Origin of the sequence: Nocardia sp. CA-129566 (genome assembly GCF_050956075.1) — a bacterium.
In the GTDB taxonomy this organism is placed as follows: domain Bacteria; phylum Actinomycetota; class Actinomycetes; order Mycobacteriales; family Mycobacteriaceae; genus Nocardia.
The window spans coordinates 9,000,447-9,229,731 of the sequence record NZ_CP192085.1 but is presented as its reverse complement, the minus strand read 5'-3'; the positions used below and the strand labels follow the sequence as shown (position 1 = coordinate 9,229,731).

Sequence of the window (229,285 nt, the reverse complement as noted above, 5' to 3'; positions counted from 1 at the left end):
AGCGTCACGTGATGGCGGTCGTCATCCACACGGATGGTGCCGGTGGTGAACCGCACCGATCTGGTGGCGTGATACTTGGACTTGAACCGCGGAAATCCGATTCGCGCGCCCGCTCGATCACCCCGGCGCGATTTGCTCCACGCGTCCAAGCCGCGAGCCAGCGCGTCCAGGCCGGTGTTGTAGGCCTCCTTCGAGTTTTCCTGCCACCACGGTGCTGCCTCGTGCTTGCGCTGGTTCCACGTCTTGCGCAGCGCTGGCAAACTCCAGCCCTGTGCGGGCGTCATCTCGTGTTCGGCGATGCCGTAGGAGCGTTCTGCGGTCCGCTGATCGCTCACCGCTCGCACGTGCGCAAGCATGTGGTTGAACGAGAACCTGCTCGCACCGCAGTGCGATTGCAGCGCTCGCACCTGAGCCGGAGTCGGGTCCAGCGCGAAACGATACGCCTGCGCCGTCCATCCGTCGGGGACCTCGAACCGTCCCATCGGCTACACCCCCTACTTCCGCCCAAGTGGTGAGATATCTAGCTGCCAACATTCTCATTGGCTCTACCGGGTGTCAACGCGGGCTCGAGACCAGGACCGAGTGCCCTGTGCCCGCGTCCCAACAGCGTGCGCCGCGTGCGATGCATGAGTCGCCGGTGTTGCCGCTCGTGTAGCTCGACTGGCGGTGCGATGGCCAGCCTCCCTCCGAACACGCACCTACTCTTCTCGGACGCAGCGGCTCAGCGATTACCTCGGCCTCCGGAAGTGGCACGGTCCGCCCGAACACCCGGCCAGCCCACCACTTTCCGCGGCAAACCGAGCGGCCGCCGGGGTAGGTATCGCGGTGCGCGAAGTCCTCCGCTGGACTGTGCCGCAGCGCGCATCGGATTCCGCGAAGCTCGACATCGTGCCAGGTCAGAGGGTTATCTGTGGCAACGTGATTCGCCGTGAGCGAACGTGGCGAGGGTTCCGGAACAAACGCGATCACCGCGGGGTTGACTGGGCATCGCTCAACTTTTGGAAGGGTCGAACACGTGACTACACCACAGAACCTGCCGGTGCTGTTCCTGACCGATCCGATCGTGCTGCCGGGCATGGTCGTGCCCATCGAACTGGACGAATCGGCGCAGGCCGCCATCGACGCCGCGCGCGCCGCGAATACCGACGCGGTGCTGCTCGCGCCCCGATTGACCGAGGGCTACGCCTCCTACGGCGTCGTCGCCACCATCGAACAGGTCGGCCGGATGCGCGGTGGCGCGCCCGCCGCGGTGCTGAAGGCCGAACGGCGCGCCAAGATCGGCCACGGGGTCACCGGGCCGGGCGCCGCGCTGTGGGTCGAGGCCGAACCGGTCGAGACGCCCGCCGCCGACGGGCGCACCAAAGAACTTGCCGCCGAATACAAGAAGCTCGTCGTTTCGGTGCTGCAGCGCCGCGAGGCCTGGCAGATCATCGACGCGGTCAATCAGCTGACCGATCCGTCGGCGATCGCCGATACCGCGGGCTACGCGCCGTACCTGACCGCGGACGAGAAGCGTGAGCTGCTCGAAACTCCGGACATCGCACAGCGTTTGACCAAGCTGATCGAGTGGACCAAGGCGCATATCGCCGAGGCCGAGGTCACCGAGAAGATCAGCGAAGATGTCCGCGAGGGCATGGAGAAGAGTCAGCGCGAATTCCTGCTGCGCCAGCAGCTCAATGCCATCCGCAAGGAACTCGGCGAGGACGAGCCCGACGGCGCCGACGACTACCGCACCCGGGTCGAACAGGCCGATCTGCCCGATGACGTGCGCGCCGAGGCGCTGCGCGAGGTCGGTCGGCTGGAGCGGGCCAGCGATCAGAGCCCGGAATCCGGCTGGATCCGGACCTGGCTCGATACCGTGCTCGAACTGCCGTGGACGGTGAAAACCACCGACAGCACCGACGTTTCGGCCGCTCGCGCGGTGCTGGACGCCGATCACCACGGGCTGGACGAGGTCAAGGACCGCATGGTCGAGTACCTGGCCGTGCGCTCCCGGCGGGCCGCGCGCGGACTCGAGGTCGTCGGCGGACGCGGCTCCGGCGCGGTGCTGGCGCTGGTCGGTCCGCCCGGTGTCGGCAAGACCTCGCTGGGTGAATCCGTGGCACGGGCCATGGGTCGCAAGTTCGTTCGCGTCGCGCTCGGCGGCGTGCGCGACGAGGCGGAGATCCGCGGTCACCGGCGCACCTACGTCGGCGCACTGCCCGGCCGGATCGTGCGCGCCATGAAGGAGGCGGGTTCGATGAATCCCGTTGTCCTGCTGGACGAGATCGATAAGGTCGGCTCGGACTTCCGCGGCGATCCGGCCGCGGCGCTGCTCGAGGTGCTGGATCCGGCGCAGAACCACACCTTCCGCGACCACTACCTGGATCTGGATCTCGATCTGTCCGATGTGCTGTTCATCGCGACCGCCAATGTCATGGAGACCATCCCCGGCCCGCTGCTGGACCGGATGGAGCTGATCACCGTCGACGGTTACACCGAGGACGACAAGGTGGCCATCGCCCGCGACTTCCTGGTGCCCCGGCAGCTGGAGCGCAATGCGCTGACCGCGCAGGAGGTTTCGATCACCGACGAGGCATTGCGTGAGGTCGCGGCCAACTACACCCGGGAAGCCGGTGTGCGGCAGATGGAGCGGTTGATCGCGAAGGCGTTGCGCAAGGCCGCGACTCGGCTGTCCGAGGACGGAAGCGGTTCGGCCGCAGACGACATCGTGGTGTCGCTGGGTTACGACGCCGAGCTGGGCTACGACTCGTCGGCGGAATCGGAGTCGTTGACCATCGATCTGGGCAATCTGAAGGATTACCTGGGCCGTCCGCGCTTCACCCCGGATTCGGTGGAACGCACCGCCGTCCCCGGTGTGGCAACGGGTTTGGCGGTTACCGGTCTGGGCGGCGATGTGCTCTACATCGAGGCCAATGGCGCCGAGGGCGAGCGCGCGCTCACCCTGACCGGTCAGCTCGGCGATGTCATGAAGGAGTCGGCGCAGATCGCCCTCACCTACGTGCGCTCGCACCTGGCGGAGATCGGCATCGAAGCGTCGGTGCTGGATCGCAATATCCACATCCACTTCCCGGCGGGCGCGGTGCCGAAGGACGGTCCTTCGGCGGGCGTCACCATGGTCACCGCCCTGGTGTCGCTGGCGCTGGGTCGGCAGGTGCGCGCGGATGTCGGCATGACCGGTGAGGTCACGCTGAACGGCCGGGTGCTGCCGATCGGCGGCGTGAAGCAGAAGCTGATGGCCGCCCAGCGCGCGGGCCTGAAGACGGTGTTCATCCCGGCCCGCAATGAGCCGGATCTGGACGATGTGCCCGCGGAAGTGCTGGCCGCCCTGGATGTTCGCCCCGTCGCCGATGTGGCCGACATCCTGGCCTACGCCATCGAACCGGTCGCCGAACCGGCCCTGGACACTCCGGTCTTCGCGGCGAGCGCCTGATATTCGGCCGAACGGGCCGTGCACCTGTGCACGGCCCGTTTTCGCGTGCATGGTCACCGTGACCGCGACGCAAGGGCGATGCAAGCCCGTGCGCACACGATCGGGACATGACTACTACAGAGCAGACTCCCGTACTCGTTGTCGGCGGCGGACTGGTCGGGCTGTCGGCCGCGCTGTTCCTCGAGTACCACAGTGTCCCTTATGTTCTGGTCGAACGCCGGGCCAAGACGTCGGTGCTGCCCAAGGCGCGCGGTCTGCACACCAGAACCACCGAGCTGTTCCGCCAGGTCGGGGTGGCGGATCGGGTCGAGCGCGCCGCCGCGACCGCACTGCGGGCGGGCAGCTTCGGCGGTGCCAGCACGGGCGCCACTCTGATCGCGGCTCAGCCGCTGGATATCAGTCATTTGGGGCGGGCAATGGCGGCCGCCGATCCCAGCCCATCGCGGTTCTGCTTCCTGCCGCAGGTGCTGCTCGAGCCGGTGCTCGCCGAGCAGGCCCGCGAGCGCGGCGGTGATCTCCGATTCGGGGTGGAGCTGGTCGAATTCGAGCCCGACGATGCCGGCGTGACGGCAACCCTGCGCGACGCGGCGGGCACTACCTCGGTGATCCGGGCCGACTATCTCATCGCCGCCGACGGTGCGGCCAGCACGATTCGTCGGGCATTGGGTATCGAGGGCTGGGAGGTGCCACCGACGCACCACTACATCAATGTCTTCGCGCGCACCGATCTCACGGGTGTACTGGGCGGTCGCACGTTCAGCCAGTGTGAGATCAGCAATGACACAGTGCGTGGACTCGTCCTGTCCAAGAACAACACCGACGAATGGTCGTTCCATCTCGAATACGATCCGACGCGCGAGAGCGTCGCGGACTATTCGGACCAGCGCTGTGTCGAGCTGATCCGCGCCGCGATCGGCGTGCCCGATATCGCGGTCGAGCTGCTGGCGCGAAGTGCCTGGGACACCGGCAGTTTCGTGGCCGACGAGTACCGGCGCGGCCGGGTGTTCCTCACCGGCGACGCGGCGCATCGGCACGCACCGTGGGGTGGTTACGGCGGCAATACCGGTGTTGCCGACGCGCACAATCTGGTGTGGAAGCTGGCGGCGGTACGCTCCGGCACGGCCGCGCCCGCACTGCTCGACTCCTATCAGGTCGAACGGTGGCCGCGTGCGATCATCGGCGCCGAACAGGCCAATCTCGGCGCAGACTTCCGCGCTCGCTACGGCATCGAAACACCCGACAACGCAGTCCAGTTGGCGCGCATGTTGGAGTTCGGGGCGGTGATGTCGCGCTTTCGCTACTCGTCGGATGCGGTATCGCACCGGAGCGTTCGCGGCGTCGAATGGGTTGAGCCGCATGTCGATCGGCTGACGGGTCAGGTTGGCACGCGGTTGCCGCACGTGTGGATCGATGCCGAGCAGACCACGTCGACCCTGGATCTCTGCGGGCCCGGCTACGCGTTGCTGATCGCGGGCGCCGCCGCGGCTTGGCGTGATGCCGCGGCGTACACCCAGCGGGAGACCGGAATCGATATCGCCGTGCACGGGTTGGCCGCCGAATGGAGTGCCTGCACGGGTCTGCCCGAGGGCGGTGCGTTGCTGGTGCGTCCCGACGGACATGTGGCCGCGCGCTCGGACGAGGGTCTGTACCCGAGGTCGCTGTGCGAAACCATACGGTCGCTCATGGGCTGGTCATCGGATACCGCATCGGTGCTCGACACCAAGGCCACTGCTTGAACTCGAGGTCGGTGGCGCACAGGAGATCGTGCACCACCCGAAGTCGACTGTGCCGCAATATGACCCGCGGCATCAGTTGCCGTTCGCCCCCAGTTCGCGCTCGACCGAGCGCGCGGTGCCCTGGGCGACCGCGCACAGCACCGGCTCCGCATCCGCGCTCTCGGCATAGATTTCGCAGGAGACAACGGCTTGGCGGCGCGTCGATCCGGTGACGGTGGCCGCGGCGCGCAGCCGCGTGCCCGCCGCCGGGCGCAGGTAGGTGATGGTGAAACCGCCGGTGAGGACATTGGCGCCGAGTATCGTACCGGCCGCGAAGGTGAGTGCGTTATCGGCCGCATACGACACCACACCGCCGTGTACGAAGCCGAATTGCTGGCCCAACTCGGGCCGGATGGCAATGATCAGGGTCGCGGCGCCGTCGCCGAATGCGGCGATCTCGGTGCCGACCAGCTGTGCGAACGGCTGTGCGGCGAGCACCTGCCGCGCCAGGTCCAGGTCGAGGGTGATCGTGGGCATGAGGTCTCCGTTGGTCAGTGGTTCAGTCGTTCGGCGTGCCCAGCGCCTGCCAGGCGGCATCGGCGAGTTCGCGCGCGACATCAATAGGGGCCGTGCGGATTTCGCCGCCGAGCCAATGTCGGGAGTACTCCTGCGCCGGGCCCAGCCACAGGGCGTAGAGGAGATCGAAATCGAGGTCGCGCACCGCGCCGTAGCCGGCGTGGGTGCGCCACCAGCGCATGACATTGCGCAGGAATTCCCGATTGCTCTCGCTCTCGCGCACGCCGGGCGGCCGAGCTGAATTGAGAACCGTTGCGCGGTACTGATTTTCGGTGACCCAACGCAGATGTTCGATGACTCCGGCGGTGACTCCGGCTCGCGCGTCGGTACTTTCGCCGACCACGACCCAGAAGTGCTCCTGATAGTCGGCGAGCGCATGCGCCCATACCTCGCGATACAGGTCCGCCTTGTCCGGGAAGTGGTGGTAGAGCGCGCCGACGCTGGCGCCGGCCGCATCGCGGATCTGGGTCAGTGTGGTCTCCAGCGGCCCCTGTTGCGCGAACTGACGCTCGGCTGCCAGCAGCAACCGATCTCGAATCTTCACAACCAGAATTTAGTTCTGTTTTGCGGACGGCGCAATGCCCGGCGGTCCACTGCCACGCACTACGGTCGTCGTCACTCTGCGGGCGGCAGAGACAGGGCAGATGAGACCGCCGGTAACAAACGATCAGGCAGTCGGTCGGGGCCTGCGCAGCAGCCAGGCCAGCAACGATCGCCTGGGCGGGCGCGGATACTTCGCGACCACCGTCCCGGAACCGATCTCCCCATCGACCCGGATCAGCGGCGACCCGGGCAGAGCGCCCTCGGTCACCTTGTTCTTGATGGTGCCGCTCTTGGTCTGTACGCGATCGAGATCGACCCGCCAGCCGCGCGGCACGATCAGCGCTACGGTGCCGGAACCGACCGATGCGTGCACCACGACCTCGCGATGCGGGCACAGCGCCCGGGTGAAGTCGATTGTGATACCGCCGGAACTACATTCGGCCGTGATGTCGGCCGAGACGATCCACTCACCGTCCTTCACCCGCGCGCCACTTCCGGTGCGCAGCTCGATCGGTTCGCGCGCCGCCGCGACCACCGGCAGATCGGCGGTGATGGCGACGAGTTCGGTCGTCGTCTGCGCCGAGTACACCGCGACCAGCCGCTTATCCAGCTCGAGCAAGTCGAGTTGCCCCTCGTCCACGGCGAGTTGCAGCTGTCGTGCCGCGACCTCGCGGTCGGTATCGCCGACCCGAACCGCGGGCACGACGGGCAGGTTGTCCGGTACGTCGGTCATGCGCAGTGCTCCCCTTGCTCGTCCTTCGGAAAATCCTACGGCTGCGCCGGTTCCCCGGGGCCGTTGCGATAGGCAGTGTGCGGCCCGATCGTGGCGAATTTCCGCTGGGTGTCACCGGCATGCGGTAAGACGGACATATGCCCAGGTGGCTGCTGCACGTCGATCTCGACCAGTTCCAGGCGGCGGTGGAGTTCCGTCGCCATCCCGAGCTGCGCGGCCTGCCGGTCATCGTGGGCGGCAATGGCGATCCCGATGAGCCGCGCAAGGTGGTGACCTGCGCGTCCTATCCGGCCAGGGCATTCGGGGTGCGCGCGGGGATGGCGCTGCGCTCGGCCAAGCGCAAATGTCCCGACGGGATTTTCCTGCCGCTGGATATGGCCACCTACGAGGAGGCCTCCGATGAGGTCATGGCGCTGCTGCGGACCTTCCCCGGCCGCGTCGAGGTATGGGGTTGGGACGAGGCCTTCCTCGCCGCCGATACCGACGATCCCGAGCAGCTGGCGCGCGAAATCCGGAGCGCCATCGCCGAATTGGATCTGACCTGCGCCATCGGCATCGGTGACAACAAGCTCACGGCCAAGCTGGCAACCGGTTTCGCCAAATCCGCGGGCAAATCCTCGGCCGCACCGGCCGATACCGACGGCGCGGCGGCGGGCATGTTCCGGCTCACCGCCGCGAACTGGGTCGAGGTCATGGCGCATCGTCCGACAAATGCGCTGTGGGGCATCGGAAATCGGATCGCGGCCCGGATGTCCGAACTCGGCATCGAAACCGTCGCCGATCTGATGGCCGCCGACCGACATCGCCTCGCCGCCGAATTCGGCCCGAATACCGGGCCGTATCTGCGGGTTCTCGGTCACGGCAAGGGCGATACCGACGTGACGACCGAACCGCGAGTTCCGGTGGGGCGCAGTAAATCCGAGACCTTCCCGCATGATCTGACCGATCCGGGGGAGATCCGGGCCCAGGTCGCGCGCCTGGCCACCGAGGTGGCCGAGGAGATGGCCGCCGCCGGTCGCATTCCGCTGCGCGTCGCGGTGACCGTCCGCACCAATACCTTCTACACCCGCAGCAAACAGGAAAAGCTGCCCGAGCCGACCACCGATATCGCGATGATCGTCGAAACCGCCCTGCGCATCATCGATCGCTTCGAACTCGATCGCCCGGTGCGCCTCCTCGGCGTCCGACTCGAGCTGGTTCCCGAATGAGGCATAGCGCCTTCGTATCGACACGGCGGTTGGGTCGATGTGGCCGTGGGATCTGTCCCGGGAGGCGCCCACGCTCGTATGCTCGTCGGCATGGAGTTCTTGGCGATGGTGGCACACGAATCGGACAGCGGGGTCGTGCTCACCCGGGAGCAGGTCGACGAGGACTTCCTCGGGCCGGGCGAAGTCACGATCAAGGTGCATTACTCGAGCGCGAACTATAAGGACGGACTGGCGATCACCGCGGGCGGTGGCGTGGTCCGCAACTATCCGATCATTCCCGGCATCGATATCACCGGTGAGGTCTTCTCCTCCGAGGTCGACGATTTCGCCCCGGGCGACCTGGTGGTGGCGCACGGCTACGATATCGGCGTTTCGCACAACGGCGGTTTCGCCGAATATGCCAGGGTGCCCGCCGACTGGGTGGTCAAGCTGGACGGTCTGGACACCCGCGACGCGGCCGCGCTCGGCACCGCCGGATTCACCGCCGCATTGAGTGTGCAGGGCCTGCTCGATCACGGACTGACCCCGGAGACCGGCGCGGTGCTGGTCACCGGCGCGACGGGCGGCGTGGGCAGCGTGGCCATCGATATCCTGTCCGGTCTCGGCTTCGAGGTGATCGCCTCCACCGGTAAGACCGATGCGGGCGATCTGCTCGCCGAACTCGGTGCCAACGAGGTGATCGGCCGATTGCCGGAGGATCCCGAGGCCAAACTCCGCCCGCTGACGAAGGCCACCTGGGCGGGTGCGGTGGACAGCGTCGGCGGCAGATCCCTCGCCTACATCCTCAGTGCCATCGGCTACGGCGGCTCGGTCGCGGTCAGCGGCCTCACCGGGGGCGCGGATCTGCCCACCACCGTCATGCCGTTCATCCTGCGCGGCGTATCGCTGCTGGGCATCGACTCCGCCTATGTCCCGATCGAGAAGCGCCGCGCCCTGTGGTCGCGACTGGCCAATGAGCTACGGCCGCAGCACCTTTCGACCATCGAGAACTTCGCCCCGATCACCGACGCCGAAAACGTGCTGCGCGCCATCCAGCACGGCGCCCATTCCGGCCGCACCGTCTTCGGCGTCGCTGGCGAATTCTGATCGCAACCGAAAAGCCCGGCTCGATGTGATCGAGCCGGGCTTTTCAGTGAGCGCGAATCAGGCCGCGACGGTGACCGGTTCCTCCGCGAACTGCGTGCGGTACAGCTCCGCATAGCGGCCGTCGGCGGCCAGCAGTTGCGTGTGCGTGCCGCGCTCCACGATTCGTCCGTCCTCCAGGACCAGGATCTGGTCGGCGGTGCGGATGGTGGACAGGCGGTGGGCGATCACCAGTGCGGTGCGACCGTCCAGCGCCTCCGAAAGCGCCTCTTGGACAGCGGCTTCCGAGGTCGAATCCAGCGATGCGGTCGCCTCGTCGAGAATCACCACGCGGGGTTGCTTCAGCAGCAGCCGGGCGATGGTCAACCGCTGGCGTTCACCGCCGGAGAGACGGTAACCGCGCTCGCCGACGACGGTGTCCAGACCGTCCTGCAGTGATTCGACGAGATCGCGCAGTCGGGCTCGCTGCAACGCATCCCACAGTTGCGCCTCTGTCGCCTCCGGGCGGGCCAACAGCAGGTTGGCGCGAATCGTGTCGTGGAATAGGTGGCCGTCCTGGGTGACCAGGCCGACGGTATCGCGGATCGAGGTCGTACTCAGTTCGCGCACGTCGGTCCCGTTCAGCCGCACCGCACCGCCGTCGACGTCGTAGAGCCGGGAAACGAGTTGGGCCACCGTGGATTTCCCGGCGCCCGAGGAGCCGACCAGCGCGACGAGCTGACCGGGTTCGGCCCGCAGCGACACATTGTGCAGCACCTCGACCCCGCCGCGGGTGTCCAGCGTCGCGACATCCTCCAGCGAGGCCAGCGACACCTTGTCGGCCGAGGGGTAACCGAAGCTGACATCGTCCAGCTCGACCGCGACCGGACCCGCGGGCACCGCGACGGCATCGGGCGCGTCCTCGATGAGCGGCCGCAGATCGAGCACCTCGAAGACCCGCTCGAAGCTCACCAGCGCGGACATGATCTCCATCCGGGCGCTGGCCAGTGCGGTCAACGGGGTGTAGAGGCGGGTCAGCAGCAGCGAAAGCGATACCACCGCACCGGCATCCAGCTGGCCGCGCAGCGCGTACCAGCCGCCGAGTCCGTAGACCAGGGCCAGCGCCAGCGCCGAAACCAGGGTCAGCGAGGTGACGAAGACGGTCTGCAGCATCGCCGTGCGCACCCCGATATCGCGCACCCGACGCGCCCGCAGCGCGAATTCCTCGGACTCCTGCTGTGGCCGCCCGAACAGCTTCACCAGGGTCGCGCCCGGTGCGGAGAACCGCTCGGTCATCTGGGTGCTCATGGCCGCATTGAGTCCGGCCGCCTCGCGCTGCATGCCGGCGAGCCGATTGCCCATCCGCCGCGCCGGAACCACGAATACCGGCAGCAGCACCAGTGCGAGCAGGGTGATCTGCCAGGAGATGCGGACCATGACGGCGAGTGTGAGCGCGAGGGTCACCAGGTTCGTGACCACACCGGAGAGGGTGTCGCTGAACGCGCGCTGCGCCCCGATCACATCGCTGTTCAACCGGCTGACCAGCGCACCGGTGCGGGTCCGGGTGAAGAACGCGACCGGCATCTTCTGCACATGATCGAAGACGGCCGTCCGCAGATCCAGGATCAGCCCCTCACCGATCCGCGAGGACAGCCAGCGAATCAGCAGGCCGAGTGCGGCATCGGCCACCGCGAGCCCGCCGATCACCATCGCGAGGATGACGACCACTCGCGGCGCGGCCCCGCCGACAATGTCATCGACAACCCGACCGGCCAGCACCGGCGTCGCCACCGCCAGCAGTGCGGATATCACGCTGAACAGCAAGAACGCACCGATCCGGCGGCGATGCGGCCCCGCGAACCGCAGGATGCGCTCGGCCGTCGCGAGCCGGAACGGCCGCTGCTCCTGCGGCGCGTTCGCCCGTCGGTACATCTGGCTCCACGCCACCGATTCGATACTCACCTGGTACTCCCTCTCGCTCCCCACCCATCGAACTCCTGGGCACCGACATTAAGACCTCAACATTGGTTGAGAGCAAGCCCATTCCGCCCCGATTCCGCGCACAGCGAAACGGCTTCACGCAGAATCCGCACGGAGCCTGTCGCCGAATCGACTGTCGCGCAGAAGCGCTGAAGCCGCCGGAGCCGCTGACGCCGCTGAAGCTGCCGGAGCTGCTGAAGCTGCCGGAGCCGCCGGAGCCGCCGGAGCCGCCGGAGCCGCCGGAGCCGCCGGAGCCGCTGAAGCTGCCGGAGCCGCCGGAGCCGCTGAAGCTGCCGGAGCTGCCGGAGCTGCCGGAGCTGCTGAAGCTGCCGGAGCTGCTGAAGCTGCCGGAGCCGCTGAAGCCTCGGAACCGCTGAAGCCTCGGAACCGCCGAACCGCCAAAGCTGCTGAAACCGCCACTAAAGGCGACTTCCCCAGCTGCCTCGGCGCACCTCGTCGGCGATATCAATGCCGAGGGAAGCGCGGCCGACAATTCCGGTGTCGCGCCCGGCAGTCAGGCCGCTGGACTTGGCGTTGCCGTATGCAGCTCGGTTACTGAGCATTGAAAATGTGCGGCGAGTGCGCGCCCACACTCGATTGCATCGAGCCGGACACACCGCAGTTCGAAGGGATCGCGTCGTAGCGAGCCGTAATTCGCGCCCGAATTTCGGCACGACCAGCGCAAACTTCGATCCGGCAAAAGTGCGGATCCCGATGAGCGCGCGGATCTCGCGGTGGTGGTGCGGGCGTGCATAGGCTGGCGGGGTGGACGAGGAGTGGGTGGTCGAGGGCTTGCGGCGCACGATCGCGGGTGAGGTCGACGCGTCCGCCCGCCGACGCGCGGAGTACTCCTCGGATGCGTCGAACTATCGGGTGCTCCCCACCGCCGTGGTCTTCCCACGCGTGGACGAGGATGTGGCGCGCACTGTCGAGTTCGCCAGAAACAGCGGGCTGTCGATTACCGCGCGGGGCGCGGGAACCTCGGTGGCGGGCAATGCCGTCGGTCCGGGGATCGTGCTCGACTTCAGTCGATATATGAATGCCGTCCGCGAGGTGGACCCGGAGCAGCGGGTGGCGCGGGTCCAACCGGGTGTCGTCCTTTCGGAACTACAGCGTCGGGCGGGGGTGCACGGGCTGCGGTTCGGGCCCGATCCGTCGACGCAGAATCGGTGCACGCTCGGCGGGATGATCGGCAACAACGCGTGCGGACCGCATGCGGTGGCGTGGGGGCGCACCTCGGACAATGTGCGTGAGCTGCGCATTCTCGATGGGGCGGGTGCGGTGCGGACGCTCGCGGACGATCCGTCGGTAGTCCCCGGGCTGCCCGAATTCACCAGGGCGAGTCTGGCCGTGCTGCGCACCGAACTCGGCCGATTCGATCGGCAGGCCTCCGGCTATGGCCTCGAACATCTACTGCCGGAACGTGGTTCGGCGGTCGCCAAATCGTTCGTCGGCAGCGAGGGCACCTGCGGGATTTTGCTCGAGGCCGCGGTTGCTCTGGTCCCGCTGCCTCGGGCCACCGTGCTCACGGTGCTCGGATATCCCGATATCGCCAGCGCCGCGGACGATGTCGCGGCCGTGATGGCATGTGATCCGATCGCGGTCGAGGGCATCGACGCGCGACTGGTCGATATCGTGCGGGTACACCGCGGCGCTACCAGCGGCGTACCGGAACTGCCGCGCGGTAGCGGCTGGCTGTTCGTCGAATCCGCCGCCGACACCGCCGCCGAGGCATATGCCGCCGCCGAAAAGCTCTGCCGGACCGTCGGTGCGCTCGACGCCAAGATCGTCACCGATGCCGGTGTCGCCGCGGCACTGTGGCGGATCCGGGCCGAAGGGGCCGGGTTGGCCGGTCGCACGCCGGCGGGTCATCCGGCGTGGCCGGGCTGGGAGGACGCGGCCGTCCCGCCGCGGCATCTCGGCGCGTATCTGCGCGATTTCGCCGCGCTGACCAGCGATCACGGCGTGGACGGACTGCTCTACGGCCATATCGGCGACGGCTGTATCCACGTCCGGCTCGATCTGCCCATTGCCGATGCGCCGCAACGCTTTCGGACATTCCTGCGTGACGCGACCGAACTGGTGGTCCGCTATGGCGGATCACTGTCCGGCGAGCACGGCGACGGCCGAGCTCGCTCGCAACTGCTCTCGGCCATGTACTCCCCGGAAGCACTCGATGTATTCGCCGGATACAAGGCACTTTTCGATCCGGACGGGGTATTGAATCCGGGCGTACTGGTCGCCCCGCGTCCGATCGATGCGGATCTGCGGCTGGTCGGTGTGCGTCCGATCGAACGCGCCGGTGGTTTCGCGTTTCCGCAGGACAACGGTGATCTCGCCGCGGCCGTACATCGCTGTGTCGGTGTCGGCAAATGCCGTGCCGATACCCGGGCGACCGGTGGTTTCATGTGCCCGTCCTATCTGGCCACGGCCGACGAGAAGGACAGCACCCGCGGTCGGGCCCGGGTGCTCCAGGAGGTGGTGCGCGGCGCACTCCCCTGGTCGTCCGAGGCGGTCGCCGAATCGCTGGATCTGTGCCTGTCCTGCAAGGCATGTCGCTCGGACTGTCCGGCGGGGGTCGATGTAGCGACCTATAAGTCCGAGGCGCTTTACCGCCGGTACCGGCATCGCCCGCGACCGATGGATCACTACACGCTGGGCTGGCTGCCGCGCTGGCTTGCTGCCATGAGTCGGATGCCGCGTGCGGTAAACGCAGCGGCGGATATCGGATGGTTGCGCCGAATCGGTTTGCGCGCCGCTGGAATGGATCCGCGCCGCGCGGTGCCGAGGCTGGCGGACCGCAATTTCCGCCGGATCTGGCGTGGCCTGAACGAGCAGGCGGATTCGTCGAGTCATCCGCGAGCGGCGCAGCCCGCGATCGGTCGAGCGCCAGCAATCCCATCGACCGATATCGCCCGATCGCCGGAGTCGACCGACGGCCTGCCATCGGCGGACGACTCGCACCCGCAGGGTGTCGCACCTCGGGAGGTCATGCTGTGGGTCGATACCTTCACCGACGTCTTCGACCCCGAAATAGGCTTGGCCGCAGTGGAATTGATCGAATCGCTCGGCTATCGCGTGCGCATCCCACAGCGGCGCGTGTGCTGCGGACTGACCTGGATCAGCACCGGTCAACTCGATGGCGCCCGAGCCCGACTGCGGGCCACATTGAATGCACTGGATGAGCACGTACGCGGCGGTGGCATTGTCGTCGGCCTCGAACCGTCGTGCACGGCCGTGCTGCGCGCGGACCTGCCGGAACTGCTGCCGGAGGACCCCCGTGCGGCCGCGACCGCCGCGGCCGTGCGCACCCTCGCGGAATTCCTCGCCGAACAGCCGAACTGGCGACCGCGACCGCGGACCGGACAATCCGTGGTGGTCCAACCGCATTGTCATCACCATGCCGTACTCGGCTTCGATACCGATCGCCGAATATTAGCCAGCATGGGTGCAAATGTGACCGAAGTCACCGGATGTTGCGGCCTCGCGGGAAACTTCGGAATGCAGTCCGGGCACTACGACATTTCGGTCGCGGTGGCCGAGAATGGCTTGCTCCCCGCGCTGCGGAATGCGGCCCACGATTCGATCTTGATCGCGGACGGTTTCTCATGTCGCACCCAGGCGACGCAGCTGAGCGGCCGCCGCGGGCTACACCTTGCGCAATTCCTGCTCGGCGAGTGAGCGTCAGCTGCCGAACGGCAGGGTGCCGGGCGGAATCTGGTAACCCGAGCTGCCCGCGGAAACCGCACCCCAGGCATTGAGCAACCAGTTGAGCACAGTGGTGATCATTCGAAACCTCCGTTATGGCGACTGCCAGCTGTTTGCCGAACGCAACAATATCGCCGCAGTTATTTGTCGCGTTACAAAATAGTGGAGCATCTGGGATTATGGCGAATCGCTATCAAGAATCGCACACTCGGGCCGGAACTCCGGTGAGCCACGCAACATTCCGGCATGCGCAAACGGTGGGCGCGAGGACCGCGCGCAGGGCCTGCGGGCACAATGAGTCGGTGCGCAATCAGACGGCCGAACCGGACCGGAGCCGGTCCGGTCCGACCAGGACGGTCACCGCCGAGGGCCCGATCGACCTCGCGCCGACCCTCGCGCCGCTGTCCCGCGGTCGCGGTGACCCGTGTCACCAGATCACCCCCGACGGTGCGCACTGGCATGCCTCCCGGATGCCGACCGGTCCGGTCACCTACCGTCTCGCCCAAGCCGGTAGTCATGCGGTCGACGCCCGCGCCTGGGGTCCCGGCGCGGCCGAATTCCTCGATGGCCTCGACCACATGCTGTGCCTGGACGAGGATCTGTCCGATTTCGCCCCGGAACATCCGAAGATCGTCGACGCACACCGCCGCTTCCCCGGACTGCGGATGCTGCGCACCGGCCTGGTCTTCGAGGCATTGGTGCCCGCGGTACTCGAACAGAAGGTGCATACCGTCTCGGCCCGCGCGTCCTGGCGAAAACTGGTGCGGCAGTTCGGTTCGCCCGCGCCGGGGCCAGCTCCCACCGGATTGCTGCTGCCGCCCGATGCCGATACCTGGCGCCGGATCCCGTCCTGGACCTGGCATCGCGCCAATGTCGGGCCGCAGCGCGCGCAGACCATTGTGCGCGCGGCCCGGCTGGCGGATGCGCTGGAGCGGGCGGCCGCCGAGGAACCCGCGGTGGCCGCGCGGCGCCTGCGGACGGTGCCCGGAATCGGTGTATGGACCGCGGCCGAGATCGGCCAGCGTGCCTTCGGCGATGCCGATGCCCTCTCGGTCGGCGACTACCACCTCGCGGCCATCGTCGGCTGGACCCTGCTCGGTGAGCCCATCGACGATGCCGCGATGGTCGAATATCTGGAACCGCTACGGCCACACCGCTATCGGGCCGTCCGCCTGCTGGAGATCAGCGGTTACGCGCACAAGCCGAAGTTCGGCCCGCGCACCCCGCTCACCGATCACACCTGGCACTGACCGGGTCTGTTGCCGGACAACATCTTTCGGCAGACCATCCGCCGTACGGTCGCCGACGTGCCGATGATGGGCCACCGATTCGGCGGTCACCCACCGTAGGACTCGAAGGCAGTCCAGCAGCACAGCCGGAACGCCGGGCTGGCGTGTGGTCGAGACGATGGCTGTCGGCTCGGCGGCGCTCATAAGGGCAGCGCGCGCTCGTCCAACACGCATTTGCCCGCCTCGACCAGTGTCGTGCGGGCCGCGCGGCGGACCCGGCACCGGTCGACGGTGCAGTCGATATGCAATTGCATTGCGGCGTGGGCTTGTTCGGTCGTCAGCACACCAGGGTCGTTGCCACAGGCTAGGAGCGAGGCGACATGCATATTCAGGTTGGTGAGTTGCATCAGGCCACCTCCGCCCGGCGGCGCACCGAGCGGACATGTCGGCTGTATCGGGAGACGGGCCCGTCGTCCCACGGGGCCTGCTGGATCGCCATCCCCAATGCCTCGAGCGGGGTGAGTCCGATCCCTTCGGCGAGATTGCCGACCGCGCCGAGCAGCGCTGGCACCACCTCAGCAACCTGCAGTGCGGCCACCGCTTGGGCGCAAGTCAGTGTGCGTCCGGGCAAATAGGAAACCACCCAGCTCTGGTGTCCGACGCTGCGGGCCCGATGCGGGGTCAAATCGCTGGTCATCAACGACGACGCTATGACACTTACAGCCATGACTCCTCGTTCCTACGTGCGATTACTGCGACGCTCGCGACGCGCCCGGCGGCGGTAGCTTGCGTGACCACGGAGGGCGCCGCGAACGTCGCCATTGAATACGGTGTGTGCCCGGAGCTTCACCAAAGGAGGGGAATGACGCGTATTCACTCCGGGCACATTCCCAGCACACCACCGTGACATGTCACGAACGACGTCCTTGGTGGATATCCAAAGATTTGGCGCGAATTCCCAGCACAAAACCCAACCGGGAAGGGAGGATTCTCCATAGTGGACGAAAGAACCCTCTGCCCAAGCGAAGTGACGGGGAACCGAGCTTGTGGGGTCGCCTCGGAGCAAACCTTTGGGTCTGTATCCGAGCCCGCGGTGTGCGCCGTGGGTGCGGAGGCGGAAGCCTGCGTCATGACGTAGGGACCCGCGAACATCGCAATTGAATACAGAACGGAGCGTGCTGTGTCAGCGAGTTCGGCAAGACGGTCAGACAGTTCCCGGGATGCCTCACAGGGGACCGAACCTTCGGACCGACTATCCCCCGACAACGCCGCCTCCACCCTACCCAGACGCCAACTCGGCAGATATCTTCGGGACTGGCGCACCCAGTCGGGCCTCACCATCGCCGAAGCGTCCCGGCTCATGGAGTGGGGCGCAAGCACCTTGCAGCGCTTGGAAAAAGGCCAGGCAGACCGCATACGCACCATCGATATCCAAGAGCTGTGCCGCATCTACGGCATCCCGGACCAATTGTCCGACGGCCTGAAGGGCCTGGCCCAGCAGGCCGCGGTCAAGAGCTGGTGGCACGCCTACGGCGACCTCATCCCGGAGAACTTCGACGTCTACGTCGGATTGGAGGCATCGGCCCAGCGACTCAACTCCTACCAATCCGAACTCGTACTCGGCCTGCTCCAGATCGCCGACTATGCTCGAGCCCTGAATCGACTTGGCTATCCAGACGATTCGGATGCCGAGATCGAACGCCGCGTCCAATTGCGGTTGCAGCGCCAGGCATTGATCACCCGCAAGGCCGCACCGGCGACGGTGGATGTAGTGTTGCACGAATCGGTCCTGCGCCGGGTGGTCGGTGGCGCCAAAGTGATGGCGGCGCAGCTACGTCATCTTGCCGATATCAGTACCCAACCCAATATCTGCCTGCGTATCCTGCCGTTCGCGGCCGGTGTTCCACTCGGGGTCTCCACCGGACCGTTCACGGTTCTGGGGTTCGGAACCGATAGCAAGGGCCAGCCGGTCGAGCCGCCTGTGGTGTACGCCGAGGGCTTCACGGGGGATCTCTACCTCGAAAGACATGCTGATGTACGGCGGTACGATCGTGCGCACGAGTGCCTCCAGCGCAGTGCGCTGGATATTCAACCCAGCAGACATCTGCTACGGCAGGTAGCGAAGGAGTATGCGGCATGAGTTTGGATCTGGTTGGCGCGCAGTGGTTCAAGAGCACCCGCAGCGGCGCGGGTAAGGACTGCGTAGAGGTCGCCTTCCTCGACGGCGGTCGGGTCGGCCTACGCGACAGCAAGAATCCGAGTGGACCCGCCCTGGTCTTCACCCCGGGCGCATGGGATGCCTTCACCGCCGGTGTGGCGGGTGGCGAGTTCTGAGGGAGTTGCGAGGCGTGAGCATCAACAAGGGCGCGAATGTGGATCTGTCCGACGCTATCTGGCGCAAGGCCGGTGCTGGCACCGGAAAGGACAGCGTGGAGGTGGCGTTGCTAGCGGAGGGGCACGTCGCACTGCGCGACGGTAAGAATCCCGATGGGCCGGTCCTGGTCTTCACGCCCGGTGAATGGGCCGCCTTCACCGCGGGTGTGCACGATGGTGAGTTCGACCGGCCCGAATAGTTCGACCGGCCCGGCGGATAGCCCGCCGGGCCGAGTCACGTGACGGCAGAGCCGTGCGGTGGGCTCGATGCACCATGATCAGATGTGATCGGGAAGATCACGAAACAGTGCAGATTCGACAACGAAAGTGTGTTTGCCGACGGCAATTACGGGTAGACAACAACTTGTGGACCGTGGGCTCAAGAGTTCCCATCCCCGGTACAAGAAATTGCGTCCGGGCGATTGGGTGGAATGGCTGATCGTGGCACTGCTTTTCGCGGTGTCGGCGGTGGGGGTCTTCGTCCTCACCGGCTCATTCCTGTCATCGCTGTTCGTCGGCATGCTGGTGTGGATGGTCGCCGTCGGAGTCGTCGCGTTGCTATAAAGGGTGCGCCGACCGGCCGGGCATCAGATCCCGGCCGGTGGTCGAAAGGGCGGGTCAGCGCCGGAAGAGCTTGTTGCCCAACCAGACCAGCGGATCGTACTTCGTGTCCGCCACCCGTTCCTTCATCGGAATCAGGGCGTTATCGGTGATCTTGATGTGTTCCGGGCAGACCTCGGTGCAGCATTTGGTGATATTGCAGAGTCCGAGTCCCTGCTCGTCCTGCGCCAGATTGCGGCGGTCGGCCACATCGAGCGGATGCATCTCCAACTCGGCGATCCGCATCAGGAAGCGCGGACCGGCGAAGGCTTCCTTGTTCTCCTCGTGGTCACGGACCACGTGACAGGTGTTCTGGCACAGGAAGCATTCGATGCACTTGCGGAACTCCTGGGAGCGCTCCACATCGACCTGCTGCATCCGGTAGTCGCCGGGCTTGAGATCGTCCGGCGGCGTGAAGGACGGGATCTCCCTTGCCTTCTGGTAGTTGAACGACACGTCGGTCACCAGATCCCGGATCACCGGGAAGGTGCGCATCGGCGTGACGGTGATCAGTTCATCCGGCTGGAACGTCGACATCCGGGTCATACACAGCAGCCGCGGCCGACCGTTCACCTCGGCCGAACACGAACCGCATTTGCCCGCTTTGCAATTCCACCGCACCGCTAGATCGGGCGCCTGGGTGGCCTGCAGCCGGTGGATGATGTCGAGCACCACCTCACCCTCGTTCACCTCGACGGTGAAGTCCTGCAGTTCACCGCCGTCGATATCGCCGCGCCACACGCGGAATTCGGCGTCATAACCCATTTTCCCTACGCCTCGCCTTCCGTGGCTGAAATCGAACTTGCCGGATGGGAGGCGAGTTCGGCTGGGTTGTAATACTTTTCGAGCTCACCGAGATCGAAGAGCGAGAGCAGGTCGGCCCGCATCGGGATCTGGTCCTCTGCCACGACCCGAACGCCCGGCACCGGTCCGTCCGCGTCGGCGGAATCGATCGAGCACACCAGCAGCTTGTTGCGCCAGGCCGCATCCATGGCCGGGAAGTCATCGCGGGTGTGTCCGCCCCGGCTCTCGGTGCGCAAAAGCGCTGCCTGTGAGACACATTCGCTGATCAGCAGCATATTGCGCAGGTCGAGGGCGAGATGCCAGCCCGGGTTGAACTGCCGATGCCCCTCCACCGTCACACTGTCGAAGCGTTTGCGCAGGTCGGCGAGGCGCGTGATGGCCTCCTGCAATTCGTGTTCCTTGCGGATGATGCCGACCAGATCGTTCATGGCCTGCTGCAGATCGGTGTGCAGGGTGTACGGGTTCTCCCCCGTCCCTTCGGCAGGCGGATCGAAGGGCGCCACCGCGCCTTTCGCGGCCGCCGCGATATCGGTGTCGGATACCGTTGGCCGCTCGGACAGCTCCTCGACGTAGGTCGCCGCGCCGAGTCCGGCCCGCCGACCGAAGACCAGCAGGTCCGACAGTGAATTGCCGCCGAGCCGGTTCGAGCCGTGCATACCGCCCGAACACTCACCCGCGGCGAACAATCCGGGCACCGTTGCCGCGCCGGTATCCGGATCGACCTCGATGCCGCCCATGACGTAGTGGCATGTCGGGCCGACTTCCATCGGCTCCTTGGTGATATCCACATCCGCGAGCTCTTTGAACTGATGGTGCATCGAGGGCAGTCGCCGCCGGATCTCCTCGGCGGGCAGGCGCGAGGCGATATCCAGGTACACCCCACCGTGTTCGGTGCCGCGTCCCGCCTTCACCTCCGAGTTGATGGCGCGGGCCACTTCATCGCGGGGCAGCAGATCCGGGGTGCGGCGCGCGGAGTCGTTGTCGCGCAACCACTGATCGGCCTCTTCCTCGGTTTCGGCGTACTGCCCCTTGAAGACCGGCGGGATGTACTCGAACATGAAGCGCTTGCCGTCGGTGTTCTTCAGCACCCCACCGTCGCCGCGCACACCCTCGGTGACGAGGATGCCCTTCACACTGGGCGGCCAGACCATGCCGGTCGGATGGAACTGCAGGAATTCCATATTGATCAGCGTCGCACCCGCCCGCAGCGCCAGCGCGTGTCCGTCGCCGGTGTACTCCCACGAGTTGGAGGTGACCTTGTAGGACTTGCCGATGCCACCGGTCGCCAGTACTACCGCGGGCGTTTCGAACAGGACGAACCGCCCGGACTCGCGCCAATAGCCGAATGCGCCCGAGATCCGGTCGCCGTCCTTGAGCAATTCGGTAATGGTGCATTCGGCGAAAACCTTGATGCGCGACTCGTAGTCGCCGGTCTCCGCGAAATCCTCCTGCTGCAGCGAAACGATCTTCTGCTGCATGGTCCGGATGATCTCGAGTCCGGTGCGGTCGCCGACGTGCGCCAGCCGCGGGTAGGTGTGGCCACCGAAGTTGCGCTGGCTGATCCGACCGTCGGCGGTCCGATCGAACAGCGCCCCATAGGTTTCCAGCTCCCACACCCGGTCGGGCGCCTCCTGGGCATGCAATTCGGCCATGCGCCAGTTGTTGAGGAACTTGCCACCGCGCATGGTGTCCTTGAAATGGGTTTGCCAGTTGTCCTTTTCATTGGCATTACCCATCGAGGCGGCGCAACCGCCCTCGGCCATCACGGTGTGCGCCTTGCCGAACAATGACTTGCACACCACCGCGACGGACAGACCGTGTTCGCGTGCTTCGATCACCGCGCGCAGTCCGGCGCCACCGGCACCGATGACGACGACGTCGTATTTGTGCCGTTCCACTTCTGGCATGGCCGCGAAACTCCTGGTTTGTGAGGGCGGTTAGTTGATGAACCGCAGATCCGAAATCGTGTCGCTGGCAACCAACATCACGTAGAAGTCGGTCAGCACCAGCGTGCCGAGGGTGGTCCAGGCCAGCGCCATATGGCGGGTGTTGAGCTTGGAGACCTGGGTCCAGAACCAGTACCGCACCGGATGCGCGGAGAAGTGCTTGAGCTTGCCGCCCATGATGTGCCTGCAGGAATGGCAGGACAGGGTGTAGGCCCAGAGCAGGATCACGTTGCCGAGCAGCACGATATTGCCGAGACCGAAGCCGAACCCGCCGGTCTTGCCGTGGAACGCGTAGATCGCGTCCCAGGTGTTGACCAGTGAAACCAGTACGGCCACATAGAAGAAATAGCGGTGCGCGTTCTGGATGATCAGCGGCAGCTTGGTCTCGCCGGTGTATTTGGCGTGCGGTTCGGCGACCGCGCAGGCGGGCGGGGAGAACCACACCGCGCGGTAGTAGGCCTTGCGGTAGTAGTAGCAGGTCAGCCGGAATCCCAGCAGGAACGGCAGCACCAGGAAGCCCAGTGGCAGGATCGCGGGGATATGGCCGAACCAGGCGCCGAAGTGACGCGCGCCCTCGACGCAGTCGGTGCTCACACACGGTGAGTAGAACGGCGTCAGGTAGTGGTAGTCGTCTACCCAATATGCCGTTCGCACATACGATCTGATCGTCGCGTAGAGGACGAAGGCGGCCAGTCCTACGGCCGTCGTTAGCGGTGGGATCCACCATCGGTCGGTGCGCAGTGTGCGCGCGGAGATGGCGGCCCTGGTCTTGCTGAAGACGCCGGTTCCCGTTTCCGGGGTGGCGGTCGGTGCGGCACTCACAGGTGGATGCCTCGCTGATCTGCTGTGCGGACGGTCCCCGTGACCTCCGCAATCGAATGTGATGCTGAGCACCATACGACACCCTCGCTATCGCGCAGCGGCGTCCCGCCAAACATGACCCACCCTCAGGTCCGTGATTTCCGCCACATTCGATCCAGGTTTACCTACCGCGGGCCGTGGCGAACGGACCGCGAAGCCCCCGAACTCTCCTAAAACAGAACATGATTCGAGCGGGGCCGCCCGCAAGGAAACCGGCGGTCGATTTTTCGGCCGTACGAACGTCACGCGGCGGCAACAAACGTGTGGTCACCTTTTCTGGAAATCACCCGCTGACGTGCGCTGATGCCATCCCCGCCGCAGGCGGACACAGCTTTGCCGGGGGAAGGAGTAACCCAGATGAGGAGAGCCGCGATCGTGGCGCCGGTCCGGACCCCGAGCGGGATCGCGGGTGGCGCACTGTCCGGAATGCCGCCGGAATGGCTGGCCTCGACCGTCCTTTCGGCGGTGATCGCACGCGCGGGCATCGATCCGCTGCGCATCGAGGATGTCGCGATGGCCAGTGTCGACAACCGAGCCAGCGCCCCTGAGCTGAGCAGGCTGGCCGCTCGTGTTGCCGGACTGCCGTTCGCGGTGCCCGGATTCCTGACCGACCGTCGCTGTGGCAGTGGTCTGCAGGCGGTGATCACCGCGGCGATGATGGTGCAGACCGGTGCGGCCGATGTGGTGGTCGCCGGTGGGGTCGAATGTTCGGCCGCCAGCGATTGCTTGTCGACCCGCCATGGCGATCCGTACCAGACCGGCGATCTGGCGAATGCCGAAGAGCTGGCCCGCTACTACGGCATCAGCCGGGAAGCGGCCGACGAGTTCGCCGTCGCGAGCCATCGCAAGGCCGCCCGCGCCTGGCGGCAGGGCACCTTCTCCGCCGAGGTGATCCCGGTCGGGGTCATCGACGATCCCGGGGACTGGACCGAATTCGATACCGCTGTGCGCCATCGGATCATGCGCGACGAAGGTGTGCGCGAGGACGTCTCCACCCGTACCTTGGCAGCACTGCGCCCGCTGATTTCCAGCGGTGTGGTCACCGAGGGCAATATGAGTTCACATCGCCACGGTGCTTCGGCCTGCCTGGTCGTGGCCGAGGACCGGCTCGACGAGCTCGGCCTGGTGCCGATGGCCTATGTGGTCGGCTGGGCCGCGGCCGGATGTGATTCGGACACTGCGACTCTCGGCGCCGCCCCCGCCGTCGCCAAACTGCTCGGCCGCACCGGATTCACCCTCGACGATCTCGATCTGATCGAGGTCAATGAGGGTTTCGCGGTGGAAGTGCTTGCGCTGGCACGGGAATGGGAGCTGGATCCGCGTGAGCGGCTCAACGTCAACGGTTCGGCGATCGCGCTCGGTCATCCGGTCGGCGCCACCGGCCTGCGCATCATGACCACGATGCTGCACGAGTTGGCTCGCACCAATGGCAATTACGGTCTGGAGGCGATCGCGCTGGGCCATGACCACGGCATCGCGGCTCTCTTCGAATCGGCGGGCGCCGCCCCGATCCCCGAGACTCCCCGCGGCGCCCGCTTTCACGGCGTCCGCCCGTCCCGCAGGTCGGGTCGTCACCGCGCCTCGTGAGTCGGATCCCGGGGCCGCCACGCAGGTGAGCTGTGCACCGCACACGTGCGATTGCGCGTGTGCGGTGACGAAAGCGCGTGCGCCAGCTTCGGTGCCGACCGGTACGGACGGCACGCGGAACCAGGAGCTACTTCGTGCGCGGGCGGGAGTGGAAGCCGAGACCCTCGTCCTGCGCACCCATCCACGCCGCCTCGTCGGATTTGCTGTCCGGGACGTAGATGGTCTCCTGCGGGCGACGGGTGAGCTGCTGCGGCGGCGACTGCTCGAGTTCATCGGCGTCGATGACGAGCCGCTCGAGGTCGTTTTCCAGTCGTCGCACCGAATTGGCGTCGCCGTAGTGAGTGCGCAGTGCGCCGATGGATTGCCGGAGCTGCCCGACCGCGTAGCGGAGCTCAGCTATTTCGCTGCGTGTCATCGATACCTCCTGTGTTCCTTGGCGGGCAGACGAACTCGGTGGGTAGCGGATGCTTCCATGGTCTGCCTGGGAGCGCGCCGCACCAAGTCGTGTGACTCACCACACAACGTGATCTACAACACAGTACGTGAGGAATTGCGATCTGGCTCGTCGGACCCACTTTTTCGGATGTTTGCCCAAATATTGCCGAGGGGTGCGGCAAGGCATCCGTGTGCTTCGACGAATGCGAACTCAGCTGGCGGTGGCGTACTCGGGGCCCTGACCGTGCATGGCGGTGATGACCCGGTCGACCAGGCCGGCAATGTAGGAGGCCACCTCTTCGGCGCGTTCCAGGTGCACGCTGTGGCCCGCGCCCTCGAGCCGCACCAGCTGCGAGCCCGCCAGTTGCGAGGCGAGTACCACCGAATGTGCGAACGGCACGACGATGTCGGCCGAACCGGCCAGCACCAGCGCCGGAATGTCGCCGAGGCGCTGCAGCGACGCACTCTCGTCGAAGGTGATCAGCGAGGCGAGGAAGCTCGACATGGTGAGCAGCGGGGTGTCGTTCATCATCGCCGCGGCGACCGCAACCATGCGAGGGTTCGTCCGCTTGGTACCCGTATTCGCCGCGCGGGCGATCGGCTCGAAGATTCGGCGGGACAGCCGCTTGGATGCCTGCATGAGCCGCGGCGCGCGCAGCACCGCGACCTGCAGCGAGTTCACGGCGCGCCGATTCAGGAAGCGAGCGAGCCCGACCTCGGTGATGCCATTGGCCGCGCCCGCGATCAGGCCGAGGCCGACCACCCGGGCGCCGATCGCCGTCGGGAACAGCCGGGCATAGGCCAGGGTCACCATCGCGCCCATCGAATGTCCGACCAGCACGATCGGACCGGTCGGCACGACCGCCCGCAGCACGGCGTCGAGGTCGTGGCCGAGCTGCTCGATGGTGTAGGTCGAGTGATGGGCGACGCCGGATTCACCGTGCCCGCGGTGGTCGTAGAAAACCATGCGGGTGCCTTGTTGTCTGTACTCACCCGCCGCGTCGGCTCCGCCGACTGCCATCCCGTTGTACTCACCCACCCCGTCGGCTCCGCCGACTGCCATCCCGCTGTACTCACCCACCCCGTCGGCTCCGCCGACCGCCACCCCCCACTGTCGCAGCAGTTGATCGCGCAGGTACGACCAGGATTCGGTGCGCAGGCAGTGGCCGTGTACGAAGACAATGGTCAGGGGTGCGTCGTCGGCGCCGAAGGTGCGGACCGCGATCGGGGTGCCGTCGTCGGCCGACACTGTAATGCGATGGCCGTCGTAGTCGGCGGCCCGGCGGGCGATGGTCGTGGACATGAAGGTTCTCCTGTGGGATACCCGTTCGGAGCGCTCTTGCCCGGATGTCGAGTTGGATTCCCGTGCCGTTAACGCCGCATACCGTCCGTTATGTACGCGTTGTCCAACTGACGCTGGTGATCGACATCGCCGGGCGTACGGGCCCGTCGATCGGTGAATCTAAGGACCTGTAGGTCAGACGCTAGATTTCGGCAGACAACTATGATCGACCGCTGCGCTGGCCTTCTATCGGCCAATCGATCGAATTTCCTAGAGTCCGCTAGAGATTGTTATCGGAAGGTTATAGGAACGCGGTATCGAAAGTCTATCGTTATCTAGGAATTTTTCGAGATTGTCCGATACCTCCCGATCGGACACCAACGCACGTGGTCACACAACGAGTTGTGGGCGGTCGGGAGATGGCTTGCGCCGGCTCCGGACGGAGACCGGTGCAGCGTCTGTCGATGTCGTGGTCGAGCAACATCGGGCAGGTGGGGGTTCCGGTAGCAGGAGGCCCATCACCGAGGCGGCATGGACCGCGAGCGGGAACGCCACCAAGAAGACTCCCGTCACGCGCGGGAGTCGGCTGCATGACCGCTATCCCGCCTGTATTTTCGGCGATTACTACGACCGTCGCCGATTGCATCGGATGCGATATTCCTTCATGGGGGCTCGCGCGATATGGCGTAGCCGCTGGTCGGCGGGTGCGGTTGGCTCCGGGGTCGATGAGGCTTGTCAGCTCACGCATGGCATGGCGATGCCTCGGTGACGACGGACGAGATGGTGTCGGCGACCGGCTTCGAGCCGGTCGCCGACACCGCTGTATGTCGAGGGGCGACGTCGATTCGGTCGCGTCCCCGCCTTTTGCTACGTCCGGTACCGGAAGAGGATCCGGCCGCGGGTGAGGTCGTAGGGGCTCAGTTCCACGAGCACCCGGTCATAGGGCACGATCTTGATGTAGTTCTTCCTTATCTTCCCGCTGATGTGTGCGAGCACCTTGTGCCCGTTCGGGAGTTCCACCGTGAAGGTGGCGTTGCGCAGGCACTCGACGACGGTGCCCGCTATTTCGATACCCTTGCCGTTCTTCGCCGTGTTCGTCATCGCAGCACCAACTCCAGGTTGCTGCTCGCACGTCGGGCACCGATGCCCTCGAACAGCGCCAGGGCCGCTGCGTTGGATTCGTTCACTTCGGTTGATGCCGTTTCGATCCCGTCGCGGTGCAGTGCGCCCAGCGCGTGGGCCAGCAGTGCCCGGGCGATGCCGCGGCGGTGCTGGTCGGCCCGGACCGCGATCAGCCCGATCCGTGGCTGCCGGGTCACCTGCACCACTCGGACCAGTCCCACGTATCGATCGGACTGCGCTGCCACCGCATACTTCGACGGATCCCAGGCGTTCCCGTCCGTGCGGGGCAACACCTCGGCCGGCATCTCCTGCCATCCGACGGTTGCCTCGACCTCATCGCGAATCGCGGTGTCCACTGCGCGCAGCGGGCCTTGCTGCGCTTCACCGGCAGCCACGATCGTGACACCCGGCGGCGGCAGCGCCGCGTCGAGTCCCGTGACCTGCGGGTCGGCGGGCACGAGGTATTCCCACTCACGGCGCCGGGTGGTGAAACCGGCGCGCTCCCAACTGCGCGTCAGGTCCAGGTCGGCCTCGTCGACCACCGTGTACAACGGCGTCGGCAGCTGCGCCAGCATCGCGTCGGCGAGTTGGTCGAAGACCGCGTCGTGCCACGAGTCGATGCTGAGGAAGACCCGACCGTCGGGCCGACGCGAAACGTCGCCACGGCCGACCACCCGGTCGGCCTCCACCGCGTGCCACTGCGTCTGCGTGACCCGCGTGATCACTACGGTGGGCTCACCCGTACCCGAAGTGAAATGTACAGAATTCATAGGTTGTCGCCTTTCGGGATAGCCCTGTCTCTCAGGCGCTCCCAGCGACACCTACATCGTTCGCCCAACCGTGACGACGAGGGGGAGCACCCACATCGATACAACGTTCATGGGTCTCACCTCCTCGCGTGATGTCACGGTCTCCCGGACGTTATCAGCCCACATGCCGCCCTGCCCAATCATTTTTCTGCCGACCAACTGAGAGCGACTTGCGGCGGTAGATGGCGGTGTTCTCGCACCTCGAGGTGGCGACGCACAGGCCGATAGGGCGTGTGCCCTGGATCTGCGGATGTTTCGAACGTCCCATAATGCCGACGAGCGTGACCGCGGTGAGTCCGAAGCGCAGACGCCTCCCAGGTGTAGCTGCATAGCGCGCGGTGTGAATCTGCCACGTGCTCACCCCGGAAAAACAACGGCCAGAGGCGATCTCGTGCGTCCAGAGCGTGCGAACTGGTCGATGGGCAAATCGGGATGTGAAAGGTGGCAACTAGTTTCTGAATGGAAACTGGTTGCGGTACGCTAAACGTATGCAGGACGCGCAAACACCACAACAGGCGCTGGACATCGCCGCCGCTACCACCCGCCAGGCGCACCAAGCCGCCGCACTGCCCAGTTGGGTAGCTGTTGCGACCGGCGTGTTCGGCGGACTTGGTATCGCGATGCTGACCATGGCGGGGGACTACGACATGCTGGGGGTGATCGGATGGATCGCCGGAATCGCCTCGCTCACGGTGTATTCGGTACTTGTGTGGTGGCTGCGCCGTGCCCGGCGTGCGCGCGGCATCCTCCCTGTCCCGACGAAGGAGTGGAAGCAGGCCACGGTGGGGCTACTGGTCATAGTGGTGGTGCCGATGCTCGGCCATGCGAATTCGGGTTTGTACCTGGGGATGAGTCTGTTATGCGGTGTGATCATGGGTGTGTGGAGTTGGTATGAGGTGGCACGACCGTGGACCACGCCGTGGCAGAACTGAACGAACTGTTCGCCTCACTGCCACGCCTGAAACTCGTCGCCTTCCTCGACGGTTGCAGTGAGGCCGAATTCCTGGTCATAGCCGACCTGTGCGAGCTGAACAAATCCACGCTCTCCAAAGCGATGACCGTTCTCGAAACCGCTGGCTACCTCGAGGTCACCAAGGGCTACGTGGGCCGGAAACCGAAAACCTGGCTCGCCCTCACCCGTGAGGGCCGCACCGCCTACCACGCCCACCTCGCTACCCTTACCGCCCTCACCCGCAAGGCGGGCGAAAATGCCTCCGAAGCCTGACCGCAATTCCTGGGTTCATCTCGTGTGAATCTTTCGACCCGACACGGAGTTCCGAACAGCGTGGCTCATTGCGGGCGGTCGGTGACCAAAATGACGGTCTGCCCCGAGGCGCGAGGTGCCGTGGATCGAAAACGAACGTTCGCGAGACACCCTCCGCAGCAATGCATTTCCGCAGCTCGCACCTGGAACACATGTCGTGTACGCGGCAACGTCAACCGTTGGGGGATGGTGACATGCAACGGATATGGGCGTAGGTCCTGGTTGTTCGGCATGTCCTGGAGCCGACCTGCGGTTTTTCGGCGATGACTACCGGTACCCCAGGTGGTTGGGCCGATCCGTACGGTTGCCGTGGGTGGTCGGGCTTGCTGTCCTGCACGGCTCCGGGTCCAGAGCCCCGGATACGGCTGCCGTCCACGGCTTCTATCGGGCAGTGCGGAGCACTTCAGGGGACATATAGGCCAGTGAACCCCCGAAGTAGGCAGCCGGGACCACCTCACCCTCGAACAAGCCCCGACTCCCCCAGCACATCGGCCGAGAATGCGCTGGTGCACATGCACTCTCGACGTTTGCCTGTATGAGCGCATGGTGATCGCCCGTCTAAGAGGCTTGTGCCCCTCTCCTCTCGACGCGGTCGACCAGGCTGCTTGCCGTGTCCTGCTTACTCTTCCGTCCGCAGGCCTGCGGCTTCCGGTTCGGGGACCTGTGTGGTCGGGCTTGTTTGTCGAGGCGGGTCGAATGGTGGTCGGGGTGTCTCGAGCCGCCATTCGACTCTGGTCGCGGGCTGTCAGTTGACCGGTGGGGTGAGGTCAGCGGCGGGAGCGGAGGTATTCGTCGTGGGCGCGGTCTTCGTGGTGGTAGCGCTGGGTGAGGGTGAGTAGGCGGTGGATTTCGGCGGCCATGGCTCGAGAGTCCATGGGGGCGGCGATGATCGGGTCGCCGGTTTTGATGTAGTAGCGGCCGTCGGGGTAGTCCATCCACCAGAAGCCGCGGCCGGGCGTTGGGCGTGCGTCGAGGGCTGGACCCGCGTAGATGGCGATCTCACCCAGGCCGGAACGGGTGCGCTGGAAAATGCGGTCGAGTTGTTCGAGGGGGCCGTAGTCGTGGGCGCGGCGGATGTGGCGGTCGCGGTCGGCGGCGATCTCCTCGCGCCGGAACTCCAGCCGCGGTTGCGTGCCGGGACCGCGCTGCGGCAGGGCGGCGACGGCGTGGGTGCAGACCTGCTGTGCGGTGCAGTAGGTGATGACCACATCGCCGCCGGTGTCTGCGGTGACGCCGGGCAATTGGGTCAGCGCGGCCCCCATCTGGTCACGAACCGCGCCATGGAATCGGTAGGTCTGGGAGAGGTAGGGGCCGCCGAAACCCTTGGACTCCACGCGGGCGTCCGGCTCGAGCAGCACCTCGATGGCGTGTTCGAGTTCGGGTGAGTACTTGTCGAGCAGGGCGGTGAGCGCGGCTTCGCGGTGGCGTTCCAACTCGTCGAATTCGGTGATTTCGGTGCGGTGGTGCAGCGGGTAGGGCAGCCGGTCACGACCGTATGCGGCCCAGAGCATTTCGAACTCCAGCCCAGTGAACCGGTGCTCACCCACCCCGCCGGCTTCGCCGGCTGCCATCCCCCTAGTACTGCTGGGCACCGTCGTGGTCACCGCCGATCACCGGGGGCACGGTCTTGGGTAGCGAATCCAATCCGGTGGCTTCTTGGCCGTGCTCGGCGGTGATGAGGTAATCGGGAACGCCCTTCTTGCGATCCTCATCGCTGCCCTTGCCCTGACCGGCCCCACCCATGCCCGACATTCCGGATGTTCCCGCACGGCCCGATGCCGTGGTGCTCTGGCGCGCGGCCGAGGCGGCTGCCGTGGCGCCGGTGGTGGGTGTGCCCGCGACGCTGCGGCCCGGGCTGCCCGAGGTGGTGCCGCCCGGACTGCCCGAGCCGGTGCGGCCAGTCGAGGGGCTGCCGATTCCGGGCGTCGCGGAGTTCGGGGTGCCCGTGGTCAGGCCGCTGGTTCCGGCCGTGGTCGGCATCGCTGTGGTGGGCGAGCTGGATTGCGTTGTCGGCGTTGCACTTTGCGGATTCGTACTCGTGGGTGTGGTGGCATCCGACGTCGCCGCCGATGGCTCGGTGCCCGTTTGCGCACCCGTACCGGATCCTGAGTCCCCGCCGGTCTGGCCGCCGTTGCCATTTCCGTTGCCGTTGCCGGAACCGCCACCCGGGCCCGAATCGCCCGGTGACCCACCGGGATTCGGCCCTGGTGTGACCGGGCCGCCGGGGCCGTCCGTGATCGTCGGCGCGGTGGGCATATACGGAACCCCGACATCGGTCTGCCCCGCCACCTGGCCGTAGACCGTCCGCAGGATTCTGCGGCCCTCCTGCTCGGCCTCGGTCTGGGTGTATTCGCCGGACTTCATGACGCCATCCTTGGGCAGCGTCTTGCCGGTGATCTCCGGGCGTTCGGTGAGGCCGGGCATGAGTGCCTGGGTCTGTTCGAGGCCGGTCTTCATTTCGGAGAGTTTGAGGCTGGTCAGCGTTGCCGCCGTGGCGAGTGGGACGGATTTCTCGTAGTAGTTGTTCACCGCCGTCGTCGCTGCCTTTGCCGCCACGCCCGTCCAGCCGGAGTGGCGGCCCTGGCCGGTGATGGTGCGTGCGAATTCGCGTTTGAAGGTTTCGAACGAACCCTGAAGTTCCAGACCGATATTCGCCCACATCGTGACCGCGTCATCGACCAGTTTCGGCTTCATCGCCGATACGGCGGTCTGCATTTCCTGGAGGGTAAGGTGGTCGTAGCTGTCCGGGGTGGTGACGTGGGGTGGTTGCGTCTCGCCTTCGAAGTCCTTGTAACCGGATTCGGTCTTGTAGATCCAATCGCGGTCTCGGTTCCACTGTTCTTGCGCCTCGATGATGCGGCGCTGGTAGTCCTCGTACGTCATTCCGGGGTTACCTGCTTGAACCGGTCGGCGCTGTATTGGTCTTGGGCGACGAAGTTCGCGATCGCTTTTGCGACAACCTCTTTGGCGGTCTCGACGGCATCGATGTGCTGCATGATCACGGTGTCGAGCGAGCGGTCGGTTCCCGAGGCGGTCTCGGAGAACTTCTTCTCAAGGATCTTGCCGGAGTTGAATGTGCCGAAGCCCGATATATTGCTGATGCGCCTCACCCCCAGAAGGACCGTGTTCAGCCTGTCGATTTGGTCGTCGCAGACCTTGTCCAAGTCTTTCCCGACTTTCGGGTCCAGCGATAGCTCACCGGCATTGGCTCGGTCAAGTAGCCGTGTCCATTCGTCTGGATCGATGCCACTGATCATTTCCCCTCCTCAACGCGCAGGCAGATACGTGGCCAGGGCTTCAGCGAGCCGACGCGCCTGGGCACACGGTTCACCGGCTTTGGCTCCGGAGGAGCCGTACCGGTTGGCCACATCGAACTCGACCATTCCGTGGGGCACCTCAACGGCGAGCCAGCAGGTCAGGTCGTGCGTCGCACCGGGCTCTCGAAACTGGAGTGCTGGACGAGTACCGACGGTCGTCGATGTGAAGTCTGCATAATCGGTCCTTTGTCTGGCCTCCTCAAGCGTGTGTTCCGATGAGAGGATCCCAAGGTTGTACGCCTTCGGCTCGGACTCCCAACTGCATACCTTCCAGCCCGTCGGGTCAACGCCCGCGATTTTGTTGTCTTTGCTGGCGGTGTTCAATCCGAGCGCGGCGAGCGTGGAATCGGGGATCGTGCACGGATCCCAAACGGCCGCTTCGGGGTCGACCGATGTCGTTGCGGCAGCGGCTGTCTTCGGTGCGCTCGACGTGGCGGCGGTCGGCTTCCCGGTGGTCGAATCGCCATTGCACCCAGCGAGCAGCAGCGCCGCGCCGAGAGTCAAGGCCGCAGCGGGCAGCGCCTTCGCTTTACCAGTCATTCGCGAACCCCTTCGCCGCCACGGTATGCCGAGGGGCAACGCGATATCCCCCGCTGCCCACGCACTTTACCGCTGGACACCTGCGACCAGCAATGAGAGGGCAGGCCCAACAAGATCGAGACCTCTCGCGTCAGACGAGCGAGAGGTCTCGAACCTATCGACTACGACCAGCGAAAGTTCCCATCGGCGACAGCGGCTGTGAAGGCGTCCCACGCGCCAGCGCCGAACACCAGTGCCGGGCCGTCCGGGTTCTTCGAGTCCCGGACGCCAATGAGGTCACTGGATAGGAAGGCGACCTCGACGCAATCCTTTGCAGCTGAGCTGCGGGTGCTCTTGAACCAGCGAGCCCTAGAGAGGTCGATGTCATGCTTATCGATCACGCGGCATACTCCCTTGCGATCTGCCGAAGCAGACTCCTGCTCGCCGTGGCATCCAGCGCACCGCGCCGGATGGCTTCATGAGCCACATGGTAGCGCCCGACGTCTGCCGCCTGTTCCAGATACAAGTCACCAGTGAGGTTTTCGAGATAGACGACCGACGGCTCGATCGGCTCTCTCTGCCGGTCGACATCGAAATCGACGATGGTGAACAGCCCTATCGGGTCACCCATGGGGATACCGGCCGAGAATGGCAGCACCTGAAGTGTGATGTTCGGCAGTGTTGACATGTCGGCGAGGTGCCGCAGCTGTGCTGCCATGACTTTGCGGCTTCCAACCACCCTGCGCAGCGCGCACTCCAAAAGTACGGCATTCATTTCAGTTGGCTGACGTTTGCGGGTGAGTATCCGCCGTCGTCGCTGTTTCAGCTCCACCCGGCGATCGATCTCTGCACTCGAAGCGTCGGGGAAGCCCAAGCGCAGCAATTCACGTGTGTAATCGGGCGCTTGCAGCAACCCCAGCACCACATCCGGCGCATACGAAGTCAACCTGCGCGCTCCCGCCTCCAATCCCACGTAAACATTGAAATCCTCCGGGATCAACTTCCCGTACTCATGCCACCAGCATTTCCCCGACGCCTCCTGAGCCAGCCCGAGCAGCCCGGCGGTGACGACATCGCTGGCGTCGTACACGCTGCACAGCTCCCGAATATCCAGCAGCCGTATCTTTTGTGTCTGTCCCGTCTCCAACCGCTGTAGCGTCGTCGTGCCGCGTTCGATCAGCCGCGCGGCTTCCGGCATGCTCATTCCGGCCTGCAAGCGCAGGTCTCGGAGGTGCCGTCCCAGTTGCCGTCGCGGCACCGTGCTTCCTGTTTCCGACATGGCCCCCTGCCTTCGGTCTCGGATCTGAAGAGATTCGTCCGTGGATGGATGTGGTCCACGCGGACGGATTTCGTCCTCGCACTTCGGTGCGAATCGCTGAAAAGCCCCATGAAGACGCTGACTCCTCCGCCTGTCGCGTGCTCTGCTGTTGCCGCGCCCGGCCGGGGAAGCCGTAGGAAACTGAGAAACCTATTGGACCACAACGGATCGCCGCTATCCGGAAATTCGGCCGGGCGCACCGGAATTCACCGATATGAACCGAGGCATCCATGAACCACACGGCAGCCGAAACGATTCGGCGATGCGCGCACCGAGGACTGTCGTGCTGATCGAACCGCTACCGACCAAAGGGGAGATGCTGCGTGCCTGCCGCGGCGTCGAACACACGACGCACCCCCTGCTGCGTGCGGCCTATGAACTCACCTGCTTGCACGAACGCCGCCGCCCCCACCCGTCTCCCACCGCCGCCCACCACGGACCCGCGCCACAATGCTCGTCCGACCACGGCTGCCATAACACCGAAATCGACACCCGCAGAACATGTTTGGTCCGCGAAATCGACCACTGGATCCACGCCAACCTCCCCCCTGCCCACGGCTGCGCCGCAGTACACACCGAAACCCTCGGCACCGTAATCGACCGCCTGGCCGCCTACACCGCCACCGCCTACACCGCCCTGACCAGCCCCTCCGACCACGCCCTCGGCAACGCCTGGGAACGCCTAGCCGAACTGGCCATCGCCTACGAAGACCTGACCACCGAACTAACCACCGGCCGCCGCCGCCTCCCCGGCGCCCTCTGACCCTGCCGATACCACGTCGAGTCAGGACGCGACGAGTGATCGCCAAGGCGATCTCTCGTTCCGGGGCATCGTGGATCGAAATCCAGTGGAACCGAACCGATACGGTGTGCGTCTAAGTAGTTGGGTTCAACCGAAGAGCAACACCCGATGTCCCCGAGAAGGTATGTATGGCTGAAGGTTCCACCCCTACCACGTTCTCGATAGTTCCCGATCATGTGGCCAGCGCAGGCCAGTACGTACAACAGACTGCGGAAACACTCGTCAACGGTGTGCGGTCTGCCGACACCGATGTGCAAGGGCTCATGAGCACCTGGAAGGGAACAGCGGCTGACGCGTATGTGGCCGGGTGGGAAGAAACCCGCGACGGCGCGCTGGATGTGCTCGAAGCGCTCAACACCATGGCCGAACTGCTGGGGGTGGTGTCCACCGAGTACAAGGCCACCGACACCACCAACGCCAATGACTTTCGGCAATCGTCGCTGGATCTGCCTTAGCCCGAACCAAATAGGGACGTGACATGTGAGTAGGTATCAGGTCGACTTGGACCAGTTGGACGCGGTGACCGCCCGCATCGGCGGTTTGAACGACTTCATCCGGGAATCTTTGCGCGAGATCGATGAGCGCATGGCCACGATGCAAGAGAACTGGTCGGGCAAGGCCGCCGACGAGCAAGCCGAAGCGCATCGAGAATGGGCCGCGGCCGCGGAGAAGATCCGCGGCGGGATCGAGAAGATGCAGGCCGCGGCACGGGCCGCGCACACCGCCTACAACGACGCGATAGCTGCGAATCTGCGCGCCCTGGGGCGCGCGTGACCGCAACCGTTCTCGATGTCGATACCAGCGTCTACTACGACGCCGGTAACAAGCTCGTCGGCCTGGCCGCCGACTGGTTCGCCGCCGTTGACGGGTTCTGGCCGACTCTCAACGAATGCCACGCGATGACCGGTTCGTACGACGAGGCCAAGAAATGGGCCAAGACCTACGACACACGCGCCGAAGAGCTGTTGGACATGTCCAACGACCTGGCCGAAGCGGTGCACGCCTACGGCGTCCTACTGCTGGACATGGGCTACAACCACGCCGTTGCCGAATACAACGCGACGATCGGCACCGACACTCAGGCGCCGGATAAACCGGCCACCCCCGGCCCCGTGGCATACCTGTGCCGGGTGCCGCTGCCCAGTGCCGGAGGACCCGGCCAAGGGCTGATCGATGGTGGTGTGCAGCTGGCCGAAGCCATCGGGATCACCATCCCGGACGGCAATGTGGATCTACTCGCGCGCGCCGCCGACACCTGGACCAAGATTGCCGACGCCCCCGCGGTGTCGACGATGGCGGGCAACCTGGAGCGCGTTGCCTGGTCGTTCGAGCAGATCGTGAGCCCCGAATACGAACACATCGATGAAGATCTGCGCGCCCTGCGTGACGCCGCCCTGACCACCACCGCCGCGTTCTATGAACTGTCCGCCAGCGCGAAAGACCACCACGACGGCCTGGTCGAGCTGCGCGAAAACATGAAAAAGGTTCTCGAGGACCTGGGCGAAGAGCTGCTCAAAGAGCTGTTCATCACCGTCGCAATCGCCATCGCGGCAAGCGTGGTGACCTTCGGCATCGGCGCCGCCGTGGCCAGCGCGCGTGTCGTGGCCATCGCCGCCCGATTCGCACGCCCGATTCGCGCCCTCATCGATGTGTTCAAAGAAGGACGAAGCATCGCAAAAGGGGTGAAATCGGAACAGACCCTTGCCAAACATGCCAAAGAACTCAAACGCATCAAGGATTTGAAGGCCAAGGCGACACCGAAGGCGGAGCCGAAAGCCGTACCGAAAGAGTTCAAAGCGCCGACCGCGCAAGAACTCGGCCTCACCGATGAGGACTACGCCGCGATCAGCCGCTACACCGCTTCTGGATACAAGGACTTGAACGAAGCGCTACGCACGGGAGAACTCACCGAAGATCAGGCCGCCAGAGTGCGCGAACTGAATCAAGCGCTCGACAAATTCCCCAACTATGAAGGCGAGGTCAACCGCCGGACTTACCTTCCCGCCGACGTGATCGAAAGCTACAAAAAGGGTGAAGTCGTTACGGAAGATGCGTTCACGTCATCGTCCCGATTCGGCGAAAGCAACAAATACGATGGAAACACCGAATTCACCATTATTTCCAAGACCGGTAAACCGATCGAGAACATGTCGAATTACGGACCATGGTCGGGACAGAACGAAGGCGAGATTCTATTCAAATCGGGTACGAAATTCCGGTGCTTGGAAAACACTGTCGACCCGAAGACCATGCGTAACGTGATTACACTGTTGGAAGTTTAGGATCAGGAGAATAGAACATGGCCAAGAGGATTGCGGGCAAGCTCTTCCAGACCCCCGAGGAGGCGGGTGTACCGCCGTTGACCGAAGAGCAGATAGCCGAATACATGGCACGCGCGAACGCGCATCGCGCCAAGATGGCCGCGGTGCCCGAAGAGGATCGGGTCGAGCTGTCCGAGCGGTTCCACGATGACTTGTCGGGCACCGAGTACGAAGGCTGGACACCCGAAGACGACAAGAAATAGGCGCGCGGGCGAGCATCGAACCAGGTATGGCAGGGGCCGACGCTGGAGCGGCCGCCGTGGCCGCCTGCACCGCGACCCCTGGATCGGGCGCCGCCGGGTTGGCCGCCGAGGTCGCCGAAGCTGTGCGGTGCAAGCCGATGTCCTGGCCAACGTCGCGGAATCGATGACGGCGTCGGCAACGTCCTCCGCACCGGCCACGCCATCCTCGCCACAAATGATGATGCAACGGAAACCGCTGCCCCGCAGGACTCTTCGATCCAGCCCGGCGGCCTCAATACCGCACCTGTTACGGGACGGGAGTTCGCCGCCGCGCCGACGGCTCGTGCGGAGCTTCCCCCGATTCTCAACTCGGCGTGTCGTGCGGAGGGTCGTTGGGTGACCGTGTCAAAAGTGTGCGTGAGCACCTTCTGTGACGACTCGGCTGGGAGTGGATTAACTATCAATTAGCTGCAACTTCTCATGCTGCCCGATCTGTACGCCAACCCGGGTCGACGCCACCGCGGCGTTCCCGTCCGAGGGTCCTCGCGGTCGATCCCAAATTCAACTTGTCGAACTATCGACCCGCAGGTAGGCGTCGTGTGAGCGTGGGACGAGACCGCAGCAGTCGCTGATTCCCCCTTACCTCGCACACGAAAGAGGCGCACAATTATTGGCGATACACCGGCTTCAGGGTTGTGATCGGCGGGTAGCTGGATGCCTGCTGACAACATTCGGGCGGGCGTGTGCCGTGATGACAGCGTCCACATACTGGAGCGCGGCGCCTGGATCCACTGATGGGATCGCGGCCGCGCTCCGCATCACACTCAGCGCCGGGCACCGCGAAGGCTGCCTATAGCGACTATTGCCGCTTCGCCAGTTCGGCGCCATCAATCGATAGGAGAGCCATGTCAGAACAGAACAAGGCCGCGGCCAAGCGCGTCTTCGACGCATGGAACGCGCGAGACCTCGATGCGTTCGACGAGGTGATTGCGGCCGACTACATCGACCACGATCCACAGAACCCGTTCGTCGATGTCCATGGCCCCGACGGCTTCAAACGGCTCGCGCGGATGTATCTCGCCGCGTTCTCGGATCAACGGTTCCTGGTCAATGAACAGATCGCCGAAGGCGACTTCGTCACGACCCGATGGACGGCGACAGGCACCAATGACGGCGAGATGATGGGCATGTCCGCGACAGGCAAACCAGTGGTCGTTCAGGGAATTACGATCAGTCGGTTCCAGGACGGCAAGGCCGTCGAATCCTGGGTATGTTGGGACACACTCGGGATGATGCAGCAACTCGGCGTCGTCCCATCGGCGCACTCCGCAACAACCTGACTCGCACCGTGTCCTTGTAGCGCGAGAACACGGCGGGATATGCGCACCCGGTTTCGGTCCGGAGTTTCGGCGGGACCGACCTTGGAGCGAGCGATCACGCGCATGCTACGAGCCGTCACCCCTGCCACGGGGGTGACGGCTCGTACCGATTCCGGCCTAGGTGCCCGCGTGACTGCGGGTCGACGGCAGGAACGGTCGCAGCAGGTTTGTCTCGGTGGACGGACCCATCTGCCATTCCGCGATCCACGGTCCGGTGCCCTCGCTCGGATCGAAGACGCCGTCCTCCAGCCACTGGTAACGGCCGTCGAGGACGCCGCGGGTGAGGGTGCGATCGTCGTCGTCGGTGTTATCCCACAGCGCGTCGAACAGCTTCTTCACCCGAATCCGGGATTGCCTGCTGAAGGTGTCGGCGAGTTCCTCGGCGGCCTTGGCCTCCGGCGCGCCCGCGGTCCGCGCTGCCTGCGCCCGCACGCAGGCGGCCGAGATCGCGAACAATTCGGCGGCGATATCGACAATGCGACCGAGGAAGTTCTGCCGGTACTCCAGACCCGCCTGCCAGCGCGCCATCGCATACATCAGCGACCTGGCCTGTTTGCGGGAGCTGCGCTCGACGAAGCGCAGATGCCTGGCCAGCGGTCCGAATTCGGCGTAGGTCGCCGGTACCGTGCCCGCACCGACCGCCAACTGCGGGAACCACTTGGCATAGAAGCCACCCGCGCCGACCGCGGCCTTGGCCTTGTCCTTCAGTTCGGCGTTCCGGTCGACCAGCGCACCGGCGGCGGCCATGTGGGCATCGGCCATCTCTCTGGCGACCAGCAAGCGCATGATCTCGCTGGAGCCCTCGAAGATGCGGTTGATCCGCAGATCCCGGACCAGTTGCTCGGCCCCGACGGCGCGCTCACCGCGGGCCCGCAACGAGGCCGCCGTCTCATAGCCGCGTCCGCCGCGGATCTGTACGAGTTCGTCGGCGATCTGGCAGCTCATCTCACTGGCCCAGAGCTTGGCCAGCGCCGCCTCGATGCGGATGTCGTTGCGGCCCTCGTCGCACATGGTGGCGGACAGGTCGAGTGCCGCCTCGAGTGCGTAGGTAGTGGCGGCGATGAAGGAGATCTTCTCCCCGACCGCGGCGTGCTCGCCGACCGGACGACCCCACTGCACCCGCTGCGTGCACCACTGCCTGGCGATCTTGAGCGACCATTTCGAGGCCGCCGTGCACAGCGCCGGTATGGCGAGTCGTCCGGCGTTCAACGTGGTCAGCGCGATTTTCAGGCCGTCGCCCTCACGGCCGACGAGATTGCGCTTGGGGACCCGGACGTTGTGCAGGCGGGTCACGCCGTTCTCGATGCCGCGCAGGCCCATGAACGAATTGCGGCGCTCCACGGTGATGCCGGGCGAATCGGCCTCGACGATGAAGGCCGAGATGCCGCCGCGGTGCCCCTCGCTCTTGGGTATCCGGGCCATCACCACCAGCAGTTCGGCGACCACGCCATTGGTGGTCCACAGCTTCACGCCATTGATCTCGTAGGCCTCGCCGTCCTCGGTGGGGGTGGCGATGCTGGCCATTCGGGCCGGGTCGGAGCCGACATCGGGCTCGGTGAGCAGGAATGCGCTGATCGCGCCCGCCGCGCAGCGGGGCAGGAATTCGGCCTTCTGCTCCGGGGTCCCCGCCAGCTTCAGCGGTTCGGGCACGCCGATCGACTGGTGCGCCGACAGCAGTACGCCGAGGCTGGGGTGCGCGGAGCCGACGAGCATCAGCGCTCGGTTGTAGCCGACCTGGGACAGCCCCTGGCCGCCGTACTCGGTCGGGATCTTGAGGCCGAAGCAGCCGAGTTCGGCCAGGCCCTTGACGTACTCATCCGGAATCTTGGATTCCGCCTCGATGACGCTGCCGTCGAGTGATTCGCAGAACGGCCGCAGCCGGGCCAGATAGGCCTCGGTGCGCGCCGCGTCCTCGGCACTCGGCTCGGGGTAGGGGTGGATCAGATCGAGCCGGAATCGGCCGAGAAACATCTCCTTGGCGAACGATGGTTTGGCCCAGCTGGTTTCGCGGGATTCCTCGACCAGTGCACGGGCCTGTTCTTCGGTGGCGTCGACTTTTGCGGTAGTCGCCATGACGTCCTCCTCGTGATCAGGATCACATAAGAGTGTAGGAGGGTTTGTTACCGGCCGGTAGATGTTGAGGTAGAGCGTTATCTATCGATCTCTAATGATCTTGATGGAGAAGCAAATGGGCCGCTAACGCTTTGCCGTGCACCCGGCCGGGTCAGCTAACGCTTGCCGGACCGAGCGCGCAGGTTGTCATGACACCGGGCCTCGAATAGGGGTTGGAATCTGGTGGTTCATTCGTCGGTCTTGCTCCGATCCGATGTGGAATCGGCCTCGGGCTCACGACCTTCGGCGTCATCGCCAACGGCGACGGCACCACCCAGGAAGAACCTCGGTGAGACAATCATTGAGATTCACGCAACGGTAGTGACTGAACGCGCCAGGCGACGGCGACGTGGCTCGTATTCCCTTGGAGGGCAGGGATGTTGTTACGGCCAGGACAGGTATTCGCGGGGTATTCGATTGTGCGACCCCTCGGATCCGGCGGCATGGGCGCGGTCTATCTGGCCGAGGATCCGGCGCTGCCGCGACAGGTGGCCCTGAAGGTGCTCGCCGAGAACCTCGGCGCGAATCATCGTTACCGGAGCATCTTCCGGCGGGAGGCCGATCTGGTGTGCCGCCTGGACCATCCCAATGTCGTCTCGGTCTACAACCGGGGTGAGGAGGGCGAGGTCCTGTGGATGGCGATGCAGTATGTGGACGGCACCGACGCGGGTGAACTCATGCGCAAGGAACCGACCGGATTGGAGCCCGACCGGGCGGCCCGGATAGTCTGCGAGGCCGCCAAGGGGCTGCATCACGCGCATGAGCAGGATCTGCTGCACCGCGACGTCAAACCGTCGAACATCCTGGTCGCCGCCGGCGCCGAGGGCGAGCGCGTGCTGGTCGCGGATTTCGGGTTGGCGCGCACCATCGAGGAGGCCGCCACCGTCACCGAAACCGGTTGGCGCGCCTGCACTCCCGCGTTCGCGGCACCGGAGGTGCTGGCGGGGCGTGCGGTGGATCGCCGGGCGGATATCTATTCGCTGGGTGCGACCCTGTTGGCGCTGCTCACCGGATCGAATCCGAACGGCCACGCCCCGACGCCCGAAGGGACCCCAACCGTACGGGACAATCCGCAGCTCACCCGGGTCCGGCCGGATATCCCACCGGCGCTGGACGATGTGATCGCCCGCGCCATGTCGGCGGATCCGCGGCGGCGCTATCAAACCTGTGCCGAGTTCGCGCGCGCGGTGGAGCTGGCGATCAGCGATACCGAGCGGTGGCCGCACCGGTGGGGGTTGTCCGGTCTGGTTCGACGCGGCCGTATCGCCGTACTCGGTGGGATCGCCGCCGCCCTGGTGGTCGCGGTGACGACCGCTGTCTGGCTGATTCCCCATCGATCCGATGGTGCGGCCCCGGTGGCTGTGTCGAAGACGAGCAGTGTGCCAACGGGGATGCTGCGGTGCTATTGGCGCGTGCGAGTCCCACTCGGCACCGACTTCTATCTCGAATTGCCCAGCGGGGCAGCCGATCACGACGATCCGCGGTGTGCGCTCAACGAGGGCGATCGTGGCGATTCGGTGACGGCCCTGCGGCAGGCGCTGAACCTGTGCCACGGCATCCAGTTGGATGAGACGACCGTGTACGACGCCCCGATGAAGCGCGCCGTCCGGCATCTCCAGGTCGACCACGGTGCCTCGGTCGACGGCATCTATGGCCCCGAAACGCGGGCGAAAGCCATGCAGTGGCCGGTATTCCGGGTCGCCGACGGTGCCTTCGACGGCCGCTGCGTCCCAGCACCATGACCACCGGCGCCGCGACGCCGCCCGCGGTGGATGTGCGCGTCCTCGGCCCGGTCCGCTGGTATGTCTCGGGCCGACCGCTCGCCATCGGCGGACCGCTGACCAGGGCCATGCTCGCGGTGCTCGTCGTCAACCGGCGCAATGTGATCTCGCCGACGCGGTTGGCGAACACCATCTGGGATGGTGATCCACCGCCCAGCTTTCGCGCGAACTTGCACAATCGCGTCGCCGAACTGCGGGCCGCACTGCAGGCCGCCGAGGTGGCGGCGACCACGATGCTGCAAACCGACAGTTCCGGCAACTACTGCTTGGACATTCGCGACGAGGACTGCGATCTCGGTCGTTTCGAGCGGGCCAGAACCGTGGCGATGGCCGCATTCGACATCGGTGACCATGAGCGCGCGGCCGAGCACTTCCTGGAAGCGCTCGGGGAATGGAGCGGTGCTGCGCTGGATGGTTTGCCGATGTCCACCTTCGTCGAGGCGTTCTCCGCGCATATGGACGAGGAGCGCCAGCGCACGCTCGAGGCGCGCTTGGATCTGGAGATCGCCGCTGGCCGGGCCGCCGAGGTCATCGGGGAACTGCGCGCGCTGACCGCGCGACATCCGCTGCGCGAAACCCTTTGGGTACAGCTGATCACGGCGCTGTACGCGGCCGGGCGGCACGGCGATGCGCTCGGTGCCTGTCGGGCCGTACGCGGGGTGTTGCGGGAACAGGGCATGGATCCCAGCGACCGGTTGGCCGGGCTGGAGCAGCACATCCTGCGGCATGAGCCGCTGCCGAGCCCGCGGCGAATCCGTTTGCGGCTCACTGTGGATTCCGACGGGTCGACTCTGCTGGAGACGCTGGGTCACATCTTGCTCTACGTCGAGGACGGCAGGCGGTTCGAGGTGACCGGGGCGGGTATGACGATCGGCCGCAGCGCGGATAACGACATCCGGCTGGAGGATGCCAAGACCAGCCGTCGTCACGCCAAGGTCACCGTGGACGGCGAGGTGGTCCTGATCGAGGATCGTGATTCCGCCAATGGCGTATACGTCAACGATCGGCGCATTCGGGGGCGAGCCTCGCTGGTGCACGGTGACCGCATCCGGATCGGCTCGGTGACCCTCGAGGTGCGGCGTCCACTGGCCTGATTCGGGCGTGAGCGTTTCCTTGGCGGATCATTGCCGCCGGTTCCTAGGTTTTGGTGTGTCGGGGATCACACTGCAACTCACTAGGAACATCATGAACATCACGACAGCACAACGCTCTTCCTGCCACTACCGGATTCGCCGCCTGGCTGCCGCGGGCGTCATCGGTCTTGCCGTGCTCGGCGGTACCGTCGCCACGGAGATACCAGCGAACGCGACCACCTACGCCTCATCCATGAACGAATGTCTGGTCTTCCGACCGGATTTGTACAGGGGCGTCAAGAACCAGGCGCAGTGTGTCGCGGCGCTGCAGTCGTTCCTGCGGTTCCACTACGGAAACGGTGCTGTCAACGTCGACGGCAGGTTCGGCCCGGAGACCGAGGGGGCGGTAAAGAATTACCAGGCGGCGGTCGGCATCAAGAAGCAGGACGGTTATGTCGGGTCGGACACCTGGCGTCATATCGCCATCAGTTGCTCGCAGCGCGGCGACTGTGACTACAAGTGGCCGTATCCGTTGCCCTGACCGAACTTTCGGCTACACGCTGCGCAGCTAGCGACCGAAGTGCGGCACGGTGACCCCGATGGTGCCGCGCTCCGCCGGGATCGGCTCGACGGCGTGGTCGGGCCGCATACCCGGCATGCGAACCATCGTCGGTGCCCAATGCTGCGCCATGAGTTCTTCGTTGGTCCGTCATTGGTCGCGCTTCCTACCTTGGCGCCACCAGCTTCACCAGCAGCGGTGCAGCTTCACCCACCACGAGGAACATCATGTACGCAGCACAGCTTTCCGGGGTTCAGCGGATTCGCCGGGCGATGGCCGCGGCGGCCATCGGGGTCGCCGCGGTGGCCGGGAGCGCCGCCATCGCGGCACCGGCGCATGCCGAGGTCCAGTACCCGGCGTCGATCAACCAGTGTCTGGCGGCCAAACCGACATTGACGGAGGGGGTGCGCAACCAGGGCCCGTGTGTCGCAGCGGTTCAGGCCTTCCTCACGTTCAGCTACGGCAACGGCCAGGTCGATGTCGACGGTAAGTTCGGCCCGAAGACCAAGGCTGCGGTGCGGAACTTCCAGCGGGTCGTTGGCATTTACGACGACGGAGTGGTCGGTCCCGCCACCTGGCGGTCGCTGCAGAATGCCTGCACAACACAGGGGAAGTCGCCGGAGGGGAATTGCGACTACCGGTATCCGCTTCCCCTGCCGTACTGAGTCTTTCGGCTACACGCTGCGCAGGTAGCGACCGAAGTGCGGCACCGTGAACCCGATGGTGCCGCGCTCGGCCGAATAGATCAGGCCCTTCTTGATCAACCCGTCGCGCGCCGGTGACAGCGAGGCGGGTTTGCGGCCGAGTTCATTGGCCACCGCGGCGGTCGGCACGGGACCGTCATCGCCCGCCAAATCGGCCATGGCGCGCATGTATTCGCGTTCGGCGGGGGTGGCGCGTTCATATCGGGAACCGAAGAATCCGACGGCGAGTTCCTCTTCGGCGCTCGGTGCCGCCACCTCGACATCCTCGGCGGTGATCGGGCTCTCCGGCGCCTGATCCCAGGCGGCCTTGCCGTAGGCCTGTACGAAGTACGGATACCCATCGGCCCGCTGGTACAGGGCATCGAGGGCGGCTTCGGTGAATTTCACCTCCTCGCGCTCGGCGGGTGCGATGAGGGCGAGGTCGGCGGATTCGCGGTCCAGCCGATCGATGCGGTGGTAGCTGAACAGCCGCTCGGAATAGCTCTTCGAGGCCGAGAGCACCGCGGGCAGGTGCGGCAATCCGGCACCGACCACGATCAAAGGTGCGGCGTCCTGGCTCAATTCGTGACAGGCGCCGCAGATCGCGGAGATATCGGCCGGACCCAGATCCTGCATCTCATCGATGAAGATCGCGATGCCGACGCCGATATCGCTGGCCAGTCCGGCCGCCTCCTTCAGCAGTTCGATCAGATCGATCTCGATATCGCCGGAATCGGCGCGACCGGTCACCGCCGGGACATCGATACCGGGCTGCCAGCGCTCCCGCATGCCCTTATCCGCGGTGGAGCGCAGCGCGAAAGCCTTGAGTATGCCGAGGAAGTCGTCGACGCGCTCCTGATTGCGGTGCGCCATGGCGATGGCACGCACGGCCATATGCAGTGCCGAGGACAGCGGGCGGCGCAGTTCCTGATCCGGCCGCGCCTCGATTTTGCCGGTGCCCCAACCGCGGGAGATGGCGGCGGAACGAAGTTGGTTGAGCAGCACGGTCTTTCCGACACCGCGCAGTCCGGTGAGCATTACGCTGCGCTCGGGCCTGCCGCGGGCGATCCGCTCCAGCACGATGTCGAAGGCCTTGAGTTGCTTATCGCGCCCGGCCAGTTCGGGTGGGCGCTGTCCGGCTCCGGGAGCATACGGATTCCGCACGGGGTCCATGCCCAGACACCGTAGCGCGTCTCGTCAGCCGAATCTGGCCATATATACGGCGTGTCCTAGATATTGCTAGCAATCTGTCGCAGTGTTGAATGGACTTGCAAGCAGTCGCTCACAGCGCAGTTATTGCATTGCTACAGCCACGAAAATCTCTACGCTGGTTGCGGTTCGGTGAACCGTCCAGCGCCGGATGGAACGGAGGGGCATGTCCGAGGAATCCACTCCCGCGACCACCGCCGAGGTGGTCGAGTCGTGGAGCGTGCCCGCCGGGGCGACCGTGGCCGGACGCATCCGCTCCAACATCCTGGTCGCGATCGAGCGTGGCTATGACGATCCGCAACTCGTCGCCGATCTCGCGGTCGGGCCGCTGGTGATGGCGCTGGGTCAGCTCGAGGTCGGCCTGGCCGATGCGCGGCGCCGCATCGATGAACTCGAGCGCGCGCTGGCGCAGCGGGGTGGCGGGGCCGACGAGTAGGCGGCGGCGAATCTCCTGGGCGCGGTATCGGATCCGGTCGGTACTCCCGATTCGATAACTCGTGCCGCGCCGCCGATACCGAGTTGTGACCATTCGGAAGTTTTCCCATCACGGCCGCTCGTCCTGGGGTTTTTCGATCATCCGATAACAACCTGGGCTGTGCGCTGGACAACACCGCGTCCGGGTCGTAATCTCTTCGTGACTTAGTGGAGTCTGTCGGTTCGTCAGAGGAGCGGCGCCACTGAGTCACCGCCAAAACGGCTGTCGGGACCAAGGATCCCGGCTGTCGTACCGGGACCCAGAGATTCAACTGGGAGTTGGGGCCGATCTGCCGGTCCGAACTCGACAGCTGACCCGGTCGGCGGAAGAGCAGAAAGATCGGAGATACGGCTCGGTGGGTAAACACAGCTTGCAGCGGGAATCGCGGCTCCCGAATTCCGTCAAGGGTGCGCTCGTCATGGGCGCAGTGGCCGCATCTACCGGTGCGATGCCCGCGATCCCCGCGATGGCAGCAACCATCAACCTCCCCGGTATCGGCGATTTCGACGTCCCGGTGCCGCAGGAATTCGAACAGCAGGCCCAGGATCTGGGGCAGCAGCTCACGCAGGCACTCGCCTCGATGCCCGCTGCGCCCGCGCCGCAGACCGCCCCGGATGCCGGTGTGCCGAATGTCCCCGGCTTCTTCACCCCGGGTGTGCCGCAGATGTTCCACCACAACACCGCCAGTGATGTCGCGCTGGACGCCGCCAAGTCCAAGGTCGGCGCCATGTACTCCTGGGGTGCCTCGGGTCCGTACAACTTCGACTGCTCGGGTCTGGTCCAGTGGGCCTACAAGCAGGCCGGAATCGAACTGCCGCGCACCAGCTTCGAACAGTCGCACGTCGGTGCGCCGGTCGCCTTCGAGAACCTGCAGCCCGGCGATATCGTCGTGACCAACGGCGGCGGCCACGTCGGCCTGTACGCGGGCGACGGCAAGCTGCTCAACGCGGTCCAGTCCGGCGAGCCGGTGTCCTACACCCCGCTGCGCCCCGACATGGTTGTGACGGCACGCCGTATGGTCTAAGGGTGGCACCCGCCCAACCGACTACCAAGAACACCGCCCCGACACAAGCCCGTGTGGACTCGTGGACGTGGGCGGTGCGTCTTTTCAAGACCAGGTCCGCCGCAGCGGAGGCCTGTCGCGGTGGACATGTCCGGGTGAACGGCGTTGCGGCCAAACCGGCCCAGCATGTTCGCCCGGGTGACGAGGTGCGGATTCGCGCCAGCGGTATCGAGCGCATCGTCATTGTGGAGCGCATTGTCGTCAAGCGCGTCGGCCCGCCGATCGCCGCGCAGTGCTTGATCGATCGCAGTCCGCCGCCGCCCTCCCGGGAGATTCTCGCGACCATGCCGCGCCGCGATCGTGGGTCGGGTCGACCGACCAAACGGGAGCGCCGCGAGACCGACCGTCTGCTGGGCCGCACCGAGGACTGAGCCTCATCCGCATCTTCATGGCGCCCTGATCCAGAGGCTGTTGTCCAGGGCTCGAAATCGGTTGTCGCCCGGACGAGCCGATACCCGACCCTACTTTGCGCGGGTGCTCGCGGCCGCGATTCGGCTGGCCGCCAGTGCCGCCGCCGCAATGGTGCACAGCGCACCGAGCATCATGGCCGATGCCTCGCCCGGCACCAGCACGTGTAGTTGCGAGCCGACCGTGACGGCGGCGACCGGGACGCCGACCTGCGCCGCGGCCAGGGTGCCGAAGGCGATCGGCTGTCCTGCCAGGCGGGTCGTGAGGTGCACCAGTACCGCACCGCTGCCGAGTGCGAGACCGAGCGCGATGAGCCGGGGGTGATCGCCGAATTCGCGCAGGTCGAGCCGGGCGCCCAACCAGACGAAGAACAGCGGACCGAGGAAGCCGTCATTGATGGCGAAGAGCTGGCGGGCGACCCGGCGCGGCTCGCCGACTCCGGCGACAGCCAGTCCGGCGGCGAATCCGGCGAGCATGATCGACACGTGGGTTCGGGTTGCCAAAGCGCACAAGGCGAACAGCACCGCCAGGCTGACCCGCAGTTCCAGCGCGAACGCGCGATCTTCGGACAACCGATGCACCCGCCGCCGCGTACCCGACAGTTCCAGGTGGCGCAGCACCAGGAACAGTACGGTGGCGGCCACCGCGACCACGATGGCGCCGAGTGCCGCACGAGCCGCGTTGCCGGGATCGATCACCAGCGGCAGCGCCACCACGCAGGCGGTATCGGCGATCGCGACCTGGGCGGTCAGGGCCAGCACGGGCTTACCCCGCAGGCCGAGCGAATCGGTAATGGGCAGCACCAGCGCCGCCGATGAGGACGCCATCAGCACCGCGTAGACCGCGCCGTGTGCGGTATCGAACCAGCGGGCAATGCCGAAACCGGCCGCGGTGGCTAGCAATCCGACCAGCACCGCCCGTATCGCGCCGCTGCCGAGTGCGGCACGGACGGCCGGATCACGCACCGGAACATGGGTGCCCGCCACGAACATGACCAGCGCGAAACCCATATCGGCGAGAAAGGTGAACAGGGGGTCGGTGGCGTGCAGAATGCCGAATCCGGTGGTGCCGAAGACGATGCCAGCGGACAGTTCGCCGAGGATCACCGGTATATGCCAGGCCTGCCGCAGCGCGAGCAGCGGGCCGCACAGTCCGAGCGTGATGACCAGGGCGAGGGTGGAGAAGGTCATCGTGGCATGGCGGCGATCTTCGCCGGAATGGCGATATTCTCATCGGCCCAGTGGACCGCGCAGACACGGTGGTAGCCGTCGGCGATCACCAGGGGGACCTCGGTGCGGAAGTCGCCGCGGACCAACAGGATCGGTGACAGCGATTTACGGTTGTTGATCTTGATGAGATCGCGGCGGACATACGGATTTTCGGGCGCTAGCAGCTCGAGTCCGGCCGCCCGCAGGATGTCCTTGGCCTTCTTGTGCACGATCGGGGCGGCGCGCAGATCCGTGACCACCGCATCGACGACATCGGGTTCGGCGAGCAGTTCCAGATAGTCGGCGGCTGCCGGATAGTCGTGCTCGTCGGGCTGGTCTTTCCATGTCACGGGGAGGATTTCGGTCGCCATGGCGCCCATCATCGCGCTCGCTGTGCCCGATCAGGGGGACATCGGCGGGGTGTTTCCGCGGTGCTCGGGCCGGGTCAGGTGGCCGGCTCCGTAGAGTGCCCGGCATTCGCCGCGGCGCAGTTTGCCGCTGGAGGTCTTGGGGATCCGGCCCGGTCGCACCAGGACGATATCGCCGGGTGTCACCTCGTGCGCGGTCGCGATGGCATTGCGGATGCGGCGGGCCAGTGCGGCCACCTCCGGTGATCCGGCCGCAGGATCGCTGAGTTCGGCGACCACCACCAGATCCTCGCGGTGACCGTCATCGTGCCCGAACGCGGTCACACGCCCGGCCCGCACCTCGGGCGCGCAGTCGGCCACGGTGGTCTCGATATCGGCCGGATAGTGGTTGCGGCCGTCGATGACGATGAGATCCCTGAGTCGGCCCGCGATATAGAGTTGGCCCTCGTACCAGAACCCCAGATCGCCGGTGCGCAGCCAGGATTCGCGGCCACCGGCTAGCGTGGCACCGAAACTCGCCGTGGTCGCGTCCGGATTGTTGTAGTACCCGGCGCAGACATTGGGACCGCGGACCCAGATCTCGCCGACGGTGCCCATCGCCACCTCGATGCGCTCGCTCGGCTCGACGACCGCGACCTGCTGGCCAGCGGGAATGCCGCAGCCGACGAGCGGGACACCGGTGCGCGCCACTCGTGCGGTGCCCTGCGCCAGGGCCACCCGATCGAAGCGGTGCGAGACGGGCTCATCGAGCCCACCGCGGATGGTGACCGCAAGCGTGGCCTCGGCCAGACCGAATCCCGGAGTGTGGGCGTGATGCCGGAAGCCATGGGCGGCGAAGGTTTCGGTGAAGGCGGTCAGCACATCGGCACGGATCGGTTCCGCGCCGATGATCAGTGCGTCGAGACCGGATAGGTCCAGGTCCGCGCGTTCGGCGACGGTGGTCGCCGAGACCGCGAGGGCCAAGGCGAAATTGGGGCCGCCGGTGGTACCCGCGCGGTAGTCGCTGAGCGCGCGCAGCCAGCGGATGGGGCGCTTGACGAATTCGGCTGGCGCCATTGTCACGCCGGGTACGCCCGCGTAGAGCGGTAGCGAAAGGGCCAGCACCAGACCCATATCGTGGAAGAACGGCAGCCAGGACACGATCGGTTTGGTGCGGACCGCGGGCACCGCCGTCCACAATTGGTCCAGTGCCGCGGCGAGATTCGCGTGCGTCACCTCGACTCCGGCCGGGTCCCTGGTCGATCCGGAGGTGTACTGCAGGTAGGCCGGATCCGTTCGGATGCCATCGACGATCGGGTCGGCCGATGCGGTGACATCCGGCGCGACCTCCAGGACTCGGCCCAGTGCTCGGCCGAAGATATCGCCGGTAGTGCTGTCGGCGGCTGAGATCAGGCCGAGTGCCGGGCGGGCAACGGCGAGTACCCCGTCGAGCCGGGACCGATTTCGGCCTCCGATGGGTGGAAACAGGGGTACGGCAATGCGATTGCAGTAGAGACAAGCGAGAAAGGCGACGACATAGTCGATTCCGTGGGCACAGAGGATTGCCACTCGGTCGCCGGGATCGCTGGTCGCCCTGAGTCTTCGGGCCAGTGCGCCCGCCGCGGCGTGCAGGTGTCGGTAGGTCAGCGTGACCGGCTCGCAGTGTTGTCCGTGATAGCGCAACTCGGTATAGGCGGCGCTGTCGGGTTTTGTCCGTGCCCATTCGTCGATTCGGGCGGCCAGCGCGTTGCGGGGCAATGTGGTGGGTGGCGAAGTCACGGCAGCTCAGCGGATTTCGCGGCGATGCGCTCGGCCAGCACGGCACCGAGCGCGGTGATGGTGGGGTGTTGGAACAGTTCGGCGGTGGAGATCCGGATATCGAGCCGCGATTCGAGGCGGCGGCGCAACTGGATGCCGAGCAGGGAACTCAGGCCCAATTCGTTGAAATCGGCTTCGGGATCGAGATGTTCGGCGGTCAGGTCGAGGGTGGCGGCCAGCATGGTGCGGATGGTCGTGGTGAGCGGTTCGGCCGGATGTTGCGGGGGCGCTGGATTCGGCTGTGCCGGGGTTGTCGGCCGATCGGTGAGCAGGTTGCGCAGTCGGATGGCGACCGGAGCCGAATCCGTGGTCGGTGCGTAATCGACTGCGAGCAGGTACTGCTGGTCGTAATACATTGTCTGAGCGAATAATTCGGTCCCGCGTGGGATATCGAACGCCGAGATCCCGGCGCGTCGCAAATGTGGCGCGCCACCCGCGGCGTCGGCGAGTCCCGAATCCCAGATTCCCCAGCCGATGCTCAGTACGCGTCGACCGGGATATGCGCGGGCGAGTGCGTCCATCGCCGCATTGGCGCTGGCATACGCGGCCTGACCCGGCGCGCCGAATGCTCCGGTGGCCGAGGAGAACAGCAGTACGAAGTCGGTCGGATCGCTGGCGGTGAGTTCGATGAGGTTGCCAGCGGCGATCAGTTTCGGCGCGAACATGCGGGCGAGCTGACCCGCGGTGACGGCCTCGAAGGCGGCATCCTCGAGTGCCCCCGCGGCGTGGACGACCCCACGGATGGTGGATCCGCACTCCCGGACATCATCGAGGGCGTTGGCGAGATCGCTGCGGTCGGCGGCGTCGCAGCGCACCACGACGATTCGGTCCTCGAGTCCGTCCAAGAGCGCGGGCACCGGGCGGGGCGCGCGGGTGAGTACCACCACATCATGGGCACCGGCATCGAGCAGCCAGCGCACCACGACCGAACCGAGCGCACCCAGGCCGCCGGTGACCACGTAGGTGCCATTGGGGTCGATGGATATCGGGGTGGCCGACCCCGGGCGGGCGGGTACGAAACGGCGTGCGGCGATAGCGCCATCGGTGATGCGGAGTTCATCGGGAAGCGCGGACGGGGTGGACGCCGCCGTGGCCGCGTGGACGATGAGGTCGCACAGGCTGGGCACTGCGCTCTGCGCCGCATCGGTCCATATCAGCCGGACCTCGCGGCCCGATTCGAGCTGCAGCGAGCGAACCAGACCGGCCACGGCCATCGGCACAGTGCCCGGTGGTGTCCGGCGGTTGGCCGACGATGTTGTGCGGTGGGCGGAGCCGTGGTGGGGGAGCACGATCGTCACCGACGCGGTGGCGTCTTCGGATTGGACGCGTTGCAGCAGATCGAGTACCCGCGCGGTGGTGGTCACGATGCTGTTCGCGTGTCCGTCACGGTCGAACTCGGGGGTCGCGCCGAAGTCGGCGGGCCAGACCACGATCACCGCGGCGCGGGCGGAGCCGGTGCGGGCGGCGAGGACGGCGGAGACGATCGGACCGGCGGCATCCGGTTCGCGGGCGACCCGCTCGGTGGGCACGGTGCGGTCGAGTGCCCTGGCCAGCCGGACCGCGAGCGGGGACTCGCCGATCACCAGGGCGCGCTGCGGGTCAGGGTGGCGCTGGATTCGGTCACCGTTGCCATCGGGGGAATGGTGAATTTCGAACGGCGTCCACGTTTCGTAACGGAATGGGCCGACGTGGGTTGTCGATTCGGGCCGCAGCGGCAAGCTCGCGAAACGGATCTGCACACCCGAGAGTGCGAGCACCGGGACCCCGTGCTGATCGGTGCCGATGATGTCACCGGTCAGTCCATGGGCCGATCGGTCGCGCACGAAGGCGTGGGCTTCCAGCAGCACCAGCTCCGGTTCGGCGGAAAGCCAGGCGGATTCGATGCCGATCGGCAGTGGGACAGCGTTGTCGGGCAGGTGGTCGTGGCCCGCGGCGGCGAGTAGGTGCAGACAGCCGTCCAGGATCGCCGAGCGGTGCGGTGATGCGCCATCGTGCGGGGCCGCGGCGGTGAACGAGCCCACCGCACAATCGGGCCCGGTCTCGATTTCGCGCAGCGTACGGAAGCCGGGACCGTATTGGAGATGATGCGCGCGCAACGAGTCGTAGAAATCGGCGGGCGCCAGTATTCGCATCCTTCTGCGCGCCGCCCGATTTGCGTCGACCACCCGCATCCATGCGACGATATCCCCGGGTGTGGGGTCACCGGCCAGCCGTGCCGAAGCCAGCGTCCCGGCGCCTGTGACCTCCGCCTGTAGCTTTCCACCACCGGTTTTCCGGTAGGTGAGCGTCGACAGCGCCGCCAGATCGGTCCGCTCGTGCACCACGAAATCAGCGATCGCGGTCGATATGTGCCCCGCCCGAGCCAGTTCGAGCAACCTGCGCAGCCAGAAAACCGCCGGGACCGTCGGTACACCCCGCACCACGTGATCGTCGAGATCATCTGCGGGGAACTCGGATTCGGCGAGGACGACCTCGGATGCGCTCGCATCGACATCTCGTCTGCCCGTGATGTGGACACCAGCGGTACCCGAGTCGCCAACGGTGCGCTGGTCGGCATCCGGAGCGGTGCCGTGCCCGACGGCGCGCCCCGCAGCGGTGCTGCCGTTGATGCCAACGGTGGAAGTGATGCGGTTGTTGATACGCGGGTCCGCGGTGGTGTCGTCGTTGACACCAGCGTCCGAGGTGATGTCGTGGTCGACACCGCGGCCGCTGGCGGTGCCGCTGTTGCCACCAGGGTCGTTAGCGGTGCGGTGGTGGGCAGCGGGCCGGAATGTCGTGTCGCCGTCGATATCGCGGTCGCTGTTGCCACCAGGGTCGTTAGCGGTGCGGTGGTCGGTATCGGGGCGGAATGTCGTGCCGCCGTCGATATCGCGGTCGCTGGCGGTGCCGGTGTCGCCACCAGGGTTTTTAGCGGTGAATTGGTGGGCAGCGGGCCGGAATGTCGTGTCGCCGTCGATATCGCGGCCGCTGTTACCACCAGGGTCGTTAGCGGTGCGGTGGTCGGTATCGGGGCGGAATATCGTGTCGCCGTCGATATCGCGGCCGAATGTTGTGCCGGTGTTGCCACCAGGGTCTTCAGCGGCACTGTGGTCGGTATCGGGGCGGAATATCGTGCCGTCGTCGATATCGCGGTCGCTGGCGGTGCCGCTGTTGCCACCAGGGTTTTTAGCGGTGAATTGGTGGGCAGCGGTGCGGAATATCGTGCCGCTCTCAATATCGCGGCCGCTGGCGGTGCCGAAGTTACCACCAGGGTCGTTAGCCGTGCGGTGGTCGGTATCGGGGCGGAATGTGGTGCCGCCATTGATATCGCGGCCGAATGTTGTGCCGCTGTTGACACTGGTGCCTGAAGTGGTGCCGTCGTCGATATGGCGGCTAGAGGTGGTGGTGCTGTCGATATGGCGGCTGGAGGTCGTGCCGTCGTCGATATGGCGGTTGGAGGTCGTGCCGCCGTTGATATCGCGGCTGGAGGTCGTGCTGCCGTTGATGCCGCTAGCGGTGCTGTGGTTGGTACCGGTGCTGGTCGAGGTGCTGCCGCTGACACCGGGACGGATTGCGGTGCCGTGGTATCCGGCAACCCCGGCATCGAGTGTGGTGACCAGCGGGAACTGGCGTTTGACCCACTGCCGCGGTGGCGGTGCCGCCGTGAATGGTCCGTTCGCGGCCCAGTTCACCTGTCGGCCTTCGAGGTAGAGCTCGGCGAGGCAGGTCAGGAAGGTTGCGGCCTCATCGTCGCGGTTGGTGACCGCATGGGCGGCGTCGGCGAAATCGGGGTATTCCCGAATCGCGGGTATCAGCACGGGATGTGGGGCGATCTCCAGTACCGATGTGAAACCGTCCCGAGCGGCTTGCTCCAGTGCCACGGCGAGTTCAACGGTCCCCGAGGAATTTTCGGCCCAGTAACCGGCATCCATCGCGGCCGTGGTGATGGTTTCACCGCGGCGCGCCGTGGAGTAGACCGGCACAGATGGCACCCGCGCGGTGATCGCGCCGAGCGCGTCGACGAATTCCGGAAGTAGTGCGCCGACCTGTGGACTGTGTGCGGCAAAGTCGACGCCGATCCGCTGCGCGAACATCTTTCGCCGACCGGCGCGCCGTATCAGCGCGTCGATATAGCGCGGCGCGCCGGAGATCACCACGGAACGCGGCCCATTGATCGCCGCGATCCCCACCGTCGCGTGCAGCGGTTCCACCAGCCGCGCCGCCTCATCCGGCGTCGCCTCCAGCAGCGCCGTGGCGCCGTGTCCATCGAGTCGCGCCAGAATCCGGCTGCGCTGCACCGCGACTCGGGCCGCGTCCGCGAGCGATAACGCACCACTCACCGCCGCACCGGCGACCTCACCGAGACTGTGCCCGACCACCGCATCCGCCTCCACGCCCCATGCGGCGAGCAGTTCGGCCAGTGCCACCTGAAATGCGAAGATCGCCGGTTGCACGAGTTCGGTGGCGCTGGGGCCATTGTTCGCGGCCGCACCGCCGAGCGCGAATCCATTGCGCGGCGTCCACACCCGTGCTCCGCCCGCCGCGACGATCGCGTCCGCGGCGGCGGTCACGGCCTCGGCGAATACCGGATAGCGAGCCGCCAGTGCCCGCCCCATCCTGGCGTGCTGACCGCCCTGCCCGGAGAACAGGAACAGCATCGCGCCCCGTCGCCGCACCGAACTCGTGCCGATCACTCCCGCACCGGAGTCGCCGTCCGCGAGTGCGCGCAACTGCGTCACCGCGTCGCTGCGATCGTGGGCCAGAATCGCGGCGCGAGCGAGCTCGGGTATCAATCGGGATGTGGCGGAAGTGAATTGCCGAAGCGTGTCGGTACCGCTGCGCCCCGTCTCGACAGCACCAGCAGCCGAGTCCGCGCCAGGGCTCGCGTCGGCGCCGTCGAGCAACTCGGCCCACCGCTGCGCCCGCGTCCGCAGTTCCGCGACATCGCGGCCGGTCACCGGAATCAACACGGGCGTTTCATATCCCCGATGCCGCTCGGCTTCGATCCCGCGCAACACCACATGCGCATTCGTCCCGCCGAATCCGAATGAGCTGACCCCGGCGTACCGCGCACCCACCGGCGTCGCGGTCCAGTCGATCGGCTCGGTCGGCACCCGCAGACCGTGCTCGGCGAGCCGCAATAGCGGATTCTCGGTGTGGAAGTTGGTGGTCGGCGCGATCACACCGTGCCGGATGGACAGCGCCGCCTTGACCATTCCGGTGACGCCGGCCGCCGCCTCCAGATGGCCGATATTGGATTTGATCGAGCCGATCCAGGTCGGGGCGGTGTCGTCCCCGATCACGGCGGCGAGCGCGCCGACCTCCACCGCGTCACCCAAAGGCGTTCCGGTGCCGTGGCATTCGAAGTATCCGCTATCGCGCGGTTCGAGTCCCGCCCTGGCCCATGCGGTCCGAATGGTGTCCTGCTGGGCGCGACCATTCGGCGCGTACAGACCATTGGATCGCCCATCCGACCCGACCGCCGCGCCGAGGATTTCCGCATAGACCCGCTGCCCGTCCCGCAACGCATCGGCGGTGCGCCGCATCACCACCACGGTGCAACCGTCGCTGCGGGCATATCCGTCCGCCGCGGCGTCGAATGGTTTACTGCGCCCGTCCGGCGCGAGGAATCCGCTGTCGGCCAGATACTCGGAGGTGTGCGGCAGCAGTGTGAGCTGCACCCCGCCGACGATCGCGAAGGGCACCGCGTCATCGGCCAGCAGACGCATCGCGAGATCTACCGCCGCCAGTGAGGACGAGCATGCGCTGTCCACCACCAGACTCGGTCCGTGCAGGTCGAGGACATAGGAGAGCCGGTTGGCGATAATGCTGAGCGCCGATCCGGTCACGGCGTAGGGCGCATCGTGCCCGCCCCGACCGAGCACCGCGATGCCGTGATCGTAGGCGCAGGCGCCGAATACCACCGCGGCCCCGGAACCCCTGGTGCGATAGCCGATTCCGGCATCGTCGATGGCTTCGACCGCGACCTCGAGCGCCAGCCGCTGCTGCGGATCCATCAGCGCGGCCTCCCGGCCGGAGATGGCGAACCAGTCGTTATCGAAGGTGTCGATATCCGGGAGGTATCCGGCACGGCGAGTGCCCGGCCGACCGGGCGGTGGTGCGCCGGTGGCATCCCGACCCGCCAGCAGCATGCGCCAGAACTCGGTCACTCCGGCCGCGCCGGGCACCCGGCAGCCGATTCCCACGATCGATACCGGTGGATAGGGCTGGACGGAAGCGGGTTGGCCTTTCTGATCTGTGGGCGGGGTAGTCATCGCATCGCGAGATGCTCGACAAGCTGCTCGATGTCCGAATGGTCGTATAGGGCGGTGAGCGGAACCTCGACTCCCATGGCATCTTCCAGATGCGCCGTCAGCCGGGCCAGTTGGAGCGAGCTGAGGCCGAGATCGCTGAACGGCGCGCTGGTGGACACCACCGCGGCGTCGACATCCAATAGGTCGGCGATGGCGGTGACGGCAGCGGTCAACAGCGCCGTGCGCCGCGGGACAACATTGTGCCCGTGCGGAAGACCAAGCCCCATCCGTCCTCCTACCCCTTGCCCCGGGGGCTGGTGCCCCCGCGCCGTACCCACTGCGATTATGCCGTAGAAATCGACGTGAGCAAGGGCTCTGCGACGACCATGACCGGCGGGTGAATCGTCCGCATTTGTCCGGAATCGCCCTGGCTGCCCGGTTCTTTCGCCAACCGGCGTGATCGCTTACGGTGACACCGTGCCCGAATCAGGAATCGAGCGGACACCGACCCTGCCCACCGTGCTGCGCTGCTGCGCCGCACTGGCGGCCACCCCGGGACGGTTGCTGCGCCCGCGTCGTCCCGACGCCGCGCTGCTGGCCGGACTCGATCCGATGCCGCTGCCGCAGACCAAGGCGACCGTCGGACTGACCGTGCTGATGCAGGCTCGGATGGCCGTGCCGACCACGATTGTCGCCGAGGGGGTGCGCAGCCTGCGCGAACTGCCGCTGACCATGGCCGCGTATCTGATCGAGCATCCGCGGGCGCGATTCCTGATCGACCCCGCCCTGTGCTCGGATGTGCACGCTCGCGTCGTGTCGGAGCTGCCGTTTCCGATTCCGCTGCTGGTGGCCCCGGACAAGCCGGTACTGGGCCTCTCCGACGCCCTCGCCGCCCGCGATATCGCCGTCGACGCCATCGATTTCGTGCTCCCGACCCACCTGCACTGGGATCACATCTCCGGTCTGCTGGAACTGCCGGATTCGGTGTCCATTCGACTGCCCGCCGCCGAACGCGCATGGGCGCTCGACGGTCCGCATGCGCCGGTGGGTGTGGCCCCGGGGCCGCTGCGCGGGCGCACCTTCGACACTTTCGAACTCGACGGTCCGCCGGTGCTCACCTTCCCGCGCAGCCTCGACCTTTTCGGCGACGGCTCGGTCCTGCTGGTCGACCTCGCCGGACACACACCGGGCAGCATCGGCGTACTGCTCGCGGTGGACGACGGCACCCGGGTACTGCTCGCGGGCGATGCGGTGTGGCACCGGATGCAGGTGGAGCTGATCCGCGAGAAGGCCCCCATGCCCGGCCAGCTATTCGACGCAGACCGGGATGCGGCGTTCACCACGATCCACCGGCTGCACGCCCTACCCGACGGCATCGAGATCGTCGCGGCCCATGACTACGCGGCGGTCGAAGCGCTGGCGGCACGTTAGCCGATGGTCGCGGTCACCCCTCGATGGACTGCGACGGCTGAATAGCCGTTAGGCGACGACCGTTTCGGCGAGCCGGGCGGTGATCAGTTCCGCCGCCTCGGAAACCATCCGGTCGATGAGTTCCGCGCAGGTCGGAATGTCGTGGATCAAGCCCTGGGCCAGGCCCGCGGACCAGATGCCCGCGTCGAGATCGCCCTCGTCGAAGACGCGGCGTCCGCGTGCGCCCGCGACCAGATCCCGGACATCTTCGAAAGTGCCACCGGCCTTCTCGATTTCGACGACCTTGCGGCTGATCTCGTTATCCGCGACGCGCGCGGTATTGCGCATGGTCCGGAAGATCAGCTGGGTGTCGAGTTCGGAGTTGGCGACGATCTGCTCCTTGACCTTCTGATCGATCGCCGACTCCTGGGTGCACAGGAAGCGCGTGCCCATATTGACGCCATCGGCACCGAGGGCGAGCGCGGCGACCAGACCGCGGGCATCGGCGATGCCGCCGGAGGCGATCATCGGAATATCGAGGACCCGCGCGGCGGCCGGAATCAGGATCAGGCCCGGAATATCGTCCTCACCCGGATGTCCCGCGCATTCGAAGCCGTCGATGCTCACGCCGTCCACGCCGATCTTCTGCGCCTTCAGCGCATGCCGCACGCTGGTGCACTTGTGCAGCACCTTGATTCCGGCCTCCCGGTAGTACGGCAGGAAGGGCTCCGGATTGCTGCCCGCGGTTTCGACGATCTTGATGCCGCTGTCGATGATCGCCTGCACATATTCGGCGTACGGCGGCGGGTTGATCGACGGCAGGATCGTGACATTGACGCCGAACGGCTTATCGGTCAGCTCCCTGGTGCGCGCGATCTCGTTGCGCAGGTCATCGGGGGTGGGCTGGGTCAGCGCGGTGATGAAGCCGAGGCCGCCCGCATTGGCAACGGCCGCGACGAGTCCGGCCCGGCCGACGTGCATCATGCCGCCCTGCACGATCGGGTGTTCGACGCCGAACATCTCGGTGAACCTGGTACGAAGCACTGCGCTTCTCCTCTGCCTCGCGGGGCGCGCCAGTCCGCCCTTACGCAGTGATGGTGACACGAGAATCGCCCGTTGTTCAACTTGTAAGTAAGCCAGGATTCGCATTGTCATGCCGGGTGGACGCCATCTGGTCGCGGGGAGGTTTGCTGCAATAGCCGATATAAGCCCAGTTAGAATGTGATTTCTGTCCGCAAACCTTGCGCTGAGAGAATGAACAGCGATTCCTATCTTGTTCTCTTGCTCTGCCAATAAGTTAGTTGCTATTCTGCTTCCAGTTCAGTCCGTCGACCCGTCGGATACACCGGCGCGCGCTCGGCGGTCCGAGAGGAGTTCGTGGCATGACCACCGGTGCACAGGCGCTCGACGAGCCGCTGCGGTCGCGGCGCAACCACTGGAACAACCAGATCGCGTCGCATGCGCAGATGCGCCCGGACGCGGTCGCGGTGCGGTTCCGTGGTGTGGACACCAGCTGGCAGCAGCTGCACGAGCGTTCGCTGAAGTTCGCCGACGCACTTGCCCGGCGCGGCATCGGCTTCGGTGATCGGGTGCTGATCCTGGCGCTGAACTATCCCGAATACCTCGAGGCCGTCTTCGGTATCAACGCACTCGGCGCCATCGCGGTCCCGGTGAACTTCCGGCTCACCCCGCCCGAGGTCGCCTATATCGTCAGCGACTCCGGCGCCAAGGCGATCGTCACCGACACCGTGCTGGGGCCGCTGGCCACGGCCGTTCAGGGCCAGGCGCCCGAACTGGGGACCTGCATCGTGATCGGCGGCCAGAGCGCCGAGGGCGTATTCGGCTACGACGATGTGCTCGCCGAGGGCGGCACACCGCATACGCCGCTCGATATCCCCGAGGACACCCCCGCACTGATCATGTACACCTCGGGCACCACCGGCAGCCCGAAGGGTGCGGTGCTCTCGCACGCGAATATGAATGCCCAAGCGCTGACCTGTATTCGGGCCATGGATCTGGGAACCGATGCGATCGGTTTCTGCACCTCGCCGCTGTTCCACATCGCCGGACTCGGCAGTCTCGCACCGTATTTCCTGCTCGGTGCCAAGACCGTCCTGCATCCGCTCGGCGCGTTCGATCCCACCGAATTCCTCGACGCGGTCGAGCGTGAGCAGGCGACCTCCGCGTTCTGTGTGCCCGCGCAGTGGCAGCTGATCTGCGAGGAGCCGACGGTCAAACAGCGCAAGCTCGCGCTGAAGATGCTCAGCTGGGGTGCCGCCCCCGCCTCCGATAGCGTGCTGCGCGCCATGGCCGACTGCTTCCCGGACGCGGTCAATGTCGCGGTGTTCGGCCAGACCGAGATGTCGCCCATCACGTGTGTGCTGGAGGGCAAGGACGCGATCCGCAAGCTCGGCTCGGTCGGCAAGCCCATCCCGACCATCCAGGCCCGCGTCGTCGACGATGAGATGAACGATGTCGCCCCCGGTGAGATCGGTGAAATCGTCTACCGCGGACCGACTCTCATGCAGGGCTACTGGAATAAGCCGGAGGCGACCGCCGATGCCTTCGCCGGTGGCTGGTTCCACTCCGGTGACCTGGTCCGCGCGGATGAGGAGGGCTTCCTCTGGGTGGTGGACCGCAAGAAGGACATGATCATCTCCGGCGGCGAGAACATCTACTGCGCCGAGGTGGAGAATGTGCTGTTCGCACATCCGAAGATCCGCGAGGCCGCCGTGGTCGGCCGGGCGCACGAGAAGTGGGGCGAGGTGCCGGTTGCCGTTGTCGCCCTTATCGATCCGGATGCCGAACTCACCCTCGATGAGCTGACGCCGTTCCTCAACGAGAATCTGGCGCGCTACAAGCACCCCAAGGATCTGGTGATCGTGCCAGAGCTGCCGCGCAACGCCAGCGGCAAGGTCGTGAAAGTGCAGCTGCGCAAGGACTATTCGTCCTGAGTGCGGAAATCGTGGACAGCGGCGACGCGGTGCGTCAAGATCGCCCCATGGCGATACCCCGTATTCGCGCTGCCGTCCTCGCCCTGCACTGGCAGGTGAATGTGATTCGGCCCGAGGGATTCTTCGGGCCGATGCTGGCCGCGCCGGTCGCGGCGAGCGGGGTGGTGCCGCGCGCGGTGCGCTTGCACGCGGCGGCGGCCGAGCGCGGGCTGCCGGTGGCATTCCTGCGCTTCGCGATTCCCGTCGGCGAGGGTGGACTGGTACGCAACACCGGATTCATGCGTTCGGTGGCGGCGGCGCAGACCGACTTTCGGCCGGAGTCGCCGGGCACGCAGCTCATCCCGGAGATGGCCGAGCAGCCGACCGCGGTCTTCGACAATCAGAAACTGTCCGGGTTGGCGGGCTGTGCGCTGCCCGAATGGCTCGATGAGCAGGGCATCGACACGCTGTTCCTGACCGGTGTCGCGACCAATCTGGTGGTCGAGCAAACCGCCAGGCACGCAACCGATCTCGGCTTCACCGTGCATCCGGTCTCGGATTGCGTCGCCGCGGCGAACCCCGAAACGCACACCGGATCGCTGGCGAATCTCGAACTGACCACCGCCGGTTGCCGCACCGCCGACCAGGTACTGGATCTGATCGGTTCGCGCTGACCGGACTCCGTGGTAGGCCCCTCGGCCGAGACGGCGATCGGCCTGGTTATCGGCCCGCGTGCCAACTGATTCCGTTCAGCCGAAGGCCGCCTTGCCGTCCGTGGGAAGGTGGCCTTCCGTATGTGACGGGTCGGCCGGTCGCCGGACCCGGCGTTCGAGCCCGGGGCCGACCAAATCCGTCAGGCGTCGGTAGGTCTCGGCGGCGGGCAGCGGAGGATCGGCGTCCGCGATCGAGCCGAGAAGTCCGACGACACCCCAGGACAGGAACGTCACCGTCACGGCGAATTCGTCGTCGTCCATATCCAGTCGACCCGAGAGCTGTTCGGTGAGAATCTCTTCCACCATGCGCCGCGTCGAGCGCAACAGCACACCGGTCGCCCTTCGCCCCAATAGCGCCCGATAGACCTCGGGATTCGCCGAGGCCAGGCGGAACAGCGTGTACAGCGGCGCAAGCGGTGTCGAACCATGCGGGACCTGCGGGTCATGCGCCGCCGACCCGGCATCCGCGACCGCCGCGCGCAGGTACTCGGTACTGCTCACCAGCAGCAGATCGTCCTTGTCGCGGAAGTGCGCGTAGAACGTCGAGCGTCCGACATCGGCGCGATTGAGAATGTCCTGCAGGGTGATCCGGTCGTAGCCGCATTCGATCATCAGCTCGATCAAGGCTCGATGGAGCAGACTCTTGGTGCGCCGAACCCGGCGATCGGTGCTGCCGGTCATCTCGTCCTCACGTTCCCGTACAGATGGTGCGAATCCGTCCCGAACAGAACATATCTCGCTTTTTGCTTCTGGTCGTTCCGGGTACCGAGTCCGATTATGAACATATGACCGGAAACAGACAACAGTCCACTGCCGTACATACTGACCCGAACTCCGAGATCGGCGTCCTGATCACCAAACCGCGTGGCTATCTCATGGTTAAATCGGCCTTCCTGCTCGGCCGAATCGGCGCACTGGACGCTCGACTTGTCGAGCTGACCGGTGCCGCCGCGGGCGAGCGGGCCGTAGATATCGGTTGCGGCCCTGGCCAACTCGTTCGAGCGCTCGCGCAGCGAGTCGGTCCGTCCGGTCACGTGCTCGGCATCGACCCGTCGGCGGAGATGATCGACTATGCGACCGCCCGCACCGCGGCCCTGCCCCATTGTCGCTTCGAGGTGGGCACGGCGCAGTCGCTGAATCTGCCCGACGCCTCGGTCGATGTGGTCACCTCGACCTTCGTCATGCATCACATTCCGGAGGCCAAACGTGGCGCGGCCCTGGCTCAGATGTTCCGCGTACTCCGTCCCGGCGGCAGACTGCTGCTCGCCGATACCCACCCGACCGGACTGGTGCTGCCCGCAGTGGTCCGGCTCATGTCCCGATTCGCGGCACGGCGCACCGACGACCCGCACGCGGCCGGACACCAGGCGGATCCGCTATCGGCCATCGATATCCGCCGCTATCGAGAAGCGTTGCGGGAAGCCGGATTCGGGACGGCCGATTTCACCGCGATCGCGCCGATGACCGGCGTGCTGGTGGCGACCAAGAAGGCCTAGATCATGTCCTTCGCGGTCATCCAGCGCATGGTGACCCAGCCGCAGAACACCGGCAGCCAGCAGGTGAGCACGCGGTAGAGCAGCACCGAGGGCACCGCGACGGTCGCGGGCAGACCGAAGGCCGCCAGACCACCGATCAGCGCCGCCTCGACGGCGCCGACGCCGCCGGGGGTCGGCGCGGCCGAGGCCAGGGTGCCGCCGATCATCGTGACGATGGTGACAGTGATGAACGATGCGCCGCCACCGAACGCCTCGACGCTGGCCCACAGCGCGAGCGCCTGGCCGATCGTGATGGCACCACAGCCGAGCACGATCACCGAGAAGCGCTTGGGATCGCGGGCCAGATCGCCGAGTTCGCCGAGCACTTCCTGCAACTGCGGGCGCACCGAATTGTTCAGCCAGCGGCGCAGTTTCGGTACGAACATGAAGGTGCCGATAATGCCGACACCCACACCGGCCGCCAGATAGAGCACGGTGGCGTCGGGCACGAAATGCGAAAGATTCGCCGACGTGCCCGCCGCCACGCTGAACAGGATCAACAGGCTGAGATGGGTGATCACCTGCACCGCCTGCTGCAGTGCGACCGCGGCGGTGGCCCGCACCGCGCCGAGGCCGCCCTTCTGCAGGAACCGCACGCTCAGTGCCAGACCGCCGACCCGGGCCGGTGTCGTGGTCGCGGCGAAGGTATTGGCGATCTGCATGATCACCAGATTGCGGAAGCTGACCAGCCGTGACGCACAGGCCCACAGTGCCGCCGCCGCACCGACATACGTCAGCGCCGAAACCGCCAAGCCGAGCAGCGCCCACCACCAGTTGGCGGTGCGCAGCTGGGAGAAGAAGGTCGGCACCGCGCTGATGAACGGATACGCGACGTAGACGAGTCCGATCAGCAGCACCAGCTGGATGATCTGGTTGCGGCTGAACCGAGTGATCTGCTCGGCCTCGATCTTGTCCTGACCGGTCTGCCTGCGCACCTCGTCGCGGGCCGAGGCGACCACATCGGCCCAGTCCGGAATCGACTTCTTGATCCCGGCGGGCATGGCGGACTTGGTGAGTCGGCTCGCCGCGGTCAGCACCGTCTGCTCGCCGAGGGTTTCGATGGCGGTGCGCACCGCGGCTTCCTTGCCGAAGACCGCCGAGGTCGACACCAGCAGCTGTGCGACGTCGGACTGCCGTTGCTTATTCGAGGCGCCGAACTCCGCGTTGACGAAGCCGCCGAACAGGGTGTCGCCGTTGTCGATCCGGATCTCGACCGGCCGCAGGTCACCGTGCGAGATCTGGCCGCAGTGCAGGGTGGCGAGTGATTTCCACACGCCGGTGAGCACCTCGTCGGAGTGCTGGTCGAGCGGTGTACCCCGGGGCATGGTGTGCGCGTACAGCATCCAGCCGCGTTCCAGCGCCGCGACGGCGACCTGCTCCGTGGCGGCCAGACCCAGTTCGCCGACCGCGATGGCCATCAGCGCGCGATGTTCGACGGCGCGATGCATGGAGCCGTGCAGCGCCGCCGTTTCGCTGGTGCGGAAGGTGAGCCAGCGCCACAGCTGGCGCAGCGCACCGAAGCTGCGTTGGTTCTTGCCGTACATCTCGACGGTCAATTCGCGCTCCGGACCGTCGATGGCGGCGGCGAGCACCAGCGGACCGCGCCCGGCCGGATGCACCACGGTGAACGCGGTGACGGTATGTCCGCGTCCGGCCAGCACCCGCACTGCCGCGTCCAGCGGCACCTCCAGCGCCGGGGTGCCGACCACCAGCACGATGACCGCGCCGACCAACCAGCCGACCGCGAGTCCGAACATGGCCCGCGCCGGCACCACCGTGCTGACCACCAGATGGATCGGCGCGAAGGCCAGCAGCAGGAACCACAGCCAGCGCCGTGGCCGAGTCGGCAGCCAGGGACTGGATACGGTCAGCACCGCGGCCAGCATCGCGATCCAGCGCGGATCGTCGAGGAACTGCGATAGGAAGGTGTCGAGCCGGTCCGGTACTTGCAGATGCCATTGCGGCGCGGACAATCCCGTGCCGGTGATCGATAGCAGCAGTCCGGCGACCAATCCGGCCGCGGCATAGCCCGCGAGCAGCTTCCACTGCCTGCCGATGATCAACTCGATGAGAATCGCGAACGGCAGCGCCAGAATCGCCATGCCGTAGACCAGATACACCAGGTTGGACTGGTCCGGGTTGAGGAAGCCGACGATATTCGAGACCGACCGCTCCAGTGCCAGCCACTCCGGCCGGGTGATCAGCGAGGCGGCCACCACAACGCCGACCCACAGGGCCGCCAGCACCACGCGGATGATGTCACTGGTCCGCCGCCTCAGCGGCTGTAGCAGGCTCCCCGTGACCGGGATGTCCCGCCCATCGACTCGCATCTCGTGGGTCCTTCGCCTCTCCGCGTCTGTGGCCGGTCGTCGGGGTGTCGATAAACGTACCGTTGCGGGCCGACGGTTAGGGTCTGCGGGGACGATACACACCGCGCCGTTTTCGCCGACCTACCGGCCAGTAGACCACCTTGCCGAATGCCGCCGATCCGATGAGGATCAGGACGGATCAGGCAATGGCGTTGGAGGTAGCACATGGCAGAACAAGATCTATCCGACAAGACGGTGGTGGTGACCGGCGCCAGCTCGGGCATCGGCGCGGAGGCGGCGGCGAAGCTGGTGGCGCGCGGGGCGACGGTCGCGGTGGTCGGGCGCTCGCCGGAGCGCACCGCCGAGGTGGCGGCGCGGGTCGGCGCGGAATCGTTCATCGCCGATTTCGCCCGCTTCGACGAGGTGCGCAAGCTCGCCGATCAACTCCTCGACCGCTATCCGCGCATCGATGTGCTGGCCAATAACGCGGGCGGCGCGTGGGCGAAACGCACCGTCACCGATGACGGCAATGAGCTGACCTTCCAGGTCAACCATCTCTCGCCGTTCCTGCTGACCAGTCTGCTGCTGGAGCGGTTGGTGCAGTCGCGGGCCCGGGTCGTCAATACCGCGAGCACGACCTACCGGATGGCGAAGTTGGATCTCGATACCGTCAACGCCTCGACCGGTTCGTTCAACCAGTTGGCCGCCTACAGCACCTCCAAGCTCGCGAATATCGTCTTCACCAGGGAGCTGGCCCGCCGCACCGAGGGCACCGGGCTGGTCACCGCCGCCTTCCATCCCGGCGCGGTCGCCACCCACGTCTACGACAATGCCCCGCTCGGCCTCGGCGCGTTCATTCGCTCCCCGCTGTCGCGGCCCTTCTTCATCCGGCCCGATAAGGGCGCGGATCCGCTGGTGCACTTGGCGACAACGCAGGATGACATCAACGGCAAATACTTCCATCGGCTCGTGCTCGAGCACCCGCGCAACAGGCAGGCGGTGGATTCGGATCTCGCGCAACGGCTTTGGGTGATGTCCGAGGAGATCACCGGCGTGACGAGTTCGGCGACGTAGGTCAGGGTAGGTCAGCGGGCGTCCGCACCGAGTGCGTGGCGCCCACCGGCCGCATCCTCGGCTTCGGCACCGACGCTGAAGATCTCGCCCGTCATATCGCCGCGGTCGAGTTCGACGATCGCCCGCACCACCTGCTCGGTGGGCACTACCGCGGGAAAGCTGTTGGGCGCGATCGCATTCGCCCGCACCCCGAACTCCTCGAATTCGGCCGCGGTATGCCGGGTCAGCTGGTTGAGCGCCGCCTTGGACGCGGCGTAGAGCGTCTGTCCGCCGGGGTACACCCGCGAGCCCGCAATGCTGGAGACATTCACGATATTGCGATTGCGTGCCCGGTTCTCATCCAGGGCATGCACCCAGCAGCGCTGTGCCAGTCGGGCCGACAACCGCAGCGGCACACCGACATTGACCGCGAAATGCGGTTCGAATTCGTCGAGTGTCGCGTCGCCGTCGACGATGCCGAGCGGGTGAAAGCGGCTGTACGCGGCATTGTTGACCAGCAGATCGACGTAACCGAACCGGGCGAGCGCGAGATCGACGACGCGCTCGATCTCGCCCGGTGTGGTCAGATCCGCCTTGATCACGAAGATTCGCGAACCGTTCTCCGGCACCGGCAGTTCCGGTGCCAAGGGGTCGACGAACCATTCCAGCTGCGACGGTGCGGCGGGGGTGCGGTTGCGGTACACCGCGATGATGTCGTAATCGGTGTACAGACCGCGGCAGAAGACGTCGCCGAGTCGGCCACCAGCGCCGGTCAGCAGACAAACCCGGCGTTCAGTGCCACTGCGCAATGCTGTCTCCTCCCCAACGCCGCACCACATCCTCCTTCGGCCGGTGCAGCCACATCACCACGCTATTGCGTGCCGCGGTATTGCCGCCGACGAAGGTATGCCACGAACGCGGTGTGCATTCGAACAGCAGCAGCGAATTGTCCATCGGCGGAATTGTCAGTGCGGGAACCGGATTCGGGCCGAGCTGGTCGTACAACGCGGTCTCGCCGCCGTCGCCGGGTCGCCAGTCCGGATTGCCGAAATAGAACAGCACCGCCACCGCGCGTACCGTCTCCCGTGCGAAGACCTCCGGCGACCGCGCGCCGGTCTTCAGATCCACCTCCGGATCCACCGTCGTGACCCGGTCCGGATCGGGCGCCGGACCCTTGAACCAGGCCGGACTCAGATCATTGTGCGGCCACCCCGGCGGGCTGCCCGGTGGATGGTGGTGCACCGATCCCTCGACATCACCGGTCGTCGCCACCCCGGCGACGCGGGCGATCAGATCGTGCCACTCCCGGGACAGGAACAGCGCCAGCGGGCCGTCCCGCAGCCCGGCGAGCTGGGCCCCGACCGCACCGTAATCGGCGGCCACCGATCCGAATGCCTCCGGCCGCTCCCGGCGCACCCGCGCCAACTCCTCGGCCAGCCGCCGGTAGAACTCCGGCACGAACACATCCCTGGCATAGATGTGCGGAAACGGCTCCACCCGGCGAATCCAGCGCCGGTGCGCGAACAGCTCGGCGAACCACTGCGGCACCTCAGCTACCCCGGTCAACGTCAAATCCCTCCCGAACGACCATCGCGATCCTAACGGGTACCGCCGCCATCCATGCCTCGGTGTGCGGTGGCCGGACCCGGTCTCGGGCGGTGGCGGGCGATTGCGAAGATCGCCGGGTGTGGAACGACCTTCGCGTGTGCTTCATCGGTGATTCCTTCGTCGCGGGTGTCGGCGACCCGCTGTGCCTCGGGTGGGTCGGCCGCCTGGCGGCCGAGACCTATGCGACCGGTCAGCCGCTCACCGCGTACAACCTCGGCGTGCGCATGCAGACCTCGACCGAGATCCTGGGCCGCTGGCAGGCCGAATGCACGCCCCGCTGGCCCGACGGATCCGATGCCCGCCTGGTCGTCTCGTTCGGCGTCAACGACACCACGCTGATAGCTGGACAACCGCGCGTGACACCCGAACGGTCGGCGGCCAACCTGACCGAACTGCTCGCGCAGGCGGCCGAACGCGGGCTCCCGGTCCTGATGGTCGCGCCGCCGCCCATCGATGACGCCGAGCACAATGCCAGGACCGCCGGGCTCGACGAGCGTTTCGCCGCCATCTGCGCGGCTGCCGCGGTCCCCTACGTGCGCGCCCATCAGCCGTTGCGCGACAGCGCGGTCTGGATGCGTGAGGTGCGCGCGGGTGACGGCGCGCATCCGGGCGCGGCCGGGTACGACGAGCTGGCCGCACTCATCCGTCCGCACTGGCGAGAGTGGTTGACGCGCTGACCAGTGGCTCGCCGTCCGGGTGATCAACTACCGAACCGGCGATCCAACTGTCCGAGACGATGAACCTTCGATGTTGGGAAGCGCATCCGGGCAGGTCAGGGGATCAGCCGACCGACATCCGACGTGCGGCCTGCTCGGCTCGCTTGCGCCGCGCCACCGCCAGGTCATCCGGTACCGCGCCCTCCTCGACGGGCCGGGTGACCAACTCGTGCAGTGTCGGATGCCAGCGGCCGACCTCGTCGCGGAACGAGCCCTCGGTCTCCAACTGGCCGATCGCGCCGACCAGCGTGAGCATCGAGCGCGCGAACGGTGTGTAGTGCGCGGGCATGGTCGCCTGCCGCAGCGCGTTGGACAATCGCGGGTTCGTCACGCGCAATACCTGTTTGCGCAGCCAGCGCGTGGTGAACCGGTAGGTCGGGTGTTGGAAGGGCTCGATGCACGGCACAACGATGTTGAACAGGTCTTCGGCATCGAGTGCGCGGCCGGGTTCGCAGAAGCCGTGCCGTCGGGCCGCGGCCTCCAAATCCGTTGGCCCACCGTTGAACAACGCGTCGCAATAGTCGAACGCCCACTCCTCGAAACCTTCCGCGGGCCATGGCGCACACGCGCCGAAGTCGACGACGCCGAGTCGACCGTCCGGCAGCACCCGGAAATTGCCCGGATGCGGATCGCCGTAGAGCAGACCGCTGCGGATCCAGCTGGAGGCCATGAACCGGACCAGCTGCATGCCCACCCGATCACATTCGGCGCGCGTACCGGCGGCGATAATGCGCGGCAGTGGTGTGCCGTCGAGCCATTCGGTGATGAGCACATCGCCGCGCTGTTCGATCACGCGCGGAATATAGAAATCCGGATCGTCGGCATAGGCCGCTGCGAAGGCCCGCTGATGGTCGGCCTCGGCGGCATAGTCGAGTTCGTCGAGGACGCCGGCGCAGATCGCCTCGGTCACCCCCTTGACGTCGGCACCGGGCACGAAAACCGTTGCCAGCGTGGAGATGCGGCGCAGCTGGTCCAGATCGTTCGCGACCGCCTGCTTGCCGCCGGGATACATCACCTTCACCGCGACGGGTGTGCCGTCGCGCCATACCGCGCGGTGCACCTGCCCCAGCGATGCCGCGGCCGCGCGCCGATCGTCGAATTCCCGGAAGTGCCAACGCCAGTTCTCGCCCATGCTGGCGGCCATCGCCGCGTGCACCGAGCGCGGCAGCATCGCGGGCGCGGAATCCTGCAGTTGGCTCAGCGCGATCTTGTACGGCTCGGCGAGCTCCCGGGGCAGTGCGAGTTCGTAAATGGCGAGCAGCTGGCCGAGTTTCGTCGCGCAGCCCTTCAGCTCGCCGAGGACCTCGAAAATGTGCTGGGCGGTGCGCATTTGAATTTCGCGATCGACCTCACTGGCCGATCTGCCCATCGCGCGCTTGCCGACGCCCGCGGCCTGGCGACCCGCGAAGGCGACCGGAATCGCGGCCAGTTTGGCATTGCGAACTGCGGTGCGAACTGGGGGTTTGCCATTGGGGTTCGCCGCGAACAGGCGTGCGCGTCTAGTAGTCGAACTCTCGGTCGGCCGACCGCTGCCACGCTGAATGGTCATGACTCACCTCACACCGCACGCTGACCAGTGTTACACAGGTGCAGTCTCGCACAGGAGGGCTTAGACTGTCTGGGACGTATTCGGAACCGAGTCGAAAGGTGGCATCTCGATGGGATCCCAGACGGTAGTCGCCGACGTTGCCGATGAGCTGGCGCGCCGGGTTGCCGCGGGGGAGTATCAGCCAGGGGATTTGATGCCGTCGGTCCGGCAGGTCGCGGAGGAGTTCGATATGAACCGCGCGACCGCACAGCTGACCCTCGGTCGGCTGGAATCGTATGGATTCGTCGAGGCGCGGCGCGGCAAGGGGTTCACCATTCGCGATGTCCGTGAGGCGGGCGGCATCGACGTGTACCGGCACCTGTTCCGTTTCTCGATTCCGATGCCGGATGTGGCCATCGAGATGTTCCGCGACATCGTCGAGGTGGAGCGCGGCATCGTCATGGAGGCGCTGCTCGCCTACACCGGCAGCGACCAGGAGATCGACCCGGCCGAACTCAAGGCCGAGATCGATGCACTGGAAACGCTTGCCCGACAGGATGTTCCCGACTTCCGCCAGATTCTGGCCATCGAGGTCGGACTGGTCCGCCGCCTGCTCACCGCACTCGGGCTGAGCATGCAGCGCGCGATCGTGAACTCCATCGGCGAGATGGTGCTCGACGTACCCGAGGCCGTCGAGGCCTTCTTCGCGGGCGCTGCCGATCTGCATGTATTGGTATGGCGTGCGCTGGTCGCGGTATGGGACTCCGGTTCCGGCCCGTCCGATGCGCAGCTCGCGCTGTTCGAGGATCTGTTCGGGCTGTACCACGAGAAGGTGATCGCCCGCTTCGAGGAGCTGCTCGATGTCGCCGACGACGGCCATGAGGATGCGGAGCACGCGGCGACGGCCTGACCGCCCCGACTCCTCCGATTTCACTGTCTGAGCCATTACTGGTCCACCTCCGCTCAACGCTGCCCGAGGGGTGTGGTGTTGCGCCAGCTGGGGAAGATCACCTTGGTTGACCAACTGTCTGAGATGCCGGGAGCGTGTCACCGAATTTGAGGATGCGCCGCTTGGCCGCGACCAGCATCGGCGAGGTGCACCCTGCCCAGCGACGAGGCGGCCTAGGCTGCCACCGATTCCCTTACCGCGAGTGACCGGGAGTGCTCTGTGACATCCATACCGATGACATCCATACCGATCCTGCCGCGCCGCTGGACCATTGCCGATATCGCGGACCAGTCCGGAAAGACCGTGGTGGTCACCGGCGCGAACAGCGGTCTCGGCCTGCGCACCGCCGAGGCATTGGCGGCCAAGGGCGCGCATGTGCTGTTGGCCTGCCGAAACCAGGAGAAGGCGACCGCCGCCCTCGACGCCGTCACCGCGGTGGCCGCTGGCCCGAAACCCGAAGTGCTGTCGTTGGATCTGGCCGATCTGACTTCGGTCCGACAGGCCGCGGCAACGGTGGTCGACACCATCGGCCGGGTCGATCTGCTGATCAACAATGCGGGTGTGATGGCGGTGCCGCGCTCGCGCACCGCCGATGGGTTCGATGCCCAATTCGGCACCAACCACCTCGGGCACTTCGCCTTCACCGGTGCCATCCTGCCCGCACTCCTGCGTGCCGAGCGGCCGCGCGTGGTGACCGTATCCTCGGTGGCCGCGTGGGGTGGCGCGATCAACTGGCTCGATCCCAACTGGGAGCGGCTCTACCTGCGCTGGCCCGCCTACTGCCAGTCCAAACTGGCCAATCTGCTCTTCACTGCCGAACTCGATCGCCGGGCCCGCGCGGCCGGGACCACCCTGCACGCCGTTGCCGCGCATCCGGGTCTTTCGGCGACCCATCTCTACGACCGCAACGGTGAGAAGGGTGTCGGCGGCCTCTTGGCGGCTATCCCGCAGACGATCCTGTTCGCGATCGCCCAGTCCGACCGGATGGGCGCGCTGCCGCAGCTGTATGCCGCGACGGTGCCGGATCTGCGCGGAAACTCTTATGTCGGACCGGGATTCGAGCTGGCGGGATATCCACGCCGGGCCCCGCGCAATCCACTGGCCCACAACCGCTGGACCGCGCGCAGGCTGTGGCAGCTCAGCGAGCAGCTCACCGGCGTGCGGTACGAGTTCTCGGCGATGTGATCACCCGTCGCCAGCGGCTCGGGCGGCAGGCGGACGCCAGGCGATCGCCGACGTCACCCGCGCCGGTTCGGCCCCGGGGTGCCTGCCGCAGCAGTGGTGGAATCCGCAGGATCGGATGCGACCCAAGGGGCGGCGTTATCGAGCTGAATCGAAACCCACTGCATTTCGGCGATGATGGCACATCGCCCCAGCGTGCGTGCCAGGGCGACGGCACCGATCCGACTCCTAGAGCTCGCTATTGAGCTTGTTGAGGCGGTCACACGCCTCCACGTACTCGTTGATCAGCCGCGCGATCACATCGGCGGAGCGCTCCACCTTGTTCATCATGCCGACGACCTGGCCGACCGGATTGAAGTTCACGTCCTTGGCCGCCTCCGGGTAGCGGTGTCCGCGCTTGACGCCGTCCAGGGCAACCATCATCTGCAGCGGCATGGGCAGCGGGTCCGGGTTCTCCGGCGACTCCCAGGCCTCGGTCCAGTCGTTCTTGAGCATGCGACACGGCTTGCCGGTCCAGGACCGCGACCGCACGGTGTCGTGACTGGAGGCATCGATATAGGTCTGCATCTGCGCGGGCGGCACATTGGCCTCCTCGACGGTCAGCCACAGCGAGCCGGTCCACGCGCCCGCCGCACCCATCGCCATGGCCGCGGCGACCTGGCGGCCATTGCCGATACCGCCCGCGGCGAGCGCTGGCATATCGCCGATCGCATCGATGACCTGCGGCCAGAGCACCAGCGAGGAGATCTCACCGCAGTGGCCGCCGCCCTCGGTGCCCTGCATGACCACGAAGTCCAGCCCGGCTCGCTTGTGGTTGAGCGCGTGCTTGACCGACCCGCAGAGCGCGCCGATGAGGCGGCCGGAATTCTGGATCTGCTCGATCACGTCATCCGGTGGGGTGCCCAGAGCATTGGCCACCAGCTTGGCCTTGGGGTGGCGCAGGATCACCTCGATCTGCGGTGCGACGGTCGTCGCGGTCCAGCCGAGCAGCTGGTTGTGGTGCTCTTCTTCGGGCAGGTGCGGCACATTGTGGTCATTGAGGATCTTCTCGGCGAAGTCCCGATGGCCCTGCGGAACCAGTTCCGCCAGTTTGGCTTCCAGCTGTTGCGGGGTCAGATCGTCGATGCCCTTGCCCTCGTACTTGGACGGAATGACGAGGTCGACACCGTAGACGCCGTGCACATGCTCATCGAGCCACGCGAGTTCGACCTCCAATTGTTCGGCCGTGAAGCCGACCGCACCGAGCACGCCGAGACCACCGGCGTTGCTGACCGCGGCCGCCACATCGCGGCAGTGGGTGAAGGCGAAAATGGGGAATTCGATCCCCAGCCGGTCGCAGATTTCGGTACGCATGGCGTGCTGGTCTCCCTACTCGCCCCACAGCCGGAGCGACCGGCCGAGGAGTGCTGGAACGGGTTACATATTTGGTCGCTGGCCCGCGCCGCCGATTCGACCGCCTACCGCAGATATCGCCATGACGCGACGACGGCTCTGTCAACAGGCGCGGGCGCCTGAAATCGAATGTAACACGTTCTAGTTTCTTTAGGGATAGCCGTTTCAGACGGCCGCCTGTTCCAGGTCGGTGAGCGAGTTCTCCAGGTGGTCCAACAGGCTGTGCAGGCGCGGTACGGTGCGGCGGCAGCCGACGAGTCCGAAGTCCAGATTGTCGCCATTGGTGGTGAGGGTGATGTTCACGGCCTGTCCGTCGAACGGGATCGACATCGGGTAGGAGGCGTCGAGGCGGGCGCCGTTCCAGTACCGGGGTTCCTTGGGGCCGGGAACATTGGAGATGACGATATTGAACGGCGGATTGGCCAGCGACACCATGCCGGGCAGGAAGGTCAGGGCCAGCGGGCTGAGCATCAGTCCGGACAGCGCCATGGTCTGTATCGGCGAGAGCGAGTTGTAGACCTCTTTGCTGCGGCGCATCGATTCGCTCACCACGCGCAGCCGTTCGATCGGATCGGCGATATCGGTGCCGAGGTTGCACAGGATCGCGCCGACCTTCACACCGCTGGTCTCGGCGGCATCGTCATCGGCCCGCAGCGAGATCGGGACCATGGCGATCAATGGCTTGTCGGGCAACGCATGCTGTTCGATCAGGTATTCGCGCAGCGCACCGGCCGACATCGCGAGCACCACATCATTGACGGTTGTGCCGGTGGCCTTCTTGACCTGTTTGACCCGTTCCAGTGGCCAGGACCGCACCGCGCAGCGCCGAGCGCCGCCGATCGGCACATTGAACATCGAGCGCGGCGCGTCGAACGGCATGGTCAGCTGTTGCCGCAGCAATGCGGCGCGGGCCACCCGCAGCGCGGCCGGCGCGGAATTGGCCGCCGACAAGAGGTTTCGCGCGATCCCGCCGAATAGTGATCCGGATGGTTCGGGTACGCGCCGCGAACGAGGCAGATTCCATGGCACGCGCATTCCGCTCGCCGCCGGATCGTCGGTGAGTGTGCGCTGCAGCAGCCGCTGTGCGGCGACGCCGTCGATGAGCGCGTGGTGCATCTTCGAGTAGACGGCGAAGCGGCCGTCGCTCAGCCCCTCGACCACGTGGATCTCCCACAGCGGGCGGTGCCGGTCGAGCAGGGCGCTGTGCAGCTCGGAGGCCAGCTCGAGCAATTGGTCGAAGCGGCCCGGACTCGGCAGCGCCGACCGGCGCAGGTGATAGGCGAGTTCGACGTCCTCGGCCTGTGTCCACGCCAATTGTGGTGTGCCGAGCCAACTTGCCGGTTGTTTGCGGAAGGTGGGATGGAATTCGTTGTCCGTCAACAACTTCTCATGAATTGTCCGGGCGTAATCGGGTCCGGTGTCTTCCGGCGCCTCGAACAGTTGCAATGAACCGACGTGCATCGGGTGCTCGCGGGATTCGGCCAGCAGAAATACGGCGTCGATCGGAGAAATGAGCTCCATTGGTGAGTCGCCCCCTGACGACGGTGTGGTGTGGAGGTCTTGAACAAGAGGTATCGACCACGATGTCGGAAGGGCTCGCGCAGCCATGTCCCCTGCGCGGTGTTCTCACACCTTACTGAAAGGTACGGATCGGTGTTCGCCGAATCAGTGATCCTTGACCAGCAGCAGGTAGCCCTGGCGACCCCGCTCGCCGGGATCCGGTTCCCGTACCAATCGGGCGGTCGCCGTGAAACCGGCCTGGTCGGCCAGCGCGGCGAGCCGATCCGGCGACCACCGGTAGGAGCGAATCACCTTGTGGTCGAACGGTTCCACATCCTGGACAGCGGTGGCCTGGAAGGCGAGCAGCGCGTGCCCTCCGATTTCGAGTACCCGATGGAACTCCGTCAACACCGCGGGAATCCGCTCGGGTGGCAGATGGATGAACGAGTACCACGCGAGGACGCCCGCGAGGGTACCGTCGGCGAGGTCGAGGTGTTCGAGCGAACCCTCGCCGAAGGTCTGTTCCGGATGTCGCGCTCGCGCCAGCGCGATCAGCCGCGGTGACAGGTCGATGCCGAAGATATCAAGTCCGAGCCCCGCCAGGTGCGCGGTCAGTCGGCCCTCGCCGCAGCCGAGGTCGGCGACCCGACCAGAACCGTTGGCCCGCACCATTTCCGCGAGTACGCCGAGCATGGCGCGGTCGAACGGCTGGGATTCGAGGTGCCCCTCGACGTGCTCGGCGTAGCGGTCCGCGAGGTCGTCGTAGGCGGCGCGGGTGTGCGTCACATCGGCATGATCGGTGCGTGTCATCCGGCCATCATGCCCTCCCGTCACCCGACCGCCACCCCCCATCGAGTCGCTCCGCGACGCTGGATTTCATTGCGGGGCGCCGCGAGGGCAGGCGGCGTAGCAGGTGGTCGAGCCGCAGCGCGGTATCGCGGCTACCGAGTATCGCGGTACCGCCCGCGACGACGAGCACACCGTAGGAAGACATTTCATCGAAACCCACCGATGTCCACATCGCCGCCGCGAAGGCGATCAGCACCGCGGTCGCGAGGCGGGCGGTGGATTGCGCCGCGATGCCGAGGATCAGACCGATGGCGATCAGTGTTTCCAGTGCCGTCGCGACGGCGGCCAGGGTCGGCACGGACCAGTCCAGCGTCCGGGGTACCAGGGTTCGGGTGTAGTCGACGAACGCCGAATAGCCGCCCCAGGAGACGCCTTTCGTGCCCGGCGCGCCGAGTAGTCCGAACCGGTCCGCAACCGATCCGGCGAACAAGGCGCCCAACAGGATTCGTACCGCGGTGTCGACGGCCACGAATCGGGCCGCGGTCACCGTCAGCACCGCGACGCTCACCAGCACCACGGCGGTGATCGATCCGACCGATCCGTCCGCGAGCAGTAGCCATCCGAGTTCGATCACCAGGGCCAGTACGGAAAGTCCGACGACAGCTGGTCTGGTCATGTGCACCATCCAAAGTAGTAAGGTTCCTGACTAAAGGTACGAAGGAGCCACAGAATGGTCAAGAGCCTGACTAATCCGCTGTCCGATAGGCCGCCGCCGCTCGGGAGTCTGCTCGGCGCCGCGGCGAGAACCCTTGCCGCCGAACTGGATGCGGGTTTGGCCGCGGCCGGATTCGCCGACCTGCGCGCCGCGCACGCTCCGGTATTCCAGGTGATCGATCCCGAAGGCACGCGGCTGATCGACCTCGCCGCTCGGGCGGGCATGACCAAACAGGCGATGGGCGAACTCGTGCGGCACCTGGAATCGCGCGGATACGTCGAGGTAGCTCCCGACCCGACCGATCGGCGGGCGCGGCTGGTGCGCCTGACCCCGCTCGGCTGGTCCGTGCTGGAGGCCGGATTCGATGTGGTCGCGCGATTCGACGCACACCTCGACGCGACAATCGGTGCGTCCGAAGTGGTTCGGTTGCGCGATGTGCTGATGAAGATCATCGGCGGTGCGGGTCTGACCTTCAGTGCGGGCGCGTCCGAGGTGATGCGCGGCGAATGAGCGCGGGACTCACACCTGACTCGGTGATTGCGGCACCGGCGTCGAGTCCGGCTGCTCGGCGGTGCGGGTGCGCGCGGTGCCGAGTATCGAGCCGAGGATGACCAGCGGGAAGCCGATGCCCATGCCGATGGTCAGCGGCTCGTCCAGCAGGGTCACCCCGAGCAGGATGGCGACGGCCGGATTGATGTAGGTGATAACCGTGGCGCGGGCCGGGCCGACCTCGCTGATCAGCGCGAAGAAGACCAGGAACGCCGCGGCCGTGCAGATGACGGCGAGGCCGAGCACCGACCACGACGCGTCGGCGGTGAAGTGTGCCGGCCGGCGCCAAGCCGCGAACGGTGCGTAGATCACCGCGGCGAGGATCAGTGATCCGGTGACCACGCCGAGCGGCGGCAGTTCGGCGAGTGCGCGATTGATGATGATCGGGCCGACGGCATATCCGATGGTGGTCAGCCCGATCGCGCCGATGGCGGCGGGCTGGGTCAGGTCGATATCGAAGCCGACCAGCGCCGCCACCCCGGCGAAGCCGACGATCAGGCCGATGGTGCGGCGCGCGTCGAAGCGGTCGTGCCCGAGCTTGGTCACGATGACCACCGCGATCAGCGGTACGGCGGCGATCAGCAGGCCGACCGTCGAACTGTTCAATGTGGTCTCGGCGAAGCCGATGAGCAGCCACGGGCCGGTGATCTCGACCAGGGTGTACAGCAGCAGCGGGCGCCAGTGGCGCAATACCGGTGTCAGCGCCTTGGTGTAGAGCGCGATCGGCAGCAGGATCAGCGCGCCGAGCAAGGTTCGGCCGAAGGCCACCACGATCGGGTCGAAATCCTCGACGGCGATCCGGATCATCGCATAAGGCACGCCCCAGATGACGCCCATTGCCAAGAACAACACCCAGCCACGCCTGGTCATCCGTGGGACCTCCGATCCATTCCTCGCACCGGAGCTTATATGGGTTCATCCCATGATTCGAGGGTGAGTCGTACCGGCCCGAGCCGCTGGAACCGGGGGCTCGACGGCGTCCACGGCATCGGTTTCAATCGGCCTGCCGCACAACAGCTTCGGCTGTCGCCCGACAGGTTGTCGTAACGAGACCGGTCCGGTTCTCGATCAACTTCCCGGGCCGATGTGTATTCGGGTCCGGGCCCTAACGAAGGAATGGGTGTTGAACCGTCCAACGAAACGCGTGATGCTGGCGGCGATTGCGGTAGTGCTCGGTCTCGGTGCGATTCCGGCGCATGCGGAGCCGAATACGGGCTCCGGAACGGGATCGACGCAGCCCGCCATTGTGCTGCCGTCGTCGGTGCAGTCGCCGGATGGCTCGTTCATCGAAAAGGTCGAGGCCAAGGACGCCCGCAACGTTCGGCTCTACATCCATTCCGCCGCAATGAATTCGACGATCCCGGTCGATGTGCTGCGACCGACCGACACCTCGGTGCCGCGCCCGACGCTGTATCTGCTGAACGGTGCTGGCGGCGGGCAGGACGATGCGACGTGGAAGCGCAATACCGACGCGATGGAGTTCCTGTCGGACAAGAACGTCAATGTGGTCAATGTCATCGGCGGGCACTGGAGCTTCTACGCGGATTGGATCGCGCCGGATCCGGTGCTCGGCACCAATAAGTGGGTGACCTTCTTCACCGAGGAACTGCCGCCGTTGATCGATACCGCGCTCGGCACCAATGGCGTCAATGCCATTGCGGGACTGTCGATGGCGGGTACCTCGGTGCTCAACTTCGAAATCGCCAAGCCCGGCCTCTACCGCAGCGTCGCGGTCTACAGCGGGATCGCGCAGACCAGTGACCCGATCGGTCAGCGGATGATCAAAGTGACCGTGGAGACCTACGGCGGTGGCGATACACGAAATATGTGGGGTCCGTCCGATGGCCCGCTCTGGGCGGCGAACGATCCCATCCTCAATGCCGAAAAGCTGCGTGGACCAAACCTTTTCGTCTCCACCGGCAATGGCATCCCCGGCGTCTACGACCAGCCGGGAGGAAAGTTCCGGCTGGAGAAGCCCGAGGACAATGCGCAGACGGTCGCGGTCGGCGCGGCGATCGAGGCCGGGGTCAATTGGTCGACGCACAATCTGCAGAACCGGCTCGACCAGCTCGGGATCCCCGCCACCTTCGTCTACCGCGACAGCGGCACGCATTCCTGGGGTTACTGGCAGGAGGATCTGCACACCTCATGGCCGGTTCTCGCGCAGGGACTGTACTCCGCTCCGTAGTCGCCTGCGCGCCGGTTCACGGGATGTTCGTTCGGCAGTGCAGGGTCGACAGCCTGCGCAGTTAGCGAATCCGCCGCGTGTCAGCGCGGTGTCAGCGGCGGTCGGCATCGTTGCGCCCATGCCACCAAGGACGTGGCAAGCAACGATCACCGAGAGGTTCGACATGGAAACCGCCACCGCAGAAATCCTGCACCGTCAACTGGTACTGCCCGTCCGAGCGGTCCGCGCCGGCCTCGGCGTATCCGGCGGCGATCCCAGCACGCTCGCCGGCCGCACCGACACGGTCGTCCCCGCCCTCACCGCAGCCGCCGACCGCGTCACTGCGGCGCACCGCCGACTCGACCGATCCGCCACCCAACTGGAACGCAAGGCCGCAGCGAAGAACTACAACCCAGCCCCTCTCGCCGCCCGCCGCGCGGCCATCGCCAACGCCCGCGCTGCCGTCGACGGTCTCCACGCGGACCTCAACCGCGCCATCCGATCCCTCGACCGCTGAAACCCACGGCACCGCAGCGGCATTCGCGATCGACGGTGCGGTCTGCATCGATGTCGCCGCTGCATATCCGCCTGCCTCGGTATCGCCGTCGCGAATCTCACCGACGGCGGTACCGAGGCAAGAGCGTCATCCGATCGGATAGGCGGACCGCCCGCCAGTCTTCCGGCGAGCGTTCGCGGGTCCGCTGGCGGAGCGCTCGGACGCGCCGATTATCACTGAACAGGCAGCTCGGCCGCGATCACATCGGTGTACTCGATGGACGGCGGCGCGCTCAGCAGTTCCGGGACGGCCTCTTTGCAGCGCGCCAAGGTATGCGTCGAGCTGGGCTTGCCGCCCGGCCTCGTCGCGGAATGCGTCGACGATGCTGAACGCGGTTGGGCCGAGAGCAAGGCGAGTCAGACGATGGTCGGCTCGTCCTGCTGAATCTTGGTCGGCGCCGCCTGCAATGTCGTCTCGACTTCGTCCCGAGCCGAACTCCGTGCGACGCCGCGGCGCCGCATGCCTGGCCGCATGTCGCGGCAGGCGGCGACGCCGCGGCCCGTATCGAAACCGGCAGTGACTGCTAGCGCGTAGCAGTGGTGGTCGGTGCCGCGGATTGCGTGGTCGTGGTGGTGGTCGGTTCGGTGGTGGTCGGCTTTGTGGTCTGGGCGGGGGTGGTGGTCGGAGCCGGTGTCGTGGTCGTCACCTGCGGGGCGGTCGCCGCACTGGATGTCGTGGTGGGCGGTGTCGTGGTCGTCGGCTGTGCGCTGGCAGCGGGCGACTTCGCGGGTGCGGTGCTGGTGGTCGTCGGCGAGGTCGTCGTGGTCTTGGTCGGTTCGCTGGTCTTGGTCGTGGAGGTCGCCGCCTGGTACGCGGCGGCGAGATCCGCTGGCGTCGGCTGTGCGCTGGTATCGACCGTCTTACCCGCCTGCGCCTGCTGCGCCAGATGGGTGAGCCAGGCGGCCGCGTATTCGGCGGAGGTCAGCGGCTTGCCGTCGGCGGCGTCGCGCCAGTAGTCGAAGTGGTGACCGGTCGCGTTCGGCCCGAGCGTGAGCTGGTACGGGTCGCTCATGATCACGGGGATGGTGTTCTGGTTCGTCACGATGAGACCGATGATCTCGTTGAACACCTTCTGCGGCAGATAGGCCAGTGGCGACATGTCATTGGTCGAGATCGCCGTCGCCTGGGTCGCGGGCTGCGGCGTCTGCCCGGGCTTGTACGCCGGATCGGAAACCTTCAGCAGCACCTGGAGAAATGTCTCATTGCTCTGCATCCAGTTCGGCTGCGACTGAATATCGGCGAATGCCGCCAATGCGATCCGGCCGAGGACGACCGCGACGTCCTGCCCGGTCGCCGGGGTGAGCCCATCGCGTTCGAGTGCGTCGGCGTTCAACTGGCGACCCACATTGACCACCAACTGCAGCAGCGAAATATTCTGCGGTGCCGCGCAGGTGAGATCGCCATCGGAGCAGAACGAGGCGATCTTGCCGTTCAGCGCGCCGAAGTCACCGCTGTTACCCGGCAGCGCGCCCTGACCCGATACCGCTTTCGTGCCGCTCTGATATTGCTGGTCGAAGCCGTCGGGATGGCTGTAGGGGTCCTTCGCGCCCGGGAACGGCCCGTCGCCTGCGGAGCGTCCGGAGTCGGCGAGGATGACGACACCGACGACGTCGGCCGGATCGACGACTCCGTAGCCGCCGTTCTGGTCGGGCGTCTGATGTCCGACCGTCATGGCGACGCGGCGCACGACATCGGCGCCCTCGCTGTAGCCGACGATGGAGAACTTGGTGTCCGGGCAGGCCTGGCTGATCTCCCGCATCACCTGTTCGGTATTCGCGACACCGGCATTGACGGCGTCCTCGTAGGTGGCCATATTCGCCGGATACGCGATGTATACAGCGGCATACGAGCCGGGATCGACATTACCGGCGGGTGCGTTGACGACGGGGTCGACCCACTGACTGTGATAGTCATCCGACAGCGCGGCGGGCAATTCGTGACCATTGGCGTCGACCAGTAGCTTCGTGGTGCCCTCGACCGGAGTGTCGCGGCGTCCGGCCACCGATATGGTCACCATGTCGTGGCACTCCGTCACCGACGCCCTGAGCTGCGTATCCACGGTTTGCGACGTCGATGTCAGCGCCCACGAGGCGGCGACAATCGCCACCGCCCCGAGCGCGGCGGGCGCGACAACGGCCGAAGCCATGCGATGGCGCGCGAAGAACTCCCGAAGAGCCATGTCCCGGTCCTCAATCAATATTCGAAAAGTGGGCGGACAGGCCCCCCGACAGGCCCATATGTCACGAGGGATGTCGGTGACCGGGATGTATTCGTTACCGCGGTGCCGCCGAGGCGAAAGAACTATTGTAGGAATCGTACAGATTTCCGATCGGTGTTGCCGTTGCGTTGCCGACGTTATGGACCCACTGCTCGGTGGTGCTGACGGCGGCGAACTGGGAGTGCATCACGACATTGAGCACGCGGTGGATCTCCGCCGCGGTGGCCTGACCAGCGGCATTGGTCAGTGGCACGGTGCCGGTCGCGTCGCTGAGGTGTTCGGTGCCGAATCCGGCGTGGTGGGCGTGCGTGATCAGCGCGTTATTGCAGTGATGGGTCATGTACCCGACGACGGCGATGGTGTCGATGCCGCGTTCCCGCAGCCATGATTCGAGGTCGTTCTCGGCGAAGACGCTCGGCACGGTCTTTTCCAGGGCGAGGTCGTAATGCCGTTCGGCCACCGTGCGGTGCAGCTGCCATCCCGCGGTGCCGCGATCGAAGATCGGCGCACCGGTGGGTGCGGTGTGCTGGACCACCACGATCGGCATCCCCGCGGCGGCGGCGGTATCCATGGCACGGCCGATCTGTGTCAGCGAGTCCTCGACGGGCGGGTATTGGATCCGCAGGTCGCCGGTGACGTATTCGTTCTGGACATCGACGACGATGAGCGCGCGCTTCGGTGCCGGTGCGTTCATGGGTTCCTCCAAGGTGCTGGGGCGGCGGTGTTGCCGGAGGTCAACGATGCCGAAGGCGAGGTCCGCTCAACAGTGGCCTGAATGACTAGAATCAACGGAATTGGGCCAAAGGTTGCGGAAGGGAATCGGCGTGGATGTCATCGCGGTCGTCGCCTTCGACCAGATCAATCCCTTCCACCTTTCGGTGCCATGTCTGGTATTCGGCGAGGAACAGCCGTCCGCCGAACTGCCGCCCTGTGAGATCAGGGTGTGCACGCCGGGGGCGAAACCGATCGTCACGACCGCCGGGTTCACCGTGCAGACCGGTCACGGTCTCGACGAATTGGCCAGTGCGACAACGGTTATCGTGCCGAGCTGGTACGACCCGGAACGAGCCGCCCCGAAGGAAATCACCGATGCGATCCTCGGCGCACACGAAAACGGAGCCCGCATCGTCGGTCTGTGCCTCGGCGCATTCGTCGTCGCCGACACCGGCCTGCTCCGCAACCGTCCCGCGGCCACCCATTGGAAATGGGCCGATGTCTTCGCCCGCCGCTTCCCGGACGTGCGGCTGAATCAGGAGGCGCTCTACGTCGACGACGGCGATATCGTCACCTCGGCCGGCACCACCGCGGCGATCGACACCTGCTTACATCTGCTGCGCCGCCAGCACGGCGCCGAACTCGCCAACCGTGTCGCCCGCCGCATCGTCGCCCCGCCACACCGTGACGGCGGACAAGCGCAATTCATCGAACATCCCCTGCCGCCAACAGATTCGGCCGATCCGCTCACCGAGACCCTGCAGTGGACGATCGAACACCTCGGCGAACACCTGACCGTCGATCGCCTCGCCGCGCACGCCCTGATGAGCCGCCGCACCTTCACCCGGACCTTCCGAAAGGTCATCGGCACCAGCGTCGCCCAATGGATCGCAACCCAACGCCTGGCCATGGCCCAACGCCTCCTCGAAACCACCGACCTGACCATCGACCACATAGCCACCCTCTGCGGCTACGGCAGCCCGGTGACCATGCGAGACCAATTCTGGAAATCCCTGGCCACCACCCCCTCCACCTACCGCCGAACCTTCAACCCCCGTCCCACGGGTCCAGCCGCAGCCATCGGATAGCCGATGCGTGTATCCGTTGGCGGAAAGTGTTGCGCTGCACCTGGATCACTCGCCGAGACGAGGCGGCTTCTCATGGTGAGCCTGTTTGTGCACGAGCACAGGGACGGGCCATCTCGCCATCCCGCGATCTCTGGGGTGGCCGGGATGTCACGCCACAATCTGGATGCCGTCGAGGATGGTGGTGAGGTCGGCGGTGAGTCTTTCCAGATATGACCCGGACCCGCTGGTCGTGGCGTCGTGTGGTCATGCGCTGTCGCCGGAGGGAACCGGCGCTTCGATCGGGGGAATCGGGCTGGCCGGTTCTGGTGTGGTGACACGGCGTGGCAGCAGGAACGGCGTGCCGAGGAGCAGAATCCCGGCCAGCGCAATGGCTGTGCCCGGGCTGGTGAGTTGAGCCAGTAGGCCCCAGAGCACGGTGATTGCGGCGATGCTGGTGCTGGTGGTGATCGACCACGCGGTGAGCACCCGGGCGTGGCGGTCGGTGGCGGTGGTGTTCAACCGGTAGGCGGCGAAGACGGCGTTGAAAATGCTGGCGCAGATGATCAGGCCGAGTTCGGTGACCATCACGATCACGAGCCCGGGCAGGCCGGGCCGGATGAACACCAGCCCGAGGGGCCAGCAGGCGCGCAGCGCGCCGAAGACGCGCAGCACCGTCTGTTCGCCGAGGCGGGCGACGATGCGGCGGGCGAGTCGGGCACCGATCAGGCCACCGATGCACGGAACGGCGAACGCGAGCCCGTACTCCCAGACCGGAAATCCCAAGTGGGACAGCATCAGCACCGACAGCAGTGGCTCGGTAGCCATGATCAGCCCGTTGACCAGCATGGTGTTGAAGAAGAATCGGCGCAGCGTGTCGTGGGTGAGGATGTAGCGCCACCCCTCGGCGATGTCGCCGCACCGACGCGTTCGCGTGTGCTGCGGCTTCGGCGGCTGCTCGGGTTCGGCGATCGCAGTAATGCCGAGCGCCGAGAGAAGGTAGCTCACCGCATCGATGACAACGGTGGTCACCGGACCCAAGAGCCCGATAGCGGCACCGCCGACCGGCGGTCCGATGACCGTGGCAGACCAGGTGGTGGACTCGAAACGACTGGTGGCCACCAGCAGTCCGTCGGCGGGCACGATGGTCTCGAGGTAGGCGCCGCTGGCGGCCGTGAACGCGATCTTCGCTGTCGCAGTGACGATGGAGACCGCCAGCAGCTGCGCGAACGACAACACACCCAACCAGTAGGCCAGCGGTACGGATGCCAATGCCGCGAAGCGGACCACGTCCATGGCGATCATGACCGGCCGCTTGGCGCGGAACTCCATCCACGGCCCGAGCGGGACCGCCAGCAGCGCCCCGAGCGCCAGCCCGGATGATGACAGCACCGCCACCTCTGCCGAGCTGGCGTTCAGGACCGTAATGGCAACGACCGCGAATGCCCCGAACCCGAGCCCGGTCCCGTAGGCGCTGACCGCGTAGGCGGCCCACAACCACCCGAACGCCCGACCCGGTCTCGTCCTGCGCCCGATATTCGACACTCGCTCGCTCCGCTTCGCACCTCATGGGACAACGCTGTGTTGCCACGGGGATTGAAGCCGGTGGAAGGACGCCGACACCAACAACAGATCGAGCGGCGTGCCACAACCCATCGTTGTGCGATTAGGTTCTCCCCTCGTGGATCTCGATGCGGTTCGTACCTTCGTCGCTGTTGCCGAGACCGGCCAGTTCCAAGCCGCTGCCGACGATGTGGGCATCACCCAGCAGGGGGCCTCGAAACGAGTGGCAAGCCTGGAGCGAGAGCTCGGCGTGCAACTCTTCGCGCGGACTGCCAGGGGCGTCCGGCTCACCGTCGACGGACAAGCACTGCTACCCCATGCCCGCGAACTACTCCGCGCTGCCGAACGCGCCACCACGGCCGTAACACCGGGGCGCAGGGCGCTGCGGATCGACGTGGTCAGCCGCAGGATCGCACCGTCGAATATCCTGCACGCCTTCTACCAGCAGCATCCCGATATCGAGCTCGATGTCGTCGCCCTACCCAACGCCGACGCCGCAGCGGCGCTGGCCGAGATCGGCGCCGGTACCCTCGACGCCACCTTCAGATCCCTACGCGACTCCGCCCGCAAAGTTCCGACCGGACTCCGCTCATCGCGTGTGATCGACGACCGACACGAACTCCTGGTCGGCCCGAAGCACCCTTTGGCGAATGCCAAATCCGTGACGCTGGCCGAACTCACCGACCACCCCATCTGGATGCCCGGCATGTCCGATCCGGAGCCGATCGGATACTACAACGATCTCGCCACCGCGTTCGGACTCACCATCGACACGATCGGCCCGATGTTCGGCATCGAAGCGCTGCTCGCCGAACTCGCCGACTCGACCCAACTCGCCACCTTCGCCGGCGAAGGCTCCCGATACCTCTGGCCGGAAAGCTACGACCTGCGCCGAATCCCCGTCGTCAACCCAACCCCCGTCTACCCACTCTCGGTGATCTGGCGAGCAGACAATCCCCACCCCGTCCTCGCAAACTTCCTCGACTACCTCGAGACCAGATACCGAACGACATCCGGCGATGACATATGGACACCGGACTGGGCACGCTGAGACCCACGGAACATCGCGCTCGCCCCGATCGACCAGCCGCTGCTCCCGGCGTCGTCACCGTCCCACTCCCCGATCGCCCGCCCAGCCATCTCGTCGTCGCGTGGCTGAAAACCGCTCACCCCCGGCTGATCCGCAGCTTCGTCCAGATGCCGAGCGCAGCTACAGTTCCCGCGACGAAAGCGGCGTCTGAGCGCGACGTCCTGCTCGCCGGCGTCATCACCGGGGTAAGGGCTTGCCGGTACCGATCCAACGCCCACCGATCCGGCTCGTCCTCACTCATCACCTACCGTGACCTTTCCCGAGTCCGGCACGGTCCCCCACCACCCATTCGGGCTGCCGGCGCGAGCAACACTGTGCGAATCATGTTGCGCCGCATCACGTACCTCCGTTCTCGGCCGCGCGGGATCGGCGCCCTACTGCTTCGGACTGTGCGGACTGAACCCGCTCCGACAACCAGTCTTGGCCTGGCGGACGCGATCGGCTGAAGTAGCGGCCTACCCCAATCCACGCCACAGATCGCCCCTCACGAGAACGTCAACCCCTGACCACTGTCAAGGCGATCAACCGGTGTTCGACTGCCCTCTGCTGCCGATGAGCCGCAAGGTCGTCCGCTGACTATCGTTGCGAGCGAGGTGATCTTGGAGGGAGCAGGCTGGCCAATAGCCCCTCAAAGGCCATGGCCACTGCCGACGTCCTGACCTGTACCTGCTGAGGTTGGCTCACAACACGGCCACTTCGGTCTGTATCAAAAAGATGGCCATTCCTACGGCTCACCTTCCCGCACTCGGCTAAGCGCGCAGCTCTGACCAGCGAAAACCCGGGCGCGCCTGACAGGGCGGGCCGCCGAGTGGCGAGGCTCATTGAGATTTGGCCATGTTCGATGAGCCACCACATACCTCCTTTTGTCAGCCGCGGGCCATATCCACGAACCGACTCAAATGCAGTTGGTGCGCAACGGTAATCGTGGCAGTCGGACCATTACGGTGCTTACCTACGATAAGGTCGGCTTCACCACCACGCGGGTCATCACGTTCGAATGCGTCGGGTCGGTGCAACAGGATGACCATGTCCGCATCCTGCTCTAGCGAACCGGATTCGCGCAGGTCGGACACCATGGGGCGCTTATCTGTTCGCTGTTCGGGACCACGGTTCAGCTGGCTGATCGCGATGACCGGAACTTCCAACTCCTTGGCCAGCAGCTTCAAATTTCGCGAGAAATCCGAGACTTCCTGCTGACGAGATTCGACCTTTTTTCCCGAAGTCATCAGCTGGAGGTAGTCCACCACAACGAGTTTCAGGTCGTGCCGCTGCTTCAGACGGCGCGCTTTGGCGCGGATCTCCATCATTGTCAGGTTCGGCGAATCGTCCACGAACAGCGGCGCCTCACTGATCTCGCTCATACGGCGAGCGAGTTTGGTCCAGTCGTCGTCGCTCATACGGCCAGAACGCATATCACCCAGCTTGATCTTCGCCTCAGCCGAGAGCAGACGCATCACGATTTCCGTGCGGCTCATCTCGAGCGAGAAGATGACGCTGGCCAGACCGTGCTTGATCGAGCAGCTGCGCATGAAGTCCATGCCGAGGGTCGAGTTGTGCGTGGGCACCATCGACTCTCCGGCCAGGTACAGATGATCGGTGTTGTCCACCTCGACGCAGCGCACCGGGACGGTGTCGATCTTGCGGACATCCGCGATGTGGCGTGGCGCGGACCGGCGGGTGCCCGGGACGACATGATTCAGGTCGCCGTCGACGCCACGCAGGGTGTGGACGATTTCGCCGGTGGTGCGCACGGCTCGATTGCCATGGTGCAGGCCGCTTGCGGTGAGCCATTGGTGCTGCTCGTCGGCGACGATCACGGTGCCGTCGGAGAATTCGACCTCGTAGCAGGGCCGGTCGGTCATGACCTCGGTGGCGGCCAGGACGCGGGTGGGGCGGCCTTGGGCGTCGAGGAGTTCGTCGCCGACGCGGACCTCGCCCATGGTGGTCCAGCCGGTGGGGGTGGGCAGCGGGGTGTCGAGGGCCAGGGCCTTGCCGACGCCGGGTCGGGCGGCGACGATGATCATTTGGCCGGGGTGTAGGCCGTTGGTGAGTTCGTCCAGTTCGGTGAAGCCGGTGGGGACGCCGAGGGAGATGCCGCCGCGGGAGGCGATGGAGTCGATTTCGTCCATCGTGGGCTGGAGCAGTTCCTCTAGGGGGAGGAAGTCCTCGGTGGTGCGGCGTTCGGTGACCTCATAGACCTCGGCCTGGGCGCGGTCGACGACCTCGGCGATGTCCTGGCCGTCGGCGCCCGCGTAGCCGTATTGGACGATGCGGGTGCCCGCTTCGACGAGGCGGCGCAGGATCGCCTTCTCTGCAACGATTTCGGCGTAGTAGCCGGCGTTGGCGGCGGTGGGGACGGTTTGGGTGAGGGTGACGAGATAGGGCGCACCGCCGATGCGCTTGAGTTCGCCGCGGCGGTCGAGACCGGCGGCGACGGTGACCGGGTCGGCAGGTTCGCCGCGGCCGTAGAGATCGAGGATGGTGTCGTAGACCGCTTGGTGCGCCGGGCGGTAGAAGTCGCCGGGGCGCAGCACCTCGACGACGTCGGCGATCGCGTCCTTGCTCAGTAGCATGCCGCCCAGTACGGACTGCTCGGCCGCCATATCGTGTGGCGGCTGCCTGCCGAAGTCTTCGCCGGGCGGTTCGGGCGGGTAGTCCGTATGCCCGCGGTCATCGGTGGTAGTCACCAGACTCGACCGTCCTCTCTCGCCGGTAGCGACATACATCTAAGGCCGCTCGGAAACGGCGACCACGTACAGATCGCTCGAAACCTGCCGGCTGACCCTATTGACCACTCGTTGTACTCCCGGGTACCGACACATCCGGCGTCGAACCACGGCGTGCGAGTCCCCCGTCGACGGGCGCACCCGCGGTTCCAGCAAACCGGTGTGGCAGCTCCCGGATCATGACGATCCGGAGGTTCGTTCATGACAATGCGACGAACCTAGGCGACTGGATGGAGACTCGCCAAACCGCACTGTGCACACGCCTGTGGATAAGTTGGGGACTGTTTACCCAACGATGTGCACCCCCTGTGTACTACTTGGGGAAAACCCAGGTCACCTTGCTTAAACGTGCAGATAGATATCGATTTCCAAATCTATCCACGTGTGGATGAATGAAGTGTCGGCGTGTCGGCCAAGTTGAACAGCCGGGCGTGTTGGGTAAACAGAGCGTGTACTACGGGTATGTCCTCGATCACGTTGCGGCCGGTTGGTTTTCTCGACGATCCACAAGTCGAATAACAGGTGGTAGAGCCGATAGCCGGGTTTGCCGAGAATGGTCCAGATCACCGTTCCGGCCTCTCGCAAATATTTGGCTATCTGTAGGACGATGCTCATGGCTCACGCTGCGAACGAGCAGTGGCCCGCGGCCGCGCAGCCGAAAGCCACCCTTGTGCCGGAACACAAGAGTGGCCTTCGAATGAACTCAGTTCGCGGCGACCTGCAGGTCGAACTTCGCGACCACGTCGGGGTGCAGGTGCACCACGACGTTGTGCTTGCCAACCGTCTTGATGTGCGACTTCGGCAGTTCGATGCTGCGCTTGTCGACGACCGGGCCACCGGCCGACTTGATGGCGGCGGCGATGTCGGACTGGGTGACCGAGCCGAACAGCTTGCCGGTGCCAGCGGTCTTGACCGACAGCGAAACCGACTCCAGGCCCTCGATGGCCTGCTTCAGCTCGTTGGCGTGGTCCAGGTCGCGCACCTTGCGCGCGTCCTGGGCCCGACGGATGCCCTCGACCTGCTTCTGGGCGCCACGGGTGGCGACAATGGCCAGGCCGCGCGGCAGCAGGTAGTTGCGGCCGTAGCCGTCCTTGACCTCCACGGTGTCACCGGGGGCACCGAGGTTGTCCACATCGGCGGTCAGAATCAACTTCATTTGCGATGTCTCCCTTCTCAGCGAGCCGTCGACACGTACGGCAGCAGGGCCACCTCACGCGAGTTCTTGACGGCAACGGCGACGTCGCGCTGGTGCTGCACGCAGTTGCCGGTGACCCGGCGAGCGCGGATCTTGCCGCGATCACTGACGTACTTCCGCAGCAGGGCGGTGTCCTTGTAGTCGATGCTGACGAGGCCGGACTTGGCCTCCTTGCAGAAGGTGCAAGCCTTCTTCTTCAGCACCTTTTCGCGCGCGGGCGCTTTAGGCATGGTTACTCCGTAATTAATGATGGCCCAAAGTAATTCGGGCCGATGTGAGCCGTTCTCAGAACGGCGGTTCGTCGTCTACGCGGCTGCCCCCGAAGGAGCCCGCCGCGGGTGCGCTGCCCCACGGGTCGTCGTCGGCGCCGCCGGAACGGCTGCCGCCACCGCCACCGGCAGGAGCGAAATTGCCACCGCCCCCGGAACCGAATCCGCCGCCGCCCCCGCCGCCGCGGCTGGCCTTGGCGACCTTCGCGGTGGCGTAACGCAGCGAGGGACCGACCTCGTCGACCTCGAGTTCGACGACCGTGCGCTTCTCACCCTCGCGGGTTTCGTAGGAGCGCTGCTTCAGTCGTCCGCTCACGATCACACGGGCGCCTCGGGTCAGGCTTTCGGCGACATTCTCCGCAGCTTCACGCCAGATGTTGCAGCGCAGGAACAGCGCTTCGCCGTCTTTCCATTCATTCGAATTACGGTCGAACACGCGGGGAGTCGATGCGACGGTGAAATTCGCCACCGCAGCGCCCGCGGGCGTGAATCGAAGTTCGGGGTCGGCCGTCAGATTTCCGATGACGGTGATGACCGTGTCGCCTGCCATGTGGTTCCTCCTGCTCGGTATGCAGTCCGCAGTGCACCTGTTGCGTAGAGCCTAGAGACAGGCACCGACGCAATCGAGGGTCACTTGCCGTGGCGCAGAACCTTGGTGCGCAGCACCGACTCGTTGAGGCCCAGCTGGCGGTCGAGCTCGCTCACGGTGGCGGGCTCGGCGGTCAGATCGACCACCGCGTAGATGCCTTCGGCCTGCTTGGCGATCTCGTAGGCGAGACGGCGGCGGCCCCAGATGTCGACCTTGTCGACCTTGCCGCCTTCGGTCTTGACGACGCTCAGCATGTTGTCCAGCGACGGACCAACAGTGCGCTCGTCCAGGCTCGGGTCGAGGATAACCATCACTTCGTAATGACGCACGGACCAATCACCTCCTGTGGACTAGGAAACGGCCACGGACGGTCCGTGGCAGGAGGGTCGTTGCGTCAGCAACCCGACAAGGCTACATGAACGCCCGTTAACCAGCGAAATCGATGTCCGGCGCGGTGCCACGCCGGGTCCTTCCCAGGGGAAGCGAGGCTTCCGCGCGTGCTGCCGCCTAGGGTGGTGCCCATGCCGACCGGACTCGCTACCCACGACAGGATCGCGGGCGGTGTGACGCGCAGCGCGGCCCTGGCCGCGGTGGTGGTGTTGCTGTGCGGGTTGACGCTGACGCTTGCCTATCTGAACAAGGCGCGGTGCGCGGGTGCGCCGTTCGGCGCGGACGGCCGCAGTGCGATTTTCGATGTCATCAAGGATTCGGATGTCTGCTATTCCGATATCCAATTCCTGTGGTTGGGTCGCGATATCGACCAGCACGTCTTTCCCTATATCGACGGCGGAATCACCGATGACGGCATGCTGACCGGCGGCGCGGTCGAATATCCGGTGCTCAGTGGCGTATTGATGTGGCTCGGCGCGGTCGGCGCGGATAATGACGCGGAATTCCTGCTGCACTCGGCACTGCTGTTGGCGCCGTTCGCGTTGCTGACCGCCTGGCTGCTGGTCCGGCTGGCCGGTCGGGCGGCGCTGTTGTGGGCGGCGGGGCCGCCGTTGGTGCTCTACGCATTCCACAACTGGGAACTACCCGTGGTGTGCACGGCCGTCGCCGCGGTGTATGTGGTGACCGCGCTGACTCGATATTCGTTGCGCACCAGGGGAATTCTGGCCGCCGTACTGCTCGGCATCGGGTTCTGCCTCAAGCTGTATCCGGGTATTTTCGTACTGCCGCTGCTGGCCTATGTGCTGACGGGCGGCCAGCGCGATATGGACGGTCCAACGCCGTCCCGGCTGGATGTGCGCGGTGCCCTGATGACCGCGGGTGCCGCCATCGGCACGGTGTTCCTGGTGAATCTGCCTTTCGCCCTTGCCGGTTATGAAGGCTGGCGCGCATCGATCACCTTCCAGCAAATGCGGCAGGCCGATATCACCACGAATTCCATTTGGTACTGGGGACTTCGGCAGATGTTCGGTCAGGACGCCGATAGTGAGACCGCATTTCAGCATGTGGTGTCGATCGCCTCGCCGACGCTGGTGCTCACCTCGTTCGCGCTGGCCATGTGGTTGGGCTGGAAGCGATTCACACTGACCGGCGCCTTCCCGTGGATCGGGGTCAGCGGTGCGATGCTGTGCGGATTCCTGCTGTTCCACAAGGTGCATTCGCCGCAGTACACGCTGTGGCTGGTTCCGTTCCTGGTGCTGCTCGAGGTGCCATGGCCGGTGATCGGGGCCTATCTGGTCGCCGATGCGACCATCGGGATCGGGGTGTTCCGGTACTTCTATTCCATCGTTTCCGGCACCTCGGTGGATTTGATGGAGAACGTGGTGCAGTTCGGCGTGTGGGGGCGTGCCGTACTCCTTGTGGTGTTCTTCTTCGTATTCGTGCGGGCGGTGCCGCGCGGAACCCGGCTCGCGCCGCCGCCGATACCGCGGTTGGAAACCGGCGGCCTGGTACCCGTGGCCTAGTTGCCGAAGCGGTGGCATCGCGCCGGTGTGAAGCCGCCGAATGCGCCGGCGCGCAGGGCACACTATGGCGCGCAGGGCACACTATGGGGATGTTGCATCTGCGGATACTGGCTCCGACGGACATGACCGATGATGTGATCGGAGTTCTCGAGGCGGATCCGGGGGTGAGTGGTCTCGCGGTGATGCGTGGGTCGTCGCTGCGGCCGCCGGGCGATATCGTATTCGCCGAACTGGCCAGGGAGGTGGCCAATGATGTCATTCAGCAGCTGCGGGCATTGGGTGTGCACCAGGCGGGCAGTATCGAGCTCCAGCCGATCGACACCTGGTTGTCGCGCCGCGGTTTCGAGGCCGAGATCCACTCGCCCGGTTCGAGCACGGACGCGGTCGTATGGGCCAATGTGGCTCAGCGTTCCTACGAAGAGACCGAACTCAACTGGACCTATTTGAGTTTCATGACGTTGGCGACGGTGATCGCGAGCATTGCGATCATTATCGATTCGCAGATTCTCGTCATTGGAGCGATGGTGCTCGGGCCCGAGTTCGGTGCTGTCGCCGCGTTGGGCGTCGCGTTGGTACGCCGCCGGTTCGCGCTCTTGGGACTCGCGGTCCGGACTCTCGTCATCGGATTCGGCGCCGCGATCGCATGCACGTTTCTGCTCGCGCTCGTCGGTCGGGCACTGGGATGGATAACCATCGAGGAGGTGTCCGGGCCGCGCCCTGGCACCGCGTTTATCTACAGCCCGGACAAGTGGTCGTTCATCGTCGCGGTCGTGGCGGGGGCGGCCGGGGTGCTGACGCTCACGTCGTCGAAGGCCAGCGGGCTAGCTGGCGTGTTCATCTCGGTGACCACTGTGCCGGCAGCGGGCAATATCGCGCTGGGCCTCGCCTTCGGCGCCGGGGACGAGGTCTCGGCCAGCACACTGCAACTCGTGGTGAACCTGTTGGGCATGGCGGTGGCCGGCTGGGCGACCCTCTACTTCCAGCATGCGGTCTGGTCGCGGGTTTCGGTGCGGCGCGCGAAAGCCATGGGGCGGCCGCGCCGAATGCTCTGACGCGACCGCCGCGGACAACCGAGCTCGGGTAGGCGAGCGCGGTGTCGCGATCAGTCGGCGTGCCGGGCGCGGAAGGCGGCGCTTTTGGCGCGATTGCCGCAAATGGTCATATCGCACCAGCGGCGCGACTTTCCGCGTGAGGTGTCGAGGTACAGGCGGGTGCATTCGAGGCGTCCGCATTCCTTGAGCAGACCGCGTTCGGGGCCGCCGAGCATTTCGATGGCGGCGCGGGCGATGGCGGCCAGTGCCGCATCCGGATCGCCGTGGCGGGCGATGGTCGCATCGGCGCGCAACGTGACCTGGGGGAGGGCGCCACGGGCGAACTCGTTGACGGTTTCGCGGTCCGCGTCGGCGAACGGTTCGTCGCGCGCGGCGGCCAGGGCCAGTCGGTAGCCCGCTTCGCGCAGGCGCACGGCGCGGTCGAGTGTCGCCGCATCGCACTGCGGGGCGGTGTCGAGGAGATCGGCGGCGAGCAGCCAGGTATCGAGATCCGCTGGTGTGGTGAGGAAGTCGTCGAAGGTCGTGGCCCGGGCCTTGACCGTGCCAGCGAAATCCAAGGCGAGGTTACCGCTCACAAAGGCGAACACTCTCTCATAGTAACCACCTTGACAGGTTACCTGTAAAGGTGCGAGGTTAGTAACCGACTTAGATGGTTATCCGGCCTGTCATGGTCGATCGAGGAGTGCCCGTGAAGACGCAACTCTTGGACCCGTTGTTCCGAGCGACCGGCAAGCCATCGCTCGCGGCGGGCATGCAACCACTGTTCGTCGTGCTGTGGAGCAGCGCGTTCATCGCGGGAGTCGTCGGCGTCGGCGCCGCTGCGCCGATGATGGTGCTGTTCGCGCGGTTCGCCATCGCCGCGGTGCTACTCGCGGTGTACGCCACCGTGATTCGGGCCAGCTGGCCGAGCGGCGACCAGGTCAAACATGTCGTCATCGCCGGACTGCTGATGCAGATCGTGCAGTTCGGCGCCTTCTACACCGCGATGAGCCTGCACGTCTCGGCCGCGATCATCGCCCTGGTGCAGGGCCTCAATCCGGTGGTCATCGCATTGCTGGCCGGATTCATCGGCGAAACCGTCACCGCGCGACAGTGGTTCGGCTTCGGTGTCGGCGGTATCGGAGTCGGGCTGGCCGTGCTCGATCAATCGAGCATGTCGCTGGTCGGTCTGCTGCTGTGCGTGGTCGGCTTGCTCGGCCTGAGTGTCGGCACGATCTACCAGAAGCGCTTCGTCCCGCAGGTCGATTCGCGCGCGGCGACCGCGATCCACATGGCCGCGAGCGCACCGGTCGCTGGCGTATTCGCGTGGGCCACCGGACAGTTGCATATCTGGGATGCGACGCGATTCGCGGAGTCGCTCACCTGGATGGTGCTGGTGAATTCGATGGTCGCATTCCTGCTGTTGAATGCGATGCTGAAGCGTTGGGAGGCAACGCGGGTCGGCCGGTTGTTCTTCGCGACCCCGGCGGTCACCGCGATCCTGGCCTGGCTGTTCATCGATCAGCCGCTGCGTCCCTTGGCCGCCGCCGGACTCGGTGTCGGACTGATCGGCATGGTGTTCGCATCGCGCCGCTCGACACCCGTGGTCGCGCGACCCCAGCCCGTGCCCGTGCGGTGAATTACTCATGGGCAAAAGGACAGCGGCAGCGGCCTTCAGGGCCGCTGCCGCTCGAGTTCTTCGGCTACCCGCCGGAATTCAGCCCACGGGGGTGGGCTCTCGTTCGCTTTCGATTTCGTCGGTGTCCTCGCGCCGGTTCCTGATGATGCTGGTGATGAACGCAGCGCCGATGAACGCCACGCCGACGAGACCGGTGACGATCTCGTTGATGTGCACGCCGATCGAGACGAACAGGATGATCGCCAGCGCACCGATCGCCCAGTGCGCACCGTGCTCCAGGAACACGTACTCCGACAGCGTGCCCTTGCGCACCAGGTACACCGTGATCGAGCGGACGAACATGGCGCCGATCAGACCGAGGCCGAGCGCGATGATGATCGGGTCGGAGGTGATGGCGAAGGCGCCGATGACACCGTCGAAGGAGAACGACGCGTCCAGCACCTCCAGGTACAGGAACAGGAAGAACGCGGCCTTGCCCGCGGCCTTGACCAGCTGCGACGGACCGCCGTCGGCCCCTTCTTCGAATTCTTCGGTGTGGAACAGCGAACCGAGCCCGTCGACCACGATGTAGGTGATCATGCCGAGCAGTCCGGCGACCAGCACCGTGGCGCGCTGCTCGTCGGTGGCGATCAACTCCGCGGTCAGCACCAATCCGGCGCTGGCGACCACCACCGAGAGCATGTCCAGCTTGCCGAGCTGGGCCAGCGGCTTCTCCAGCCAGGACAGCCAGGTGATCTCGCGCTCTTCGAAGATGAAGTTCAGGAACAGCAGCAGCAGGAACATGCCGCCGAATGCGGCGATCTGCGGATGCGCGTCGGTCAGCAGCTTCTCATAGCTCGGGCTGCCGTCCGGAAATACCAGTGCGTCATCGGCGGGCGGGTTGAGTGCCAGGTCGAAGGCCTTCACCGGGTCCAGGCCCGCGGTGATCCACACGATCGCCAGCGGGAAGACCAGCCGCATACCGAATACCGCGATCACCACGCCGACGGTGAGGAAGATCTTCTGCCAGAACTCGTTCATACGTTCCAGCACGGTGGCGTTGATGACGGCGTTGTCGAAGGACAGCGAGACCTCGAGCACACCGAGGATCGCGGCCAGCGCCAGCGCGGTCGGCCCGCCGTAGAGGAACGCGACGATGAGCGATATCACCGTGACGCCGATGGACATCCCGAAAATTCGCAGAACCACGCGGAGACCCTTTCCGTGCGGCGGTCGAATGTTTGTCCGAGCGCGCCTTTTGCTGATGTAACCCGAGGGCCGTACAACCCGCGGTGGCGATGATGGTTCCAGCGTGGACGCCGAACCGTCGATTGTCCAACGGTGCGCTGTGGCAAATCGTTCCGTGGACACGGGACAGGGGGCCCGTTGCCGAGCCCCCTGTTGCTGCTGGTGTCCTAGACGTTGACGCCGTAGTCGCGGGCGATACCGGCCAGACCCGAGGCGTAGCCCTGCCCGATGGCGCGGAACTTCCACTCGGCACCATTGCGGTACAGCTCACCGAAGACCATGGCGGTCTCGGTCGAGGCATCCTCGGACAGGTCGTAGCGGGCCAGCTCGGTGCCGTTGGCCTGGTCGACCACGCGGATGTAGGCGTTGCGCACCTGGCCGAACGACTGCTGGCGGGTGTCCGCGTCGTAGATCGAGACCGGGAAGAAGATGCTCTCGATGGTCGGCGGGGTGTTGGCCAGGTCGACCTTGATGACCTCGTCATCGCCCTCGCCCTCACCGGTCAGGTTGTCACCCGTGTGCTCGATGGTGCCCTCGGGCGACTTGAGGTTGTTGAAGAAGACGAAGTGCTTGTCGGACACAACCTTCTTGTCCGCACCGGTCGCGATCGCACTGGCATCCAGGTCGAAGTCGGTTCCGGTGGTCGTACGAATATCCCACCCGAGCCCGACGGAGACAGCGGTAAGGTTCGGCGCCGCTTTGGTCAGCGAGACATTGCCGCCCTTGGACAGACTGACACCCATTCGGGGTTCCCTTTCAATAGACGTCTGTGGTTCCCAGCATGTCCGAATCGCCGGGTACGCCATACGACAGTAGTAGGTTTCCCTGGACTTGCGTAGGAACTGAGCTAACCACGGCGAAGTGGTACACCGCCTAACATCGGGGCGTGACAGGCCGCAGGCGTGGATGGTTCCGGTCGTCCGGGAACACCGAATGGATTTCGCAAGCCCGGTCGACGCTGGCGGCCGCGTTTCTCGATATGGATCAGCGCCAGAGTGCCGCCGAGGCCGCGGTGCAGGCCAGCGCGCAGGTGTTCCCGGAGCGGCGGATGAGCGCGCAATGGGAACCCGTGCGCAGCCGGTGTTATGACGCTGCGGGCGCATATCTGGCATTCACCGAGGAATTGGACAATGCCGAGCGCGACGGCACCGCAATGCCGCAGGGGCAGATGCGGGTGGACACCCTGGTCCGGCAGTTGACCGATGCGGCCCGGGCAATAGATGAGTTCTATCGCGGCAATCAATCGCAACTCGAGCACGCGGTCGCGGTGCTCGGCACGGTGCCGCAATTCGCACAGCAGGTGAAGGTCGCGGCGGCGGGTGTCCGCGGGCAGGCCGCCGAATCGGAATACGCCGACTACCCCTCGGTGCGGCAATGTGCGGCGGCGGTGGATGAGTCGCTGCTCACACTGGAGGCGCTCGGCTCCGAGGTACCGGCGGCGACCGTCCGCGAGGCCGCCGGTCGCCTGGAATCGGCGACGAAGGCGCTGGCAGAAGCGTTGGCGCAGGCCCCATCCCGCGCTGGCGCCGCGGCCAATGCGATCACCTCGGTCGGCACCAGAATCGCCGCCGTGCGCACCCGTGGCGAACGGTTGGCCCCGGCCTACTCGGAGCTGCTGCGCGAATTCAATGCTGCGAGTTCGGCCGATCTGGCTAACAATGGGCAGGACAGTCAACGGGCCATCGATGTCGCCGACGCTGCCCTGGTCCGGGCACGTGCGGCGGCGGCTGAGAACAATCCGGAGTTTGCACTTGAGCTGACCACATCCGCACGGGGCTACCTCGCCGAGGCCGAACAGAAGGTCGACGCCGTCACCAAACGGCTGACGTTGCTGCGCGAGGTCCGTGCGAATCCGCAAGAAAAGGCCAAGGCCGTACGATTTCGGCTGCGGGACGCGCAAATGCTCGCGGTGAGCCGCGGGCTCGTCGGCGAATGGGGATCTGTGCTCGATGCACAGGTGGACCGAATCGATCGAATCACCGAAAACCTGTCGGGACGTCATCCCGACTACTGGGCCTATGTGGCCGAATTGGATGCCGTCGCGGAGTTCGTAGCCGGGGTAGTGGATCGAATGAGAAAACAAGCAGGACCACGACGAGAATGAGGCCAGGGGTATGCGGCCACCGCCACAAGGGATGAGGACAGCGCAACGATGACCGCGGGCATCGCCGTCCAGCAACAGATCTCCCTGCGAAAGCAATTGCCACTGCGCCATTTCCGGCAGCTGCACGGCCCGGAGGCGCGGCGCCTGTTCCATCGACAACCGGAACCGTTCGGCGATCATGCCGATCGGGAGCTGTTGGCGATCGCACTCGGCGCCACCCTGTACGCACCGGCGACCCGGCCGGATCTCGCCGTGACCATCAGCAGACGGGCCGCGCGCGGGGTGTGCTCGATGGTCATCGATCTCGAGGACGCGGTCGCCGATCACGAGGTGGAGTTCGCCAAACGGCAGACCGTCGCGACGCTGAATCTGCTTGCGGGCAGCGATGATCCGAATCCGCTGCTGTTCGTGCGCGTGCGTGACGCGGACACCGTCTGCGAGATCGTCGAGCAGCTCGGCACCGGTGCGGCGGCATTGACCGGCTTCGTCTTCCCGAAGTTCGACAGTGCCAGCGGGCCGAAATATCTCGCGGCGCTCGAGGCCGCCGGGGAGCGGCTGAGCAGGCCGGTGTACGGCATGCCGGTACTCGAATCGGCGGCGCTGGTGCATCGCCAGACCCGGGATCAGGAGCTGACGCAGATCGCGGCGCTACTCGCCGAGCACCGGGAGCGGATACTCGCGGTGCGCATCGGGGCCACGGATATGTGTTCGACCTTCGGCATTCGGCGCGATCGCGATCTGACGATCTACGACGTGCGGGTGGTCGCCGATGTCATCGCCGATATCGTGAATTACCTCGGCCGTTCGGATGGTTCGGGTTTCGTGATCACCGGGCCGGTCTGGGAGTACTTCGCCGACCATGAGCGGATGTTCCGGCCGCTGCTGCGGACCGCGCCGTTCGAGGAGTCCGATGCGGTGCCGTTCCGGCGCTATCTGGTGAGCCGGGATCTGGACGGTCTACTACGTGAGATCACGTTGGACCGGGCCAATGGGATCCAGGGCAAGACGGTGATCCATCCGTCGCATGTGGCGGCGGTGCACGCGCTATCGGTGGTGACGCACGAAGAATATTCCGATGCGCTCGATATTCTCCAGGTCGACGTCGGCGGGGTGGCGGCATCGGGCTATCGGAACAAAATGAACGAAATGCGGCCGCATCGCAGCTGGGCGCGCCAGACGCTATTGCGGGCAAGGGTTTTCGGTGTCGCGAACAAGGGTGTCTCCTTCGTCGATCTGCTCACGGCGTTGGTGACCGAATGAGCACCGATGCCTGGGCGACAACGAATTTGGGAATCGAATTGCGGCACGAGCGCTCGCACGGCGCTGGTGTGTCGGCGGACGTGCTGCCCGCCGAGCTGCCCATCGCGACGCTGATCCAGCCCGGCCTGCGGCGCAACCCACGCCGCGCGCATCTGCTGGTGTCCACGGTGCTCGGCAAACATCTGCCGACCGATCCCCGGGTGGTACTCGGCGCCGGCAACCGGCTCGGTGACCTGGTGCGTGCGGCATTGGGTGCACGCGAGGCGGTGGTGCTCGGATTCGCCGAGACGGCAACAGGATTGGGGCACTGCGTGGCGGCCCGGATCGGAGCCGGATGCTATCTGCACTCGACCCGTCGCGAGGTGCCCGCCGCCACCACATTGACCGGATTCGAGGAGGGGCATTCGCACGCCACCTCGCATATGCTGCAGCCCGCGCCCGCCGATATCTTCGTCAACGATCTGCCTTTGGTGCTCGTCGACGACGAAATCTCCACCGGGGATACCGCGATCGACGCGGTGCGGGCGCTGCACGCGTTCTCGCCGCGCTCGCATTATGTCCTCGCGTCGCTGGTGGATATGCGGACCGCGGACGATCGGGCACGCTTCGCGGCGGCGGCCGCGGAATTGGGTGCGCGGATCGACACCGTATGCCTGGCTTCGGGGCGCACCCTGCTGCCCGATGGTCTGGTCGAGACGGTGTCGGCGATGCCGGATCCGGTATTGAATCCGACCGCGGAGCAGCGTGGTTCATTCGAGCAGATCGCATTGCCCTGGCCCGCTTCGGTACCGGAGGGCGGCAGGCACGGAATTCTGGCATCGGATACCGATGCGTACGAGGCGGCGCTGGCGAAAGCGGCCGAGGTGCTGCGGGTTCGGCTCGGCGAGGGTTTCGCCCTACGGCCCGTTATCGTGCTCGGACACGAAGAGCTGATGTATCTGCCGCTGCGGTTGGCGGCCGAACTCGCCGACGCCGGGATCGCAACGCGATTCCAGACGACCACGCGCTCGCCCGCGTATGTACTCGACGAACCCGGTTATCCACTGCGGCGCGGATTTCGGTTCATCGCACCCGAACCCGGTGAGGAGCAACCGCGGTATCTGTACAACGCGCACTGGATCGAGGATGCGCTGTCCGAACTGGCGGCGTTCGGTGCGGATGACGACGATCCGGTTCTGGTCGTCATCATCGACGCGCCGGCCGATACCGCCGAATTGCGCGCCGAGGGCGGTCTGATCGATGTGCTGACCGCATCCGGCGCCGATGTCGTACTGGCGGTACTGCCGGGTGCGGATCCGCGCATGCTGCACGCCGAGCGCAGCGATGCCGCGCCCATCGCCGCCGACGTATCCGAACCGAGAGTGCTGTGAGGTCGAACGCTGTGCCGGAATCGAATATCTCGCCCACAACGGCATTGCGGCCGCCGGTGCCGCTGCACGGCCCGGCCTTCGGATCGTATGCGGCCCACGAGGTTTCCTGGCTGCTGAAGGATCTGTCCGAGGTCGATCTGGAGGCCGATGTCGCCGAGCGCGAGCGCCGGATCCAATCCGGTGCGGCGCATTACGCGGAATCGCTGCCGATCGAATATCAGCCGGATGCCGCGTATCGCTCGCTGTTCGACGAGGTGCTCGCCGACAGTGCCGAGCGGCTGGCGCTCGCCGTCGCGACGGTATCGGAACTGGTGGTCGCCGAACGCGGCGCGGACATCGTGCTGGTGTCCTTGGCCAGGGCCGGGACGCCGATCGGGATCCTGATGCGGCGCTGGCTGCGCGACGGGCGCGGGCCGGATCTGCCGAGCCTCGATGTGCCGCACTACGCGGTGTCGATCGTGCGCGATCGCGGCATCGATGCGGTGGCCTTGGACTACCTTGCGCGCCATTATGATCCGGCGTCGGTGGTATTCGTCGACGGCTGGACCGGCAAGGGCGCGATCACCCGTGAACTCACCGAAGCGCTCGATGCCTATCACGCCGCGGGCGGTGCGCGATTCAACGACGAACTCGCCGTACTCGCCGATCCGGGACATTGCGTGCGCACCTATGGCACCCGCGACGACTTCCTCATCGCCTCGGCCTGCCTGAATTCGACGGTGTCCGGACTGATCTCGCGCACCGTGCTGAACGACACGTTGATCGGCCCCGGCGAGTTCCACGGCGCGAAGTTCTACCGCGACCTGGCCGATGACGATGTATCCGGCCGCCTGCTCGACACGGTGAGCGCGGCCTTCGATACCGTCCGCGATCGCGTGCCAACCGAACTCGCCGCCGTGCTGGCCGTCGACCGCACGCCGACCTGGACCGGCTGGGCCTCGGTGGACCAGGTGCGCGAGGCGTACGGCGTGGCCAGCGTGAATTTCGTGAAACCCGGTGTCGGCGAGACGACTCGGGTGCTGCTGCGGCGGCTGCCGTGGCGGGTGCTGGTGCGCGAGGCGGACGCGCCCGAGCACGCACATATTCGACTGCTCGCCGCGGCGCGCGGTGTTCCGGTCGAGGTCGTACCCGACCTCGCCTATTCGTGCATGGGATTGATCAAGGACGTACAGCAATAATGCAGTTACGAAGGCTACGAAGACAGGCTCTGATCGCTACCGATCTCGACCGGACGATGATCTACTCGCGCAATGCTTTCCATGCCGCGACCGACGTGCCGACGGTCTGTGTGGAACATCTGGAGGGCGCGCCACTGTCGTTCATGACGACCACCGCCGCCCTGCGGATGCAGGCCCTGACCGAACCCGCCGCCGTCATCCCGACCACCACTCGGACCATCAAGCAATTCGAGCGGATCCGACTACCCGGCGCCCCGTGGCGGTACGCCATCACCAGCAATGGCGGCAATATTCTGGTCGACGGCATACCGGATATGCGCTGGCGCATCGATATCGACGCGCAGGTGCGGGCCAGTGGTGCGACGCTGTCGGAGGTGAATACCGAACTGCGTGCACGGATCGACGACTCCTGGGTCACCAAATTCCGTATCGCCGACCATTTGTTCACCTATCTGGTGGTGAAGCCGAAGGAAGTGCCGGAGGGCTTCCTGGCCGAATGGGATGCGTGGTGTCGCCCGCGCGGCTGGTCCGCCTCCCAGCAGGGCCGCAAGATCTACACCATGCCCATGGCCGTCTGCAAGAGCCACGCGGTCCGCGAGGTCCGCCGCCGCCTGCTCGACCATGGCGAACTCACCGATGCGGCCATGACGCTCGCCGCGGGCGACGGCGCACTCGACGCCGAAATGCTGCGCACCGCCGATTCGGCCATTCGTCCCCGCCACGGCGAACTCGAACAACTCAACTGGACCCATCCCAACCTCACCATTACCCGTGCGTCGGGAATTTTGGCGGGCGAGGAGATCATCAACTGGTTCATCAAGGCTGCGCCGGGATCCGCCGAATAGAGGCTTGCCTTGACACCGGCGGCAACCCTTAGCGTTGCCGTGATGGTTCGAAGGAGGTCGAATGCTGATCGGTGAGCTCGCGGACCGGGTCGGTACCAGTACCCGCACACTGCGGTACTACGAGGAGCACGGGCTGGTCCGGTCCGTGGCCGCCCTGCAGCGCAAGCTCGACGAGGTCGAGGCCGCCATCGAGCGGCTCACCGCGGTGCGCGCGCAACTGCGCGACCAGATCGGACGGGCCAGCGAATGAAATTCGGAATCAGCTACAGCACGCCGTATTACGGCACCGATCCCGATCGCCTCATGGCCTTCGCCCAGCATGCCGAGGCGTGCGGATTCGAGTCGATCTATCTGCCCGACCACATCGCGCTGTATCCGGGTGCGCAGGTTGGCGCCCTGGAAATGCCGTCTACGCTGCCATTTCCCGATCCGCTCGACTGTCTGAGCTTTGTCGCGGCCGCGACCCGGCGCATCCTGCTCGGCACCGGGGTGCTGCTATTGCCGTATCGGCATCCGGTGGTGCTGGCCAAACGGCTGGCGACCATCGATCTGCTGTCCAAGGGGCGCATGCGGCTGCTGACCGTTGGACTCGGGACGCTGCCGCGCGAGGCGCAGGCGCTGGGGGTGGACTTCGCCAGCCGCGGGCGTCGCGCGGACGAGGCGATCGATGTGCTGCGGCTGCTGTGGTCCGGCGGTGCGGACGGCGTCAGCTATCACGGCGAGTTCTTTTCCTTCGACAACCTGTGCGTCTACCCGAAACCGCATGAAATACCGCAGCTTCCGATCCATATCGGTGGCTCCAGCCGCGCCGCGGCCCGCCGGGTCGGCCGTCGCGGCGACGGCTATTTCCCGGGTGGCATGCTGATGCCCGCCGAACGTGCCGCCCAACTGGATCTCGCCCGTGCCACGGCGGTCGAGGCGGGACGGGATCCGTCCGCACTCGAGTACACCCGCTGGGGATCGATCGATATGCCGCCGGAACGGGTGGATGGGTTCGCCGCACAAGGTGTCACCCGCATCGTGGTCGGGGCGACGGCGGCCGACCGTGCCGAGCAGTTCGACGAAATGTCGGCGTTCTCGCAACGTTTCGGGCTCGCCGCGGCGCTCGATTAGGCGCGCCGGATAGCTGGGTCAGCGGCGTCGCCAGCACTGGGCGGTATCGGCCAGGTTCCACCAGGCGACGTAGTCGGGGTCCTGATCGATCAAGTCCCAATTGGCTTCCAGCGCATCGAAGAAGGCGGTGTCGGCGGTGCGGCCGCCTGGTGGTTCGCCGATGTAGATGAGCAGATCACCACCGGCGCGCTGATAGGCATCGAGTGCGCCGGAGGCCATGGGGTTCTCCCAACCCGGTGGCCAGCAGAGCAACAGGACCTCGGCGGCATCGGCAATGTCGCGGTAGGCATTGGCGTCTCGGAGTTCCTGGATCGGATGCCAGATATGCGGCTGTCCGGCTGCCGACGGAAAGGACGTATTGTTCGCGCGGTCCGGCGGATGCGTATCGTAAGCCGTTATCGGTACACCGGATTCGGCGAGTTGGCTGGCCCAGTAGCCGCGTCCCGCGCCGATCTCGGCGACCGACCGTCCGCGCGTGATATCGGCGATCCAGGCAAGCGTCTCCGGTGCCGGAACGGCATAGGCGTAGGTCGCCTGCACGACGATCTGCGCATACCCCAGCCGCGCACTGCCTTTCGTACGGCCGCCGTTCACCTCGCGCCGCGCGCCGCGCGCCGCCGGACCCGCCGCCACCGACGGCGCGACGATATCCCAATACGGATTGACACTCTCGCCACCGGTCATGAAGTGCAGCAACCGCAGATCGAAGGCCGCATCCGCCACCGCATCCCCGCTCCCCGCCAACTGCTCGGCCATCGCGAGATAATCCGCCACCCGGGGGTAGGCCTGTTCGAATGCGGCCGCGTCGTGCACCAGATTCGCCAGAGCCGCGAGACGTTCTTCCGACAATGCGAAGGGTGGCATTCTTCAATTGTCCGGGGCCTGGCCGAAATCAGCGGTCGAATCAACCGAGCCTGCCCGCTCGGCCATACCTGTTGGATCGGGCGAGTATCGAGCCGCCGCGTGGGTCGGCGGAAGTCTCCTTGTCGGGGGCGAAGGGGACGCCGCTCGACAGGGCGCGCAGGCCCAGGGTCAGCATCTCGCCGAACATGCCGATGCCGATGGACAGGGTGGTGGGGCGGGCATCGTGGTGCATGCCCATCGCGGTGCCGGGTGCCGCGCGTCCGCCGAAGGTAGGACTACGAGGATGGTCCGCGGGTCATCCGGTTAGTACTCACGCTGCTGAGCGCCCAACTGCTGGGTGATGACGCCGTGTAGCCGCTGCAGGCCGCCGACGGTCATACCGCTCTGGAGCTGGCCCTCGATGGTGCGCACCAGCGCCGAATCGCTGAGGATCTTCTCGCTGGATTGGATGAGAACCGTTCCGGCGCCGGTGAAGTCGAACTGGCGCTCCTCACCGGAATTCACGCCGAAGCGGGCGGCACCTGCGGCCAGGAAGTTGGAGACCCAGCGTTGGTCGTAGTGATGGCTGGGGGAGGGGCAATCCGCCCAGCCGACAAGGGCTTCCGGATCGACGCGCAGCGGCGGTTCGGCGAACATGACCGGGCCATTGGAGGAGGCCAGGAATTTGCCGGTGCCGATGAGGGTGAGGAAGCCGGGGACGATCGACTGGTTCAGCGATAGGCCGGGTTCGAAGGCCAGCAGGTTGGCGGCGCGAATGGTGAGGTTGCCGTTGTCCTCGAGGTCATAGGAATTGATGTCGTAGCCGCGGTCGCCGATGATCAGCTTGCCGTGGCCCTCGGCGATCACATAGTCGCCGGTGAACAGCGGTGCCGAGAACTGCTGGGAGACCATGTGCAGCAGTCCGCCCTGCAGCCCGTGGGTGAGCATCTGGAACCGCATATCGCCGTAGTAGGCGATCATCGCGCCCTTGCGCATGAACCAGGGCTTGGTCAGGTCGATGCAGTAGGCGTAGCTGTTGCCCGGAATATTGTCGCTTTCACCGAGATTCAGCGGATTCAAAATCTCACTCATGATTCACAACTTCTCTTCCGAGGCCTGCACATAGACCACACCCTGTCCGACGCAATGCAATTGCATGGCCTCCCCGGAACCGCGGCCGACCGCGTCGCGCCAGCTCAGCGCCGTCTTCAACTCGGTCTGCACATTGCCGTAGGCGGCGACGAAGGCCTGCGGGTCGACCACGATCGGATTCGGGCCGCCCACCGGAAGTTCCAGGAATCCGCCGTGTGCCAGCAAAACCGCCGCACCCTGTCCGGACAGCTGCGTGGTGAACATGCCCTGGCCGGTCAGCGCGCCGCTCGCGGCCCCGCGCAACGCGCCCATCAGCCCGCTGCCACCGCCGCCGCCCGAACTCATCACGGACACAATCGAACTCTGCAGCGCGGCGGTATTGGCCAGCAGCCGCGAGGCCTCCACGCGCAGCACCGCACCCGGCTGCATCTGCACCACGTGCACTTCCAGCCCGGCGAAGCCGTAGTGCACCTGGCCATTGCCGGTCGCCAGCATGGTGCGCTCGTGCTCACCGGCCATCATCCGCCCCGCCATCCGCATGATGCCGCCACCGCCCATGCCCGGGGCCATGCCCGGAATCTGGTGCGGCGCAAAGGAAATATCGCCGGTGTAGAACAGCATCGCGCCATTGCGCGCGACCACACCGCCCGCCATGCCGACGTCGACCTTGACGACCTTGCCGTTGACCTTCTCGAACATCGCAGGCCCCCTTATCGTTCCGCGGGCTGGATCAGTACCAGGCCCTGACCGTCGAAGCGCAATGAGAACGCCTCCCCGGCATCCTGGCCGACGAAGGTGCGCCACGAAACATCGGTCACGAACGACTGATTGAGGTTGCCGCGGCAGGCGACGAAGGCATCCGGATCCACGATCAACGGATATTGCGGCGAAACCTCCAGGTGGATCAGCGGCCCACCGGCCGAGAGCAGTGCCACCTGACCCTGTCCGGTCACCGTGGTGGTGAACAGGCCAGCACCCGACGACGCGCCGCGCAGACCGGCGAAACGCACATCGGTGCGCAGGTTTCCGGCGAAGCAGAGCAGCTGCTGGGATTCCACCTGCAGCGTCTCGTTGTTCAGATTCACCACGGTGACGTGCTGGCCGTTCACCGCGAAGAAGACCCGGCCATTGCCGCCGCATTCCATCAACGACAGTTTCTCGCCGGTGGCGCGCCGCTTGAGTCCGGCGAGTACGCCGTCGCCACCGCCGAAACCAGCCGACTTGAACTGCACATTTCCTTCATAGGCGACCATCGAGCCGGAAATCGCGCGGATACTCGTTCCGGCGAGGTGTGCCTCGATCACCTTTTTCGACTGCTCGAACAGTTGCGCCATGGGGGAGTTTGCCTGCCGTCTCGTTCGGGAACATGGTGTTGATCGCCCATATTCCAACTGCGTTTCGTCACCCTAACCGATCTCCGGGCAACGATCCGGGCCATAGCGGCGGTTACTTCGGATCGCGTTCGGCACGTTTCTCGTAGAGTGGCACCGTACGCACCGACAAGCGAAGGGTCGAACTTGTCCGCAACACTCGCCAAGGGTCAGAATGGCCCGCTGGCCGCCAATGATGTGGTGATCTCCGTCCAGCTCACCGCACCGGCGGATCTGTCCGCACTGCTGGTCACCGATGCGGGGAAGGTCCGTTCCGATGCGGACTTCGTCTTCTTCAACCAGCCCAGTGGCCCAGGGGTGAATCTGCAGCCCGCACCGGCCGGGCAGCCCGCGTCCTTGGCGGTGGCGCTGAACGCGGTGCCAGCCGATATCGCGCAGATCCGCGCTGTCATCACCCTCGACGACGCGACCAGCAATTTCGGCCGCTTCGCCGCGCCGACCGCGGTCGTCTCGGATTCGGCGGGTAATCGGTTGTACGAGTACCGCATCGACGGTTTGAACACCGAGTCGATCGTGATCGCGCTCGAGCTGTACCGGCGGCAGAGTGAATGGAAGGTGCGCGCGGTCGGCCAGGGCTACGCGGGGGGCTTCGCGGCGCTGGTCACCGATCACGGTGTGACCGTTGACGAATCTCCGGCCGCGACGCAGGTCCCGCCGCCACCGACCTACCAGCCCGCGCAGCCCACTCAGGGCTACCCGCAGGCGGCCCCGCCCGCGTATCCGACGCAGCAGCAGCCGCAGTACCCGCCGACGCAGACCTACCCGCAGGGCGCGCCCGGCTACCCGCCGCCGCCCGGTGCGGGCTACCCGCCGCCGCCCGGACCCGGTGGCTACCCGCCGCCGCCCGGCCAGCCCGCCCCCGGCCAGGGCTATCCGCCGCCCGCCCAGCCCGCGGCCCAGCAGCCGCCGCCCGCCGAGGTCAGCCTGAGCAAGGACCGTCCGGTCAGCCTGGTCAAGGGACAGCGGGTCACCCTGCGCAAGGAGGGTGGCGCCGCGCTGACCTTCGTGAAGATGGGTCTCGGCTGGGATCCGGTGCGCAACCGCGGCATGTTCGGCAATCGGACCGTCGATGTCGACCTCGACGCATCGGTCGTGATGTTCGCCGATATGAACGTGGTGGATGTCGCCTACTACGGTCAGCTCACCTCCAAGGACGGCTCGATCCGGCACCAGGGCGATAACCTCACCGGTGAGGGTGAGGGCGACGACGAGGTGATCCTGGTCGACCTGACCCGCATCCCGGCCCATGTCAGCTCGCTGCTGTTCATTGTGACCTCCTATAAGGGCCACACCTTCGAGCAGATCCAGAATGCGTTCTGCCGCTTGGTCGATGGCTCCAACAATGCCGAGCTGGCCAGGTACACCCTTGCCGGCGGCATGCCGTTCACCGCGATGGCGATGGCCAAGGTCTTCCGGGTCGGCGGTGACTGGAAGATGCAGGCCCTCGGCGAGGGTTTCCAGGCCAAACATCCGGGCGAGGCGGTTCCGCAGCTGGGCCGGTTCCTCGGTAATTGATCGATAGGCGCAGCGACTGCGCTCGAACAAACCAGAACACGAAATAACGGGGCGGACAACGTGATTCAGCTGAAGGCCGGTCAGAATACAGTGCTGACCGGCGATATCGTTCGATTCAGCGCGAAAGCCGGGGCTGCCCTGGATGTTTCCGCGCTCGTGGTGGCGCAGAACCTGCGGGTCTTCGATACCGGCGATTTCGTGTTCTACAACCAGACCGAGACGGCGGGGGTGACGCTATCCGAGGACGGCGTCACCATCCGGCTCGCCGAGGTGCGCGCCGACGCGCAGGCGGTGCTGCTGGTGGTCAGCGCCGATCCGGCCGCACCGGCAGCGCCGGGCGGGCTCGGTGCGGTCACCGCCGCTCTCGCCGTAGACGAGGTCGTGACAGCGGAATTCGCGATCAATCCGTCCGCGGGGGAGACCGCGCTGATCTGTCTGGAGGTGTACCGGCGCGGGACCGACTGGAAGCTGCGCGCGGTCGGTCAGGGCTATGCGGGTGGACTGGCCGTGCTGCTCACCGCGCACGGCGTCGAGGTGGACGAACCGGCGACGCCACAGTCCGGCCAACCAGGTCAGCACAGGGCGGCCGGTCTGCGCGATGCCGAACCGGTCAGCGCTCCGGGACGGCCCAGCGGTCAGGACACCATCAGCGGTCCCGGCACCGACGACTCCCGCGCGAGCGGTTCGGCGCCGCTCGAGGTGGCGCACGGACTCGAACGGCTGTGGATGATCTTCGAGGATGCCGCGCGTTCGGCCGCGGCGCTCATCTCGTCGCGGGACTACGCCATGCAGCGGTTGGATCAGGAACTGTCCGCGGCGGTTTCGGATCCGGCCACCAGGAACACTCCGGCCGCCGAGGATGCGCGCCAGTCCGCACAGCGCCGCTGTGACGAGCTGATCGCCACCGCCGAGAGCAACCACCTGCGCGATAGCGAACAGCTCATGCGCGAACTCGCCGACGCCGATCGGCAGCTGCCGCCGTCGCTGGCCACCTGGGATTCACCCGCTTGGGACCGTCCGCCGACACCGAGCGACGGCATCCGGCTCGGCGAGCTCTACGCGGTCGAACGTGGGCCGCTGCGCATTCCGTACTGCGTGCCGGTGCCGCTGACCCGCCCGCTGTGGATCGATACCGAAACCACGGCCGCGGCGACCCCGATCGTCGGCGCACTGCTGGCCCGGCTGCTCGCGGCCGATCCCGGTCGGCGCACCCTGGTCGACATGATCGATCTGACCGGCGCGTTCGCTCAGCTCGTCGGTCCGCTGACCCCGGTGCTGAACGGCCCGCCGATCACCGATTTCGGAGAGATCTCCGCGCGGCTGCAGGCCCTGGTCGACGCCGCCGAATTGGCCGAACTGGCTTATTCCAGTGGAAATTTCACTCCGCCGACCGAACACCGGGTGCTGCTCGCCGCCGACTTCCCGCACGGCTACCAGGCCTCGGACGCGCAACGCATCGCCGTCCTGCTGATGCGCGGCGATCTGATCGGGCTGTCCACCGTGATCGTCGGCACCGACGAATCCGATTCCAGTGATGGCACCTTGGCGATGCTGTCGCAGTCCTGCCGCCATCTGCCGACAATGGACGGCACCCCGCTGTTCGATCCGTGGACCGGCAGCGCGTGGCAGCTGGATCTGGACCTGTTGCCGAGGGAACCGGCCAGGCAGGCGCACTTCCTGCGCACCAGTTAGCGGGCTTGTCGAGCGCGTTCGCTACCGCAGGGCCGCTACCCGCGGACGCAGCGCCTCGGGCAGCCAGGGCAGCAGCGGGTCCGGCGCGCGGTCGACGATGCCGCCGATCGGATCGTCGACGAAATCGCGCCGGACCAGATCCTCCTCCGGCCGGTAGATCTGCCGGATGATCAACGCGCACAACCCGAGTACCGCGAGATCGCGCAGCACCACGGTGCCGGTGAACCACTGCTCGGGCAGGCCCTTGCGGTCCAAGCCGAGGTAGTAGAACATGCGCGGCACCCAGACCAGCGCGTCGATGGTCATCCATGCCAGCAGAATGCGGCGATGCGGCAGTGCGAGCACGGCCAGCGGCACCAGCCACAGCGAATACTGCGGGCTCCACACTTTATTGGTGAGCAGGAATGCGGCCACCACCAGGAAGCACAGCTGGGCCAGGCGCGGACGGCGCGGGGCGGTGAGCGCGATATAGGCGATCACCGCACAGGCGAGGACGAATACCAGCAGCGAAACCAGGTTCAGGACGGTCGGCTGATCGGTGTGGCCGATCTGGCCGTCGAATCCGTCCCAGCCGGTGAACGAGGTGATGACGTTGTAGATGGAGTCCGGATCGGCGTGTCGCGTGGTGTTGAGCCGGAAGAATTCTCGCCAGCCGTTCGGATACAGCAGCAGGATCGGCAGATTCACCACCAGCCAGGTGCTGGCCGCCGACGCGATGGTGAGCGTGGCCGCGCCGAGCGGGCGAGCGCTGAGAAACTGCAGGCGGTACGGGGTTTCGCGGAGCCAGGTCAGCGCGGTGTGCCAGCCGGTGATATCGCTCGGGCGCAGGCCCAGGCGTGCGCTCGGCACCCGCTGTAGTGGGTCGGCGCGCAGGCACAGCACCAGGATCGGCCCGAGCAGCAGCAGCGGATATAGCTTGGCCGCGCCGCCGAGCCCGAGCAGCAGACCCGCGAGTACCGGTCGGCGGCGCGCCCAGGCGAGCAGGCCGGTGGCGGCGAAAGCCGTTGCGAGTGCGTCGAAGTTGGTGAAGATGTGCACGATCACCAGCGGTGAGCAGGCGATCAGCGCGGCATCCCAGATCCGCCGCCCCGCGAGTTGCGCGGTGGCCCATACGGTGACCAGCCAGGCCATGGCCAGTCCGACCGCGACCACATTGAAGTAGATGACCACCTGCAACGCACCGGGCAGTGGTGACGCGTCCCAGGTCTTGGCGACCTGCATCGCCGCGTACTGATAGAGCCCGGACAGCACCGGATACTCCATGTACCGGGTTTCCCGGCCGCCGTCCGGGGTCGATTCGGTCCACTGCTTCTTGTACGGGAACGCGCCCTCGTTCAAGCGTTCCGCGCCGTAGAGCGGCACCGTATCCGAGTAGCACATGGCCACGTACTGGCGGCCGTTGTTCCAGTCCAGGGTGAGCGAACCATCGGAGGCGGTCGTCTGCTGGATGCAGCCCGCCTTACTCGCCCAGCCGAGCGCGAGGAACACCAGCGCGAAGGCGAGCAATACCCGCATCGGGGTCCAGAACCGGACCCGGCCGATGAGCGCGTGGTCACCGACCGGACCGCCGATGACGGTGCTGAGCTGCGTGGTCAGGGAATCGTTTCGGCTGGGCCGATCCCGGCCGTCACATGATCGCAGATCGGGTGCGAGCGGTGCGGGCGCGATGTAGTGCGTCGCGCCGCGCGCCCGCTCCGGGACGTCGGGATTTTGTGCGGCGGCGGAATGCGTTGTACCGGACTGCATCCCATTGGGCTGCGGCGCGCTTCCGTTCGTCCGCTCGTCCACGAGATGCGGTTCGGTCACGGCACCCGAGGCTACCGGGTGCGTGTCGGTTGGCTGCCGTTGCCGTTGCCGTTTCCATTGCCGCCGGGTTGGGGTGACCCGGTGGTCGTCGGCATCGAGCCATCGGAGTTCACCGTCGGCTGCCCGGGTAGCGGCGTCGATTCCGGCTGCTGCTGTTGCTGCGGCTGACGCTGCTGCGTCTGCGGCTGCACGCCCGGAATCTGGATCGGCCCGAACGGGGTGTCGATGGTGTTCGGAACGATCTGGATCGGCGGCAGCAGCGGTGCCTCCGTGGTCGAGGGCGGGGTGAACGGCGCGGACCACTCGGGCACACCGGCCTGGCCCTTGATGGGGGCGGGCTTCGGGAAGGTTTGATTGGGCGTGCCCTGCAGGGCGCCGTCCATGGTGGCCTTCCAGATATCCGAGGGCAGACCGGAACCGTAGACCATGCCGCCGCTGTAGTTGCGCAGCGCCGAGTTATCGATGGAGCCGACCCACACCGCCGTGGACAGCGACGGGGTGTAGCCGACCATCCAGGCGTCCTTGTTCTCGCCGGTGTCGCCGAGCTGGGCGGTACCGGTCTTGGTCGCCGACTCCCGGCCGTTGGCCAGGTTGTGGTTGCGCGACCAGGCGGCGATCGGCTTCATCGCGGCGGTCACGTTGTCCGCCACCGCTTCCGAGACGCGACGTTCCCCAGCCACGTCACCGCGGTCGAGCAGCACCTGCCCGTCGGCGGTCACCACCTTCGTGACGAAGTGCGGTGCGTGGTAGATGCCGGAGGCGGCCAAAGTCGCGTAGGCGGAGGCCATATCGAGGACCCTGGCCTGGTACTGGCCGAGCACGATGCCGTTGTTCGGCGGGGAACCGTCCGGCTCGACGAGGGACTTGCCGACGCCGGGGATGGTTTCCGGGATGCCGAGCTTGTGCGCCATATCGGCGATCTTCGCCGGACCGTTCTGCATATCCAGCTCCATGCGATAGAAGCTGGTGTTCAGCGAGCGCTTCAGCGCCTCGGCGATGGTGCAGGTACCGCACTGCTCGCCTTCCACGTTGGTGATCTTGATGCCGTTCACGGTGATCGGCGAGCTGTCGTACATCTCCGACAGCGGCTTGCCCAGCTCCAAGTTCTCGGCGAGACCGAAGACCTTGAACGAGGAGCCCGGCTGTAGACCGGCATTGGCGAAGTCGTAGCCCTGACCGTCGTCACCGCCGTAGTAGGCGCGCACCGCACCCGTCTTCGGATCCACCGACACCACCGCGGCACGCAGCTTGTCCGGCTCGCCCTGCATCTTCTTCTGCGCGGCGTCGACGGCGGCCTGCTGCGCCTTCGGATCGATCGTCGTGGTGATCGACAGGCCGGCGGTATTGAGCTGCTGCTCGCTGATGCCCGCGGCCGACAGCTCCTTGAGCACCTGGGTCTTGATCAAGCCCTCGGGGCCGGCGTCCAGACCCTTGTCCTTGGTGGTGGCCACCGGGACCACCTGCGGGAACTGCTGGGCCTGGCGCTCCTCGGCCTTCAGATTGCCGCCGGAGACCATGCCGTCGAGCACATAGTTCCAGCGGGTCTTCGCGCCCTCGGGATTCTTCTCCGGATCTAGGCCGGAGGGCTGCTGGATGGTGGCGGCGAGCACGGCGCCCTCGGCAATGGTCAGATCCTGGACCGGCTTGCCGAAGTAGGCCTTGGCCGCGGCATCGATGCCGTACGCACCGCGACCGAAGTAGATGGTGTTGAGGTAGGCGGCGAGGATTTCGTCCTTGCTCCATTGGCGCGCCATCTTCGCCGAGATGACCAGCTCGTGCAGCTTGCGGGTCAGCGAGTGTTCGTCACCGACCAGTGCGTTCTTCACGTACTGCTGGGTAATGGTCGAGCCACCGCCCGCGCTCTCCTTGTTGAGGGCCTGATCCCTGGCGGCGCGCACGAAGCCGGAGACCGAGAAGCCCGGGTTGGTGTAGAAGTCCCGGTCCTCGGCCGCGATCACGGCATTGCGCACATGCGGCGGAATCTGATCGATGGTCACATCGGTGCGGTTGCCGTCGGGCGGCACGACCTTGCTGATCACCGAGGTGCCATCGCTGGCGAGGATGGTCGCCACCTGGTTGGTCTTGAGGTCACCCGGCTGGGGTACCGACACCGTCGAATAGGCGATCAGGAAGACCACGCTCGGCAGCACGATCGACAGGGCCAGCAGCACATAGATCACCCGGCGCACGATCCGCCACGGCGACTTCTTCTTCTCGCCGGGGCGACGCCCGCCCGGTCCGCCGGAGCCGCCGTCGGCGCCGTTGCGACGCGGCGGTGGTCCCGAGGGCGGTGCGCCAGCGGTCGCGCGGCGCTCACCGGTGGTGCTCCCTGAGCCATTGGTGCGGCGTGCGCCGGGGCGGTCCTGGCCGGGGCGGTCCTGGCCGGGGCGCGGACTGGCGGGTCGGGGACCCGTGGGTGGGGCCGACCGCCGGTTGCGTTCGCCGACGGCTTCGGTCAGCGAGCCGGGGCGCCCGTCCTGCGGACGCTCGATCTTCTGCGTGGACTGTGCGCCCGGGGGTGCGTTATTGGGCAGTGGGCGACCCTGTGGCGGGCGACCCTGCGGGGGCGGACCGGGTCGCCGGGGCGGCTGCGGTCCGCGTGGCTCGCCATAGCCGCCTTGCTGCGGCTGGCCGCCCTGCGACGGCTGGCCGCCCTGCGATGGCTGGCCGCCCTGCGATGGCTGGCCGCCCTGCGATGGCTGGCCGCCCTGCGATGGCTGGCCGCCCTGCGGCGGGCGTGGGCCTGGGCCACCGGGCCCACGGCCGGGTGGGGGGCCGGGCGGGCGCTGGCCGGGGTACGGGTTCGGAGGAGGTGAACTTCGCTGAGTGCGGCCGCCGTGCGGTTCATCGCCGTAGGGGGAAGTCTCGTAGGGCGAATTCACTGACAAGATCTCCATAACTCGTATCGGTCTGCGGGGAGCAGTGCGGCGATCATCGCCGCTGCGGACGCGTCGAGGCTCCGCGTGTCACCCGACGGGCAGATGACCTGGCACATCATTCGGCTGCGGTGCGCCGGTTGGCCCTGGTGCCCGTGCGACGTCGCGTCGGCGACGGAGCGGTACCGAGCACATAGGACTGCACCAGATGATTCCAGCTGCAGCTCCGGCATACCTCGACGACATGGACCGAGAACTCCTCGCGAGTCTCCGCGAGGCGTATCAGTTCCTCTGGTGTGCGAGCCGAACCCGCCATCGGGCCGAGGCCGTCGCCGTAGACCCAGGATACGAGCGTCAATTGCTCTTTCCGGCAGATAGGGCATGTGACCTCGCTCCCCCGACCGTGGAACTTCGCCGCACGCAAAAGATAGGGATTCGCATCACAAACTTCGGCGACATCGACACGGCCCGCATAGACGTCAGCCAGCAGCGACCGACGCCGGAGGGCGTAGTCGACCACCTGCCGCTGAATTCGCACGAGAACCAGAGTAGCGGTGCCGCGCGCGGGCCGCGCTGGCCTGTGCTGGATCGACCGACCGGTATCGGTGGCCGAACTGGGACAATCCGGGCGTCGGCCCACTACGATTTCCCTGTGTCCCCCGCAGCATCCGGACGTATCCGCGCGCGTGACCTCGACCGCGCAAATGCGTCCAGTGTGCTGGATGCGGCGTATGCGGAAGGGCAGCTCGGCGCAGACGAATATCGTGATCGCACGGCCAAGGCCGAGGTCGCCAAGACAATCGCCGACCTGGACCTGCTCACTAGTGATCTGCAGCTCCCTTCGGCCGTGCGCGATCTCGTACCCGGTGTGCCGACGCCGACGCGAAACCCCTTGCGTCGCTCCGGAAATACGGGCCGTTATCCCGATCACACCCGAGCCCGCGACGCCGATCGCGATACGACAAGGCAGCTGCTCGACAGCGCCCGAAGTGACGGTCAGCTCACCGAGGAGGAACACCAGGCGCTCTCGGAGTTGGCCGAATCCGCGACGACGCTCGGCGACCTCGGTGACCTGGTCGACGATCTGCAGCGCCCCGATGACGCACCGGCGGCGCCGCGACCACCGCATTCGAATCGTCGGCGCTGGTATCAGGCCGCTGTGTCGACCGCGGCGGTGGGTGCGGCCGTTGTCGCATTTGTGCTCACCAGCGGCGTGTCGGATTCCGAACCGGCACCGCACGCGGCCGCACCCGTCGTCGATCTCGGGTCCGTACGACCGGTCGTGGTGGCGACGCCGAATCTGCTGACTCGCGAGGGCCTCACCTTGTTCCTGCAGCGATACAAGGAGAAGTTCGGGGATCTGCAAGCCGACCAGGTGACCGTATTCGATGAATACGTCCACGTGACCCGCGCGCTGCCCGGCCAACCGAATCGTCAGGCCAATTTCGACTATCGCGGTGGTTTCGAGCAGTCGGGCGCGATCAGCGGGCGCAAGCCCGATAAGCCCTTCCTGGATCTCGGCGAGCTGAATATCGCGGCCATTTCCGATGTGCTCGCCAGCGCCTCGACCAGGCTGAAGGTCCCCAACGGCGTGGTGACGCATGTGGGAGTCGAGGTCAACGACTCGGGGTCGACCAGCTATTTCGGCATCGGCAAGGACAAGTCGTATGTCGAGGTCTATGCGGGCAATAAGTTCAATGAGTCCGGCCGCCTGCTGCTGACTCCCGCGGGCGAGGTCATGCGGGCCTGGCCGTTCGAAGGGTGACCGAATAGTGGCGACAACTCGATACAGCGGCATCCGGGCCCGCGATACCGACCGCGCGGATGTCTGCGGCATGCTCGACGCGGCACTTGCCGACGGTCAGCTCACCGAGGACGAACACCGCGCGCGCACCGCGAAGGCCATGTCCGCCAAGTCTTTCGGCGAGCTGGACTCGATCGTCGGCGATCTGCAGATCCCGGACAATCTGGTCGACGCTCCCGTGGTCCGGGTGGATCGACGTCGCCCGAACCGCTGGCTCGCACCGCTCGCGATCATCGCCGGGGCTGCTGTGGTCGGTGCCATGGCGGGCGGCATCGCGAGTTGCGCAGGCGATTTCGGACCGACCGAACACGTGCCGACACTCACCACCGGCGCTGGCCTCGCGTATTTCATCGACGAATACCGCGCCGAATTCGGCGACACCATTGTCGACGAGATCACGCTGTACCCGAACTACGTGGTCTTCAAGCGGACAGCGACCGGAAACCCGACCGCGACCGCGGACGGCTATTACAACGGCAACTTCCGCAACCCGACCATCAACACCGGCCGCAAACCCGATGCCCGCACCTTCGACCTCACCACCATCGACCTCCCCGCCATCGCGGGCCTGCTGGCAGGCGCCCCGACAACGATCAAAGTCCCCGACGGCGCAATAACCCACGCCTCGATCGAATTCCCTCCGGGCAGCTCATCCGACAAAGCCCCCGTAGTCGAGATCTACGCCGCAGACAAAACGAACGCCTCGGGCTACCTGACCGTGACGCTCAAAGGCGAGCCCATACGAGTCTCCCCACCCAGCCACTGACCCCCGATCCACGGGCTGCTAGCGGCAGACCCGAGCGAGATCGTGTGCAATATGCGGTGCCCAGCCAGTCCCGATCCACGGGGGTGGGTGCCGCTTCGCACCGATTACCGCGTGCCGGTAGCAATGGGTCTGCGTGGTGTGCGGTATCCAGCCACTGATCCAGGTCCGATCCCCGAACGCGCGCCGCTTTCGGGCACAGATTGCTGCATGCGCGTAGCTGGGTCCCGCTGCGGGTTGGCGCATTTGTGCTACTCGGGAGTTGACAGGTGCGCAGAGAACTTTCGCTCATGTGCCAACCTAAGGTGCCCGAATGTTGGTGACATCGAGTAGTGCAGCAGCGGCGGGCAAGTCCACCTTGGCCGATACATCGACAGCCTGCGCGGCGCCGCAGCGCATAGACGGCGGGGACAGCTCGGGCGTGCGCTGACGCGGCGAGACCGGACAGAACGTGAGTTCTGTCCGGTCTCCGGATGCGCGTTGCCTTCGGGGCGTGGGCCCGGTGCTGGTTCCTGTGTGGGCCCTGTGTCCGATCAAGCGGCGTTGAGGGCAGCGGTGATCTTGCGGGTCATCTCGGCGGTGGTGGGGCCGGGCTCGCCCTGGTGGGCTGCTTCGATGGCGACAAGGACGGTGCTGCCGAAGTTGTCGGCTTCTCCCGGGCCCTGATTGTTGAGCAGGTTCATGGCGGCGGTCAGGGCTGGCAGCACGTGACCGGCGAGTTCGGCAACGGACTTGCCGATCAGGTCGATGTCTTTCGACTTGGCGGCAAGCACGTGCCTGATCAGCCCGGTCGCCGAGGACAGGGCGATAGAGCCGTTGGTGGCAGCCTTGTGGGACTTGCCGGTGGCATCAGCAACGGCCATCAGCGAGACGGCGCCGTAGGCGGCGCTCCGCAGGGTGGCTTTGCCCTCGTCGGTCAGGGTGATGGACATGGTCGTGTACTCCCTGAAATCTCGCCGCCGCATCACAGCGCGGAGCCGAAATCCTCGGGGCCGCAACCCCCGCGGGCGCCCGCTTCGGATCCACCGCCAAATTCCTTCTACTCGTGAGCGAGGGCCTCGGAAACGCCATGGAGCGCTGGCGGCAAACCCTGGCCGCACGCAGCGCCGATCGCCACCAATGACCTCTCGCCGCTTTCGCCGCGGCTCCAACGACCTGTACGCAACATCGCTGGGTAGGCCCCGTTAGGGCCGTCGCATACCTTCTGGACGTCCCGCATAGGTTCGTGTTCGGCGCACGGTGTTTCGCGCGGTGAGTCGGTGTGCGAGGTGCGGGAAAGGTGTGCGAGGCGGGGTGTCGGCAGTGCTGCCGTCGAGTTCTTACACGGTGCTGTGGGATTGTTTCGGCTTCGGTCGGGGTGTCTCATTCGATGAGCCAACCGTCTTCATCGACCTCGTACAGCGTGCCGTCCGCGCACTGATAGACAGGGGTGCTGTCCGTGGGTGCCAGTTCTTGCTTGATCCAGGTGTCTTGATGGAAGGCGGTGAGCAGCGCCTGCACTGATGGGGCGATGTCTTTCCACGGAGGCGGTATCTCAGTCATCTGAGTTGCGCCCCAATGGTTTAGGGACGTCCGTTGCAGATAGCAGGGCGGCCCAGTAGTCATTGCGCAGTGCGTTCCACAGATCTTCGTGTGCGGGAAGCAGTTGGCGGGCGTCGGTCAGATCCGGATACGTGTCGAACAGGATGGTTCCGGGTTGCGCGTCGGGGAGCATGGTGTGTGAGGGCAAGCGGTGGGCGGTGAAGGATTCATGTGGGAATTGCACGCGCAGGATGCAGGTGGAAGTGCGGACCAGTTGCCACACCGCGACCTTGCTGCCGTCCTGAGTTCGCGTGGTCCGCAATGCATCTCGGCGCATCACGCGACCACACCGTTGGTACGCCCGGTGCCAGGGAAATCGGTACCCCGGCACCGGAACGCTTCTGCGGATGCTGGCTGATCCGCCCATTCGTGGATGGCGTTCGCGAAACGCTCGACCACTTCGGGTGGGGCACCGCGGTATTCGGCTGGCGGGCCTACGAACGGGTCTCGCTGTGGAAGCTTTCGCTTCGGCATCTGCCGACCTCCCAGACCTCGATGACGGTGAGTGCGCCCGGTCCCAGCGACCCCTGAATATCCCTGGGACGGAAGTGGACTGCTCGACGGGCAAGCTGGTCGTTCTCCCTGCCGGGCGCATATTCAGCAGACTCCGTTCCGCTGCTGTCGGGAAGGAGAATCTGGGAACCCAGCGGATTGCTCGATTCCCCAGGTTGTTGACCAGTCGACGTGGGAGCATTTCCCCGCCTGGGAAATTCGACTGCCCTTAGGGGGAAGGCTTGTCCGAAGAGGAAGGCGGCAGCACCCTGCCGCGTCGCCAGCTCGGCCGTCATCTGCGCGAGGCCCGTGAAGCGCTCGGCATGACTCTGATCGAATCCGCGAAGCTCATGGAGTGGGGCAAGAGCAGCTTGCAGCGGCTCGAGAAGGGGCAGACGGAAAAGATTCGAACGCATGACATCCGGCTGTTGGGTGAGCAGTATCAGCTAGGCGCCGAGCGCACCGCGGATCTGATCGCTCTAGCCGAGCAAACTGCGGTGAAGTCGTGGTGGCACGACTACGGAGCGTTGATCACTCCGGCGTTCGATGTGTACATGGGGTTGGAGTCGTCGTCGCGTGGGCTGACACAGTTCCAGCCATCAGCGGCTCCTGGACTCCTGCAAACTGCCGACTATTCTCGCGCGCTCGACGTTCTGTACTTTCCGAATGACTCTCCGGAAGAGATCGACCGACGTGTTGAGATACGCACCCGTCGGCAAGGGCTGCTAACTCGGCGGAACAAGCCTGCGACCTACACGGCTGTGCTGCAAGAGTCGGTGCTGCGAACCGTGATCGGCTCGCGCAAGGTAATGGCGGCACAGCTCCGGCATCTTGCCGACCTCAGCGCCCACCCGAATGTCGACATCCGTGTACTGCCGTTCAGGGCTGGGTTGCCGGTCGGATTATCGACAGGGCCGTTCCTGATCCTTGATTTCGATGTCGATAAGAAGGGCAAGCCCGAAGAACCCAGCGTGGTCTACGTCGAGAGCTTCACTGGCGGAATCTTCTTGGAGCGGCTAGTCGATCTGGACAGGTACCGTGAGGCGCATGGGGTGATCCAGCGCGCAGCGCTCGATGCCCAACCGAGCCGAGACTTGTTACGTGAAAGTGCGAAGGAGTACGAACGTGGGCGTTGACCTGTCCGGGGCGAAGTGGTTCAAGAGCAGCCACAGTGGTGGGGGACAAGATTGCGTGGAGGTCGCGCACTTGAACGCAGGCAAGGTCGCGATGCGTGACTCCAAGAATCCAACCGGCCCGGCGCTGGTCTTCACCCCCGGTGAGTGGGAAGCCTTCACTGCTGGCGTGCAGGATGGCGAGTTCGGTCGTCACTGACCGTGCGAACACATCCCAGCACCTAGCGCTGGATGGAGCGGCAGCAGAAATTGGTTGCTATGCAAGGGAAATCTGTTGCCGGGCGAGGCAAGGAGTACCAGCGTGAACGTTGACCTGTCCGGAGCCCGCTGGTTCAAGTCCAGTCGCAGCGGTGGGACCAAGGACTGTATAGAGGTCGCGTATCTCGATGGCGGCAAGGTCGCGATGCGTGACTCCAAGAATCCAACCGGCCCGGCGCTGGTCTTCACCCCCGGTGAGTGGGAAGCCTTCACTGCTGGCGTGCAGGATGGCGAGTTCGGTCGTCACTGACCGTGCGAACACATCCCAGCACCTAGCGCTGGATGGAGCGGCAGCAGAAATTGGTTGCTATGCAAGGGAAATCTGTTGCCGGGCGAGGCAAGGAGTAAGAGTGAACGCTGACCTGTCCGGAGTTCGCTGGTTCAAGAGCAGCCGTAGCGGTGGAAGCAAGGAATGCGTCGAGGTTGCATTCCTCCAGGGCGGCATGGTCGGCGTTCGTGACTCCAAGAACCCCACCGGCCCGGCGCTGGTCTTCACGCCCGGTGAGTGGGCAGCCTTTACCGCTGGGGTGGCGGATGGGGAGTTCGACCGGGCCTAGTCGGGCGCTGAAAAGCCCCGTCCCTCGTGCGTGTTTCGAGGTGGCGGGGCTTGTTTCATGTCGGATGGGTATAACCTAACGGCTTCTACCTGCGGGAACAGCTGTATGTATCGCCGACGACTATGCACGTTTATATCGCTCCGATATAGTGAGAAGTCGCATCCATCGGTTAGGTCTGCACACACAGTCAGGGGGTGAAGCCCGATGCTCGAGCTGGCAATCCTCGGGCTGCTCCTCGAAGCGCCCATGCACGGGTACGAGCTGCGCAAGCGGCTGACCGGTTTGCTCGGGCCGTTTCGGGCCTTCTCCTACGGGTCGCTCTATCCGACGCTGCGGCGCATGCAGACGGATGGGCTGATCGCGGAGGAGAACGTCGCGGGCGTCACCCGTCGCGCGCGACGGGTCTATCAACTGACTCCGGCCGGGCGCGAGCGTTTCACCGAACTGCTCGCCGATACCGGACCGCAGAACTACACCGACGACGGCTTCGGCGTCCACCTGGCGTTTTTCAGCCGCACCCCCGCGGAAGCGCGGATGCGGATTCTGGAGGGCAGGCGACGGCAGGTCGAGGAGCGCCGAGAGGGTCTGCGGGAGGCGATCAAGAAGGCCAGTGGCTCGCTGGATCGCTACACCCGTCAACTTCACCAGCTCGGTCTGGAATCAAGCGAGCGCGAAGTGCGCTGGCTCAACGAGTTGATTGCGGCGGAGCAATCGACGAAGGCGGCACCACAGAAAGAGGGAAATATCGGCCATGAGTGAAGACAAGAAGGCTGAAAACACCACCGAAGTCCGCGTCGCCATCGTCGGCGTGGGTAACTGCGCTTCCTCGCTGGTCCAAGGCGTGCAGTACTACAAGGACGCGGACGAGACCGCGACCGTGCCCGGTCTGATGCACGTCAAGTTCGGCCGGTACCACGTCCGCGACGTCAAGTTCGTCGCCGCGTTCGACGTCGACGCCAAGAAGGTCGGCTTCGACCTGGCCGAGGCGATCTTCGCCAGCGAGAACAACACCATCAAGATCTCCGACGTGCCGCCGAGCGACGTTGTCGTGCAGCGTGGTCCGACGCTGGACGGTATCGGCAAGTACTACGCCGAGACCATCGAGCTGTCCGAGGCCGCGCCGGTCGACGTGGTGAAGGTGCTGAAGGACAACAAGGTCGACGTCCTGGTCTCCTACCTGCCCGTCGGCTCGGAAGAGGCGGACAAGTTCTACGCCCAGTGCGCCATCGATGCCGATGTGGCCTTCGTCAACGCGCTGCCGGTGTTCATCGCCTCCGATCCGGTGTGGGCCGAAAAGTTCACCAAGGCAGGCGTTCCCATCGTCGGTGACGACATCAAGAGCCAGGTCGGCGCGACCATCACCCACCGCGTGATGGCCAAGCTGTTCGAGGACCGCGGTGTGCAGCTCGACCGCACCATGCAGCTCAATGTCGGCGGCAACATGGACTTCAAGAACATGCTCGAGCGCGAGCGGCTGGAGTCGAAGAAGATCTCCAAGACCCAGGCCGTCACCAGCAACCTGAAGAAGGAGCTGGGCGCCAACGATGTGCACATCGGCCCGTCCGATCACGTCGGCTGGCTCGACGACCGCAAGTGGGCCTACGTCCGGCTCGAGGGTCGCGCCTTCGGCGATGTGCCGCTGAACCTGGAGTACAAGCTCGAGGTCTGGGATTCGCCGAACTCCGCGGGCATCATCATCGACGCGGTGCGCGCCGCGAAGATCGCCAAGGACCGCGGCATCGGCGGCCCCGTCCTCCCGGCCTCGGCCTACCTGATGAAGTCCCCGCCCGAGCAGCTGGCCGACGATATCGCTCGCGCGCAGCTCGAAGCGTTCATCATCGGGGCTGAATAGTCACTTCACACGAAAGCCGGGCCGGAGCAACTCTTCGGCCCGGCTTTGCGGTATCCAGTGCCTGGTAGCAGATCACCCCGAATGGACCCGCGCCGCATATCGGCACGCCACCGCCGACGTGCCAACGGACGAGGCACGCGAATTCGGCAGCGCGCCAGACTCGAGCGGAGACGGGCGTCCCAGCCGCACCACCGAGTCGTACGGAGGCGGCGCTGCGCGAACTGGTCGTGACCGAATTCGAGGAAAGATCTGACCACCCGCCGTGGCAGTGCATCGTCATCGAGCGTCTGACAGACAACTGTTGGGCACCGCCACCGTGACGCCCGACGATCATCGGCCACGCGGCGCGGCCGCGCGGGCGCCACACGTGGCTCGACAGACTCCACGGAATTCCGTCAGCCCGGCCCGCTTTCGATTCCGTCGCTTGGCTGGTTCGGGTTTGCTCGCCGCTCGAAACTCGGTCGCTCGGCTCGTCCGGACTTGCTCGGCCCGTCCGAACTCCGTACCTCGGCCCGCCCGGACGAACCTGCGCACCCCCGAATCAGGCTGGAAACTCAGTCCAGCGAGACGTACACCTCGACCGACGTCGGCCCCGTGTACCGCTCGAGTTCCGCGGTGTGCGAGCGGGTGATGGTGCCCGCGCTTTCCGCCTTGCGGACCTGCGCCCATGCGGTGCGCAGCAGGTCGTAGGGCTTATCGGAGACAACGAATTTCGCGTAGCGGCCGGATGGGATGCGGGTCAGCACGTCACCGGCGTCCATATCGTCCATCTCGGCGACCTGGTAGCCGAGGACGGCGACGGCGTGGTCGTTCTGTCCGATATAGGCCGCCACGCGCGGCACGTTCTTCTCGCGCGCCAGGTATCGGTCCCAGGTGAAATTCACCAGGTCCAGGTCGCGGGCGGTCACCTCGCGTCCGGCCAGCGGGACGGTGAGTCCGGCGACCAGGCTTTCGTCCAATGTGACAATTTCGAAGTCCACAGCTGTTCCTACCCGTCGACCGGTTCTTCTGCCAGCGCCACGAAAACCTCCGCGGTGCGCGCGTCCGGATAATGTTCCACGTCACCGGTATACGAGCGCACGAAGCGCCCGGCGGCCTCGGCATCCCACACCGCGCGCCAGATGGTCACGATGGTGTCGCCGAGATTGTCGCCGCTGAGGATGAACCGCGCGAACCGGCCGGCGGGCACCCGGGCCAGCACGTCACCGGGGAGCAGGTCCGCGAGGGTGTGGCAGCGGTAGCCGACGATATGGGTCAGATACGAGTTGATCTCCGGCGCGTGGTCGACGTATGCGGTCGTCGGCGGCCCGGGCAGGGGGCGTGCCAGATTGCGCTTCCACGCCTCCTCCACCTTCGCGCGCCGCGGCCCCTCGACCGCGAGCGCCGGGCTGCGAAGCACTGTGCCCGCCACGAGCGTCTCGGGACGGTCAACGACATTGAAATCCACCGGCGTAGCCCCTATGTCTAGTCTGTCTACATCTGGCGGCGCTCCGGGCCCATCGCGCGCCGCTGTATTCGATCGGCGGCGTTCGCGGTGCCCGATCGCGCACGCTGCCTCGTGCGGGCCCGCCGCTCACGCCGCCGTGTCGTCGCTTGTGCGCATATCCTCTCTCATCGATCTTGCGGCGTCGGCGTCGGCCTGGTTTCGGTCCTCGCGCGTACCGCGCTCCCGGTCGGCGCCGATGTCGACCACCCTGCACTATGGCCAACGATGTTGCCACGTCATGCGTTCCCATGACCCCGGTAAACGAACATTCATAGCGAACCGGTCAACCCGGGACCGGAATGCTCAATCCGGGGAAGATTTCGACTTCCTTAGGCTGCTGCGGTGCGGGCGGGATCACGATGACCGGTGCGGTCGAGGTGGTGGTAGGCGGGTTCAGGATGTCGTAGCTGCCGCTGGAGGGTTTGCCCGTATTCGGCTGGCTGCCCAGCGGTGCGGGCCCCGGGAATTGCTCGATCGGCGTGCCGTCGAGTGCGCCGTCCATCACCTGCTTCCAGATATCGGCGGGCAGGCCGGAGCCGTAGATAGCCGCGCCGCGCGCGGTGCGGATCGGCTCGGGCTGTTCGGTGCCGATCCAGACCGCGGTGGACAGCGACGGCGTGAAGCCGATCATCCATGCGTCCTTGTTCTGGTCGGTGTCGCCGAGTTGGGTGGTGCCGGTTTTGGCGGCGGAGGGCCGACCGTCGGACAGGCCGTGTCCGTTCGAATACGCGGCGATCGGGATCATCGCCCCGGCGGTATTGTCGGCGACGCTGCGCGGGATGCGCTGCTGACCCGGCGGGAGCTGCTTGCCGACCTGCTCGGGTGCGCCCCGGTCGAGCAGCACCCGGCCGTCACCCGCGACCACCCGCTGCACGAAGTACGGCTGGTGGTAGACACCGGAATTCGCGATCGTGGCATAGGCAGAGGCCATATCGATCGGGCGAACCAGATACTGGCCCAACACGATTCCATTGAGCGGCCGTCCGCCTTCCTCGGTCAGCGCCTTACCGGCGACGCCGGGAATCTCCTCCGGGATCCCGGCCTGGTGAGCGGCATCGGCGATCGCCTTCGGCCCGTCGGACATCGACATGGTCAGCCGGTAGAAACTGGTGTTCAGTGAGCGCTTCAGCGCCTCGGACATCGAGCACTTACCGCACGATTCGCCTTCCACGTTGGTGATCCTGGTGCCGCGATCGGTCACCGGTGAACTGTCCAGCACGCGGCTGAGCGGAATGTTCTGCTGCAGTGCCGCGATCACCGCGAACACCTTGAACGCGGAGCCGGTCTGCAGCGGTGCCTGCGCGAAATCGAAGCCGATGCCATCGGATCCGCCGTAGTAGGCACGCACCGCGCCAGAGCGCGGGTCGATCGAAACCACCGCGCCGCGCAGCTCGGGCGGCTGCGGGTCGAGCCGATCGCGGATCGCGCCGAGCGCGGCCTGCTGGGCCTTGGCGTCGATGGTGGTCGTGATCCGCAATGCGCCGGTATTCAGTTCCCGCTCGCTGATGCCGGAGGCGCGCAATTCCCGCAGCACCTGAGTGCGGATCAGTCCCGCGGGGCCGCGGGCCTCGTTGACATCCGGGATCTGGTTCATCGGGACGATCTGCGGGAACACCGTCGCATCGCGGTCGCCGGGGGCGAGCGCGCCCATCTCGACCATGCCGTCGAGCACGTACTTCCAGCGCGCCGTCAGATCGGCCAGATGGGTTTCCGGATCGAGGATCGACGGGGTGCGGATGACCGCCGCCAGCACCGCGCCCTCGGCGAGAGTCAGTTCCGGCGCTGGCTTGTTGAAATACGCTTTCGCGGCCGCCGAGATGCCGTAGGAGCCGCGGCCGTAGTAGATGGTGTTGAGATAGGCGGCGAGGATATCGTCCTTGCTCCACTGCCGCGCCATCTTCGCGGCGATGATCAGCTCGCGCATCTTCCTGGTCAGGGTGCGTTCGGAGCCGAGGAAGGCATTCTTCACATACTGCTGGGTAATGGTCGAGCCGCCGCCCGCGTCCTCCTTGCCGAGGATGTTGTCGCGGGCGGCGCGTAGGAAGGCGGAGGTCGAGTAACCGGGATTGGTGTAGAAGTTGCGGTCCTCGGCCGAGAGCACCGCATCGCGCACCGGTTTCGGAACATCGGACAGCGGTATCGGGACCCGATTGCCATCGGGCGGAACGACCTTCGCGATCACGGTGGTCTCGTCGGCGGCGAGGATGGTGGCGATCTGGTTGGTCTGCACCGAATCGGGATCCGGAATCTCGGCGCTCCAGTAGACGAGCACGAACAGCAGTGACGGCACCGCGACGAAGGTGATGAACAGCGCGAGCACCAGTCGTCTGAAGCGTTCGGCGCGGGTGCGCCGAGGTTTATCGGTCGGCGTGGACAACGGTGCGCGCAGCGACTTCTCGGGTCTGGTCTTGCGCCCTGCCGTGCCGGTGCGGTGCTCGTTGAACCCGGCAACTGACGCATACGGTGCCGATACCGATTTGCTCCGGCGGCCGCTGCCGCGTTTTCGCCGCTTGCCGAACGAGCTCACGATCATCTCCTTCCGGAGCGTCGGTAAAACTCACCTGCACGGATACGACCGGAAACCGGGACTTCGGCGGGTGCAAACCTTTCCACGCTGAAGTGACCCGGGATGCTACCACTCTAGGGTGCCGTCGCCGGGCGGGGTTCGTATCGCAGTTGCGAGCTAGCTCTTCACGCCGCCTGCGGTGAGGCCGGAGATGATGCGGCGCTGGAACAGCAGCACCATGATGACCAGCGGGATCGTGACCATCGTGCCCGCCGCCATGATCGCGGCGTAGGGCTGCACGAGCGGGTTGTTCCCGGAGAAGCGCGCGATCGCGACGGTCACCGGTTCGGTCCGGTCGCTGGAGAGCAGCCGGGCCAGCAGGTATTCGTTGACCGAGGCGATGAAGGCCAGGATCGCGGTGGTGAAGACCGCTGGCGCGGCCAGCGGCAGCATGACCAGTCGGAACGCCTGCAGCTTGGTCGCGCCATCGATGCGCGCGGCTTCTTCGAGCTCCCAAGGCAATTCGGCGAAGAACGAGGCCAGGATGTAGACGGTCATCGGCAGCACGAACGAAATGTTCGGGATGATCATCGCCTGGTATTCACCGATCCAGCCGAGATTGGTGAACAGCTGGAACAGCGGGGTGACCAGCACGACGACCGGGAACATCGACGCGGACAGGATCAGTCCGGAGACCAGGTACTTGCCCTTGAAGGTCAGCCGCGCCAGCGCGTACGCGGCGAGGACGCCGAGCACCAGCGCGGCCGCCGTCGTCACCGCGCCGATGATGACGCTATTGGTCAGCGCCTTGCCGAAATCGTTGCCGCGACTGGTGTCGAAGGCATTGCGGAAGTTCTCGAGCGTGACGTGGGTGGGCCACGGGGTGTTGTCGAAGGTGTAGTCCGGATCGCGGAATGCCGTGACGGCCATCCAGTAGAACGGGGCCAGGCCCCATACGAGCACGATCAGCGCACCCAGGTACAGCCGCACCGGACCCAGTCGCTTGGTCCAAGGTGTAGGCGCCGCATTCTTTTGGGCCGCAGGCTCTTTGGTGATCACCGTGGTCATCAGTGCGCCTCCCGCTGTTCTTCCTGGGTCCGAACGGCATTGGCGCCCAGGACCTTGACCAGCAGGAACGCCACCGCGAAGATCAGCAGGAAGGTGATCGTCGAGAGGGCGGCCGCACTATTGGGGCCCTGGCGAACCTGTTCGACCACCAGCGCCGAAATCGGGCGGGTGGCCGGATTGCCCAGCGTCATGATCGCGGGCAGATCGTAGAGGCGCAGTCCGTCCATGGTGCGGAACAGCACCGCGACCAGCAGCGCGGGCTTGAGCAGCGGCAGGGTGATCTGGGTGAAGCGCTGCCAGGCCGACGCGCCGTCGACCCGCGCGGCCTCGTACACATCGGCCGGAATCACCTGCAGACCGGCCAGCAGCAGCAATGCCATGAACGGCGTTGTCTTCCAGACATCGGCGGCGATCACCGCGAACCGCGCGGGCCAAGCCTGCGAGGTCCACAGGATGTGAGTGCCGAAGACCCGGTTCACCACGCCGTCGTACTGGAACATGAACTCCCACAACCGGGCGGTGACCGCGGTCGGAATCGCCCACGGCACCAGCACCGCGGCCCGCAGCAGGGCGCGGCCCCTGAAGGTCTTGCCCATCACCATGGCCATGCCGAGGCCCAGGGTCGCCTCCAGGGTCACCGTGATCACCGTGAAGAACAGCGTCACACCGATGGCCAGCCAGAACTGCGAGCCGAGGTTGCCGGTCGGGCAGGAGACCGTCTCGCCGGCCGCCTGACACTGCTGCAGCAGCCAGTGCGTGTAGTTCGAGAATCCGGCGTTGCCGCCCTCGACGAACATGCCGGTCGCCGGGTCGAGCCCGGCGTCCTTCTGGAACGACATGTACAGCGCGCGGAAGACCGGATAGCCGACGACCACCGCGAGGGTGATCAGCACGGGCGTGACGAATAGCCACGCCTTACCGGAACGCCGCAGCTCCAACGCCAATGTTCCACCGAATCCGCGCTTGTTCCGCACGGGAGTGGCCGTTCCCGAAGGATCCGACACCGTTTCTACTCTCCTACAAGGTGGTCGGGTCCGCTGCTCTTCAGCCTACGATCCGGCTGTCTCGATGCCTTTTTGCATGCCGGTGATCGCGTCGTCGACGGACTTGGTTCCGTTCAACGCAGCATAAGCGTTGTCCTGGATGGCCTTCGACACCGCCGGGTAGAACGGGGTGACCGGACGCGGCACCGCGTTGGCGATCGAATCCTTGAGCGCGGGCAGGTAGGGCATCTTCGCGATGAGCGCCGGATCGTCGTACATCGACGCCCGCACCGACGGCAGCGCACCGGCTGCGACGATGTGCTGCGCGTCCTCGCTGATCAGGTAGCGCAGGAAGTCCAGCGCGGTGGCCTTGTTCTTGGAGAACGCGCTGATGGCCGCGTTGTAGCCGCCCAGCGTCGAGGCGCCGACGCCGTTCTCACCCGGCAGCGGTGCGACCCCGAACTTGTCCTTGACCGCAGAGGATTCCGAACCGGCGTCACCGAAGGTGGACGGCCAGTTGCGCATGAACAGCAATTTGCCGGTATTGAAGGCGTTGGCGCTCTCCGGCTCCTTGAAGGTGATGGCTTCCTTCGGGATATCACCATTGCGGTACGCGTCGACCAGCACCTTCAGTCCGGCGCGCGCCTGCGGGGTATTGACGGTCGGGGTCTTGCCGTCCGCCCCGACGAAGGTGCCGCCGTAGGCGTTGATCGCCTCGGCGGCGTTCACCGTCAGGCCCTCGTACGGTGCGAGTTGGCCTGCGTAGCAGCCGATGTTGTTCTGCTTGGCGATCGGGCACTGCGCCAGCATCTCGCTCCAGGTCTTGGGCGGATTCGGCACCAGGTCCTTGCGGTAGAACAGCAAGCCGCCGTTGGTGTTTCGCGGCGCGGCGTAGAGCGTGTTGTTGTAGGTGGCGCTGGCGACCGTCGGGGAGAGCAGGGCGGAGGTGTCGATGCCGAAGGTGTCCTTCAGCGGCTGGATCCAGCCCTTCGCGGCGAATTCCGCGGTCCACGGCACGTCGAGGGCGACCACGTCGTAGGTGGACTGCTTGGAGCGCATGTGCTCGACCAGGTCGTCGTATTGCTGCGAGGCGTCGTTGGACTGCTCTTTGAACGTCACCTGCTCATCCGGGTGCGAGGCGTTCCAGCGCTCGATCAACTGCTTGACCGCGCCGGTCTCGGTGGTGTCCTTGCCCTCCACGTAGGTGATCGGGCCGCGACCGGTGAGGTTCTGGCTGGACGGGTTACCACCGTTATCGCTCGAGCACGCACTGGTGAACGTCGCCATGAGCAGCGCCGCTGAGGCGGCGGCCACTGTCGCTCGAGGCACGAGCGATGAACGTAGGGACGACACCTTCTTCAAAGCCATCGCGAACACTCCAAGGTCGAGACGTGAGCAGCAGCACACCCTGCAGGTGCACAAGGCAAGATACATGGTTGTTATATGTGACGCAGCGATTGCGCCCGTAAGTGGGCCGAGTACGACGTCACGGTTCCGCTGTCATAGCAGCTCGTTAGGCTGGCTGTGATGACTTCGCCGAATGCGGTTCCCGACCGGATGCTGACCCGGATCGGTGGGTTGCTGCGCCAAGCCGAATCGACCGATAACGAGCACGAGGCCGAGGCGTTTCTCGCCGCGGCCCAGCGGTTGGCGACCAGGTCCTCGATCGATCTCGCGGTGGCCCGTGCGCATATCGCCGGACGTGAGCGCAGGCCGACCCCGGTGCAGCGGATGATTCCGATCGGCGAACCGGGTAAGAAGGGGCTGCGCACGTATGTGCAGCTGTTCGTGGCGATCGCCGCGGCCAATGATGTGCGCTGCGATGTTGCGCGCACCTCGACCCAGGTCTACGCGTACGGCTTCGATTCCGATATCGATGCGTGTGAAGCCCTCTACACGAGCCTGCTGGTGCAGATGGTGCGTGCGTCGGATCAGTACATCAAGTCGGGCCGATACCGTTCGGCCACGGTGGAAAAGATCGTCACCGAGAAACGCTGGGGCCGGCAGGTGCGGCGCCGGATCCAGGCCCCGGTCGCCCCGGTGACCGCCCGCCTGAACTTCCAGATGGCCTTCGCCGCCCGAATCGGCCGCCGCCTGGCCGAGGTGAAGGCGGAGGTCGAGGCCGAGGTGGTCCCCGCCACCGCCGCCACCGGTACCGCACTTGCCCTGCGCAATAAGGAGATCGAGCTCACCGATTTCTACAAGCGGACCTCGGACGCCCGCGGCACCTGGCGCGGGCCACAGGCATCGGCCGGGCATTCGGCGGCGGCGCGGCGGGAGGGTGATCGTGCTGGGCGGGTTGCGCGGTTGGGGACGTCTGCGGAGCTGGGGGCTGCGCGTGGGGAATTGCCCGGGGGTGGGTCGAGGTGAGTGAGTTGGGCGTGCTGGCGGTTTCGCTGCGCGGGGCGGGCTGGGAGGTTGGGTGCGTCCCCCGAACTCGGTACTGTGCGTGGGTAATTGCCCAGGGCAGGGCCCGATGAGCGACAGAGATGCGCTGGGGGTTTTGTTGCGTGTGGGTCGGTGGGCTCGGACTCGGCGGGTTGAGGTTCGCGGTGACGTGGGTGGGTTCGGGTGGTATCGGATCAGCTGTCTCGGTGAGCGCATGAGCTGGGCACGGTGAGTGCGCGAGATGGCCAGCGCGCCAAGGTGTATGACGCTGAGCAGTTGGTACGGGGGGTGTTCGATCGAGCGGACGAGTACGGCAATCGCACAGTAGAGATCTATGGTTCGCATCTCACGTTGCCGATCGAGCGTCGCTTCGCGTCGGTTGAGTCGGTGCAGGTCTACACCGATAAAGTGCTGGGCCTCAACTGGGTTCGGGCGCAATGGGAGCGAGCTGCCACGCCGGTGCGGGTCCGATCCCGCGCCGGAACTGCCGCCGCCCACTATGAGGCCGCGGAGGCTGTGCTTGCGGTCCCTCTCCACACCGGCGCGACCGCATGGGCACTACGCGAACTTGTGATCCTCCACGAACTCGCCCACCATCTCGAACCAGCGGTGGCATCCGTCGCCCCGCACGGCCCCGAATTCTGCAGCCGCTACCTCGAACTCGTCGACGGCATAATCGGCCCCGAAGCGGGCCTGCTCCTGCGCACGTCCATGCTCAGCTGCGGTGTTCGCCTGAACTGACGCCTGTCACGCCTCATGTGCGGGGTCTGTGTACCGTGCGGACCGCACGACAGCGGTCATGCGGCTCGGCGTGTACGGCTGCGGCGTCTGCTGAGCCGACGTCGTACGTTCCGAAGACCGCGCCCGTCGACGATGAACCCGCGCCGCTCGGATCCACAGCACCGGTGTCCGTTGCGCCGTCGGGGTTCCCAGCGCCTCCTATTGCGCCCGTCGGGAGCGTCACGCGAATTCGGTCACGACCAGTTCGCGCAGGGCCGCCTCCGTACGACTCGGTGGTGCGGCTGGGACGCTGAGTCTGGCGCGCTGCCGAATTCGCGTGCCTCGTCCGTTGGCACGTCGGCGGTGGCGTGCGCGGGTCGGCGAGGTGAGAGAAGTGGCGGTTCGAATGTGCTTGCCGCCGTTTCGATGGCCTCGATCACCGGGGCGGGGGAAGCGCGCGGACTCGGGTTAGACGGTCCTCCCACCAGCGGGTTCGTGCTGGGTCGGGGTGGCGGTAGCGCTCCAGTAGGGCCGGGTCCGGAGTCGGGGGAGTTTTCGGGACGGGCATGAAGCCGTCGACCGGGCGGAGGGAGTCGGAGACGAGATCGCCGTCGAGGAGGGACAAAGTGCCAAGGCCGCAGGCGAATTCGAGGTCGGGCAGGGTGGCGGCCAGAGCCAGTTGGGCGGTCAGGCCGATGCTGGTTTCGAGGGCCGAGGACACCACGCAGGGCAGTCCGGCGGCCTCGGCGACCCGAAGTGCGCGGCGCACCCCGCCCAACGGTGTGCATTTGAGTACCGCGATATCGGCGGCCCCGGCCACCGCGACGCGCAGCGGGTCCTCGGCGCGGCGGATGGATTCGTCGGCGGCGATCCGCACATCGACCCGCCGCCGCACCGCCGCCAGCTCCTCGATGGTGCGACACGGTTGCTCGACGTACTCCAAACCGCCTGCGGCACGGTCGATCTGCTTGATATGCGCGACAGCGGTCTCGACATCCCAGACCGCATTGGCATCCACGCGGACGAATCCATCCGGCCCCAGCGCATCCCGCACCGCCTCGACCCGCGCCAGATCCTCGTGCAGCGAATCGGCGTGATCGGCGACCTTCACCTTCGCCGTCCGGCACCCGGATCCGGCCACGATCGCATGCGCCCGCTCCGGATCAACCGCTGGCACCGTGCAATTGATCGGAATCCGTTCGCGCACCGGCTCCGGCCACCCGACCGTCACCTGCTCGACGGCAGTCGCCAGCCACCCCGCCGCCTCCCGATCGTCGTACTCAGGGAACGGACAGAACTCCCCCCACCCCAGCGGCCCCCTGATCAACATCCCCTCGCGCACCGTAATGCCGCGGAACCTGGTCCGCATCGGAATGGCGTATACGAAGGTATCGGTCATCACCCTGCAGCCTAGAGGCCTTCGACACCGCCGGTTGGATGGCATAAGGCGAACAAGCCGGTGTGGTCGGTGGTCGGTGGCGTTCTGTGTCTGCCGTGGCTCGTCATGCCATTCGCAGCGCGCAGTTGTTCGAGTCAGCGCTCGGTGGTGTGTTCGGTCGGTGATGAGGTGATTTCAGGTGTGTTGACGCGCGACTGTGGTAGGCGAGAGTTTCGTGCGGTCGAGTCGGGAGACGGGGACAGCCTTGGGCGTGGGCGGCGGGTTGTCGTGAATTGATCAGTGGCGGTGCGTGGATGACCATCGGTCGGCTGGGCATGAGGGAATCTGAGCGGCTGGTTTGCGTGATCTGAGGTGAGGCGGCGGCTGATCATGTTGCAGCGGGGGCGAATATCCGGTTGCCAGTGACCGGTGGGTGGTGCCTGTTCGGTGCGGCAGAGGGTGTGTGCTCGGATCGGAGCCGTCATGCTGGGGGTATGGGATCGGGGCGTTGGCGGGTGCGGGTGGCGAATGCTGTTCGGGCCGTGCTCGGGTCGGTTATTGCGGTTGGGTTTGCGTGGGTGGTGGCTTCTTTCGTGCCGCTGTACGAATTCCTTGGGCGGGGGGCGGATCCGGGTGGGGGTGTGCGGTATCTGCCGGTGGCGTATTGCGTTGCGTGGGTTGGTATCGCGCTTTCGGTGGTGGTGGTTGGGGTTATGGTGGTCGAGAAGATTCGGTATCGTCGGCGGATCGCGTGGGCGCCGTTGGTTGCGGTGCCGTTGGTTGCCGAGTCGTGGTTGCTCGGGTTTCTGCTCGCGGTGGTGTTGGTTTCGGTCTGAGTTCGGCTGGGTGCGGGTGTTTCGAGTCGGGGACCGAGCGCGTCACAGTCGGCCTTGAATTCGAGTCCGCCACGATTGCGCTTCGTACGCGGGGGTGCCTGGTTCGGTCTGAGTTCGGCTGGGTGCTGGTGTTTCGAGCGTGAGACCGAGCGAGTCGTCGTAGCCCGTTGTGGACTTCGAGTCCGTTGCGATTGTGCTTTGTACGCGGGGTGCCTGGTTCGGTCTGAGTTCGGCCGGGTGCGGGTGTTTCGAGTCGGGGACCGAGCGCGTCACAGTCGGTCGTGGACTTCGAGTCCGCCGCGAATGCACATCACACGCGGGGTACGCGGTTCGAATTGAGCTCGGCCGGTTGCACTTGCTGCGAGCCGGGCACCCGCATGCGGGGTACTCGGCTCGCAGGGAACGCCTTGCTCAGAGACGTTCGAGGATGGTGGCGTTCGCCAGACCGCCTGCCTCGCACATGGTTTGCAGGCCGTAGCGGGCGCCGCGCTCCTGCATGGCGTGGACCAGGGTGGTCATCAGGCGGGCGCCGGAGGCGCCGAGCGGATGTCCGATGGCGATGGCGCCGCCGTTGACGTTCACCCGGGACAGATCCGCCCCGGTGTCGTGGGCCCAGGCCAGCACCACCGGCGAGAAGGCCTCGTTGATCTCGACCAGATCGATATCCGAGAGTTGCAACCCGGCGCGCTGCAGTACCTTTCGCGTGGCGGGGATTACCGCGGTCAGCATGAGCAGCGGATCGTCACCGGCCACCGCGAAGCTGTGCAGCCGGGTCAGCGGCTTCAGGCCGAGTTCCTTGGCGCGTTCGCTGGTCATGATCAGCACCGCGGCACTGCCGTCGCTGACCTGGCTCGCGGTCGCCGCGGTGATCTGCCAGCCGATTTCCGGGAAGCGCGCGGCCATGGCCTTGTCGTAGTAGGCGGGGCGCAGTTTGCCGAGGGTTTCCAGGGTGCCGCCGACCCGGATGCCCTCGTCGGTTTCCAGTCCGGCGATGGGTGCGAGCTGACCGGTGAACGAGCCGTTCTTCGTGGCCAGCGCGGCCTTTTCGTGGCTGCCGAGGGCGAATTCGTCGAGCTGGGCGCGGGTCAGCCCCCAGCGCGCCGCGATCAGTTCGGCGCTGATGCCCTGCGGCACCAAACCCTCCGGGTAGCGCTCGGCGAAGCCGACACCGGAGATGTCCTCGGACCCGATCAGGTTGGCGCCCATCGGAATCCGACCCATCGACTCGACACCCGCCGCGACCACGATGTCGTACGCACCGGCGATCACGCCCTGTGCGGCGAAATGAATGGCCTGCTGGCTGCTGCCGCACTGGCGATCGACCGTGGTCGCGGGAACGGATTCCGGATAGCCCGCGGCCAGCGCGGCGCGCCGGGTCATATTGGCGCCCTGCTCGCCGACCTGGGTGACGATGCCGCCGATCACATCGTCGATGAGCGCCGGATCGATGCCGCTGCGGTCGACGACCGCGCGCAGGCTGTGCGCCAGCAGGTCCACCGCGTTGACGTTATGCAGTGCCCCGTTCGGCTTGCCCTTGCCGATCGGTGTGCGTACCGCTTCGACAATCACCGCGTCTCTCATGGTGGTTCCTTTCGAACCGCGAGCCGGACCCCATCGCCTGGCTCTATTGGCTTATAGTCAGGTTAACGCCTGGATATAGTCGACTCAAGTCAGATTTCGCTATGATGTTCGTCATGGCAGCCGTAATGGAAGGACCGTTGGCCGATCTGAGCGCGTGGAAACCCACGGAATGCTCGATCGCGAAGGCGATGGAAATCGTCGGCACCCGCTCGGCGATCCTGATCCTGCGCGAGGCCTACTACGGCACCACGCGCTTCGACGGCTTCGCGGCGCGCGTCGGCATTACCGATGCGGCGGCCTCCGGTCAGCTCCGCAGGCTCACCGAAGCGGGCCTACTCGCCAAACGGCCGTACCGGGAAGAGGGCAAACGCACCCGACACGAGTACGTGCTCACCGATATGGGCCGTGACCTGCTGCCCGTCGTACTCGCGCTGATGCAATGGGGCGACACGTACCTCCAGCCGGGACCCGCGCCGCTACTGCTGGTCGAGGAGTCGAGCGGCGCGCCGGTTCGAGTTCAGGTCCGCAGTGAAAAGGGACGTGAGATCGACTTGGAAGAACTCGGAGTCAGGCTCAACCCCGACTACGCCCGCGCCCGATCAGCGAAGTGATCGCCCGGCGGCCGTTCGAGCATCGAGCGCGGCCCGTCGACGCACCTCGCTGACCCCGCGCCGGTGCCGTTCCGCTGACCGTGTTGGTGCTGTATCGCTGACTCGTGTGGATGCCGTTCCGTTGACCCGCGTTGGTGCTGCACCCTCGACTCGCGTGGGTGCTCTACCGCTGACTTGTGTTGGTGGCTGTATCGCTGACCCGTGTCGGTGCTGTTCCGTTGACCCGCGTTGGTGCTGCACCCTCGACTCGCGTGGGTGCTCTACCGCTGACTTGTGTTGGTGGCTGTATCGCTGACCCGTGTCGGTGCTGTTCCGCTGGCCCGCGTTGGTGCTGCACCCTCGACTCGCGTGGGTGCTCTACCGCTGACTTGTGTTGGTGGCTGTATCGCTGGCTCGCGTTGGGGGCGTTCCGCTGATCTGCGTCGGTGCTCTACAGCTGACTCGCGTTGGTGTCGTTCACTGACTACGTCGGCGCTGCAGCGTCGATCCGTTGGTGCGGTATCGCTGACCCGTGCCGACCGTTGGCGCGACCCCGATCCGCTGGCGCCCCAGCGCTGGTCGGCAGGAGACGGCTCAGCTGGTGACAACCGCGTAGTTGATGTCCTCGGTGCCGAGCTTGTTGTAGAGGTGAACCCATAGCAGGACGAGGGGTTCGGTGCTGCGGGCGGTGATGACGCTGCCGAGGTCGATGATCTGGTCGTCGGTCCAGCCGAAGGATTTCAGTAGGGCGGTGACCTCGGATTTGGCGGATTCGTCATCGCCGCTGAGGAAGACGTTGTGGCGACCCGGGATTCGGGACGGGTCGACCATGAGTTGATTGTTCATGGTGTTGAGGGTTTTCACCACGCGGGCGTCCGGGAAGGCCTGTTGGATCTGCTCGGCGACGCTGCCTGCCTCGGGGGTCGCCAGCTTCGGTGGGAATCCGGCGGAGAAATCCAGTGCGTTCGATACGTCCACAAGGACTTTGCCGCTCAGATTCGCCGCACCCGCGGCGGTGAGCGCGGCCAGCGAGACGGTGCCGGAGGTCGCATTGATCACCAGTTCGGCATCTGCGGCGGCATCGGCGAAAGTGCCATGGGCGCCACCGGTTTCGCGTGCCCATTCGGTCGCCGCCGCGTTATCGGCGGTGCGCGAGCCGAGCGTCACCGCATGTCCGAGTTCGACCAACTTGCTCGCCAGCCTGCGGCCGACCTGTCCGGTCCCCAGCACCGCTACCTTCAACGTCCGCTCCTCGCGCCGATCCCCGTTCGAGCGTCGAGTTTACGAACGCGGAGTGGTCTTCGCCTGGCCTTCCGCCGGCTCCGCCCGACAAGCTCAGCAGGCGGTCATCGAGGTAGTGTTCGCGGCCCTGGCAGGAGTCCATTGACCGGACCGCTGAATGCTCGAAAACTATTCTGAGCGTGCACTTTTCGCTGGCAAGAATCGCCGAATTCAGCGGAAAGTGCACGCTCAGCGGTCGAGCAGCGATCTGGGGCCTCAGGCCAGCCGACGACCGTCCACAGTGGAGAAGAAGTACGTGTGCTCGGCCGTCGCCGCCAACTGCACCCGGGTGCCCTTCGCCGGCGGGTTACGCCAATCCGCCCGCGCCACAATGGTTTCGCCCGCGCCGTTCGTCGCGCCCTCGGCGATGGTGCGGCCGTAGATGTAGGCGTCGGAGCCCAGCTCCTCCACCACATCGACCTCCATCTGAATGCCCGACTTGTCCAGCGCGGCGCCGATCTCCAGGTGCTCCGGCCGGACGCCGACCACCACCGAACCCTCGGCCGCATCCGCGACCGATCGCGGCACCGCCAGCGCGGCCCCGCCGAGTTCCACCGCGCCGTCGGCGACGGGCAGCGTGAACAGGTTCATCGCGGGCGACCCCATGAACCCGGCGACGAATACATTCGCCGGATTCCGGTACAGATCGCGCGGTGTCGCGCACTGCTGCAGCAGCCCATCCTTGAGCACCGCGACCCGATCGCCCATGGTCATCGCCTCGACCTGGTCGTGCGTGACGTACACGGTGGTGGTGCCAAGGCGACGCTGCAGCTGCGCGATCTGCGTGCGGGTCTGCACCCGCAGCTTGGCGTCCAGATTCGACAGCGGCTCGTCCATCAGGAATACCTGCGGCTGCCGCACGATCGCCCGGCCCATCGCGACGCGCTGGCGCTGACCGCCGGACAGTGCCTTCGGCTTGCGGTCCAGATACGGCTCGAGGTCGAGCAGTTTGGCCGCCTCCAGCACCCGACGCTCCTTCTCCGCCTTGGCGACCTTGGCGAGTTTGAGCGCGAAGCCCATATTCTCCGCGACGGTCATATGCGGGTAGAGCGCGTAGTTCTGGAACACCATCGCGATATCGCGTTCCTTGGGCTCGGCATGCGTGACGTCGTTCTCGCCGATCAGAATGCGCCCGTCGTCGACGTCCTCGAGTCCGGCGAGCATTCGCAGCGAGGTCGACTTACCGCAGCCGGACGGACCGACCAGCACGAGGAATTCCCCGTCGGCGATCTCCAGATTCAGCTTGTCGACTGCGGGTTTGGACGAGCCCGGGTACAGCCGGGTCGCACTATCGAAGGTCACGGTGGCCATGACAGATCACATCCCATCACCGGCAGGAACGTGCCGGACGATCCGAGTAAGGGTTGACCGGCGATACTACTGGATGTGCTCGCTTCGCACACGATGTGCTCGAGTTCGCGCAGGAATTCGGGCTGGATACCGCCTCGACGATGAAATGGTAAGCGCCCGAAGATCAGCGACTTCTTACGGTCGCCGGACGGGGTCAGCCGGTAGCCTCGATCGGGGAACCAGATCGAGCGACGAGGAGCAGTCTCATGACCCGACCGGTTCGAATCGGAGTACAGCTACAGCCCCAGCACGCGCCCGACTACGGACTGCTGCGCGACGCGGTACTGCGGGCGGAGGACGCGGGCGTCGATATCGCCTTCAACTGGGATCACTTCTACCCGCTGACCGGCGATCTCAGTGGCGCGCATTTCGAATGCTGGACCATGCTCGGCGCCTGGGCCGAGCAGACCGAACGGATCGAAATCGGCGCGCTGGTCACCGGCGGCGGCTACCGCAATCCCGATCTGCTCGCCGATATGGCGCGCACGGTGGACCACATCAGCGACGGCCGACTCATTCTCGGCATCGGCGCGGGATGGTTCCAGAAGGACTACGACGAATACGGCTATGAATTCGGTACGGCCGGAACCCGGCTGGCGCTGCTGAAGGAGAATATGGCCCGGCTCAGCGCCCGGCTGAAGAAGCTGAACCCACGGCCGACCCGCGAGATTCCGATCTTGATCGGCGGCGGTGGCGAGCGCAAGACGCTGCGGCTGGTCGCGGAATACGCCGATATCTGGCACACCTTCGCCGATCTCGAGGCGATCACGCACAAGAACAAGGTGCTCGCCGACCATTGCACGGCCGTCGGCACCGATCAGGCGAAGATCGAGCGCTCGGTGCAGTGGCCCGGTACGGAGCGGGCCGCGACCTTCGTCCAGGCCGGGGTGACCCTGTTCACCGTCGGGGTCAGTGGGCCGAAGTTCGATCTCAGCGAGGTCGAGCGGGCGATCCGGTGGCGTGATGAGGTCAATCCGGAGCCGGTCAGCGGTTTGGCGTAGGCGGCGCGGAACGCCGGGGTCGGATTCGAATCACCGTGATCCGAATTCCGGGATCGGGCGATGGTGCCGCGTCCGCGCACGCCCGGCGGCCGTGGGCCGGGACGGCGTGCTGCGGCGGACCCGGGCGCGCCGGGGTAGCTGCGGATTAGCGCCGATCGGACGCTAGGGTTGGCCGTCATGGCTTGTCTGCCCGCTGTGCGGTCTCGTGCGTTGATCGCCGTGATATTAATTGCCGTCGGCCTAGCGGCCACGGCCTGCGGTTCCGGCGACAATTCAACCGATCGAAATCAATGCACACCGCCCGGGTCGAGTGCGGCATCGGCCGCACCGACGAATCTGGGCTCGGCCGCCTCGGCGGGTGCGGACAAATACACCACCGCGAGCACCCTGCCACTGTCGGCGATCGATGCCAGCAAGCTGCGCCTGATCACGCCGGGCAAACTCACCGTCGGCACGCTTTCGGACGCACCGCCGAGCATCTGCTTGAATTCGGCGGGCTCGTTCACCGGCTTCGACAATGAGCTATTGCGCGCGATCGGTGCGAAACTCGGTCTCCAGGTGGAGTTTTCGGGCACCGAATTCGCGCCGCTGCTCTCGCAGGTGTCCGGCGGCCGCTTCGATATCGGCTCATCGAATATCACCACCACTGCCGAGCGCCGCGAGCGCGTCGGCTTCACCAATGGCTACGACTTCGGCTATTTCTCGCTGGTCGTCCCGAATGGCAGTGCCATCAAGGGCTTTTCGGATCTGGGGCGGGGTACCAGAATCGCCGTCGTGCAGGGCACGGTGCAGGACGATTACGTGGTCAACCAGCTGCATCTGGATCCGGTGAAGTTTCCGGACTACGCCACCGCGTACGCGAATCTGAAGTCCGGTCAGGTCGACGCCTGGGTCGCGCCGTCGGCGCAGGCCGAGGGCCAGGTGAAGCCGGGCGATGGCACCTCGATCATCCAGAACACGTTCAGCCTGGACAATTTCGTCGGCTACGCGGTCGCCAAGAACAACCAGCCGCTGATCGACGCGCTCAATAGCGGTCTGGACGCCGTGATCGCCGACGGCACCTACGCCAAGCTCTATACCGACTGGGTGCCGCGGCAGCTGCCGCCCGGATGGAAGCCGGGCTCGAAAGCTGCACCCGCACCGCAGCTTCCGGATTTCGCCGCCATCGCGGCCGAGAAGAAGCCGACCGACGCTGCGGCGAATGCGCCGAAATCCACACTGACCCAGTTGAAGGAGACCTTCTTCGACTGGTCGCTGTACCGCAAGGCATTTCCCGACCTGTTCAAGACAGGTCTGCCGAATACCCTCATCTTGGCCGTGGTTTCGGGTGTCCTCGGTACCGTACTCGGCATGCTGCTCGCGGTGGCGGGCATTTCCCGGACCCGCTGGCTGCGCTGGCCCGCCCGCGTCTACACCGATATCTTCCGCGGCCTGCCCGCCGTGGTGATCATCCTGATCATCGGCCTCGGCATCGGCCCGGTGGTGCGAAATATCACCGGCAACAACCCGTATTGGCTCGGCGCCATCGCGCTCGCCCTGCTGGCCTCGGCCTATATCGGTGAAATCTTCCGCTCCGGTATCCAGTCCGTGGAGCCGGGTCAGCTCGAGGCCGCGCGCGCCATCGGCTTCGGCTACCGCCAGGCAATGACATTGGTGGTGATCCCGCAGGGGGTGCGCCGGGTGCTGCCCGCGCTGATGAACCAGTTCATCGCGCTGATCAAGGATTCGTCGCTGATCTACTTCCTCGGCCTGCTCGCCACCCAGCGCGAGCTGTTCGCGGTCGGCCGGGATCTCAACGCGCAGACCGGAAATCTCTCGCCGCTGGTCGCGGCGGGCCTGGTCTATCTGCTGCTGACCATTCCGCTCACGCACCTGGTCAACTACATCGACCGCCGCATGCGCACCGGCCGACCCGACAAACCCATCGACCAGGTCGAGGCGGCCACGATCACGGAAGGGCGCGGATAGACCATGAGCGAGCGAATCGACAACACAGCGCCCAGAGGCGGTCATGCCGGAACCGAGCGCCAGCGAGGTGGAGGCATGAGTGCCTCCCTTACCGGAACCGGTCTGCATCTGACGCTCGGCCACAACCACGTGCTGCGCGGCGTCGATATCCACGTCGACGCGGGTAAGACCACCACCGTTATCGGGCCGTCCGGCTCCGGCAAGTCGACGCTGCTGCGCGTGCTGAACCGCCTGCACGAGCCCGATCGGGGCGATGTGCTGCTGGACGGCGAATCGGTGCTCACCGAGGATCCCGATAAGCTGCGCCAGCGCATCGGCATGGTGTTCCAGCACTTCAATCTGTTCCCGCACAAGACGGTCGCCGAGAATGTCGCGCTCGGGCCGCGTAAGTTGCGCGGGCTGTCCAAGGACGCGGCGCGTGCCCTGGCCGTCGAGCAACTAGAGGTGGTCGGCCTGGCCGAGAAGGCCGATACGCGTCCGGCGAATCTGTCCGGCGGTCAGCAGCAGCGCGTCGCGATCGCCCGCGCGCTGGCCATGCAGCCGGAGATCATGTTCTTCGACGAGGCCACCTCGGCGCTGGATCCGGAATTGGTGAAGGGCATTCTCGCGCTCATGGCCGATCTGGCAACCGAGGGCATGTCGATGATCGTGGTGACCCATGAAATGGGTTTCGCGCGCAGCGTCTCCGACAGTGTGCTGTTCATGGACGCAGGTCAGGTCGTCGAAACCGGCACACCCGACGCGCTGTTCGACAATCCGAAGACCCCACGCCTGCAGCGCTTTCTCTCGCAAGTTCTGTGACGTACAGCACACCTCTAGTAAACTCGATAGATGCGCACCTGTTAATGTGTCGACGCTCTCGGCGCTACGCGTCCAGCGATGGAAACGAGGAGGTCCGATGGCCACAGCGCATATCGAGCACACCGAACACCAGCACGTCCACGGCCCTGATTGCGGCCATACCAAGGTTGTCCACGGTGACCACATCGAATACGCCCACGACGGCCACCTGCACCGCGAACACGCAGGCCACTACGACGAATGCGAACCGACCGCGCACGTCGAACACCCGGGTCACGATCACGTCCACGGTCCCAACTGTGGCCACGAAGCCGTACAGCACGGTGACCACGTCGACTATCTGCACGACGGTCACCGCCACGCCGCCCACAACGGCCACTACGACGACCACTGAGTTCGATCGCTACTCGCTCGGGGGACCGGTGTCGTACGGCTCGCCAGCAGACTCGGGCTCGCGTAGACATGGCGGATGGGTGATTCAGGGCTCCGAGTGCGGCTGCTGACCGCCGACGACTGGTTTGCATTCCGAAGTATTCGGCTGCGTGCCTTGGCCGACGTGCCGCAGGCATTCGCGTCGACGCTGGCGCATGCGCGGGCCAGGACCGAACAGGATTGGCGGGAGCTGCTGGCCCATCGAGCGCAGTTCCTGGCAAGCATCGACGGCAGCGATGTCGGGACGGCCGCCGGGCTCGATGATCCCGAACGGTCAGGGGCGCACCTGATTTCGATGTGGGTTGCTGGGAAGGCGCGGGGCACAGGGGTTTCGGATCGCCTTGTACGAGCTGTGGTCGACTGGGCGGTCGATGCGGGGCATCGCAAGGTGTGGTTGGAGGTTGCGGCGGGCAATACGGCGGCCGAGCGGTTGTATCTGCGACACGGATTCGTGCGGACCGGGGTGCAGGGGATGATCGGGCCCGATGATCCACGGCGGGAATTCGAGATGCTGTTGGAGCTGTGATGACGACCCGCCTGAAAACCGGTGCCGCACTGCTGATCCTGTCGATCTCGTATTACGTCGTCGAGCTGATCGTGGCCGCACGCTGGCCCGCGCCGCATGACTACAGCTGGTCACACAACATGATCAGCGATCTCGGTGTCCCCGAATGCCTCGGTGCAATGCACCGATACGGCACCCCGCGGGACAGGTTCATCTGCTCGCCGTGGCACGCATTGATGTCCACGGAATTCGTACTTCTCGGCATCCTCGTGCTCGCCGCCGCCGTGCTGCTGTCGCCACTGCTGCCGAAAACCCCGCTGGCCAGGTCGATTCCGTACCTCGCCATGATCAACTGCCTCGGCAATGTGTTGGTCGGCGTCTTTCCTGGCAGTGCGAGTGAGGTGCCCGATGGCAGTCACCTTCGCGCCGTGCTGCATCCCACCGGCGCATACCTGGAACTGTTCTCCGGCATCGCGATCATGGCGATCATCGCCTGGTCGTACCGGCCGCACCGCCGTTACACCGCCTTCACTCTCGCCCTACTGGCCGTGAGTATCTTCGGCATGGCCGCCTCGCTGACCAGCGAGAACTTCGCGCGCGGTGCGGCCGAACGCCTGGCCATCGACCCCTTCGTCTGGTGGCGAATCGGCACCGGTGTCGTGCTGCTCGCGGTGGCTCGCCGTGGCACCGCGCCGACCGCATACGTATAGGGCGGCGAAAAGTACTTATAGATGACTGATTCGGCGCACCCTGCTCTGCCCATAACGTAGTTCCTGTCAGCAAGAACGACAGAGAAACCGCAGATCAGAAGCCTAGGAGGCCATCATGAACGAGCTCGTCGCACAGTACCTGGAAGTCTGGAACACCACCGACGCCGCCGCCCGCAAGGCCGGAATCGAAGCCGTGTTCACCGCCGACGCCACCTACACCGACCCGCTGGCCGCGGTCGCCGGACACGACCAGCTCGACGCGGCCATCGCGGGAGTCCAGGCCCAGTTCCCGGGTTGGGTGTTCACCCTCGCCGGACCGGTCGACGCCCACCACGACCAGGTGCGATTCACCTGGGAACTCGGCCCCGCGGACGCACCCGCGGTCGTCATCGGCTTCGATGTCGCGGTCGTCGAGGACGGGCGCATCGCCAACGTCTACGGCTTCCTCGACAAGGTTCCCGCCGCCGCCTGACCTGCTCCCGCCGCTGCCATCGGGTCTACCGGTGGCCGCGGCCCCCGATCATCCGAAATTGCTCCCCCAGAAGGAAATACAGCCATGACCACCACCGCCCCCACCTACATGTCCACCCTGCTCGCCCCCGGCCAGAACCTGCTGCGCGCCGCACTGCGTCTGGACGCCGTCATCACCGGCGTCAACGGCCTTGCCTACCTGGCTCTTTCGGGCCCACTGGAATCGCTGCTCGGCCTCGACCGCGAGATCGGCATCCCGATCGGCATCTTCTTGACCCTCTACGGCATCGGCGTCGCCCTCGTCGGCATGGCCAAGACCATCAATACCAAGGCCGCGGCTCTTGTCGCCGCCGCGAATGCGGCCTGGGTCGTGGTCAGTCTCGCCGCTCTGGTCGAAGGCGTGCTCGAACTGAACCTGGTCGGCTCGATCTGGACCGTCATGCAAGCGGCCACCGTCGGCGGCTTCGCCGCCCTGCAGTACCTCGGCATCCGCAAGGCCCGCTGAATCTTGGAACCAACCGACCAACTCCGCGAAACGCGGCATCGGCACCGGCCGATGCCGCGTTCGGCGTTTTGTGGTCGGTACCGCCCTCTAGAGTCGAGCCCGTGCTCGAGGCAACCATGATTCCCACCGAGTTCGGCACCTTCGACGCGTTGACCAGCGGCGCACCCGGTGGCCGCGAAGTCATGCTGCTGCACGGCTTTCCGGAGGCCGCCATCGCATGGGAGTTCCAGCTCACCGCGCTCGGCGGCGGGGGCTGCCATGTCGTGGCACCCGATCAGCGCGGTTATTCGCCCGGCGTGCGGCCCGACAAGGTTGCCGACTACCGCGTGGAGGAGTTGATCGGCGATGTCATCGCCATTGCCGACCAATTGGGCTGGCAGCGTTTCGATCTCGTCGGCCACGACTTGGGTGGCCACGTCGCCTGGGCGGCTGCGGCCGCGTTCCCGGCACGAGTCCGCACCCTGACCGCCGTATCGCACCCGCACCCGACCGCCTTCCTGCGGGCCATGGGCGAGGACGAGGATCAGGCCCAGCGCGCCCAGCACTTCTCCTACTTCCGCCAGCCCCGCACCCCCGAACGCGCCCTACTCGCCGATGACGCCGCCGCCCTGCGCAAGATCTTCGACTGGAAGATCCCCCAGGAGCGCATCGACGACTACATCCACCGCCTCACCCGCCCCGACGCCCTCACCGCGGCCCTGAACTGGTACCGAGCCCTCCCGCTCGCCGGTCCAACCGCCCCGATCGCCGTCCCGACCCTCTACGTCTGGAGCACCGAAGATACCGCCATCGGCTCCGCCGCCGCCCTCACCACCGCCGACCACGTAACCGCCCCCTACCGCTTCGAAATGCTCGAGGACATCTCCCACTGGATCCCCGAAGAAGCTCCCGAATCCCTCACTCGCCTACTGATGCAACACCTCCTCACCCACCGCTCCTGAACGGAGGAGGCACGGTCGCCCATCGTGTTCAGCGACCACTCCGAATGTGCAACATGGCGAACATGAGTACACGTAGTCTCCGTGATCTGAGGATGCAACTCGGTGCCATCGTGCGCGGGGTCGCCGCGACCGGCGAAGAGGTGGTGATCACCGATAGCGGCAGCGAGGTCGCGGTGATCATTTCGATGGCCGACTACGAGCGCCTGCACGAGCACGCCGATCTCGTGGACGCGCTACGGCTGCGCGGCATGCGCGAAGAAGCGTACGAGACGATGTCGATGTCCGAGATGCTCGATGCCCTTGGCGTGGACCCGGCAACGGTACTGGCCTCGTGAGGATCGAATTCCATGCCCAGGTCCTGCAGCAACTGCGGAAGCTGCCTTGTGACGTGCTCGGGGTCGCCTTGATGTTGATCACCATGCTGCGCACGGAGCCCCGAGCGCCCGGCGCGAAGAAGCTTGTCGGGAGCCACGACTGGCGGATCCGGACAGGGCCGTACCGGATCGGGTACGAGGTCGACGACAAGGATCAGATAATGACCGTCCTCACCGTCGCCAAGCGCTCGGACGCCTACCGCTAGCCGCTGGTCAGGTTTGGATGGTGGCGAAGGCGGACCACAGGAGGGGGGAGTGTTCGATGGTGCGTTCGGTGCGCCAGGTGGTGAGGCGGGTGCGTTGCCAGGCGGCGAGGGTGGTTACGGGGTCGGGGTGTTCGTGGGCGGTGTCGATGGCGCAGATGGCCTCTTGTAGGGGGTGGGCTTCGGGGGGTGCCGCGGCCAGGCGTTGGAAGGCGAGGTCGGTGGGGAGGGGCCAGCGGCTGGCGGTGACCAGCTCGGCGCCACCGTTGATCATGGCGGCGACCAGGCCGAGGGCCTCGCTGAAGCGCATATCGCCGCCGCTCTCGCAGGCGATCAGCGCGACCCGGCTGGGGATGGGCCACAGTTGTGGTCCGGCAGTGGGGTCCGTTGCGAGGGTATAGGTGCCCAGGAGCAGGTCCTTGGCCGAGAGCGGGCGGTGCGCCCGAACGGGAGTGGCGAAGCCGATGGACTCGGCAGCGCAGGCCAGATGCAGTTCGGAGGCCTCGCTCTGGCCGGATTCGGGGGCTGCCGCGGTCACGTGCCCCACATAGGTGAGGCGGCTGGCGCCACCGCGCAGTGCCTCGCTCAACCAGTTCCGATCGATATCGGTGCGCCGGAATACTTCGATCGGATCGTCGACCGCGGGCACCAGCCTGCCCTGTGCTCGGTATTCGGCGACACGTTGGGCCAGTGGCGCTTCGGGATCCATCCGGCCGAGCACCGATCCGAGCGCGGAGTCGGCGCGGAAGCCGGGCACGCGTGGGTCGAGGACCGCAACCACCGGCAATCTTCGCGTCGCGGACCAGGTGCGCGCCGTCCGGTCCGGTCCGTGCACAATGCTGGCCGGGGCGAGCAAGCTGATATCGGCGATATCGACCAGGCGCAGATCCGGATCGGGAGCGATGATCTCCCAGGGGATCTGGGCCACTCGGGGCGAGGGCTGCAACCGAATGTGCGGACGTATTCCACGCACATGCAGGTCGTACAGTTGCGCGCCCAGACCATAGGGCAGCAGCGCGCGGGAAAGCGCCTGCGCGACGAGATATTCCGAGTCATATGACGCGAAAGCGCCCGTGGTCATGACGCGTTCGAGTCCACCGGGTTCCGCCGGGTTGGGCAACGCCGCCGCCAACTGTGCGACGGCCTCGTCGACCGCGGTACCGGGCAGCATGCTCGCGCCCTGGCCGTAGACGTTTCCGAGCCAGCGCCAGGACATGTACAGATCGCCCGCATCCGCCATCCGCACGATGACGGTCGGTTGTTGCGGTGCGGTCATGTGGGCAATACCCGGCTGTCGCGCACCCGCTGCCCATAGCGTCGCTCGGCGGCATCGATATAGGCGGCCAATGCGATATGGCCATCCGGTGCCACGGCCACCCGCGGCGGCGGCGCGACCGGAAGTCCGGCACTGGCCGCTACCTCGGCCAGTGCCGTGCCGAGCTGCGGTGCCGACCCACTCTGCGGCCCGCTCCCGACCTGCACACTCGGCATCTCCTCGACCGAAACCGCTGGCGGATCGAATAACTCGAGGGGCAACCGGGGTGGCGCACCGGCCGTTGATCTGGCGATATCCAATGTCGTACCCGCGCACTGTGTTTCGATGAGATCCACGATCAGCGGACCATTGCCGGACAGATAGGCGAACCGGAATGCCAGCCGCACCGCCGGATCGGCGATCTGACGGTTCCACTGTTCGCGCTGATTGCCATTGGGCAGCGTATGCCGCACGGCATCGATGGCCAGCGCCGAGGGAACCGCGAGTTCGATCGCCCGCGCCACCAGCGCGCCATCCGGCGTTTCGGTCGCCTCGATGACCGACTCCAGCAGCGCCGCATGCCAGAAATCGATTTGAGCGCAATGCAATCCGAGGCCGCGCTCGGCGTAGGCGGCGAACGCCTCGGCGATGAGCTCCGCACCCTCGTCGTAGCTGCCGGTCGCGTAGGCCACCGTGGCCAGGCGCACCCGCACATCGGCGGCATCGAGCACCGCGCCCGATTCGAGGAAGTAGCGCAGGCTGCTGTGGTAGCGCTGTTCCGCCGCGTCGATGTCATCGCGTCTCTCGGCGAGAAAGCCCATGGTCTTCAGTCCGATACCGGCCCGGTAGCCGAGTCCGGCCCGCTCGAAATACTCCTGGCTGGACCGCAGCGGTTGTTCGGCCTCGCCGAACCGGTCCAACCTGACGTACATGACGGCCAGATTCTGTTCCGTCTCGGCGACGGCATTGCGGTCACCCGCCGCGTCGAATGCCGCGAGCGCCTGGCGCATGAAGTCGATGGCCAGTTCGCGCCGTCCGGTCTCGAAGTAGATCCCGCCGAGTGTCGAGAGCGGATGTCCGGCCAAATGCGGTGCGAAACGGACCGCGGCGTCCAGTGATTCGGTGGCGAGTTCAATGGCGTAGGCCCAATTCTGGCGATGGAACGCCACCGCGGTCAACGACAGCAGACAGGCCACGCGCTGCATACTCTCGTCATTGTGTTCGGTGAGCAGCGCCCGCGCCTGTTCCAGCGCCTGCTGCGCACCGTCGAGATCGCCGACGTGCTGTAGCGCCTGGGAGAGATTGATCAGTGCGGCGGTCCGCTTTTCGATCGCGTCGTCGGGCATCTCCGCGAGCGCCGCGCGGAACATCACGATCGCCTCGGCATGGTCGCCGAGTTCATCGCACATGCTCGCGGCATTGACCAGCGCGCTGATCCGCAGGCCGTCCGTGCTGGTCCGAGCTATCTCCTCGAACAGCAGCCTGGCCTCGCCGACATCGCCGCGCTGGTAGGCGGCCGCCCCTTCGGCGAGTCGGGCACGGCCGTCGTCATCGGACATCTCAGAAGTCCGAATCGGATGCGGCGGCGGCGATCTCGGCCAACAGCGGCGCGTCGACGGCATCATCGGAACCGGTGGCCCGACGCAACCGCGCCGCCGCGAGCTCGCGGATCCGCCGACGCATCTGCGGGCCGCCCGACTCCAGATCCGGAATCGCCCCGACGCCGGGCACATAGACATCCACCGCCGAGACGGAATCCGATGGGGTGGTCGCCGTGCCGGTCCAGAGATCGCCGATCAGGTTCAGCTCGGCCTCCGCGGTACCGACGGGCGTGGTGATGAACGCACGCGGGTGCAGATGCGCCGGTGCGGCCGAGCCCAATTGGGGTGCGGCGACCGCGGTGACGCGGACCGTCGTGGTCCCCGAATCCCGGATCGACTCCCAGGACACCGCCCGCTCGGACGCATCGATGAGCCCCGGCGGGCACCGCCGCCAATCCCAGCCACCGGTACCGCGCCCCAGCGACAGCACCCCGGCGCGACGGTCCGCCCCGCCACCTGCGGCAAGTGCGTAATCCGCTGCGCGAGTCGATACTTCGTCGGCCGGGGTGATATCCACTGTCTCGTTGTCGGGTGCGGTCTCGTCATCGAGGAGCAGTTCGCACTCCGCGCGCAATGCGGTGATCTCCTGGTCGAGCAGCCGGTCGTCGAGCGGGGTGATGCCATCGATTGTCGATGCGGGCCACCAGCGTGCGGCCCAATAACCGAACCCGAGCCGCCAGGCGGCCGTCACCAGATCCGGCACCGCGGGTTCGGCCGCGAATTCGCCCGCATCGGTGAATTGGACCCCATCGGTGACTTCGCCAGCGCCGCTGCCGAAGTCGGCGATGGCCACGGCGATCTGTTCGCCGTACACCGCCCACAGCCAGTCGTGTGCCAGCTCGAGATTGTCGATGGCCGCGGCCGGGATCGTCTGTCCGGTAAGCAGACTCCAGGACAGATGACCGCCGACCACCTCCAGCACCATGGCATCGATCGCCGCCGCGGCATCGAGTACGGTCGGCGCGCCCTCGGGCGCGATGGTCCAGATGCCGTCCGCAGTCCGCCCGATCCGCACGGTCGCGCTCATCAGCTCGCCCTCGATTCCGCCGAATCCGGCTCGGTGACCAGGGAATTCGCGCTCAACGCCTGTTTGACCCGCATCCGATGGTCCAGCATTACCGAGCGGGCCACGCCATCGAGTAGATCCCACAGCTCGTCCGGCTCGTAGAGGCCGACCTCGCGGACATCGCGGCCGTGCAGCCGGACCCACAGTCGCCGCAGATACGGCCGCCACGGTGTACGCAGTTCGGTGGCAATGGCAGCCAGCGGGCCATCGAGTAGGTCGATATCGGTGCGCACCGCGAGCCGCCGGGCCTGCAATACATACGCTTCGCGCTGCCAGCGGCCATTGATCAGCCGGTGCGCGGCCGTTTCGGCCGCCTCCGACCCGGCCGGGCTCGCGCCATTGGTGCTCGCACGCGCGGCGATCGGGCGCAACCCGAGTGCGAGCGCGGCTCCGGCCGTCGCCGCGACCCGCAGTGATTCGTCCAAAAGTGCCCATGGCGCACAGCTTCGGGCGATTTCGGTGGTCACCAGTTCCGGAATGGGCGGCAGTTCGGCCCGCTCACTCGACGCCTGCAGCACGGTGAATACGCGCTCATAGATGCTGCGATCGAACGGCAGCCCCAGACTGGCCTTCGAGGCCGAGGCGCCGAGCGCGGGTGATTGCGGCAGCGGGTGCGCGGTGAGACCCAGTTGGTGTGCGGTCGGCGCGGATGTGTTGTCCCAGAGCCGAATTCCGCCGTGCGTTCCGGCATGGGCTTCGACCAGTTGCTCGAATGTCGGCTGCCCGTCGGCCTTCCCACCGACGCGGGCCGCCGCACACGCGTCGAGCAGCGCCGTGACTACTTCGGCATGATCGCCGGTCGGCCCACCCACCGGACGGCGTCGCCACGCGATATCGATCAACGACGTGAGTTCGGTGATCCGCGCACCCGCGGTGAGGTACTCCTTGAGCGCCTGCGTGGTGCGGCCCGCCGCAAATTCGTGCACATCGCGCAGCGTCGCCTCGGCAGTGGCCCGGTCGCGGTGCGGATCCGGCATACCCGAGGTGGTGGCGAGTTCGAATGACCGTTGGAAGTACAGGTCCTGCGGATTGCCCTCGGTGATCCGCAGCGCCCGCCGGACCTGTTTGAGCAGGGAGAACCATGCGGCCGTCGCCCGAAGTACATCGGCGGCGGCGTGTATCCGGGTGGCGAGCAGGATCGCGCCGTCGGCGGTGAGGATCGGGCCCGCACACGTCGGATGCTGAACCGGACGGATCACCAGCGGATCCAGAATGAGTTTCACGGTCCGCCGCAGCGGCCCGCCATGGGGTCCACTGAGCGGTTCGACGCCGTCGAGTCGGCGCCAAACCTCGTCCAGCACCATCGCGCGCGGCCGTCGCATTCGACCAGGTTAACGGAAGTTTGTCCGTTTCAGACGCCGAAAAACCTGGGATCGGTAGGGCGCGTTCGATTCCTACCTTTCTCGTATCGGCCCAACACCGGGACCGGACGAAGCGAAGGAACAAGTCATGAACACCAAGTCGGTCCGCATCAGCGCCGCCGCCCTCACCGCCGCTGCCGCCGCTGCCGCCCTGTTCGTCACCGGGTGCAGCGACAACTCCAGCAGCTCGGCACCCACCTCGGCCAAGCCGGTCACCTCGGCCGCCCCGACACCGGCATCGGGCAAGTCGGTCGCCGCCGTCGACGGCAAGGCGCTCGACGGCAAGTTCGAGACCACCTGCGCCAAGCAGGGCGACACCATCGCCCTCGCGCTCAGCGACACCAATAACGCCACCTACGGCACCCTGAGCGTCAGCGCCTCCATCACCGGCACCGACAACGTCCAGGCCGTCGCGGTCGCGGGTAGCAAGGGCGGCAGCAATGGCCTGCCCTACGCCCTGGGCTTCGGCAATGGCATGCCCGGCGGTTCGGCCAAGGTCGTCAAGGACGGCAATACCTACAAGGTCACCGGCGAGGGCGTCGGCGCGCCCGACCTCACCAATCCGACCGCGGGGCCGAAGACCTCGAAATTCGACATCACCTTCGCCTGCTCGACCGTGGTCGGCGGCTGATCCGGACGAACACCCGCTGCCCGCTCACGCCCCCAACTATGGGGCGTGAGCGGGCGAAGCGATCCAAACCCGTTCACGCACAAGGGAATACCATGAAGAACATCGCCCGCTCGCTCGCCCTCGCCTTCCTCGCCCTGTCGATCGGCTACTACCTCTGGCACGGCCTCACCTACACCAGCTCGGGCCCCTTCGACGACGGCACCCTGGCCTGGGTCGGACCGCAGATGGCGCTGCCGATCATCGCCGTCACCATCGTCTCGATGGTCTTCGCCTTCACCGGCGAGGGCATCATGGCGGCCTTCACCGGCAATAACAGCTCGGCCTACCGCAACGGTCCGGTCGGCATCGGCACCGTCAAGTCCTTCCGGCAGACCGGTCTGACCGTCAATGATCAGCCGCAGATCCGCATCGACTTCAGCGTCGAGGGCGTCGACGGCAAGATCTTCGACTCGCACGCCAAGATGATCGTGCCGCTCACTGAACTCGCCCTGCTGCAACCCGGCGTCGTCCTGCCGGTGCGCTATCTCCCCGATCGCACCGATAAGGTCGAGGTCGACCGTTCCGGCGATATGTCGGCCGCGCAGCACGCCATGAACGAGTCCATGATCCGAAAGGGCTTCACCACCAAGGCCAAACTCGATATCGCCGAGCGCGGTATCACCGCGCAGGCCGTCGTGCAGTCGCTGTCGGTCCCCGGCGAAATCCGCAACGGGCACTCCAAAATCGAGCTCGGGCTCGTGGTAACCCGCCCGGACGGAACGACTTTCACGACCGGGGTGGAGAAGTTTCTGCCGCCCGCCAGCGTCGGCCAAGTCCAGGTCGGCCGCATACTACGGGTGCACTATCTGCCGGAGAACGAACACGAGGTCGTGATCGCCCTGCAAGTCAATGCCTAGCCCGCGCGGCAAATGTTGCCCTCGTTCGCCTGGAACGGGGGCAACGTTCGTTGTGCACAACCCTAGAAGATCCGATGGCTGAAGAAACCGTGGTGGCAGGTCGGACGCTTGCACATCGCGCCGCCGCCCGCAATGAAGCCGACGCAGGTGGGATGGGTACACCTGTTGCAGCCGCCGTCACCCTCTATGGATAAATCGTCGTGGTCGATGAGGACGAGGCGTGCCTCGTCCATCGCCCCCGCGAGAACCGAATCGAGATAGTCGAGCGCTTCTGGGCTGAGATGGATTTTTCCTGCGGACCGAGTCATCGCACTGCTCCTGACTTGATACCTACTTCCATTATCGATCCTCGGGCCGCAAGCGCAACGGCGCCCGCGTAGCGCGCTACGTGATCGGTCGGAAATTGAGGGTTACCTAATTGGTCGGACGTTCATCTGAGTGTTTCCTGTGGATTGCCTGAGAGGCTTACCGTGCGGCCGTCGGCACTAGTCAGGAGTAAATCGCCGTGAGCGAGCGAAGCGAGCGAACCATCAACACAGGCCCCTTGGGGGGCACGACGGAACCGAGCGTCAGCGAGGTGCAGTCGTGACCCCCAAGCCCCTCGCCTTGTTCGTGAAGAGGGACGGCCAGCCGAAGCGGTCGGCCATCACCTGCCAGTACAAGTGCGGTAACGCCTGCTTCCACGAGGTGCCCAACACCTCGGACAACGAATACTTCGGCGATGTGGTGCGCGCGGCCCTGTCCCGGCGCGGTCTGCTCAAGGGCAGCGCGGGGGTGGTGGTCGCGGTCGGCGCGGCCGGTGTGCTCGCGGCCTGCGGTGATGACGATAAGGTCGAATTGGCGGCGGGCGGCTCGCTGGTCGACGGCGTGCCGGTGGGCACCAACTTCGAGCCGGTCGCGGCGAATTCCGATGACGCGCTGGTCATTCCGAAGGGTTACGAGCACAATGTCGTGATCCGCTGGGGTGACCCGCTGTTCGCGGACGCGCCGAAATTCGACCCGGACAAGCAAACTGCGGCCGCGCAAAGCAAACAGTTCGGTTTCAACAACGATTTCGCGGCGCTGCTGCCCATCGAAGGCCAGGCTAACGCATATCTGCTGGTGGTGAATCACGAGTACACCACCGAGCCGCAGATGTTCAAGGGCTACGACAAGGTGAACCCGTCACTGGAGCACTACCAGACCGCGCTCGCCGCGCACGGACTCTCGGTGGTCCAGGTCCGTGGCGAATCCGAAACCGGAAAGCTGACACCGGAATTCGGCAAGTACAATCGACGCATCACCGGCACTACCGAGTTCACCGTCACCGGCCCCGCGGCGGGCAGCGCGTTCCTGAAGACGTCCGCCGACCCGACCGGCGCCAAGGTGCTCGGCACCCTGAACAACTGCTCCGGGGGTATGACCCCCTGGGGCACAGTGCTTTCCGGTGAAGAGAACATCAACCAGTACTTCGCGAACGCGGACAAGGTCACCGACGAGGCCGCGAAGGCCGGGCTGAAGCGCTACGGTTTCGGGAATACCTCGGAGCGCAAGTGGGAGATCCACGAGCCCCGATTCGATCTGGCCAAGGAACCCAACGAGGCCAACCGATTCGGCTGGGTCGTGGAGGTGAATCCGTGGGATGCCACCGCCGCGCCGATCAAGCACACCGCGCTGGGCCGGTTCAAGCACGAGGCCGCGACCATTCACGTCGCCAAGGACGGCACCGTCGTCGCCTATATGGGCGACGATGAGCGCTTCGACTACATGTACAAGTTCGTATCCTCGCGGAAGGTGCAGTCGGGCACCGGCCAGGCGAGCATGCGGCACAATCTGACGATCCTGGACGCGGGCACGCTCTACGTCGCCAAATTCACCGGCGACCACCCGGACAAGATCGACGGCAATGGCACCGTGCCATCGGATAAGGGTTTCACCGGTACCGGCCAATGGATTCCGCTGCTGGTCACCGGCGAAGACGGCAAGGCGACCTCGAAGGTCGACGGCTTCACCGCCGAACAGGTTTCGGTATTCACCCGGTTGGCGGCCGATAAGGTCGGCGCCACCAAGATGGACCGTCCCGAGGACTTCGAGGCGAATCCCAAGTCCGGCAAGGTCTATGTCGCGCTGACCTATAACGAGCAGCGCGGCAAGGAGGGCAAGCCCGGCGTCGACGAGGCGAATCCGCGCAATATCAATAAGTTCGGACAGGTCCTCGAAATCGACGACGACCACGCGGGCACCACATTCACCTGGAATATCCTGATGCTGTGCGGTGATCCGAAGACCACCGACACCTATTTCGCCGGATTCGACAAGGGCAAGGTCAGCCCGATCGCCGCACCGGACAACCTGGCCTTCGACGATTACGGCAACCTGTGGATCTCCACCGATGCCTCACGCGCCAACGGCGCCAATGACGGCCTGTTCTCGGTGGTGCTCGACGGGCCGAATCGCGGTGAGACCAAACAATTCCTGACCGTCCCGTTCGGCGCGGAGACCTGTGGTCCGACGGTATCGGAGCATCGGGTCACCGTCTGCGTCCAGCATCCGGGCGAGCGCGATGACGCGACCGCCGAAAAGCCCGCCTCGCACTGGCCCGATGGCGGCGATAGTCTGCCCCGACCCGCCGTCGTTTCGGTATGGAAGGAGGGTGGCGGCCGGATCGGCACCTAGCCGAGGGCCGCGCGGCACACGAAACCGCTACTCGAACCTGCAGGGAGTAGCGGTTTCGTGCTCTTCACTTCGCCATATTCGCGTACCGCGCGAAATCGCCTTGGGCGCCGCTGTACACATTGACATCGGTGCCGCCCGCGATACCGGGAATGCTGCCGCCATCGGTGGTCTGCCAGAACGTCCAGGTCGGCCAGCCGCCGGGCACCTCGGGTTGGTCATTGCCGCGGTAGTCGGCGATCCAGAGCGGATACCGGGTGAACGCAGTGGTATTCGCCATCGCCGTCTTCCAGAAATTCGGGTACGTGTAGACGATCGGCACCCGCCCGGTCAGCGCTTGCACGGTATTCAGATAGCGATGTGTCCAGTCGATGAGCCCGGCCGGATTCTGCCCGCCGGTAGTCTCCAAATCGAGTACCGGCGGCAGGTCCAGTGGCCCGTTCTGTCCGAGCACAACCGTCGCGTACAGGGCCGCCTGCGGCTCCGGCGGCAGATTGGGTCGCGCGTAGTGATACGTCCCGCGCGCGACGCCAGCCGCGCGCATCAGCAAGCTGTCCGGTACGAAATACGGATTGATGTAGCTCAATCCCTCGGTCGCCTTGACCATGGCGAAATCATGTCCCGCCCGTCTCACGGCGAACCAGTCGATGAACCGCCCGTCGACATGCTGCCACGACGACACATCCGGCCCGGTCTGCTCGGCCACTGCCGTTCCGGCCGAAGTTGCGGCAAGGATGCTGCCCAAAGTGATCGCGGACAACGCCGCAGCGCGAGTCGATCTCCAACGAGTGCTATCCATGCCATTCGACGATAGCGACTGGCACTGTTTGTGACCAGAGTTACATATGTTGTATTTGCACAGTATTGACTAGATGGCGTTGCTCGACGTCACATCGGCGATGCGTGTGCCAAGCCATTGCCCACCGTCCGTGACTGGACGAGAGTCCGTACGCGACCGGCGTCAGCCGAGCCAGTCCAGCACCGAGGCCGCGGTCCAGGACTGCTGCATGCTGCCGAGTGGTTCGCCGGTGAAGGGTTCGTAGTATTCGGCGAAGCTGCCGTCGCTGGCCTGGCGCAGCCCCTCGGCGCGGAGCATGAAGGAGCGCTCGGCCCAGCCGCGGCGGGCGAAGACCCAGGAGAACAGCCAGCTCATGACCGGCCAGACCGGGCCGCGCCAGTATTCGCGCGGACGGAAGTCCTTGGAGACCGGCGAGGTCGACGGCGGCAGGGCGTAGCGCAGGTCCGGGTGGCCGCAGAAGCGCGGCCCCTCGAACAGGCGCAGCAGACTGCGCTCGGTATCGCGGGGCAGGCCGCCACACAGCAACGGGGCGAACATCGCGAGGGTTTCGGTATTGATCCAGCGTTGCAGGCGCACGTCGAAGTCGCGCGCCGCTCCGGTGCGGGCGTCAGTGGTCGCGACCACGCCGGCGCGGAAGCGCTCCGCCCACGAATACAGGTCGCGGACATCGGCATGGGGCTGCTTGTACTCCTCGCCGATATTGGCCAGTACCTCACAGGCCAGCGCGAAGATCGCGGTGACGAAGACGTCCTCCACCGCGAAGCTCATGGTCGACGCGAGCACATAGTCGTCGTATGCGGCGCGGCGCATCTGCTCGACCAGCCACAGATAGCGGTCGTATTCGCGATCGCTGGGCCGCTGCGAGGGATCGGAGACGACCAGCACGTCCTCGCGCTGGTACGCCGGCAGGTCGCCGGGGACCACATTCGCATAGGCCCGGTCCCAGCGCGGCGAATTGTCCATCCCGGATTCCCAGCCGTGATACAGCGTGATCCGGCCGCTCTCCTTGGGGTCGCGGGCATGGGCCAGCCAGCGATGCCAGCGCACCAGATCCGGCCAGCGTCGGTTGAGGAATTCCTCGGCCACCGCCCGAGTACTGCGGCCGTGGCGGCGGGAATGGTCCAGGATGCGCTGCACCGCGATGGCGTGCACCGGCGGCTGGGTGATGCCCGAGGTGTCCGGACCGTCCGGGGCATTGGCGGCCAGTCTGCGGCACTCCCAGCGGGCCGGGCCGGGGAAGTAGCCGTCCACGCCATTGGCGAAGACGATGTGCGGGATCATCCCGTTCTTCCATTGCGCCGAGAGCAGGGTGTCCAGTTCGATGACCGCGCGCTCGACACTCAGCGGGGCGAGCCCGACCGCGACGAAGGCGGCGTCCCAACTCCACATGTGCGGATACAGTCGGGGCGCGGCACTGGTCATGGTGCCCAGGTCGTTGCCCCGTAGCAGATAGGCGGCGCGCGCCGCGAGCTGTGTTGGGGTGAAACCCGGGTGTGCCATCCCTTTATTCTGCGATGACACCCGCAGATACGCGCGCTCAGTGACATCCGTCTCGGGCCGGGTGTCGCGGGCGACCGGCAGATAGTCGGCAGTGGTTTGCGATCGGTTCATCATCGACTGGTGTGCGGCGGATCTCACTGTGGCATGCCCCGTCCGTGAATCTCTGTGTTCCCGATATGCGTCCATCGCCACCCGCGCTGGTCGTGCTACCGCCCCTGCTGGGTTTTCGAGACGGCCGGATACGGTGAGCCCATGACCACCGCTGTGACCAGCACACCGAAGCCGACCGCGCTGATCACCGGCGCCAGCCGCGGGCTGGGCGCCGCGATCGCTCGCGAACTCGCACCGACCCACGATCTTTTGCTCGGCGCCCGCTCGACCGAGGCGCTGCGCGCGATATTAGGCGAACTGCCCGCAGCAACCGGATGGCCGGTCGAGTTGACCGACTATTCCGCAGTGGCCGAGGCGGTTTCGCCGATTCGGCGCCTGGATGTATTGGTACACAATGCCGGTGTGGCCGACCTCGGTTCGATCGCCGAATCGTCGGTGCAGCAGTGGCGAAATACCCTGGAAGCCAACGTAATAGCGGTCGCGGAGTTGACCAGACTGTTGCTGCCCGCCCTGCGCGCGGCCAATGGCCATGTCGTGCTGATCAATTCGGGCGCGGGCTTGCGGGCGAATCCCGGCTGGGCCTCCTACGCGGCCAGCAAGTTCGGACTGCGTGCCCTCGGCGACGCCCTGCGGCTGGAGGAGCCGACGCTGCGGGTGACCTCGATCCATCCGGGCCGCATCGATACCGATATGCAGCGCGAGATCATCGCGGGCGAGGGCCGCGAATACCGCGCGGAGGAGTTCCTGCGCCCGGAGACCGTCGCGGGTACCGTCCGTGCCGCCATCGACACACCGCGCGACGGCCATCCCACCGAGATCGTGCTGCGACCCTACTGATTCGGCGCACCGTGATTTCGGCCGGTGCGCACCCCGAATAAGAGGGCAAAATGATGTCATTTTGTTGACTTGTTGTTGTGAGGTTCAGCTTGCGGACAGTTTCACTCGGTACAGTGCCGACTGTTACCTGCGCATTACGTCGACGGGGCGGCGGGATGCTGTTCGAGTGAAGTAAAAGGGTTTGGATCGTGGATAGACGTCGGCTGCTGACGCTGCTTGCTACGGGAACCGCGGCGGCATTGACCGGCTGCGTGACGGCGGAGGGGGAGCCGTTCAACAGTGGTTCGGCGGGCAGCGGACCCATTCTGCCCGCACCGGCACCGCTGCTGCCGCCGCCCCCGATCGGACCGAAGACGCCGATTCCGGCGCAGACGATCACCGCGCTGCCCGGCGCGGGCACCAGCATGGCCCTCACCGTCGATGACGGCGCGAGTCCGGAGGTCGTCGGCGCCTACATCAAGTTCGCCAGGGATACCGGCGCCCGATTCACCTTCTTCGTGACCGCGTACTACGACTCCTGGGCGATTCACCGAGATGCGTTGCGGCCCTTGGTCGATTCCGGTCAGATCCAGCTCGGCAACCACACCTGGGACCATGCCGATCTGACCAAACAGTCGGCATCGGGCATCTCCTCCCAGCTGGAGCGGGCGAAGTCCTACCTGTGGAACAACTTCGGCGTGGACGGCACGCCGTACTACCGCCCGCCCTTCGGCCGCCACAATGCCACGGTCGACAAGGTGGCGGCGGATCTCGGCTATACGGTGCCGACCATGTGGTACGGCTCGCTGTCGGACTCCGGTGTGATCACCGAGGAGTACCTGTTGGAGTGCGCGCGTAAGTATTTCAATCCGCAGACGATCATTATCGGCCACGCGAATGCGCCCGCGGTTACCCATGTCTACGGGCAGCTGGTGGACATCATCAAGGAACGCAATCTGTCCATGGTGACCCTCAACGACGTGCTGCTGCCGCCGCGCTGACCGTTCTCCGGAGCGTCGAAACCGGCGCTCGGGCAGGTCAGAGCCTGCCCCCAGCCGACACCGCGCTTCGAGACACCCTCGCCCAGAAACACTTTCGCCCGGGCATCCGAACGATGCCCGGCGAAGTGTCGATAAGGCTCAGGCGACGATATTGATCAACCGCCCAGGCACCACGATCAGCTTGCGCGGGGCGTTGCCACCGAGTGCGGCCGCGATCTTCTCATCGGCCAGCGCCGCCGCCTCGATGGTCGCGTTATCGGCGTCGGCGGGCACCTGAACTCGGCTGCGCACCTTGCCGTTCACCTGGATCGGGTACTCCACCGACTCCTCGACCAGCAGCGCCGGATCCGCCACCGGGAACGGACCGTGCGCGAGGGATTGTTCGTGTCCCAGCCGTTCCCACAGTTCCTCGGCGATATGCGGTGCCATCGGGGCCAGCATCAGCACCACCGGCTCCACCACCGAGCGCGGCGCACCCGTGGGATAGCTCTTGGTCAGATGGTTGGTCAGCTCGATCAGCTTGGCGCCCGCGGTGTTATCGCGCAGCGCCGCGTAATCGTCGTCCACCCCGGCGATCGTCTTGTGCAGCAGGCGCAATGTCTGCTCCGACGGCTTCTCGTCGGTGACCCGCGTCGCGCCGGACTCCTCGTCCACCACCAGCCGCCAGACCCGCTGCAGGAACCGGTGCGCGCCGACGACATCCTTGGTCGCCCACGGCCGCGAGGTGTCGAGCGGACCCATCGACATCTCGTAGAGGCGGAAGGTATCGGCGCCGTAGGTATCGCACATCTCGTCCGGCGAGATGGCGTTCTTCAACGACTTGCCGATCTTGCCGTACTCCTGGAACGCCTCGATCTCGATGCCGGTGGTCGGATCCGGGAAGTAGTGCTTACCGTCGCGCTCGATGATCTCGGCGGCGGGCAGATAGGCACCGCGCGCGTCCTTGTAGGCGTGCGCCTGGATGTAGCCCTGGTTGAACAGGCGTCGGTACGGCTCGTAACCGCTCACATCGCCCAGATCGAACAGCACCTTCTGCCAGAACCGCGCGTACAGCAGATGCAGCACCGCGTGTTCGACACCGCCGACGTACAGGTCGACACCACCGGGATCGTTCGAGCCGTGCTCCGCGCTGCGCGGGCCGAGCCAGTACTGCTCGTTTTCCTTGGCGCAGAACGCGTCCGGATTGGTCGGGTCGGCGTAGCGCAGCTGATACCAGGAGCTGCCCGCCCAGTTCGGCATGACATTGGTGTCGCGGCGGTACTGCTTGGGTCCGTCACCCAAATCCAGTTCGACGTGCACCCAGTCGGTCGCCTTGGCCAGCGGCGGCGACGGCTCGGAGTCGGCGTCCTCGGGATCGAAGGTCACCGGCGCGAAGTCGTCCAGCTCCGGAAGTTCGACCGGCAGCATGGATTCCGGCAGCGCGTGCGGTGCGCCGTCCTCGTCGTAGACGATCGGGAACGGCTCGCCCCAGTAGCGCTGGCGGGCGAACAGCCAGTCGCGCAGCTTGTACTGGACGGTGCCCATACCGTGGCCGTCGGCCTCCAGCCGGGCGATCACCGTCGCCTTGGCCTCCTCGACGGACCGGCCGTTGAGGTAATCGGAGTTCACCAGCGTGCCGTCGCCGGTGTAGGCCGCGGTCGTAATGTCGCCGCCGGAAATGACCTCCACGATCGGCAGACCGAATACCGTGGCGAATTCCCAGTCGCGCTGATCGTGTCCCGGCACCGCCATGATCGCGCCGGTGCCGTAGCCGGACAGCACATAGTCGGCGATGAAGACCGGCACCTGAGCGCCGTTGACCGGGTTGGTCGCGTAGGCCCCCAGGAAGACGCCGGACTTCTCCTTGTTCTCCTGACGTTCCAGATCCGATTTGGCCGCGATCGCCTTGCGGTATGCCGCAACGGCTTCCGCGGGATCGCCGGCATCCTCGAAGGTCCAGCGCGGATCGACGCCGGCGGGCCATTCCGCGGCGGTCAGCCGGTCGACCAGCTCGTGCTCGGGCGCCAGCACCACATAGGTGGAACCGAACAGGGTGTCGGGCCGGGTGGTGAAGACCTCGATGTGCTGACCGTCGGCGGTGAACTTGACCTGCGCGCCACGGGATCGGCCGATCCAGTTGCGCTGCATGGCCTTGACGTTCTCCGGCCAGTCCAGTCGGTCCAGATCGTCGACCAGCCGGTCGGAGTAGGCGGTGATGCGCATCATCCACTGCCACAGCCGCTTGCGGAACACTGGGAAGTTGCCGCGCTCGCTGCGGCCGTCGGCGGTGACCTCCTCATTGGACAGCACCGTGCCCAGGCCGGGGCACCAGTTGACCACCGAATCGGTCTGGTACACCAGGCGATACGAGTCGAGGACCGCCGCGCGCTGGTCGGCGGGCATATCGTTCCAGGTCCGACCGTTCGGGGTCGGGCGGGCGCCGGAGGCGAACTGCGCCTCCAGTTCGGCGATCGGGCGGGCGCGGTCCAGCTCCTCGTCGTACCAGGCGTTGTAGATGCGCAGGAAGATCCACTGCGTCCACTTGTAGTACTCCGGATCGGTGGTCGCGAACGAGCGCCGACGGTCATGGCCCAGACCCAGCCGGTCCAGCTGGCGTTGCATGGTGGCGATATTCGACTCGGTGGTCTCGCGCGGATGCGCGCCGGTCTGCACCGCGTACTGCTCGGCGGGCAGGCCGAACGCGTCGTAGCCGAGCGCGTGCAGCACATTGCGTCCGTGCATCCGGTGATAGCGGGCGAAGACATCGGTGGCGATGTAGCCGAGCGGATGGCCGACATGCAGGCCCGCGCCGGAGGGGTACGGGAACATGTCCTGGACGAACAGTTTGTCCGCCGGAGTGGCACCCTCGAGCGGGCCTACCGGGTTCGGCGCGTGGAAGGTTCCGCGCTCATCCCAGCTCCGCTGCCACCGGCGCTCGATGCGGCCGGCGAGGCCAGCGTTGTACCTGTGCTCCGGTACATCGCTTTCGGTTGCACGAGTGTCCGCCACGGTCCTGCCTTCTTGTTCTCGCCGATCCCGTCATAAATGTGTCTATCAGGGTAGAACGTCCGGGCTCGTGCACCGAAAATCGGGCCGGGCTCGACCCGTCGGCGCGGTGCGCTAGCCTTCTTGGGTGTTCGTCGTCGCTCTCACCCTGTTCGTGCTGGCCCTTGTGGCCATCGCAACCGGCGTGCTCGGACTGACCGGGCGTCTTCCCCGCAACCGCTTCGTCGGAGTGCACACCGAAGCGGCACTGCACGACGATGACACCTTCCGCATCGCCAACCGCGTCGCCGCCCCCACCTCCGTGGCCGCGGGCGCACTGCTGTTCGCGGGCGGACTCGTCGCCCTCGCCGCAGGCGGCTTCCCCGCGATAGTCGTCGCGGCGCTCACCGCCGCCATCGCCCTGTTCACCCTGGGCGCCGGCGCCAATGCCGCCGCCCGCACGGTCGAAGCCCTCGTCCCGGCCCAGGAGATCGGCGGCTGCGGCTCATCCTGCGGCGCCTGCTCCCTACGCGACTCCTGCGCACCAACCAACTGAGGTTGCTCCCGAGTTCGGCCCGATGCGGATCAACAGGATCCGAGCAAACTCGACACCCCTCCACACCAGGACGCGCTTCCTGAACCGCCGATCACCCCGCACTCACGCAGGCAACCGCCGGGACCCCCTACATGACCGCATTCTCGAGTGGCTCTCGAGCACTGCGCGAGTGCCCAGGCCCTCCACGTCCGAGGCGGTTCTGGACTGGTGATCACCATGCGCTGATGCAGGGAAATGTCGGGAATTCCCTGTATGAGTGCATTCTCGAGTAGGTGCTGGGCAGGGGGCGAGTGCCTGGGCATGCTGACAGTGAGCGAGTCCTCAGCGCCTGAGGTGTGGTTCTGGACCGGTGATCACCATGCGCTCACGCAAGGAAACTCCGGGAATTCCCTGCATGAGCGCATTCTCGAGTAGGTGCAGTGGGGTGGCGCGAGTGCTTGGGTGTGCTGACAGTGCCCGCATGCCCGAGGCGTGGTTCTGGACTGGTGATCACCATGCGCTGACGCAGGGAAATGTCGGGAATTCCTGCATGAGTGCATTCTCGAGTCGGGGCGGTGGGTGCGGGGTGAGTGCTGACGGTGCTCGCGTAGCTGAGGGGTTCACCATGTGCTCAGTGAGTGGCGGGAGCGGGGCTGGGGGAGCGGATTTTCGAGTTATTTGTCGGCGCAGTTGGGTGGGGGTATGTGGTGGGAGAGGGGGCTGTTGGTTGGGGTCAGGTAGAGGACGAAGAGGGTTACGGGGGTTGGGCCGAGGTTGCGGGCTACGTGGGGGTGGGTGGGGCCGCTGGGTTCGCGGAAGATTCGGCCTCGGCGGTAGGTGACGGGGACGCAGTCGGGGCCGGGGTGGTCGAGGGTGCCGCGGGTGACGAGGACCAGGAGGGTGCCGTCGTGGTAGTGCCAGCCGCTGGTGCCGCCGGGTTCGATGACGGTCTGGCGGGCGATTACGGTGCGGCGGCCCAGGGGGAAGCGGAACAGCAGTCGGCTTGCGGTCCGGTATGCCGGTGCCGCGTTCGGTCGAAGTTTCCGATCCCGTCGGCTCACCAGTCCATGGAACCACCGAGATCAGGTGGAAGCCGACGGGCCCCGACGGTTTCCACCTGATCTCGATCCGCTAGCGCAAGGAGCCCAGTGCCTCGAGGACTGCGTTGTCCGCTGCTGGATCCCCGACGGCGATGCGGGCGCTACCGTCGGGGTACGCCTTGGCCGCGATGCCCGCCCGGCGTAGCGCCGTTGCCACACCGGGCCCGGGCAGGTACAGGAAATTGGCGTAGCTGGGCGGGACCTCGATATGCATGCGCCGCAGTGCGCTGCGCAGGGCCTCGCGCTGGGTGGTGATGCGCAGGATGCGCGCGGCGAGTTCGGGTTCGGCGGCGTAGGACGCGGCAACCGCGGCCACCGCCGCCGAACTCACCCCGAACGGCAGTTGCAGCCTGCGCACCCGCCCGATCAATTCGGGTCCGCCGAAGGTGTAGCCGATGCGCAGTCCGGCCAGCCCGTACGCCTTCGAAAAGGTGCGCAGCACCAGCAGATTCGGATGTCGATCCAGCAGTGCCACGGTATCGACCCGATCGGTGACATCGAGGAATTCGGCATACGCCTCATCGAGGATGACCGGCACCTGGCGCGGCACCGAGCACAGGAACGCCTTCAACTCACTGGCCGGGATCACCGTGCCGGTCGGATTGTGCGGCCGGCAGACCACCACCAGACCGGTCCGCTTGTCTATGGCCCTTGCCATCGCCCAGAGATCCTGATTGCCGGCGGCATCCAGGGGCACCGGGACGACCTCTAGATCGGCCATCTCCGCCATGATCGGATAACCGTCGAAGGTCGGTGCCCCGTAGACCATTCCGGCCCCGCGCGTGGTCAATGCCTGAATGATCTGCATGGCCACCCCGGTCGCGCCGGACCCGACGACCACCTGATCCGAATGCACGCCGACATGCCCAGCGATCAGCTTGGGCAGCCGCCGCGGCAGGAATTCCGGATAGCGGTTGGCGTGGGCCAGTACACCGTTGACCGCGTGCAGCACCGAAGGCAGCGGCGGAAAAGGGTTTTCGCTCAGGCTCAGATCGAACCGCAGTTGCAGCCGCTGACTCCGGTGTTGCTGCGAGGGTCGCGACTCGTCGGCCAGTCGCACACTCATCCGGCCGCACCCCAGCGCACCGCCGCGGCCCCGGCGAAGTCACCGGCGTGTGCGAAGGCCGACAGCAGCACGACCGATCCATTGCGCAGTCGACCCGCCCGGTTCTCGGTATCGAGCGTGACGGGAATGCCCGCGGCGAAAAGGTTTCCGCATTGGTCGAAGGTGTCGGGATGGCGCTCCGGTGGCAGCTCCAGCGCATCGTGCCAGTTGCGCAGGAACAGCCGGTTCGGCTGATTGGTGACGAAGGTGTCGATATCGCGGCCCTTGACGCCGATCCGCTCGCAGACCGCCAAGGCCACCTCGGGCACCAGGCGATTGCCGCGCGCGAACACCTTGGTGATCTTGGATTCGGTAAAGCTGACGCAGCCCTGCCCCTCGCCCGGTTGCCAGTACTTGCGCTCACCGTTGGTCGAGAACTCCATATCCCCGGCGAATTCGGGATAGGTGCGGCATTCGATATCGAGAATCGGCGCGGAATCGTCCTTCACCAGCAGCCCGACACCGCATGCGTCGCCGGGCACCGGCGCCTGGGCGAGTTTGCGGATCTCGGTCTGGGTGAAGACCGGGCCGGCGCAGTTCTGCGATGCCGCGATGAGCGCGGTGCGCGCGTCGGTGGTCTGCAGGATCATCCTGGCCATCGCCATCATGTGCACGAACGCCGCGCAGCCGCCATTGTGCACGTCGTAGACGAAACGGGGCCGCATACCGAGTCGGCGGGCCACCTCGGGACCGCAGCCCATGACCGGATTGTCCGGCAGTTGGGTGTGGGTGATCAGCACATCGATATCGGCGATCGCCTGTGCGCCATGGCGTTCGATCAGTGGCGCGACGGCGCGCTCGACCATATCCACCGCGGTCTCGTCCTCGGCCACGTGGTGGCGCGCCTTGGGCGAGCGGAACATGACGTTCTTGGCCATCCGATCGGATCGGCTGTACTGCGTGAAGTATTCGGTGCCGACCGGTGCGCCCGGCAGATAGCTCGCCACATCGACCAGGCTGACCGTCGGCAGTCCAGTGGCATCGGGGTCGGTCGCGGGTCCGTCGTAGTTCGAGATCATGGGTGTGGCCTCACTTCATCCAGTCGGGCTTGATCGGAAGGCCGTGTGCGGCACGGTATTCACAGATCGCCTTGAGGTTGTCCATCTCGAGCTGGTGCCCGGCGGAGAACATGTCCCAGAAGTCGCCCACCCACACCGGCCGCTTTTCGGGAGCCGTTTCGGGATAGGGGTTTTCCTCGTAGAACGGGTGACGGCAGTTGACCCACAACACCACCGAACCGGGCTTGTTGAACACCACCTGGGCGTCGATCACCCGCAGCAGGTAGATCATCCACAGGTGCTGGCTCTGGTCCCAGGCACAGTGGTAGTCGACGGTCATGGCCTCGCGGTGCGCGACGGTGCGGGTGAAGATCTTGGTCTCCGGGCCGAGCCGGTCCCAGGCCAGCCACAGCCCCGGTTCCTCGGTTTCGACGAATCCGCGCAGGCTGTAGGTCCATTCTTCCAGGCATCGGGTATCGGCGAGGTACTCGAACACATCCTGCGGCGGTGCGGCGATATACGCCTGCACCGGACAGTATTCGCCGAAGATCTGGTCGTGCGGATACACCGACCGCAACATGTCCATGATGATCGGGGTGGTTGCGTCCTTATCGGAGTTCTCGATCCGCAGTACTCCGGGGATGACGGCGTCGGGAATATCGCTGAGGGCGGGCAGGGCGCTGATCGTCACTGCATCTTCTCCAATGTCGCGAGGAACGGGATGAACGGTGGAACTTCGTCGGGGTCGACGTCTATCGAAATGAACGACGGCCCTCCGGTTTCGACACATCGCCCCAGTGCGATGGCCAGGTCTTCAGTGGTACGTACGGAGTACGCGGGAAGTTCAGGGAACATCGCGTCGATGCCCGCGCCCAGGTGCGCGGGCCGAAATCGGTTGAAGCTGTACCGATCCTGGTAATAGAGCTGTTCGCGGGTGACGCACATGGCGTGCGCGTTGTTGTTGAGCACGATGAACGTGACCGGAAGATCGTGTTCGATCGCGGTGTGCAACTCCATGCCGTGCATGTAGAACGAGCCGTCACCGGCCACGACAACGGTGCGCCTGGTGCCAGAGGGCCCGCGATGGCGCGCGAATGCCGAACCTATTGCGGCGCCGAAAGCGTAGCCCATTCCGCCCATACCGAGCGCGACCACGAAACGGCCGCCGCGCGGCACCCGCAGGTGGTGCACCACCGCAGCGCCGGTATTGCCCGCATCGGCGAATACGTCTGTGCCCTCGGGCAATAGCGCTTCGATGGTCTCGACCAACTCGCGATAGCGCACACCGGGACCGGTCGCCTCGGGCACGCTCAGCGGTGTCAGCGCGGTATGCGGGCGGTCGTGGCGCGAGATCTTCATCTCGCGGCTGAATTCCTCGGCGAGCGTGGCCAGATCGAGCGCGAGATCGGTGCTGGTGGCGTGGATCGCGCTCACGTACGGCGGGGTGACGCCGATATGCGCGACGGTGCCCTCGGCCAGCAACTCGTCCAACCCGGTGCGCGCGGTGACCGGCATCGGGGTGCCGATGATCAGGCACAGGGCCGCGGAGCGCAGCGCCGCCGAAAGCTCGGCATGCCCCATGCTCCCGGCGACACCGCAGTACGCGGGGTCGGCATTGTCATAGGTGTCCTTCGCATCCGGCGCGACACCGACCGCGGCATCCAATGCCCGTGCCAGCCAGGCGAGTTCGGCACGTGCGTCGTCGCGCGCCACCTGGTCGCCCGCGATGATCACGATCTTGCCGAGCTTGCGGGCCGCGATCAGCGCCGCGCGCACCCGGGCCAGGCCGCTTTCATCGCGCCGGTACTGCGGCGGTGTCAACCGGAGCGGCGGGACATCGCCGATATCGCTCTGCTGCACATCCTTGGGCAGCAGCAGTACGGCGGGCCCGCCGCGCCGGGCGCCGTCGACCGCCCTGGCCACCATGTCGGGAAGGTCGGCGGCGGTCTCCACGCGGGCGCAGAACTGGGTGATCGCGTCGAACATCCGGACCGCGTCGATGGTGCCGGCGAGTCCGCTGGAGTCCTGGAACGCGCCGCGCCCTTCCACTGCGGTCGGCGGCTGCCCGACCAGCGCCAGCACCGGCACCCGCGATGCGTACGATTCGGCCAGTCCGGCAACGAGATTCATCGCACCGCCGCCGGAGGTGGCGGCGACGACGCCGAGCCCGCCGGTCGAGCGGGCATAGCCGTCGGCCATGGTCGCGGCCGAAAACTCGTGCTTGGCAACGATTCCGGTGACATCGTAGGGCGCGTCGAACAGCGCGTCGTATAGATCCTCGATATTCGCGCCGTCGACTCCGAAGATATGTCGCACGCCTAGGGTCGAAACCGCTCGAACCAGATAATCAACGACCCTGCTCGGCATCGGCACTCCTCTCGTAGCGACCCCGCGGGTGCACTGGGCACATGCGTGATCGCACATCGCGTACACGTGAACTACGAGCTGGACTGCGGAGCGGTTCAATGGCTCGCGCAAGATGTAGCTCGGAAAAACGCCCATGTGGGCGGCGCTTGCGTGTACGTATACATCTACGTATAGTGATGGCATGCCCAACAAGACGATCTATGTCGCCGATGATGATTTACCCCTGTTCCAGCGCGCGCAGGAGTTGGTCGGCGGCAATCTCTCGGGAGCGGTGACCACCGCGCTGCGGCGGTTCATCGAACTGGAGGAGGGCAGGCTCGAGGGCTACGACGAGGTAGTGCTGCGGGTCGGCCACAACGGCGTGCGTCAGGTCCGCTTCTCCGGCGCCCTGCTCGGCGAACACCGTGACGTGAACGAGGAGCGCATCGAACACGTCCGGGTATATCGCAGTCGGAAGGGCAAATTCGTCATGCACGCCCAGTATTCGAACTGGGACGAATACCCGCAGAACTCCAACTGGATCAAGGATCTGACGAACTGGCGTCGCATGCTCGGTGTCGGCGATCAGGACTGGGGCGACTTCATCTTCGAGGTCGTCGATTCGCTGGGCGAATTGAAGGGGAAGATTCCGGACAAGCTCTATGAGCGGGTGGCCCAGATCGCCGACCGCCCGCCGGTCGAGGAACTCGACATCTAGCCGAATCATTCGGCCGGACAACCGAATACCACCACGAATCGCCGCACCGGATGCCGGGAGCGGTGCGGGTAATCCATGCTGTCATTCGCATTATTTTATGAAACTTTCCACGAAAGGAAGACCATGACCAACGGTCATCGCGCCTCCGCCATATCGGCGCTGGGTCTGCGTAAATCGTTCGGTGAGCAGGTGGTGCTCGATGGCATCGACATCACCGTCCCGGCGGGCACGATCTACTCGCTGCTCGGTCCGAACGGTGCGGGCAAGACCACCACCGTGCAGATCCTCACCACGCTGCTGCGCCCCGATGCGGGCGAGATCCGGGTCGACGGCCATGATCTGGGCGCCGAACCCGATGCCGTGCGCAGTGCGATCGGTGTCACCGGCCAGTTCTCCGCGGTGGACGAATTACTGACCGGTCGCGAAAACCTGGTTCTCATGGGCGATCTGCACCATCTGCCGCGCCGGGAGAGCAAACGCCTCGCCGCCGAACTGCTCGAGCGCTTCGATCTGGTGGAGGCGGCCGATAAGACCGCGGCCACCTATTCCGGCGGTATGGTCCGACGGCTGGATCTGGCCATGACGCTGGTCGGCGATCCGCGCATCATCTTCCTCGACGAGCCGACCACCGGTCTGGATCCGCGCAGTAGGCGGTCCATTTGGGAGATGATCCGCACACTCGTCGACGACTACAGCGTGACCGTCTTCCTCACCACCCAGTACCTCGAGGAGGCCGATCAGCTGGCCGACCGGATCGCCGTACTCGATCACGGCCGGATCGTCGCCGAGGGGACGGCCGCCGAATTGAAGCGGCGGGTGCCCGGCGGACATATCCGACTCGAGTTCGCCGATCGGATCGGACTCAGTGCCGCGGCAACGGCATTGGGGCCGCAGGCGCGCGTTGTCGATGACGCGGGCGAGGCGGAGTTCACCCTCGCGGTCCCGAGCGATGGCGGCGTCAAATCGCTGCGTGCGGTACTCGACCGGCTCGACTACGAGCAGATCGAGGTCGCCGGACTTTCGGTGCACACCCCCACCCTCGACGACGTTTTCCTCACCCTCACCGGACTTCCCACCGCGGAAAAGGAGACCGTGCGATGAGCGCTACGGCCTACGCCCTCGCCGACTCGAAGACGATGTTGCGGCGCAATCTGCTGCATGCGAAGCGGTACCCGAGCATGACCATCAGCATCATCATCATGCCGATCCTGCTGCTGCTCATCTTCAACTTCGTTTTCGGTGGCGCACTGGAGAAGTCGTCCGGCGGTAACTACATCGACTACCTGGCCCCGGGCATGCTGTTATTGATCCCGGCCTATATGACCGCGGGTGTGGCTGTCTCGGTCTGCACCGATACCACCAAGGGCATTGTGAATCGCTTTCGCACAATGGCGATTTCGCAGCCGTCGTTCCTCGCCGGACATGTGGTGGGCGCACTGATCCAGGCCCTGCTCGGCATCGCCGCGATGGTCGGTGTCGCACTGCTCGTCGGCTTCCGGCCGTCGGCGAATGTGATCGAGTGGATCGCCGCATTCGGACTGCTCGCCATGCTCGTACTCGCGCTCACCTGGCTCGCGGTCGGTATGGGTCTGGTCGCGTCGACTCCGGAGAGCGCGAGCAATATGCCCTTCCCGCTGATCATGCTGCCATTCCTCGGCAGCGGCCTGGTCGGTACCGACACCATGCCGGTCGGCCTGCGTCAGTTCGCCGAGTACCAGCCGTTCACCCCGATCACCGAAACCATCCGCGGCCTGCTCATGGGTACCGAGATCGGCAATAGCGGCATCATCTCCATCGCCTGGTGCATCGGCCTGGGGCTGGTCGGATACTTCTGGTCGACCTCGGTCTTCGGCAAGCAGGGGCAGCGCTGAACCTCATTGCGCCCAATCGCATTCGATCCCCTCGCCGAGTTCGGCGGGGGGATCGAATCGTGTCAGACCGTGCCGGAGAGCAGCACATCGCCCGTCGACGCCAACCGGATCTGCACCTCCCGGATCTGGTCCGGTGCCTTATCGATGGTCCGGTCGATCGTCAGCTCGGTCCCCGGCCCGGCGGGCCATTCATCGAGTTTGCTCTGACTGCCATCGGTGCCGATGACGTACAGGTTGAGATTCCAGCTGTAGCGCTGTTCGCTCGGTCCATAGCTGCACGTCATCACGATCCGCGTCTTGCTATCGGCGCGAACGACTTTGAAGCTGGCCGTCACCGGATTCGGCTTGACCGGTTGCATACTGCGTTCGGCCACAACCTGTTCGGTGCTCGATGGTGTTTGCGTCGAGGTCATCGAGGTGACCACCGGAATCGCGATGGCCACCGCCGCGGCGGCCGCCGCGATCGCGGCGCCGACGGTAACCCACCGGCTGCGCCGCCTGCGCCTTTCGGCCACCGCGGCGAGCCGGGGCAGCAGTTGTGCGGGCGGCTCGGCTTCGGCGGCTGGTGCTTCCAGCGGCTCGATCATCGCGAGCGCGGTCTCGGGTTCGACCAGGGCGAGCAGACCGGGGAGTCCGGCGAGATCGGCCACCGCGGCCTGACAGACCGGGCAGCCGGCCAGATGCTCCTCGTACTCCTGCCGCTCGAGTCGGGTCAGGGAGCCGAGTACATAGGGTGCGTCCCACGTCGAGTAGTCGTCGGCGATATCCGTCATCGGTTCGTCACCCCCATCTCCTGTAGTGCCAGCCGTAGCGCCCGCATGCCGTAGTGCAACCGGGATTTCACCGTGCCCGCCGGGATATCGAGTTCCTCGGCGATCTGGTGTGTGGAAAGACCTCGATAGTAGGCACGCACGATCACCTCGCGGTGATCGGCGCTGAGCCGTCCCAATGCGTCCGCGACCAGCCAGCCGTCCAGGGCCCGATCGGCCTGATCCGGCGCGGCCCGCTCCGGCGGATTGTCGGTGCGGAACTCGCGTCGGCTGCGCGCGCTGCGATGCTCATCCACGGCGAGATTGCGCGCGACGGTGAACAACCACGCCCGCGCCGATGTCGTGGATTGATCGAGCACATTCGGGCGCTGCCAGGCCCGCAACAACGTCTCCTGCACGATGTCCTCGGCCCGACCCGGGTCGCGAACCAAACCGAGCGTGTAGCGCCACAGCGCCGCGGCATGTTCCTGGTAGAGCGCCCGCATGAGCTCGGCCTGTTCTTCGGGCATTTGTCACCTGCTCCTCCGCTGCCTCGCGCCTTGTGCCGGTTGTGGGGTGTTCGGTCGGCTTCGTAGTCCGCCGGCGGCTGTTGGGGTGATCGGCTGCTGGACGTCCTCGACGAGTTATCCATGTGCTCGCCGGATCAGCTGTCGTGTCGCATGTCGGTATTTCCTCCTCCATGCAGATCACGTAGCTAGTTGCGTTCTAGTTCAATCGGGTGTGTCGCGAGCAACGACAGGGGAAGTGGTTGGCGGCGCAGGACATGGGCCCACAGGTCCGGGCGGCCGGTGCTGATCGGATCCGAGGGCAGCGCGGAGAGCACGATCCAATCGTTGTTCTGCAGTTCGCCTTCGAGCTGGCCGAAGGTCCAGCCCGCGTAGCCGGCGAATATGCGCAGCCCCTCGATCAGTGGGTTGATCTGTTCCGGATCCGCGTCGAGGTCGACCAGCACCACGCGGCCATCGATGCGGCGCAGTCCGGAGACACCGGCGATCGAGGCGCCGACCCGTACGGTGCCCAGGCATAGGGCCGCGTCCCGTTTGACCGGGCCGCCGATGAACAGCGTGCGCGGCGCGGCCGCCGCCTCGGCCCAGCGTGGCAGTACGTCGTGCACCGCGGTATCGCTCGGGCGGTTGAGCACCACACCGAGACTGCCCGCCTCGTTGTGCTCGATGATGTAGACGACGGTGCGCCGAAATGTCGGCTCGACCAGGTCGGTCGCCGACACCAGCAGGGTGCCGGCGCGCACCACCTGCTCGCCGTGCCGGGAATCGCGTCGCCTGCGGTCACCGTGTCCGCCGCGAGTCTTCCGATCGTCCGGGTCATCTCCGCGTGCCACCCCGACATCATCGCACCGTCGGGGGCCGTTCGTCGGTCAAGCGGCGTGGCGGATTCCGTTACTGTGTGGCCATGGAACGGCCCGAGGTTCTCCTCGACAATGCGGACACTGTCTATAACTTCTATCGCGAGCACCAGCAGAACCGGCTGACGGCGTGGGGTGCCTATGCCATTCTCGGGCGTCGATACCATCCGCGCGTCACGTACGCCGAGGGCGCGCGCAAGCTGCTGCACGAGGTGATCGGCCAGCGCAGGCCGCTGCTCGTCGCGATCAACCACCTCTCCGAATCCGATCCCTACACCGTCGCCGCCGCGGCCTGGCGCAGCGAATTGCGTCGGGTGATCGGGCGCGTTCGGGTACTGGCCAAGGACGAGCTGTTCCTCGATGACGAGCAGCGCCGCAAGATCGACATGATGGGCGGCATCCCGGTATTCCGCGGTAAGGACCACGGTCTGCGGGCGGTGAACGCGGCCGGTCAGCGGATGATGGATGTCTGTGCCGAACGCATGGCCGATGGCGATGGGATCGCGGTCTTTCCGGAGGGCACCTGCAATGAGATCGATCACACCGAGGTGCAGGCGGTGGGCAGCGGGATCGGTCATATCGCGTTCCGTGCGATGAAGTTGGGGGCGCGGCCCGTGCTGCTCAGCATGGGGTTGAGTTACGGACCCCGAGCGGATCCGGCGGTGCCGGTCACCAAGAACGAGGCCAAGGGGGCCAGCTTCTACTTCGGGGTTCCGATCACCGAGTTGCCCGCCAAGCCCGCGGAGATCGCCCGGCTGGTGCGCACCGATCTGCAGCAGGCGCTCGACGGGGCCGTTGCCGCGTACTGAACCTCCTGCCTACTGGGGCAGGCCGAGCTTCTCGCGCGCCCACTGCGGGACCAGCGCGATGTACTCCGGTCGCGACTCGATGAAGTGGTAGACCATCGGGCACATCGGCAGAATGCCGAAACCCTCCCGCCGCGAGGCGTTCAGTGCTGCCTGCACCAGCACCCGGCCATAGCCCTGGCCTTCGTGCTGCGGATAGATCTCGGTGTGGACGAAGGCACGTTCGGAGGCCGTGTCCTGGTATTCGGTGTATCCGGCGATCGCACCGTCGACGTAGATCTCGAAGCGTTCCAGCATGGCGTTGTTACGGACCTCAGTCGACATGGCTCGACGCTACTCGGTATGGGTGGGCGACGGTGTACCGCAACACTAATCGGCTCCGATCGGTTGCTCGACTTGTCTACCGGTGCCGGGCTGGCAAGAATGCTCTTGGTCGCGCCGAACGCCTCCACCGGGAGTGAGGGGGCAGGCCGGGCGGAGGTACGAGACATGATGAGGGCGCTGGGCAGTTTGCGGGTGCTGGGCAGTTCGCGGGTGCTGGGTATTTCCCGGGTATTGGTCGCGGTGGCAGCCACCAGCCTGATCAGCGGATCGATCATGACGGCCGAGGCCGCGGCCACACCCGGTGCCGCCTTCGGCGCCTGCCCGGACTCCTCGGTGACCGAGGGACACGGCGTGCAATGCGCGGTGATCTCCGTCCCGATGAACTACGCCGAACCCGACGGCGCGCGTATCGAGCTCACCGTCAGCCGGATCGCCGCCACCGCGCAGCGCCGCGGCGTCATCGTCGCCAATCCGGGCGGACCCGGCGCGGACGCGCTGGATTACTGGGCGCGCCGTATCGACTCGCTGCCCGCCGAACTCAACGAGCACTACGACCGGGTCGCGGTGCAGCCGCGCGGGCTGCGCTGGGCCACGCCCTTGCGCTGTGATACTCCCGCCGAGACCTCGAAACCGGCTGACGGCGAACAGGTTTCGCTCGGCGGCGGCAACCGCGATGAGATCAAGAAGGCCTGCGACGCCGCACTGCCCGGCTACCTCGACACCATCACCACCGAGAGCACCGCCCGCGATCTGGACCAAGTGCGCGCCGCGCTCGGCGTCGACCGGATCAGCTATCTCGGCACCTCCTATGGCACCTATCTCGGCGCGGTGTACGCCTCGCTGTTCCCGAACCGGGTGGATCGCATGGTGCTGGACTCCAATGTCAATCCCGACTGGGTGTGGACCGAGGAGTTCGCCCAGCAGCAGGTCGCTGGCAAGCAGCGGCTCGATGATCTGTTCGCCTGGATCGCCGAGCACAGCGGCGACTACCGGCTCGGGGATACGGCGTTGCAGGTCTACCAGAATTGGGTGCGGCTGGTCGCGGACCAGGGCGGCGGCTGGTACGCCAATCTGACCCCGCCACCGGCCAGCGTCGCCGATCTGCCCGGCACGCTGCCCGAACCGCTCGCCGAGATCGCCCGCGACGGCTTCAACGACAGCGTCGAGCAGGCGGGCAAGGTGCAGAATCTGGTGCGCCTCATGCTCACCGGCGGTGCGTCCGCGCAGGTGCCGCTGGTCGGTGCGACCGCGGTCGCCACCTACACCCGCACGTTCTGGCCGACCTTCGCCAGGGCGATGGCCGATGCCAATATCGACCCGAAGAACGTCCGCCAGCTGCTCGCCATCGAGGGCGCGACCAGCACCGATCCCACCGGTCGCTTCGTCTTCTCCGCCATCACCTGCAATGAGAACGCCGTGCGCGGCAGGCTCGAGCTGATCGGCTCGGCCTTCGCCACCATCGCATCGGGCGGCAATGCCATGGACGCCCGCGCCGATCTGGTCCGCTCCGGAACCGCCTGCGGCAACTGGAAACCGGTGACCGAACCGGTGCCGATCAATGGCAAGGACCTGCGCACCCGCCCGCTGCTGCTGCAGAGCCGCCGCGACGCGCTGACCACCTACGCGGGCGGCCCGGCCATGGCCCGCGCCATCGGCGGCTCGCTGATCACCGTCGAGGGCGGTGACCACGGCGCCTTCGGCCGCGGCAACACCGTCGTCGACGAGGCCGTGATGACCTACCTGCGCACCGGCCAGGTCACCATCGACCACGCGGATCAAGCGCCGCTGCGGTAGGCGGGTAGAGATCACCCGTCGGCGGGAGCCATGGAGCAGTGGCGGACTGGGTCAGGTAGTCGTCGTCGGTGGCAGCGGGTATTTCGGCCGGTGCGCTGGGGTTTCGATGTGGCGAGACCGGTGGCATCGACCACTCGCAGCTGGGCCATGACTCGCACCTGGATCCGGACTCCACCCCGAGCGAACGGCCTCCACCGACGGTGGGCTGGGCGTGTTCTGCCCGACGTGCGCCCGTCGGAACCACCCCGGACAATGTGGGAATGACGTCCGCGCTCCGAGTGGTGATCGCCCCGGATAAGTTCAAGGGCTCGCTGACCGCGCCCGAGGTGGCGGCGGCGCTGGCCGCTGGCATCACGCGCGCATGCCCGGACGCCGGGATCCGGCAGGTGCCGGTCGCGGACGGCGGTGACGGAACCGTCGACGCATTCGTAGCGGCGGGCTGGGAGCGGATCGAGGTCGATGCGCCGGGGCCAACGGGAGCGGCCGACACCGCGGCCTATGCGGTGCAGGGGACCACCGCGGTAGTCGAATTGGCCGCGGCGGTCGGACTGACGAAACTGCCGGCGGGGAAACCCGATCCGCTCGGTGCGCACACCTATGGACTCGGCGTCGTCATCGCGCACGCATTGGATCGCGGCGCCACCGATATCGTCCTCGGCCTCGGCGGCAGCGCCTCCACCGACGGCGGTGCGGGCATGCTGCAGGCCCTCGGTGCGCGCATCCTGGACGCCGACGGCAATGAATTGCCCACGGGCGGTGCCGCTTTGGTGCATGCCGCGCGAGTGGATCGCACCCGATTGCATCCGGGCATTTCGGCTGCGAACTTCACTTTGGCCTGCGATGTCGACAACCCCCTGCTCGGCCCGACCGGCGCGGTCGCGGTGTACGCGCCCCAGAAGGGGGCGACGCCGTCGGATCTGCCCATCCTCGAGGCGGCGCTGACGAACTGGGCGACCGTCCTCGCACCGGAATTCGCGGATGTCCCAGGTGCGGGCGCGGCGGGTGGCACCGGCTTCGGCGCTTTGGCGGTGCTCGGCGCGCAGGTGCGCAGTGGCATCGAGGTGGTACTCGAACTCCTCGATTTCCCAGCACTTCTCGACGGTGCCGCCCTCGTCGTCACCGGCGAGGGTTGCCTCGATACGCAGAGTCTGCACGGCAAGGCCCCGATCGGCGTCCGCGAGGTGGCGGGCAAGGCGGGCGTCGCGGTGGTGGCGGCCGTCGGCCGAGCGCAGTTGACCCGCGATGAGATCCGAGCGGCGGGCTTCACCGCCTGCTACGCCCTGGCCGATCTGGAGCCGGATCCGGCCCGCTGCATCGCCGATGCGGCCCGGCTGCTCGCCCGCGTCGGCGAACGAATAGCCGTGGACAACATCCGAATTTGATCGGCGCGCGCCCTGGATGCGGGGTCGACCGCTAGCCCGCCGCGGCGAGCAGGTTGCCGAGCAGTTCGTCGCGGTGGGCATCGCCCCAGGCCTCTAGCGGGCGCAGGGCCACCGCGAGTTCTGCACCGAGTGGGGTGAGGCAGTATTCGACGCGCGGGGGGACTTCGGGGAAGACCTCGCGGTGAACCACACCGCTGGCTTCGAGGTGGCGCAGGTTCTCGGCGAGGACCTTTTCGCTGACGCCGGTGAGCTGCTTGCGAATCCGGCCGAAGCGCTGTGGCCCGGCGCCGAGCACCCACATCAGATGCAGCTTCCATTTGCCGCCGACGACATCGATCGCAACCGACATGCCGCACACCTCGTGACCTGCGTCACTGCTCATATCCACCGCACCCTTCTGAGCTGAATTCGAACCTCGAGGTAAGCAACCACACCTCAACGTTCGGTCTTCCCGACCCTACCTGCGATAACGACCATGGACTCTGGCCGTTGCGACTGCATGCAGGTCGCTCGAAAGGGTCAGCCGACAACCGATCGAACGAGAACCGAAGGGACACACAATGTCCGAACAGACCACCGCTGGATCCGTCTCCGTCCTCGGCCTCGGGCCGATGGGCCAGGCCATGGTCCGGGCCTTCCTGGACGCCGGTATCGAGGTGACGGTGTGGAACCGCAGCACCGACAAGGTCGACGCCATGGTCGAACTCGGCGCGAAGCGGGCCGCCACGGTCGCCGAGGCGCTCGACGCCAACGAGGTGTCCGTGCTCAGCCTCACCCACTACGCCGCCATGTACGACGTGCTCGGCCAGGCGACCGACCACCTGCCGGGCAAGGTGATCGCGAATCTGTCCTCGGATTCTCCGGAAAAGGCCCGCAAGGGTGCGGCCTGGGTGCGCGAGCACGGTGCGGAGTTCATCTCCGGCGGCGTCATGTCGGCGGGGGACAATATCGCGCATCCGGCGTCGTTCATCTTCTACAGCGGTCCCCAGCAGGTCTTCGACGCGCACGCCGAACTGTTGCGTCCGCTGAGCCCACAGGAATACCTCGGTGTCGACGACGGGCTCGCGCAGGTCTTCTACCAGGCCGGACTGATCATCTTCCATCCATGGATGCTCGCCTTCGACCAGGCGCTCGCGGTGATCGAGAAGTCCGGTCACAGCATCGACCAGTTCCTGCCCTTCGCACTGCGCTCGGCCGCCGCGTACCCGTACTTCATCGAGGATTTCGCGGCCGCGGCGAAGGCGGGCGGCTGGGGCACCCTGGCCAGCCTGAAGATGATGGACGCTGGCGCGCAGCACATTATCGAGGCCAGCGAGGAGGTCGGCGTCGACGCGACACTCTCGCACGCATCGCAGGGGCTGTGGCGGCGTGCCATCGCGGCCAGCGAGCAGGCGGGCAAGGCGGTTCCGGTGTACCAGCTGTTCGCCGGTCAGCGGGACTGAATCGCGGTGCCCTCGAGCCGAATTCGCGAACCATCGGGTTAGTCGCCGACGATCCGCGCCGATTCGGCGGCCGAGCCGAGACGCGGGAAGGGGCTGGTGGAGAAGATAACCTCCACCGCCACTTCGAAGTATGCCGCGATCCGCAATGCGAGATGCAGGCTCGGACTGTACTCGCCGCGCTCGAGGTAACCGATCGTCTGATAGTGCACGCCGAGCGCCTCGGCCAACTCCCGTCGGGAGATACCGCGCTCGGCCCGCAACATGGCGATGCGGTTGTAGATGACCTCAGTAGGCACGCTGAATCGCCCTCTCGCGGCGTGCCGCCACGCTCGACCCGGACTCGCGACGTGCCATCCTGCGCAGCACCACCGGGGCCAGCAGCAATCCGGCCACCGCCCAGACGCCCAGCACGGCAATGGTTTCCGGATGTCGCCAGGAGTGGCCGAGTTCGACCGCGACCGCATCGCCCGGCAGCATCGCCGCGCGCATGCCGATGCCGACCCAGTAGACGGGGAACACCTGCGCAATGCCCTGTAGCCAGCCCGGCATCGAGGTGATCGGGTAGAAGATGCCGGAGATGGCGACAATGCCCATGATCGGCAGCGAGAGGAACCCGATATTGCGGGGATTGCTGAACAGCGATCCGAGCACCGCGCCGGCGGGCATGGTCGCGATCATGCCGAGCGCCACAATGCCGATCAGGCTCAGCCAGGAGCCGACGCTGTCCATCGCCGTGCCGTCGACCAGGAAGAGCCCGGGTATCAATATCACAAGGAACGGGACGACCACCCAACCCGCGGTCGTAACGATCTTGCCGATCAGATAGCCCACCATGCCGTTCGGTGTCGCCTTGGCGCGCAACAGTGTTCCGTCCTCGCGCTCCATGGTGAGCATCTGGGCGATGGCGAACATGCCGTTGAAGGCAACGAGCATGCCGAGGATGCTCGGCAGGGCCAGTGATCCGAGCCCGAGGCCGCTCGCCTGGAATTTCGCATCGCGCATGAACAACAGCACGATGACCATGGTGACCGGCCAGAACAGCAAGCCCCACAGGTCCTGGGGAGTGGTGAGCATTTGTCGCAGCTCGATCAGTCCGCGCCGGGTTCCGGCCCGGACCGCGGTGTCGATCGGGTTCATCGCACGACCTCCTCCAGTGCATGGACCTCGGTTTCGAGCCTGCCGGATTCGTACTGCTGCACGAGCTTCATGTAGGTGTCCTCGAGCGAGGCGCGCCGCACCTCCAGTTCGCCTATCTCCTCGCCGTGCTGCCCGAACAGCTCGTAGACGAATTTGGTCGACTCGGTGGTGGTGTGCACGAATCGCTGTCCATTGTGGGTCCAACGGATTTCGGCCTCGCCCGCGATGCGCCGCGACAGTTCGTCGGCCGAGCCATCGGCGATGATCCGGCCACCGGCCAGGATCATGATGCGGTCGGCGAGCTTCTCGGCCTCGTCGAGATCGTGGGTGGTGAGCAGGATGGTGGTCCGGTCGTCGGCGAGTTGATGGATCAGATCGTGGAATTCGCGTCGGGCCTGTGGATCGAAGCCCGCGGTCGGTTCGTCGAGGAACAGCAGTTCGGGACGGCCGACGATGCCGATCGCGACATCCATGCGGCGACGCTGTCCGCCGGACAGCGATCCGATCTTGCTGTTCGACTGTTCGGTGAGACCGACGGCGGCGATGAGTTCGTCGGTGTCCCAAGGCCGTTGGATCGTCCCGGTGCGGTAGGGCGCGTAATAGGTGCCGAGGTGCGAAAGTAATTCGCGCACTCGCCATTTGGCGTGGTCGCGCCACGACTGCAGGACCACGCCGATCCGGGCCCGCCAGGCTTCGTTCCCCTGCGCGGGATCCATACCGAGTACCTCGACGCGGCCCGCGGAGCGCATGCGGAAGCCCTCCAGAATTTCGATGGTGGTGGTCTTGCCCGCGCCATTCGGTCCGAGCAGTACCAGCACCTCGCCCGGTCGCGCCTGGAACGTCACATTGTGCAGGACGTCGGTCGTGCCGTATCGCATGCGCAGTTTCTCGACGTCGAGCGCGACGCCGTCACCCAGTGTCATCTCATCCTCCCGTTGTGAGATCGGGATGATTCATAGCATATCTACTACATAGCGCAGCGACAATGCTGTTTTCGAGCGTTCCGCCATTGACATGCAGCCAAGGGGCTGCCTATTGTTAGAAATGCAGCTTGCTGGCTGCATATCTCGAAGAAGGTGGTATGGACGAGGTATTCAAGGCGCTCGCCGATCCGAGCCGCAGAAGGCTGCTCGACAGTCTCAACACGCGCAACGGACAAACCCTGCGCGAGCTGTGCGCCGAACTGGATATGGCCCGCCAGTCGGTGAGCAAGCACCTCGCGGTCCTGGAGGCGGCCAATTTGATCACCACCCGCCGCAGCGGCCGCGAAAAACTGCACTACCTCAACGCCGAACCCATCAACGCGATAGCCGACCGCTGGATCACCCGCTACCACCGCGCCCGAGTCCACGCCATCGCCGACCTGAAACGAGCACTGGAGGCAAACCCCATGAGCGACAACGCATTCGTCTACGCCACCTACATCAAGACCACCCCCGAGAAGCTCTGGCAAGCGCTCACCGACCCCACCTTCACCAACCGCTACTGGGGCGCGAGCTTCGATACCGATTGGCAGCCCGGCTCGGAAATGGTCTGGCACCAAAGGGAGTGGACCAGCAAGGACCCCGAACAGCTCGTCCTGGAATCGGATCCGTATAGGAAGCTGTCCTACACCTGGCACACCTTCGACCCCGCCTTCGCCACAGCCTTCGAAATGAACCCGGACGACGTCGCGTCATGGGCACGCGAACCCCGCTCGAGGGTCACCTTCGAACTCGAACCCGCCGGTACCGAACTCGTGAAGCTGACCGTCGTCCACGACGGCTTCCCCTCCGACAGTCAAGTCCTCGAAGGCATCAGCGGCGGCTGGCCCGCCATCCTCTCCAACCTCAAAACCCTCCTCGAAACCGGAACCCCCCTCCTCACCTCCTAACCCTCGGTCTGGACAAGTGATCATCATGCGCTGGTGCAGGCAAACACTGAGAAAACCCCTGCATGAGCGCATTCTCGCGGGCGTTCCGGGAGGGGAGAGCAGTGCTCTTGACTGGGAGAGGGGGAGCGTGGAACACTGGTCTCAATAGAGAGCGGTGCTCACAAAAGGAGAGAATGATGGATGCCAGCACTCGGTACATCGGTCCTGCTGGGTTTGATCCGATCATGAATCGGATTGCCAACTGGCTGCCTCGGCTCGGGATCAGTGTTATGGGGTCGCGGTTGTTGGCTGTGCGGGGGCGTAAGAGTGGGGAGTGGCGGACGACGATGGTGAATCTGTTGACCGACGCCGATGGCGCTCGGTATCTGGTTGCGCCGCGGGGGCATACGCAGTGGGTGCGGAATTTGCGGGTTGCGGGCAGTGGGGAGTTGCGATTGGGGCGCAAGGTCGAGGCGTTTACCGCGACCGAGGTGGCGGATGCGGACAAGGTGCCGTTGTTGCGGCTCTACCTGCAGAAGTGGGGCTGGGAGGTGGGGAAGTTTTTCGAGGGGGTTACCAAGGACGCCAGCGATGCCCAGTTGGCCGAGATCGCACCGGGGTTCCCGGTTTTCCGGCTTGCATAGTGCGGCAGAGCAATTCGGTCGAACTCGAAGCGTTCAATGATCGGCGTGTCCGAAATGCGATGGGTGCGGCGTTGCGCGGGGCGCTACGCCGCTGGGCGGGAGCAGTTCCCGCCTGGTCCGGTCCAACCGCCGCCTAGCGCTTGATCAGGAATTCGATGGCGGCGGCGTAGCCATGGATGCCCATTCCGGCGACCACCGCGGTGGCGATGGGGGAAATGTAGGAGTGATGCCGAAACTCCTCGCGCACATGCACATTACTGATGTGCACCTCGACGATGGGGAGTTCCGGAATCACCAGCGCATCACGCAGCGCCACCGAAGTGTGCGTCAGCCCACCGGGATTGATGACAATGCCGGATTCGATGCCGCGCGCCCTATGGATCCGATCGATCAGCGCTCCTTCGGAATTCGACTGGAACGCATCGATCTCGCGGCCGTACCGGGCGGCGGTCTGCCTGCACAGCTCGACGACATCGTCGAGCGTGGCCGACCCGTAGACCTCCGGCTGGCGGGTGCCGAGCATATTGAGGTTGGGGCCGTTGAGAACCAGGATCGGACCGGGTGTCGACATGGACAAGACCCTAGCCGCAACGACTGCCAGTAGGTCGCTCGACGATCCGATCTAGAGTCCCTGCGGACCTTCCGACCGCAGGTCATCCACCTTCCGCATCGCGGTGCGCAGCTCCTCGAGCCAGGCCTCGGCGTGTTTGCCCGCCAACTTCACCGTCCAGGCCAGCGCATCCGCCCGCGACCGGGCCACACCGGAATCGACGAGTGTGTCGAGCACCTTGCGCTCCGGCTGACGCAACCGGGTCATGACCGGAACGGCCAAGTGTGTGAACATGGTTCGCTCACCATCCACCGAGACGCCCCAGGCCACGCTGCGCCCGTACCGGCGTTGGGCCTCGTCCGCGATCCGCATCCGCGCCGGGCGGGTGGTCTCGCGGAATCGGGCGATGGCGCCCTCCTTCGTCGCGGCCGGCACCTCCTCGGCGGGCGCGTCGGCGTCGGCCTGTTCCGATACCGCCGGCTTTTCCGGCTGCTGGATCGGCAGTTCACCGATCACGACGATTTCGTCGCGGTCGATTTCGATGACGGGCTGCCCGGTGAACCAGTCGCTCGGCAACCGTCCGGCGAACCAGTCGGGGGCATCCGCTGGGTCGGGCAGATCGGCCTGCTGCCAGCCGCCCGGTCGTCCGAAGCCCCGTCCCCGATGATCGTGCCTCATTTGAGAATCACCTACTTACTGTGCTGGGTATATTTGATTGATTACAAGATTACTTCGCAAATGGTGTGCATGGTTCCGCTCTGTGCGAACGGTTTCGGGGAAAGGCGGCAGGGGTACGCCCCAGAGAGGGTGTGCGCTGGTCAACGGGGTCCTTCGCCCCCGAAACGCCGACGTACGCCGTTTTCGTCCGACTTTGCGTTCCGGCCGGTACGGTTGCGGCGCCGGGTGTCGCGGCGGGACCGGGGAACGCCTATGATCAGCCACTCGAGGCAAGGGTTTCGGGCACAATCGGAGATGCTGAGCATGGGTAACGTCCGGGCTGCGGCGGCACGGCGGACAACTAATTTCAGGTACGGTGGTCTTGTTACTGGAGTGACAAGAGTAAAGAGTGGGCGACATGGATGTGTGGGGATCCCGCCGCTATCGCGTCCGGGGCGCAATCGCACTCGCGGGGGCGGCGGCACTGGCTATCACGATCGGATCGTGTGGAACCGACCAGAAACGCAATGAGGCCGAAAGTGTCGTAGACCGCTTCACCGAACTGCTCGACAATCAGAACTATGCCAAGGCGGCGGAGCTGACCTCCTATCCCACCGCCGCTTCAGCAACGCTGAAGCAAATGTTCGCGGGTTTGCAGCCGGGCAAGGTCGACTACCAGAAGACCCAATTCATCGGCCTGGGCCCCGAGGGCGGACTGTTCAGCATGGACGTCGCCTGGAACTTCGGCGAGAACAAGACCTGGAAGTACAGCCTGCAGGGCAATGTGCGGAAGTTGGCGATCGGCTGGCGGATCTCCTGGGATCCCGCCGTCGTCATGCCGCAACTGGACCACAACCGCACGGTCCGCCTCGTGCGCACCACACCCGCCCCGCCACCCCGGGTCAGCGATATCGTCGGCGACGCGTTGATGACCGAACAGGTCATCAATGTGATCAAGCTCGACCCGGCCAAGACGACCGATCCGGTCGCCTCGACCGACGCACTGGCCAAGGCCATCGCACCGGTCGCGCCGCTGATCACCGGACCGTCGCTGCTGCAGCAACTGTCGAGCTCGCAGGGCAAGCCGATTGTCGCGGTGAATCTGCGCGAACCCGATTTCGCGATTCTGGAGCCCGCGATGGCCCGGGTGCCCGGCGTGGTGATGGAGAAGCAGCCGCGGCTCATCTCCGCCGACCGCCGGACCTGGTCGCCGATGCTGGACGCGCTGCGCAAGGTGTGGCAGGACAGTCAGGATCAGCACTCGGGTTGGGGTGTGCAGGTTTTCGAACAGGACGGTCGCTTCGTCGGGCAGATCGCCGGATATCAGGGACCGCCCGGTCCGGATATCGCGGCCACCATGGATCAGCGCCTGCAGCGCGCCGCCGAGGATGCGGTGGTGAGCGTGGGCACGCCCGCCTCGATCGTGGCGATCCAGCCCTCCAGCGGCGCTGTCGTCGCGGTCGCGCAGAACACGCAGGCCAGCGAGCACGGTTCGGTCGCCTTCACCGGGCTGTATCCGGTCGGCACCAATATCGACCTGTTCCGCACGGTCGCCTCGGTCCAGAAGAACAAGGCACCGCAGGACGTTTCGGTGCCGGATGCGGCCGAGGCCGCGCCGAATCTCGGTGTTGGCGTCGATTACAAGGTGCCTGGACTCGATGAGGTCACCGGGCGGGTCGCGGTCGCGGGCCGCAGTGCCGAGCAGGTCCGTCAGGGCGGCGGTACGGATGCGGTGCTGGCCAGTCCCTTCGGCATGGCGATCGCCGCGGCCGCCATCGCGCGCGGACAGGTGCTGCCGCCGAAGATCGAGGCCGGCCGGCCGAGCACCACCGACGCCCAGGTCGGCGGCATGTCACCGGAGCTGACCGACCGGCTGCGTGGGCTGTTGCGCGAGGGCGCGGGCCGACCGGAATTCGCGCCGCTGCGGCCGTTCCGCGATGTCACCGGATTCGCGGCCACCGCGGGCAATGACGGTTGGCTCATCGCGATTGCGGGGGATCTGGCCTTCGCGATCCACATCAATGACACCGACAGCGGTGACGCGACCGCGCGGATGGCGGCCAGGATGCTCCAATACCTGGCCTCTCCGGAGCCCTGATGCCTCAGTTGACGACCTTGCTGGCCGCGCGCCAGCCGAGCAGGAACAGCGCCAGCACACATGCCGCGACAATGATGAAACTGAACGCCGTGCCCTGACCGCTGATCACGCGCAGCACCATGCCGCCGCAGAGCGTGCCGAACCAGACCAGAACGCCGGTCGGCCACAGGGCGGTCCCGTCGAAGTGCGCCCCGCGCCCCTCTGCGCCGCGCATCCGGCTCGCGACGGCGACGGCCGCCACCCAGCCGATCGCGAGTCCCACCCCGAACGGCCACACCGTCTTCAGCAGTCCGGTGAGTATCGCCTCATCATGGCTGCGCCTGCCGATCGCGCAGAACAGGACCACCAGCAGTGCATCGACCAGCAACGGCACCAGTTTCTTCACGCGGGCCAGCGTAGTAGTGCCCGTTTCGGTCGCTCGGATGCGGCAACCTGCCGGTCGAGCCCCGCTCGGTATGCCCCGATGTCACAGCGTCCGGCGCTGCTCGAATTCCTTCTCGAATTCCGCATCGTCGGCCTGTGGGGTGCGGAACAGGAAGGCGAAGACGATCCAGCCGATGATCGCGACCAGGATGAAGCTCACCAGGCGGTAGACGAAAGCGGCGGCGACGGCCTGGGAGGCGGGCAGGGCGGCGCCCGCGGTGAGGCCGTAGATGAGGGTCGCGTCGACGTAGACGATGCCGCCGGGTGCGAACGGGATGGAACCGACGGCCTTACCCGCGGTGAACGCGATGAGCAGACCGGCCAGCTTCGGATCGGCGCCGATCGCGTAGCAGGCCGCGCCGAGGCAGGCCACATCGGCGAAGCGGTGCACCAGCGCCCAGCCCGCGACCAGGAGGCCGTCGCGCTTGCCCAGATCCACCGATTCCAGCTGCGCGAGCATATCGGCGATCTTGCTCATGCCCTGGTCGGCGGGCCTCTTGCGGATTCGATTGAGCAGTGCGAGGCCGCGGCGCAGTACGGCCTCCAGCGCGCCGGGATTCTTCGACAGGTGGTTGCCCGCCCACACCAGCGCGATCACACCGGCCACCGACAGGATGAGTTTGAACGGTCCGACCTGATTGCCGACCAGCAGTGCGCCGCCGACGCCGAGCAGGGCGAGTCCGGCGGTGGCCACCACGCCGGAGATCACCAACTGCCAGGAGGCGACGATCGGATTCGCGCCCCAGCGGCGGGTCTGGCGATAGGTGAAGGCGGTGGAAAACACCTGTCCGGCGGGCAGCGTCACCGACATCGCGGTGGCGCCGTAGACGACGGCGACGGATTTGTGCTGGCGGACATCGACGCCGCCCGCGTGCAGCAGTTGTTTCTGAACCCGGCTGAATCCGCTCATCGACAGCGCGGCCATCCAGATACAGGCGGCGACCCAGCCCCAGTGAATTTCGGTGAGCTTATTCCAGGAATCGTGCAATCGTGGCCAGAGGTAGTAACCCTCGCCGATGAGCAATGCCAGCAATGCGATACCGGCGACCCATTTGACCCACCAGAACCTCCCCCGTTGGCCCCGCTTCGTCGGTCTGTCGGTCGGGTCCTCAGGCGGCGGCGGTGCCGGATCGCCTGCTAGTTCCCCGTTGGCCGTCACGTGGTCAGCCTAACTAACCGATTGTTTCGATGTCTGCATCGACGTGCGGAGCCGGGATCTAATCGCCGGAGCCCTCCGTAGCAACCCAGGCCGGCTCGTCCTGTTCCGTCGCTCGCACCGCGGTGCCGTCCTTCGGCCAGGCCAACCTGGTCTTGCGCCGCCGCCCGCGCAGCTGGACTTCGTCTCCTGTCAGCCAAAAGTCCTGCTCACTTTCATCGGCGAAATACAGCGCGCTGCCGGAGGCGAGTACGCGGCCGGGGCGATCCTTGGCCAGTTCGGTCAGTCGCGATGCCTCGTTCACCGGATCGCCGATCACGGTGTATTCGAAACGGTTTGCGGCACCGATATTTCCGGCGACCGCCAGACCCGCCGATACCCCGATACCGATATCGAGTCCGGGCACCTCGCGCAGGGCTTCGCGCAGTTCACGCGCGGCGGCCAGGGCGGCGGTCGGTGCGTCCGGTCGATCCAGCGGAGCACCGAAGATCGCCAGCGCGGCATCGCCGACGAATTTGTTGACGAATCCGTGGTGCCGGTCGATGACGTCGACGACGATCCGGAAGAACTCGTTGAGCAGGCTGACCACCTCGGTCGGCGGGCGCTCCGCCGCGGTCGCGGTGGAGCCGACCATATCGACGAACAGCACGGCCACGAACCGGGTCTCCCCGCCGAGTTCGGTGCCGTAGTCCAGAGCGCGCTGCGCCACCTCCTCGCCAACATGCTGACCGAAGAGTTCCTGCAGCTCGCGGCGTTTGGCGGCCTCTTCCATCATGCGGTTGAAGCCGACCTGCAGCAGCCCGATCTCACTGCCGTCGAATACCTCGACCTGCACGTCCCGGGCACCCTCCTGCACCCGGTCGATGGCCTGGCTGAGCTGGCGCACCGGATCGGAGATGCTGGATCCGGTGAGCATGGACAGCGCGAGCGCCTGCATGATCACCACACCGCACAGCAGCAGGATGGAGATGGCCAGCGACTGCGCCGAGAATTTCACATCCGACGAGATCTGGGTGACGCACAGCAGCACAATGGCGATGGTGGGGGCGAAAGTGCCCATGCCCCAGGTCATCGCCATTCTGGTGCCGACGCCCGGGGTCAGCGAACGGTCGAACGAACCCTCGGTCAGTGCCTCGGCGGCGACCGGTCGCAGAATCCGTTCGCCGAGCATGTAGGTGAAGCCGAATACGATCGTCGCGGCCATACATTCGGTGACGATGACCGCGCCCGCCAGTTCCGGCGCGTCCGCGATGATGGTGGCCGCCAGGATGGCGCCGCCGATCAGCCACAGCACCAGATGCAGGATCGCCTGTCGCAGCGGCGCGTGCAGTGCGGCCATCTGCTCCTGTCGGCTCGGCGGCCCGCCGCGCATCTGCCAGCGCATGACCGGACGCAGCATCAGTGCCGAGGCGGCCAGGCTCAGCAGACCGCCGGTGGTGAAGACCAGACCGGGAATCACCAGGCCAGTGCGTCGCGCACTGGCCGCCTCACCCTCGGGAACCGGGAGTCCATATTGGATGAACGCCCACACCAGGACCGCACCGAAGGCATTGGCCAACAGCATCGATGTCAGGTACAGCGGCCAGCGCGTTCGCATGGTCTGTTTGACCGCTTCCAAAGGCGCTGACACGTGACCAATCTAGCGTTTCGATCATGTGAGCATATCCGCGGCGGTCCCCGCCGATTAGGCTCGCGAAGGTGACCGACCAGAAGGTAAGTGCTACGGGGAAAGCCACTGCTGTGCGGTCGGCTGCTGATTCCGTCCACCCGTTCGTCCGGGTTTCCGCGGAGTGGTCGTGGCGGCTATTGGTGATGTTCGCCGCGCTGATCGCGCTCTCGGCGGTGGTGCAGCGCTTGGCGACGGTGGTGATCCCGCTCGCCATCGGGTTGCTGGCCGCCGCACTGCTGGCGCCGCTGGTGGATTGGCTGCAAGGGCTCGGGGTGCCCAGGGCGGTGGGGGTCTTCGTCGCGCTCGTCGGATCGATCGGCGTGGTCGCGGGCATCATGACCTTCGTCGTCGAACAGTTCGTCGAGGGTGTGCCGCAGCTGTCCGACGAAATCACCCACAGCATTCACGAGATTCAGGACTGGCTGATCAATGGTCCGCCGCATCTGAGCAATGAACAGATCCGGAATGCGGGCGACACGATCGTCAAGACGATCCAATCGAATAGGGAGGGTCTCACCAGCGGGGCGCTGACCACCGCGACGGTGATCGGGCACGTCCTCACCGGCGCGTTCCTGACGCTGTTCATTCTGATCTTCTTCCTCTACAGCGGCGATCAGATCTGGCACTTCGTCACCCGGATCGTGCCGACACCGCATCGGGAAAAGGTGCGCACCGCAGGGCAACTCGGCTTCGGCACGCTGGTCGGATTCGTCCGCGCCACCGTGGTCGTCGCGCTCGTCGATGCCATCGGCATCGGTGCCGGCCTGGCGATCCTCGGGGTACCGCTGGCGCTGCCGCTGGCCTCGCTGGTGTTCATCAGCGCGTTCATTCCGATCGTCGGTGCCTTCCTGGCCGGGACCATCGCGGTCTTCATCGCGCTGGTGACCCAGGGCTGGGTGACCGCGCTGATCGTGCTCGGCATCATCATCGCGGTGATGCAGCTGGAGAGCCATGTGCTGCAGCCGTTGCTGCTCGGGCGGGCCGTGAGCATCCATCCGCTGGCGGTGGTGCTGGCCATTGCCGCCGGCATCGTGCTCGGCGGGATCGCGGGCGGTTTGCTGGCGGTGCCGTTCGTCGCGGTGATGAATACCGCGATCCGGTCACTGCTGTCCGAGAACCCGGAGGAGGCGTTCGAGGAACTGCACACCGGCGAAGGGCACAGAATGTATTCGGCGGAGCCGGATAAACCGGAACCGGGCCGGTTCGACGTGGAGCCGACATTGGCGCGGGAGGCGGCCAGGGAGCACCCGGGTGGGGACAAGACCGATGACGCGGCCGGACCAGACTGAGGTCCGACCTGCCGAACTGAGCGCGGCCGACGCGGCGACCGCGCCGCTGTGGCGGGCCGTACAGGCGTTGCGGCTGGTCACACTGCTCTACGCGGTCGGCCAGCAGGTCGCATCGGTGCAGTACTACCAGCACCAGCAGCTGAGCTGGGTGCTGATCGCGGTGATGGCGGTGTGGTCCGGCACCTCGGCATTCATGTTGTCGCAGTGGCATTTTCCCGATGTGGCGCGGTTGCGGTGGTGGGTGGTGATCGGCGACCACGTGGTGGTTGTCGCACTCATCGCCTCGACCCGCTTGGTCGCCGATTACAGCTGGTACCACGGGCATCAGACGCTGCCGACCACGCTGTGGGTCGCCAATGCCGTTGTCTCGGCGGCGATTCTGCGCGGGCCGCTGGCCGGTGTGCTCTCCGGTCTGCTCATCGCGGCGGTGATCGTCACGGTGCGCGAACAATGGGGACAGGACGTGTGGGCCGATGCGACCGCACCGGTGCTCGTCTCCATCGGTCTCGCGCTCGGACTCGCCGCCAATACCGCGCGGCGCGCCCAAGGACAGCTGGAACAGGCCGTGCGGCTCACGGCGGCTGCCGAGGAACGGGAGCGGCTGGCCCGTGAGGTGCACGACGGTGTACTGCAGGTGCTCAGCTACATCAAACGGCGCGGCAACGAGATCGGCGGGCCCACCGAGGAACTGGCACAGCGGGCCGCGGAACAGGAAGTGGCGCTGCGGGTGCTGATCTCCGAACAGGGCAAACACGGGGACACCGGTGGCGCCGATGTCGATCTACGACCGCTGCTCACCGCGCACGCGACGCCATCGGTATTCGTTTCGACACCTGGTGAGCCCGTGCGGGTGGGGCGTTGGACGGCGGGTGAGATCGCAGCGGCGGTGGCGAACGCACTGTCCAATGTCGCACTGCATGCCGGCCCCGAGGCGAAAGCCTATGTGTTGCTGGAGGATACCGGCGACGAGTTGATCATCAGTGTGCGCGATGACGGCGTCGGTATTGCGCCGGGTCGGCTGGCCGAGGCGGAAGCCGAAGGGCGCATGGGTGTTTCGCGTTCCATTGTCGGCCGGATCGAAACGTTGGGTGGGACGGCGGTGCTGCTGACCGAGGAGGCGGGCGGTGTCGGATTCGGCACCGAATGGGAGTTCCGGGTTCCACGTACAGGAGGTGCGGTGTGACCGATGGCGATGCGGCCGAGACGATTTCGGTCATGGTGGTCGATGACCATCCCATGTGGCGCGACGGTGTCTCGCGGGATCTGGCCGAGGCCGGATTCGAGGTGGCCGCCACCGCGGACGGGGTCGGATCGGCCACCCGGCGGGCGGCGGCGGTGCGGCCCGCGGTGGTGCTGATGGATATGCAGCTGCCCGATGGGAACGGGGCGCAGGCCACCGCGGAGGTGCTGCGGGTATCGCCGCAGAGTCGGGTGCTCGTCTTGTCCGCCTCGGCCGAGCGCGATGATGTGCTGGACGCGATCAAGGCGGGGGCCTGCGGATATCTGGTGAAGAGCGCGTCGGCCAGCGAGCTGATCGAGGCCGTGCGGGCCACCGCGGCGGGGCAGCCGGTATTCACACCCGGACTGGCCGGGTTGGTGCTCGGCGAGTACCGGCGAATGGCGACTGTGCCCGCGCAACCGGATGAACCGCATCGGCCCGCGCTCACCGAGCGCGAGACCGAGGTGTTGCGGATGGTGGCGAAGGGCTTGTCCGCCAAGCAGATCGCCTCCCGGCTCGGGCTCAGTCATCGGACGGTGGAGAACCATGTGCAGGCGACACTGCGCAAGTTGCAGTTGGCCAATCGCGTCGAGCTGACCCGCTATGCGATCGAGCAGGGTCTCGAATAGCGCGATATCGGCTCGGCGGCCGTTAGGAGTTCGGCCACTGATTTCTTCCTCGCTACTGTGGCGATCGTGACGGGCTCGGGCCAGGGACCGTCGGCATCGGATGCCCGTAATGCCCGGATGCGAGATGGGGGCCGATGGATTCGAGTTGGGTGGACGCTGGAATCGGGGATTGCCCTGATGCACCTGACACCGAGGGCTCGGTAATCTCGAATTCATGGGCGGCCCCGAATCGGTATCCAATGGCGTCGGCTCCGGTGACGTGGTCGGCGACCGTGAACTGCGCGTCTCCGACGCCGAACGCGAGCACGTCGGCCAACTGCTGCAGCGGGCGGTCGGGCTCGGCATGCTCTCACTCGGGGAATTCACCGAGCGGATGGATACCGCGCTGGCCGCCAAGACCCGCGGTGAGCTCAATGCCGTACTGGTCGATCTGCCCGGTGTCCGGCTCATCGGTCAGCCCGCCGCACCGCCGTCGACATTCGTCAACGCCACCCCCGGCTTTGTGAAGCGGCCGGTATCACCGCCGCCGTCGGTTCCGTCGCATGCCACGCCCGGCAATGTGATCCGCAGCCGCCTGTCCGGCGTCAATCGCCGCGGGCCATGGCAGGTCGCGCCATCGCTGCACCTGAACAACTGGCTGTCCGGCGTCACCCTCGACTTCACCGAGGCGATCATGTCCACGCAGGTCGTCGAGGTGAATGTCGACGATTATTTGAGCTCGCTCACCCTGATCGTCCCCGCCGAGGCCACCGTCGACCTCAATGGCGTCGACCTGATCGGCTCCAGTGTCAACAACAAGGTCCGCACCGGCCCGCCCTTCGGCCCGCTGCACCTGGTCGTCCAGGGCCGGATCCGCTTCGGCTCGGTGACCGCCAAACACACCCTGCGCGCGCAGTGGCGCAAGTTGATGGGCAGCTGATCGTCGGTCTAGTCGTTGACGCCGATGCGGCGGGCGAAGGCGCGCAGCGGGACTCGGCGGTCATGGTCGAGCAGTTCGGAGACGATATGCCTCGGCAGGGTCTGGTATTTGATCCAGTCGGCGCCGCCGACGCGTTCGGCATTGAGCAGTGCGTCGAGTGCGCGCTGGTGCTGGCCGGTGCGGGTCAGGGCGACGGCGGTGTCGGTGAGGTGGCGGGCCCGGGAGGACTGTGGGAGACCGCAATTCGCGGGCATATCCTTCGCGGCGGCCAGCGCCTCCGGATAGCGTTCGGAGCTGACATTCACATCGACGGTCTGCATGACGACTTGTGAAGGGCCGAAATAGGTTTCGTAGTCGTGCCGATCCGTGCCGATGCGCAGTGCGACCTCACCGGCCGCCTGGACCAGCGACAGCGCTTCGGGCACGTCCTGTGCGCGGCCTGCCGCGGTCGCACCCTGCAATACCAGTGACCCGTAGGCGGACAGATGCGCCAGGGTCTGCTCGCCCTCGGGTTCCAGGCTCGCCGCCGCACGCAGCGCGACCTTGCGCGATTCGTCATAGCGGCCCTGCACCAGCAACTGCCAGGCGACGGAGCCGCGGATGGTGGCCGCCAGCAGCGGGTCATTGCCTTGTTCGGCGGCGGCCAGTGCCTGCCGGATCGCCAGGAATGCCGGATCGGTCTGGCCGAGGTGCACAAGTGTGCAGCCGGTGACCCAATACATGCGGGCGAGCAGTTCATTCGCGGGGGCGACCGTGCCGTTGCGGGCGGCGTGCACCGTGGCCCGCAGCTGGGTGAGCCCCGACGGCAGGATCGAGGTCAGCAACTCGTAGCGGCCCGTCCAGTAGGCGCCCCATGCGTAATCGACTGCGCGACCGGCCTCGTCGAGGCCGATCGCGTCCTCATCCGGTATTTCGCCGAGCAGATCGTCGACCGGGGTCAGTGCGCGCCGGATCGCGACGATGCCAGCGTCCGGATTACCGGAGGGTATGCCGTGCCGCTTGCCCACCAGGTCGGAGATGTCGACATCGAGTGCACGCGCGAGTTTTTGGAGGCTGGCTATCGACGCGGTCTGGCGGCCACCCTGTTCCAGTTTGCGCACCAGGTCCACGCTGACACCGGCTTGGTCGGCGAGTTGGCGCTGGGTGAGCGCCTTTCCGCGGAAGAGCCGTATCCGCACGCCGATCGAGGAATCGTCCATGTAGCCAAGTCCTTTGTTACATCCTTGTTTCAGCGTACGACGTTAAGTGATTGCGCTCACCCGAAGTGGGACATTACGTACGACTCGTTCACGCTCAGTTGGAATACCGTTGCCTTTCTGCAACTTTGAGAATGCAAAGGGCGGCGGCAATGAACACCATGCCGAATACCACCGTGCGAGCTCTCCGCGCCGATCGCGCGCTCGAGCCGGGTGCACACACCAATAGCTTCGCAAGCCACATCCGGCATGTACGCGAACAGCACGGCCCGCTACGTGCGGGGGGCTGCCCGGTCCGCCGGGGCGGTGAGGGGTAAGCCATGTTCGAGCGCTGTCACTCACCCAATGAAGTCGCGCATTTGCTGCGACATCGGTACGGGTTGCCGGTTCAGCTGCTGGCAGGCCGCCCGATGATCACCACCGGCTCCATCCTCGGCGCCCTGGTTATGCCACCGGACCTGGGTCGCAAGGTCCTCGCCACGCTGGATCGCAGCTACACCGCCCCCGTGGTCGCCGATCCGGGCGAGCGCACCTGGACCTTCCTCGTCGCACCCCCGGGCCCATCGAGTCCGGTCGATATCAGCGTGCGCCGCTGCCTGGCCGGACACCATGTGACCGTCATCCCCGGCGGCCGCTACGTCATGCTCCCCACCACCGATTCCCAACTCGGCTGGCACTGGGCGGGCGAACCGGCCCCCGGCGTCCTGCGCATGCCACCCCGCTCCGCGGTGATCAACGCGGTCCACCAGGTCACCACGATGCGAGCGCCGACCAGGTAGGCCTCTGCCCCGACTGACCCCACCTGCAGTTGCTGGTGTGGGTCAGTCGGAGTGTCACGCTGTAGCACTCGATGTGGAAGCGGCCCGCGTATACGGCCGGGTGTCGGCCGCGGTCGTTGCCGTCGGACGCAAGCCCCGCAGGCGTCTTGTCGACTTGATGATCGCCTCGACGGCGATTGCCAGTGAACTACCGCTGTTGACTACCAATCCCAGTGACTTCGTCGGCTTGGAGCGGTGCCGATCGCGCGACCCGCCGGGTAAGTCTGTAGGACCCTTCGAACAACGCGGCGCCGCAAGTCGGGTAGATATCTGTGGCCCACCGAGGATTTCTACTCATGTCTCGGCGTGGTGCGCGAATCAGCATTGGGGACATGACTACGTCTATCGATCCCGCGCTGATTTCGCGGTTGTCAGGGGAGTTCACCGCGTTGGGGACGCAAATGGGCGTTCTGGGGCGAGACCTGGATCTGCTGCGCTGTCAGATCGCGGCGAGCTCGGTTGCGGCATCTGATGTTTCGAAACATGCGGCGGACGCACCGACTGCCGTGGATTCGCCGCTCGATTCGGTTCCCGTGCCATCCAGTTCGTCTGCGAGTGTGCCCGGCGCATCGGCGGCGGTCTCGAGACCCGATGCCGGATCTGGAGCTTCTGGGGCGGCCGGTAGCCCGAGGGCTGTGTCATCGACGGAATCATCGGGCGCTTCCCGAGCGCAGCAGGCCGAGCCGATATCCGGCGCTACGCCTGCGACAGCGGTTGTCTTTGATGCTCATGGCGCGCCTGCGGTTGCCGCGATTCCGGGTATTCACGGCGTTCCTGCGTCGTCGTCAGCAGTGCTCGGTTTCGAGGGCGCGGTCTCAGGGGCCTTGGCGGGTCACCGGAAGCAGCCGCCGGAGGCTGTGCCGCCGGGAGTATCTGGGACGGGCGCGGTGCCAGATGCTGCAGCCGTGCCCGCCGCGGATGACGTGCCTGGTGAGGCTGCGGTGTCCGGCGCTCCAGCTGTGCTTGCTCAGGGTGGGGTGCCTGGTGCGCCTGCCTCGGGTGCGGGGTCTGCCGCACCTGCGGTGGCGGCGGAGCGGTCCGCGTCGGATCCTGCCCCGGAGACGGGGCGGATTCCGGTGCCGCCAGCTGTGCCTTCGGGTTGGGCACAGCCTGTGCCCGCGTATGGGGTCGGCTATGTCCAACCGGGCGCTGGTGCGGTGGCCGGTTGGGCGGCCGTGCCAGCTTCTGGCGGGTCAGTGGGAGCTCCCGGTGGGTATGGGCAGCCGGTGGGGGTGCCGCTGGGAACGGCGGGAGTTCCGGGTGGGTATGGGCAGCCGGTGGGGGTGCCGCTGGGAACAACGGGAGGTCGCGGTGGGTACGGGCCGATGGGGATGCCGCAGCGTTCGGGGGTGATTCCACCGGGGATGTGGCCGCCGGTGCGGGGTGGGGCGGGTTCGGCGCGGACGCCGTGGTGGCAACAGGAGGGGATGATCAGTCGGGTATTGGCGGTGGCCGGGGTGGGGGTGACGCTGATCGGGGTGGTCATGCTGCTGGTGCTTGCGGCGCAGGCCGGATTCTTCGGTGAAGTGCCGAGAGTCGTTGCCGGGGTGGTGTTCTCGGCGGTTTTGGTCGGGGTCGGGGTTCGGGTGTTCGGGCGGGCCGGGGGTCGGGTCGGCGGAATTTCGTTGGCGGCCACGGGTATTGCGGGAGCTTATCTGGATGTGGTTGCGGTGACGGCGATCTACGGATGGCTGCATTCGGTGGTCGGGCTCGGGGTGGCGCTGGCTGTCGCCGCGGGCGGGGTCGGGTTGGCGATGCGCTGGCAGTCGCAGCCGCTCGCGGTGCTGGTGGTCGCGGGTGCGGCGGTGTTGTCGCCGTTCGTGACCTCGGAATTGGTACTGCTCGCCTTCCTGATCGTGCTGCAGTTGACCTGCGTGCCGGTGCAATTGGCACGCGACTGGCCGTTGCTGCATGTGGTGCGCACGGTGCCGGTTGCGTTCGCCACCTTGGTCGCCATTGCGGTGGCCGCGGTCGGTGATCCGGCAGCGGGCCGGGTCTACTGGCTGCTCACCGCCGCGGTGGCGATCGCATTGATCGGGTTGGTCGGCGGTGTCCTGGTGGTGCGCAAGCGATCCGGGGATATTGTCGCCGCGCTGGCCTTCGCCCTGTCGGCCGTCCCGCTCTTGGCGGCACCCGCGCTGTTCGAGCGGCACTCGGCTGCTCTGGTCGCTGGGATCTATGCGGCGGTGCTTTTGGCCGTGGCGGCATTGTCAATGGTGCCGAAACTGCGCGAGCTGGTGCGGATTCCGAAATCGATCGCACTCGTCGCCGCGATAGCCGGTGCGTTCGCACTGCTCGAAGCCTGCCTCGGAGTCACCAGGGTGTCGACCCTGCCGATCGCGCTGTTCCTGGCCGCGCTGTGCTTCCTGGGGGTGGCAGGTCAGCAACGCTCTCGTGTCACCGCCGCCTTCGGCGCGGCCTATACGATGGTCGGCGTCATGGCGTACTTCGTCACCGTGACGCCGGAAGCGCTTGCGACACAACCGATCGCGCAGGAGCGCATGGGCATCTCGACCGCATTGGGCGCAGTCCTCGCACTGGCCGTGATCGCCACGGGCGTCTGGTGCGCCAGGAGACTCCCCGGCATGACCAGGGGCAGCACCGATGAATCGACGCTGTTCGTCGTCGCCAGCATCGCGGGCCTGTATGCCGTGACCGCGGCGACGGTCTCGATCGGCATCGCAACCGGTGCCACCGACGGTTTCATCATCGGCCACAGCGCCGCCACCATTATCTGGATGGCCGCAGCCACCGCCGCGCTGCTCTTCGGCCTGCGCAAGCTGTCCCGCTCGGCCGCGGTGGCCAAACTCGCCCTCGGCTCCGGACTCCTCGTCACGGCAGCGGCATTGGCCAAACTGTTTCTGTTCGACCTCGCCACCCTCGACGGCCTCGTCCGAGTGGCCGCCTTCCTGATAGTCGGCGTCCTGCTCCTGCTCGCGGGCACCCGCTACGCCCGAGCCTTCGCCGAAGCCGGTGCCCCGAAACGAAATCCGGACGACGCCCCAACCAGCTGACGCCCACCGCATCTGCACGCACAGGCCACCCAGTCGCTGGATCGTGCATCCACACCCTGAATCCGGTCGACATCACACGCCGCTGCCAGAGCTGTGCCGCCGCAACCCAAAGTTGCGGCCGCACAGTTCTTCTGGTGACACGCACCGCGCGGCTCCTGATCTTCGCCTCGTCCGGGCCACCGGTAGCTCGATCGTGCAGCCACGTTCCGGAAGAGCCGACATCGCACTGCGCTGGCGTAGCTGACCGCACAACCTGGGCCGCGAACGGGCTTACAGAGTTGACGTCCGGCGCTATCTCGCCGCGCAGGATATGGAAACGCTCGGCCCCGCCGCCCGGCCGAGGCCTGCGCGGCAGCCGAGCGGATCGGTTCCTACAGCGACCACGGTAATCCTCGAGCTGGCCCAGCAGGCATGGGGCGTCGGTCGCGTACTTCCGTCGCGCCACTACGACCGTGCGGCACTCGATGCCGGTTGACGATCCGCGCCGAGCCCCTGAATATCGCAGCGCCGGTGTACTTCTCGACGGTCACGCGGAGCCTCTCGACGCACCGAACGTCGATTACTCGCGACCCCTGCGGCGCAGCAGTTCGTTCACGCTTACGGTGCGGCCATCGCTGCTGTGGTGGCGGCCTTCGTCGGGTTTGCCGATGCCGCGGCGGTTGGAGCGCAATTCGGCCATCCAGTTTTCGATGCTGCTGCGGCTCTGGTCCGGGACGTCGTCATTCGATTGTGGGGTGGCGGGTTGTTCGGGCGCGGCGTGATGGGCCGGGTGGTCCGACGAAGCCGTTGGCAATGGTGTGGGCTGGGCGGGCGGCGGTGGCGGCATCGGCGCAGGTGTCGGGGGAATCGGATACGTCGGCTCGGACGCCCCCGGAATCCTCGGCATCGGCCGCGGTCGAGGGACCGGATCGGCCGCCGGGCGCGCGGGCTGCACAGCGGGTACGGGAGGCGCAGACGGATTCACCCGCGGCCGTGTCGGATCGTGCGGCGCCGGCGGATCCGCCGGGATCTTGGTCAGATGCTGTGTCGGCGCCTCGGCCTCGATCTCCTCGATCGTGCGCGGACGGCGCGGGCCGCGGGTCCGGGTCGCGGCGTTATCGGAGAGCGCGGGCATCTGCATGGTCGGCGGATCGGTGATCGGCGTGGTCTTGACCAGGTCGACGACCTCACCGCCACCGGGCCGCTCATCGTCGAGAATTGGCTCGCCGAGCCCGACCTTCTGCTGCACCTTCTTCATCCACGCCGGTGCCCACCAGCAGTCGTCACCGAGCAGTTTCATGGTGGCCGGGACGAGCAGCATGCGCAGGATGGTGGCGTCGATGAACAGCGCCGCGATCATGCCGTAGGCCAGGTACTGCATCATCACCAGATCGGAGAACGCGAACGCGCCGGTCACCACGAGCAGGATGAGCGCGGCGGCGGTGATGATCCGCCCGGTCTGCGCGGTACCGATGCGCACCGCCTCGGTGGTCGATGCCCCCTGGGTGCGCGCCTCGACCATGCGCGACAAGAGGAATACCTCATAGTCGGTCGACAGACCGTAGATGACCGCGATGATCAGCACCAGCACCGGCGACATGATCGGCTGCGGGGTGAAGTTCAGCAGGCTCGCGCCGTGCCCGTCGATGAAGATCCACGTCAAAATGCCGAGCGTGGAACCCAGTCCGAGTGCGCTCATCAACGCGGCCTTGATCGGCAGCACCAGTGAGCCGAAGGTCAGGAACATCAGCAGCGTGGTCACGAACAGGACCAGCGCGATCATCCACGGCATCCGATGCAGCAGCGCATCGATGCTGTCCTTCTGGATCGCGGGCTGACCGCCGACATACATCTGCACGTCGTCCGGGATTTCGAGGGAGCGCAGATATTCGATGGTCGGATCCGCATTCTCCGAATCCGCGAGGGTCGCGCTGGTGCGGAACACTTCCTTGTTCGTGTTGGACTGGGCAGGCACGTCGAATGTGCCGTTCAAGCCGGGCGCCTGTTTGGCCGCGGCCCACACCTTGCCGACGTTATTGCTGTTGTCGGAGACGAAGACCAACTGGATCGGATCGGATTTGCGTAGCGGGAAGATCGAGTCGAACTTCGCCTGCGCGAGCCGCGTCGTATTGTCCGGCGGCAGATACCGCTCGTTGATACCGCCGAATGCCAAATTCTTGACCGGAATGATCAACAGCAGCAACAGAATGCAGATCGGGATGGCGATCTTGAGCGGATGCTGCATCACCCAGCGGGTCGACTTGCCCCAGAAGCCGTTCTCGACTTCCTCGGCGGTCTTGGTCTTGCGGAATCGCTTGAGCCCGAGCATATCCACCCGCGACCCCAGGATGCTGAGCATCGCGGGCAGAATGGTGATGGCGGTCAGCGCGGCCAGCGAGACGGTCGCGATCGAGCCGTAGGCGATCGATTTGAGGAAGCCCTGCGGGAACAGCAGCATGCCGCCGAGGCTGGCGATGATCATGGTCGCGGAGAACACGACGGTACGACCCGCGGTCATCACCGAACGCCGCACGGCTGCGCGCGTGTCATAGCCTTCGGCGAGTTCCTCGCGGAACCGGCTCACGATGAACAGGCCGTAGTCGATGGCCAGACCGAGACCGATCATCGAAACAACCGGTGAGACAAACGAGTTGACCTCGGTGAACTCGGTGGCGAAGCGCACGATGCCCCAGGCGCCGATCACCGTGAGACCACCCACGATCAGCGGCAGCGCCGCCGCGACCACACCGCCGAAGATAAAGAACAGCAGCACCGCGACCGCGGGGATGGCCAGGATCTCCATCCGCTTCTGGTCGGCGGCCATGGTGTCGTTCAGCGTGCCCGCCACCGCCTGCAGACCCGCGACCTGCACATCGACGCCCGGAATGGCGAAGGCGTCCTTCACTTTCCGGAAGTTGCGCACCATATCGGTGTCGTTGTCGCCCTTGATGGCGATCGAGGCGAAGGTGTACTTCTTATCCTTCGAACCGAACGTCAACGGTGAGGCCGGACCGGTTTCGGTCTGCCAGTAGGCGCCGTTGATCTTGGAGATCTCGTCGGGATGGTTCTTCGGCAGGCCGTTGAGACTGTCGACGATCTTCTGCCGGAATGCGGGATCATCAATCGTCTTACCGTCCGGCGCGGTGTACAGCACGATGACATCGCTGTTGTGATCGCGTCCGAACGCCTCGTCGGACATCTTCGCCGCTGTGGCCGATTGCGATGTCGGGTCATCCCACCCGCTGGAGCTGAGATGGTCTTCTAGGCCGAGGCCATAGCCGCCAAGTGCCAAGAGTCCGGCCGCGACAATGCCGATGACGGCGAAGCGCAGTCGATAGACCAGATCGCCCCAGCGTGTGAACACTAAGCGACTCCTTGGGCAGGGCGAGAGGTGAGCAGCGCCGACAGCGGCCGGAACGGCTGCAGCCAGGCACCCTCGTCGGGCAGCGAGTCGAGGCTGACCCTGGGCAGCGGTTCACGGAACACGCCCGGGATGTCCTCGAGGTCGATGAATTCGAGGGTATCGGATGTGACGGCCCAACTCGCATGCTCACGGAAGCCGAGTATCTGAACAGGGATTCCGTTGGCGGCCAATTGTTCGAGTGGTTCGCGAAACGCCTGGCCGTCGGCGGAGGCGACCATGATGCCAGCCAGTCCGGCGCCGCGACTGCGTAGCTCGATGTGCGCGAGCATATCCGCGTCGACATCGGAGTCCTCATCGATCTTGGGCTTGGCGAAGACCGCGTAGCCGACATTGCGCAGCGCCTCCACCCACGGCCGCACCACATCCGCGGTGCCCGGCGCGATATTGGTGAATACGGTGGCTTCCGGCTCGACCCGGGTCACGCTGCCCACCGATAGCTCGGCGGTGCGCGCGAGCAGCCAGCGGCCCAGCGCGTCGAAGCGGGGTCGATAGGCGGCGGTCGGACGGCCGCCGAGGATGGCGCCGAGTCCCATATCGAGATTCGGGGCGTCCCAAACCAGCAGCACCCGACGCACATCGGGGCCCGCGGCACCGATCACCTCGGTTCCGGTGCCGTGCATTTCCCCGGCAACATCCACGACGTCACTGATGCTCATGCTTTCGCCTCGCTGGGGCTCGGCTCCGACATGGCCGTGATGACGGCAGAGCTAATCACTCGCTCGCTGCGCTCGCTCATCATCCGATCTTCCCCCATATGAACTCGTTGATGGCGCTTCCTGCGCGATGTGCCTTGCCTTCGAATTTGGTGACCGGCCTTTCGAAGCCGATCGGCGCGCTGTCACGATGCTCCGCGCTGTGTCCGCCCGTGGTCTCGTTCAGGCCGATGAGCTGTGGTTCCGCCGCGCCTACCTCGGCGATGAACTCCGCGTAATCGGCGTGGTCGGTCGCGACGTGCAGTACGCCGCCCGGCCGAAGGCGATTCGCGATCAGTGCCACCGTCGATGGCTGCAGCAGCCGGCGCTTGTGGTGCCTGGCCTTCGGCCACGGGTCGGGAAAGAAGACCCGCACACCGGTGAGCGACTGTTCAGCAATCATGTTTTCCAGCACGTCGACGGCATCACCGCGCAGCAGGCGGATGTTGTCGATGTGCTCGCGCTCGATGCGCTGCACCAGCTGGGCGAGGCCGGGCTGATAGACCTCGATGCCGATCAGGTTCAAATGGGGTTCGGCCTGTGCCATCGCGGCGGTGGCGGTGCCTGTGCCGCAACCGATCTCGATGACCAGCGGGGCCTCGCGGCCGAACCAGGCCGTGGCATCCAGAGGTTCATCGGCCACATCGCGGCCGATGCGCGGCCAGGTGCGATCCCAGGATTGCTGCTGGGTCGCGGTCAGCGCGCCCCGGCGCGAGCGGAAGCTCGTTACTCGGGGGTACAGGCGGGAGCCCGAGCCCTTTCGGGATCCACGGTCCGCCGGAGCCGAAGCTGTGGACGGCGGTCCGGGAACTGACTCGGCAGTGTGGTTCGCGGCGTCGTTCACGCGGTCCATTGTCCAGCATCGGATGATCAGGGCGGCAAGCGGCCGCTGGCGATTGCCTGCCGGTCGCTCGAAAGGCGCCGTTGGCGACCTGCACGCACGGGCCAGCCGACTGTTCGCGGCTGGCCCACTCGCCCGCTCAGGCGGCGCGTACGCGGCGGATTCGCCTCGTCGGCGCGGTCTCCTGACGCAGCGGTTTGCCCAGTACCACTTTGAGCGCGGTCCCGAGCATCTCCACCAGCCCGCGCACCCCGGCGGGTGAGGCCGCGACCGACCACACCGTGCTGTCGCTCTCCTCGTGCACCGGCTGCCCGGCCAGCCGATCGCTGAGCCAGTCCAGACTGATCGGGGTGGCCAGCGGGAGCAGTGAGAAGTGTTCGCTGAGCCGATCACGCACATAGGTGACCTGCGCACCGCCGCGCCGATACCGCTCGACCTGGCCGTCGACGCCGTCCATATGAATGATCTGGTCGTGTACCGGCTGCACTATCAGCAGCGGACAGGTCGGGGTGGAGTGGCCGAGCCGCAGGTCGGCGAGCATGGCCTGCAGATCGGGTGCGGCGAGCACCTCGTCGAGCGGTCGGGTCAGATGGTGGCCGACATCTCTATTGATGAGGCCGAGTATCGCCGAGAACGGTGTCGCCCGTTCGGCGCGTTCGATCAGTCGATGCCCCTCGGCATCGCAGTCGCTGTCGAATACCGCGGCCAGCGCCGGATACAACCGGCGCAGCGCGGCGACCACGATCGCGGGCAGTCCGGCGTAGTGCCCGCCGTTCAGCCTGGTGAAGACCTGTCCGGGATCGCCGACCGGCGCACCGAGCACGGCGCCGACGATATCGATCTCCGGTGCGTAGGTCGGCGCCATCTCGACCAGCCAGGAACTGGCCATGCCGCCACCGGAATAACCCCACACCGCGACCCGGGTGTCGGGCCGCAGACCGAGCGGCGCGAAGCGCAGTGCCGCGCGGATCCCGTCGAGTCCGCGGTAGCCGGGCTCGCGTGGCGCGCCGAAGTTACCGTGCGGACCCTCGTGATCGGCGATGCTCACCGCCCAACCCCGGCGCAGGGCATTGGCCACCAGCATCCATTCGAGTTGGGTGACCGAGCCGAGCGCATGGGAACCGCGGCGCAATGCGTACGAGGGCGAACATCGCTCGGCGACCGCGTCCATTGCGGTCTGGAAGGCCAGCAGCGGGCGGTCCTCGTCCGGCTCGGCGTCCAGCGGCAACAGCACCGTGGTGATCGCCGCTTCCGGCGCGCCGTGCAGATCGCAGCTGCGGTAGAGCAGCTGCCATGCCGAGACCTGCTGCGGCACAAGGCCGAACAGCGCGAGTTCGACGCGGCGGCTGCGCAGGATGGTGCCGGGCGGATGGGACGCGAAGCCCTTCGGCGGCCGCAGGAACGGATCGGCACTGGGGAGCAGTGGTTTACGAGCACCGGACGCATCCGGCTCGCCAGCACCGATGGCATCGATGGCCACGGCAACCTCCTCATCGAGACCCGGCGCGGCGGAACGCGTCCCGCCCGGTCGGCTTGTATACGATGCGGCGCTCCCCGGGGCAAGCTACCGCCTCGCACCTGCCGCTTCCACCGCATCTTCGAAATGTGAAGCTGCGCAGCGACTATGGTGCTGACCGTCACGTCAGATTAAGTGACCGCGGGTATCTGTGGGAACCCCGAGGTAGGGGGCTTGCCAGCGCACTAGACTGCGCGCATGAGCAGACCGACTGTGTTCATTACCGGTGCGGCGGCGGGTATCGGCCGGGCCACGGCCCTACTTTTCGCTGCACAGGGGTACCACGTCGGCGCCTACGACATCGATGAGGTGGGTCTGACCAGGCTCGCCGCCGATATCCACGCCACCGACGGCAGCGTGCGGACCGGGGTGCTGGATGTGACGAACGACACGCACTGGACCGAACGTCTCGCCGAGTTCCATGCCGACGAGCAGCGGCTGGACATCCTCATCAATAACGCGGGCATCCTGCGCGCGGGTCCGTTCGAATCGATCGACCTCGCCACCCACCAGGCGATTGTCGATGTCAATCTCGGCGGGGTGATCGCCGGCACCCACGCGGCGTTCGCCTATCTGCGCGATACGCCGGGTGCGCAGGTGGTGAATCTGTGCTCGGCCTCGGCGATCTACGGTCAGCCCGAACTGGCCAGCTACGGCGCGACCAAATCGGCGGTCAAGAGCCTGACGGAGGCATTGGATCTCGAATGGGAGCAGCACGATATCCGGGTGATCGCGGTGTGGCCGCTGTTCGTGTCCACCGCCATGGTGGACGGGGTGGAGACGGCCTCGACCAAATCGCTCGGCGTGCGCCTGACCGCCACGGATGTCGCGAACGGAATCTGGGACGCGACCCGCAAGCGCGGTCGGCTGCCGCGCGTGCACTACGAAATCGGCACGCAGGCAAAGGTACTGGCGACTGCCGCCAAATACGCGCCCAATTGGGCGGTGCGCACCGCGAATAAATACTTCAGCGGCAGCTGATCCTTTCCCGGGATCGGCGATGCGGTCGTCGCGGCGTGCCGACCGTGTCGAGCGGCCGGCGAGCAGTCGCTGCGTCCGCGCGATACATCGGCCCTGAGTCTGCAAGAATTGCGCACCGAAAAGGGGGTGTGCAGCTTTGCCGATAGCCACCGAATCCGACGGGCCCCGGATCCGACCGGGCGGATCCGCGCGGGAACTCGACCAACTCGACCAACTGCTCGCCACGCTGCGCTCGGGTGCGGATCCACGGATCGTGGGCCAAGTGGGGGCCGCCATCGCGAGATGGCGGCGGCCGCCGCGCATTCAGGTGACGGGCCGCGCGCACACCGGCCGAACCACCGTGCTGCACGCGCTGGCGCTGATGTCGGCGGTGGAGACCGCGCCGGTGGATGAGCCGGGGGTAGCCGATCCCGAACTCGACGCCGACATCATTGTCTACGTCCTGTCCGGCGCGCCGCAGCCCGCGGACCGGCGGATACTCGCGGAACTGCCGCCGGAGCGCACGGTTGCGGTATTGAACAAGGCCGATGCGATCGGATCCCGCTGGGGTGATGCGGTGGCCGCCGCCGAGCAGTACAGCGGCGGCTTAGGGACCGTCACACTGCCGGTGGTCGCCTCCCTGGCCGTGCGCACCAGGGCCGGTGCGCTGAGCGAGGCCGATATGGTCACGCTGCGCCGCCTCGCCGAGACCGCGGATCCCGCGCTGACGCTCTCGCCCGATCTGTTCGTCACGGCCTCGGCCGGTCCCGATGTCGCCGAACGCGAAGAGCTGCTGCAGCGCTGGGACCTCTACGGCATCACCTGTGCGCTGGCCGCGCTGCGCCAGGACCCCGATCTCGGCCCGCATGCGTTGCTGCAGGTCATGCACGCGGCCAGCGGTATCGATCCGCTGCACCGCCTGCTGCACCGCCGCTACGACCAGGTCTGCGCGCTGCGCGGCGGCGAACTGCTCGACGAACTGACCCGGCTGGCCGCACGCGCCGTCCCGGTCGAGGGCGCGAACACCCGGGACGTGCTGGAGGACTACCTCTTCGGCGATGACGCCCGCTGGCTCGGTCTCTGCGCGGGCCTGGCCTATCCGGAGGTCGCCCATCTCGCCGCCGGATATCGCACGCCGTCACCGGCCGATGCCGACGAAGCCCTGGCCCGTGCCGCCCGCTGGCGTGCCGTGGTCTCCAGCGATATGTCACCCGCCGCCCGCCGCGCCGCCCTGCGCGTCCACAACGGTTACGTCCGTCTATGGGAACGGATGAGCAGTGCCGGACTCTGAACAACCGGACGCGGGTGCGCCGGTCGGTGCGCCCGCGGCAGCGACACCGCCGGATGCGAAAGATTCGACGCTGACACCGGAGGTCGAGGCGGTCGTCGCGCGGTGGAATCCGCAGGGGACGGCGCTGTTGCGGGCGGTGCGGGGGACGGGGGTGGCGTCGGCGGTGACCTTGATCGGGCCCGATGACGCGAATACCAGCTTGTTGCGCACGGAGTTGGCGCGCTTCGAGCCGCGGATCGCACTGTCGGATCCGGTGCCCGATGCCAGTGCCGCGGTGGAAACCACCTCGCCGTCGGGCACCGCGCCATCGGCGGTCGCGCTCATCCTGTTGGACGCCGGTAGCGCCCTCGGCGCGGACACGCTGCACCTGGTGGATCGCCTGCGGACCGACGGCACCCGGATCCTGCTCGCCATGAACGGCATCCACGCCTATCAGGACTGGCGTGCGGTGCACGCGCACAACCTCGAGCTGCTCACCGCGCAGGGCATCGACGATCTGGAGGTCGTGCCGGTTTCGGCGCGGCTCGCGGTGGCAGGCCGCGCGGCGGGGGACGCGAGTCTGCTCGACCGCTCCGGACTCGGCGCACTGCACGCCGAACTGGCCGCCGCGACGGCGGGCGCCGAATCCGATGACCGCGTCACCGCCGTCACCGCGCGGGTGCTGGCCGATACCCGCAGGCGGGTCGCCGAACAGGTCGCTGTGCTGCGCGCGGGTGCGGCGCCGATCCAGTGGCGCGAGGAGCGCGCGGTCCTGCTCGCCGGGCGCGACGGCGGCCGGGCCACGGCCATGTCCGCCTTGCGCAGCCAGCTCCACCTGGCTCGGGTCGATCTGATGACCGACGTCGGGGCCAGGGTGCGGGCACTGCACACCGCCGCCCGCGGCGAACTCGATCGGCTGCGCCGCGCCGAATTCGGCGACTATCCGGAACGGCTGCAGCAGGCCGTCAACGAGCTGACCACCGCCCTGGACGGAACCATCGACAAGCGGCTCTCGGAACTCTCCGCTCGGCTCGGCGCGGCACCGGAACAAGACCGAGGCATGCCACCGCGCTGGCGCGATCCGGCACCCCGCGTCGGCCCGGACCCGGAACCGAGGCACCGGGGTGTCGAAGATCACCTCATGATCGCGCTCGGCGCGTCCGCCGGAGTCGGCATCGGACGCCTACTCGTCGCCCCGTTCTCGCTGGTGCAGGCACTGGATTTCGCGACCGTTCCGGTGACGCTGCTGCTCGGAGCCGGTGCGGCGGCCTGGGTGGTGCGTGCCCGTGGTCAGGTGGCCGACCGTGCCCATCTGCGTCAATGGGTATCCGACGCATTGGTGAACGTGAAGGCCCAGTTGGAGCAGCGCGTGGCCACCGCGCTGGTGGAATCGGAGACCGCGCTATCTGATCGGGTAATGCGCGCGAGCACCGAGCGAATCGTCGAAATCGACCGTCAGGTGGCCGAATTGGAGGCCAAACTGCGCCGGGCCGCGGCGGAGCAACCCGGACAGCTTGCGGCCTGCGAACGCGACATCGCCATCCTCGATCGGTATCGAACATCTTTTGATTAGGTAATTAGTGGGTACTCCTGGGGGAACCCGATTCCGTACTGGTCGTCACATCGCGTTAACCTCTAAAGCAGGAACCTGGGCGTCCGCTTCGTCCTTGTACGCGGTCCAGCCATGGCGCGCTTTCGACTGGTCGTAGCGGGTGCCTTCCCGCCAACGGTGGCGCTCGGTGTGTTCGCGCTGGTCATGGGCCATACTGCAGCGACTGCTCGCAGGTCGCTCGCAATGGTCAGCCCAGGCGGCGACACCGTGAACCGCCCATCTCAGGAGAGTTTTCATGACCTCAGCGACCATTCCTGGTCTTCGCGATTCCGACGGCAAGCAGCCGACCGAGCACAGCGAACTACTCGCCTGGGTACAGGAAGTCGCAGAACTCACTCAGCCAGAGCGAGTGGTCTGGGCGGACGGTTCCGATGAGGAGTGGGATCGGCTGACCACCCAGCTCGTCGCGGCGGGCACCTTCAAGAAGCTCAACGAGGAGAAGAAGCCGAACTCCTACCTCGCCCTGTCCGATCCCTCCGATGTGGCGCGTGTCGAATCCCGCACCTACATCTGTTCCAAGACCGAGGCCGACGCGGGCCCCACCAACAACTGGGTCGACCCCACCGAGATGCGCGCCACCATGACCGAGCTGTACCGCGGCTCGATGAAGGGCCGCACCATGTACGTGGTTCCGTTCTGCATGGGCCCGCTCGGTGCCGAGGACCCCAAACTGGGTGTGGAGATCACCGACTCCGAATACGTCGTGGTATCGATGCGCGTGATGACCCGGATGGGCACCGCCGCGCTGGAGAAGCTCGGCACCGATAAGCCGTTCGTCAAGGCGCTGCACTCCGTGGGCGCGCCGCTGGCCGACGGCCAGGCCGATGTGCCGTGGCCGTGCAACGACACCAAGTACATCACCCACTTCCCCGAGGACCGCGAGATCTGGAGCTACGGCTCCGGCTACGGCGGCAACGCCCTGCTCGGCAAGAAGTGCTACTCGCTGCGCATCGCCTCGGCCATGGCCCATGACGAGGGCTGGCTGGCCGAGCACATGCTGATCCTCAAGCTGATCTCCCCGGAGAACAAGGCGTACTACATCGCGGCGGCCTTCCCGAGCGCCTGCGGTAAGACCAACCTCGCGATGATCCAGCCGACGGTTCCCGGCTGGCGCGCGGAGACCCTCGGCGATGACATCGCCTGGATGCGTTTCGGCAAGGACGGCCGCCTGTACGCGGTGAACCCGGAGTTCGGGTTCTTCGGCGTCGCGCCCGGTACCAACCGCAGCTCCAACCCGAACGCCATGGCGACCGTCGAGGCGGGCAACACCGTCTACACCAATGTCGCGCTCACCGATGACGGCGATATCTGGTGGGAGGGCCTGGAGGGCGAGCACGACCACCTGATCGACTGGAAGGGCAACGACTGGTTCCCGCGGGAGACCGAAACGCTTGCCGCGCACCCGAACTCGCGCTACTGCACGCCGATGTCGCAGTGCCCGATCCTGGCCCCCGAATGGGACGACCCGCAGGGCGTGCCGATTTCGGCGATCCTGTTCGGCGGCCGCCGCAAGACCACGGTTCCGCTGGTGACCGAGTCCTTCGACTGGCAGCACGGCGTTTTCATGGGCGCCACCCTGTCGTCCGAGCAGACCGCCGCGGCCGAGGGCAAGGTCGGCACCGTGCGTCGCGACCCGATGGCCATGCTGCCGTTCATGGGCTACCACGTCGGTGACTACCTGAACCACTGGATCAACGTCGGCAAGAACGCGGATGCGAACAAGCTGCCCAAGATCTTCTACGTCAACTGGTTCCGTCGCGGTGGCGACGGTCGCTTCCTGTGGCCCGGATTCGGCGAGAACTCCCGCGTGCTGGAGTGGGTCATCGGCCGGATCGAGGGTTCGGCGCAGGCCGAGCCGACCGCGATCGGCCATGTGCCCACCGCCGCGCAGCTCGACCTCGAGGGTCTGCAGGTCGACCCCGCCGATGTCGACGAGGCGCTGGCCGTCGACGCCGACGAGTGGCGCAAGGAGATCCCGCTCATCGAGGAGTGGTTCGAGTTCGTCGGCGACAAGCTGCCCTCCGGAGTGCGCGACGAGTTCGAGGCCCTGAAGGAGCGCCTGGGCTGATCGTGCCCTGAAACTTATTCGCCCGCACCATTTTCTGAAACGGTGCGGGCGAATTCGTTTATTCAGCAGGTTATTCGGAGTACGGAGCCATCCGGACGAGTTGCAGAAATCCGACACTGTTCAGCAGGGCGGCACGGCCCTTCGGCACCGCCGCGGCCTCGGCCTTGAACGCGACGACCAGATGCCGCTTGACATCGTGGCGCGGATGCCGCTGCAACAGTTGCGCGACCCAGTCCGGGTCCAGTTCCGGATAGCGCGCCCCGATCACATCCACCGATGCGCCCGCCGATACGAATCCGCCGGGATCGCTCAGATCATCGGCGACGCCAGGGGTGATGTGCGCGGCGATCGCGGCCCCGATCGCCTGTGCGCGTTCCGGTTCCGCGCCCTCGCGCACCGCGAACGCCGCCGCTCGTTCGCCACCGGCCACCGCGAAACACCTTCCCGGGGTGGGGCTTTCGAGCTGTAGGTCATGCAGCAGGCAGGCGACATAGACCAGTTCGTCGTCGTAGCGAACACCGTCGAGTTCGGCGAGTACCCGGCCGAAGAAATAGGTGCGATACGAATGCTCGAGCATATGGATCGACAGCGATTCGCGGGCTTCGGTTTCCGCCGCCTTGGCGAGTTTCGAATCGGGCACCCGCAGTCCCGCGAACTCCAGACGCCCGGTGCCATGTCTTCCGAGCACCCGTTTGAGCTGCGCGCCACCCAGTTTCGGCAGCGTGCGCGCGACCTCGATCGCCAGTTGCCGGTGCTGTGTGCCGGACAGCGTCCCTCCGGTCCGCGTCGCCCATTCCCAATCGATGCCAGCAGGCGCACCCACGTCGTTCTCCTTCTCTCGAACGCTGCTCGCTGTTCAGTGAAGCGCCCTGGTCGATCGGCGACGAGTGGCAGATATGCCAGTAATGCTCGGATTTCCGCCAATCCGACGGGCAGATGCGTACCTTACCTGGTACCTCCGATTCCCCGGATGGGCTGCCAGCCCGAACGTTGCCGAGTCGTACCGGGCTTTTGCAGGACGTAGTGCCCGAGATGACTGTTCAGCGGAAGTCGGCCGCGTGGTCTCGCGCCCACTGCGCGAAGGTATGCGCGGGGCGACCGGTGACCTCCTCGATGATGGTCGAGACCTGCGGTGCCGCGGTGCGCCCGGCCTCCCATCCGGCCAGGATGGCATCGACGCCGATCGACGGCATGGTCCTGCCGAGTTCGGCACGCGCCTGTTCGACGGGAATCACCTCGAGGGTGATCTCGCGGCCGATGGCCGCCCCGATGTGCTGGACCTGCTCGCGCAGGGTCAGCGCCTCCGGTCCCCATACCGGGTAGGCGTGGCCTTCGTGCCCCGGTTCGGTCAATGCGGTCACCGCGAGTGCGGCCAGATCCTGCTCGTGGATGGGTGCCGTGCGGGCGTCGGCATAGGGCATCCGGACGATGCCTTCGTCGCGAATGGACCGCTGCCACCACCACAGTGCGTTGGTGGCGAACATGCCCGGCCGGATGAATGTCCAGTCCAGACCGGACCTTTCGATGGCGGACTCGATGACGGCGTGCATCCGGGCAATCGGGTTGTCCGCGGCATCGGCCCGCAGGACGGCCCCGGACGACAGGAACACCACATGCCGCACTCCGGCGGATTCGGCCGCCGCGACGAAACCGTCGATGCTGTCGGGTTTGGCGTAGAGGAATACCCGCTCGGCGCCGTCGAGTGCGGCGGACAACGTCTCCGGGTGGTCGAGATCGGCCGCGACGACCTCCGCGTCCGGCGGGAATTCCCCGATGGCGGGTTCCCTGCTCGTCAGACGGACCTGCTCGCCCTGCGAAATCAGCCCCGCCGCGACGTGGCGGCCGACATTGCCCCTGGCTCCGAAAATGACTGTGACCATGCAGGCAGCGTATGGCGGGAATAGCAGCAATACTCGGATTCATGCCAGACTGAGGACGTGAAGCAGGTAGTCGCGCTGGCGCTGGACGGGGTAATGACCTACGACCTGGCGTGTGCGGTGCAGGCGTTTCGGCACGGTCCGGGCAAGACCGGTGAGCCGGTCGGGTTCGAGATGCGGACCTGCGGGGTGCGGCCGGGGCCGGTGTGGACGCCGAACGGTTTCGGGCTCGAGGTGGACGACGGACTCGAGGCGCTCGAGAGCGCCGACATCGTGGTGGTGCCGGGGATCGCAGTGCCCACCTGGCCGCTGCCCGCGGAGGTGCTGGATGCGCTGCGGGCCGCCGCGGCACGGGGCGCGACAATGGTCAGCATCTGCACCGGCGCATTCATCTTGGCGCGGGCCGGACTGCTCGACGGACGCCCCGCCACCACCCACTGGGCGTATTGCGATGAATTCGCCGAGCTGTTCCCGGCGGTCGAGCTCGACCCCGGCGCGCTGTATGTGGACGACGGTGACGTGCTCACCTCGGCCGGTCTGTCCGCGGGGATGGATCTGTGCCTGCACATCGTGCGCCGCGAACTCGGCGCGGGCGCGGCGGCGGAACTGGCCCGCTGGAATGTGACGCCGCCGCACCGCGAGGGCGGCCAAGCCCAATACATCCCGGATGCCTTGGGCGCCAATGACTTCCCCGGCGCGCTCGCCGCCACCATGGCCTGGGCGGCGGCGAATCCGGCACAGGCGCAGGATGTTTCGGCGCTCGCCGGGTATGCGTTGATGAGTGAGCGCACCTTCATTCGCCGCTTCAAGGCCGAGGTCGGCAGCACGCCGCGGCGCTGGCTCGAGGCGCAGCGCACGGTGCGCGCTCGGGAATTGCTGGAGACCACCGAATTGCCCGTCGAAGTCGTTGCCGCGCAGTCCGGGTTCGGCAGCGTCACGGCGTTGCGGGTGCATCTGCGCGCGGCCACCGGCACGACGCCCGCCGGATATCGTCGGTCCTTGCGCCGCTAGTCGGGTCGATTTCGACGGTGAGAGAGCAATTCGCCGGGCTGCGAGCTGGCAGTGTTCCAGATCGCCGGACCCGGGGCGGCGGGGTGCGCTACCGTTGATTTGCCCGAACAATGTTTTCGGGGTCAGTGCCGAGTATGCGATGTGTACCCGGCAGTGGCCTATGCTTTGCGAGTACTCCGTCTCATAACCGACCAGTTCGATTGCTGAACGTTAACTGTTTGACTAGAGATCGACTGAACTACTTCCCTTTTCGACTCGTGAACCCGCATCGTCGCGGCCAACGATGAGATCGACGCGCGAGAGGTGGTTGGAGCTATGACCGATTTGGATATCGGCCCGTTCGCGATGCCCCAGGTAGCCGGAATCGAGCTGGCGACGGCGAGCACGCCGCTGCGGCGCGCTGCCGGGCGATTGCAGGCGGTCCTGCCGCCCGGCTGGCGCGTCGAAATCGTCGACGCGCCCGGTGCGCGGGGCATCCACAGCGCACCGGGTAGCGGTCGCCAGCCCGTTCTCCGGGTGGTTATGCCGGACCAGTAATTACCCGGTCCACCCCAGCGGCATCAGCAGGGACTTCTGTTCGCAGAATGCGTCCAGACCCTCCGGCCCGTTCTCCCGGCCGAGGCCGGAGGTCTTGTACCCGCCGAAGGGGGAGCCGGGATCGAACGCGTACCAGTTGATCGCATAGGTGCCGGTACGCACCCGCGCCGCGATTTCCGCACCGTGCTCGATATCGGTGGTCCACACCGAACCGGCCAGGCCGTAGACGGAGTCGTTCGCGATGGCCACCGCCTCGTCCTCGGTCTCGTAGGGGATGACCGAGAGGACCGGGCCGAAGATCTCTTCCTGTGCGATCGTCGACTTATTGTCGACATCGGCGAAAATCGTCGGCTCGACGAACCAGCCGCGATCCACATCCGCCGGACGGCCGCCGCCGAGTACCAGCCGCGCGCCCTCCTCCTTACCCTTGGCGATATAGCCCTCGACGCGATCGCGCTGACGTTCGGAGATCAGTGGGCCGAAGGTGGTCGCCGGGTCGGTGGGATCGCCGGTCTTCAGCGTCTTCACGTGTTCGACCAGCGCGTCCAGGATTTCGTCGTAGCGGCTGCGCGGCGCGAGGATGCGGGTCTGCGCGACACAGCCCTGGCCGCTGTTCATCAGGCCGGAGAAGGCGAGCACCGGAATGTTGGCGGCGATATCCATATCGGGCAACAGGATTGCCGCGGACTTGCCGCCGAGTTCGAGTGACACGCTCTTGAGCTGACCGGTCGCGATCGCGCCGATCTTGCGACCGACCGCGGTGCTGCCGGTGAAGGTGATCTTGTCGACGCCCGGATGGGAGACGAGGTATTCGGCGGCGTCGGCTTCGGCGGGCAGGATCGACAGCACACCCTCGGGCAGACCCGCGTCGGTGAAGATGTCGGCGATCTTATTGGCGGTCAACGGGGTCAGCGGCGCGGGCTTGAGCACGATCGTGCACCCGGCGAGCAAGGCGGGCGCGAGCTTATTGGCCGCGAGGAAAAGCGGCACATTCCAGGCGGTAATGGCCGCGACGACACCGCGCGGCTCCCGCGAGACCCGCGAGGTGCCGAACATGCCGGTGCGGGTTTCGTTCCAGGGGAAGGACTTTGCCAGTCCGGCATACGAGTCGAGCGCGGCGACCGCCGGAATCTGGTTGAGCGTCATGGCGATCATCTGCGGTGCGCCCATCTCCGCGGTGAGCGTGGCGAGCAGATCGGCCGAACGCTCCTCGATCAGACGCGCGGCACGCGACAGGACCTGGGCACGCTCTTCGGGCGGGGTGGACGGCCACGGACCGTTGTCGAAGGCGTGCCTGGCGGCGGCGACGGCCGCGTCGACGTCGGCGCGGCCCACCACCGGGACGCTGCCCACCGTCTCGACCGTCGCGGGTGAGATGACCTGGAGGCGCTCGGTGGAGGCTGGCGCGGTCCAGCGGCCGCCGATGAACAAGCTGTCGTAGTGCATGAGAACACGTTACAGTTTTGCGGCCCGATTGTCTGTAACCTGTTTCAGTTTTCTGTTCGAACAGCTTTCTGAACAGGGCAAATTCCAACCTGTCGGTTCGCTTTCCAGAGAACGCACTATTGCGTTCTGTTGCTGCAACGGTCATGCTGTAGCAACAGTTCAGCTCGCTCGATTCATTACGCAATTGGGGAGTCCGAGTCATGGCGGTGCAAGTAATCGGCCGGTCGCTGATGACCAGTGACCAGACCGAGCATCAGGCTAAAAGTGTTGGCGCGGGCGGGTGGGTGGTCTCCTTCCTGCCGGGCCGGACGCTGACCATCGAGCAGGCAACAGCAGCGATGCAAGCCGCCGAGGCGGTGGCGGTCGTCGGTCTGCTGGCCGATCAAGTCGGACTAACCACCCTGGAGACGGTCGGCCTGGCGATTCAGGAATCACCTTGGGCCGCAACGGCCAACACGTGCGGGCGCAGGAGCTGGCGACGGGGCTGGCTGGAAAAGTAGTCGCACCCTACTTGGTTGCCACTACCACCAGATTGCTCACCAGTAACTCTCGCAGTATCGGTACGTGAACCACCCACCAGGCCCAGTGCGGATGGTAGCGCGGGAATACGGTGCGCACATCGGCGGAAGTGCTTGCCGCCCAACGCAATCCATCGGCGGCACCGACCGCGAACAGCGACTTGCCGAAGCGGTTCTTCGGTTCCCGGCCGGTCTTGCGGCGGTAGCGGCGCGCGGCGAACTCCCCGCCGAGGTAGTGCCACGGACCGGTTTCGTGACCGCCGAACGGGCCGTGCCACACCGTGTACGACAACACGATCAAACCGCCGGGGCGGGTCACGCGCACCATCTCATCGGCCATGACCCATGGCTGCGGCACATGTTCGGCGACATTCGAGGAGAAGCAGATATCCACGGCGTTGTCGCGAAACGGCAGAGCCATGCCCGAGCCGCGCACCGCGCCGGGCACCGACAGACCGGCGGCATGCATCTCCGAAGGATCGGGTTCGACCGGGATGTAGCGCGCACCGGTCTTGACGAATTCGTCGGCGAAGTAGCCGGGGCCGCCACCCACATCGAGGATCGTCGCGCCGTCGAGCCCCTTTCCGGTGATATCGGCATAGAAATCGCCGATCATCGCGGCACTGTCGGCGGCAATGCCACCGTAGAAGACTGCCGGATCGGTCTGTTCGAACCGGAAACTGCCGAGCAGCCGCAGCGACCGGCGCAATGTCGCCCGCCGCGCGAACCGGGACAGGGACGGCCTGGTGCGCCGTGGGGCATGCGCCGCCACGGCCTCGGCTGGCTCGGTTTCAGCTCTCGGCACGGCGCAGAGTCTCGCACAGAGCTGATGAGCCGCTGCCGTCCCGCCTGCCCGGGGTGGGAATTGCGCATCGTACGGCGGGTCGATGCGGTGAGAGCTGGCTGGACGGGTGCACGGGTTAGGGTGTACGGCGATATCCATCGTCCCGGCTGGGACCTGTCGACCGAGAGAAGCTCCACCGTGCGCGAAGTCCTCCTGCTGTGCTGGCGTGACACCGGGCACCCGCAGGGCGGCGGCAGCGAACGGTACCTGGAGCAGGTCGGGGCCCAACTCGCCGCGCGCGGGGTCAAGGTCACCCTGCGCACCGCCCACTATCCGGGTGCGCCGAAACGGGAGCGCATCGACGGCATCGAGATCAGCCGGGCGGGCGGTCGATTCTCGGTCTATCCGCGCGCGCTGATCGCGATCACCCTGGGCCGACTCGGTATCGGGCCGCTGCGCGGGCTGCGCCCGGATGCGGTGATCGACACCCAGAACGGGATCCCCTTCTTCGCTGGCGTCGCGGCCGATGCCCCATCGGTGGTGCTGGTGCATCACGGACATCGGGAGCAGTGGCCCGTCGCCGGACGTTTCGTCGGGCGCATCGGCTGGTGGATCGAATCGCGGCTCTCGCCCCGCGTGCATCGGCACAACCAGTACCTGACGGTTTCGCTGCCCTCGGCCGAGGAACTGGCGACGCTCGGCGTGGACGGGTCACGGATCGCGGTTGTCCGCAATGGCGCGGAACCGGTTCCTGCCGACGCGCCGACCGGCTGCGCGGAGACCCGCGCCGATGATCCGCGCATTGTGGTGCTGTCCCGGCTGGTGCCGCACAAGCAGATCGAAGACGCGCTGAATGTGGTGGCCCGACTCCGGCAGCGGATCCCCGGCCTGCGGCTGGATGTGATCGGCGACGGCTGGTGGGCGGACAATTTGAAGGCCGATGCCCGCGACCTCGGCATCGCCGATGCGGTCACCTTCCACGGCCACGTCGATGAGCGGCGTAAGCATGAACTGCTGGCCCGCGCCTGGGTGCATGTGCTGCCCTCGCGTAAGGAGGGTTGGGGTCTCGCGGTGATCGAGGCGGCCCAGCACGGCGTGCCGACCATCGGCTACCGCAGTTCGCGCGGACTCACCGATTCCATTGTCGACGGTGTGACCGGGGTGCTCGTCGACGATGTCGGCCAGCTCGGCGACTCGGTCGGGGAACTGCTCGACGACACCGAGGCGCGTGCCGTGATGGGCGAGAAGGCGCGGGCTCGCGCGCGTGAATTCTCCTGGGAGCAAACGGGAAACGGTGTTTACGAGGTGCTCGCGGCCGCGGCCCGAGGCGAGTACACCTCGGGCCTCACGCCGCCCGGACTCTGATCAGCAGCGGTCCACGATCGCGGTGGTGGGGCCGTCGTGATGACGGATTGGGTTCGGATTGCGAGTTCGATGAGGGTGCCAGCGGTCGGGCTGTCGTGGATGACGGATTGGGTTCGGCCCGCGAGTTCGATGAGCGTGGCAGCGGTCGGGCTGTCGTGGATGACGGATTGGGTTCGGCCCGCGAGTTCGATGAGGGTGCCAGCGACCAAGCGCCGTCCGGAATATCGGCGAATCGGCCTCGGCACGCGATCTCGGTGATGGTGAGGGTGCCCTCGTGCGCAGTGTGATCGCTCGTTGCTCCCGTTCGGTGGGCTGGGTGGCGGCGTGTTCGGCCAGGCGGCGGAATTCCGCTGTGCCATTGGCGGATACAGAGAGTCGCAATCCGGGATAGATGCGTGCCAGCGGTTTTCAGGAGGGTGGCCGCAGTAGGGCGGTCAGTAGCAGTCCGCCGACGAGCAGTGCGGCCCAGATGAGGTGGGCGGCATAGGCGACTACCCGCTGGGTGTGCGATTCGGCGGGCCGGTCGGTGGTGCCGGGGACTCGATACAGTGCGAGTTCGGAATCGGTGTAGACCGTCGTCAATTGGGTGAGAGTTGTTTTCGACTCGCCGAGCGGTCCGGGAGTGGTGTGCTCGACCAGGACCCAGCCGACACCGAGGTCCGTAAGTTGCTGTGCCGAACCCCCGTGCAGCAGTATGGATTCCACTTCCCGGGCTTTGGCGCCTTCGCCGGCGACCGTTCGGCCGTGCACCGGGAGTTCGCCGGTCTGCAGCACGTCACGAGGCAGCATTCGCGGTGCCGGATCCAATACCGGTGCTCTGCCGCTGTACGGAAATTTCCGGAACATGCCCCCGGGCAGCACCGCGATGTCGCCGGGACCATCGATCCGGTCGGCTACTCGCTGCCAGCTCACCGGGTAGTGCACAGGGCGCAGTTGATTGCCCACCCCCCAGGCGAGATCGAACAGCGGCAGTATGAGCAGTGCGATGAACAGCGCTGCGGTCAGCGACATTGCGGTTGTTCGTGAGTTCCGGGCGGGCGGTTCGTTCGACGCGTTTGGGGTGAACCACATGGCAACAGTCCGGCACCCGGCCGCGGCGCACAGCGCGTAGGCGGGCATTGCCAGTGCTACGTACTTCTGTGTGTCACGCAGCAGCCCGGTGCCGGGCACGTTGGTAACGAGCCATTCCAGGACGCTCATCCCCCACGATGTCGCGCCCGAGGCTGGTAGTAGGACTGCGGCGGCCGCGAGTATCAGTAGAACGCGGCGAATTCGGATGTTCGCGCGATCGGTCGCGGTGGTCTCGGCCCCGAGTTTTGTCGAATGGGCTGTGGCTGCTTCGGATTCGACATGGGTGGCGCGGCCGGTCGGGACTGTGGTGCCGGGTTCGATATCGGTGGGAGATGTGGGTTGGGTTCGGGTGTTGTCGCTCGTTGCGGTATTCGGCTTGGGTTGGGCGGGTGTCGAATAAGTTGTGGCGGTGGCTGATTCGGTATCCGGGGCAGTGGGGGTGGCGGCTGGAGAGCGGGGAGGGATAGTGCCGGTCGTGGACGTCTTCTTGGTCCAGATGGCGCGGATGCCGGTTGCCACGAGGATCAGGAGTAGGGCGGTGCCGATCATGGCCAGCGGGGTGGTGCGGGAGGTCGGGACCGAGTCGGCGTTCCAGATGCCGCCGAGTCCGGCCAGGCTGCCGAGGGTGCCGAGGGCGGGTTCGGCGCGAGCGGCGAAGGCGGCGATTCCGGCCGGGTCGGAGGGTTCGGAGCCGGCGCCGGACAGCGCCGTCGCGGTCAGCCACGGCGCGGATGCGGCCAGCAGGAGGGCGAATGTTCCGAGGAGGTTTCGACGTCCGATCAGCACGACAGCGGTGCAGCCCGCGAGCAGTGCGCCGGTCGGAGTGAGTCCTGCGGCGGCGAAGCATGCGGCCAGTGCGGCACATGCGGACGCCGTACTCCGCGTCGTGTCCTTCCTGTTCGCACGGTGGAATCGCGCGCGGCGACCGACCGCAGCTGGCGCGGGAGTGCGATTGCGAGGGGTCGCGATAGCTGTTGGGTCAGCGCGGTCGGTGTCGGTCGGCGCGATCGGCCTGTCCGCGTCGGGTTTGTTGAGTGCCTTGTTGCTGGGGGTGGGATGCGGTGAGGTGGGCCTGTCCGCGTTGGGCTGGTTGAGTGCCTTGTTGCCGGGGGTGGGATGCGGTGAGGTGGGCCTGTCCGCGTCGGGTTTGTTGAGTGCCTTGTTGCTGGGCGCGGCATTCGGCGCGCTGCGTTGGCGAATTCGGTAGGCGGCCAGCACGGTCCACGGCAGTGCGGCGTAGCCGGTCAGCAGACTCCAGTGGCCTTGCAGCAGACGTTCGGCCACATACGGATTCCACAGGGCGACGGTGACCGCGACCAGTTGCGGTCCGGTCGATACCCGGAGCAATTCGCGGGCCAGCACCGCCGCGCCATATCCCGCCGCCCACAGCGCGACGACCAGGATCGCTTTGACGATCAGTCCGCCGTCGATGACCGCTGACAACGCCGCGAGCAGCGCGTCCTGCGGCACCGCGCGCGGGGCCGCGGCACCGAGCCCCAGCGCCGAATCCGTCGCATAGGAGCGCGGCGTACTCACCGCATCCCGCAGCAACAGATAGCCCGGCCCGAGCAGCGGACCGGCAATGAGCAGCGACAACACCCCGCTGTACCCGGCCGGTGCGAACCGCACCCACCGTGCGCACCGAGCCGGCCAGTCACTCACGCGTGCACCCTACGTTCCATACCCGAACCCGCCCGCCCCCGGGCCATGCCCACCCCGGCTCCGGGCCTACGGAAAGTGCGTACCAGCGCGCCGACCGCCGCTGCACCGCTCGCCGTATTCGAATGCGTCTCCGTGCCTGGGTTTCGTACCCGAGAACCTGTCGGTGGAGTGCGCGGGGATCTGTCGGCTGGGCGTGTGTGGGCTGGGACTTGTCGGGGCGCGCGCTGTACCGCTTGCGGTATTCGACCGTGCCCGGATCTCGCACCCGAGAACCTGTCGGTGGAGTGCGCGGGGATCTGTCGGCCGGGCGTGTGTGGGCTGGGACTTGTCGGGGCGCGCGCTGTACCGCTTGCGGTATTCGACCGTGCCCGGATCTCGCACCCGAGAACCTGTCGGTGGAGTGCGCGGGGATCTGTCGGCCGGGCCTGTGTGGGCTGGGACTTGCCGGGGCGCGCGCTGTACCGCTCGCGGTATTCGTATGCGTCTCCGTGCCTGGGTTTCGTACCCGAGAACCTGTCGGTGGGGGTGTGCGGGGATCTGTCGGCGGGGCGTGTGTGGGCTGGGACTTGTCGGGGCGCGCGCTGTACCGCTGGCGGTATTCGAATGCGTCTCCGTGCCCGGATCTCGTACGCAAGAACCTGTAGCCGGGTGCGTCCGGGTGGATCTGTCGGTCGGGGGTGCGTGGCCTGGAACTTGTCGGGACGGGTGTGTGCGGGGCTCGGGGGTGTAGGTGGGACGATTGCGGCGTGCCTGCCATCCGTCGTCTACCTGTTGTGGCGGATCTGACGTTGGTGACGGCTGGGGCGATGACGGCGAATGTGGCGGGGTATCTGCTGCAGATGCTGGCCAGCCGGTGGTTGGGGGTCAGCGGGTACAGCGAATTCGCGAGTCTGCTCGCGGTGCAGTTGCTGTGCGCGGTGCCGGCGCTGGCATTGCAGAATGTGGTCGCCCGGGAATTGGTGCGCGGCGCGCGCGTCTCGGCACTGCGTCGGTTGCAGTGGCGGTGTGCGGTGATCGTCGCGGTGGTCGCCGCGGCGCTGGTCCCGTTGGTGACCGTGGTGCTGAATGTCGGCGTGATCGCGTGCGCCGCCGCCCTCGGCGCGGCCCCCGCCCTCGTGCTGCTCTCCGGCGAACAGGGCATCCTGCAGGGCGGCAGACGCTTTCGCGCATTGGCAATAGTCCTCGGCACGGCCGGAATCGCCCGCGTAACTCCGGCCCTCGTAGTCCTCGCACTCGGCGGCACCGCCGCACCCGCCCTCTGGGCCGCAGCACTCGGAATCATCGCCGCCGCCGCCCTCGCCCGCTACACCGCATCCACACCCCCACCCCGCCCTCGCCCCACAGTCGACACAGGAACGGAACCGTCCCCCCACGATGGCTCCGAACCACCAAAATTTGGCATCGGCTCTGCCGACCAACCGACGCGCGGGGTCGGTTCAGGTGAACCGACGCGCGGAGTTGGTTCAGGCGAACCGACGCGCGGAGTTGGTTCTGGGGAGGCGGCGCGCGGGGTTGATTCCGGCGGGGCGGCGCGCGGGGTTGGCTCTGGGGAGGCGGCGCAGGAGGTTGGCTCCGACCAGCTGAAGAGTGGGGTTGGTTCCGACGAACTGAAGCGTCGGGTTGGCTCCGGCCGCTCGACGCAGGGAGTTGGCCCCGATGGATCGACGCGTGCGATTCGGGCCGAAGGAATGCGTGGCGCCACTCGGTGGGTGGCGCGGTTGTGGGCCTGGGGTGTATCCGGTGCCGCGAACCGGGGCGCGCACGCGGTTGGGGTGGTGCCGGTATTGCGGGCGGCGCAGGTGCAGGCGGCGTTGATGGCATTGTCGTCGGCGGATTTGATTGTTGCGCGGATTGTATTGGGGGAGGCGGATGCGAGTCGGTATGCGCTGGGGGCGATTGCCGCGAAGATCGCGTTCTGGCTGCCGCAGGCGGTGGGGGTGGTGTTGTATCCGCGGATGGCGCAGCCGACCCATTCGGCGCGGGCGATCCGGGATGCGCTCGCCGTGCTGTCCGGCATCGGGATCATCGCGGTAATAGGTGCGGCGGTGGCGGCACCGGTGGCGCCCCTGTTCGCGGGACAGGACTACGCGCCGATCCAGGGCCTGCTGTGGCTGTTCGCACTGCAGGGCGCCATCCTCGCGGTGCTCCAGGGCGCACTGCTCTCGGCGATCGCGGTAGACCGTACCGCCCTCGCCGCACTGACGTGGCTCGGCCTCGCGGTCGAGCTGGTCCTGATCTCCTTCGCCCGCTCGGTACCCACCCTGATCACCACTGCTGTCTGCGTCGCGGCAGCCACCACCGTCGTGGTCGCGCTCATCGTCCTGCGCACCGCCGACCGCTCCCCATCACCCACCTGACCGCGTGGGCTCGCTAGCGATAACTCGCTTGGGCGTACCGATTTGCTGACGATCGCGTGTCTGGGTGTGCGGGTTCGCTGGTGTGGGTGTGCGGGTTCGTCGTCGATCGTCAGCCTGGGTGTTTTGGTTTGCTGGTGATCGCCTGCTTGTGTGGGCGGGTTCGCCGTCGATCGCTCGTCTCAGCGAGCGGTTCGCGGGCGATCGCCTGCCTCGGTGCGCCGATGTGCCGACGATCGCTGCCCGGGCGTACCGATTCGTCTGTGGTCCCGTGTCTGGGCGGTCGGTTCGCGGGCGATCTTCTGCTTGGGCGCAACGCTCGCTTACGACTGCCTACCTGAGCACACCGGCTCGCGAACACCCGCAGGACCGCATCACCTCGCCTACTATCACCAGCATGATCACCGCTGTGCACACGCTGGTCTATGCGGAGGATCCGGATGCGGCTCGCGCGTTCTTCCGCGACGTTCTCGGCTGGCCGAATGTGGACGCCCACGGTGGGTGGCTGATTTTCGGTACCGGGCCGAGCGAACTCGGGGTGCATCCCGCCGAGGGCCCGCCGCATCACGAGATTTCGCTGATGTGCGATGACATCGAGCAGACCATGGCCGAATTGGCCGGGCGTGGAGCGCGATTCGAGGGCGACGTCGCGGAGCGGAGCTTCGGGCGCTGCATCGATATGAAGATCCCGGGCGCGGGGTCGATGCTGCTGTACCAGCCGTCACATCCCGTCGCCTATCCCTCGGGTCCGTCCGCGACCTGACTGCACGCGAATCGAACTGCCCCGAAACGAACTCGGCTCCCAGGCATAACGCCGGGGAGCCGAGTATCGGAACTGCCGTCAGAGATTCTTCTGGATCCTGATCTGCTGGGTCGGAGCGTCATCCCCGCCCCGGCCAGGACCGCCGCGCCGACCAACGCCAGCACCGGTGGATCCACCGCGGATCCCCAGGATCAGACCGCCGACCAGGGCGGCAACACCGAGCACGCCGAGCACGATCGGCATGACCCGGCCGTACAGCGACAGCTTGTCGATGTTCTCCTTGGCCACCGAGAGCTGCGATTCGATGGTGTTCTCATCGAAGACGAGGTGCGACTTCAGCGCGGTGACGTCGGGGTGGTCGGCGCTGCGCGCGTAGTAGAGGTGGAGCGCCTCGCCGCCCTTGACGATGGTGCCGGTCTGCGGCTCGACCCACAGGTCGCGGGTGTTGGTGTAGAAGCGGGTCATGGTGACCGGCTCGTCACCCTCGAGGCCCCACTTCGCGGCGGGCAGGCTCAGCCGATTGGTCGGCGCCTGGA

Annotated in this window: 215 protein-coding genes and 1 pseudogene (2 of these 216 only partly in view); 109 read left to right on the top strand and 107 right to left on the bottom strand. The window is 66.2% G+C overall.

What is annotated here, in order from left to right; all coding sequences use genetic code 11:
• Positions 1–482, bottom strand: the start of a protein-coding gene (gene tnpB / locus ACQP0C_RS41140; protein WP_433729232.1) for an IS607 family element RNA-guided endonuclease TnpB. 997 nt of this gene lie to the left of the window's left edge; the window shows 482 of its 1,479 coding nt (coding positions 1–482); it begins with the start codon at positions 480–482; the stop codon falls past the left edge of the window.
• Between the two features lie 533 nt (positions 483–1,015).
• Here tnpB and lon point away from each other — a divergent pair.
• Positions 1,016–3,433 (top strand): endopeptidase La, encoded by a 2,418-nt coding sequence (gene lon, locus ACQP0C_RS41135; RefSeq protein WP_433729230.1) that lies wholly within the window; start codon positions 1,016–1,018, stop codon positions 3,431–3,433.
• A gap of 107 nt (positions 3,434–3,540) precedes the next feature.
• Positions 3,541–5,169: an FAD-dependent monooxygenase gene (locus tag ACQP0C_RS41130; RefSeq protein WP_433729228.1), complete on the top strand. Its 1,629-nt coding sequence runs from the start codon at positions 3,541–3,543 to the stop codon at positions 5,167–5,169.
• 72 nt (positions 5,170–5,241) lie between these two features.
• Here ACQP0C_RS41130 and ACQP0C_RS41125 read toward each other — a convergent pair whose 3' ends face one another.
• The 3 genes from ACQP0C_RS41125 to ACQP0C_RS41115 all read right to left on the bottom strand — a co-directional run bounded on the left by ACQP0C_RS41125 (position 5,242) and on the right by ACQP0C_RS41115 (position 7,000).
• Positions 5,242–5,685 carry a PaaI family thioesterase gene (locus ACQP0C_RS41125; protein ID WP_433729226.1) on the bottom strand — a complete coding sequence of 148 codons (444 nt, stop codon included), beginning with the start codon at positions 5,683–5,685 and terminating at the stop codon, positions 5,242–5,244.
• Positions 5,686–5,707: 22 nt separating this feature from the next.
• Complete coding sequence (locus tag ACQP0C_RS41120; protein WP_433729224.1) at positions 5,708–6,268, bottom strand: TetR/AcrR family transcriptional regulator; 561 nt, start codon at positions 6,266–6,268, stop codon at positions 5,708–5,710.
• A 123-nt stretch (positions 6,269–6,391) separates the two neighbouring features.
• Entirely contained in the window at positions 6,392–7,000 is a 609-nt protein-coding gene (locus ACQP0C_RS41115) for a DUF1707 domain-containing protein (RefSeq protein ID WP_433729222.1), read from the bottom strand.
• A 137-nt stretch (positions 7,001–7,137) separates the two neighbouring features.
• Between ACQP0C_RS41115 and ACQP0C_RS41110 the strand changes: the two genes are divergently transcribed.
• Both ACQP0C_RS41110 and ACQP0C_RS41105 read left to right on the top strand, forming a co-directional pair.
• On the top strand, positions 7,138–8,208 hold the full coding sequence (locus ACQP0C_RS41110; protein WP_433729220.1) for a DNA polymerase IV: 1,071 nt from the start codon (positions 7,138–7,140) through the stop codon (positions 8,206–8,208).
• A gap of 90 nt (positions 8,209–8,298) precedes the next feature.
• Positions 8,299–9,294: an oxidoreductase gene (locus tag ACQP0C_RS41105; protein WP_433729218.1), complete on the top strand. Its 996-nt coding sequence runs from the start codon at positions 8,299–8,301 to the stop codon at positions 9,292–9,294.
• 57 nt (positions 9,295–9,351) lie between these two features.
• Here ACQP0C_RS41105 and ACQP0C_RS41100 read toward each other — a convergent pair whose 3' ends face one another.
• On the bottom strand, positions 9,352–11,232 hold the full coding sequence (locus ACQP0C_RS41100) for an ABC transporter ATP-binding protein (protein ID WP_433729216.1): 1,881 nt from the start codon (positions 11,230–11,232) through the stop codon (positions 9,352–9,354).
• Between the two features lie 62 nt (positions 11,233–11,294).
• Here ACQP0C_RS41100 and ACQP0C_RS41095 point away from each other — a divergent pair, with 62 nt between their 5' ends.
• The 3 genes from ACQP0C_RS41095 to ACQP0C_RS41085 all read left to right on the top strand — a co-directional run bounded on the left by ACQP0C_RS41095 (position 11,295) and on the right by ACQP0C_RS41085 (position 16,208).
• Positions 11,295–11,627 carry a hypothetical protein gene (locus tag ACQP0C_RS41095; protein WP_433729214.1) on the top strand — a complete coding sequence of 111 codons (333 nt, stop codon included), beginning with the start codon at positions 11,295–11,297 and terminating at the stop codon, positions 11,625–11,627.
• A 388-nt stretch (positions 11,628–12,015) separates the two neighbouring features.
• Positions 12,016–14,931, top strand: coding sequence for an FAD-binding and (Fe-S)-binding domain-containing protein (locus tag ACQP0C_RS41090; protein WP_433729212.1), 2,916 nt, complete (start codon positions 12,016–12,018; stop codon positions 14,929–14,931).
• 329 nt (positions 14,932–15,260) lie between these two features.
• Complete coding sequence (locus ACQP0C_RS41085) at positions 15,261–16,208, top strand: DNA-3-methyladenine glycosylase family protein (RefSeq protein ID WP_433729210.1); 948 nt, start codon at positions 15,261–15,263, stop codon at positions 16,206–16,208.
• A gap of 179 nt (positions 16,209–16,387) precedes the next feature.
• Here ACQP0C_RS41085 and ACQP0C_RS41080 read toward each other — a convergent pair whose 3' ends face one another.
• Together ACQP0C_RS41080 and ACQP0C_RS41075 are read right to left on the bottom strand one after the other, a co-directional pair.
• Positions 16,388–16,594 carry a hypothetical protein gene (locus ACQP0C_RS41080; protein WP_433729208.1) on the bottom strand — a complete coding sequence of 69 codons (207 nt, stop codon included), beginning with the start codon at positions 16,592–16,594 and terminating at the stop codon, positions 16,388–16,390.
• Positions 16,594–16,884: a hypothetical protein gene (locus ACQP0C_RS41075; RefSeq protein ID WP_433729206.1), complete on the bottom strand. Its 291-nt coding sequence runs from the start codon at positions 16,882–16,884 to the stop codon at positions 16,594–16,596. The genes ACQP0C_RS41080 and ACQP0C_RS41075 overlap by 1 nt, the downstream gene beginning before the upstream one ends.
• 567 nt (positions 16,885–17,451) lie before the next feature.
• Here ACQP0C_RS41075 and ACQP0C_RS41070 point away from each other — a divergent pair.
• The 4 genes and pseudogenes from ACQP0C_RS41070 to ACQP0C_RS41055 form a co-directional block, all read left to right on the top strand.
• A pseudogene (locus ACQP0C_RS41070) lies at positions 17,452–18,327 on the top strand (helix-turn-helix domain-containing protein); the annotation flags it as partial.
• On the top strand, positions 18,324–18,521 hold the full coding sequence (locus ACQP0C_RS41065; RefSeq protein ID WP_433729204.1) for a DUF397 domain-containing protein: 198 nt from the start codon (positions 18,324–18,326) through the stop codon (positions 18,519–18,521). The pseudogene ACQP0C_RS41070 and the gene ACQP0C_RS41065, both read left to right, overlap by 4 nt.
• A gap of 14 nt (positions 18,522–18,535) precedes the next feature.
• Complete coding sequence (locus ACQP0C_RS41060; protein ID WP_433729202.1) at positions 18,536–18,760, top strand: DUF397 domain-containing protein; 225 nt, start codon at positions 18,536–18,538, stop codon at positions 18,758–18,760.
• Between the two features lie 166 nt (positions 18,761–18,926).
• Positions 18,927–19,124: a hypothetical protein gene (locus tag ACQP0C_RS41055; protein WP_433729200.1), complete on the top strand. Its 198-nt coding sequence runs from the start codon at positions 18,927–18,929 to the stop codon at positions 19,122–19,124.
• Between the two features lie 54 nt (positions 19,125–19,178).
• Here the strand turns inward: ACQP0C_RS41055 and ACQP0C_RS41050 are convergent, their stop codons facing one another.
• Genes ACQP0C_RS41050 through ACQP0C_RS41040 form a run of 3 tightly spaced genes read right to left on the bottom strand, consistent with a single transcriptional unit; the run spans position 19,179 to position 22,732 of the window.
• Complete coding sequence (locus ACQP0C_RS41050; RefSeq protein ID WP_433729198.1) at positions 19,179–19,925, bottom strand: succinate dehydrogenase/fumarate reductase iron-sulfur subunit; 747 nt, start codon at positions 19,923–19,925, stop codon at positions 19,179–19,181.
• 5 nt (positions 19,926–19,930) lie between these two features.
• The gene (locus ACQP0C_RS41045) at positions 19,931–21,871 is read right to left on the bottom strand and encodes a fumarate reductase/succinate dehydrogenase flavoprotein subunit (RefSeq protein ID WP_433729196.1); all 1,941 of its coding nucleotides are present in this window, start codon (positions 21,869–21,871) and stop codon (positions 19,931–19,933) included.
• A gap of 30 nt (positions 21,872–21,901) precedes the next feature.
• Complete coding sequence (locus ACQP0C_RS41040; RefSeq protein WP_433729194.1) at positions 21,902–22,732, bottom strand: hypothetical protein; 831 nt, start codon at positions 22,730–22,732, stop codon at positions 21,902–21,904.
• 396 nt (positions 22,733–23,128) lie between these two features.
• Between ACQP0C_RS41040 and ACQP0C_RS41035 the strand changes: the two genes are divergently transcribed.
• On the top strand, positions 23,129–24,358 hold the full coding sequence (locus ACQP0C_RS41035; protein ID WP_433729192.1) for an acetyl-CoA C-acyltransferase: 1,230 nt from the start codon (positions 23,129–23,131) through the stop codon (positions 24,356–24,358).
• 127 nt (positions 24,359–24,485) lie between these two features.
• On the opposite strand, the gene ACQP0C_RS41030 is transcribed toward ACQP0C_RS41035, so the two are convergent.
• From ACQP0C_RS41030 to ACQP0C_RS41015, 4 genes are all read right to left on the bottom strand, one after another.
• Positions 24,486–24,773: a hypothetical protein gene (locus ACQP0C_RS41030; protein WP_433681615.1), complete on the bottom strand. Its 288-nt coding sequence runs from the start codon at positions 24,771–24,773 to the stop codon at positions 24,486–24,488.
• A 231-nt stretch (positions 24,774–25,004) separates the two neighbouring features.
• Positions 25,005–26,096, bottom strand: a complete 1,092-nt coding sequence (locus ACQP0C_RS41025; protein WP_433729190.1) for an alpha/beta fold hydrolase — start codon at positions 26,094–26,096, stop codon at positions 25,005–25,007.
• Between the two features lie 846 nt (positions 26,097–26,942).
• The gene (infA, locus tag ACQP0C_RS41020) at positions 26,943–27,176 is read right to left on the bottom strand and encodes a translation initiation factor IF-1 (RefSeq protein ID WP_433729188.1); all 234 of its coding nucleotides are present in this window, start codon (positions 27,174–27,176) and stop codon (positions 26,943–26,945) included.
• Entirely contained in the window at positions 27,173–27,967 is a 795-nt protein-coding gene (locus ACQP0C_RS41015) for a GNAT family N-acetyltransferase (protein ID WP_433729186.1), read from the bottom strand. Before ACQP0C_RS41015 ends, infA begins: the two co-directional genes overlap by 4 nt.
• Positions 27,968–28,494: 527 nt before the next feature.
• Between ACQP0C_RS41015 and ACQP0C_RS41010 the strand changes: the two genes are divergently transcribed.
• Positions 28,495–28,938, top strand: coding sequence for a hypothetical protein (locus ACQP0C_RS41010; RefSeq protein WP_433729184.1), 444 nt, complete (start codon positions 28,495–28,497; stop codon positions 28,936–28,938).
• A complete protein-coding gene (locus ACQP0C_RS41005) occupies positions 28,926–29,231 on the top strand; it encodes a transcriptional regulator (protein ID WP_433729182.1) in 306 nt (101 codons plus the stop codon). Before ACQP0C_RS41010 ends, ACQP0C_RS41005 begins: the two co-directional genes overlap by 13 nt.
• Positions 29,232–30,037: 806 nt before the next feature.
• On the opposite strand, the gene ACQP0C_RS41000 is transcribed toward ACQP0C_RS41005, so the two are convergent.
• The 6 genes from ACQP0C_RS41000 to ACQP0C_RS40975 form a co-directional block, all read right to left on the bottom strand.
• Complete coding sequence (locus ACQP0C_RS41000) at positions 30,038–30,841, bottom strand: ESX secretion-associated protein EspG (RefSeq protein ID WP_433729180.1); 804 nt, start codon at positions 30,839–30,841, stop codon at positions 30,038–30,040.
• A gap of 4 nt (positions 30,842–30,845) precedes the next feature.
• Positions 30,846–32,153: a hypothetical protein gene (locus ACQP0C_RS40995; RefSeq protein ID WP_433729178.1), complete on the bottom strand. Its 1,308-nt coding sequence runs from the start codon at positions 32,151–32,153 to the stop codon at positions 30,846–30,848.
• Entirely contained in the window at positions 32,150–32,527 is a 378-nt protein-coding gene (locus tag ACQP0C_RS40990; RefSeq protein WP_433729177.1) for a hypothetical protein, read from the bottom strand. The genes ACQP0C_RS40995 and ACQP0C_RS40990 overlap by 4 nt, the downstream gene beginning before the upstream one ends.
• Positions 32,528–32,536: 9 nt before the next feature.
• Positions 32,537–33,091, bottom strand: a complete 555-nt coding sequence (locus tag ACQP0C_RS40985) for a DUF3558 domain-containing protein (RefSeq protein ID WP_433729175.1) — start codon at positions 33,089–33,091, stop codon at positions 32,537–32,539.
• A 197-nt stretch (positions 33,092–33,288) separates the two neighbouring features.
• The gene (locus ACQP0C_RS40980) at positions 33,289–33,507 is read right to left on the bottom strand and encodes a DUF397 domain-containing protein (RefSeq protein WP_433729173.1); all 219 of its coding nucleotides are present in this window, start codon (positions 33,505–33,507) and stop codon (positions 33,289–33,291) included.
• Complete coding sequence (locus ACQP0C_RS40975; RefSeq protein ID WP_433729171.1) at positions 33,504–34,385, bottom strand: helix-turn-helix domain-containing protein; 882 nt, start codon at positions 34,383–34,385, stop codon at positions 33,504–33,506. Before ACQP0C_RS40975 ends, ACQP0C_RS40980 begins: the two co-directional genes overlap by 4 nt.
• Positions 34,386–34,686: 301 nt before the next feature.
• Between ACQP0C_RS40975 and ACQP0C_RS40970 the strand changes: the two genes are divergently transcribed.
• From ACQP0C_RS40970 to ACQP0C_RS40945, 6 genes are all read left to right on the top strand, one after another.
• Positions 34,687–35,187, top strand: a complete 501-nt coding sequence (locus ACQP0C_RS40970) for a DUF4254 domain-containing protein (RefSeq protein WP_433729169.1) — start codon at positions 34,687–34,689, stop codon at positions 35,185–35,187.
• A 167-nt stretch (positions 35,188–35,354) separates the two neighbouring features.
• A complete protein-coding gene (locus ACQP0C_RS40965) occupies positions 35,355–35,681 on the top strand; it encodes a WXG100 family type VII secretion target (protein ID WP_433729167.1) in 327 nt (108 codons plus the stop codon).
• A 25-nt stretch (positions 35,682–35,706) separates the two neighbouring features.
• Positions 35,707–36,000 (top strand): WXG100 family type VII secretion target, encoded by a 294-nt coding sequence (locus ACQP0C_RS40960; RefSeq protein WP_433729165.1) that lies wholly within the window; start codon positions 35,707–35,709, stop codon positions 35,998–36,000.
• Positions 35,997–37,508, top strand: coding sequence for an ADP-ribosyltransferase (locus ACQP0C_RS40955; RefSeq protein ID WP_433729163.1), 1,512 nt, complete (start codon positions 35,997–35,999; stop codon positions 37,506–37,508). Before ACQP0C_RS40960 ends, ACQP0C_RS40955 begins: the two co-directional genes overlap by 4 nt.
• Before the next feature lie 17 nt (positions 37,509–37,525).
• Positions 37,526–37,750: a hypothetical protein gene (locus ACQP0C_RS40950; protein WP_433729161.1), complete on the top strand. Its 225-nt coding sequence runs from the start codon at positions 37,526–37,528 to the stop codon at positions 37,748–37,750.
• A 773-nt stretch (positions 37,751–38,523) separates the two neighbouring features.
• Positions 38,524–39,069 carry an ester cyclase gene (locus ACQP0C_RS40945; RefSeq protein WP_433729159.1) on the top strand — a complete coding sequence of 182 codons (546 nt, stop codon included), beginning with the start codon at positions 38,524–38,526 and terminating at the stop codon, positions 39,067–39,069.
• Positions 39,070–39,225: 156 nt separating this feature from the next.
• Here ACQP0C_RS40945 and ACQP0C_RS40940 read toward each other — a convergent pair whose 3' ends face one another.
• Positions 39,226–41,181, bottom strand: coding sequence for an acyl-CoA dehydrogenase family protein (locus ACQP0C_RS40940; RefSeq protein ID WP_433729157.1), 1,956 nt, complete (start codon positions 41,179–41,181; stop codon positions 39,226–39,228).
• A 416-nt stretch (positions 41,182–41,597) separates the two neighbouring features.
• Here ACQP0C_RS40940 and ACQP0C_RS40935 point away from each other — a divergent pair, with 416 nt between their 5' ends.
• From ACQP0C_RS40935 to ACQP0C_RS40920, 4 genes are all read left to right on the top strand, one after another.
• The gene (locus tag ACQP0C_RS40935; RefSeq protein ID WP_433729155.1) at positions 41,598–42,962 is read left to right on the top strand and encodes a protein kinase domain-containing protein; all 1,365 of its coding nucleotides are present in this window, start codon (positions 41,598–41,600) and stop codon (positions 42,960–42,962) included.
• Positions 42,959–44,095, top strand: coding sequence for a BTAD domain-containing putative transcriptional regulator (locus ACQP0C_RS40930; protein WP_433729153.1), 1,137 nt, complete (start codon positions 42,959–42,961; stop codon positions 44,093–44,095). Before ACQP0C_RS40935 ends, ACQP0C_RS40930 begins: the two co-directional genes overlap by 4 nt.
• 7 nt (positions 44,096–44,102) lie before the next feature.
• The gene (locus ACQP0C_RS40925) at positions 44,103–44,615 is read left to right on the top strand and encodes a peptidoglycan-binding domain-containing protein (RefSeq protein ID WP_433729151.1); all 513 of its coding nucleotides are present in this window, start codon (positions 44,103–44,105) and stop codon (positions 44,613–44,615) included.
• Positions 44,616–44,860: 245 nt separating this feature from the next.
• Positions 44,861–45,298, top strand: coding sequence for a peptidoglycan-binding domain-containing protein (locus tag ACQP0C_RS40920; RefSeq protein ID WP_433729149.1), 438 nt, complete (start codon positions 44,861–44,863; stop codon positions 45,296–45,298).
• Between the two features lie 9 nt (positions 45,299–45,307).
• On the opposite strand, the gene ACQP0C_RS40915 is transcribed toward ACQP0C_RS40920, so the two are convergent.
• Positions 45,308–46,489 (bottom strand): AAA family ATPase, encoded by a 1,182-nt coding sequence (locus tag ACQP0C_RS40915; RefSeq protein ID WP_433729147.1) that lies wholly within the window; start codon positions 46,487–46,489, stop codon positions 45,308–45,310.
• Positions 46,490–46,691: 202 nt separating this feature from the next.
• Here ACQP0C_RS40915 and ACQP0C_RS40910 point away from each other — a divergent pair, with 202 nt between their 5' ends.
• From ACQP0C_RS40910 to ACQP0C_RS40900, 3 genes are all read left to right on the top strand, one after another.
• Positions 46,692–46,961, top strand: a complete 270-nt coding sequence (locus ACQP0C_RS40910; protein WP_433729145.1) for a hypothetical protein — start codon at positions 46,692–46,694, stop codon at positions 46,959–46,961.
• A 394-nt stretch (positions 46,962–47,355) separates the two neighbouring features.
• Positions 47,356–48,024: a C40 family peptidase gene (locus ACQP0C_RS40905; RefSeq protein WP_433729143.1), complete on the top strand. Its 669-nt coding sequence runs from the start codon at positions 47,356–47,358 to the stop codon at positions 48,022–48,024.
• A 2-nt stretch (positions 48,025–48,026) separates the two neighbouring features.
• Positions 48,027–48,434, top strand: coding sequence for an RNA-binding S4 domain-containing protein (locus ACQP0C_RS40900; RefSeq protein WP_433729141.1), 408 nt, complete (start codon positions 48,027–48,029; stop codon positions 48,432–48,434).
• 90 nt (positions 48,435–48,524) lie between these two features.
• Here ACQP0C_RS40900 and ACQP0C_RS40895 read toward each other — a convergent pair whose 3' ends face one another.
• The 5 genes from ACQP0C_RS40895 to ACQP0C_RS40875 all read right to left on the bottom strand — a co-directional run bounded on the left by ACQP0C_RS40895 (position 48,525) and on the right by ACQP0C_RS40875 (position 58,364).
• Positions 48,525–49,661, bottom strand: coding sequence for a cation:proton antiporter (locus tag ACQP0C_RS40895; RefSeq protein WP_433729139.1), 1,137 nt, complete (start codon positions 49,659–49,661; stop codon positions 48,525–48,527).
• On the bottom strand, positions 49,658–50,050 hold the full coding sequence (locus ACQP0C_RS40890) for a hypothetical protein (RefSeq protein WP_433729137.1): 393 nt from the start codon (positions 50,048–50,050) through the stop codon (positions 49,658–49,660). The genes ACQP0C_RS40895 and ACQP0C_RS40890 overlap by 4 nt, the downstream gene beginning before the upstream one ends.
• Positions 50,051–50,080: 30 nt before the next feature.
• Positions 50,081–51,805 (bottom strand): fatty acyl-AMP ligase, encoded by a 1,725-nt coding sequence (locus ACQP0C_RS40885; RefSeq protein WP_433729135.1) that lies wholly within the window; start codon positions 51,803–51,805, stop codon positions 50,081–50,083.
• A complete protein-coding gene (locus ACQP0C_RS40880) occupies positions 51,802–58,029 on the bottom strand; it encodes an SDR family NAD(P)-dependent oxidoreductase (RefSeq protein ID WP_433729133.1) in 6,228 nt (2,075 codons plus the stop codon). Before ACQP0C_RS40880 ends, ACQP0C_RS40885 begins: the two co-directional genes overlap by 4 nt.
• 65 nt (positions 58,030–58,094) lie before the next feature.
• Positions 58,095–58,364 carry an acyl carrier protein gene (locus ACQP0C_RS40875; protein ID WP_433729131.1) on the bottom strand — a complete coding sequence of 90 codons (270 nt, stop codon included), beginning with the start codon at positions 58,362–58,364 and terminating at the stop codon, positions 58,095–58,097.
• 190 nt (positions 58,365–58,554) lie between these two features.
• On the opposite strand from ACQP0C_RS40875, the gene ACQP0C_RS40870 reads away from it, so the two are divergent.
• Entirely contained in the window at positions 58,555–59,508 is a 954-nt protein-coding gene (locus tag ACQP0C_RS40870; RefSeq protein ID WP_433729129.1) for an MBL fold metallo-hydrolase, read from the top strand.
• Positions 59,509–59,556: 48 nt separating this feature from the next.
• Here ACQP0C_RS40870 and ACQP0C_RS40865 read toward each other — a convergent pair whose 3' ends face one another.
• Entirely contained in the window at positions 59,557–60,531 is a 975-nt protein-coding gene (locus ACQP0C_RS40865; RefSeq protein ID WP_433729127.1) for an NAD(P)H-dependent flavin oxidoreductase, read from the bottom strand.
• A gap of 338 nt (positions 60,532–60,869) precedes the next feature.
• Here ACQP0C_RS40865 and fadD5 point away from each other — a divergent pair, with 338 nt between their 5' ends.
• On the top strand, positions 60,870–62,441 hold the full coding sequence (fadD5, locus tag ACQP0C_RS40860) for a fatty-acid--CoA ligase FadD5 (RefSeq protein WP_433729125.1): 1,572 nt from the start codon (positions 60,870–60,872) through the stop codon (positions 62,439–62,441).
• A gap of 47 nt (positions 62,442–62,488) precedes the next feature.
• Entirely contained in the window at positions 62,489–63,094 is a 606-nt protein-coding gene (locus ACQP0C_RS40855) for a cysteine hydrolase (RefSeq protein ID WP_433729123.1), read from the top strand.
• Positions 63,095–63,169: 75 nt separating this feature from the next.
• On the opposite strand, the gene ACQP0C_RS40850 is transcribed toward ACQP0C_RS40855, so the two are convergent.
• Entirely contained in the window at positions 63,170–63,814 is a 645-nt protein-coding gene (locus ACQP0C_RS40850) for a TetR/AcrR family transcriptional regulator (protein WP_433729121.1), read from the bottom strand.
• A 104-nt stretch (positions 63,815–63,918) separates the two neighbouring features.
• Between ACQP0C_RS40850 and ACQP0C_RS40845 the strand changes: the two genes are divergently transcribed.
• Positions 63,919–64,629, top strand: a complete 711-nt coding sequence (locus tag ACQP0C_RS40845; protein WP_433729120.1) for a methyltransferase domain-containing protein — start codon at positions 63,919–63,921, stop codon at positions 64,627–64,629.
• Here ACQP0C_RS40845 and ACQP0C_RS40840 read toward each other — a convergent pair.
• Positions 64,626–66,998 (bottom strand): flippase-like domain-containing protein, encoded by a 2,373-nt coding sequence (locus tag ACQP0C_RS40840; protein WP_433729118.1) that lies wholly within the window; start codon positions 66,996–66,998, stop codon positions 64,626–64,628. The two genes, ACQP0C_RS40845 and ACQP0C_RS40840, sit on opposite strands and share 4 nt — an antisense overlap.
• 204 nt (positions 66,999–67,202) lie before the next feature.
• Between ACQP0C_RS40840 and ACQP0C_RS40835 the strand changes: the two genes are divergently transcribed.
• Positions 67,203–68,051: an SDR family NAD(P)-dependent oxidoreductase gene (locus tag ACQP0C_RS40835; RefSeq protein ID WP_433729116.1), complete on the top strand. Its 849-nt coding sequence runs from the start codon at positions 67,203–67,205 to the stop codon at positions 68,049–68,051.
• Positions 68,052–68,062: 11 nt separating this feature from the next.
• Here ACQP0C_RS40835 and ACQP0C_RS40830 read toward each other — a convergent pair whose 3' ends face one another.
• A complete protein-coding gene (locus ACQP0C_RS40830; protein ID WP_433729114.1) occupies positions 68,063–68,839 on the bottom strand; it encodes an SDR family NAD(P)-dependent oxidoreductase in 777 nt (258 codons plus the stop codon).
• A complete protein-coding gene (locus tag ACQP0C_RS40825) occupies positions 68,823–69,596 on the bottom strand; it encodes a 2OG-Fe(II) oxygenase family protein (protein ID WP_433729112.1) in 774 nt (257 codons plus the stop codon). The genes ACQP0C_RS40830 and ACQP0C_RS40825 overlap by 17 nt, the downstream gene beginning before the upstream one ends.
• Positions 69,597–69,715: 119 nt before the next feature.
• Here ACQP0C_RS40825 and ACQP0C_RS40820 point away from each other — a divergent pair, with 119 nt between their 5' ends.
• On the top strand, positions 69,716–70,315 hold the full coding sequence (locus ACQP0C_RS40820) for a GDSL-type esterase/lipase family protein (protein ID WP_433729110.1): 600 nt from the start codon (positions 69,716–69,718) through the stop codon (positions 70,313–70,315).
• 103 nt (positions 70,316–70,418) lie between these two features.
• On the opposite strand, the gene ACQP0C_RS40815 is transcribed toward ACQP0C_RS40820, so the two are convergent.
• Positions 70,419–71,903, bottom strand: a complete 1,485-nt coding sequence (locus tag ACQP0C_RS40815) for an ABC1 kinase family protein (RefSeq protein WP_433729108.1) — start codon at positions 71,901–71,903, stop codon at positions 70,419–70,421.
• Positions 71,904–72,012: 109 nt separating this feature from the next.
• Between ACQP0C_RS40815 and ACQP0C_RS40810 the strand changes: the two genes are divergently transcribed.
• The gene (locus tag ACQP0C_RS40810) at positions 72,013–72,792 is read left to right on the top strand and encodes a GntR family transcriptional regulator (RefSeq protein WP_433729106.1); all 780 of its coding nucleotides are present in this window, start codon (positions 72,013–72,015) and stop codon (positions 72,790–72,792) included.
• A 273-nt stretch (positions 72,793–73,065) separates the two neighbouring features.
• Complete coding sequence (locus ACQP0C_RS40805) at positions 73,066–74,016, top strand: oxidoreductase (RefSeq protein ID WP_433729104.1); 951 nt, start codon at positions 73,066–73,068, stop codon at positions 74,014–74,016.
• Positions 74,017–74,241: 225 nt separating this feature from the next.
• On the opposite strand, the gene ACQP0C_RS40800 is transcribed toward ACQP0C_RS40805, so the two are convergent.
• From ACQP0C_RS40800 to ACQP0C_RS40785, 4 genes are all read right to left on the bottom strand, one after another.
• Positions 74,242–75,366 (bottom strand): NAD(P)H-dependent flavin oxidoreductase, encoded by a 1,125-nt coding sequence (locus ACQP0C_RS40800; protein ID WP_433729102.1) that lies wholly within the window; start codon positions 75,364–75,366, stop codon positions 74,242–74,244.
• Between the two features lie 204 nt (positions 75,367–75,570).
• Positions 75,571–76,926, bottom strand: coding sequence for a WS/DGAT/MGAT family O-acyltransferase (locus ACQP0C_RS40795; protein ID WP_433729100.1), 1,356 nt, complete (start codon positions 76,924–76,926; stop codon positions 75,571–75,573).
• A gap of 144 nt (positions 76,927–77,070) precedes the next feature.
• Positions 77,071–77,715 carry a class I SAM-dependent DNA methyltransferase gene (locus ACQP0C_RS40790; protein ID WP_433729098.1) on the bottom strand — a complete coding sequence of 215 codons (645 nt, stop codon included), beginning with the start codon at positions 77,713–77,715 and terminating at the stop codon, positions 77,071–77,073.
• A gap of 7 nt (positions 77,716–77,722) precedes the next feature.
• Positions 77,723–78,370 (bottom strand): hypothetical protein, encoded by a 648-nt coding sequence (locus tag ACQP0C_RS40785; protein ID WP_433729096.1) that lies wholly within the window; start codon positions 78,368–78,370, stop codon positions 77,723–77,725.
• Between the two features lie 54 nt (positions 78,371–78,424).
• On the opposite strand from ACQP0C_RS40785, the gene ACQP0C_RS40780 reads away from it, so the two are divergent.
• Positions 78,425–78,919 (top strand): MarR family winged helix-turn-helix transcriptional regulator, encoded by a 495-nt coding sequence (locus tag ACQP0C_RS40780; RefSeq protein ID WP_433729094.1) that lies wholly within the window; start codon positions 78,425–78,427, stop codon positions 78,917–78,919.
• A gap of 9 nt (positions 78,920–78,928) precedes the next feature.
• Here the strand turns inward: ACQP0C_RS40780 and ACQP0C_RS40775 are convergent, their stop codons facing one another.
• The gene (locus ACQP0C_RS40775; protein WP_433729092.1) at positions 78,929–79,828 is read right to left on the bottom strand and encodes a DMT family transporter; all 900 of its coding nucleotides are present in this window, start codon (positions 79,826–79,828) and stop codon (positions 78,929–78,931) included.
• Between the two features lie 277 nt (positions 79,829–80,105).
• Between ACQP0C_RS40775 and ACQP0C_RS40770 the strand changes: the two genes are divergently transcribed.
• The 3 genes from ACQP0C_RS40770 (at position 80,106) to ACQP0C_RS40760 (ending at position 82,065) form a co-directional block, all read left to right on the top strand.
• Positions 80,106–81,146, top strand: a complete 1,041-nt coding sequence (locus tag ACQP0C_RS40770) for an alpha/beta hydrolase (RefSeq protein WP_433734803.1) — start codon at positions 80,106–80,108, stop codon at positions 81,144–81,146.
• A gap of 163 nt (positions 81,147–81,309) precedes the next feature.
• Positions 81,310–81,642 carry a hypothetical protein gene (locus ACQP0C_RS40765; RefSeq protein WP_433729090.1) on the top strand — a complete coding sequence of 111 codons (333 nt, stop codon included), beginning with the start codon at positions 81,310–81,312 and terminating at the stop codon, positions 81,640–81,642.
• Between the two features lie 255 nt (positions 81,643–81,897).
• Positions 81,898–82,065: a hypothetical protein gene (locus tag ACQP0C_RS40760; protein WP_433729088.1), complete on the top strand. Its 168-nt coding sequence runs from the start codon at positions 81,898–81,900 to the stop codon at positions 82,063–82,065.
• 139 nt (positions 82,066–82,204) lie between these two features.
• On the opposite strand, the gene ACQP0C_RS40755 is transcribed toward ACQP0C_RS40760, so the two are convergent.
• Positions 82,205–83,860 (bottom strand): cutinase family protein, encoded by a 1,656-nt coding sequence (locus tag ACQP0C_RS40755; RefSeq protein WP_433729086.1) that lies wholly within the window; start codon positions 83,858–83,860, stop codon positions 82,205–82,207.
• Between the two features lie 94 nt (positions 83,861–83,954).
• On the bottom strand, positions 83,955–84,593 hold the full coding sequence (locus ACQP0C_RS40750; RefSeq protein WP_433729084.1) for a cysteine hydrolase family protein: 639 nt from the start codon (positions 84,591–84,593) through the stop codon (positions 83,955–83,957).
• 130 nt (positions 84,594–84,723) lie between these two features.
• Here ACQP0C_RS40750 and ACQP0C_RS40745 point away from each other — a divergent pair, with 130 nt between their 5' ends.
• Positions 84,724–85,701, top strand: coding sequence for a GlxA family transcriptional regulator (locus tag ACQP0C_RS40745; protein WP_433729082.1), 978 nt, complete (start codon positions 84,724–84,726; stop codon positions 85,699–85,701).
• Between the two features lie 243 nt (positions 85,702–85,944).
• On the opposite strand, the gene ACQP0C_RS40740 is transcribed toward ACQP0C_RS40745, so the two are convergent.
• Positions 85,945–87,222 (bottom strand): MFS transporter, encoded by a 1,278-nt coding sequence (locus ACQP0C_RS40740; protein ID WP_433729080.1) that lies wholly within the window; start codon positions 87,220–87,222, stop codon positions 85,945–85,947.
• A gap of 136 nt (positions 87,223–87,358) precedes the next feature.
• On the opposite strand from ACQP0C_RS40740, the gene ACQP0C_RS40735 reads away from it, so the two are divergent.
• Positions 87,359–88,291, top strand: coding sequence for a LysR family transcriptional regulator (locus tag ACQP0C_RS40735; RefSeq protein WP_433729078.1), 933 nt, complete (start codon positions 87,359–87,361; stop codon positions 88,289–88,291).
• A 905-nt stretch (positions 88,292–89,196) separates the two neighbouring features.
• On the opposite strand, the gene dnaB is transcribed toward ACQP0C_RS40735, so the two are convergent.
• The 5 genes from dnaB to rpsF form a co-directional block, all read right to left on the bottom strand.
• Positions 89,197–90,933 carry a replicative DNA helicase gene (gene dnaB / locus ACQP0C_RS40730; RefSeq protein WP_433734802.1) on the bottom strand — a complete coding sequence of 579 codons (1,737 nt, stop codon included), beginning with the start codon at positions 90,931–90,933 and terminating at the stop codon, positions 89,197–89,199.
• 826 nt (positions 90,934–91,759) lie between these two features.
• The gene (gene rplI / locus ACQP0C_RS40725) at positions 91,760–92,212 is read right to left on the bottom strand and encodes a 50S ribosomal protein L9 (protein WP_433681563.1); all 453 of its coding nucleotides are present in this window, start codon (positions 92,210–92,212) and stop codon (positions 91,760–91,762) included.
• Positions 92,213–92,229: 17 nt separating this feature from the next.
• Positions 92,230–92,481, bottom strand: a complete 252-nt coding sequence (gene rpsR, locus ACQP0C_RS40720; RefSeq protein WP_433681562.1) for a 30S ribosomal protein S18 — start codon at positions 92,479–92,481, stop codon at positions 92,230–92,232.
• A 55-nt stretch (positions 92,482–92,536) separates the two neighbouring features.
• Positions 92,537–93,070: a single-stranded DNA-binding protein gene (locus ACQP0C_RS40715; protein ID WP_433681561.1), complete on the bottom strand. Its 534-nt coding sequence runs from the start codon at positions 93,068–93,070 to the stop codon at positions 92,537–92,539.
• 80 nt (positions 93,071–93,150) lie between these two features.
• A complete protein-coding gene (gene rpsF, locus ACQP0C_RS40710) occupies positions 93,151–93,438 on the bottom strand; it encodes a 30S ribosomal protein S6 (RefSeq protein WP_420770131.1) in 288 nt (95 codons plus the stop codon).
• Between the two features lie 192 nt (positions 93,439–93,630).
• On the opposite strand from rpsF, the gene ACQP0C_RS40705 reads away from it, so the two are divergent.
• Positions 93,631–95,022 carry a glycosyltransferase family 87 protein gene (locus ACQP0C_RS40705; protein ID WP_433729076.1) on the top strand — a complete coding sequence of 464 codons (1,392 nt, stop codon included), beginning with the start codon at positions 93,631–93,633 and terminating at the stop codon, positions 95,020–95,022.
• An 89-nt stretch (positions 95,023–95,111) separates the two neighbouring features.
• Positions 95,112–96,074 (top strand): DUF389 domain-containing protein, encoded by a 963-nt coding sequence (locus ACQP0C_RS40700; protein WP_433729074.1) that lies wholly within the window; start codon positions 95,112–95,114, stop codon positions 96,072–96,074.
• Between the two features lie 50 nt (positions 96,075–96,124).
• On the opposite strand, the gene ACQP0C_RS40695 is transcribed toward ACQP0C_RS40700, so the two are convergent.
• The gene (locus tag ACQP0C_RS40695; RefSeq protein ID WP_433729072.1) at positions 96,125–96,661 is read right to left on the bottom strand and encodes a CGNR zinc finger domain-containing protein; all 537 of its coding nucleotides are present in this window, start codon (positions 96,659–96,661) and stop codon (positions 96,125–96,127) included.
• 101 nt (positions 96,662–96,762) lie between these two features.
• Between ACQP0C_RS40695 and ACQP0C_RS40690 the strand changes: the two genes are divergently transcribed.
• Positions 96,763–97,692 (top strand): DMT family transporter, encoded by a 930-nt coding sequence (locus tag ACQP0C_RS40690; RefSeq protein ID WP_433729070.1) that lies wholly within the window; start codon positions 96,763–96,765, stop codon positions 97,690–97,692.
• Between the two features lie 78 nt (positions 97,693–97,770).
• On the opposite strand, the gene ACQP0C_RS40685 is transcribed toward ACQP0C_RS40690, so the two are convergent.
• Both ACQP0C_RS40685 and ACQP0C_RS40680 read right to left on the bottom strand, forming a co-directional pair.
• Positions 97,771–98,880 (bottom strand): DUF475 domain-containing protein, encoded by a 1,110-nt coding sequence (locus ACQP0C_RS40685; RefSeq protein ID WP_433729068.1) that lies wholly within the window; start codon positions 98,878–98,880, stop codon positions 97,771–97,773.
• 206 nt (positions 98,881–99,086) lie between these two features.
• Positions 99,087–99,662, bottom strand: a complete 576-nt coding sequence (locus tag ACQP0C_RS40680; protein WP_433681555.1) for a TerD family protein — start codon at positions 99,660–99,662, stop codon at positions 99,087–99,089.
• Positions 99,663–99,805: 143 nt separating this feature from the next.
• Here ACQP0C_RS40680 and ACQP0C_RS40675 point away from each other — a divergent pair, with 143 nt between their 5' ends.
• The 7 genes from ACQP0C_RS40675 to ACQP0C_RS40645 all read left to right on the top strand — a co-directional run bounded on the left by ACQP0C_RS40675 (position 99,806) and on the right by ACQP0C_RS40645 (position 106,789).
• On the top strand, positions 99,806–101,023 hold the full coding sequence (locus tag ACQP0C_RS40675; RefSeq protein ID WP_433729066.1) for a hypothetical protein: 1,218 nt from the start codon (positions 99,806–99,808) through the stop codon (positions 101,021–101,023).
• 48 nt (positions 101,024–101,071) lie between these two features.
• On the top strand, positions 101,072–102,283 hold the full coding sequence (locus tag ACQP0C_RS40670; RefSeq protein WP_433729064.1) for an HpcH/HpaI aldolase/citrate lyase family protein: 1,212 nt from the start codon (positions 101,072–101,074) through the stop codon (positions 102,281–102,283).
• The gene (locus tag ACQP0C_RS40665; protein ID WP_433729062.1) at positions 102,280–103,653 is read left to right on the top strand and encodes a phosphoribosyltransferase family protein; all 1,374 of its coding nucleotides are present in this window, start codon (positions 102,280–102,282) and stop codon (positions 103,651–103,653) included. Before ACQP0C_RS40670 ends, ACQP0C_RS40665 begins: the two co-directional genes overlap by 4 nt.
• A 56-nt stretch (positions 103,654–103,709) precedes the next feature.
• Positions 103,710–104,831 (top strand): cysteine protease StiP family protein, encoded by a 1,122-nt coding sequence (locus ACQP0C_RS40660; RefSeq protein ID WP_433734801.1) that lies wholly within the window; start codon positions 103,710–103,712, stop codon positions 104,829–104,831.
• Positions 104,831–105,676 carry an HAD family hydrolase gene (locus ACQP0C_RS40655; RefSeq protein ID WP_433729061.1) on the top strand — a complete coding sequence of 282 codons (846 nt, stop codon included), beginning with the start codon at positions 104,831–104,833 and terminating at the stop codon, positions 105,674–105,676. The genes ACQP0C_RS40660 and ACQP0C_RS40655 overlap by 1 nt, the downstream gene beginning before the upstream one ends.
• Positions 105,677–105,737: 61 nt before the next feature.
• A complete protein-coding gene (locus ACQP0C_RS40650) occupies positions 105,738–105,926 on the top strand; it encodes a MerR family DNA-binding transcriptional regulator (protein ID WP_433729059.1) in 189 nt (62 codons plus the stop codon).
• Complete coding sequence (locus ACQP0C_RS40645) at positions 105,923–106,789, top strand: LLM class F420-dependent oxidoreductase (protein WP_433729057.1); 867 nt, start codon at positions 105,923–105,925, stop codon at positions 106,787–106,789. The genes ACQP0C_RS40650 and ACQP0C_RS40645 overlap by 4 nt, the downstream gene beginning before the upstream one ends.
• 18 nt (positions 106,790–106,807) lie before the next feature.
• Here the strand turns inward: ACQP0C_RS40645 and ACQP0C_RS40640 are convergent, their stop codons facing one another.
• The 5 genes from ACQP0C_RS40640 to ACQP0C_RS40620 form a co-directional block, all read right to left on the bottom strand.
• On the bottom strand, positions 106,808–107,653 hold the full coding sequence (locus ACQP0C_RS40640) for a hypothetical protein (protein WP_433729055.1): 846 nt from the start codon (positions 107,651–107,653) through the stop codon (positions 106,808–106,810).
• Between the two features lie 40 nt (positions 107,654–107,693).
• Positions 107,694–107,885: a hypothetical protein gene (locus tag ACQP0C_RS40635; protein WP_433729053.1), complete on the bottom strand. Its 192-nt coding sequence runs from the start codon at positions 107,883–107,885 to the stop codon at positions 107,694–107,696.
• 71 nt (positions 107,886–107,956) lie between these two features.
• On the bottom strand, positions 107,957–108,724 hold the full coding sequence (locus ACQP0C_RS40630; RefSeq protein WP_433729051.1) for an AIM24 family protein: 768 nt from the start codon (positions 108,722–108,724) through the stop codon (positions 107,957–107,959).
• A 3-nt stretch (positions 108,725–108,727) separates the two neighbouring features.
• Positions 108,728–109,423, bottom strand: coding sequence for an AIM24 family protein (locus tag ACQP0C_RS40625; RefSeq protein ID WP_433729049.1), 696 nt, complete (start codon positions 109,421–109,423; stop codon positions 108,728–108,730).
• 11 nt (positions 109,424–109,434) lie between these two features.
• On the bottom strand, positions 109,435–110,058 hold the full coding sequence (locus ACQP0C_RS40620; protein WP_355177169.1) for an AIM24 family protein: 624 nt from the start codon (positions 110,056–110,058) through the stop codon (positions 109,435–109,437).
• A 183-nt stretch (positions 110,059–110,241) separates the two neighbouring features.
• Between ACQP0C_RS40620 and ACQP0C_RS40615 the strand changes: the two genes are divergently transcribed.
• Complete coding sequence (locus ACQP0C_RS40615; protein ID WP_433729047.1) at positions 110,242–111,630, top strand: TerD family protein; 1,389 nt, start codon at positions 110,242–110,244, stop codon at positions 111,628–111,630.
• A 60-nt stretch (positions 111,631–111,690) separates the two neighbouring features.
• Complete coding sequence (locus ACQP0C_RS40610; protein ID WP_433729045.1) at positions 111,691–113,322, top strand: TerD family protein; 1,632 nt, start codon at positions 111,691–111,693, stop codon at positions 113,320–113,322.
• Between the two features lie 21 nt (positions 113,323–113,343).
• Here ACQP0C_RS40610 and ACQP0C_RS40605 read toward each other — a convergent pair whose 3' ends face one another.
• The 3 genes from ACQP0C_RS40605 to ACQP0C_RS40595 form a co-directional block, all read right to left on the bottom strand.
• Entirely contained in the window at positions 113,344–115,068 is a 1,725-nt protein-coding gene (locus ACQP0C_RS40605) for a glycosyltransferase family 87 protein (RefSeq protein ID WP_433734800.1), read from the bottom strand.
• A gap of 71 nt (positions 115,069–115,139) precedes the next feature.
• Complete coding sequence (locus ACQP0C_RS40600) at positions 115,140–117,320, bottom strand: transglycosylase domain-containing protein (protein ID WP_433734799.1); 2,181 nt, start codon at positions 117,318–117,320, stop codon at positions 115,140–115,142.
• 802 nt (positions 117,321–118,122) lie between these two features.
• Positions 118,123–118,542 carry a DUF5318 domain-containing protein gene (locus ACQP0C_RS40595; protein WP_433196793.1) on the bottom strand — a complete coding sequence of 140 codons (420 nt, stop codon included), beginning with the start codon at positions 118,540–118,542 and terminating at the stop codon, positions 118,123–118,125.
• 114 nt (positions 118,543–118,656) lie between these two features.
• Between ACQP0C_RS40595 and ACQP0C_RS40590 the strand changes: the two genes are divergently transcribed.
• Complete coding sequence (locus ACQP0C_RS40590; protein ID WP_433729043.1) at positions 118,657–119,769, top strand: DUF1707 SHOCT-like domain-containing protein; 1,113 nt, start codon at positions 118,657–118,659, stop codon at positions 119,767–119,769.
• Between the two features lie 7 nt (positions 119,770–119,776).
• Positions 119,777–120,574 carry a DUF1707 SHOCT-like domain-containing protein gene (locus ACQP0C_RS40585; RefSeq protein WP_433729041.1) on the top strand — a complete coding sequence of 266 codons (798 nt, stop codon included), beginning with the start codon at positions 119,777–119,779 and terminating at the stop codon, positions 120,572–120,574.
• A gap of 530 nt (positions 120,575–121,104) precedes the next feature.
• On the opposite strand, the gene ACQP0C_RS40580 is transcribed toward ACQP0C_RS40585, so the two are convergent.
• From ACQP0C_RS40580 to ACQP0C_RS40570, 3 genes are all read right to left on the bottom strand, one after another.
• Entirely contained in the window at positions 121,105–121,503 is a 399-nt protein-coding gene (locus tag ACQP0C_RS40580; RefSeq protein WP_433729039.1) for a hypothetical protein, read from the bottom strand.
• 430 nt (positions 121,504–121,933) lie between these two features.
• Entirely contained in the window at positions 121,934–122,113 is a 180-nt protein-coding gene (locus ACQP0C_RS40575; RefSeq protein ID WP_433729037.1) for a hypothetical protein, read from the bottom strand.
• Positions 122,106–122,432, bottom strand: coding sequence for a hypothetical protein (locus tag ACQP0C_RS40570; RefSeq protein WP_433729036.1), 327 nt, complete (start codon positions 122,430–122,432; stop codon positions 122,106–122,108). Before ACQP0C_RS40570 ends, ACQP0C_RS40575 begins: the two co-directional genes overlap by 8 nt.
• Here ACQP0C_RS40570 and ACQP0C_RS40565 point away from each other — a divergent pair.
• The 7 genes from ACQP0C_RS40565 to ACQP0C_RS40535 all read left to right on the top strand — a co-directional run bounded on the left by ACQP0C_RS40565 (position 122,414) and on the right by ACQP0C_RS40535 (position 126,444).
• Positions 122,414–122,683, top strand: a complete 270-nt coding sequence (locus ACQP0C_RS40565) for a hypothetical protein (RefSeq protein ID WP_433729034.1) — start codon at positions 122,414–122,416, stop codon at positions 122,681–122,683. The two genes, ACQP0C_RS40570 and ACQP0C_RS40565, sit on opposite strands and share 19 nt — an antisense overlap.
• A gap of 203 nt (positions 122,684–122,886) precedes the next feature.
• Positions 122,887–123,780, top strand: coding sequence for a helix-turn-helix domain-containing protein (locus ACQP0C_RS40560; RefSeq protein ID WP_433729032.1), 894 nt, complete (start codon positions 122,887–122,889; stop codon positions 123,778–123,780).
• Positions 123,770–123,976: a DUF397 domain-containing protein gene (locus ACQP0C_RS40555; protein WP_433729030.1), complete on the top strand. Its 207-nt coding sequence runs from the start codon at positions 123,770–123,772 to the stop codon at positions 123,974–123,976. The genes ACQP0C_RS40560 and ACQP0C_RS40555 overlap by 11 nt, the downstream gene beginning before the upstream one ends.
• A gap of 102 nt (positions 123,977–124,078) precedes the next feature.
• The gene (locus ACQP0C_RS40550; protein WP_433729027.1) at positions 124,079–124,285 is read left to right on the top strand and encodes a DUF397 domain-containing protein; all 207 of its coding nucleotides are present in this window, start codon (positions 124,079–124,081) and stop codon (positions 124,283–124,285) included.
• Between the two features lie 100 nt (positions 124,286–124,385).
• A complete protein-coding gene (locus ACQP0C_RS40545) occupies positions 124,386–124,592 on the top strand; it encodes a DUF397 domain-containing protein (protein ID WP_433729025.1) in 207 nt (68 codons plus the stop codon).
• 204 nt (positions 124,593–124,796) lie between these two features.
• Positions 124,797–125,351 carry a PadR family transcriptional regulator gene (locus tag ACQP0C_RS40540; protein WP_040697429.1) on the top strand — a complete coding sequence of 185 codons (555 nt, stop codon included), beginning with the start codon at positions 124,797–124,799 and terminating at the stop codon, positions 125,349–125,351.
• Positions 125,344–126,444, top strand: a complete 1,101-nt coding sequence (locus ACQP0C_RS40535) for an inositol-3-phosphate synthase (RefSeq protein WP_433729022.1) — start codon at positions 125,344–125,346, stop codon at positions 126,442–126,444. The genes ACQP0C_RS40540 and ACQP0C_RS40535 overlap by 8 nt, the downstream gene beginning before the upstream one ends.
• Positions 126,445–126,998: 554 nt before the next feature.
• Here ACQP0C_RS40535 and ACQP0C_RS40530 read toward each other — a convergent pair.
• The 6 genes from ACQP0C_RS40530 to ACQP0C_RS40505 form a co-directional block, all read right to left on the bottom strand.
• A complete protein-coding gene (locus ACQP0C_RS40530; protein ID WP_433729020.1) occupies positions 126,999–127,424 on the bottom strand; it encodes a GyrI-like domain-containing protein in 426 nt (141 codons plus the stop codon).
• 8 nt (positions 127,425–127,432) lie between these two features.
• On the bottom strand, positions 127,433–127,891 hold the full coding sequence (locus ACQP0C_RS40525) for an effector binding domain-containing protein (protein WP_433729018.1): 459 nt from the start codon (positions 127,889–127,891) through the stop codon (positions 127,433–127,435).
• A 322-nt stretch (positions 127,892–128,213) separates the two neighbouring features.
• Entirely contained in the window at positions 128,214–130,463 is a 2,250-nt protein-coding gene (locus ACQP0C_RS40520; RefSeq protein WP_433729015.1) for a transglycosylase domain-containing protein, read from the bottom strand.
• A gap of 150 nt (positions 130,464–130,613) precedes the next feature.
• A complete protein-coding gene (locus ACQP0C_RS40515; RefSeq protein ID WP_433729013.1) occupies positions 130,614–131,504 on the bottom strand; it encodes a carbohydrate ABC transporter permease in 891 nt (296 codons plus the stop codon).
• On the bottom strand, positions 131,504–132,478 hold the full coding sequence (locus ACQP0C_RS40510; RefSeq protein ID WP_433734798.1) for a carbohydrate ABC transporter permease: 975 nt from the start codon (positions 132,476–132,478) through the stop codon (positions 131,504–131,506). Before ACQP0C_RS40510 ends, ACQP0C_RS40515 begins: the two co-directional genes overlap by 1 nt.
• A 75-nt stretch (positions 132,479–132,553) precedes the next feature.
• Positions 132,554–133,855: an ABC transporter substrate-binding protein gene (locus tag ACQP0C_RS40505; RefSeq protein WP_433729011.1), complete on the bottom strand. Its 1,302-nt coding sequence runs from the start codon at positions 133,853–133,855 to the stop codon at positions 132,554–132,556.
• Between the two features lie 159 nt (positions 133,856–134,014).
• On the opposite strand from ACQP0C_RS40505, the gene ACQP0C_RS40500 reads away from it, so the two are divergent.
• Both ACQP0C_RS40500 and ACQP0C_RS40495 read left to right on the top strand, forming a co-directional pair.
• Positions 134,015–134,857 (top strand): DUF2786 domain-containing protein, encoded by an 843-nt coding sequence (locus ACQP0C_RS40500; protein ID WP_433729008.1) that lies wholly within the window; start codon positions 134,015–134,017, stop codon positions 134,855–134,857.
• A gap of 246 nt (positions 134,858–135,103) precedes the next feature.
• Positions 135,104–135,616, top strand: a complete 513-nt coding sequence (locus tag ACQP0C_RS40495) for a TIGR04338 family metallohydrolase (protein ID WP_433729006.1) — start codon at positions 135,104–135,106, stop codon at positions 135,614–135,616.
• A gap of 415 nt (positions 135,617–136,031) precedes the next feature.
• Here the strand turns inward: ACQP0C_RS40495 and ACQP0C_RS40490 are convergent, their stop codons facing one another.
• Complete coding sequence (locus ACQP0C_RS40490) at positions 136,032–136,994, bottom strand: o-succinylbenzoate synthase (RefSeq protein ID WP_433729003.1); 963 nt, start codon at positions 136,992–136,994, stop codon at positions 136,032–136,034.
• A 557-nt stretch (positions 136,995–137,551) separates the two neighbouring features.
• Here ACQP0C_RS40490 and ACQP0C_RS40485 point away from each other — a divergent pair.
• Complete coding sequence (locus ACQP0C_RS40485; RefSeq protein ID WP_433729001.1) at positions 137,552–137,809, top strand: hypothetical protein; 258 nt, start codon at positions 137,552–137,554, stop codon at positions 137,807–137,809.
• 411 nt (positions 137,810–138,220) lie between these two features.
• Here the strand turns inward: ACQP0C_RS40485 and ACQP0C_RS40480 are convergent, their stop codons facing one another.
• Positions 138,221–139,390 (bottom strand): thiolase family protein, encoded by a 1,170-nt coding sequence (locus ACQP0C_RS40480; RefSeq protein ID WP_433728998.1) that lies wholly within the window; start codon positions 139,388–139,390, stop codon positions 138,221–138,223.
• A 101-nt stretch (positions 139,391–139,491) separates the two neighbouring features.
• On the opposite strand from ACQP0C_RS40480, the gene ACQP0C_RS40475 reads away from it, so the two are divergent.
• Entirely contained in the window at positions 139,492–140,001 is a 510-nt protein-coding gene (locus ACQP0C_RS40475; RefSeq protein WP_433728996.1) for a winged helix-turn-helix transcriptional regulator, read from the top strand.
• Between the two features lie 573 nt (positions 140,002–140,574).
• Here ACQP0C_RS40475 and ACQP0C_RS40470 read toward each other — a convergent pair.
• Positions 140,575–141,222 (bottom strand): NADPH-dependent F420 reductase, encoded by a 648-nt coding sequence (locus ACQP0C_RS40470; protein WP_433728994.1) that lies wholly within the window; start codon positions 141,220–141,222, stop codon positions 140,575–140,577.
• 255 nt (positions 141,223–141,477) lie between these two features.
• Positions 141,478–142,572 (bottom strand): ABC transporter ATP-binding protein, encoded by a 1,095-nt coding sequence (locus tag ACQP0C_RS40465; RefSeq protein ID WP_433728992.1) that lies wholly within the window; start codon positions 142,570–142,572, stop codon positions 141,478–141,480.
• Between the two features lie 245 nt (positions 142,573–142,817).
• On the opposite strand from ACQP0C_RS40465, the gene ACQP0C_RS40460 reads away from it, so the two are divergent.
• From ACQP0C_RS40460 to ACQP0C_RS40410, 11 genes are all read left to right on the top strand, one after another.
• Positions 142,818–143,612, top strand: a complete 795-nt coding sequence (locus ACQP0C_RS40460) for an LLM class F420-dependent oxidoreductase (RefSeq protein ID WP_433728990.1) — start codon at positions 142,818–142,820, stop codon at positions 143,610–143,612.
• Between the two features lie 177 nt (positions 143,613–143,789).
• Positions 143,790–145,580 carry an ABC transporter substrate-binding protein/permease gene (locus ACQP0C_RS40455; RefSeq protein ID WP_433728988.1) on the top strand — a complete coding sequence of 597 codons (1,791 nt, stop codon included), beginning with the start codon at positions 143,790–143,792 and terminating at the stop codon, positions 145,578–145,580.
• Between the two features lie 75 nt (positions 145,581–145,655).
• Complete coding sequence (locus ACQP0C_RS40450) at positions 145,656–146,381, top strand: amino acid ABC transporter ATP-binding protein (protein WP_433728986.1); 726 nt, start codon at positions 145,656–145,658, stop codon at positions 146,379–146,381.
• Positions 146,382–146,478: 97 nt separating this feature from the next.
• Positions 146,479–146,775: a hypothetical protein gene (locus ACQP0C_RS40445; RefSeq protein WP_433728984.1), complete on the top strand. Its 297-nt coding sequence runs from the start codon at positions 146,479–146,481 to the stop codon at positions 146,773–146,775.
• 75 nt (positions 146,776–146,850) lie between these two features.
• Positions 146,851–147,339: an N-acetyltransferase family protein gene (locus ACQP0C_RS40440; RefSeq protein WP_433728982.1), complete on the top strand. Its 489-nt coding sequence runs from the start codon at positions 146,851–146,853 to the stop codon at positions 147,337–147,339.
• Complete coding sequence (locus ACQP0C_RS40435) at positions 147,339–148,028, top strand: DUF998 domain-containing protein (RefSeq protein WP_433728980.1); 690 nt, start codon at positions 147,339–147,341, stop codon at positions 148,026–148,028. Before ACQP0C_RS40440 ends, ACQP0C_RS40435 begins: the two co-directional genes overlap by 1 nt.
• 115 nt (positions 148,029–148,143) lie before the next feature.
• The gene (locus tag ACQP0C_RS40430) at positions 148,144–148,500 is read left to right on the top strand and encodes a nuclear transport factor 2 family protein (RefSeq protein WP_040697384.1); all 357 of its coding nucleotides are present in this window, start codon (positions 148,144–148,146) and stop codon (positions 148,498–148,500) included.
• A gap of 84 nt (positions 148,501–148,584) precedes the next feature.
• Complete coding sequence (locus tag ACQP0C_RS40425; RefSeq protein ID WP_433728978.1) at positions 148,585–149,004, top strand: hypothetical protein; 420 nt, start codon at positions 148,585–148,587, stop codon at positions 149,002–149,004.
• A 101-nt stretch (positions 149,005–149,105) separates the two neighbouring features.
• Positions 149,106–149,945 (top strand): alpha/beta fold hydrolase, encoded by an 840-nt coding sequence (locus tag ACQP0C_RS40420; protein ID WP_433728976.1) that lies wholly within the window; start codon positions 149,106–149,108, stop codon positions 149,943–149,945.
• A gap of 62 nt (positions 149,946–150,007) precedes the next feature.
• Complete coding sequence (locus tag ACQP0C_RS40415) at positions 150,008–150,280, top strand: type II toxin-antitoxin system Phd/YefM family antitoxin (RefSeq protein WP_433728973.1); 273 nt, start codon at positions 150,008–150,010, stop codon at positions 150,278–150,280.
• Positions 150,277–150,525 carry a type II toxin-antitoxin system RelE family toxin gene (locus tag ACQP0C_RS40410; RefSeq protein WP_433728971.1) on the top strand — a complete coding sequence of 83 codons (249 nt, stop codon included), beginning with the start codon at positions 150,277–150,279 and terminating at the stop codon, positions 150,523–150,525. Before ACQP0C_RS40415 ends, ACQP0C_RS40410 begins: the two co-directional genes overlap by 4 nt.
• 7 nt (positions 150,526–150,532) lie before the next feature.
• On the opposite strand, the gene ACQP0C_RS40405 is transcribed toward ACQP0C_RS40410, so the two are convergent.
• The 4 genes from ACQP0C_RS40405 to ACQP0C_RS40390 are packed head-to-tail and all read right to left on the bottom strand — an operon-like array spanning position 150,533 to position 155,748.
• Positions 150,533–151,798, bottom strand: a complete 1,266-nt coding sequence (locus tag ACQP0C_RS40405; RefSeq protein ID WP_433728969.1) for a CHAT domain-containing protein — start codon at positions 151,796–151,798, stop codon at positions 150,533–150,535.
• Positions 151,795–153,336 (bottom strand): tetratricopeptide repeat protein, encoded by a 1,542-nt coding sequence (locus tag ACQP0C_RS40400; RefSeq protein WP_433728967.1) that lies wholly within the window; start codon positions 153,334–153,336, stop codon positions 151,795–151,797. Before ACQP0C_RS40400 ends, ACQP0C_RS40405 begins: the two co-directional genes overlap by 4 nt.
• A gap of 1 nt (position 153,337) precedes the next feature.
• Positions 153,338–154,405 carry a hypothetical protein gene (locus ACQP0C_RS40395; RefSeq protein ID WP_433728965.1) on the bottom strand — a complete coding sequence of 356 codons (1,068 nt, stop codon included), beginning with the start codon at positions 154,403–154,405 and terminating at the stop codon, positions 153,338–153,340.
• The gene (locus tag ACQP0C_RS40390; protein ID WP_433734797.1) at positions 154,405–155,748 is read right to left on the bottom strand and encodes a hypothetical protein; all 1,344 of its coding nucleotides are present in this window, start codon (positions 155,746–155,748) and stop codon (positions 154,405–154,407) included. Before ACQP0C_RS40390 ends, ACQP0C_RS40395 begins: the two co-directional genes overlap by 1 nt.
• 145 nt (positions 155,749–155,893) lie before the next feature.
• On the opposite strand from ACQP0C_RS40390, the gene ACQP0C_RS40385 reads away from it, so the two are divergent.
• Together ACQP0C_RS40385 and ACQP0C_RS40380 are read left to right on the top strand one after the other, a co-directional pair.
• The gene (locus ACQP0C_RS40385) at positions 155,894–156,436 is read left to right on the top strand and encodes a lipoprotein LpqH (protein WP_433728963.1); all 543 of its coding nucleotides are present in this window, start codon (positions 155,894–155,896) and stop codon (positions 156,434–156,436) included.
• Between the two features lie 92 nt (positions 156,437–156,528).
• Complete coding sequence (locus ACQP0C_RS40380; RefSeq protein ID WP_433728961.1) at positions 156,529–157,332, top strand: hypothetical protein; 804 nt, start codon at positions 156,529–156,531, stop codon at positions 157,330–157,332.
• Between the two features lie 62 nt (positions 157,333–157,394).
• Here ACQP0C_RS40380 and ACQP0C_RS40375 read toward each other — a convergent pair whose 3' ends face one another.
• Positions 157,395–157,640 carry a hypothetical protein gene (locus ACQP0C_RS40375; protein ID WP_433728959.1) on the bottom strand — a complete coding sequence of 82 codons (246 nt, stop codon included), beginning with the start codon at positions 157,638–157,640 and terminating at the stop codon, positions 157,395–157,397.
• Positions 157,641–157,917: 277 nt separating this feature from the next.
• On the opposite strand from ACQP0C_RS40375, the gene ACQP0C_RS40370 reads away from it, so the two are divergent.
• Positions 157,918–159,987 carry a PhoX family protein gene (locus ACQP0C_RS40370; RefSeq protein WP_433728957.1) on the top strand — a complete coding sequence of 690 codons (2,070 nt, stop codon included), beginning with the start codon at positions 157,918–157,920 and terminating at the stop codon, positions 159,985–159,987.
• Positions 159,988–160,051: 64 nt separating this feature from the next.
• Here the strand turns inward: ACQP0C_RS40370 and ACQP0C_RS40365 are convergent, their stop codons facing one another.
• Positions 160,052–160,783: a glycoside hydrolase family 25 protein gene (locus ACQP0C_RS40365; RefSeq protein ID WP_433728955.1), complete on the bottom strand. Its 732-nt coding sequence runs from the start codon at positions 160,781–160,783 to the stop codon at positions 160,052–160,054.
• Positions 160,784–160,945: 162 nt separating this feature from the next.
• A complete protein-coding gene (gene ggh / locus ACQP0C_RS40360) occupies positions 160,946–162,283 on the bottom strand; it encodes a glucosylglycerate hydrolase (protein ID WP_433728953.1) in 1,338 nt (445 codons plus the stop codon).
• Positions 162,284–162,535: 252 nt separating this feature from the next.
• On the opposite strand from ggh, the gene ACQP0C_RS40355 reads away from it, so the two are divergent.
• Entirely contained in the window at positions 162,536–163,231 is a 696-nt protein-coding gene (locus tag ACQP0C_RS40355) for an SDR family oxidoreductase (protein WP_433728951.1), read from the top strand.
• Between the two features lie 188 nt (positions 163,232–163,419).
• The gene (locus ACQP0C_RS40350) at positions 163,420–164,211 is read left to right on the top strand and encodes a polysaccharide deacetylase family protein (protein WP_433728949.1); all 792 of its coding nucleotides are present in this window, start codon (positions 163,420–163,422) and stop codon (positions 164,209–164,211) included.
• A gap of 138 nt (positions 164,212–164,349) precedes the next feature.
• Here the strand turns inward: ACQP0C_RS40350 and leuS are convergent, their stop codons facing one another.
• The gene (gene leuS, locus ACQP0C_RS40345) at positions 164,350–167,199 is read right to left on the bottom strand and encodes a leucine--tRNA ligase (RefSeq protein ID WP_433728947.1); all 2,850 of its coding nucleotides are present in this window, start codon (positions 167,197–167,199) and stop codon (positions 164,350–164,352) included.
• 124 nt (positions 167,200–167,323) lie between these two features.
• Between leuS and ACQP0C_RS40340 the strand changes: the two genes are divergently transcribed.
• Positions 167,324–167,731 carry an SdpI family protein gene (locus tag ACQP0C_RS40340; RefSeq protein WP_433728945.1) on the top strand — a complete coding sequence of 136 codons (408 nt, stop codon included), beginning with the start codon at positions 167,324–167,326 and terminating at the stop codon, positions 167,729–167,731.
• Between the two features lie 653 nt (positions 167,732–168,384).
• Here ACQP0C_RS40340 and ACQP0C_RS40335 read toward each other — a convergent pair.
• From ACQP0C_RS40335 to ACQP0C_RS40315, 5 genes are all read right to left on the bottom strand, one after another.
• Entirely contained in the window at positions 168,385–168,771 is a 387-nt protein-coding gene (locus tag ACQP0C_RS40335; RefSeq protein ID WP_433728943.1) for a cupin domain-containing protein, read from the bottom strand.
• A 70-nt stretch (positions 168,772–168,841) separates the two neighbouring features.
• Positions 168,842–169,876, bottom strand: coding sequence for an aminotransferase class I/II-fold pyridoxal phosphate-dependent enzyme (locus ACQP0C_RS40330; RefSeq protein ID WP_433728941.1), 1,035 nt, complete (start codon positions 169,874–169,876; stop codon positions 168,842–168,844).
• A complete protein-coding gene (locus ACQP0C_RS40325; RefSeq protein ID WP_433728939.1) occupies positions 169,873–170,934 on the bottom strand; it encodes a 3-oxoacyl-ACP synthase III family protein in 1,062 nt (353 codons plus the stop codon). The genes ACQP0C_RS40330 and ACQP0C_RS40325 overlap by 4 nt, the downstream gene beginning before the upstream one ends.
• A gap of 10 nt (positions 170,935–170,944) precedes the next feature.
• The gene (locus ACQP0C_RS40320) at positions 170,945–171,604 is read right to left on the bottom strand and encodes an SRPBCC family protein (RefSeq protein WP_433681495.1); all 660 of its coding nucleotides are present in this window, start codon (positions 171,602–171,604) and stop codon (positions 170,945–170,947) included.
• On the bottom strand, positions 171,601–173,280 hold the full coding sequence (locus ACQP0C_RS40315) for a thiamine pyrophosphate-binding protein (protein ID WP_433728937.1): 1,680 nt from the start codon (positions 173,278–173,280) through the stop codon (positions 171,601–171,603). Before ACQP0C_RS40315 ends, ACQP0C_RS40320 begins: the two co-directional genes overlap by 4 nt.
• 181 nt (positions 173,281–173,461) lie before the next feature.
• Here ACQP0C_RS40315 and ACQP0C_RS40310 point away from each other — a divergent pair, with 181 nt between their 5' ends.
• From ACQP0C_RS40310 to ACQP0C_RS40300, 3 genes are all read left to right on the top strand, one after another.
• A complete protein-coding gene (locus tag ACQP0C_RS40310; protein ID WP_433728935.1) occupies positions 173,462–173,977 on the top strand; it encodes an EXLDI protein in 516 nt (171 codons plus the stop codon).
• A 123-nt stretch (positions 173,978–174,100) separates the two neighbouring features.
• The gene (locus ACQP0C_RS40305; protein ID WP_433728933.1) at positions 174,101–175,078 is read left to right on the top strand and encodes an ATP-binding cassette domain-containing protein; all 978 of its coding nucleotides are present in this window, start codon (positions 174,101–174,103) and stop codon (positions 175,076–175,078) included.
• Positions 175,075–175,848 (top strand): ABC transporter permease, encoded by a 774-nt coding sequence (locus ACQP0C_RS40300; RefSeq protein WP_433728931.1) that lies wholly within the window; start codon positions 175,075–175,077, stop codon positions 175,846–175,848. Before ACQP0C_RS40305 ends, ACQP0C_RS40300 begins: the two co-directional genes overlap by 4 nt.
• A 62-nt stretch (positions 175,849–175,910) precedes the next feature.
• Here the strand turns inward: ACQP0C_RS40300 and ACQP0C_RS40295 are convergent, their stop codons facing one another.
• From ACQP0C_RS40295 to ACQP0C_RS40285, 3 genes are all read right to left on the bottom strand, one after another.
• Positions 175,911–176,621, bottom strand: coding sequence for an anti-sigma factor family protein (locus ACQP0C_RS40295; RefSeq protein ID WP_433728929.1), 711 nt, complete (start codon positions 176,619–176,621; stop codon positions 175,911–175,913).
• A complete protein-coding gene (locus ACQP0C_RS40290) occupies positions 176,618–177,127 on the bottom strand; it encodes a sigma-70 family RNA polymerase sigma factor (RefSeq protein ID WP_354960887.1) in 510 nt (169 codons plus the stop codon). Before ACQP0C_RS40290 ends, ACQP0C_RS40295 begins: the two co-directional genes overlap by 4 nt.
• Before the next feature lie 185 nt (positions 177,128–177,312).
• Positions 177,313–177,957, bottom strand: a complete 645-nt coding sequence (locus ACQP0C_RS40285) for a YqgE/AlgH family protein (RefSeq protein WP_433728927.1) — start codon at positions 177,955–177,957, stop codon at positions 177,313–177,315.
• Between the two features lie 71 nt (positions 177,958–178,028).
• Here ACQP0C_RS40285 and ACQP0C_RS40280 point away from each other — a divergent pair, with 71 nt between their 5' ends.
• Positions 178,029–178,790: a lysophospholipid acyltransferase family protein gene (locus tag ACQP0C_RS40280; RefSeq protein ID WP_433728925.1), complete on the top strand. Its 762-nt coding sequence runs from the start codon at positions 178,029–178,031 to the stop codon at positions 178,788–178,790.
• Positions 178,791–178,799: 9 nt separating this feature from the next.
• Here ACQP0C_RS40280 and ACQP0C_RS40275 read toward each other — a convergent pair whose 3' ends face one another.
• Positions 178,800–179,111, bottom strand: a complete 312-nt coding sequence (locus ACQP0C_RS40275) for a GNAT family N-acetyltransferase (protein WP_354960890.1) — start codon at positions 179,109–179,111, stop codon at positions 178,800–178,802.
• Positions 179,112–179,276: 165 nt separating this feature from the next.
• Between ACQP0C_RS40275 and ACQP0C_RS40270 the strand changes: the two genes are divergently transcribed.
• Both ACQP0C_RS40270 and ACQP0C_RS40265 read left to right on the top strand, forming a co-directional pair.
• Positions 179,277–180,905, top strand: a complete 1,629-nt coding sequence (locus tag ACQP0C_RS40270; RefSeq protein ID WP_433728922.1) for an alpha/beta hydrolase — start codon at positions 179,277–179,279, stop codon at positions 180,903–180,905.
• A 260-nt stretch (positions 180,906–181,165) separates the two neighbouring features.
• Complete coding sequence (locus ACQP0C_RS40265) at positions 181,166–182,287, top strand: glycerate kinase (RefSeq protein ID WP_433728919.1); 1,122 nt, start codon at positions 181,166–181,168, stop codon at positions 182,285–182,287.
• Between the two features lie 31 nt (positions 182,288–182,318).
• On the opposite strand, the gene ACQP0C_RS40260 is transcribed toward ACQP0C_RS40265, so the two are convergent.
• Positions 182,319–182,669 carry a winged helix-turn-helix transcriptional regulator gene (locus ACQP0C_RS40260; RefSeq protein ID WP_433728917.1) on the bottom strand — a complete coding sequence of 117 codons (351 nt, stop codon included), beginning with the start codon at positions 182,667–182,669 and terminating at the stop codon, positions 182,319–182,321.
• Positions 182,670–182,847: 178 nt separating this feature from the next.
• Here ACQP0C_RS40260 and ACQP0C_RS40255 point away from each other — a divergent pair, with 178 nt between their 5' ends.
• Positions 182,848–183,729 (top strand): NAD(P)-dependent oxidoreductase, encoded by an 882-nt coding sequence (locus ACQP0C_RS40255; protein WP_433728914.1) that lies wholly within the window; start codon positions 182,848–182,850, stop codon positions 183,727–183,729.
• 38 nt (positions 183,730–183,767) lie between these two features.
• Here ACQP0C_RS40255 and ACQP0C_RS40250 read toward each other — a convergent pair whose 3' ends face one another.
• The 3 genes from ACQP0C_RS40250 to ACQP0C_RS40240 are packed head-to-tail and all read right to left on the bottom strand — an operon-like array spanning position 183,768 to position 185,789.
• Positions 183,768–184,025, bottom strand: coding sequence for a helix-turn-helix transcriptional regulator (locus tag ACQP0C_RS40250; protein WP_433728912.1), 258 nt, complete (start codon positions 184,023–184,025; stop codon positions 183,768–183,770).
• Positions 184,015–184,866: an ABC transporter permease gene (locus tag ACQP0C_RS40245; protein WP_433728910.1), complete on the bottom strand. Its 852-nt coding sequence runs from the start codon at positions 184,864–184,866 to the stop codon at positions 184,015–184,017. The genes ACQP0C_RS40250 and ACQP0C_RS40245 overlap by 11 nt, the downstream gene beginning before the upstream one ends.
• A complete protein-coding gene (locus ACQP0C_RS40240) occupies positions 184,863–185,789 on the bottom strand; it encodes an ABC transporter ATP-binding protein (protein ID WP_433728907.1) in 927 nt (308 codons plus the stop codon). Before ACQP0C_RS40240 ends, ACQP0C_RS40245 begins: the two co-directional genes overlap by 4 nt.
• A 158-nt stretch (positions 185,790–185,947) precedes the next feature.
• Here ACQP0C_RS40240 and ACQP0C_RS40235 point away from each other — a divergent pair, with 158 nt between their 5' ends.
• Both ACQP0C_RS40235 and ACQP0C_RS40230 read left to right on the top strand, forming a co-directional pair.
• On the top strand, positions 185,948–186,739 hold the full coding sequence (locus ACQP0C_RS40235; protein WP_433728905.1) for an ArsR/SmtB family transcription factor: 792 nt from the start codon (positions 185,948–185,950) through the stop codon (positions 186,737–186,739).
• Between the two features lie 176 nt (positions 186,740–186,915).
• On the top strand, positions 186,916–187,362 hold the full coding sequence (locus ACQP0C_RS40230; RefSeq protein WP_433728902.1) for a nitroreductase family deazaflavin-dependent oxidoreductase: 447 nt from the start codon (positions 186,916–186,918) through the stop codon (positions 187,360–187,362).
• A 133-nt stretch (positions 187,363–187,495) separates the two neighbouring features.
• Here the strand turns inward: ACQP0C_RS40230 and aroQ are convergent, their stop codons facing one another.
• Complete coding sequence (aroQ, locus tag ACQP0C_RS40225; protein ID WP_433728899.1) at positions 187,496–187,933, bottom strand: type II 3-dehydroquinate dehydratase; 438 nt, start codon at positions 187,931–187,933, stop codon at positions 187,496–187,498.
• 51 nt (positions 187,934–187,984) lie between these two features.
• Entirely contained in the window at positions 187,985–188,590 is a 606-nt protein-coding gene (locus ACQP0C_RS40220) for a hypothetical protein (protein WP_433728897.1), read from the bottom strand.
• A 397-nt stretch (positions 188,591–188,987) separates the two neighbouring features.
• On the opposite strand from ACQP0C_RS40220, the gene ACQP0C_RS40215 reads away from it, so the two are divergent.
• Entirely contained in the window at positions 188,988–190,667 is a 1,680-nt protein-coding gene (locus tag ACQP0C_RS40215) for an NTF2-like N-terminal transpeptidase domain-containing protein (RefSeq protein ID WP_433728895.1), read from the top strand.
• Positions 190,668–190,671: 4 nt separating this feature from the next.
• Here ACQP0C_RS40215 and ACQP0C_RS40210 read toward each other — a convergent pair whose 3' ends face one another.
• The 3 genes from ACQP0C_RS40210 to ACQP0C_RS40200 all read right to left on the bottom strand — a co-directional run bounded on the left by ACQP0C_RS40210 (position 190,672) and on the right by ACQP0C_RS40200 (position 193,843).
• Positions 190,672–191,052 carry a DUF3054 domain-containing protein gene (locus ACQP0C_RS40210; protein WP_433728893.1) on the bottom strand — a complete coding sequence of 127 codons (381 nt, stop codon included), beginning with the start codon at positions 191,050–191,052 and terminating at the stop codon, positions 190,672–190,674.
• An 81-nt stretch (positions 191,053–191,133) separates the two neighbouring features.
• A complete protein-coding gene (locus tag ACQP0C_RS40205; RefSeq protein WP_433728891.1) occupies positions 191,134–192,249 on the bottom strand; it encodes a lysylphosphatidylglycerol synthase transmembrane domain-containing protein in 1,116 nt (371 codons plus the stop codon).
• Between the two features lie 58 nt (positions 192,250–192,307).
• Entirely contained in the window at positions 192,308–193,843 is a 1,536-nt protein-coding gene (locus ACQP0C_RS40200; protein ID WP_433734796.1) for an adenylate/guanylate cyclase domain-containing protein, read from the bottom strand.
• Between the two features lie 101 nt (positions 193,844–193,944).
• On the opposite strand from ACQP0C_RS40200, the gene ACQP0C_RS40195 reads away from it, so the two are divergent.
• The 4 genes from ACQP0C_RS40195 to ACQP0C_RS40180 all read left to right on the top strand — a co-directional run bounded on the left by ACQP0C_RS40195 (position 193,945) and on the right by ACQP0C_RS40180 (position 197,971).
• Positions 193,945–195,204: an AI-2E family transporter gene (locus ACQP0C_RS40195; protein WP_433728890.1), complete on the top strand. Its 1,260-nt coding sequence runs from the start codon at positions 193,945–193,947 to the stop codon at positions 195,202–195,204.
• Positions 195,182–196,387, top strand: a complete 1,206-nt coding sequence (macS, locus tag ACQP0C_RS40190; protein WP_433728889.1) for a MacS family sensor histidine kinase — start codon at positions 195,182–195,184, stop codon at positions 196,385–196,387. The genes ACQP0C_RS40195 and macS overlap by 23 nt, the downstream gene beginning before the upstream one ends.
• On the top strand, positions 196,348–197,052 hold the full coding sequence (locus ACQP0C_RS40185) for a response regulator (protein WP_433728887.1): 705 nt from the start codon (positions 196,348–196,350) through the stop codon (positions 197,050–197,052). The genes macS and ACQP0C_RS40185 overlap by 40 nt, the downstream gene beginning before the upstream one ends.
• A gap of 214 nt (positions 197,053–197,266) precedes the next feature.
• Complete coding sequence (locus ACQP0C_RS40180; RefSeq protein WP_433728885.1) at positions 197,267–197,971, top strand: DUF1707 SHOCT-like domain-containing protein; 705 nt, start codon at positions 197,267–197,269, stop codon at positions 197,969–197,971.
• Positions 197,972–197,979: 8 nt separating this feature from the next.
• Here the strand turns inward: ACQP0C_RS40180 and ACQP0C_RS40175 are convergent, their stop codons facing one another.
• On the bottom strand, positions 197,980–199,170 hold the full coding sequence (locus tag ACQP0C_RS40175) for a helix-turn-helix domain-containing protein (protein WP_433728883.1): 1,191 nt from the start codon (positions 199,168–199,170) through the stop codon (positions 197,980–197,982).
• A 317-nt stretch (positions 199,171–199,487) separates the two neighbouring features.
• Here ACQP0C_RS40175 and ACQP0C_RS40170 point away from each other — a divergent pair, with 317 nt between their 5' ends.
• Both ACQP0C_RS40170 and ACQP0C_RS40165 read left to right on the top strand, forming a co-directional pair.
• Positions 199,488–199,946: a hypothetical protein gene (locus tag ACQP0C_RS40170; RefSeq protein ID WP_433728880.1), complete on the top strand. Its 459-nt coding sequence runs from the start codon at positions 199,488–199,490 to the stop codon at positions 199,944–199,946.
• A gap of 1,388 nt (positions 199,947–201,334) precedes the next feature.
• The gene (locus tag ACQP0C_RS40165; protein ID WP_433728877.1) at positions 201,335–202,999 is read left to right on the top strand and encodes a DUF2339 domain-containing protein; all 1,665 of its coding nucleotides are present in this window, start codon (positions 201,335–201,337) and stop codon (positions 202,997–202,999) included.
• 559 nt (positions 203,000–203,558) lie between these two features.
• On the opposite strand, the gene ACQP0C_RS40160 is transcribed toward ACQP0C_RS40165, so the two are convergent.
• From ACQP0C_RS40160 to ACQP0C_RS40145, 4 genes are all read right to left on the bottom strand, one after another.
• Positions 203,559–206,342, bottom strand: coding sequence for an MMPL family transporter (locus ACQP0C_RS40160; RefSeq protein WP_433728875.1), 2,784 nt, complete (start codon positions 206,340–206,342; stop codon positions 203,559–203,561).
• Positions 206,342–207,022 (bottom strand): NYN domain-containing protein, encoded by a 681-nt coding sequence (locus tag ACQP0C_RS40155; protein WP_433734795.1) that lies wholly within the window; start codon positions 207,020–207,022, stop codon positions 206,342–206,344. The genes ACQP0C_RS40160 and ACQP0C_RS40155 overlap by 1 nt, the downstream gene beginning before the upstream one ends.
• Positions 207,023–207,137: 115 nt before the next feature.
• Complete coding sequence (trmB, locus tag ACQP0C_RS40150; protein WP_433728873.1) at positions 207,138–207,947, bottom strand: tRNA (guanosine(46)-N7)-methyltransferase TrmB; 810 nt, start codon at positions 207,945–207,947, stop codon at positions 207,138–207,140.
• Positions 207,948–208,074: 127 nt separating this feature from the next.
• Positions 208,075–209,415, bottom strand: coding sequence for a lipase family protein (locus tag ACQP0C_RS40145; RefSeq protein WP_433728871.1), 1,341 nt, complete (start codon positions 209,413–209,415; stop codon positions 208,075–208,077).
• Between the two features lie 234 nt (positions 209,416–209,649).
• Between ACQP0C_RS40145 and ACQP0C_RS40140 the strand changes: the two genes are divergently transcribed.
• From ACQP0C_RS40140 to ACQP0C_RS40125, 4 genes are all read left to right on the top strand, one after another.
• Positions 209,650–210,432 (top strand): SDR family oxidoreductase, encoded by a 783-nt coding sequence (locus ACQP0C_RS40140; RefSeq protein ID WP_433681460.1) that lies wholly within the window; start codon positions 209,650–209,652, stop codon positions 210,430–210,432.
• A 136-nt stretch (positions 210,433–210,568) separates the two neighbouring features.
• Positions 210,569–211,702 carry a hypothetical protein gene (locus tag ACQP0C_RS40135; protein ID WP_433728869.1) on the top strand — a complete coding sequence of 378 codons (1,134 nt, stop codon included), beginning with the start codon at positions 210,569–210,571 and terminating at the stop codon, positions 211,700–211,702.
• A complete protein-coding gene (locus ACQP0C_RS40130) occupies positions 211,689–213,254 on the top strand; it encodes a hypothetical protein (RefSeq protein WP_433728867.1) in 1,566 nt (521 codons plus the stop codon). Before ACQP0C_RS40135 ends, ACQP0C_RS40130 begins: the two co-directional genes overlap by 14 nt.
• Before the next feature lie 274 nt (positions 213,255–213,528).
• Entirely contained in the window at positions 213,529–215,361 is a 1,833-nt protein-coding gene (locus ACQP0C_RS40125; RefSeq protein ID WP_433728865.1) for a phosphoenolpyruvate carboxykinase (GTP), read from the top strand.
• Positions 215,362–215,431: 70 nt separating this feature from the next.
• On the opposite strand, the gene ACQP0C_RS40120 is transcribed toward ACQP0C_RS40125, so the two are convergent.
• Together ACQP0C_RS40120 and ACQP0C_RS40115 are read right to left on the bottom strand one after the other, a co-directional pair.
• The gene (locus tag ACQP0C_RS40120; RefSeq protein WP_433728863.1) at positions 215,432–216,184 is read right to left on the bottom strand and encodes an HD domain-containing protein; all 753 of its coding nucleotides are present in this window, start codon (positions 216,182–216,184) and stop codon (positions 215,432–215,434) included.
• A gap of 217 nt (positions 216,185–216,401) precedes the next feature.
• A complete protein-coding gene (locus tag ACQP0C_RS40115) occupies positions 216,402–217,241 on the bottom strand; it encodes an NAD(P)H-binding protein (RefSeq protein WP_433728861.1) in 840 nt (279 codons plus the stop codon).
• A gap of 57 nt (positions 217,242–217,298) precedes the next feature.
• On the opposite strand from ACQP0C_RS40115, the gene ACQP0C_RS40110 reads away from it, so the two are divergent.
• The gene (locus tag ACQP0C_RS40110) at positions 217,299–218,249 is read left to right on the top strand and encodes a GlxA family transcriptional regulator (protein ID WP_433728859.1); all 951 of its coding nucleotides are present in this window, start codon (positions 217,299–217,301) and stop codon (positions 218,247–218,249) included.
• Positions 218,250–218,564: 315 nt separating this feature from the next.
• Entirely contained in the window at positions 218,565–218,786 is a 222-nt protein-coding gene (locus ACQP0C_RS40105) for a hypothetical protein (protein WP_433728857.1), read from the top strand.
• Here the strand turns inward: ACQP0C_RS40105 and ACQP0C_RS40100 are convergent, their stop codons facing one another.
• Complete coding sequence (locus tag ACQP0C_RS40100; protein WP_355183131.1) at positions 218,787–220,232, bottom strand: aldehyde dehydrogenase; 1,446 nt, start codon at positions 220,230–220,232, stop codon at positions 218,787–218,789.
• Between the two features lie 200 nt (positions 220,233–220,432).
• On the opposite strand from ACQP0C_RS40100, the gene ACQP0C_RS40095 reads away from it, so the two are divergent.
• Complete coding sequence (locus ACQP0C_RS40095; RefSeq protein WP_433728855.1) at positions 220,433–220,732, top strand: hypothetical protein; 300 nt, start codon at positions 220,433–220,435, stop codon at positions 220,730–220,732.
• Between the two features lie 7 nt (positions 220,733–220,739).
• Here the strand turns inward: ACQP0C_RS40095 and ACQP0C_RS40090 are convergent, their stop codons facing one another.
• Positions 220,740–221,522 carry a class I SAM-dependent methyltransferase gene (locus ACQP0C_RS40090; RefSeq protein WP_433734794.1) on the bottom strand — a complete coding sequence of 261 codons (783 nt, stop codon included), beginning with the start codon at positions 221,520–221,522 and terminating at the stop codon, positions 220,740–220,742.
• Positions 221,523–221,732: 210 nt separating this feature from the next.
• On the opposite strand from ACQP0C_RS40090, the gene ACQP0C_RS40085 reads away from it, so the two are divergent.
• Positions 221,733–222,899 (top strand): glycosyltransferase family 4 protein, encoded by a 1,167-nt coding sequence (locus tag ACQP0C_RS40085; RefSeq protein ID WP_433728853.1) that lies wholly within the window; start codon positions 221,733–221,735, stop codon positions 222,897–222,899.
• A 408-nt stretch (positions 222,900–223,307) separates the two neighbouring features.
• On the opposite strand, the gene ACQP0C_RS40080 is transcribed toward ACQP0C_RS40085, so the two are convergent.
• On the bottom strand, positions 223,308–225,632 hold the full coding sequence (locus ACQP0C_RS40080) for a hypothetical protein (RefSeq protein ID WP_433728851.1): 2,325 nt from the start codon (positions 225,630–225,632) through the stop codon (positions 223,308–223,310).
• Between the two features lie 746 nt (positions 225,633–226,378).
• Here ACQP0C_RS40080 and ACQP0C_RS40075 point away from each other — a divergent pair.
• Together ACQP0C_RS40075 and ACQP0C_RS40070 are read left to right on the top strand one after the other, a co-directional pair.
• Positions 226,379–227,989: a polysaccharide biosynthesis protein gene (locus tag ACQP0C_RS40075; protein WP_433728849.1), complete on the top strand. Its 1,611-nt coding sequence runs from the start codon at positions 226,379–226,381 to the stop codon at positions 227,987–227,989.
• A gap of 394 nt (positions 227,990–228,383) precedes the next feature.
• The gene (locus tag ACQP0C_RS40070) at positions 228,384–228,749 is read left to right on the top strand and encodes a VOC family protein (RefSeq protein ID WP_433728847.1); all 366 of its coding nucleotides are present in this window, start codon (positions 228,384–228,386) and stop codon (positions 228,747–228,749) included.
• Positions 228,750–228,827: 78 nt separating this feature from the next.
• Here ACQP0C_RS40070 and ACQP0C_RS40065 read toward each other — a convergent pair whose 3' ends face one another.
• Positions 228,828–229,285: the 3' portion of a DUF3068 domain-containing protein gene (locus ACQP0C_RS40065; RefSeq protein ID WP_433728845.1), read on the bottom strand. It continues 652 nt past the right edge of the window; only the last 458 of its 1,110 coding nucleotides appear in the window; its start codon lies off the right edge, out of view — the gene reads right to left on this strand; it ends in the stop codon at positions 228,828–228,830.

Bases quoted from the DNA above. Each gene is read 5' to 3' on its own strand.
- ACQP0C_RS40380 (WP_433728961.1), top strand. From the start codon at position 156,529: ATGAAGAACATCGCCCGCTCGCTCGCCCTCGCCTTCCTCGCCCTGTCG.
- ACQP0C_RS40565 (WP_433729034.1), top strand. From the start codon at position 122,414: ATGCATCTCGGCGCATCACGCGACCACACCGTTGGTACGCCCGGTGCC.
- ACQP0C_RS40655 (WP_433729061.1), top strand. From the start codon at position 104,831: ATGCAGTTACGAAGGCTACGAAGACAGGCTCTGATCGCTACCGATCTC.
- ACQP0C_RS40705 (WP_433729076.1), top strand. From the start codon at position 93,631: ATGCCGACCGGACTCGCTACCCACGACAGGATCGCGGGCGGTGTGACG.
- ACQP0C_RS40415 (WP_433728973.1), top strand. From the start codon at position 150,008: ATGAGTACACGTAGTCTCCGTGATCTGAGGATGCAACTCGGTGCCATC.
- ACQP0C_RS41025 (WP_433729190.1), bottom strand. From the start codon at position 26,096: ATGTCCACGACCATCGCCCGCCGGGCCGCCGACTACGACGGCCATCGC.
- ACQP0C_RS41115 (WP_433729222.1), bottom strand. From the start codon at position 7,000: ATGACCGACGTACCGGACAACCTGCCCGTCGTGCCCGCGGTTCGGGTC.
- ACQP0C_RS40940 (WP_433729157.1), bottom strand. From the start codon at position 41,181: ATGGCGACTACCGCAAAAGTCGACGCCACCGAAGAACAGGCCCGTGCA.
- ACQP0C_RS40845 (WP_433729120.1), top strand. From the start codon at position 63,919: ATGACCGGAAACAGACAACAGTCCACTGCCGTACATACTGACCCGAAC.
- ACQP0C_RS40315 (WP_433728937.1), bottom strand. From the start codon at position 173,280: ATGCCGAGCAGGGTCGTTGATTATCTGGTTCGAGCGGTTTCGACCCTA.
- ACQP0C_RS41110 (WP_433729220.1), top strand. From the start codon at position 7,138: ATGCCCAGGTGGCTGCTGCACGTCGATCTCGACCAGTTCCAGGCGGCG.
- ggh (WP_433728953.1), bottom strand. From the start codon at position 162,283: ATGGCACACCCGGGTTTCACCCCAACACAGCTCGCGGCGCGCGCCGCC.
- ACQP0C_RS41130 (WP_433729228.1), top strand. From the start codon at position 3,541: ATGACTACTACAGAGCAGACTCCCGTACTCGTTGTCGGCGGCGGACTG.
- ACQP0C_RS40355 (WP_433728951.1), top strand. From the start codon at position 162,536: ATGACCACCGCTGTGACCAGCACACCGAAGCCGACCGCGCTGATCACC.
- ACQP0C_RS40295 (WP_433728929.1), bottom strand. From the start codon at position 176,621: ATGACGGATATCGCCGACGACTACTCGACGTGGGACGCACCCTATGTA.
- ACQP0C_RS40310 (WP_433728935.1), top strand. From the start codon at position 173,462: ATGCCCAACAAGACGATCTATGTCGCCGATGATGATTTACCCCTGTTC.
- ACQP0C_RS40265 (WP_433728919.1), top strand. From the start codon at position 181,166: ATGACGTCCGCGCTCCGAGTGGTGATCGCCCCGGATAAGTTCAAGGGC.
- ACQP0C_RS40430 (WP_040697384.1), top strand. From the start codon at position 148,144: ATGAACGAGCTCGTCGCACAGTACCTGGAAGTCTGGAACACCACCGAC.
- ACQP0C_RS40280 (WP_433728925.1), top strand. From the start codon at position 178,029: ATGGAACGGCCCGAGGTTCTCCTCGACAATGCGGACACTGTCTATAAC.
- ACQP0C_RS40175 (WP_433728883.1), bottom strand. From the start codon at position 199,170: ATGGACGATTCCTCGATCGGCGTGCGGATACGGCTCTTCCGCGGAAAG.
- ACQP0C_RS40945 (WP_433729159.1), top strand. From the start codon at position 38,524: ATGGGATCGCGGCCGCGCTCCGCATCACACTCAGCGCCGGGCACCGCG.
- ACQP0C_RS40185 (WP_433728887.1), top strand. From the start codon at position 196,348: ATGGGAGTTCCGGGTTCCACGTACAGGAGGTGCGGTGTGACCGATGGC.
- ACQP0C_RS40810 (WP_433729106.1), top strand. From the start codon at position 72,013: ATGGGATCCCAGACGGTAGTCGCCGACGTTGCCGATGAGCTGGCGCGC.
- ACQP0C_RS40605 (WP_433734800.1), bottom strand. From the start codon at position 115,068: ATGCAGTCCGGTACAACGCATTCCGCCGCCGCACAAAATCCCGACGTC.
- ACQP0C_RS40965 (WP_433729167.1), top strand. From the start codon at position 35,355: ATGGCTGAAGGTTCCACCCCTACCACGTTCTCGATAGTTCCCGATCAT.
- ACQP0C_RS40220 (WP_433728897.1), bottom strand. From the start codon at position 188,590: ATGAGGCACGATCATCGGGGACGGGGCTTCGGACGACCGGGCGGCTGG.
- ACQP0C_RS40405 (WP_433728969.1), bottom strand. From the start codon at position 151,798: ATGACCGCACCGCAACAACCGACCGTCATCGTGCGGATGGCGGATGCG.
- ACQP0C_RS40385 (WP_433728963.1), top strand. From the start codon at position 155,894: ATGAACACCAAGTCGGTCCGCATCAGCGCCGCCGCCCTCACCGCCGCT.
- ACQP0C_RS40910 (WP_433729145.1), top strand. From the start codon at position 46,692: ATGTCCGAGGAATCCACTCCCGCGACCACCGCCGAGGTGGTCGAGTCG.
- ACQP0C_RS40855 (WP_433729123.1), top strand. From the start codon at position 62,489: ATGGCGATACCCCGTATTCGCGCTGCCGTCCTCGCCCTGCACTGGCAG.
- ACQP0C_RS40650 (WP_433729059.1), top strand. From the start codon at position 105,738: ATGCTGATCGGTGAGCTCGCGGACCGGGTCGGTACCAGTACCCGCACA.
- rplI (WP_433681563.1), bottom strand. From the start codon at position 92,212: ATGAAGTTGATTCTGACCGCCGATGTGGACAACCTCGGTGCCCCCGGT.
- ACQP0C_RS40305 (WP_433728933.1), top strand. From the start codon at position 174,101: ATGACCAACGGTCATCGCGCCTCCGCCATATCGGCGCTGGGTCTGCGT.
- ACQP0C_RS40715 (WP_433681561.1), bottom strand. From the start codon at position 93,070: ATGGCAGGCGACACGGTCATCACCGTCATCGGAAATCTGACGGCCGAC.
- ACQP0C_RS40400 (WP_433728967.1), bottom strand. From the start codon at position 153,336: ATGTCCGATGACGACGGCCGTGCCCGACTCGCCGAAGGGGCGGCCGCC.
- ACQP0C_RS40995 (WP_433729178.1), bottom strand. From the start codon at position 32,153: ATGACGTACGAGGACTACCAGCGCCGCATCATCGAGGCGCAAGAACAG.
- ACQP0C_RS40455 (WP_433728988.1), top strand. From the start codon at position 143,790: ATGGCTTGTCTGCCCGCTGTGCGGTCTCGTGCGTTGATCGCCGTGATA.
- ACQP0C_RS40180 (WP_433728885.1), top strand. From the start codon at position 197,267: ATGGGCGGCCCCGAATCGGTATCCAATGGCGTCGGCTCCGGTGACGTG.
- ACQP0C_RS40635 (WP_433729053.1), bottom strand. From the start codon at position 107,885: ATGCACCACGATGCCCGCCCCACCACCCTGTCCATCGGCATCGGCATG.
- ACQP0C_RS41050 (WP_433729198.1), bottom strand. From the start codon at position 19,925: ATGGGTTATGACGCCGAATTCCGCGTGTGGCGCGGCGATATCGACGGC.
- ACQP0C_RS40155 (WP_433734795.1), bottom strand. From the start codon at position 207,022: ATGCACGGCACCGGAACCGAGGTGATCGGTGCCGCGGGCCCCGATGTG.
- ACQP0C_RS40240 (WP_433728907.1), bottom strand. From the start codon at position 185,789: ATGACACTGGGTGACGGCGTCGCGCTCGACGTCGAGAAACTGCGCATG.
- ACQP0C_RS40275 (WP_354960890.1), bottom strand. From the start codon at position 179,111: ATGTCGACTGAGGTCCGTAACAACGCCATGCTGGAACGCTTCGAGATC.
- ACQP0C_RS40365 (WP_433728955.1), bottom strand. From the start codon at position 160,783: ATGGATAGCACTCGTTGGAGATCGACTCGCGCTGCGGCGTTGTCCGCG.
- ACQP0C_RS40170 (WP_433728880.1), top strand. From the start codon at position 199,488: ATGTTCGAGCGCTGTCACTCACCCAATGAAGTCGCGCATTTGCTGCGA.
- ACQP0C_RS40395 (WP_433728965.1), bottom strand. From the start codon at position 154,405: ATGAGCGCGACCGTGCGGATCGGGCGGACTGCGGACGGCATCTGGACC.
- ACQP0C_RS40230 (WP_433728902.1), top strand. From the start codon at position 186,916: ATGGATGCCAGCACTCGGTACATCGGTCCTGCTGGGTTTGATCCGATC.
- ACQP0C_RS41035 (WP_433729192.1), top strand. From the start codon at position 23,129: ATGAGGAGAGCCGCGATCGTGGCGCCGGTCCGGACCCCGAGCGGGATC.
- ACQP0C_RS40500 (WP_433729008.1), top strand. From the start codon at position 134,015: ATGACTTCGCCGAATGCGGTTCCCGACCGGATGCTGACCCGGATCGGT.
- rpsR (WP_433681562.1), bottom strand. From the start codon at position 92,481: ATGCCTAAAGCGCCCGCGCGCGAAAAGGTGCTGAAGAAGAAGGCTTGC.
- ACQP0C_RS40375 (WP_433728959.1), bottom strand. From the start codon at position 157,640: ATGACTCGGTCCGCAGGAAAAATCCATCTCAGCCCAGAAGCGCTCGAC.
- ACQP0C_RS40890 (WP_433729137.1), bottom strand. From the start codon at position 50,050: ATGGCGACCGAAATCCTCCCCGTGACATGGAAAGACCAGCCCGACGAG.
- ACQP0C_RS40095 (WP_433728855.1), top strand. From the start codon at position 220,433: ATGGCGGTGCAAGTAATCGGCCGGTCGCTGATGACCAGTGACCAGACC.
- ACQP0C_RS40445 (WP_433728984.1), top strand. From the start codon at position 146,479: ATGGCCACAGCGCATATCGAGCACACCGAACACCAGCACGTCCACGGC.
- ACQP0C_RS40755 (WP_433729086.1), bottom strand. From the start codon at position 83,860: ATGGCTCTTCGGGAGTTCTTCGCGCGCCATCGCATGGCTTCGGCCGTT.
- ACQP0C_RS40290 (WP_354960887.1), bottom strand. From the start codon at position 177,127: ATGCCCGAAGAACAGGCCGAGCTCATGCGGGCGCTCTACCAGGAACAT.
- ACQP0C_RS40765 (WP_433729090.1), top strand. From the start codon at position 81,310: ATGGAAACCGCCACCGCAGAAATCCTGCACCGTCAACTGGTACTGCCC.
- ACQP0C_RS40475 (WP_433728996.1), top strand. From the start codon at position 139,492: ATGATGTTCGTCATGGCAGCCGTAATGGAAGGACCGTTGGCCGATCTG.
- ACQP0C_RS40815 (WP_433729108.1), bottom strand. From the start codon at position 71,903: ATGACCATTCAGCGTGGCAGCGGTCGGCCGACCGAGAGTTCGACTACT.
- ACQP0C_RS40300 (WP_433728931.1), top strand. From the start codon at position 175,075: ATGAGCGCTACGGCCTACGCCCTCGCCGACTCGAAGACGATGTTGCGG.
- ACQP0C_RS40790 (WP_433729098.1), bottom strand. From the start codon at position 77,715: ATGACACGCACCGATCATGCCGATGTGACGCACACCCGCGCCGCCTAC.
- ACQP0C_RS40575 (WP_433729037.1), bottom strand. From the start codon at position 122,113: ATGACTGAGATACCGCCTCCGTGGAAAGACATCGCCCCATCAGTGCAG.
- ACQP0C_RS41080 (WP_433729208.1), bottom strand. From the start codon at position 16,594: ATGCAACTCACCAACCTGAATATGCATGTCGCCTCGCTCCTAGCCTGT.
- ACQP0C_RS40540 (WP_040697429.1), top strand. From the start codon at position 124,797: ATGCTCGAGCTGGCAATCCTCGGGCTGCTCCTCGAAGCGCCCATGCAC.
- ACQP0C_RS40515 (WP_433729013.1), bottom strand. From the start codon at position 131,504: ATGACCACGGTGATCACCAAAGAGCCTGCGGCCCAAAAGAATGCGGCG.
- trmB (WP_433728873.1), bottom strand. From the start codon at position 207,947: ATGGACCGCGTGAACGACGCCGCGAACCACACTGCCGAGTCAGTTCCC.
- ACQP0C_RS40835 (WP_433729116.1), top strand. From the start codon at position 67,203: ATGGCAGAACAAGATCTATCCGACAAGACGGTGGTGGTGACCGGCGCC.
- ACQP0C_RS40235 (WP_433728905.1), top strand. From the start codon at position 185,948: ATGGACGAGGTATTCAAGGCGCTCGCCGATCCGAGCCGCAGAAGGCTG.
- ACQP0C_RS40245 (WP_433728910.1), bottom strand. From the start codon at position 184,866: ATGAACCCGATCGACACCGCGGTCCGGGCCGGAACCCGGCGCGGACTG.
- ACQP0C_RS40270 (WP_433728922.1), top strand. From the start codon at position 179,277: ATGATGAGGGCGCTGGGCAGTTTGCGGGTGCTGGGCAGTTCGCGGGTG.
- ACQP0C_RS40460 (WP_433728990.1), top strand. From the start codon at position 142,818: ATGACCCGACCGGTTCGAATCGGAGTACAGCTACAGCCCCAGCACGCG.
- ACQP0C_RS41010 (WP_433729184.1), top strand. From the start codon at position 28,495: ATGCAGGACGCGCAAACACCACAACAGGCGCTGGACATCGCCGCCGCT.
- ACQP0C_RS41125 (WP_433729226.1), bottom strand. From the start codon at position 5,685: ATGCCCACGATCACCCTCGACCTGGACCTGGCGCGGCAGGTGCTCGCC.
- ACQP0C_RS40140 (WP_433681460.1), top strand. From the start codon at position 209,650: ATGAGCAGACCGACTGTGTTCATTACCGGTGCGGCGGCGGGTATCGGC.
- ACQP0C_RS40520 (WP_433729015.1), bottom strand. From the start codon at position 130,463: ATGATCGTGAGCTCGTTCGGCAAGCGGCGAAAACGCGGCAGCGGCCGC.
- infA (WP_433729188.1), bottom strand. From the start codon at position 27,176: ATGACGAACACGGCGAAGAACGGCAAGGGTATCGAAATAGCGGGCACC.
- ACQP0C_RS40070 (WP_433728847.1), top strand. From the start codon at position 228,384: ATGATCACCGCTGTGCACACGCTGGTCTATGCGGAGGATCCGGATGCG.
- ACQP0C_RS40440 (WP_433728982.1), top strand. From the start codon at position 146,851: ATGGGTGATTCAGGGCTCCGAGTGCGGCTGCTGACCGCCGACGACTGG.
- fadD5 (WP_433729125.1), top strand. From the start codon at position 60,870: ATGACCACCGGTGCACAGGCGCTCGACGAGCCGCTGCGGTCGCGGCGC.
- ACQP0C_RS40260 (WP_433728917.1), bottom strand. From the start codon at position 182,669: ATGAGCAGTGACGCAGGTCACGAGGTGTGCGGCATGTCGGTTGCGATC.
- ACQP0C_RS40325 (WP_433728939.1), bottom strand. From the start codon at position 170,934: ATGATCTCGAACTACGACGGACCCGCGACCGACCCCGATGCCACTGGA.
- ACQP0C_RS40200 (WP_433734796.1), bottom strand. From the start codon at position 193,843: ATGCGAACGCGCTGGCCGCTGTACCTGACATCGATGCTGTTGGCCAAT.
- ACQP0C_RS40700 (WP_433729074.1), top strand. From the start codon at position 95,112: ATGTTGCATCTGCGGATACTGGCTCCGACGGACATGACCGATGATGTG.
- ACQP0C_RS40215 (WP_433728895.1), top strand. From the start codon at position 188,988: ATGGATGTGTGGGGATCCCGCCGCTATCGCGTCCGGGGCGCAATCGCA.
- macS (WP_433728889.1), top strand. From the start codon at position 195,182: ATGACGCGGCCGGACCAGACTGAGGTCCGACCTGCCGAACTGAGCGCG.
- ACQP0C_RS40580 (WP_433729039.1), bottom strand. From the start codon at position 121,503: ATGTCCATCACCCTGACCGACGAGGGCAAAGCCACCCTGCGGAGCGCC.
- ACQP0C_RS40465 (WP_433728992.1), bottom strand. From the start codon at position 142,572: ATGGCCACCGTGACCTTCGATAGTGCGACCCGGCTGTACCCGGGCTCG.
- ACQP0C_RS40645 (WP_433729057.1), top strand. From the start codon at position 105,923: ATGAAATTCGGAATCAGCTACAGCACGCCGTATTACGGCACCGATCCC.
- ACQP0C_RS40435 (WP_433728980.1), top strand. From the start codon at position 147,339: ATGACGACCCGCCTGAAAACCGGTGCCGCACTGCTGATCCTGTCGATC.
- ACQP0C_RS40770 (WP_433734803.1), top strand. From the start codon at position 80,106: ATGCTGGCGGCGATTGCGGTAGTGCTCGGTCTCGGTGCGATTCCGGCG.
- ACQP0C_RS40390 (WP_433734797.1), bottom strand. From the start codon at position 155,748: ATGGTGCTGGACGAGGTTTGGCGCCGACTCGACGGCGTCGAACCGCTC.
- ACQP0C_RS40775 (WP_433729092.1), bottom strand. From the start codon at position 79,828: ATGACCAGGCGTGGCTGGGTGTTGTTCTTGGCAATGGGCGTCATCTGG.
- ACQP0C_RS40990 (WP_433729177.1), bottom strand. From the start codon at position 32,527: ATGATCAGTGGCATCGATCCAGACGAATGGACACGGCTACTTGACCGA.
- ACQP0C_RS40950 (WP_433729161.1), top strand. From the start codon at position 37,526: ATGGCCAAGAGGATTGCGGGCAAGCTCTTCCAGACCCCCGAGGAGGCG.
- ACQP0C_RS40480 (WP_433728998.1), bottom strand. From the start codon at position 139,390: ATGAGAGACGCGGTGATTGTCGAAGCGGTACGCACACCGATCGGCAAG.
- ACQP0C_RS40450 (WP_433728986.1), top strand. From the start codon at position 145,656: ATGAGTGCCTCCCTTACCGGAACCGGTCTGCATCTGACGCTCGGCCAC.
- ACQP0C_RS40105 (WP_433728857.1), top strand. From the start codon at position 218,565: ATGACCGATTTGGATATCGGCCCGTTCGCGATGCCCCAGGTAGCCGGA.
- ACQP0C_RS40895 (WP_433729139.1), bottom strand. From the start codon at position 49,661: ATGACCTTCTCCACCCTCGCCCTGGTCATCACGCTCGGACTGTGCGGC.
- aroQ (WP_433728899.1), bottom strand. From the start codon at position 187,933: ATGTCGACACCCGGTCCGATCCTGGTTCTCAACGGCCCCAACCTCAAT.
- ACQP0C_RS40750 (WP_433729084.1), bottom strand. From the start codon at position 84,593: ATGAACGCACCGGCACCGAAGCGCGCGCTCATCGTCGTCGATGTCCAG.
- ACQP0C_RS40665 (WP_433729062.1), top strand. From the start codon at position 102,280: ATGAGCACCGATGCCTGGGCGACAACGAATTTGGGAATCGAATTGCGG.
- ACQP0C_RS40490 (WP_433729003.1), bottom strand. From the start codon at position 136,994: ATGACCGATACCTTCGTATACGCCATTCCGATGCGGACCAGGTTCCGC.
- ACQP0C_RS41065 (WP_433729204.1), top strand. From the start codon at position 18,324: ATGAGTTTGGATCTGGTTGGCGCGCAGTGGTTCAAGAGCACCCGCAGC.
- ACQP0C_RS40625 (WP_433729049.1), bottom strand. From the start codon at position 109,423: ATGTTCGAGAAGGTCAACGGCAAGGTCGTCAAGGTCGACGTCGGCATG.
- ACQP0C_RS40125 (WP_433728865.1), top strand. From the start codon at position 213,529: ATGACCTCAGCGACCATTCCTGGTCTTCGCGATTCCGACGGCAAGCAG.
- ACQP0C_RS40100 (WP_355183131.1), bottom strand. From the start codon at position 220,232: ATGCACTACGACAGCTTGTTCATCGGCGGCCGCTGGACCGCGCCAGCC.
- ACQP0C_RS40670 (WP_433729064.1), top strand. From the start codon at position 101,072: ATGACCGCGGGCATCGCCGTCCAGCAACAGATCTCCCTGCGAAAGCAA.
- ACQP0C_RS41000 (WP_433729180.1), bottom strand. From the start codon at position 30,841: ATGGCAGCCGGCGAAGCCGGCGGGGTGGGTGAGCACCGGTTCACTGGG.
- ACQP0C_RS40795 (WP_433729100.1), bottom strand. From the start codon at position 76,926: ATGGAGCTCATTTCTCCGATCGACGCCGTATTTCTGCTGGCCGAATCC.
- ACQP0C_RS40930 (WP_433729153.1), top strand. From the start codon at position 42,959: ATGACCACCGGCGCCGCGACGCCGCCCGCGGTGGATGTGCGCGTCCTC.
- ACQP0C_RS40620 (WP_355177169.1), bottom strand. From the start codon at position 110,058: ATGGCGCAACTGTTCGAGCAGTCGAAAAAGGTGATCGAGGCACACCTC.
- ACQP0C_RS40640 (WP_433729055.1), bottom strand. From the start codon at position 107,653: ATGCCACCCTTCGCATTGTCGGAAGAACGTCTCGCGGCTCTGGCGAAT.
- dnaB (WP_433734802.1), bottom strand. From the start codon at position 90,933: ATGGCGGCCGAGCAGTCCGTACTGGGCGGCATGCTACTGAGCAAGGAC.
- ACQP0C_RS40850 (WP_433729121.1), bottom strand. From the start codon at position 63,814: ATGACCGGCAGCACCGATCGCCGGGTTCGGCGCACCAAGAGTCTGCTC.
- ACQP0C_RS40935 (WP_433729155.1), top strand. From the start codon at position 41,598: ATGTTGTTACGGCCAGGACAGGTATTCGCGGGGTATTCGATTGTGCGA.
- ACQP0C_RS40630 (WP_433729051.1), bottom strand. From the start codon at position 108,724: ATGAGTGAGATTTTGAATCCGCTGAATCTCGGTGAAAGCGACAATATT.
- ACQP0C_RS40760 (WP_433729088.1), top strand. From the start codon at position 81,898: ATGGACGGCGGCGCGCTCAGCAGTTCCGGGACGGCCTCTTTGCAGCGC.
- ACQP0C_RS40800 (WP_433729102.1), bottom strand. From the start codon at position 75,366: ATGCGTACCGAAATCTGCGACCGGCTGGGGATCGAATTCCCCATTTTC.
- ACQP0C_RS40920 (WP_433729149.1), top strand. From the start codon at position 44,861: ATGTACGCAGCACAGCTTTCCGGGGTTCAGCGGATTCGCCGGGCGATG.
- ACQP0C_RS40915 (WP_433729147.1), bottom strand. From the start codon at position 46,489: ATGGACCCCGTGCGGAATCCGTATGCTCCCGGAGCCGGACAGCGCCCA.
- ACQP0C_RS41015 (WP_433729186.1), bottom strand. From the start codon at position 27,967: ATGAATTCTGTACATTTCACTTCGGGTACGGGTGAGCCCACCGTAGTG.
- ACQP0C_RS40505 (WP_433729011.1), bottom strand. From the start codon at position 133,855: ATGGCTTTGAAGAAGGTGTCGTCCCTACGTTCATCGCTCGTGCCTCGA.
- ACQP0C_RS40840 (WP_433729118.1), bottom strand. From the start codon at position 66,998: ATGCGAGTCGATGGGCGGGACATCCCGGTCACGGGGAGCCTGCTACAG.
- ACQP0C_RS40780 (WP_433729094.1), top strand. From the start codon at position 78,425: ATGGTCAAGAGCCTGACTAATCCGCTGTCCGATAGGCCGCCGCCGCTC.
- ACQP0C_RS40975 (WP_433729171.1), bottom strand. From the start codon at position 34,385: ATGTCGGAAACAGGAAGCACGGTGCCGCGACGGCAACTGGGACGGCAC.
- ACQP0C_RS41030 (WP_433681615.1), bottom strand. From the start codon at position 24,773: ATGACACGCAGCGAAATAGCTGAGCTCCGCTACGCGGTCGGGCAGCTC.
- ACQP0C_RS40875 (WP_433729131.1), bottom strand. From the start codon at position 58,364: ATGGGGCTTGGTCTTCCGCACGGGCACAATGTTGTCCCGCGGCGCACG.
- ACQP0C_RS41045 (WP_433729196.1), bottom strand. From the start codon at position 21,871: ATGCCAGAAGTGGAACGGCACAAATACGACGTCGTCGTCATCGGTGCC.
- ACQP0C_RS40970 (WP_433729169.1), top strand. From the start codon at position 34,687: ATGCGCGCACCGAGGACTGTCGTGCTGATCGAACCGCTACCGACCAAA.
- ACQP0C_RS40805 (WP_433729104.1), top strand. From the start codon at position 73,066: ATGACATCCATACCGATCCTGCCGCGCCGCTGGACCATTGCCGATATC.
- ACQP0C_RS40535 (WP_433729022.1), top strand. From the start codon at position 125,344: ATGAGTGAAGACAAGAAGGCTGAAAACACCACCGAAGTCCGCGTCGCC.
- ACQP0C_RS41075 (WP_433729206.1), bottom strand. From the start codon at position 16,884: ATGACCAGCGATTTGACCCCGCATCGGGCCCGCAGCGTCGGACACCAG.
- ACQP0C_RS40255 (WP_433728914.1), top strand. From the start codon at position 182,848: ATGTCCGAACAGACCACCGCTGGATCCGTCTCCGTCCTCGGCCTCGGG.
- ACQP0C_RS40115 (WP_433728861.1), bottom strand. From the start codon at position 217,241: ATGGTCACAGTCATTTTCGGAGCCAGGGGCAATGTCGGCCGCCACGTC.
- ACQP0C_RS40680 (WP_433681555.1), bottom strand. From the start codon at position 99,662: ATGGGTGTCAGTCTGTCCAAGGGCGGCAATGTCTCGCTGACCAAAGCG.
- ACQP0C_RS40330 (WP_433728941.1), bottom strand. From the start codon at position 169,876: ATGAGTGTGCGACTGGCCGACGAGTCGCGACCCTCGCAGCAACACCGG.
- ACQP0C_RS40425 (WP_433728978.1), top strand. From the start codon at position 148,585: ATGACCACCACCGCCCCCACCTACATGTCCACCCTGCTCGCCCCCGGC.
- ACQP0C_RS40785 (WP_433729096.1), bottom strand. From the start codon at position 78,370: ATGACCAGACCAGCTGTCGTCGGACTTTCCGTACTGGCCCTGGTGATC.
- ACQP0C_RS41105 (WP_433729218.1), top strand. From the start codon at position 8,299: ATGGAGTTCTTGGCGATGGTGGCACACGAATCGGACAGCGGGGTCGTG.